At 67.1% G+C, this 193298-nt stretch carries 184 protein-coding genes, 1 tRNA gene and 1 pseudogene (1 of these 186 only partly in view); 85 read left to right on the top strand and 101 right to left on the bottom strand.

What is annotated here, in order from left to right; genetic code table 11:
• Positions 1 to 95: 95 nt before the first annotated feature.
• Complete coding sequence (locus C0R07_RS13455) at positions 96 to 986, bottom strand: LysR family transcriptional regulator (RefSeq protein WP_070473895.1); 891 nt, start codon at positions 984 to 986, stop codon at positions 96 to 98.
• Positions 987 to 1098: 112 nt separating this feature from the next.
• On the opposite strand from C0R07_RS13455, the gene C0R07_RS13450 reads away from it, so the two are divergent.
• The 6 genes from C0R07_RS13450 (at position 1099) to C0R07_RS13420 (ending at position 6433) form a co-directional block, all read left to right on the top strand.
• On the top strand, positions 1099 to 2157 hold the full coding sequence (locus C0R07_RS13450) for an alpha/beta hydrolase (protein WP_102789132.1): 1059 nt from the start codon (positions 1099 to 1101) through the stop codon (positions 2155 to 2157).
• Positions 2154 to 3362, top strand: coding sequence for an MFS transporter (locus C0R07_RS13445; protein WP_070473891.1), 1209 nt, complete (start codon positions 2154 to 2156; stop codon positions 3360 to 3362). The genes C0R07_RS13450 and C0R07_RS13445 overlap by 4 nt, the downstream gene beginning before the upstream one ends.
• 137 nt (positions 3363 to 3499) lie before the next feature.
• Positions 3500 to 3847, top strand: a complete 348-nt coding sequence (locus C0R07_RS13440; RefSeq protein ID WP_102789131.1) for a cyclophilin-like fold protein — start codon at positions 3500 to 3502, stop codon at positions 3845 to 3847.
• A gap of 158 nt (positions 3848 to 4005) precedes the next feature.
• On the top strand, positions 4006 to 4674 hold the full coding sequence (locus C0R07_RS13430; RefSeq protein WP_102789130.1) for a carboxymuconolactone decarboxylase family protein: 669 nt from the start codon (positions 4006 to 4008) through the stop codon (positions 4672 to 4674).
• Positions 4675 to 4723: 49 nt separating this feature from the next.
• Entirely contained in the window at positions 4724 to 5101 is a 378-nt protein-coding gene (locus C0R07_RS13425; protein WP_202803186.1) for a putative quinol monooxygenase, read from the top strand.
• A 651-nt stretch (positions 5102 to 5752) separates the two neighbouring features.
• Positions 5753 to 6433, top strand: coding sequence for a DJ-1/PfpI family protein (locus tag C0R07_RS13420; RefSeq protein ID WP_254427848.1), 681 nt, complete (start codon positions 5753 to 5755; stop codon positions 6431 to 6433).
• On the opposite strand, the gene C0R07_RS13415 is transcribed toward C0R07_RS13420, so the two are convergent.
• The 3 genes from C0R07_RS13415 to C0R07_RS13405 all read right to left on the bottom strand — a co-directional run bounded on the left by C0R07_RS13415 (position 6390) and on the right by C0R07_RS13405 (position 9714).
• Positions 6390 to 7526 carry a PepSY-associated TM helix domain-containing protein gene (locus tag C0R07_RS13415; RefSeq protein WP_070473878.1) on the bottom strand — a complete coding sequence of 379 codons (1137 nt, stop codon included), beginning with the start codon at positions 7524 to 7526 and terminating at the stop codon, positions 6390 to 6392. The two genes, C0R07_RS13420 and C0R07_RS13415, sit on opposite strands and share 44 nt — an antisense overlap.
• A gap of 141 nt (positions 7527 to 7667) precedes the next feature.
• Entirely contained in the window at positions 7668 to 9038 is a 1371-nt protein-coding gene (locus tag C0R07_RS13410) for a sensor histidine kinase (protein ID WP_102789128.1), read from the bottom strand.
• On the bottom strand, positions 9031 to 9714 hold the full coding sequence (locus C0R07_RS13405) for a response regulator transcription factor (RefSeq protein ID WP_019185373.1): 684 nt from the start codon (positions 9712 to 9714) through the stop codon (positions 9031 to 9033). Before C0R07_RS13405 ends, C0R07_RS13410 begins: the two co-directional genes overlap by 8 nt.
• A gap of 177 nt (positions 9715 to 9891) precedes the next feature.
• Here C0R07_RS13405 and C0R07_RS13400 point away from each other — a divergent pair, with 177 nt between their 5' ends.
• From C0R07_RS13400 to C0R07_RS13390, 3 genes are all read left to right on the top strand, one after another.
• A complete protein-coding gene (locus C0R07_RS13400; RefSeq protein ID WP_051010540.1) occupies positions 9892 to 11097 on the top strand; it encodes an efflux RND transporter periplasmic adaptor subunit in 1206 nt (401 codons plus the stop codon).
• 7 nt (positions 11098 to 11104) lie between these two features.
• On the top strand, positions 11105 to 14218 hold the full coding sequence (locus tag C0R07_RS13395; RefSeq protein WP_019185375.1) for an efflux RND transporter permease subunit: 3114 nt from the start codon (positions 11105 to 11107) through the stop codon (positions 14216 to 14218).
• A gap of 112 nt (positions 14219 to 14330) precedes the next feature.
• Positions 14331 to 14549, top strand: a complete 219-nt coding sequence (locus C0R07_RS13390) for a hypothetical protein (RefSeq protein ID WP_235319017.1) — start codon at positions 14331 to 14333, stop codon at positions 14547 to 14549.
• On the opposite strand, the gene C0R07_RS13385 is transcribed toward C0R07_RS13390, so the two are convergent.
• Positions 14546 to 14956: a GFA family protein gene (locus tag C0R07_RS13385; protein WP_019185377.1), complete on the bottom strand. Its 411-nt coding sequence runs from the start codon at positions 14954 to 14956 to the stop codon at positions 14546 to 14548. The two genes, C0R07_RS13390 and C0R07_RS13385, sit on opposite strands and share 4 nt — an antisense overlap.
• 212 nt (positions 14957 to 15168) lie before the next feature.
• On the opposite strand from C0R07_RS13385, the gene C0R07_RS13380 reads away from it, so the two are divergent.
• Complete coding sequence (locus C0R07_RS13380) at positions 15169 to 16146, top strand: DUF4105 domain-containing protein (RefSeq protein ID WP_019185378.1); 978 nt, start codon at positions 15169 to 15171, stop codon at positions 16144 to 16146.
• The gene (locus C0R07_RS13375) at positions 16143 to 18092 is read left to right on the top strand and encodes an esterase/lipase family protein (protein WP_070426768.1); all 1950 of its coding nucleotides are present in this window, start codon (positions 16143 to 16145) and stop codon (positions 18090 to 18092) included. The genes C0R07_RS13380 and C0R07_RS13375 overlap by 4 nt, the downstream gene beginning before the upstream one ends.
• A gap of 20 nt (positions 18093 to 18112) precedes the next feature.
• On the opposite strand, the gene C0R07_RS13370 is transcribed toward C0R07_RS13375, so the two are convergent.
• Complete coding sequence (locus tag C0R07_RS13370) at positions 18113 to 19486, bottom strand: MFS transporter (protein ID WP_102789127.1); 1374 nt, start codon at positions 19484 to 19486, stop codon at positions 18113 to 18115.
• Between the two features lie 90 nt (positions 19487 to 19576).
• Here C0R07_RS13370 and soxR point away from each other — a divergent pair, with 90 nt between their 5' ends.
• Positions 19577 to 20011, top strand: coding sequence for a redox-sensitive transcriptional activator SoxR (gene soxR / locus C0R07_RS13365; protein ID WP_172838051.1), 435 nt, complete (start codon positions 19577 to 19579; stop codon positions 20009 to 20011).
• Between the two features lie 66 nt (positions 20012 to 20077).
• On the opposite strand, the gene C0R07_RS13360 is transcribed toward soxR, so the two are convergent.
• The 3 genes from C0R07_RS13360 to C0R07_RS13350 form a co-directional block, all read right to left on the bottom strand.
• The gene (locus C0R07_RS13360; protein ID WP_102789126.1) at positions 20078 to 20680 is read right to left on the bottom strand and encodes a short chain dehydrogenase; all 603 of its coding nucleotides are present in this window, start codon (positions 20678 to 20680) and stop codon (positions 20078 to 20080) included.
• A gap of 151 nt (positions 20681 to 20831) precedes the next feature.
• A complete protein-coding gene (proC, locus tag C0R07_RS13355) occupies positions 20832 to 21653 on the bottom strand; it encodes a pyrroline-5-carboxylate reductase (RefSeq protein WP_019185383.1) in 822 nt (273 codons plus the stop codon).
• A 27-nt stretch (positions 21654 to 21680) separates the two neighbouring features.
• Complete coding sequence (locus tag C0R07_RS13350; RefSeq protein WP_019185384.1) at positions 21681 to 22361, bottom strand: YggS family pyridoxal phosphate-dependent enzyme; 681 nt, start codon at positions 22359 to 22361, stop codon at positions 21681 to 21683.
• A gap of 108 nt (positions 22362 to 22469) precedes the next feature.
• Here C0R07_RS13350 and C0R07_RS13345 point away from each other — a divergent pair, with 108 nt between their 5' ends.
• The 4 genes from C0R07_RS13345 to C0R07_RS13330 all read left to right on the top strand — a co-directional run bounded on the left by C0R07_RS13345 (position 22470) and on the right by C0R07_RS13330 (position 26631).
• Positions 22470 to 23507 carry a type IV pilus twitching motility protein PilT gene (locus tag C0R07_RS13345; protein WP_019185385.1) on the top strand — a complete coding sequence of 346 codons (1038 nt, stop codon included), beginning with the start codon at positions 22470 to 22472 and terminating at the stop codon, positions 23505 to 23507.
• Between the two features lie 51 nt (positions 23508 to 23558).
• Positions 23559 to 24695, top strand: a complete 1137-nt coding sequence (locus C0R07_RS13340; RefSeq protein WP_019185386.1) for a PilT/PilU family type 4a pilus ATPase — start codon at positions 23559 to 23561, stop codon at positions 24693 to 24695.
• Between the two features lie 111 nt (positions 24696 to 24806).
• Positions 24807 to 25370 carry a hypothetical protein gene (locus C0R07_RS13335; RefSeq protein ID WP_019185387.1) on the top strand — a complete coding sequence of 188 codons (564 nt, stop codon included), beginning with the start codon at positions 24807 to 24809 and terminating at the stop codon, positions 25368 to 25370.
• A gap of 277 nt (positions 25371 to 25647) precedes the next feature.
• A complete protein-coding gene (locus C0R07_RS13330; RefSeq protein ID WP_019185388.1) occupies positions 25648 to 26631 on the top strand; it encodes an aldo/keto reductase in 984 nt (327 codons plus the stop codon).
• A 103-nt stretch (positions 26632 to 26734) separates the two neighbouring features.
• Here the strand turns inward: C0R07_RS13330 and C0R07_RS13325 are convergent, their stop codons facing one another.
• Positions 26735 to 27556, bottom strand: a complete 822-nt coding sequence (locus C0R07_RS13325; RefSeq protein WP_019185389.1) for an alpha/beta fold hydrolase — start codon at positions 27554 to 27556, stop codon at positions 26735 to 26737.
• Between the two features lie 204 nt (positions 27557 to 27760).
• Here C0R07_RS13325 and C0R07_RS13320 point away from each other — a divergent pair, with 204 nt between their 5' ends.
• The gene (locus tag C0R07_RS13320; protein WP_019185390.1) at positions 27761 to 28468 is read left to right on the top strand and encodes a YitT family protein; all 708 of its coding nucleotides are present in this window, start codon (positions 27761 to 27763) and stop codon (positions 28466 to 28468) included.
• A gap of 6 nt (positions 28469 to 28474) precedes the next feature.
• On the opposite strand, the gene C0R07_RS13315 is transcribed toward C0R07_RS13320, so the two are convergent.
• Both C0R07_RS13315 and C0R07_RS13310 read right to left on the bottom strand, forming a co-directional pair.
• The gene (locus C0R07_RS13315) at positions 28475 to 29614 is read right to left on the bottom strand and encodes a hypothetical protein (RefSeq protein ID WP_102789125.1); all 1140 of its coding nucleotides are present in this window, start codon (positions 29612 to 29614) and stop codon (positions 28475 to 28477) included.
• A complete protein-coding gene (locus C0R07_RS13310; RefSeq protein ID WP_070473864.1) occupies positions 29611 to 30147 on the bottom strand; it encodes a DNA-3-methyladenine glycosylase I in 537 nt (178 codons plus the stop codon). Before C0R07_RS13310 ends, C0R07_RS13315 begins: the two co-directional genes overlap by 4 nt.
• A 110-nt stretch (positions 30148 to 30257) precedes the next feature.
• Between C0R07_RS13310 and C0R07_RS13305 the strand changes: the two genes are divergently transcribed.
• The 3 genes from C0R07_RS13305 to C0R07_RS13295 are packed head-to-tail and all read left to right on the top strand — an operon-like array spanning position 30258 to position 32281.
• Complete coding sequence (locus C0R07_RS13305; protein WP_019185393.1) at positions 30258 to 30824, top strand: YqgE/AlgH family protein; 567 nt, start codon at positions 30258 to 30260, stop codon at positions 30822 to 30824.
• Positions 30817 to 31314, top strand: a complete 498-nt coding sequence (gene ruvX / locus C0R07_RS13300) for a Holliday junction resolvase RuvX (RefSeq protein ID WP_019185394.1) — start codon at positions 30817 to 30819, stop codon at positions 31312 to 31314. The genes C0R07_RS13305 and ruvX overlap by 8 nt, the downstream gene beginning before the upstream one ends.
• Before the next feature lie 16 nt (positions 31315 to 31330).
• Positions 31331 to 32281, top strand: a complete 951-nt coding sequence (locus tag C0R07_RS13295; RefSeq protein WP_019185395.1) for an aspartate carbamoyltransferase catalytic subunit — start codon at positions 31331 to 31333, stop codon at positions 32279 to 32281.
• Positions 32282 to 32403: 122 nt separating this feature from the next.
• Here C0R07_RS13295 and C0R07_RS13290 read toward each other — a convergent pair whose 3' ends face one another.
• The 16 genes from C0R07_RS13290 to C0R07_RS13215 form a co-directional block, all read right to left on the bottom strand.
• Positions 32404 to 33204 (bottom strand): prolyl oligopeptidase family serine peptidase, encoded by an 801-nt coding sequence (locus tag C0R07_RS13290; RefSeq protein WP_102789124.1) that lies wholly within the window; start codon positions 33202 to 33204, stop codon positions 32404 to 32406.
• Between the two features lie 67 nt (positions 33205 to 33271).
• Entirely contained in the window at positions 33272 to 33538 is a 267-nt protein-coding gene (locus C0R07_RS13285) for a hypothetical protein (RefSeq protein ID WP_102789123.1), read from the bottom strand.
• A 13-nt stretch (positions 33539 to 33551) separates the two neighbouring features.
• Positions 33552 to 34913, bottom strand: a complete 1362-nt coding sequence (gene mgtE, locus C0R07_RS13280) for a magnesium transporter (RefSeq protein WP_019185398.1) — start codon at positions 34911 to 34913, stop codon at positions 33552 to 33554.
• A gap of 220 nt (positions 34914 to 35133) precedes the next feature.
• The gene (gene ptsP / locus C0R07_RS13275) at positions 35134 to 36843 is read right to left on the bottom strand and encodes a phosphoenolpyruvate--protein phosphotransferase (RefSeq protein WP_102789122.1); all 1710 of its coding nucleotides are present in this window, start codon (positions 36841 to 36843) and stop codon (positions 35134 to 35136) included.
• 59 nt (positions 36844 to 36902) lie between these two features.
• Positions 36903 to 37172, bottom strand: coding sequence for an HPr family phosphocarrier protein (locus C0R07_RS13270; RefSeq protein ID WP_019185400.1), 270 nt, complete (start codon positions 37170 to 37172; stop codon positions 36903 to 36905).
• The gene (locus tag C0R07_RS13265; RefSeq protein ID WP_019185401.1) at positions 37165 to 37557 is read right to left on the bottom strand and encodes a PTS sugar transporter subunit IIA; all 393 of its coding nucleotides are present in this window, start codon (positions 37555 to 37557) and stop codon (positions 37165 to 37167) included. Before C0R07_RS13265 ends, C0R07_RS13270 begins: the two co-directional genes overlap by 8 nt.
• A 197-nt stretch (positions 37558 to 37754) precedes the next feature.
• On the bottom strand, positions 37755 to 38651 hold the full coding sequence (gene rapZ, locus C0R07_RS13260) for an RNase adapter RapZ (RefSeq protein ID WP_167390376.1): 897 nt from the start codon (positions 38649 to 38651) through the stop codon (positions 37755 to 37757).
• The gene (gene hprK, locus C0R07_RS13255) at positions 38648 to 39598 is read right to left on the bottom strand and encodes an HPr(Ser) kinase/phosphatase (RefSeq protein ID WP_019185403.1); all 951 of its coding nucleotides are present in this window, start codon (positions 39596 to 39598) and stop codon (positions 38648 to 38650) included. Before hprK ends, rapZ begins: the two co-directional genes overlap by 4 nt.
• A complete protein-coding gene (locus C0R07_RS13250; protein ID WP_019185404.1) occupies positions 39595 to 40047 on the bottom strand; it encodes a PTS sugar transporter subunit IIA in 453 nt (150 codons plus the stop codon). Before C0R07_RS13250 ends, hprK begins: the two co-directional genes overlap by 4 nt.
• A gap of 21 nt (positions 40048 to 40068) precedes the next feature.
• Complete coding sequence (gene hpf, locus C0R07_RS13245; protein ID WP_046274055.1) at positions 40069 to 40395, bottom strand: ribosome hibernation-promoting factor, HPF/YfiA family; 327 nt, start codon at positions 40393 to 40395, stop codon at positions 40069 to 40071.
• Positions 40396 to 40453: 58 nt separating this feature from the next.
• The gene (locus C0R07_RS13240) at positions 40454 to 41893 is read right to left on the bottom strand and encodes an RNA polymerase factor sigma-54 (RefSeq protein WP_019185406.1); all 1440 of its coding nucleotides are present in this window, start codon (positions 41891 to 41893) and stop codon (positions 40454 to 40456) included.
• A gap of 42 nt (positions 41894 to 41935) precedes the next feature.
• Positions 41936 to 42655, bottom strand: coding sequence for an LPS export ABC transporter ATP-binding protein (lptB, locus tag C0R07_RS13235; RefSeq protein WP_019185407.1), 720 nt, complete (start codon positions 42653 to 42655; stop codon positions 41936 to 41938).
• The gene (lptA, locus tag C0R07_RS13230) at positions 42655 to 43221 is read right to left on the bottom strand and encodes a lipopolysaccharide transport periplasmic protein LptA (protein WP_102789121.1); all 567 of its coding nucleotides are present in this window, start codon (positions 43219 to 43221) and stop codon (positions 42655 to 42657) included. Before lptA ends, lptB begins: the two co-directional genes overlap by 1 nt.
• Entirely contained in the window at positions 43199 to 43765 is a 567-nt protein-coding gene (gene lptC, locus C0R07_RS13225) for an LPS export ABC transporter periplasmic protein LptC (protein ID WP_019185409.1), read from the bottom strand. The genes lptA and lptC overlap by 23 nt, the downstream gene beginning before the upstream one ends.
• On the bottom strand, positions 43762 to 44310 hold the full coding sequence (locus C0R07_RS13220; protein WP_102789120.1) for a KdsC family phosphatase: 549 nt from the start codon (positions 44308 to 44310) through the stop codon (positions 43762 to 43764). The genes lptC and C0R07_RS13220 overlap by 4 nt, the downstream gene beginning before the upstream one ends.
• A 43-nt stretch (positions 44311 to 44353) precedes the next feature.
• Positions 44354 to 45355, bottom strand: a complete 1002-nt coding sequence (locus tag C0R07_RS13215; RefSeq protein WP_019185411.1) for a KpsF/GutQ family sugar-phosphate isomerase — start codon at positions 45353 to 45355, stop codon at positions 44354 to 44356.
• 53 nt (positions 45356 to 45408) lie between these two features.
• Between C0R07_RS13215 and C0R07_RS13210 the strand changes: the two genes are divergently transcribed.
• The 3 genes from C0R07_RS13210 (at position 45409) to C0R07_RS13200 (ending at position 47326) form a co-directional block, all read left to right on the top strand.
• A complete protein-coding gene (locus C0R07_RS13210; protein ID WP_019185412.1) occupies positions 45409 to 45642 on the top strand; it encodes a BolA family protein in 234 nt (77 codons plus the stop codon).
• A gap of 104 nt (positions 45643 to 45746) precedes the next feature.
• Positions 45747 to 47021: a UDP-N-acetylglucosamine 1-carboxyvinyltransferase gene (murA, locus tag C0R07_RS13205; RefSeq protein WP_019185413.1), complete on the top strand. Its 1275-nt coding sequence runs from the start codon at positions 45747 to 45749 to the stop codon at positions 47019 to 47021.
• Positions 47018 to 47326 (top strand): hypothetical protein, encoded by a 309-nt coding sequence (locus C0R07_RS13200; RefSeq protein WP_019185414.1) that lies wholly within the window; start codon positions 47018 to 47020, stop codon positions 47324 to 47326. Before murA ends, C0R07_RS13200 begins: the two co-directional genes overlap by 4 nt.
• Before the next feature lie 33 nt (positions 47327 to 47359).
• On the opposite strand, the gene C0R07_RS13195 is transcribed toward C0R07_RS13200, so the two are convergent.
• The 5 genes from C0R07_RS13195 to purM all read right to left on the bottom strand — a co-directional run bounded on the left by C0R07_RS13195 (position 47360) and on the right by purM (position 51086).
• The gene (locus tag C0R07_RS13195; protein ID WP_019185415.1) at positions 47360 to 48043 is read right to left on the bottom strand and encodes a DUF3108 domain-containing protein; all 684 of its coding nucleotides are present in this window, start codon (positions 48041 to 48043) and stop codon (positions 47360 to 47362) included.
• 2 nt (positions 48044 to 48045) lie between these two features.
• On the bottom strand, positions 48046 to 48789 hold the full coding sequence (locus C0R07_RS13190; RefSeq protein ID WP_428991906.1) for a DUF3108 domain-containing protein: 744 nt from the start codon (positions 48787 to 48789) through the stop codon (positions 48046 to 48048).
• Between the two features lie 100 nt (positions 48790 to 48889).
• The gene (gene purN / locus C0R07_RS13185; RefSeq protein ID WP_019185417.1) at positions 48890 to 49543 is read right to left on the bottom strand and encodes a phosphoribosylglycinamide formyltransferase; all 654 of its coding nucleotides are present in this window, start codon (positions 49541 to 49543) and stop codon (positions 48890 to 48892) included.
• Complete coding sequence (locus C0R07_RS13180) at positions 49540 to 50022, bottom strand: hypothetical protein (RefSeq protein WP_019185418.1); 483 nt, start codon at positions 50020 to 50022, stop codon at positions 49540 to 49542. Before C0R07_RS13180 ends, purN begins: the two co-directional genes overlap by 4 nt.
• Before the next feature lie 8 nt (positions 50023 to 50030).
• Complete coding sequence (purM, locus tag C0R07_RS13175) at positions 50031 to 51086, bottom strand: phosphoribosylformylglycinamidine cyclo-ligase (RefSeq protein WP_019185419.1); 1056 nt, start codon at positions 51084 to 51086, stop codon at positions 50031 to 50033.
• A gap of 108 nt (positions 51087 to 51194) precedes the next feature.
• Here purM and C0R07_RS13170 point away from each other — a divergent pair, with 108 nt between their 5' ends.
• From C0R07_RS13170 to hda, 3 genes are read left to right on the top strand one after another with little or no spacing between them, the layout of a single operon-like run.
• The gene (locus tag C0R07_RS13170; protein ID WP_235319018.1) at positions 51195 to 52319 is read left to right on the top strand and encodes a DUF2066 domain-containing protein; all 1125 of its coding nucleotides are present in this window, start codon (positions 51195 to 51197) and stop codon (positions 52317 to 52319) included.
• Entirely contained in the window at positions 52316 to 53488 is a 1173-nt protein-coding gene (locus tag C0R07_RS13165) for an AI-2E family transporter (protein WP_102789118.1), read from the top strand. Before C0R07_RS13170 ends, C0R07_RS13165 begins: the two co-directional genes overlap by 4 nt.
• Positions 53485 to 54195 carry a DnaA regulatory inactivator Hda gene (gene hda, locus C0R07_RS13160; protein WP_019185422.1) on the top strand — a complete coding sequence of 237 codons (711 nt, stop codon included), beginning with the start codon at positions 53485 to 53487 and terminating at the stop codon, positions 54193 to 54195. Before C0R07_RS13165 ends, hda begins: the two co-directional genes overlap by 4 nt.
• A gap of 229 nt (positions 54196 to 54424) precedes the next feature.
• Here hda and murU read toward each other — a convergent pair whose 3' ends face one another.
• From murU to C0R07_RS13140, 4 genes are read right to left on the bottom strand one after another with little or no spacing between them, the layout of a single operon-like run.
• Positions 54425 to 55138, bottom strand: a complete 714-nt coding sequence (gene murU / locus C0R07_RS13155; protein WP_102789117.1) for an N-acetylmuramate alpha-1-phosphate uridylyltransferase MurU — start codon at positions 55136 to 55138, stop codon at positions 54425 to 54427.
• Positions 55135 to 56160, bottom strand: a complete 1026-nt coding sequence (locus C0R07_RS13150; protein ID WP_070471131.1) for an aminoglycoside phosphotransferase family protein — start codon at positions 56158 to 56160, stop codon at positions 55135 to 55137. Before C0R07_RS13150 ends, murU begins: the two co-directional genes overlap by 4 nt.
• Positions 56161 to 56213: 53 nt before the next feature.
• Positions 56214 to 56483, bottom strand: a complete 270-nt coding sequence (locus C0R07_RS13145) for a GlsB/YeaQ/YmgE family stress response membrane protein (RefSeq protein ID WP_019185648.1) — start codon at positions 56481 to 56483, stop codon at positions 56214 to 56216.
• 59 nt (positions 56484 to 56542) lie between these two features.
• Positions 56543 to 58036 carry a M20 family metallopeptidase gene (locus C0R07_RS13140; protein WP_019185649.1) on the bottom strand — a complete coding sequence of 498 codons (1494 nt, stop codon included), beginning with the start codon at positions 58034 to 58036 and terminating at the stop codon, positions 56543 to 56545.
• A 253-nt stretch (positions 58037 to 58289) separates the two neighbouring features.
• Between C0R07_RS13140 and C0R07_RS13135 the strand changes: the two genes are divergently transcribed.
• The 4 genes from C0R07_RS13135 (at position 58290) to C0R07_RS13120 (ending at position 61419) form a co-directional block, all read left to right on the top strand.
• Positions 58290 to 58565 carry a ComEA family DNA-binding protein gene (locus C0R07_RS13135; protein WP_019185650.1) on the top strand — a complete coding sequence of 92 codons (276 nt, stop codon included), beginning with the start codon at positions 58290 to 58292 and terminating at the stop codon, positions 58563 to 58565.
• A 408-nt stretch (positions 58566 to 58973) separates the two neighbouring features.
• A complete protein-coding gene (locus C0R07_RS13130) occupies positions 58974 to 60035 on the top strand; it encodes a L,D-transpeptidase (protein ID WP_019185651.1) in 1062 nt (353 codons plus the stop codon).
• Between the two features lie 27 nt (positions 60036 to 60062).
• The gene (locus tag C0R07_RS13125; RefSeq protein ID WP_102789136.1) at positions 60063 to 60770 is read left to right on the top strand and encodes a murein L,D-transpeptidase catalytic domain family protein; all 708 of its coding nucleotides are present in this window, start codon (positions 60063 to 60065) and stop codon (positions 60768 to 60770) included.
• Between the two features lie 37 nt (positions 60771 to 60807).
• The gene (locus C0R07_RS13120) at positions 60808 to 61419 is read left to right on the top strand and encodes a HutD/Ves family protein (protein ID WP_102789116.1); all 612 of its coding nucleotides are present in this window, start codon (positions 60808 to 60810) and stop codon (positions 61417 to 61419) included.
• 17 nt (positions 61420 to 61436) lie between these two features.
• Here the strand turns inward: C0R07_RS13120 and C0R07_RS13115 are convergent, their stop codons facing one another.
• The 19 genes from C0R07_RS13115 to C0R07_RS13025 all read right to left on the bottom strand — a co-directional run bounded on the left by C0R07_RS13115 (position 61437) and on the right by C0R07_RS13025 (position 80428).
• Positions 61437 to 63050: a sulfite reductase subunit alpha gene (locus C0R07_RS13115; protein ID WP_102789115.1), complete on the bottom strand. Its 1614-nt coding sequence runs from the start codon at positions 63048 to 63050 to the stop codon at positions 61437 to 61439.
• The gene (locus tag C0R07_RS13110) at positions 63047 to 64027 is read right to left on the bottom strand and encodes an FAD:protein FMN transferase (RefSeq protein ID WP_070471116.1); all 981 of its coding nucleotides are present in this window, start codon (positions 64025 to 64027) and stop codon (positions 63047 to 63049) included. Before C0R07_RS13110 ends, C0R07_RS13115 begins: the two co-directional genes overlap by 4 nt.
• Positions 64028 to 64147: 120 nt before the next feature.
• Positions 64148 to 64954 (bottom strand): DUF4198 domain-containing protein, encoded by an 807-nt coding sequence (locus C0R07_RS13105; RefSeq protein WP_102789114.1) that lies wholly within the window; start codon positions 64952 to 64954, stop codon positions 64148 to 64150.
• 25 nt (positions 64955 to 64979) lie between these two features.
• A complete protein-coding gene (locus C0R07_RS13100) occupies positions 64980 to 65498 on the bottom strand; it encodes a DUF2271 domain-containing protein (protein ID WP_102789113.1) in 519 nt (172 codons plus the stop codon).
• A 22-nt stretch (positions 65499 to 65520) separates the two neighbouring features.
• The gene (locus tag C0R07_RS13095) at positions 65521 to 66159 is read right to left on the bottom strand and encodes a PepSY-associated TM helix domain-containing protein (protein ID WP_102789112.1); all 639 of its coding nucleotides are present in this window, start codon (positions 66157 to 66159) and stop codon (positions 65521 to 65523) included.
• A 150-nt stretch (positions 66160 to 66309) separates the two neighbouring features.
• On the bottom strand, positions 66310 to 68733 hold the full coding sequence (locus C0R07_RS13090; RefSeq protein WP_102789111.1) for a TonB-dependent receptor domain-containing protein: 2424 nt from the start codon (positions 68731 to 68733) through the stop codon (positions 66310 to 66312).
• A 139-nt stretch (positions 68734 to 68872) separates the two neighbouring features.
• Positions 68873 to 69307, bottom strand: a complete 435-nt coding sequence (locus C0R07_RS13085) for a hypothetical protein (protein WP_146027609.1) — start codon at positions 69305 to 69307, stop codon at positions 68873 to 68875.
• Positions 69308 to 69436: 129 nt separating this feature from the next.
• Complete coding sequence (locus C0R07_RS13080) at positions 69437 to 70150, bottom strand: tetratricopeptide repeat protein (RefSeq protein WP_102789109.1); 714 nt, start codon at positions 70148 to 70150, stop codon at positions 69437 to 69439.
• On the bottom strand, positions 70143 to 70832 hold the full coding sequence (locus tag C0R07_RS13075; protein WP_019185662.1) for a Fe2+-dependent dioxygenase: 690 nt from the start codon (positions 70830 to 70832) through the stop codon (positions 70143 to 70145). Before C0R07_RS13075 ends, C0R07_RS13080 begins: the two co-directional genes overlap by 8 nt.
• Positions 70833 to 70881: 49 nt before the next feature.
• Positions 70882 to 73164: a TonB-dependent receptor gene (locus tag C0R07_RS13070; protein ID WP_102789108.1), complete on the bottom strand. Its 2283-nt coding sequence runs from the start codon at positions 73162 to 73164 to the stop codon at positions 70882 to 70884.
• Positions 73165 to 73311: 147 nt separating this feature from the next.
• A complete protein-coding gene (locus tag C0R07_RS13065; RefSeq protein ID WP_102789107.1) occupies positions 73312 to 73698 on the bottom strand; it encodes a hypothetical protein in 387 nt (128 codons plus the stop codon).
• Positions 73699 to 73787: 89 nt separating this feature from the next.
• Positions 73788 to 74120 carry a non-heme iron oxygenase ferredoxin subunit gene (locus C0R07_RS13060; RefSeq protein WP_019185665.1) on the bottom strand — a complete coding sequence of 111 codons (333 nt, stop codon included), beginning with the start codon at positions 74118 to 74120 and terminating at the stop codon, positions 73788 to 73790.
• Positions 74117 to 74653 carry a GNAT family N-acetyltransferase gene (locus C0R07_RS13055; protein ID WP_019185666.1) on the bottom strand — a complete coding sequence of 179 codons (537 nt, stop codon included), beginning with the start codon at positions 74651 to 74653 and terminating at the stop codon, positions 74117 to 74119. Before C0R07_RS13055 ends, C0R07_RS13060 begins: the two co-directional genes overlap by 4 nt.
• 107 nt (positions 74654 to 74760) lie before the next feature.
• On the bottom strand, positions 74761 to 76017 hold the full coding sequence (locus C0R07_RS13050) for a cysteine desulfurase (protein ID WP_102789106.1): 1257 nt from the start codon (positions 76015 to 76017) through the stop codon (positions 74761 to 74763).
• Positions 76014 to 77276 carry a Fe-S cluster assembly protein SufD gene (gene sufD, locus C0R07_RS13045; RefSeq protein ID WP_102789105.1) on the bottom strand — a complete coding sequence of 421 codons (1263 nt, stop codon included), beginning with the start codon at positions 77274 to 77276 and terminating at the stop codon, positions 76014 to 76016. The genes C0R07_RS13050 and sufD overlap by 4 nt, the downstream gene beginning before the upstream one ends.
• Positions 77276 to 78040, bottom strand: coding sequence for a Fe-S cluster assembly ATPase SufC (sufC, locus tag C0R07_RS13040; protein WP_019185669.1), 765 nt, complete (start codon positions 78038 to 78040; stop codon positions 77276 to 77278). Before sufC ends, sufD begins: the two co-directional genes overlap by 1 nt.
• Positions 78041 to 78085: 45 nt before the next feature.
• Positions 78086 to 78490, bottom strand: a complete 405-nt coding sequence (locus tag C0R07_RS13035; RefSeq protein ID WP_102789104.1) for a lysozyme inhibitor LprI family protein — start codon at positions 78488 to 78490, stop codon at positions 78086 to 78088.
• Positions 78487 to 79962 carry a Fe-S cluster assembly protein SufB gene (gene sufB / locus C0R07_RS13030; RefSeq protein WP_102789103.1) on the bottom strand — a complete coding sequence of 492 codons (1476 nt, stop codon included), beginning with the start codon at positions 79960 to 79962 and terminating at the stop codon, positions 78487 to 78489. Before sufB ends, C0R07_RS13035 begins: the two co-directional genes overlap by 4 nt.
• Before the next feature lie 13 nt (positions 79963 to 79975).
• A complete protein-coding gene (locus tag C0R07_RS13025) occupies positions 79976 to 80428 on the bottom strand; it encodes an SUF system Fe-S cluster assembly regulator (protein WP_026070170.1) in 453 nt (150 codons plus the stop codon).
• A gap of 172 nt (positions 80429 to 80600) precedes the next feature.
• On the opposite strand from C0R07_RS13025, the gene C0R07_RS13020 reads away from it, so the two are divergent.
• Positions 80601 to 81068, top strand: coding sequence for an SET domain-containing protein (locus tag C0R07_RS13020; RefSeq protein ID WP_019185673.1), 468 nt, complete (start codon positions 80601 to 80603; stop codon positions 81066 to 81068).
• A 123-nt stretch (positions 81069 to 81191) separates the two neighbouring features.
• On the top strand, positions 81192 to 81734 hold the full coding sequence (locus C0R07_RS13015; protein WP_070471092.1) for a type 1 glutamine amidotransferase domain-containing protein: 543 nt from the start codon (positions 81192 to 81194) through the stop codon (positions 81732 to 81734).
• Between the two features lie 39 nt (positions 81735 to 81773).
• On the opposite strand, the gene C0R07_RS13010 is transcribed toward C0R07_RS13015, so the two are convergent.
• The 3 genes from C0R07_RS13010 to C0R07_RS13000 form a co-directional block, all read right to left on the bottom strand.
• On the bottom strand, positions 81774 to 82370 hold the full coding sequence (locus C0R07_RS13010; protein WP_019185675.1) for a DUF1439 domain-containing protein: 597 nt from the start codon (positions 82368 to 82370) through the stop codon (positions 81774 to 81776).
• An 80-nt stretch (positions 82371 to 82450) separates the two neighbouring features.
• Entirely contained in the window at positions 82451 to 82795 is a 345-nt protein-coding gene (locus tag C0R07_RS13005; protein ID WP_083298719.1) for a DUF3861 family protein, read from the bottom strand.
• 254 nt (positions 82796 to 83049) lie between these two features.
• Entirely contained in the window at positions 83050 to 83448 is a 399-nt protein-coding gene (locus tag C0R07_RS13000) for an HU family DNA-binding protein (RefSeq protein ID WP_019185677.1), read from the bottom strand.
• 364 nt (positions 83449 to 83812) lie between these two features.
• On the opposite strand from C0R07_RS13000, the gene C0R07_RS12995 reads away from it, so the two are divergent.
• Together C0R07_RS12995 and C0R07_RS12990 are read left to right on the top strand one after the other, a co-directional pair.
• On the top strand, positions 83813 to 84247 hold the full coding sequence (locus C0R07_RS12995; RefSeq protein WP_070426802.1) for an OsmC family protein: 435 nt from the start codon (positions 83813 to 83815) through the stop codon (positions 84245 to 84247).
• 83 nt (positions 84248 to 84330) lie between these two features.
• Positions 84331 to 86004, top strand: coding sequence for an amidohydrolase (locus C0R07_RS12990; RefSeq protein ID WP_254427846.1), 1674 nt, complete (start codon positions 84331 to 84333; stop codon positions 86002 to 86004).
• A gap of 15 nt (positions 86005 to 86019) precedes the next feature.
• Here the strand turns inward: C0R07_RS12990 and C0R07_RS12985 are convergent, their stop codons facing one another.
• Entirely contained in the window at positions 86020 to 86895 is an 876-nt protein-coding gene (locus tag C0R07_RS12985) for a PhzF family phenazine biosynthesis protein (RefSeq protein WP_102789101.1), read from the bottom strand.
• Positions 86896 to 87100: 205 nt separating this feature from the next.
• On the opposite strand from C0R07_RS12985, the gene C0R07_RS12980 reads away from it, so the two are divergent.
• From C0R07_RS12980 to murD, 3 genes are read left to right on the top strand one after another with little or no spacing between them, the layout of a single operon-like run.
• Positions 87101 to 89701: a bifunctional aspartate kinase/diaminopimelate decarboxylase gene (locus tag C0R07_RS12980; protein ID WP_102789100.1), complete on the top strand. Its 2601-nt coding sequence runs from the start codon at positions 87101 to 87103 to the stop codon at positions 89699 to 89701.
• A 33-nt stretch (positions 89702 to 89734) separates the two neighbouring features.
• Positions 89735 to 91087: a UDP-N-acetyl-alpha-D-muramoyl-L-alanyl-L-glutamate epimerase gene (gene murL, locus C0R07_RS12975; RefSeq protein WP_102789099.1), complete on the top strand. Its 1353-nt coding sequence runs from the start codon at positions 89735 to 89737 to the stop codon at positions 91085 to 91087.
• Complete coding sequence (murD, locus tag C0R07_RS12970; protein ID WP_102789098.1) at positions 91068 to 92477, top strand: UDP-N-acetylmuramoyl-L-alanine--D-glutamate ligase; 1410 nt, start codon at positions 91068 to 91070, stop codon at positions 92475 to 92477. The genes murL and murD overlap by 20 nt, the downstream gene beginning before the upstream one ends.
• A 169-nt stretch (positions 92478 to 92646) precedes the next feature.
• Here the strand turns inward: murD and C0R07_RS12965 are convergent, their stop codons facing one another.
• Positions 92647 to 93243 carry an SMI1/KNR4 family protein gene (locus C0R07_RS12965; protein WP_102789097.1) on the bottom strand — a complete coding sequence of 199 codons (597 nt, stop codon included), beginning with the start codon at positions 93241 to 93243 and terminating at the stop codon, positions 92647 to 92649.
• A gap of 206 nt (positions 93244 to 93449) precedes the next feature.
• On the opposite strand from C0R07_RS12965, the gene C0R07_RS12960 reads away from it, so the two are divergent.
• Positions 93450 to 94250, top strand: coding sequence for a dienelactone hydrolase family protein (locus C0R07_RS12960; RefSeq protein WP_046273015.1), 801 nt, complete (start codon positions 93450 to 93452; stop codon positions 94248 to 94250).
• A 134-nt stretch (positions 94251 to 94384) separates the two neighbouring features.
• On the opposite strand, the gene C0R07_RS12955 is transcribed toward C0R07_RS12960, so the two are convergent.
• Positions 94385 to 95383, bottom strand: a complete 999-nt coding sequence (locus tag C0R07_RS12955) for a polyprenyl synthetase family protein (RefSeq protein WP_070426810.1) — start codon at positions 95381 to 95383, stop codon at positions 94385 to 94387.
• Positions 95384 to 95699: 316 nt separating this feature from the next.
• Here C0R07_RS12955 and C0R07_RS12950 point away from each other — a divergent pair, with 316 nt between their 5' ends.
• The gene (locus tag C0R07_RS12950) at positions 95700 to 97313 is read left to right on the top strand and encodes an alpha-glucosidase (protein WP_102789096.1); all 1614 of its coding nucleotides are present in this window, start codon (positions 95700 to 95702) and stop codon (positions 97311 to 97313) included.
• A gap of 424 nt (positions 97314 to 97737) precedes the next feature.
• Here the strand turns inward: C0R07_RS12950 and C0R07_RS12945 are convergent, their stop codons facing one another.
• Positions 97738 to 100497 carry a TonB-dependent receptor gene (locus C0R07_RS12945; protein WP_167390375.1) on the bottom strand — a complete coding sequence of 920 codons (2760 nt, stop codon included), beginning with the start codon at positions 100495 to 100497 and terminating at the stop codon, positions 97738 to 97740.
• Positions 100498 to 100836: 339 nt separating this feature from the next.
• Entirely contained in the window at positions 100837 to 102903 is a 2067-nt protein-coding gene (locus C0R07_RS12940) for a glycoside hydrolase family 97 protein (protein ID WP_102789094.1), read from the bottom strand.
• 233 nt (positions 102904 to 103136) lie between these two features.
• Here C0R07_RS12940 and C0R07_RS12935 point away from each other — a divergent pair, with 233 nt between their 5' ends.
• The 5 genes from C0R07_RS12935 (at position 103137) to C0R07_RS12915 (ending at position 109599) form a co-directional block, all read left to right on the top strand.
• On the top strand, positions 103137 to 105338 hold the full coding sequence (locus C0R07_RS12935; protein ID WP_102789093.1) for a Six-hairpin glycosidase-like protein: 2202 nt from the start codon (positions 103137 to 103139) through the stop codon (positions 105336 to 105338).
• Entirely contained in the window at positions 105335 to 106822 is a 1488-nt protein-coding gene (locus C0R07_RS12930) for an MFS transporter (RefSeq protein ID WP_102789092.1), read from the top strand. Before C0R07_RS12935 ends, C0R07_RS12930 begins: the two co-directional genes overlap by 4 nt.
• Complete coding sequence (locus tag C0R07_RS12925; RefSeq protein ID WP_102789091.1) at positions 106822 to 108543, top strand: alpha-amylase family glycosyl hydrolase; 1722 nt, start codon at positions 106822 to 106824, stop codon at positions 108541 to 108543. The genes C0R07_RS12930 and C0R07_RS12925 overlap by 1 nt, the downstream gene beginning before the upstream one ends.
• 91 nt (positions 108544 to 108634) lie before the next feature.
• On the top strand, positions 108635 to 109132 hold the full coding sequence (locus tag C0R07_RS12920; protein WP_167390374.1) for a GNAT family N-acetyltransferase: 498 nt from the start codon (positions 108635 to 108637) through the stop codon (positions 109130 to 109132).
• A 71-nt stretch (positions 109133 to 109203) separates the two neighbouring features.
• Complete coding sequence (locus tag C0R07_RS12915) at positions 109204 to 109599, top strand: SseB family protein (RefSeq protein ID WP_102789089.1); 396 nt, start codon at positions 109204 to 109206, stop codon at positions 109597 to 109599.
• A gap of 9 nt (positions 109600 to 109608) precedes the next feature.
• Here C0R07_RS12915 and C0R07_RS12910 read toward each other — a convergent pair whose 3' ends face one another.
• The 4 genes from C0R07_RS12910 to C0R07_RS12895 all read right to left on the bottom strand — a co-directional run bounded on the left by C0R07_RS12910 (position 109609) and on the right by C0R07_RS12895 (position 115181).
• Complete coding sequence (locus C0R07_RS12910; RefSeq protein ID WP_102789088.1) at positions 109609 to 113193, bottom strand: M1 family aminopeptidase; 3585 nt, start codon at positions 113191 to 113193, stop codon at positions 109609 to 109611.
• 13 nt (positions 113194 to 113206) lie between these two features.
• On the bottom strand, positions 113207 to 114100 hold the full coding sequence (locus C0R07_RS12905; RefSeq protein WP_019185696.1) for an ABC transporter ATP-binding protein: 894 nt from the start codon (positions 114098 to 114100) through the stop codon (positions 113207 to 113209).
• 68 nt (positions 114101 to 114168) lie between these two features.
• A complete protein-coding gene (locus tag C0R07_RS12900; protein ID WP_102789087.1) occupies positions 114169 to 114585 on the bottom strand; it encodes a hypothetical protein in 417 nt (138 codons plus the stop codon).
• Positions 114582 to 115181: an RNA polymerase sigma factor gene (locus C0R07_RS12895; protein ID WP_102789086.1), complete on the bottom strand. Its 600-nt coding sequence runs from the start codon at positions 115179 to 115181 to the stop codon at positions 114582 to 114584. The genes C0R07_RS12900 and C0R07_RS12895 overlap by 4 nt, the downstream gene beginning before the upstream one ends.
• A 113-nt stretch (positions 115182 to 115294) precedes the next feature.
• Between C0R07_RS12895 and C0R07_RS12890 the strand changes: the two genes are divergently transcribed.
• The gene (locus C0R07_RS12890; RefSeq protein WP_019185699.1) at positions 115295 to 115621 is read left to right on the top strand and encodes a hypothetical protein; all 327 of its coding nucleotides are present in this window, start codon (positions 115295 to 115297) and stop codon (positions 115619 to 115621) included.
• Positions 115622 to 115639: 18 nt separating this feature from the next.
• Here C0R07_RS12890 and C0R07_RS12885 read toward each other — a convergent pair whose 3' ends face one another.
• Positions 115640 to 116671 (bottom strand): LacI family DNA-binding transcriptional regulator, encoded by a 1032-nt coding sequence (locus C0R07_RS12885; protein ID WP_102789085.1) that lies wholly within the window; start codon positions 116669 to 116671, stop codon positions 115640 to 115642.
• Positions 116672 to 116983: 312 nt separating this feature from the next.
• On the opposite strand from C0R07_RS12885, the pseudogene C0R07_RS12880 reads away from it, so the two are divergent.
• From C0R07_RS12880 to C0R07_RS12860, 5 genes and pseudogenes are all read left to right on the top strand, one after another.
• Positions 116984 to 117499, top strand: a pseudogene (locus C0R07_RS12880) (single-stranded DNA-binding protein).
• A 418-nt stretch (positions 117500 to 117917) separates the two neighbouring features.
• Positions 117918 to 118820 (top strand): hydroxypyruvate isomerase family protein, encoded by a 903-nt coding sequence (locus C0R07_RS12875; protein ID WP_174704358.1) that lies wholly within the window; start codon positions 117918 to 117920, stop codon positions 118818 to 118820.
• A gap of 26 nt (positions 118821 to 118846) precedes the next feature.
• Entirely contained in the window at positions 118847 to 120532 is a 1686-nt protein-coding gene (locus C0R07_RS12870) for a GMC oxidoreductase (RefSeq protein WP_070473482.1), read from the top strand.
• Positions 120532 to 121107 (top strand): gluconate 2-dehydrogenase subunit 3 family protein, encoded by a 576-nt coding sequence (locus C0R07_RS12865; protein WP_070473480.1) that lies wholly within the window; start codon positions 120532 to 120534, stop codon positions 121105 to 121107. Before C0R07_RS12870 ends, C0R07_RS12865 begins: the two co-directional genes overlap by 1 nt.
• 11 nt (positions 121108 to 121118) lie before the next feature.
• Entirely contained in the window at positions 121119 to 121865 is a 747-nt protein-coding gene (locus tag C0R07_RS12860; RefSeq protein ID WP_428991905.1) for a 3-keto-disaccharide hydrolase, read from the top strand.
• A 39-nt stretch (positions 121866 to 121904) separates the two neighbouring features.
• On the opposite strand, the gene C0R07_RS12855 is transcribed toward C0R07_RS12860, so the two are convergent.
• Genes C0R07_RS12855 through C0R07_RS12835 form a run of 5 tightly spaced genes read right to left on the bottom strand, consistent with a single transcriptional unit; the run spans position 121905 to position 126551 of the window.
• Positions 121905 to 122195 (bottom strand): c-type cytochrome, encoded by a 291-nt coding sequence (locus C0R07_RS12855; protein ID WP_070473477.1) that lies wholly within the window; start codon positions 122193 to 122195, stop codon positions 121905 to 121907.
• Positions 122196 to 122216: 21 nt separating this feature from the next.
• On the bottom strand, positions 122217 to 123098 hold the full coding sequence (locus C0R07_RS12850; RefSeq protein ID WP_070473538.1) for a sugar phosphate isomerase/epimerase family protein: 882 nt from the start codon (positions 123096 to 123098) through the stop codon (positions 122217 to 122219).
• A 19-nt stretch (positions 123099 to 123117) separates the two neighbouring features.
• Positions 123118 to 124242, bottom strand: coding sequence for a Gfo/Idh/MocA family protein (locus C0R07_RS12845; protein WP_070473475.1), 1125 nt, complete (start codon positions 124240 to 124242; stop codon positions 123118 to 123120).
• 11 nt (positions 124243 to 124253) lie between these two features.
• Complete coding sequence (locus tag C0R07_RS12840) at positions 124254 to 125471, bottom strand: nucleoside permease (protein ID WP_102789084.1); 1218 nt, start codon at positions 125469 to 125471, stop codon at positions 124254 to 124256.
• 27 nt (positions 125472 to 125498) lie between these two features.
• Entirely contained in the window at positions 125499 to 126551 is a 1053-nt protein-coding gene (locus C0R07_RS12835; protein WP_070473473.1) for a sugar phosphate isomerase/epimerase family protein, read from the bottom strand.
• A 95-nt stretch (positions 126552 to 126646) separates the two neighbouring features.
• On the opposite strand from C0R07_RS12835, the gene C0R07_RS12830 reads away from it, so the two are divergent.
• Positions 126647 to 127699: a LacI family DNA-binding transcriptional regulator gene (locus tag C0R07_RS12830; RefSeq protein ID WP_102789083.1), complete on the top strand. Its 1053-nt coding sequence runs from the start codon at positions 126647 to 126649 to the stop codon at positions 127697 to 127699.
• Complete coding sequence (locus C0R07_RS12825; protein ID WP_070473469.1) at positions 127687 to 128712, top strand: AI-2E family transporter; 1026 nt, start codon at positions 127687 to 127689, stop codon at positions 128710 to 128712. Before C0R07_RS12830 ends, C0R07_RS12825 begins: the two co-directional genes overlap by 13 nt.
• A gap of 13 nt (positions 128713 to 128725) precedes the next feature.
• On the opposite strand, the gene C0R07_RS12820 is transcribed toward C0R07_RS12825, so the two are convergent.
• A complete protein-coding gene (locus C0R07_RS12820; protein ID WP_070473468.1) occupies positions 128726 to 130771 on the bottom strand; it encodes a TonB-dependent receptor in 2046 nt (681 codons plus the stop codon).
• 216 nt (positions 130772 to 130987) lie between these two features.
• Between C0R07_RS12820 and C0R07_RS12815 the strand changes: the two genes are divergently transcribed.
• The 8 genes from C0R07_RS12815 (at position 130988) to C0R07_RS12780 (ending at position 137872) form a co-directional block, all read left to right on the top strand.
• Positions 130988 to 131449, top strand: a complete 462-nt coding sequence (locus C0R07_RS12815) for a DUF1801 domain-containing protein (protein WP_070473536.1) — start codon at positions 130988 to 130990, stop codon at positions 131447 to 131449.
• 88 nt (positions 131450 to 131537) lie between these two features.
• The gene (locus tag C0R07_RS12810) at positions 131538 to 132662 is read left to right on the top strand and encodes a metallophosphoesterase (protein ID WP_102789082.1); all 1125 of its coding nucleotides are present in this window, start codon (positions 131538 to 131540) and stop codon (positions 132660 to 132662) included.
• Positions 132662 to 133513 (top strand): alpha/beta hydrolase, encoded by an 852-nt coding sequence (locus tag C0R07_RS12805; RefSeq protein WP_254427845.1) that lies wholly within the window; start codon positions 132662 to 132664, stop codon positions 133511 to 133513. The genes C0R07_RS12810 and C0R07_RS12805 overlap by 1 nt, the downstream gene beginning before the upstream one ends.
• 83 nt (positions 133514 to 133596) lie before the next feature.
• Positions 133597 to 134031 carry a pyridoxamine 5'-phosphate oxidase family protein gene (locus tag C0R07_RS12800; RefSeq protein WP_019186208.1) on the top strand — a complete coding sequence of 145 codons (435 nt, stop codon included), beginning with the start codon at positions 133597 to 133599 and terminating at the stop codon, positions 134029 to 134031.
• Positions 134032 to 134034: 3 nt separating this feature from the next.
• A complete protein-coding gene (locus C0R07_RS12795; RefSeq protein ID WP_070473460.1) occupies positions 134035 to 134790 on the top strand; it encodes a DUF72 domain-containing protein in 756 nt (251 codons plus the stop codon).
• Positions 134783 to 135631, top strand: a complete 849-nt coding sequence (locus C0R07_RS12790) for a DNA-formamidopyrimidine glycosylase family protein (protein WP_070473458.1) — start codon at positions 134783 to 134785, stop codon at positions 135629 to 135631. The genes C0R07_RS12795 and C0R07_RS12790 overlap by 8 nt, the downstream gene beginning before the upstream one ends.
• A 121-nt stretch (positions 135632 to 135752) precedes the next feature.
• Positions 135753 to 136430, top strand: a complete 678-nt coding sequence (locus tag C0R07_RS12785; protein WP_070473456.1) for a class I SAM-dependent methyltransferase — start codon at positions 135753 to 135755, stop codon at positions 136428 to 136430.
• Positions 136431 to 136645: 215 nt separating this feature from the next.
• Positions 136646 to 137872 carry an MFS transporter gene (locus C0R07_RS12780; protein WP_070473454.1) on the top strand — a complete coding sequence of 409 codons (1227 nt, stop codon included), beginning with the start codon at positions 136646 to 136648 and terminating at the stop codon, positions 137870 to 137872.
• 189 nt (positions 137873 to 138061) lie between these two features.
• Here the strand turns inward: C0R07_RS12780 and C0R07_RS12775 are convergent, their stop codons facing one another.
• The 4 genes from C0R07_RS12775 to C0R07_RS12760 all read right to left on the bottom strand — a co-directional run bounded on the left by C0R07_RS12775 (position 138062) and on the right by C0R07_RS12760 (position 144044).
• Positions 138062 to 140260, bottom strand: a complete 2199-nt coding sequence (locus C0R07_RS12775) for a TonB-dependent siderophore receptor (RefSeq protein ID WP_070426840.1) — start codon at positions 140258 to 140260, stop codon at positions 138062 to 138064.
• A gap of 332 nt (positions 140261 to 140592) precedes the next feature.
• Positions 140593 to 142284, bottom strand: coding sequence for a malate dehydrogenase (quinone) (mqo, locus tag C0R07_RS12770; protein WP_102789080.1), 1692 nt, complete (start codon positions 142282 to 142284; stop codon positions 140593 to 140595).
• A gap of 152 nt (positions 142285 to 142436) precedes the next feature.
• Entirely contained in the window at positions 142437 to 143021 is a 585-nt protein-coding gene (locus C0R07_RS12765; protein ID WP_254427844.1) for a hypothetical protein, read from the bottom strand.
• A 117-nt stretch (positions 143022 to 143138) separates the two neighbouring features.
• Entirely contained in the window at positions 143139 to 144044 is a 906-nt protein-coding gene (locus tag C0R07_RS12760; RefSeq protein WP_070473452.1) for a LysR family transcriptional regulator ArgP, read from the bottom strand.
• A 134-nt stretch (positions 144045 to 144178) separates the two neighbouring features.
• On the opposite strand from C0R07_RS12760, the gene C0R07_RS12755 reads away from it, so the two are divergent.
• Both C0R07_RS12755 and C0R07_RS12750 read left to right on the top strand, forming a co-directional pair.
• Positions 144179 to 144814 carry a LysE/ArgO family amino acid transporter gene (locus C0R07_RS12755; protein ID WP_102789078.1) on the top strand — a complete coding sequence of 212 codons (636 nt, stop codon included), beginning with the start codon at positions 144179 to 144181 and terminating at the stop codon, positions 144812 to 144814.
• Positions 144815 to 144963: 149 nt separating this feature from the next.
• Entirely contained in the window at positions 144964 to 146937 is a 1974-nt protein-coding gene (locus tag C0R07_RS12750) for an alpha/beta hydrolase family protein (protein ID WP_102789077.1), read from the top strand.
• A 78-nt stretch (positions 146938 to 147015) separates the two neighbouring features.
• Here C0R07_RS12750 and C0R07_RS12745 read toward each other — a convergent pair whose 3' ends face one another.
• Positions 147016 to 148791 carry a peptide MFS transporter gene (locus tag C0R07_RS12745; RefSeq protein ID WP_102789076.1) on the bottom strand — a complete coding sequence of 592 codons (1776 nt, stop codon included), beginning with the start codon at positions 148789 to 148791 and terminating at the stop codon, positions 147016 to 147018.
• A gap of 105 nt (positions 148792 to 148896) precedes the next feature.
• On the bottom strand, positions 148897 to 150048 hold the full coding sequence (locus C0R07_RS12740) for a DUF1624 domain-containing protein (protein ID WP_102789075.1): 1152 nt from the start codon (positions 150046 to 150048) through the stop codon (positions 148897 to 148899).
• Positions 150049 to 150270: 222 nt separating this feature from the next.
• On the opposite strand from C0R07_RS12740, the gene C0R07_RS12735 reads away from it, so the two are divergent.
• From C0R07_RS12735 to C0R07_RS12725, 3 genes are all read left to right on the top strand, one after another.
• Positions 150271 to 152241: an OPT family oligopeptide transporter gene (locus C0R07_RS12735; protein WP_019184547.1), complete on the top strand. Its 1971-nt coding sequence runs from the start codon at positions 150271 to 150273 to the stop codon at positions 152239 to 152241.
• 154 nt (positions 152242 to 152395) lie between these two features.
• On the top strand, positions 152396 to 154459 hold the full coding sequence (locus tag C0R07_RS12730) for an alpha/beta hydrolase family protein (protein ID WP_102789074.1): 2064 nt from the start codon (positions 152396 to 152398) through the stop codon (positions 154457 to 154459).
• 173 nt (positions 154460 to 154632) lie between these two features.
• Positions 154633 to 155871 carry a DUF819 domain-containing protein gene (locus C0R07_RS12725; protein ID WP_174704357.1) on the top strand — a complete coding sequence of 413 codons (1239 nt, stop codon included), beginning with the start codon at positions 154633 to 154635 and terminating at the stop codon, positions 155869 to 155871.
• Between the two features lie 205 nt (positions 155872 to 156076).
• Here the strand turns inward: C0R07_RS12725 and C0R07_RS12720 are convergent, their stop codons facing one another.
• The 5 genes from C0R07_RS12720 to C0R07_RS12700 are packed head-to-tail and all read right to left on the bottom strand — an operon-like array spanning position 156077 to position 159115.
• A complete protein-coding gene (locus C0R07_RS12720) occupies positions 156077 to 156562 on the bottom strand; it encodes a hypothetical protein (protein ID WP_102789073.1) in 486 nt (161 codons plus the stop codon).
• A gap of 47 nt (positions 156563 to 156609) precedes the next feature.
• A complete protein-coding gene (gene minE, locus C0R07_RS12715) occupies positions 156610 to 156870 on the bottom strand; it encodes a cell division topological specificity factor MinE (protein ID WP_017355894.1) in 261 nt (86 codons plus the stop codon).
• 2 nt (positions 156871 to 156872) lie between these two features.
• Positions 156873 to 157682, bottom strand: a complete 810-nt coding sequence (gene minD / locus C0R07_RS12710) for a septum site-determining protein MinD (protein WP_019184543.1) — start codon at positions 157680 to 157682, stop codon at positions 156873 to 156875.
• Between the two features lie 35 nt (positions 157683 to 157717).
• On the bottom strand, positions 157718 to 158503 hold the full coding sequence (gene minC, locus C0R07_RS12705) for a septum site-determining protein MinC (RefSeq protein ID WP_019184542.1): 786 nt from the start codon (positions 158501 to 158503) through the stop codon (positions 157718 to 157720).
• 15 nt (positions 158504 to 158518) lie between these two features.
• A complete protein-coding gene (locus C0R07_RS12700) occupies positions 158519 to 159115 on the bottom strand; it encodes a GNAT family N-acetyltransferase (protein WP_019184541.1) in 597 nt (198 codons plus the stop codon).
• Between the two features lie 138 nt (positions 159116 to 159253).
• Between C0R07_RS12700 and C0R07_RS12695 the strand changes: the two genes are divergently transcribed.
• From C0R07_RS12695 to C0R07_RS12675, 5 genes are all read left to right on the top strand, one after another.
• The gene (locus tag C0R07_RS12695) at positions 159254 to 160450 is read left to right on the top strand and encodes a sensor histidine kinase (RefSeq protein ID WP_102789072.1); all 1197 of its coding nucleotides are present in this window, start codon (positions 159254 to 159256) and stop codon (positions 160448 to 160450) included.
• Positions 160450 to 161091, top strand: coding sequence for a response regulator (locus C0R07_RS12690; protein WP_019184539.1), 642 nt, complete (start codon positions 160450 to 160452; stop codon positions 161089 to 161091). Before C0R07_RS12695 ends, C0R07_RS12690 begins: the two co-directional genes overlap by 1 nt.
• A 313-nt stretch (positions 161092 to 161404) precedes the next feature.
• A complete protein-coding gene (locus C0R07_RS12685; RefSeq protein ID WP_019184538.1) occupies positions 161405 to 162484 on the top strand; it encodes an SRPBCC family protein in 1080 nt (359 codons plus the stop codon).
• Between the two features lie 103 nt (positions 162485 to 162587).
• Entirely contained in the window at positions 162588 to 162959 is a 372-nt protein-coding gene (locus C0R07_RS12680; protein WP_019184537.1) for a DUF423 domain-containing protein, read from the top strand.
• Between the two features lies 1 nt (position 162960).
• Positions 162961 to 163635: a DNA-3-methyladenine glycosylase family protein gene (locus tag C0R07_RS12675; protein WP_102789071.1), complete on the top strand. Its 675-nt coding sequence runs from the start codon at positions 162961 to 162963 to the stop codon at positions 163633 to 163635.
• A gap of 31 nt (positions 163636 to 163666) precedes the next feature.
• On the opposite strand, the gene C0R07_RS12670 is transcribed toward C0R07_RS12675, so the two are convergent.
• The 5 genes from C0R07_RS12670 to C0R07_RS12650 form a co-directional block, all read right to left on the bottom strand.
• Complete coding sequence (locus C0R07_RS12670) at positions 163667 to 164476, bottom strand: M15 family metallopeptidase (RefSeq protein WP_102789070.1); 810 nt, start codon at positions 164474 to 164476, stop codon at positions 163667 to 163669.
• Between the two features lie 9 nt (positions 164477 to 164485).
• Positions 164486 to 165028, bottom strand: coding sequence for a PH domain-containing protein (locus C0R07_RS12665; RefSeq protein WP_019184533.1), 543 nt, complete (start codon positions 165026 to 165028; stop codon positions 164486 to 164488).
• Between the two features lies 1 nt (position 165029).
• On the bottom strand, positions 165030 to 165218 hold the full coding sequence (locus C0R07_RS12660) for a DUF4177 domain-containing protein (RefSeq protein WP_070473432.1): 189 nt from the start codon (positions 165216 to 165218) through the stop codon (positions 165030 to 165032).
• Positions 165215 to 165394 (bottom strand): hypothetical protein, encoded by a 180-nt coding sequence (locus C0R07_RS12655; RefSeq protein ID WP_046272204.1) that lies wholly within the window; start codon positions 165392 to 165394, stop codon positions 165215 to 165217. The genes C0R07_RS12660 and C0R07_RS12655 overlap by 4 nt, the downstream gene beginning before the upstream one ends.
• 87 nt (positions 165395 to 165481) lie before the next feature.
• Positions 165482 to 166351 (bottom strand): SPFH domain-containing protein, encoded by an 870-nt coding sequence (locus C0R07_RS12650; protein ID WP_070473430.1) that lies wholly within the window; start codon positions 166349 to 166351, stop codon positions 165482 to 165484.
• Positions 166352 to 166482: 131 nt separating this feature from the next.
• On the opposite strand from C0R07_RS12650, the gene purT reads away from it, so the two are divergent.
• A complete protein-coding gene (purT, locus tag C0R07_RS12645; protein ID WP_070473428.1) occupies positions 166483 to 167670 on the top strand; it encodes a formate-dependent phosphoribosylglycinamide formyltransferase in 1188 nt (395 codons plus the stop codon).
• 148 nt (positions 167671 to 167818) lie between these two features.
• On the opposite strand, the gene C0R07_RS12640 is transcribed toward purT, so the two are convergent.
• Both C0R07_RS12640 and C0R07_RS12635 read right to left on the bottom strand, forming a co-directional pair.
• Complete coding sequence (locus tag C0R07_RS12640) at positions 167819 to 169084, bottom strand: endonuclease/exonuclease/phosphatase family protein (protein WP_428991904.1); 1266 nt, start codon at positions 169082 to 169084, stop codon at positions 167819 to 167821.
• Positions 169062 to 169817, bottom strand: coding sequence for an arginyltransferase (locus tag C0R07_RS12635; protein ID WP_019184527.1), 756 nt, complete (start codon positions 169815 to 169817; stop codon positions 169062 to 169064). The genes C0R07_RS12640 and C0R07_RS12635 overlap by 23 nt, the downstream gene beginning before the upstream one ends.
• Positions 169818 to 169971: 154 nt before the next feature.
• Here C0R07_RS12635 and C0R07_RS12630 point away from each other — a divergent pair, with 154 nt between their 5' ends.
• Complete coding sequence (locus C0R07_RS12630; protein ID WP_070473424.1) at positions 169972 to 170577, top strand: EF-hand domain-containing protein; 606 nt, start codon at positions 169972 to 169974, stop codon at positions 170575 to 170577.
• Between the two features lie 57 nt (positions 170578 to 170634).
• On the opposite strand, the gene C0R07_RS12625 is transcribed toward C0R07_RS12630, so the two are convergent.
• The 4 genes from C0R07_RS12625 to C0R07_RS12610 form a co-directional block, all read right to left on the bottom strand.
• Positions 170635 to 171843 carry an RNA polymerase sigma factor gene (locus C0R07_RS12625; RefSeq protein ID WP_070473422.1) on the bottom strand — a complete coding sequence of 403 codons (1209 nt, stop codon included), beginning with the start codon at positions 171841 to 171843 and terminating at the stop codon, positions 170635 to 170637.
• Between the two features lie 127 nt (positions 171844 to 171970).
• Entirely contained in the window at positions 171971 to 172480 is a 510-nt protein-coding gene (locus C0R07_RS12620; RefSeq protein ID WP_102789068.1) for a putative signal transducing protein, read from the bottom strand.
• 1 nt (position 172481) lies between these two features.
• Complete coding sequence (gene tesB, locus C0R07_RS12615; RefSeq protein WP_026069994.1) at positions 172482 to 173390, bottom strand: acyl-CoA thioesterase II; 909 nt, start codon at positions 173388 to 173390, stop codon at positions 172482 to 172484.
• 192 nt (positions 173391 to 173582) lie between these two features.
• A complete protein-coding gene (locus tag C0R07_RS12610; RefSeq protein WP_070473418.1) occupies positions 173583 to 174362 on the bottom strand; it encodes an enoyl-CoA hydratase/isomerase family protein in 780 nt (259 codons plus the stop codon).
• Positions 174363 to 174396: 34 nt separating this feature from the next.
• Here C0R07_RS12610 and C0R07_RS12605 point away from each other — a divergent pair, with 34 nt between their 5' ends.
• The gene (locus C0R07_RS12605) at positions 174397 to 174846 is read left to right on the top strand and encodes a copper chaperone PCu(A)C (RefSeq protein WP_102789067.1); all 450 of its coding nucleotides are present in this window, start codon (positions 174397 to 174399) and stop codon (positions 174844 to 174846) included.
• Positions 174847 to 174943: 97 nt separating this feature from the next.
• Here the strand turns inward: C0R07_RS12605 and C0R07_RS12600 are convergent, their stop codons facing one another.
• Both C0R07_RS12600 and uvrA read right to left on the bottom strand, forming a co-directional pair.
• Positions 174944 to 175351 carry an acyl-CoA thioesterase gene (locus tag C0R07_RS12600; RefSeq protein ID WP_088432134.1) on the bottom strand — a complete coding sequence of 136 codons (408 nt, stop codon included), beginning with the start codon at positions 175349 to 175351 and terminating at the stop codon, positions 174944 to 174946.
• A complete protein-coding gene (uvrA, locus tag C0R07_RS12595; protein ID WP_102789066.1) occupies positions 175348 to 178323 on the bottom strand; it encodes an excinuclease ABC subunit UvrA in 2976 nt (991 codons plus the stop codon). The genes C0R07_RS12600 and uvrA overlap by 4 nt, the downstream gene beginning before the upstream one ends.
• A gap of 295 nt (positions 178324 to 178618) precedes the next feature.
• Between uvrA and rplU the strand changes: the two genes are divergently transcribed.
• The 3 genes from rplU (at position 178619) to obgE (ending at position 180459) form a co-directional block, all read left to right on the top strand.
• Positions 178619 to 178936: a 50S ribosomal protein L21 gene (rplU, locus tag C0R07_RS12590; RefSeq protein WP_019184518.1), complete on the top strand. Its 318-nt coding sequence runs from the start codon at positions 178619 to 178621 to the stop codon at positions 178934 to 178936.
• A gap of 15 nt (positions 178937 to 178951) precedes the next feature.
• A complete protein-coding gene (gene rpmA / locus C0R07_RS12585) occupies positions 178952 to 179212 on the top strand; it encodes a 50S ribosomal protein L27 (RefSeq protein WP_019184517.1) in 261 nt (86 codons plus the stop codon).
• A gap of 194 nt (positions 179213 to 179406) precedes the next feature.
• Positions 179407 to 180459 carry a GTPase ObgE gene (gene obgE / locus C0R07_RS12580; protein ID WP_046272194.1) on the top strand — a complete coding sequence of 351 codons (1053 nt, stop codon included), beginning with the start codon at positions 179407 to 179409 and terminating at the stop codon, positions 180457 to 180459.
• A 184-nt stretch (positions 180460 to 180643) separates the two neighbouring features.
• Here obgE and rpsT read toward each other — a convergent pair whose 3' ends face one another.
• The gene (rpsT, locus tag C0R07_RS12575) at positions 180644 to 180913 is read right to left on the bottom strand and encodes a 30S ribosomal protein S20 (protein ID WP_019184515.1); all 270 of its coding nucleotides are present in this window, start codon (positions 180911 to 180913) and stop codon (positions 180644 to 180646) included.
• Between the two features lie 116 nt (positions 180914 to 181029).
• Here rpsT and murJ point away from each other — a divergent pair, with 116 nt between their 5' ends.
• The 6 genes from murJ (at position 181030) to C0R07_RS12545 (ending at position 190095) form a co-directional block, all read left to right on the top strand.
• The gene (gene murJ, locus C0R07_RS12570; protein ID WP_026069993.1) at positions 181030 to 182634 is read left to right on the top strand and encodes a murein biosynthesis integral membrane protein MurJ; all 1605 of its coding nucleotides are present in this window, start codon (positions 181030 to 181032) and stop codon (positions 182632 to 182634) included.
• 75 nt (positions 182635 to 182709) lie between these two features.
• Entirely contained in the window at positions 182710 to 183657 is a 948-nt protein-coding gene (locus C0R07_RS12565; RefSeq protein ID WP_102789065.1) for a bifunctional riboflavin kinase/FAD synthetase, read from the top strand.
• Complete coding sequence (gene ileS, locus C0R07_RS12560; protein WP_102789064.1) at positions 183654 to 186485, top strand: isoleucine--tRNA ligase; 2832 nt, start codon at positions 183654 to 183656, stop codon at positions 186483 to 186485. The genes C0R07_RS12565 and ileS overlap by 4 nt, the downstream gene beginning before the upstream one ends.
• Positions 186485 to 186991: a signal peptidase II gene (gene lspA, locus C0R07_RS12555; RefSeq protein WP_070473410.1), complete on the top strand. Its 507-nt coding sequence runs from the start codon at positions 186485 to 186487 to the stop codon at positions 186989 to 186991. The genes ileS and lspA overlap by 1 nt, the downstream gene beginning before the upstream one ends.
• 53 nt (positions 186992 to 187044) lie before the next feature.
• Complete coding sequence (ispH, locus tag C0R07_RS12550; RefSeq protein WP_019184510.1) at positions 187045 to 187995, top strand: 4-hydroxy-3-methylbut-2-enyl diphosphate reductase; 951 nt, start codon at positions 187045 to 187047, stop codon at positions 187993 to 187995.
• A 219-nt stretch (positions 187996 to 188214) separates the two neighbouring features.
• Positions 188215 to 190095 (top strand): M61 family metallopeptidase, encoded by a 1881-nt coding sequence (locus tag C0R07_RS12545; protein ID WP_070473408.1) that lies wholly within the window; start codon positions 188215 to 188217, stop codon positions 190093 to 190095.
• A gap of 24 nt (positions 190096 to 190119) precedes the next feature.
• On the opposite strand, the gene treA is transcribed toward C0R07_RS12545, so the two are convergent.
• Positions 190120 to 191748 (bottom strand): alpha,alpha-trehalase TreA, encoded by a 1629-nt coding sequence (gene treA, locus C0R07_RS12540; RefSeq protein WP_070473406.1) that lies wholly within the window; start codon positions 191746 to 191748, stop codon positions 190120 to 190122.
• 162 nt (positions 191749 to 191910) lie between these two features.
• Here treA and C0R07_RS12535 point away from each other — a divergent pair.
• The 3 genes from C0R07_RS12535 to C0R07_RS19750 form a co-directional block, all read left to right on the top strand.
• Positions 191911 to 191986: transfer RNA gene (locus C0R07_RS12535), tRNA-Thr, on the top strand.
• 308 nt (positions 191987 to 192294) lie between these two features.
• The gene (locus tag C0R07_RS12530) at positions 192295 to 193209 is read left to right on the top strand and encodes an RHS repeat-associated core domain-containing protein (RefSeq protein ID WP_254427843.1); all 915 of its coding nucleotides are present in this window, start codon (positions 192295 to 192297) and stop codon (positions 193207 to 193209) included.
• A 16-nt stretch (positions 193210 to 193225) separates the two neighbouring features.
• On the top strand, positions 193226 to 193298 hold the 5' end (the start) of the coding sequence (locus C0R07_RS19750) for a hypothetical protein (protein WP_146027608.1). The gene runs 443 nt beyond the window's last position; the window shows 73 of its 516 coding nt (coding positions 1–73); the start codon lies at positions 193226 to 193228; the stop codon falls past the right edge of the window.

The raw sequence follows: 193298 nt of genomic DNA, 5'->3' as shown, positions 1-193298 counted from the left end.
GTGGAGCCCAGAACTTCTCGCCGACCAGCAGGTAGCGCCACTGCCCGGGCGGTATCGACACACTGGGCGATTCAATCCGAGCTTTCTGCTCCTCCTCATTCCAGCCTCAGCCACCCAACCAGCGCCGTAAATGCGGGCGAGGGCTGCCGGCGGTTTGGGTAGTAAAGGTGGTAGCCGGGGAAGGGTAAGCACCACTTATCGAGCACGGCAACCAGCCTGCCCGCCGCGATATGCTCGGCGACCATCGGCTCGGGCGCATAGGCCAAACCCAGGCCGTCCATGGCGGCATTGATGACGTGGGTCATGCTGTTGAAGACCAACGGTCCATCGCCGCGCACCGTGAACTCCTTGCCCTTCTCCTCAAACTCCCACGCGTAAATTGCACCGTTTGGGCGATGCCGGATGTGTACGCAACGATGTCGGGTGATGTCGGCGGGCTTCCTGGGCTTGGGATGTTTCTGGAAGTAGCCGGGGGATCCAACCACCACCAGCCGCCAATCCGGTCCGACCCTGACAGCGATCATGTCCTTGCTCAGCGCTTCCCCGAGCCGGATGCCAGCGTCGAAACGCTGCTCCACCACGTTGGTAAAGCCGTAATCCACGTAGAACTCAAGCGTGATGTCCGGGTACTCGGCCAGGAACCCGGCAAGCCGTGGTCGGATGATGGTCTCCATCGAATCATCCGTGCAGGAGATCCGTAGCGTTCCCGCCGGCCGGTCGCGCAGGTCCCCCAATGCTTCCACGCTGGCACCGATAGCCTCGAAGTGCGGTGCGATGGAGCGCATAAGGCGCTCGCCGGCTTCAGTGGGGGAAACGTTGCGGGTGGTGCGGGCCAGCAGGCGAATGCCCAGGCGCTCTTCCAGCAACCGCATCGAATGGCTCAGCGCAGAGGGCGTCACCCCAAGGCGAACGGCGGCCTTGGTGAAGCTCTGCTCCTGGGCCACCACCAGAAAGGCTTGCAGATCATTGGTCTTCACGGCGCTCATGGACCAATTGTGAGCTCAACTCAACAATGCATCAACTTTCAGCCGGCTTATCGCAGTAGCGGGCGGAGCCTATCGTGGCGACCTCAGTCCCCCCAACCGAGGCCGCACTCGCATGAAACCGACCACGTTGCTGCTGGCGCTGCTTGCCAGCTACGTACTTCCGCTTCCCGCCATGGCTGCCGAAACGCCTGGGGCAGCCCGTCCGGCCGGGGCAGACAACTTCTACCGCAGCCCCACGGTCACGGGTGAGCGCGTCAGCTTCCACAACCAGTACCAGATGGAAGTGGTAGGCACGCTGTACCGCCCTCATGGCTTGCCTCGCGGCGGCCGCGCGCCCGCCGTGGTGGTTGGCCACCCGATGGGCGCGGTGAAGGAGCAGAGCTCGCAGCTCTACGCGCAGAAGCTGGCCGAACAGGGCTTCGTTACGCTGGCGATCGATCTTTCCTTCTGGGGAGAGAGCGGCGGCGCCCCGCGGCACATGGTGGCGCCGGAAATCTATTCAGACGACATCAGTGCGGCCGTCGACTTCCTGAGTACGCAGGCCTATGTGGACCCGGATCGGATTGGCGGCCTGGGCATCTGTGGCAGCGGCAGCTTTGTGATCAGCGCCGCCAAGATCGACCCGCGCATCAAGGCCATTGCTACGGTGAGCATGTACGACATGGGTGCGGCGGCACGGCAGGGGCTGAACAACGGGCAATCGCTGGAGCAGCGCAAGACGATGATCCAGTCCGCAACGGGCCAGCGCCTGGCAGAGTTCAAGGGCGGGGCGGCAGTGTACGTGCCAGGCACGGTGAACAAACTCGATGCTGACACCCCTGCCATCCAACGCGAGTTTTTCGACTTCTACCGTACCCCGCGCGGCGCCTACACGCCAAAGGGCGATACGGCAGAGCTGACGACCCAGCCGCTCTTCAGCAGCTTGGTCAAATTCATGAACTTCTATCCCTTCAATGACATCGAGACCATCTCACCCCGGCCGATGCTGTTCGTCTCCGGCGACGCCGCACATTCACGCGAGTTCAGCGAAGACGCATACCAAAGGGCCGGCCAACCGAAGGAACTCTACTGGGTGAAGGGTGCGGGTCACGTGGACCTGTATGACCGCGCCAACCTGATTCCCTTCGAGAAACTGACGACGTTCTTCCAGCGCGGCCTGGCCGGGAAATGAGCCGCACACACGCGATTGCAGATCGCGCCAACTGGGGGGGCGTGCTCGCGATGACGTTGTGCGTCTTCGCGTTGATAGCCTCGGAATTCATGCCGGTGAGCCTGCTTACTCCCTTGGCGGCAGATCTGGGCGTGACCGAAGGGCTTGCCGGGTACGGCATTGCCATTTCGGGAGCCTTTGCGGTGCTGACCAGCCTGTTGATCTCCCGGTTGGCGGGCAACATGAATCGACGAACGTTGCTGCTGATCCTCACCGCATTGATGGCAGTGTCGGGTGTGGTGGTGGCCCTGGCTCCGAACTATCCGGTCTACATGATGGGGCGTGCACTGATCGGCGTGGTGATCGGTGGGTTCTGGTCACTGTCTGCCGCAACGGCAATGCGGCTGGTTCCGGCTGCGAAGATTCCGCGAGCCTTGGCGATATTCAATAGCGGCAACGCGCTTGCAACGGTAGTTGCGGCGCCATTGGGCAGCTACCTGGGCGGCATGATCGGATGGCGCGGCGCTTTCTTGTGCCTTCTGCCGGTGGCTGCCATAGCTCTCGCATGGCAGTGGGTTTGTCTGCCCTCCATGCCCGCGGAGAGCGGGCAGTCACAAGGCGGCTTGGTCGCGCTGTTCCGGCGGCGTGTGGTGGCACTTGGCATGCTTGCCTGCGGTGCCTTCTTCATGGGGCAATTTGCCCTGTTCACCTACGTGCGGCCGTTCCTGGAGCGGGTGACCAGTGCAGGAGCGTCTGCTGTACCACTGGTGCTGCTGGCCATCGGCATAAGTGGCTTCGTGGGCACGCTCGTCATTGGCGCGTTCATCAGGCGTGGGCTTTACCGAACGCTGGTGACCATTCCAGCCTTGATGGCGCTCATTGCTGTGGCCTTGGTTCCACTGGGGCACCAGCTTTGGCCGACCGCCGCACTGCTCTCGGCATGGGGCCTGCTGGCAACGGCCGCGCCGGTGGGCTGGTGGAGCTGGCTGGCCCGCACTTTCACCAACAACGCAGAGGCCGGCGGCGGGCTGATGGTGGCGGTGGTGCAGTGCTCCATCGCACTTGGCTCGACCGTGGGCGGACTGCTGTTTGACAGTCTCGGCTTTGCCAGTACGTTCCTGGCCAGTGCTGGCCTGTTGCTGTGCGCCGCGCTGCTCGCTTATGCCACGGCGTCCGACCGGGCGACCACGCCCGGGCCGGTGGTCGCTGTGGAGGCACGGGGCTGATGAGGCGCGTTACGTCGTTCACAGGAAAGCTACTTTGCCTCCTGCTTGCATTCGGGGGAATAGCGGCATGCTCTGCCGAGCCCGCTCATCACGCCATTGCAGCCAGGAAGGTAGAGTCAAACCCGGAAGTTCATTCCATGAAGATTCGACTGATCATCAACGATCAGGTGCTGTCGGCCACCATGGAAGACAGTATCCCGGCGCGCGAGTTCATCGCCCAGTTGCCGCTGACGCTGCAGCTTGAGGACTACGCCGCGAACGAGAGAATCGCGCAGCTTCCGCGCCGTCTCAGTGTGGCGGGTGAGCCGGAGGGATTCACGCCGGCGGCGGGCGACATCGCCTTTTATGCGCCGTGGGGAAATCTGGCGATTTTCCACAGGCCATTTGCGTACTCGAAGGGTTTGATCCGACTGGGTCGAATCGAAGGAGGACTGCAGGTCCTTCGCACGGAAGGTCCGCTCGCGGTTCGGATTGAGTCCGAGTAGCCGTTGGTTGCATGCCCAACCACACCACAAATGGGTGAGCTACATGGAAATCAAACGCCATGGCGCCCAAGCGTCCATCAAAGGATCGACGGACTGGTTTACGGGCACGGTCCGCATCGATCCGCTCAATGCCGCCTTTCGCACACGAAGGAGAAGCTATGAACGTCAACTCAGACGGGGGTCCTACCACCGAACTGGATTCCCGCCAGCAAGCCATCATTCCGATCAGCGCCTCCGCAGCTGCCGGCAACATGGATAGCCTTCGGGAGGCGCTGAATCAAGGCTTGGACGCGGGGCTGAGTCTTGCCGAAGCGCGAGAAATCCTCGTGCAGGTTTACGCCTATGCGGGCTTTCCGCGCAGCCTGAACGCGTTGACCGGACTGATGAAGGTGGCGGAGGCGCGCAGGCAGAGGGGCATCCAGGATGAAGCTGGCCGCGAACCTGCCAAGCCGATCCCCAAGGGCGCCGCGTTGCTCGCTGCAGGCACCGCGAATCAGACCAAGCTGGCTGGTGGTCCGGTCTCAGGGCCATTGTTCGATTTCGCACCGCAGGCAAACGACTATCTGCGTACGCACCTGTTTGGCGACATCTTCGAGCGCGACAACCTGGATTGGCAGAGCCGTGAGTTGGCCACGGTCAGCATGCTGGCGGCGATGTCCGGGGTGGGCCCTCAGTTGCAGTCTCACATAGGCATGAGCATGAACATCGGACTGCGGCCAGAGCATTTGTACCAGCTGGCTGATGTGCTCGAAGCGCACGTCGGCGTGGAGGCCGCGGAACGTGTTCGCGTCGGCATTCAAACTCAGCTGGAAGTGCGGAAAGAATGATGCCTGCGCGAAAGACTTCTTTACTGTCATGCGCACCTGGGAGACCCAAGTGAACAAGATCATCATGGCCACGTTGTTCAGTATGTTGGCGTGCTCCTTCCGTGTTGGAGCGGAGGAGGCACAGATGACACGACTATCAAAGATCACCGTTGATGCAGACCATCTGCCCGCCTATCGAGACGAGTTGGCGGAAGAAGTTCGCGCCTCAATGGCGCTTGAGCCAGGCGTGCTGTCGTTGTATGCGGTTTTTGACAAGGAAGATCCTACTCGGCTGACGATCCTTGAAATCTATGCGAGTCGTGAGGCTTACGAGCAGCATCTGAAGAGTCCGCACTTCCTCAAGTACAAGAACGGGACGCTGCACATGGTCAAGTCCCTGGAGCTGGTTGATGTTGACGCTCTTCTGCCGGAGCTGAAGATCAAGTAGCAGTGAGCCTGGCTGGACGGACACGTCGGCCCGTCAGCTCGGCATTCACAGATGTGCTGACAGTGTTCGGAGTCCGCTTTTGGTCAGGAGCAGACGCGTACGGAGATTTTGCAAAGAGCACCTGGCCAAGGCGACCTCGGTCTGCAGGAGCGGGAAGATCCGCTCGATGACCCGACGGATCGCAATGGATTTTGGCCACTGAGGAGATCGCGCTGCACCGCTGTCCCTCGGCCTGCATGAGCAGGAAGGAAGGTTGGTGGTCACCTGCGCTGCTTGGCCTTGCTGCGGATGTCACGGCGCCAAAGCTTCACTATCTCAGCGCTGTGCACCCACGCTGCGCGTGAGCCGGACCTGCTCAAGGCGGACTTCGCGGCAGGCATCGAAGCGTAGCTGGCGGTCTCTCCTCAACCGGAAGGACAGGGTCATGGCAGGAAATGACGCAACCGCGACATTGTTGCCGTGGCGCAGGGAGCAAAGAATGCACGCACATCACTTACCTATGGCAGCACCATGGTATCTCGCACTTTCCCTGGACGCGGTCTGCATGCCGCGTGGGCTGTATCTGTGGTGCTGGCCGGATGTGCAGGGCCGCCAGCCAGAACGACGCGACCCGCCGAGCAAGCGTCGAGTGCCTCTTCCACCCAGGAGTCGGTGATCCCCGCCTATCGTCCAAGGCCCGGCCGCGCCCGGGCCGTGATCGCGGTAGTGGGGGAAAACATCGGCGTGGAGGTCAGCGACTTCCTGGTGCCGTTCGCGATCCTGTCCCGTACCGGCACCCTCGATGTGTCCGCGGTGACGCTCGACTCGGGGCCGCTGTCCACATTTACCGACCTCGGGCGGCCACGGTTCCGGATCGCGACGGACACCACGGTGGCGCAGTTCGATGTGATCCATCCAGAGGGGGCCGACTACATCATCGTGCCCGCGCAGGCCGCTACGCCGCGCCTCATCGCGTGGCTGAAGCGGCAGTCCGGCCAAGGGGCGACGATCGTCACCATCTGCAACGGTGCCCTTGTCGCCGCGCAGATGGGGACGTTCGATGGGCGGCGCGCCACAGCGCATTGGTCGACCGCTGCGACGCGGGGAAAGCAGTACCCCGGGATACGCTGGTTGCCGAATCGACGGTATGTTGCCGATGGAAACTGCGCGATCAACGCGGTGAACACGAGCCAGGAGATGAGGTCCAACAGCCCGTCGCCGATCAGCGCGCTGACCAGGCCGACCACACTGGCCAGTGCAATCCACGCCGGGGCGATGAAGGGGCTGCGCGGTGGTTTCAGCGGTGCGCTCATGCGGCACCCCCATGCTGCGCGGCGCGCTCGATCTCGGTGACGCGTGCGTCGGTACTGCCACGCTTCACCCACAGATACAGGCCGCTGATCAGCACCGCGATGGTGAGCAGGTCCAGCAGGGCCCACAAAACCTTCAGCGGCAGCTTGCCGTAGTCGCCGAAATGCAGCGGCTGGCTCAGCAGCAACACGCTCATGTAGGCCGGCAACTGCGGTTGCGCGGTGAGCTCGCCGGTCTTGGCATCGATCAGCACCGGGCGGTACAGGCGCTCGGTGAGGGCGGTGTTGCCCTGCATGAACACGCCATAGTGGTGTTCACCGCTGTAGCCGGTACCGGGGAAGCTGACGAAGGCCGGGCGCATGCCGGGCTCGGCGGCACGTGCGGTGTCCACGGCGGCCTGCAGCGAGGCCAGCGTGGCCGGCCGTGGCTGGCCAGCATAGCGGGCCGCGAACTCGCCGAGCTGCTCGCTCTGCCAGGCCTGTTCCAGCGGCTTGGCGATGGTGTTGATGGCGCCGGTGACGCCCACCACCAGTGCCCAGCCAAGGGTGACCACGCCCAACACGTTGTGCAGGTCCAGCCAGGCCAACCGGCGGTTGCGACCGGTGCGCAGCGTGCCGAAGCGCTGCTTGCGCATGAACGGGCCATACAACACCAGGCCGGAGATGATCGCCACCGCGAACAGCAGCCCCATCGCGCCCATGAACAACATGCCGGGCAGGCCGAGGAACAGATCGGTGTGCAACCGGTACAGGAAGTACATCACGCCTTCGTTGAACTGCGCGGCTGGCAGCACCTCGCCGGTGGTCGCGTGCAGCAGCGCGGTGTGCATCTGCGGTGGCGGGGTGTCCGGACGTGCACCGGTGTTGACGTACACGGTGGGTGCGTCCGGATCCCAGCCGACGAACAGCGGCACATCGCCGGGATACTGCGCCAGTGCGGTGCGCACCTGCGCGTCCAGATCACGCGGCGTGGCATCGGCCGCCGTGGTGACCACCTCTGGCTCGCTGAGGTGGGCGATCTCCTCGCCGAACACCAGCGGCAGGCCGGTCAGACACAGCAGCAACAGGAACAGGGTACAGACCAGGCTGGTCCACTTGTGGATCAGGAACCAGGCTTTGATGGTGGCACGTTGCATGAAGGCTCTCGGGCGATGGCTGGAGGCACGCGGTGTTGCGACCGGCGGGCAGGTCGCGACGGATTATCCGGATGCCGGGTGGGAATACAAAAGAGCCTCCCCCCAGACCGGCCAGACCGGCCAGACGCGATGCGCCCTCGTTCAGCGAAGGCCCTCGGCCGCACAGCGGATGCTCAACCACGCCCCGCCCCCGGGGGCATCCCCGGCGCGGACCCGGAAGCCGTGCAGGCCGGCAATCGCGGCCACGATCGACAGCCCCAACCCGAACCCCTCGGTGGACTCGCCGCCACTGCCGCCGCGGAAGAAGCGCTGGTAGATCAGGGTGCGGTCCTGCGGTGGAATGCCCGGTCCATTGTCGATCACATCGATCCGCGGTGTGCCGCGGTCGTCCACCGCGCGCAGCACGATCCGGCCTTGGGTGGGGGTGAAGTGCAGCGCGTTGGAGAGCAGGTTGGCCAATGCTTCGAACAGCAGCTCGCGGTCGCCCCACAACGTGCCCACCTGCGGGTCGATCTCCAGCAGCAGCTGCTGGTCCTTCTCCTCGGCCAGCGGCAGGTAGAACGCATGCAGCTCCCGCAGCAGCTCGCCCGCATCCAGTTCGACGAAGGCGGAGCGGCGCTGGTGGCTTTCCAGTTCGGAAATGCGCAGCAGCGCCCCGAAGCGGGCCATCAGCCGGTCGGTTTCGTCCAGCGCCTTGTCCAGCTGCGCCGCGCGCGGGTCATCTTCCTCCAGCCCGACACGGGTGCGGTACAGATGCGCGCGCAGGCGGGTGAGCGGGGTACGCAGATCGTGCGCGATGCTGTCGCACACGCCTTTGACTTCGGTCATCAGCTGCTCGATGCGTTCGAGCATGGCGTTGACGATGCTCGACAGGCGGTCGATCTCATCCGGGCGCCCGGACACCGGCAGGCGCTGGCCGAGATCGCCGGCGATGATCCGCTTGGTCGCGGCCTCTATCTCCTGGATCCGCTTCAACGGGCGCCGGCGCAGGATGTGCCAGCCGGCCAGGCCGGGAATGATGGTCAGCGAAACGCCCCACAGCAGTGCATCGAGGATGATGCTGTTGACCGCGGTGAGCTTGCCGCTCTGGCGCACGAACACCAGCAGCCGGCCATCCTGGGTTTCCACCCCGAGCGCGCGCCCGGGGGCATTGATCGGGCCGCTGCGCAATGACCAGCTATCCACTGCCTGGGCATGTCCATCCATGCGCAGGTCGCCGGGAATCGCCAGCAGCGGGCCGGCCAGCGGCTCCCCGGCGCGGCTGAAGATGCCATAGGCATACGCCCCGTGCAGGTCGTAGCGCAGGCTTTCGCGCAGCGCATCGTCCAGCGCCTGGCCGTTGAACTTCTCGAACAGGTGGGCGCGCTGCTGCAGGCCGGATTCGGCGAGGTCGTTGAGATAGTCCGAGACGCGCCAGTACATCACGCCCAGCAGCACGCTGGACCAGGCGACGAACAGCACGCAGTACAGCCCAAGCAGCCGGCTGCTGGAGGAACGCCAGTGATCAGACATGGTCGTCCAGGACATACCCGGTGCCACGCACGGTACGGATCGGCTGGGCACGGCCCGGCTGGTCGATGCGCTTGCGCAGGCGCCCGATGTGGACGTCGATCAGGTTGGTGCCGGGATCGAAGTGATAGCCCCACACCTCCTGGAACAACATGGTGCGGGTGACCACCTGGCCGGCGTTGCGCACCAGGAACTCCAGCAGTTTGAACTCGGTCGGCAGCAGGGGGATCTCCTCGCCGGCGCGGCGCGCGGTGCGGGTCATCAGGTCCAGCTCCAGATCGCCGGCACGCAGCTGGTTGCCGGTCACGGCGGGCTGGCCGTGGCGACGGATCAGCACCTCCACGCGGGCCGCCATTTCGTCCGAGGCGAAGGGTTTGGTCAGGTAGTCATCGCCGCCGGCGCGCAGGCCACGGACCCGCTCATCCACGTCGGAAAGGGCACTGATCATCAGTACCGGGGTGGTGATGCCCTGGCGGCGCAGGGAGGTGACCAGGGCCAGGCCATCGATGCCCGGCAGCATGCGGTCCAGGGTGATCACGGCGTAGTCCCCGCGGGCGGCCATCGCCAGGCCGTCCTCGCCGTTGCCCACCCGGTCCACCTCGAAGCCGTGGCTGCGCAGTTCCGTAGCGATTTCCTCGGCGGTGACGAGGTCGTCCTCGATAGTGAGTACGCGCGGCATGGGCCACTTTGACGATTGGGACGGGTGCATCGTCGCAACCCCCTGTGGGGACTGCAAATGAAAAATGTTTCATGCGGTTTTCGCCGGATCCTCGCCCGGGTTCTCCTATATTCGCCCCGAGCAGTGGCCCTGCCATCCGGGCCGCCTGCCCCGTTCTCGCCTGGAATCCCGCCCCCCATGACCGACCCGCTCCCGTCCTCCCCGGCTTCTGGCCCGTTGCCCGGCCCCTGGCGTCTGACGCTGCTGGGGTTGGCGGCGGCGTTGGCGCTGGGCGCCTGCAGCAAGCAGACGCCCAAGGCGCCCGGCGCGGCGCCGGAGGTGACGGTACTGACCCTGCAGGCCCAATCGCTGGCGCTGGCCCAGGAGCTTCCCGGTCGGACCGTGGCGTCGCAGGAATCGGAGGTGCGCCCGCAGGTCTCCGGGGTCTTGCAGGCCCGGTTGTTCGAGCAGGGCGAGAGGGTGAAGGCCGGGCAGCCGCTGTTCCAGATCGAACCGGCGCTGTACCAGGCCGCGGTGAACGAAGCGCAGGCCAACGTGCGCACCGCGCAGGCCACTGCGGTGGCGGCACGGCTGCGTGCCCAGCGCATGCAGCAGCTGGGCGCGGGCCAGCTGGCAGCGCAGCAGGATGTGGATGACGCGGTGGCCACCCACCAGCAGGCGGAGGCGGCGGTGCAAGCGGCGCAGGCAGTGCGCGATACCGCACGTACCAACCTGGGCTTCGCCCGGGTGACCGCGCCGATCAGCGGGCGGATCGGCCGCGCGCTGTTCACCCCGGGCGCGCTGGTGACCGATGGCCAGGCCGAGCCGCTGGCGCGGATCCAGCAGGTGGACCCGATGAACGTGGATATCACCCAGTCCAGCAACGAATACCTGGCGCTGCGCCGGGCGATCGCCGCCGGTGGCGTGGAGGCGACCCGCGCGCCGGTGCAGCTCAAGCTCTCCGATGGCACCGCCTACCCGCTGGCCGGCACGCTGGAATTCGCCGACATCGATGTCGATCAGGAAACCGGCAGCATTACCCTGCGTGCGCAGTTCCCGAATCCACAGGGACAGCTGCTGCCCGGCATGTACGTGCGCGCCCAGGTCGGGCAGGGCACGCGCCAGCAGGCCTTGCTGGTACCGCAGGCAGCGGTGGACCGCAGCCCGAAGGGCGAGGCGCTGGCGTGGGTGGTGGGGGCGGATGGCCGCGTGCATCAACGCACCTTCACCACGGCGCGTGCGGTGGGCGACCAGTGGCTGGTGCTCGAGGGCCTGCGTGCCGGTGAGCAGGTCGTGCTCAGTGGCCGCCAGGGGCTGAGCGAAGGCGCCACGGTACGCATCAAGCCCGCCACCGCAGCCGCACCGGCCCCGGCGCCTGCCGCCGCGCCGGCCGGCGAAGGCTGAGCGGCCGATGCTGCCGCGCTTTTTCATCCACCGCCCGGTCTTCGCCTGGGTCCTGGCCATCTGCATCATGGCGCTGGGCACCATCGCGGTGACCCAGCTGCCGGTGGAGCAGTACCCGGACATCGCGCCACCGCAGGTCAACATCACCGCCAACTACACCGGCGCCTCGGCACAGACAGTGGAAGACAGCGTCACCCAGGTGATCGAGCAGCAGATCAAGGGCATCGACCACCTGTTGTATTTCTCTTCCACCAGTTCGTCTTCGGGCCAGGCGCGGATCACGGTCACCTTCGACCAGCGCGCCAACCCGGACATTGCCCAGGTGCAGGTGCAGAACAGCGTCAACCAGGCGATCAACCGGCTGCCGCAGGAAGTGCAGCAGCAGGGCGTGACCGTGGCCAAATCGCAGGGCGATTCGCTGATGGTGGTGTCGCTGTATGACACCCACCGGCGCATGGAACGGGTGGACGTCTCCGATTTCCTGGTCAGCAATGTGCAGGACCCGATCAGCCGCATCCCCGGCGTGGGCGAAATCAACGTGTTCGGCTCGCCCTATGCGATGCGCATCTGGCTGGACCCGCACAAGCTGCGCGCGTTCGATCTGATGCCCTCGGATGTGCGTGCCGCGATCCAGGCGCAGAACACCCAGGTCACCGCCGGTGAACTGGGCGCATTGCCGACCGGGCCGGAGCAGGCGCTCAACGCGACCGTGACCGCACAGTCGCGGTTGCAGACCGCCGAGCAGTTCCGCGCGATCATCCTGCGCACCCTGCCCAGCGGCGCGGCCGTGCACCTGGGCGATGTGGCGCGGGTGGAGATCGGCGCGGAAAACTACCAGACCAGCAGCTTCCTCAACGGCTATCCCGCGGCCGGTTTCTCGGTGACGCTGGCCTCCGGCGCCAACGCGCTGGAAACCGCCGATGCGGTGCGCGCGGAGATCGAGCGCCTGCGTCCCAGCTTCCCGCCGGGGCTGGAAGTGGCCTACCCGCGCGACAGCACGCCCTTCGTGCGGGTCTCCATCGAGGGCGTCATCCACACCCTGATCGAGGCGATCGTGCTGGTCGTGGCGGTGATGTTCCTGTTCCTGCAGAACCTGCGCGCCACCCTGATCCCGGCGATTACCGTACCGGTGGTCCTGCTGGGCACGTTCGGCGTGCTGGCGGTGGCCGGGTTCACCATCAACACCTTGACCCTGTTCGCGATGGTGCTGGCGATCGGCCTGCTGGTGGACGATGCGATCGTGGTGGTGGAGAACGTCGAACGCATCATCCACGAGGAACACCTGCCGCCGCGCGAGGCGACCGAAAAATCGATGGGCGAGATCACCGGTGCGCTGGTCGGCATCACCGTGGTGCTCGGCGCGGTGTTCCTGCCGATGGCCTTGTTCGGCGGTTCCACCGGCATCATCTACCGGCAGTTCTCGATCACGATCGCCTCGGCGATGGCGCTGTCGGCGCTGGTCGCGCTGACGCTGACCCCGGCGCTGTGCGCGACCCTGCTCAAGCCGTCCAGCGCGCAGAAGCCGCCGGGCCGTTTCTTTGCCTGGTTCAACCGCGGCGTGGAGCGCAGCCAGAACGGGTATCGCGGCAAGCTGGGCGGGATCGTGGCGCATCCGCGGCGCTGGATGGCCTTCTATGTGCTGCTGGTGATCGGGGTGGTCGCGTTGTACGCGCGCATGCCGACCGGCTTCCTGCCGGTGGAAGACCAGGGCCAGGTGACGTTCCAGTTCTCCACGCCCGAAGGCACGCCGATGGCGCGCACCGAGGCGCTGGGCGAACAGATCAGCCGCTATTTCATGGAGCATGAAAAAGACAGCCTGGACGTGGTGTTCGTGGTGGTCGGCCGCAACAACGCCGGCACCGGCCAGAACGCCGGGCAGGGGTTCATGGCGCTCAAGCCGTGGTCCGAGCGCGACGCCGAGCACAGCGCCGGGGCCATCATTGCCCGTGCCAACGCGCACTTCCGCAACCTGCCCGATGCGAAGGTCAACGTGCTGGCGCCACCGGCGGTGCGTGGGCTGGGGCAGTCCAGCGGGTTCGAGTTGTGGCTGCAGGACAACAGCGCGGCCGGGCGTCCGGCGCTGCAGGCGGCGCAGGAAAAGGTGGTGCAGGCCGCCAGCGATGACGACCGGCTCACCTCGGTGCGGTTGAATGGCCTTGGCGACAAGGCCGAGCTGCATCTGGACATCGACCAGGCGCAGGCCAGTGCGCTGGGCCTGGCCCAGGCGGACATCAATTCAACGCTGTCTTCTGCGTGGGGCGGCACCTACGTCAACGACTTCCTCGACCGCGGCCGGGTCAAGCGCGTGTACGTGCAGGGCGACCAGCCCTACCGCAGCGTGCCCGATGACATCGGCCAATGGTATGTGCGCGGCAGCAACGGGCAGATGGCCTCGTTCGCCAGTTTCGCCAGCAGCCACTGGTCGCGCGGGCCCCAGCTGCAGCAGCGCTTCAACGGCCTGCCGGCGATGCAGATCCAGGGCAGTGCCGCCGAAGGGCGCAGCTCGGGCGAGGCGATGCAGACGATGCAGTCCCTGGTGGCCGATCAGCCCGGGTTCGCGTTGCAGTGGAGCGGACTGTCCTACCAGGAACAGCTGTCCAGCAACCAGACGTTGTGGCTGTATGCGGCCTCCATCGCCTTCATCTTCCTGTGCCTGGCCGCGCTCTACGAGAGCTGGACCGTGCCGGTGGCGGTGATGCTGGTGATCCCGCTGGGCGTGATCGGCACGGTGATCGCCACCACCGCGGCGGGCTTCGTCAACGACATCTACTTCCAGGTGGGGCTGCTGACCACGATCGGTCTGTCGGCCAAGAACGCGATCCTGATCGTGGAATTCGCCGAGGCCGAGTACCGCGCGGGCAGTTCAGCGGTGGATGCGGCGCTGAAGGGCGCCCGCCTGCGCCTGCGGCCGATCGTGATGACCTCGCTGGCGTTCGTGGCCGGCGTGATCCCGCTGGCCCTGGCCACCGGCGCTGGCGCCGTGAGCCGGCGCGAGATCGGCGTCAGCGTGATCGGCGGGATGCTCTCCGGCACGTTGCTGGCGATCGTGCTGGTGCCGCTGTTCTTCGTGCTGGTGCGGCGGCTGGGCAAGCCCCGCCCGGATAGGGCGGCAGAACACTGAATGGCGGGGCGCCCCGGATCCCGGATTTCATCTTCTTGACCCATTCCGTTCACGGTCTCCATGCCGGCGGGCCATTAGCGTAGATCGTCCCCACACCGCTTGGAGACATGCCATGAATCCCCTGCAGACGGTCGCTCGGACCATGCGAAACGGGTTGGAAGAAGTGGCGGCCCTGCTGGTCGGCCAGCGCGCGGAGTCGCTGCGCCAGGACGATACCGCCGCGCCCGGGGTGGGCATCCCGATGCCGCGCCGGATGCCGCTCAAGCGCCCGCTGCTGCATGGGCGCAAGGGCATGGCCCCGTGGCAGAAGATCGGCCCGGGCCGTCGCTAAACGCGGTTGGCATCGGCGGGGTGGTTGACCCCGTCATTCACCGGCACCTGTCCGATATCGAACGGATTGACGCCGTCCAGGCAGCCGACGTTGTAGCCATATTCATCCGGTGAAGAACGTCGCTGATGGTGCGTGTAGATGCCGCACACGCTGCAGAAGTGGTGGCGGGCGACGTGCGTGTTGAACTGATACAGCCGCAGTTCGTCCTGCCCCTGCACGATCTCCAGATCCGCCAGCTTCGCCGAGGCCACGATCGCGCCGCGGCGCCTGCACATCGAACAATCGCAGCGGCGGGGCGAGACCACGCCGTCCGGCAGGTGCAGGCGCAGCACGACGGCCCCGCAATGGCAGCGCAGCAGATGGTGGCGCTGGATGGGCACCCCCCCGATGGTGGTCAGTCCCTGCATGGGTGGCACGTCCCTGGTAGCCAATGAGTAGCCCCAGTATGCGATCGCGCGGGGCGGCCAGGCCAGGCCCTGACGGCGTCGGGGGTGAACGCCGGGTCGAAGCTGAACAGGCTCGACATGCGGCGAACACAGGGGTTATGGCTAACTAGCGCCCCGGACAGACGACGGATCGATGCGTGAAGAAGGCAGGACGATGGGGGCTGGCGCTGCTGATGCTGCTGGCGGCGCTGTGGATCACCGGTTTGCTGGCCTACCAGCTGCCGGGGCCCGGCTGGTTGCGGTATCTGCTGGTCGGCCTGTGGGCGGTGTTCGCCGTCACCGGTGCGGTTGGCGTCGCGCGCGCGCGCGCCGGGCGCTGGCCGGGCGTGCTGTACGGCGTGGCACTGGTCGCCTCGGGCATCTGGTGGCTGCTGCTCACCCCGCGCCAGGACCGGATCTGGGCCGACGATGTCGCCCAGCGCCTGAAGGTGGTCGAGGTGGATGGCCCACGCGTGGTGCTCGACAACGTCCGTGACTTCACCTGGCGCAGCGAGACCGACTACGACGCGCGCTGGGTGCGCCGCGAGTACAACCTGGACCAGCTGCGCTCGGCCGATCTGATCCTGTCCTACTGGATGGGGCCGGCCATCGCGCACACGCTGATCTCCTTCGGTTTCGACGATGGCCGCTACCTGGTGTTCTCGCTGGAGATCCGCAAGGAGCGCGGCGAGTCGTTCTCCGCGCTGGGCGGGTTCTTCCGCAAATTCGAGATGACCCTGGTCGCCTCGGAGGAAACCGACATCGTGCGCACGCGTACCAACGCGCGTGGCGAAGACGTCTATCTGTACCGCCTGCACGGCATGACCCAGGCGCAGCTCAAGGCCCTGTTCGTCTCCTACCTTGGCGAGGCGCGCAAGCTCGACGCCGCGCCGGCGTTCTACAACACGTTGACCAGCAACTGCACCACCATCGTGTACGAACTGGCCAAGCAGATCGCGCCGGGCCTGCCGATGGATTACCGGCTGCTGGCCTCGGGCTACTTCGCCGAGTACGCGCGCGATCTGGGCGTGCTCACGCCGGGCGTACCGTTCGAAACGCTGAAGGCACGCGGCCGGATTACCGACCGTGCGCGGGCGAGCCATGCAGACGATGATTTTTCACAGGTGATCCGCCGGGGCGTCCCGGGGACAGGGCAGGGAAGCGTTCCATGAGTTCCGCATTGAAGCTGTTGCCGCACCGCGCGTTGCCGATACTGGCCGTGGTGCTCTCGCTGCTGCTCTCCAGCGGCTGCGCGATGGTCACCATGAAACAGGTGGCCCCGACCGAATACCTGGCCAACAAGCGCGGCGACGTGCTGACCTCAGGCAAGCTCAGTGCCGCTTCGCAGGAAACGCTGAGCGTGATCGGGATGGACGTGGCGCAGTGCGAAAAGGACGTGGCCACCTGCCAGAAGACGTTGGAAGACACCGACGTGCTGCCCGAGGAACAGCGGCTGTCCGCACAGTCCGAGCTGTGGGTGAAGACCGCGCTGGCGCTGACCCCCAAGCCCAAGGACCGCGAGAAGACGCCGATGTCCGATGCGGCGCTGGATGCATGGCTGGAAGCTGCGCGCTATGCCTACGCCTACCTGTTCTTCAGCGGCCGAACGCCTTCGGACCGCGCCTTCGAGGATCGCCAGACCCAGGTTCGCGATTACTACAACTACGCTGCCGAGCAGACCGCCTCGGTGGTGTTCAAGCGCAGCCGCGAGAGCGCGCTGGAAGGCGAGGACTACAACGCCGCGGTGGCCGGTGAGCGCTGGACGCTGACCTCCGATTTCGATGAGCTGCGCATGCAGAGCATCCCGACCCGGATGGTGTCCGCCTCGGCGGTGAGTTTCGCCGGCCTGCGCAGCACCTATCGCCGCGATGGCTTCGGCGCCGAGCTGGTGGTGATCATGGACCCGCCCAAGCTGGTGGCACCGGCCGATGGCGAGAAAGCGGAGATTCCGCAGTACAGCGAGATGTCGGCGATCAACGCCACCGCCCTGCTGCGCTTCAAGGGCGACAACCTGCAGCAGGTGCTCGATACCACCCAGGTGCTGTTCGACGTGTACTCGCCCGAGTCCACCGAGAGCGTGGACCTGCACGGTGAGAAAGTGCCGCTGGCGGGCAACTTCACCGCGGCCTACGGCTTGTGGCTGGCCCAGTCCGGCTTCGCCACGCAGTCGCTGCGCACTCTGTTCGGCATGAGCGAGGGCATCGGTGCGCCGCACATGTACCTGATGCAGCCGTGGGACCCGAACCGCCGCATCATCTTCATGCTGCACGGCCTGGGCAGCAGCCCGGAAGCCTGGGTGAACGTGGCCAACGAGATCATGGGCGATCCCGAGCTGCGCCGTCATTTCCAGGTCTGGCAGGTCTATTACCCAACCAACGCGCCCATCGCGCTGAACCGCTACGAGATCAACCAGGCCTTCAACAACACCCTCAAGCACTTCGACCCGACCGGCAGCACACCGGCGGCCAAGGACATGGTGTTCATCGGCCACAGCATGGGTGGCGTGCTCGCGCGACTGCTGGTGACCTCCTCCGGCGATGTGCTGTGGAACGACCTGCTGGCCAACTACGACCTCAAGGGCGAGCGCTTGAAGCGGGTGGAAGCCAAGCTCGGCCCCCTGCTGCATTTCACCGCCGAGCCGAACGTGGAGCGGGTGATCTTCATCGCGGCCCCGCACAAGGGCACCGACATCGCGGGCAATCGGCTGGGGCGCCTGATCGGCCGGCTGGTGCGCCTGCCGATCACGATCCTGGGCAAGTTCGAGGATGTGTTCCTGACCCTGCAGGAATCCGAATCGGCCAACAGCACGACCAAGCTGCAGATTCCCAACAGCATCGACAATCTCAAGGCCAGCGATCCGTTCGTGAAGGCCGCTGGCGCGCTGCCGATCACGCCGGGGCTGAAGTACCACTCGATCATCGCCCAGCGCAAACCGGAGGTGCCGTTGCAGCAGTCCGATGATGGCCTGGTGCCGTACTGGAGCGCGCACCTGGATGGCGCCGTGTCGGAGAAGGTCATCATCTCCGGGCATAGCGTGCAGGAGACCCCGCAGGCCGTGCTGGAGATCCGCCGCATCCTGCGCGAGGATCTGAAAGAGGTCGGCGACACGCATCCTTAGGATGCGTGGCATCTCCTGCTTCAGATGCGCCGCGCCACCACCACGCTGAGCATGGCCAGCACCAGCATGATCGCGAAGGTGAGCAGGTAGCCCAGCGTCTCCCGGCCCTCCAGGAACAGCGCGAACAGCGACCCGGACACGGCCAGCGTGGTCGCCACGCCCAAGGCCTCGCTGAGCTGCAGGGCGGAGGTGTTGGCGCCCTGCTGCGCTGGCGGTGAAAGCGACAGCGTGAGCACCGACAGGCTGGGATAGATCAGCCCCATGCCCAGCCCGGTCAGTACCCAGCCGGCCATGGCCGTCCACAGCGGCACGCCGGGCTGGATCGCCAGCGAGGTGGCCAGGATGCCCGTGCACATCAATAAGGCACCGGCCTGCAGCAGTTGCCGGCGCGACCAGCCACGCTGCTGGTGGCCCTGCAGCCACGAGCCGGAGAACCAGCCCAGTGCCCCCAGGCTCAGTGCCACGCCGGCCACGACCGGCGTCAACCCGCGCTCGCGCTGCAGCAGCAGCGGCAGGAACGCTTCGCAGCCGAAGAAGGCCGAGGCCGCGATCCCGCGCAGGGCGATCACGCTGGGCAGGCCGCGACGCAGGCGCAGCGTGCCGGTCGGCAGCAGCTTCCAGCTGCACAGGGCGAGCAGGGCGAGGGCGGGGGCCAGCAGTGCCACGGCGAGCCATCCCTGCTGCTGGCCGCCGATGTACAGCGCAAGCGCGCCGAAGGCGGCCCCTACCGCCCAGGGCACCACGTTGCGGCTGCTGGTGCCGGTGGCGACCGTGCCCACCTGGCGCAGGGCCGGGCGCAGCAGCAGTGCCGCCGGGATGGCCAGCAGCGGCACGATCAGGAACACCCAGCGCCAGCCCAGGTGCTGCACGATCAGGCCGCTGATGCTGGGGCCGACCAGCGAGGGCACCACCCAGCCGGCCGAGAAGGCGGCGAACACGCGCGGCCGCATCGGTTCGGGGAACGAACGTCCGACCAGCACATACAGCGCTACGGAAATCGCGCCGGCCCCCAGGCCCTGCATCAGCCGCCCGAGCACCAGCACCGGCATGTGCTGGGCGAAGCCGGCCACCAGCAGGCCGGCAACGAAGCAGGCCAGGCCCAGCCACAGCGGCCGTGCCGGGCCACGCTGGTCGCTCCAGCGGCCGGACAGCGTCATCCCGATCACGCTGGTGGCCAGGGTGCCGCCGAACGCCAGCGCGTACAGGCGCAGGCCGTCCAGGTCATGGGCAACGGTCGGCATCGCCGCAGCCACTGCCAGCGCTTCGAAGCCATGCAGCGAGACCAGCGCGACCATGCCGATGGTGGTCGCCCGGTAGGCCGGCGACAGGATCGAGGGGATCGGGGCATCCTCCACCGGAGCGGTGGCGGGCGGAGTGGAGGCGTCAGCGGACATGCGGATTCCAGACATCGGGGGGAGGGCCGGGGTTGCAGTGCACTCCGGCGGCGCGCAGGATGCCACCTGAACCAAGGTTGAGGTCAAGCAGTGATCGCGCAGGAACTGAGTGTAGGCGAAGTCGCCAAACGGAGCGGCGTTGCCGTCTCGGCGTTGCATTTCTACGAGCGCAAGGGCCTGATCCGCAGTCTGCGCACCGCCGGCAACCAGCGCCGCTTCGCCCGCGACGTGCTGCGCCGGCTGGCGGTGATCCGGGTCGCCCAGCGGGTCGGGATGCCGCTGGAGGCGGTGGCGACCGCTTTTGCCGCCCTGCCGGAGAACAAAACGCCGACCAAGGCCGAGTGGGCCAGGATGTCGGCGCTGTGGCGCAGTGAGCTGGACCAGCGCATCGAGCAGTTGCTGCTGCTGCGCGACCAGCTCACCGACTGCATCGGCTGTGGCTGCCTGTCGTTGAAGCGTTGCCGCCTTACCAATCCCGGCGACACGCTTGGCGATCAGGGCGACGGCCCGCGCCGCTGGGAGTAGTGCCGGCCAGCGGCCGGCGGGGGCCCCCGCTTGCCACCCGTAGTGCCGGCCGCTGGCCGGCTGCCCTCACCAGACGGTGAACACCTGCCCGCTCTGGATGCCTTCCACGCTGCGCTGGTAGGCCAGCGACGCGCGCTGCGCCGTCACCGGTTCAAAGCCCGGGAAGTAGGCGCCGTAGTCGTCCATCGATTCGGCCAGCACGTTCGGGCTGACTGCATTGATGCGCAGCCCACGCGGCAGCAGCTCGCAGGCTGCGGCGCGCAAGAAACCTTCGAGCGCGGCGTTGGCTGCCGTGGCGTTGGCGCCGTCGCGGATCGGCTGGGCGCTGATGATGCCGCTGGTCAGGGTGATCGAGCCGCCGGTGTTGAGGTGATGCTGGGCGGCCAGGCTCAGCCGCACCTGGCCCAGCAGTTTGTCCTGCAGCCCCAGGTTGAAGTCGGCCGGCCGCATCTGCGCCAGCGGACCGAAGTGGACCTGGCCGGTGGTGGCGATCACCGCGTCGACCTTGCCCACCTTCTCGAACAGCGCCTGCACGCTGGCGTCGTCGGTGAGATCCACCTGCACGTCGCCGCCGTGGCGGCCGGCGCGGATCAGTTCGTGGTGCACGCCGAGCGTACTGGCAACCGCCTGGCCCAAGGTGCCGCTGGCACCGACAAGCAGGATCTTCATGTGCATGTCTCCCGTAAACGTAGGGGTAGAGCCACGCCACGCGTGGCTGCTTCTTGTTCCCGCATCGCGGGCCAGCCACCCAAGGGGTGGCTCTACCCGGTCAGGGGGGCGGCCAAGGTAACGCCACGCCATGCGTGGCGACGCTTGGTCGTCAGTCATTCGCCGCCGACAATGCCTGCCCGCGCGTGGTCGCCGCGTCGATCGCGCGCGCCACGATCGCCTCGAAGCCATCGCCTTGGAAACTTTCGATCGCCGCCTGGGTCGTGCCGTTCGGCGAGGTCACCCGGCGACGCAGTTCGGCCGGCGCTTCGCCGGATTCATCCAACATGCGCGAGGCACCGAGCAGGGTCTGCACCACCAGCGTGCGGGCCGCCTCGGCCGGCAGGCCTTGCGCGATCCCAGCCGCCTCCATCGCTTCGGCCAGCAGGAACACGTACGCCGGGCCGCTGCCGGAGACCGCAGTAACGGCATCCATGCGCGCTTCGTCGTCGATCCACACGGTGCGCCCTGCCGTGGCCAGCACGGTATCGGCCTGGGCGCGTTGCGCGGCGCTGACCGTGGCAGTGGCGAACAGGCCGGTGACACCGGCGCCGAGGAGGGCGGGCGTGTTGGGCATCGCACGGACCACGGCGTGGCCGCCGCCCAGCCAACGGTCCAGCTGGCTGCTGGTGATGCCAGCGGCGATGGAGACCACCAGCGGTTGCTTGCCGTGGGCGACGGCGGTGAGCGAGGCGCAGACATCGCGCAGCACCTGCGGCTTGACCGCCAGCACCCACACGGTGCCCTGCGCGGCAGCTTCGGTCGCGCTGGCGTAGGTCCTGACGCCGAATTCGGCCGTGAGCGCGTCACGCAGCTCGGTCACCGGCTCGGCGACATGGATGCTGGCCGGGGCCACGCCCTGGCGGACCAGGCCGGCGATCAGGCTGCGGGCCATGTTGCCGCCGCCGATGAAGGTGATGGGGGACGTGCTCATGAACTCTCCTTGGAACGGGCGGGGCGCTCAGGCCGGTCGCGGGCGTGCACCGAACAGCGCGGTGCCGACGCGGACCAGGGTGGCGCCATGGGCGATGGCCTCAGGGTAATCGCTGCTCATGCCCATCGACAGCGTATCCACCTGCGGGTGCGCTGCCGCCAGCTTGGCAAACAACGTGGCCATGCGGGTGAAAGCGGCCTGCCGGCGTTCAGCGTCAGGCCACGGGGCCGGGATCGCCATCAGCCCGCGCAGGCGCAACTGCGGCGCGGCAGCGATGGCGGTGGCGAGGGCATCGATGTCCTCCGGCGCGCAGCCGTGCTTGCTGTCTTCGTCGTCGATGTTGACCTGGATCAGCACGTTCAGCGGCGGCTGGCCGGCCGGGCGATGCGCGGCCAATGCGGTGACCAGCTTGAGGCGGTCCACGCTCTGCACCCAGTCGAAATGGCGGGCGACGAGTTCGGCCTTGTTCGACTGAAGGTGACCGATCAGGTGCCACTCCAGGCCCAGCGATGCCAGTGCCTCGATCTTGGCGACCGCCTCCTGCACGTAGTTCTCGCCGAAAGCGCGCTGGCCCTGCGCGGCCAGGGCCTGCACGGCCTCGGCCGGCTGGGTCTTGGAGACCGCCAGCAGGACCGGATCTGGCCGCCCGGCGGCCGCGGCCGCGTTGTGCAGGTTCGTCAGGAGGGTGGGCAGAGGCTGGGGGGTCACGGCGGGTCCGGTGGATCAGGGGCTGGCGCGTATTGTGCACATCTCGCTCTATACTGCCGCCCGGGGAAAGAACCTTCCAGTCGCAGCAGTCATGGGGAGTAGCAGCGCATGGATATCGCCGAACTGTTGGCGTTTTCCGTAAAGAACAAAGCGTCGGATCTTCATCTGTCGGCCGGCCTGCCGCCGATGATCCGCGTTGACGGCGATGTCCGTCGCATCAATATTCCGGCCCTGGACCACAAGCAGGTCCACGCGCTGGTGTACGACATCATGTCGGACAAGCAGCGTCGCGATTACGAAGAGTTCCTCGAGGTCGATTTCTCGTTCGAGATTCCCTCGCTGGCGCGCTTTCGTGTCAACGCTTTCAACCAGAACCGCGGTGCGGGTGCGGTGTTCCGTACCATTCCCTCCGAGGTGCTCACCCTGGAAGACCTGGCCTGCCCGCCGATCTTCCGCGAGCTGATCGATCAGCCGCAGGGGCTGATCCTGGTCACCGGCCCGACCGGTTCAGGCAAGTCGACCACGCTGGCGGCGATGATCGACCACATCAACAAGAACGAATACGGCCACATCCTCACCGTCGAGGATCCGATCGAATTCGTGCACACCTCGCAGAAGTGCCTGATCAACCAGCGCGAAGTGCATCGCGATACGCACGGCTTCAATGAAGCGCTGCGCTCGGCACTGCGTGAGGATCCGGACATCATCCTGGTCGGCGAACTGCGCGATCTGGAAACCATCCGCCTGGCGCTGACCGCCGCGGAAACGGGCCACCTGGTATTCGGCACGCTGCACACCAGCTCGGCCGCCAAGACCATCGACCGCATCATCGACGTGTTCCCCGCCGGCGAAAAGCCGATGGTGCGCTCGATGCTGTCCGAGTCGCTGCGCGCGGTGATCTCCCAGGCCCTGCTGAAGAAGGTCGGTGGTGGGCGTACGGCTGCGTGGGAAATCATGGTCGGCACGCCGGCCATCCGCAACCTGATCCGCGAAGACAAGGTCGCGCAGATGTACTCGGCGATCCAGACCGGCCAGCAGATGGGCATGATGACCCTGGACCAGCACCTGCAGGACCTGGTCAAGCGCAGCCTGATCACCCGCAACCAGGCACGCGAGTACGCCAAGGACAAGCGGATTTTCGAATAGTGGTAGTGCCGGCCGCTGGCCGGCTCCTGAAAACCTCCGGAGTACACCGCGATGAGCACCACCACCATCGACTTCACCTCGTTCCTCAAGCTGATGGCGCACCAGAAGGCCTCGGACCTGTTCATCACCGCGGGCATGCCGCCGGCGATCAAGGTCAACGGCAAGATCTCGCCGATCACCCAGACACCGTTGACGCCGCAGCAGAGCCGCGACCTGGTGTTGAACGTGATGACGCCGGCGCAGCGCGAAGAGTTCGAAAAGACCCACGAATGCAACTTCGCCATCGGCCTGTCCGGTGTCGGCCGCTTCCGCGTGAGCTGCTTCTACCAGCGCAACCAGGTCGGCATGGTGCTGCGCCGGATCGAAACGCGCATTCCCACCGTGGAAGAGCTGAGCCTGCCGCCGATCGTCAAGACGCTGGCGATGACCAAGCGCGGCATCATCCTGTTCGTCGGCGCGACCGGTACCGGTAAATCGACCTCGCTGGCGGCGATGATCGGCTACCGCAACCACAACTCGACCGGCCATATCATCACCATCGAAGACCCGATCGAATTCGTGCACAAGCACGAAGGCTGCATCATCACCCAGCGCGAAGTCGGCATCGATACCGACAGCTGGGAGGCGGCGCTGAAGAACACCCTGCGCCAGGCCCCGGACGTGATCATGATCGGCGAGGTGCGTACCCGCGAGGGCATGGACCACGCCATCGCCTTTGCTGAAACCGGCCACCTGGTGCTGTGTACGCTGCACGCCAACAACGCCAACCAGGCGATGGACCGCATCATCAACTTCTTCCCGGAAGATCGTCGCAACCAGCTGCTGATGGATCTCTCGCTGAACCTCAAGGGCGTGGTCGCCCAGCAGCTGATCCCCTCGCCGGACGGCAAGACGCGCAAGGTCGCGATGGAAATCATGCTGGGTACGCCGCTGGTGCAGGATTACATCCGCGACGGTGAGATCCACAAGCTCAAGGAAGTGATGAAGGACTCGGTCCAGCTGGGCATGCGCACCTTCGACCAGAGCCTGTTCGAGCTGTACCAGGCCGGCGAGATCAGCTACGAAGACGCCCTGCGCTACGCCGATTCGCAGAATGAAGTACGCCTGCGCATCAAGCTCTCGCAGGGCGGCGACGCACGCACGCTGTCGCAGGGGCTGGACGGGGTGGAGATCTCCGAGATCCGCTGAGCGGGGGCTGTAAAAGCCGGCGCGGCTCTGCGATAGTCGCGCCGTCGCGGGCCACCGCGATGCAGGGGGCGCCGGCACCTCGCCGGTATCAACGTATCAGGTGATGGGCATATGGACATGCACGATCCGTACCGCGCGCCGGCGGCGTCTTCCGCACTGCCGGCGGCGACTTTCGCCACCAACGGCGTCGCAACGTACTACGCACCACCCACGCTGAAGATCGCGGCGTTGTCGCTGACCACGCTGGGTCTCTATCCGGTGTACTGGTTCTGGCGCAACTGGCGCGCGATCAAGCGTGAAACCGGTGGAGATCAGTGGCCGTGGGCGCGCGCGTGGTTCTCACCGCTCTGGTCGTTCCTGTGCTTCAGCGACCTGCGCGATGTGGCCGCCAATCGCCGCCGCACGCTGGCGATCGCACCGGGCCTGCTGGGCGTGGCCTACTTCCTGCTGTATGTGGCCAGCCGACTGCCCGATCCCATGTGGCTGGTCGCGCTGTTCACCTTCGTCCCGCTGTTGCCGGTCAACAGCCTCCTGCGGCGCTACCATCGTGATGAAGGCATGGACACGCGGGCGCTGGACCGCTTCGGGGTGTGGCACATCCTTGCGGTGGTCGTGGGCGGTCTCTTCCTGCTGCTCACGGTGGCTGGCACCCTGCGCGGCGATGGCGTTTCCTGAGGGCTGGATAATGGTGGCAGTGCGCAGCTGATCCTGATCGACGACGAGCACGTGCAGCTGAAGACCTTGGATCCAACAGCTGCAGCAGCGCCGACGCATAACGATCAAGGCTGAAAAGATTACTTGCACGCTACCGGGATGATGCGTATCTGCCTCGTGCATGGATTGATTAGCCACGCTCATGACCGACAGCACTCCACACCCTCCAATCCCGGCAGCCGGCAGGGCTATGGTGGCACTCCCCCATGACGCCGGTCCCACCGGCAGGAGTACCACCATGCAGACACGTGAACTGGGCCGCAGCGGCCTGCGGGTTTCGCCCCTCGGGCTCGGCTGCATGGGGCTGAGCTACGGCTATGGCCCGGCCACCGACCGTACCGAGGCGATCGCCTTGCTGCGCGCGGCGGTCGAGCAGGGGGTCACCTTCTTTGATACGGCCGAAGCCTATGGGCCGTTCCTCAACGAGGAACTGCTGGGCGAAGCGCTGGCGCCGTTCCGTGACCAGCTGGTGATCGCCACCAAGTTCGGCTTCAAGGATGGCCACGCCGACGCCGGCCTGGACAGCCGCCCCGAGCGCATCCGCGCGGTGGCCGAGGCCAGCCTGTCGCGTTTGAAGACCGACCGCATCGACCTGTTCTACCAGCACCGGGTCGACCCGAATGTGCCGATCGAGGACGTGGCCGGTACGGTCAAGGACCTGATCGCCGAGGGCAAGGTGAAGCACTTCGGGTTGTCCGAGGCCGGCGTCGATACCATCCGCCGGGCGCACGCCGTGCAGCCGGTGGCGGCGCTGCAGAGCGAATACTCCCTGTGGTGGCGCGAGCCGGAACAGGCCGTGCTGCCGGTGCTGGAAGAACTGGGTATCGGCTTCGTGCCGTTCAGCCCGCTCGGCAAGGGCTTCCTGACCGGGGCGATCAACGTAGGCACGCAGTTCGCGGCCGATGACTTCCGCAACAGCGTGCCGCGGTTTGCGGCCGAAGCCCGCCAGGCCAATCAGGTGCTGGTGGACCGCATCAGCGCGATAGCCGCCGACAAGCGGGCCACGCCGGCCCAGATCGCCTTGGCCTGGCTGCTGGCGCGCAAACCGTGGATCGTGCCGATTCCCGGCACGACCAAGCTGCATCGCCTGACCGAGAATCTGGGCGCGGCTGCGGTGGTGCTGAGTGAGGCCGACCTGCAGCAGATCGGTGCGGCGCTGGACAGCATCGCCATCGTCGGGGATCGCTACAACGCCGAGCGGCAGAAGCTGGTCGCGCGCTGAGCGGGGCGCTGGGCGCACGACACCGGCCAACGCAGCCAGGATCGGCTCGCGCGATACCGTCCCACACATTCGGGTAGGTGCCGACCGTTGGTCGGCACACACCTCACCCGCGAATGAACGCCAACAGATCCGAGTTGATCACGTCCGCATGGGTGGTGCACATGCCATGTGGGTACCCTTTGTAGACCTTCAGCGTGCCGTGCCTGAGCAGCTTGATGGCCAGCTCCGCCGAATCGGCGATCGGCACGATCTGATCGTCATCGCCGTGCATCACCAGCACCGGCACGTCGATCTTTTTCAGGTCGTCGGTGAAGTCGGTTTCCGAGAAGGCCTTGATGCAGTCGTAGTGCGCGTTGATCGCGCCCATCATCCCCTGCCGCCACCAGTTGTCGACGATGCCCTGCTGTGGCGGCGTGCCCTCGCGGTTGAACCCGTAGAACGGAATCGGCACGTCGCGGTAGAACGCCGCACGACCCGCGACCAGTGCCTGCCGGAAGCCGTCGAAGACCTCCTTCGGCGTGCCGCCGGGGTTGGCCTCGCTCTTGACCATGATCGGTGGCACCGCACCGATCAGCACCGCCTTGGCCACGCGCCCGGGCTTAGCCTGCGCGACGTAGTGCGCGACTTCGCCACCGCCGGTGGAATGCCCGATGTGGATCGCATCGCGCAGGTCCAGGTGATCGGCCAGCGCATTGACGTCGGCAGCGTAGGTGTCCATCTCATGCCCCCCGCTGGTCTGCGAGGAGCGGCCATGGCCGCGGCGGTCGTGCGCGATCACGCGATAGCCCTGCAGCAGGAAGAACTGCAGCTGGCTATCCCAGTCATCGGCGCTGAGCGGCCAGCCGTGATGGAACACGAGGGGCTGACCCTTGCCCCAATCCTTGTAGAAGATCTCGGTGTTGTCGGCGGTGGTGACGTAGGGCATGGCACGGAACTCCTGAGGGAGGGGAGGGCACGGCGGGGTACCCGCACATGCTGCGGCTGGGGGGTGTTCAGCGGGGATGAACGGCGGATGTCGGTCCGGGGTCGGTGGCCCGGCACCTCCGCCGGCGGCGGCTGAATCAATTTCACCAGCAACTGTCACGCCGATCGTGTCTAATACCGCTCCCCACGCCACACCCCCACCCCCATGTCCCTTGAATCCCATGGCCCCGCGCCGTGCGACGACGCTGACGGCCACCTGGTCACCGCAGGCCCGCTGACCCCGCCCCCCGACAGCGCCGGCACCGTGGCCGACGAGAAAGCCCTGCGCCATTCCGTGGCCGAGGACGTGCAGGGCATGATCCTGGCCACGCTGGTGGCGTCGCTGGGCCTGGCCATCTTCGCCAAGGGCGGGCTGATGATCGGCGGCATGGCCGGGCTGGCCTTCCTGGCCCACTACGCCTTCGGCTGGAACTTCGGCCTGGTGTTCGTCCTGGTCAACCTGCCGTTCTACTGGGTGGCCGTGCGGCGCATGGGCTGGGAATTCACCCTGAAGACCTTCGCGGCGGTAACCGCCTGCGGCGTGCTGACCGACCTGCTGCCGCGCTGGGCCGACTTCGCCCACATGAGCTCGCTGTACTCGGCGATCGTCGGCGGCGCGCTGGCCGGCCTGGGCATCCTGTTCTACATCCGCCACCGGGCCAGCCTGGGGGGCATCGGCATCCTGGCGGTGTACCTGCAGCGCACGCGGGGCTGGAGCGCCGGCAAGGTGCAGATGTCGTTCGACACGCTGCTGATGTGCGTGGCGTTCTCGGTACTGTCCCCCTCCAAGGTGATGTACTCGGCGATCGGTGCGGTAGTGCTCAGCCTGGTGCTGATGTTCAACCACCGCCCGGGCCGCTACATGGGCGTCTGACGCCGGTTACTCACCCTGCGGCGGCACCGGCACGACGGTCACGCCGGAGACCCAGCGGCGGCTGCGCAGGTCCAGCGTCGCCGCCTGCTGGCCCGGGCCGCGGTACAGCCACAGCTGGCAGCACAGCGCGTGGTCGCCGGCATAGCTGCTGCGCAGGGCGATGAGCGAAGCGCTGTAGCACTGGCCTCCCGAGCGGATCACGGTGTCGGCGGCGGTATCGAAGGTATAGCTGCCGGCGCCGCGCCAGGGCCACGCGCCGGTCTCGTCCGGGTCGGTCCCGGCCGGCATCGGGCAGCGCCCCTGCTCATCGCCGACGTGTGCGACGCCGTCACCATCGATGGTCAGGCCAGCCAACAGCTGGTCGATGTGCGTGAGCAGGCGCCGGTCCGCTGCGATCGCCGCGGCATCGGCATCCAGCGGTTCGCCATCGACATGCATCACCGGGTCGGCCAGCCAGTGCTCGCGGCCGTAGCGCACCTGCAACTGCACCGCCGGGCTGCGCTCGCGCGGGTCAACCGACAGCGGCCGGTTTAGCAGCAGGGTGTCGCCGTAGTAGTCGCCATCGCGGTAGGCGATGTAGCTGACCCCATCGATGCGCAGCCAGTACAGGCCCTGGTCGCTGCCGCGCCCGCTGATGCCGTACTGCCCCTGTGCCCAGGGGCGCTGCGGGTCGAGACTGTCGGGTACCACGAAGCCGCGCTGCGGATCGCGCCGCAGCATCTCCACCTGCGTATACAGGCCGGTGCCGCCGCTGTAGGCGCTCTGCACCAGGTCGCGCTTGCCGTCCCCATCCAGATCGAGCAGGGAGAGCGACAGCTCGCCCATCTCCACCGGTACGATGTGCCGGGCGTCGGTCTCGCGCAGATAGCGGGTCACCGCCGCCCAATCGGCCGGGGTGACAGTGGGTGGGCGCACCAGCGCGGGTAGCGGGGCATCGCTATCGCCGGCCACCGGAATCTGCAGGTCGATGCCGGTTTCGTCGCGGTAGCGGGCCAGCACCGTATCGATCGGGGCCGGGTCGTCGGCCGCCACGGCGGCGATCTCCGCGCGAAGGCGCTCCAGCACGTTGTCCAGGTCGCTTGCGGCCGCCAGCGGGGGCAGGCTCAGGGCAGCGAGCAGCACAGCCCGCACGACGGGGTGGGTCACTTCTGGCGCCAGGCCGGCTTGAGCGTGTCGATGCGCTTGAACACCGGGCAGTCCGGGCTGTGCGCGCCAGGGAGGTAGCCCAGGCTCATCAGGAACTCGCCGGTGATCTCCCCGCCGGTGAAGCGGAACGTCTTCTTGAACAGCTTCACCCACGCCGCCTTGTCCAGCGGATGGTGGGCATCCAGCCAGCCGGCGAAGCTGCCGTGGCTGGCCCGCAGCTGCTGGATCACCTGGGCATTGTGGACTGCCGCGTGCACCTTGAGCCGGTTGCGGATGATCCGGGCATCGTTGAGCAGGCGCTCGATATCGCGCTGGCCATAGGCGGCCACGGTGTCCACGTCGAAGCCGTCATAAGCGGCGCGGAAGCCCTCGCGCTTCTTCAGGATGGTCTCCCAGCTCAGGCCGGCCTGGTTGATCTCCAGGATCAGGCGCTCGAACAGCTCGCGCTCTTCGCGCTGCGGGAAGCCGTACTCGTGGTCATGGTAGTGGCCGTGGACCGGATGGCCGGGGGCGATGAGGCAATAACCGGACACGTGCAGCTCCTTGCGATGGCGGATCAGGCGCGCGGGCCGGGGGCACGCGCGCAGGCCTGCATTATGTCAGCGCGAAAGCGCACATCACGGCCAGCGGCTAGAATGGGGCCATGTCTGAACTGTCCACTTCGCTTGCCCACCACCTGCTGGTCGCGCTGCCGTCGCTGACCGACCCCACCTTTGCCCGTACCGTGGCGCTGATCTGCCAGCACGACGAGAACGGCGCGATGGGCGTGCTGGTCAACCAGCCCTCCGAGTACACCCTCGGCGAGGTGCTGGCCCAGATGGAGATCACGACCACCAGTGACACCCTGCGCGGCCAGGTCGTGCTCAACGGCGGCCCGGTGCACCCGGAGCGTGGCTTCGTGATCCACGATGATGCGCGCAGCTGGGATTCCAGCCTGGCCGTGGGCGAGGGCGTCTTCCTCACCACCTCGCGCGACATCCTCGAAGCCATGGCGCGCGGCGAAGGCCCGCGCAATGCGCTGGTCACCCTGGGCTGTGCCGGCTGGAGCGAAGGGCAGCTGGAAACGGAAATCGCCGAAAACAGCTGGCTGGCCGTGCCGGCCGATGCCGAACTGCTGTTCAGCACGCCGCTGGACGAGCGCTGGCAGGGCGCGGCCGCGCGCATCGGCGTGGACCTGTTCCGCCTCACCGATTACAGCGGCCATGTCTGAGCCGGCCACGCCTGCGCCCGCCGCGGCCGCACCGCCGACGATCCGTCGTGATGGCACGGTGCTCGGTTTCGATGTCGGCTCGCGCCGGATCGGCGTGGCCATCGGCAGCTCGTTCGGCACCCATGCGCGTGCGATCGCGGTGGTCGATGTACATGGCAACGGGCCGGACTGGACCGCCGTGGAGCGCCTGATCAAAGAGTGGCGGCCGGATGGCCTGGTGGTGGGCGATCCGCTCACCCTGGATGGCCAGGACCAGCCCAACCGCAAGCGCGCGCAGGGCTTTGCCCGCCAGCTGCGGGAACGTTTCAAACTGCCGGTGGTGCTGGTCGACGAGCGCTCCAGCTCGGTCGAGGCCGCGCGCCGGTTCGCGGTCGAGCGCGCCGAAGGCCGCAAACGCCGCCGCGACGCCGCCGCCCTGGATGCAGTGGCTGCGGCGGTGATCATCGAACGCTGGCTTTCCTGCCCGGATGACGCCACCCCCGTTTCCTGACCCTCAGACCCTGCCCATGACCGCCTCGCAACTCGATTCCGATGGACGCCTGCGCCACCTGCTGACCCTGGAAGGTCTGCCCCGCGAAACCCTGCTGCAGCTGCTCGACCGCGCCGGCCAGATCCGCGATGCGGCCGTCGGGCGGGTGGGCAACAAGCGCCACGTGCTCGGCGGCTCGGCGGTCTGCACGCTGTTCTTCGAACCCTCCACGCGCACCCGCAGCTCGTTCCAGCTGGCCGCGCAGCGGCTGGGCGCGGACGTGCTGAACTTCGATGCCTCCACCTCGTCCACCCGCAAGGGCGAGACCGCCTGCGACACGCTCAAGAACCTGGAAGCGATGGGCGTGCGCGGCTTCGTGGTGCGTCATCCCGATGATGGTGCGGTGGCGGCGCTGGCTGCCGCAGCGGGCGAGGGCACGGCCCTGGTCAACGCCGGTGACGGCCGCAGCTCGCACCCGACCCAGGGCCTGCTGGACATGCTGACCCTGCGCCAGGCCAAGGGCAGCGATTTCTCGAAAATGAAGGTCATCATCGTGGGTGATGTGAAGCACTCGCGCGTGGCCCGCACCGACCTGCATGCCCTGCGCACGCTGGGCGTCGGCGAGATCCGCGTATGCGGCCCGCAGTCGCTGCTGCCGGACGATGACACCCTGAAGGGCTGCATCGTCGGCGACGATTTCGACGCGATGCTGGAAGGCGCCGATGCGCTGATGATGCTGCGCCTGCAGCGCGAGCGCATGGAAGAAGGCCTGGTGCCCTCGCTGGAGCAGTATCACGCGCAGTACGGCCTGGATGCGACGCGCCTCAAGCGCGCCGGCACCGATGCCGCCGTGTTGCACCCGGGCCCGATCAACCGCGGCGTGGAGGTCACCGACGAGGTGGCCGATGGTCCCCAGTCGTGGGTGCTGCGCCAGGTCGCCAACGGCGTGGCCGTGCGCATGGCGGTGCTGGAAACGTTGTTGGGGTGAGCGTCCGTTTAACACGGTAGGCATCGACCGTTGGTCGATGCATGACCGGTAGTGCCGGCCGCTGGCTGGCTCCCGATGTCTGTTGCGGAGCCGGCCAGCGGCCGGCACTACCGAAAATGCCATTACCGCTTCTGCGCGAACAGCCACTCCCACATCGCCGCATCGGCATAGGTGGCGTCCCAGGCGTTGTGGTTGCCTTCGGGATACTCGGTGTAGCGCACGTCCTTCGCGCCGGCCTGCTGGAACGCGGCGTGCAGCTTGCGGTCGTCATCCGGCGGCACCACGTCGTCCAGCGCACCATGGAACATCCAGATCGGCACCTGTTTCAGGCGCTGGGCGATGGCTGCGTACGGATCGGCTTCGTGGGCGACGTCCTCCACGAACAGGGTGGGGCGCACTGCACGCGGCGCCAGCACTGCGCCGCAGACCGGCACGATGGCGGCGAAGCGGGTCGGTTCGGCCAGCGCGATGTTCCAGCTGCCGTAGCCGCCCATCGACATCCCGGTCAGGTACTGGCGCTGTGGATCCGCACCGAATTCGGCGATGGCGGCATCCAGTGCAGCCAGCGCGATGCGGTTGTTCTCGCCCGACCACTCCTGGTCATCCGGCGTCTGCGGCAACACCACCAGCGCGGGGAAGGTGGAGGCGTGCTGGCGGAGGTATGGCCCCAGCCCGGCCTGGGTCTGGCGGCGGCCGTCGCGGCCCCGTTCACCCGAGCCGTGCAGGAACAGCACCACCGGCAGTTCGCCACGTGAGGCCGCTGCATTGCGCGGCACGAACACCTGGTAATACGCGGTCTGCCCATCCACTTTGACCGCACGGCCGACGAACTGGCCGCCGGAGGCCGCCGGAGTGCTCGCGCAGCCGGCTACCGTCATCATCGCCACTGCCCACAGCAGCCATCCACTCCAACGTCGCGCCATTGTCGTGCCTTGTCTGAAATCGATTTCAGTCTAGGCCCGGTAGCGTGTCGGAGCATCTTGCAGTGCATCAGTCCGGGCGCGGCGCCGCGGCGAGGATGTCCAGCTGTTCGACGGCTTCAGGGTGGCCTTCGGCGGCTGCCGCCTGCACCTGGGCCAGGCTGGGGTGGACCACCAGCAGGATCGGGTTCTCGCACTGCGGGCAGTCGAACTGGGCTTCGTCTTCGTGCAGTTCCATCGGCATCTGCCGCGCGCTGCCCTGCCATTCGCAGGCAGCGCAGGTATACGTCGCGTCGCGCCAACCGGGGACGAAATAATTGTCGAGGGTCACGGCCATGCGGGGTCCAGGGTCAGTGCAGCAGGATCAGGGTGGCCAGGCCGAGGAAGCTGAAGAAGCCCATGACGTCGGTGACGGCGGTGACCACCACGGTGCCGGCCACGGCCGGGTCGACGTTCATGCGCTTGAGCAGCAGCGGCAGCAGCACGCCGGCCAGGGCCGCGGCGCAGAAGTTGATGATCAGCGCCAGGGTGATCACCAGCGACAGCAGGAAGCTGTGGAACCAGAGGTAGGCGATGATGCCGACCACGGTGCCGATCAGGGTGCCGTTGATCAGCGCGACGCGCGATTCCTTCCACAGCAGGATGCGCGCGTTGCTCTGGCCGACCTGGCCCAGGGCGATGCCGCGCACCATCAGGGTCAGCACCTGCACGGCCGCATTGCCGCCCACGCCGGCCACGATCGGCATCAGCACGGCCAGCGCCACCACTTTCTGCAGGGTCAGCTCGAACTGGCCGATCACGCTGGCCGCCAGGAACGCGGTGCACAGGTTGATGCCCAGCCAGACCACGCGACCGCGCACGGCGCGCTTGATCGGCGAGAACAGATCTTCTTCTTCATCCAGGCCGGCGGCGCCCAGCGCCTGGTGCTCGGCCTGCGACCGGATGATGTCGACCACGTCATCGATGGTGATGCGGCCGAGCAGGATGTTGTTGTCGTCCACCACCGGGGCGGACACCCAGTCATGATCGGAGAACTGGCGCGCGACTTCATCGGCGCTCTCGCCGACGTCGATCGCCGGCTGCTCGTCATCGATCAGGCGGTTGATCGGGGTGTTGTCCTCATGCGTCACCAGCGCGGCCAGCGAGAGGCGGCCCAGGTACTGATGGCGGCGGCTGACCACGAACAGGTGATCGGTGTGGTCGGGCAGTTCGCCGCGCAGGCGCAGGTAGCGCAGCACCACATCGACATTGACGTCGGCGCGCACGGTCACCACGTCCGGGTTCATCAGGCGGCCGGCGCTGTCCTCGGGATAGGACAGCACCTGCTCGAGCCGCTCACGGTTCTCGCGGTCCATCGACTTGAGGACTTCGTCGATGACCGTGTCCGGCAGATCCTCGACCAGGTCGGCAAGGTCATCGATGTCCAGGTCTTCGACCGCGGCGATGATTTCGTCCGGGTCCATGTCGGCCAGCAGGCTTTCGCGGACTTCCTCGCCGACGTGGACCAGCACCTCGCCATCGTCTTCCGGATCGACCAGGCCCCAGACAATCTCGCGCTTGCCTGGGGGCAGCGATTCGAGCAGGTTGCCGATTTCCGCCGGCGCCAGGGTATTGACCAACCGACGGACCGGCCCCAACCGCCCGCTGTCCAGTGCATCGGACAACAGCCGCAGCTGGCGCGCCGTCTTGTCGTGGCGTACGGCTTCGGCCATGCGCAGCTCCTGCGGAAAAAGAAAAAGGCCGCTATCCGGTGGAGGATGCGGCATGGGCGGTGGTCACCGCGTCATTATCGCGTGCTTGTGTGTCAATCGGGTAGGGCGCAGACGGCGATGCGCGTGGGACGCACGCATTCAACGACGGTAGTGCCGGCCGCTGGCCGGCAACCACGCATACCGATCCGAAGGTTCATGCGGAGCCGGCCAGCGGCCGGCACTACCGGGCCTTTTCGACCCAGCGTTCGATGCCACGCCGGTCGCGCGCCTGCAGCAGCTTGGGCGCCATCGCCTGCAGCACGGACAGGTCGCTGTCGCGCACCGCGCGGCGCACTTCCAGCAGGGTGCCCGGGTGCAGGCTGAATTCCGTCAGCCCCAGCGCCAGCAGCAGACGCGTCATCAGCGGGTCGCCGGCGATCTCGCCGCACACTGCCACCGGGATGTTGTAGGCCTGGCCGGTGCGCAGGATATGCGCCAGCAGGCGCACCACCGCCGGGTGCAACGGGGAGTACAGCTCGCCGACCGCCTCGTTGTTGCGGTCGGCGGCCAGCAGGTACTGGACCAGATCGTTGGTGCCGATCGAGAGGAAGTCGACCAGATCGATGAAGCTCTCCAGCGCGATCGCCGCGGCGGGCACTTCGATCATCGCGCCGAACGGAATGTGTTCGGCCACCTCGTGGCCTTCCGCGCGCAGCAGTTCGGCCTGCTTGGCCAGGCGCCGGCGGACCGCGAGGATTTCTTCGCGGGTGCTGACCATCGGGATGAGGATGCGCAGCTTGCCGTAGGCCGAGGCGCGCAGGATCGCGCGCAGCTGGGTGTCGGCCACCTTCGGCCGCGCCAGCGACAGGCGCACGCCGCGCAGGCCCAGCGCCGGGTTTTCTTCGTTGCTCAGGGTCAGCCCGGTGCGGTCGGCCTTGTCCGCGCCCAGGTCCAGGGTGCGGATGGTGACCGGCCGTCCGCTCATGCCCAACGCGGCATCGCGGTAGGTCTCGAACTGCTCCTGCTCGTCGGGCAGCTCGTTGCGCTGCAGGAACAGGAATTCGGTGCGGTACAGGCCCAGCCCGTGCGCGCCCAGCGCATGGGCCTGGGTGACGTCTTCGCTGGATTCGGCGTTGGCCAGCAGCGCGATGTCGACGTTGTCGCGGGTGCGGCTGGGCTTGGTGCGCAGGCGCCCGAGTTCGCGCTGTTCGCGCGCATGCTCGCGCAGCCGCACGCGGTAATCGCGCAGGTCCGGTGCCTGCGGGTTGATGGTCACCGTGCCGTCGCTGCCATCCATGATCAGCACGTCGCCATCGGCGACCTTCTGCAGCACGTTCGGCACGTTGACGATCAACGGCAGGTGCAGGCTGCGCGCCAGGATCGCGCTGTGCGACAGCGCGCTGCCGCCGGCGGTGATGATGCCGACCACCCCGTGGGCCTGCAGCTGGGCCAGCTCGGACGGGGCGATGTTGTCGCAGATCAGGATCTCGCCGGCCATGCCTTTGACGTCCGGCGGGCGCTGCTGCAGGAAGGCATGGATGCGCCCGATCACATGGTCCAGATCGTCCATGCGGCTCTTCAGGTAGGCATCGTCCATGCCATCGAAGACCTTGGCCAGGCGGTCACGCTGCACGCGCAGCGCGTAGCCGGCGCTGTAGGGGCCACTGCGGATCAGCTCGTCCAGGCCGAACAGCAGTTCGGGGTCATCCAGCAGCAGCGCATGCAGGTCGAGGAACTCGCCGACTTCCTGGTTGAGCGCGCCATGCAGGCGCTGGCGCAGATCGTGCATTTCGCCGCGGGCCGCTTCCACGGCCACGTGCAGGCGCTCCAGTTCAGCCTCCACCTTGGCCGGCGGAATGCGCTGCTCGGCCACTTCCAGGGCGTGCGGCAGGCGCACCCGGGCGCGGCCCAGGGCGTTGCCGCGCGAGGCACCGTGGCCGGACAACAGCATCGCCCCGGACGCGGTCCGGGCCGGTGCGGAGGATCCCGGTCGCGGTTGCCCCCCCATGCTCAGTTGTCCTCGTCGAAACGCCGTTCGAACAGGGCCACCACCGCGTCCATCGCGGCGGCTTCGTCCTCGCCGTCGATGCGCACGGTGACCGGGGTGCCCTGGCCGGCGGCCAGCAGCATGACGCCCATGATGCTCTTGGCGTTGATCTCACGGCCCTTGGCGGCCATGGTCACGTTGCAGCGGAAAGGCGCCAGCTCCTGCACCAGCTTGGCAGTGGCGCGGGCATGCAGGCCCAGGCGGTTGGAAACAGTGAGTTCACGTTCAAGCATCGTCGACAATCGCTCCATTGCGAGTGCCTGCCGCGGCTGTGGCAGGCAGTTGATCCAGTCCCTGTTCCGGATAATTCATCACCCGCATCAACATCGGCAGGCTCAGCGCCGAAACCCGGCGTGCCGGGGTGCCCAGACGAGCCAGTTGCCCGGCCAGATTGCTGGGGCTGGCGCCGTACAGGTCGGTCAGGATCAGCACGCCCTGGCCACTGTCCACCCGGCGCAAGGCGGCCGAGGCGAGCGGGAGCAGGACGTCCATATCTGCGTCGAACGGTACTTCGAAAGCTTCGGTCTTCAGCGGCAGGTGCCGCAGCAGACGGGTCGCCACGTCCAGCAGGGCCGTGCCGACACCGGGATGAGTTACGAGGAGAATGCCACAGGTCATTGCCGAACGTTAACAGGTCAACATGAATTGGCGATAGCACGCGTGAAAGACTGCTGTGTTCCGCGGTTCAGCGTGTCGATGACCTGTCCCGGGTCGGCGCAGGACAGGGCGATGGGGAGAGGCCGCGTCGAGGTTCGGCCAGGCATGTCGACACGCCCGGCCCCGATACGTGCCGGCGGCCGCCGGCGATGCCGTTTTCAGTCGAGTTCGCGATGGAACGTGGCCACATCCGGCCAGCCCTGGTCGCGGGCATGGCGGGCCATGCGCTCGGCCATGTAGACCGAGCGGTGCTTGCCGCCGGTGCAGCCGAAGGCGACCGTGACATAGCTGCGGGTGTCATTGCCCAGCCGTGGCAGCCAGGTGTCGAGGAAATCGACCAGCTGGCCGGCGTAGCGCTGTACGTCGGGCTGCTCGTCCAGGTGCTCGCGCACGCCGGCATCGCGGCCCGAGAGCGGGCGCAGCTCCGGGTCCCAATGCGGATTGGGCAGGACCCGCACGTCGAATACGAAGTCGGCCTCGGCGGGGACGCCGCGCTTGTAGGCGAACGATTCAAACAGCAGCGACAGCTTGTTGCCGTGGGCGAGCGCGAATTCGGTGACCACCTTGCGGCGCAGCTGGTGCACGTTGAGGCTGCTGGTGTCGATCACCGCATCGGCGGCACGGCGCAGCGGCGCGGTGAGTTCACGCTCGCGGGCGATCGCTTCGGGCAGCGACAGCCCCAGCTGGCTCAGCGGATGGCGGCGCCGGGTGTCGGCGTAGCGCTTGAGCAGGGTTTCATCGGTGGCATCGAAAAACAGCAGCTGCGCATCCAGGCCGGCGGCCTTGGCGTCTTCGCGCCAGTGCGAGAGCTGGGTCAGGTCGCTCTGCGCGCGCACGTCGATGCCGACTGCCAGCCGGCGCGGCGCTTCGCGGCCCGGATCACCCAGCAGGCTGCGCACGAAGTCCGGCAGCAGGTCGATCGGCAGGTTGTCCGAGCAGTAGTAATCCAGGTCTTCGAAGGTCTTCAGCGCGACCGTCTTGCCGGAACCGGACAGGCCACTGACGATGATCAGGGTGGCGGCGGTCGGGGCGGAGGCGGGGGCGGGGGTGGTCATGGCGTGCGGCGTTCCAACATGTTGCTGTGGCGGGCGATGAACATCGCGGCCGGGTCGATGCCCTTGGTCCGCAGGATGTGCAGGCGCGTGGCGGCTTCGGTCAGCACGGCCAGGTTGCGGCCGGGCATCACCGGCAGGGTGATCAGCGGCACATCCAGGTCCAGCACGTGGCGGGTACCCGAGTCGCCGGTCAGGCGTTCATAGCCGTAAGGGGTGGGCTCGGTCATCGGCTTGGTCAGGTGGACGATCAGCCGAAGGTACTTGTTCTTTTTTACAGCCGTGTCACCGAACATCTCGCGCACGTTGAGCACGCCCAGGCCTCGCACTTCCAGCAGGTCCTGCAGCAGCTCCGGGCAGGTGCCGTCGAGCACGTCGGGGGCGATCTGGGTGAATTCGGGGGCATCGTCGGCCACCAGGCGGTGGCCGCGGCTGAGCAGTTCCAGCGCCAGCTCGCTCTTGCCCGAGCCCGCTTCGCCGGTAATCAGCACGCCGATGGAGTAGATCTCCATGAATACGCCATGCAGGATCACCCGCGGCGCCAGCGTGCGCGCCAGGTGGTAGGAGAGGTGGTTGAGCAGCTCGTGCCCACGCTTGGGCGAGATCCACAGCGGGGTCTGCGATTCGTCCGCAGCCGCGCGCAGGTCTTCCGGGCAGGACTGGTTGCGGGTGATCACCAGCGCCAGCGGATGGGACTGCATGATCCGCTCGATCGTTTCCCAGCGCTGGCGCGAGTCCAGCGAATCCAGCCAGGACAGCTCCTCGGTGCCGAGGATCTGCACCTTGTTGGGGTAGATCGCGTTGAGGTACCCGGCCAGCGAGGGGCGGCGGGAGACCTTGTTGCCGGCCTCCAGCTCACGGCGCTCGCCCTGCTGGCCGGCGACCCAGCGCAGGCTCAGGCGGTCGCGCTGCTGTTCGAACAGTTCGCGCGCGGTGATGCTGGTATTCATGCGGCACTCGCCGGCGGGGGGAATTCGATGACCCGACGCAGCGCGTCGCCGTCGCGCGCTTCGCGCAGCGCCTGGCGGATGGCCGGCTCGGAGAACAGCTCGGCCAGCTCGGACAGCAGCATCAGGTGTTGATGGGTGTAGTGCGCGGGCACGGCAATCGCGAAGACCAGATCGACCGGCTCATCGCCGCCGAACTCCACCGGCGATTCCAGCCGCAGCAATGCGCCGCGGGGGCGTTCAAGCAGCGGGGCACGGCCGTGCGGGATGGCGATGCCGTGGCCGATCGCGGTGCTGCCCAGCGTCTCGCGCTGGCACAGGTTCTGGTACAGCAGCTCGGCGTTGGCTTCGCGGCAGGCCAGCAGGCGGGCTGCGGCCATCAGCACGCTGTCGCGATCGGCGGCCGGCAGCACTTGCGTGCGGACGGCCGCCAGAAGATCAGTCAGAGGCATGTCGGGGTGGAAACGGGGGCATCAGCCCTCATTGTCGCCCACCGGCAGCGGTTGCGGTGCGTGCTGCTGCTTTTTCTCTTTGTGCTTGATGACCAGGCGGTCGAGCTTGTCGGCCAGGATGTCGATTGCCGCATACATGGTGGGGCCGCTGGCGTCCGCGTGCAGAGTCTGCCCGGGAACATTCACACTCGCATCGGCATGGTGCTCCGGCTTGCGGATCGACAGTTGCACGCGGACCTCGCAGTGCTGGTCGAAATGCTTCCTCAGCCGTTCCAGCTTGGTCTCCACGTACTCGTTCAGAGCCGGGGTGATCTCAAGGTGGTCCTTGCCAAACGTCTCGATGTGCATCGGGTTTCTCCTTTGTTCGGATGTGCCAATGAACCTTCCCGCCGGGCGCGGTGGAGCGTCAGACGATTCGTACCCTTTCGTGCGAGGCGGAAATGTTCATGGCTTCACGATACTTCGCCACGGTGCGTCGCGCCACCGGTATTCCCGAGGTTTTGAGCAGGTCAGCCAGCTTGGCGTCAGAAAGCGGCTTGCGCGGGTTCTCGTCATCGATCAGGCGGCGCAGCATGGCCTGGATGGCGGTGCTGGAGGCTTCGCCACCGCTGTCGGTGTCGATGCCGGAGGCGAAGAACGCGCGCAGCGGCAGCGTGCCGCGCGGGGTGCGCACGTACTTGCGGGCGATCGCCCGGGAAATGGTGGATTCGTGCAGGCCGAGCTCGCCGGCCACTTCCCGCAGGGTCAGCGGGCGCAGGGCCTGTTCGCCGAACTCCAGGAAGGCGGCCTGCTGGTCGAGCAGGCAGCGCATCACCCGCAGCAGGGTCTCGCCGCGGGCCTCCAGGCCCTTGAGCAGCCAGCGCGCCTCCTGCAGATGGGCGCGCATGTAACCGGCGTCGGCCTCCCCGCAGCGGCGGATCAACTGTTCGTAGCCGCGGTGGATGACCACCCGCGGCCCGGCGTGGCCGGCCAGGGCCGCGCGCCAGACGCCATTCTGGCGCCAGACCACGCAGTCGGGCACCACGTAGCTGTCGTGGGAGAGCTCGCCGATCTGGGTGCCCGGGCGCGGGTCCAGCGAGCGCAGCAGCTGCACCGCCACCTCGACCTCGGCCAGCGGCTCGCGCAGCTCGTGGGCGATGCCGGCCACGCCGCTGCGCGGCAGGCGCTCCAGCGGCCCATCGGCGATGCGCCGGGCCAGGGCCAGCCCGGGGGTATCGGCGGGCAGTACCAGCAGCTGCAGGTCCAGGCACTCGCCCAGGCTGCGCGCACCCACCCCGACCGGGTCGAAGCGCTGGATCTGGTGCAGGACGGTCAGGATTTCGGCCTCGTCGGCCTGGATGGCCGGGCGCAGGGTCTCGGCGATGGCCGTGAGCGGCTCGCGCAGGTAGCCGTCCTCTTCGAAAGCGTCGATCAGGGCCGCGCCGATGCTGCGGTCGCGGACCGACAGGTGCGACAGGTGCAGCTGCCAGAGCAGGTGGTCGGCCAGCGATTCGGTCTCGGCCACGCGTTCGGCGGCGCTGCCGTTGTCGTCATCGTCGAAGGAGCCGCCACTGCTGCCGCTGGTCCAGTCGCCCTCGCCGGGCGACCACTCGTCGCCGGCGGAGACCTGGTGCTCCCCATCGGCATGGGTATCGGCGGGGGCGGGCGGGGGGCTGTCCTCGCCGGGGCTGGCCTCGAGCGCCGGTTCAGCGTTCTCGGCCCAGTCCAGCAGCGGGTTGGTTTCCACCGCCTCGTTGATTTCCAGCTCCAGCTCGGCGCTGGACATCTGCAACAGCTTGATCGCCTGACGCAGCTGCGGCGTCATGACCAGGTGTTGCCCCATCGATGTCTGCAGCCGTGCTTTCATGCCTGTGCCGAACGGAAGGAAGGCGTTGCGGCGGCCGCTGGATCAGAGCTTGAAGGTATCCCCAAGGTAGACGCGGCGGACGTCGGCGTTGGCCAGGATCTCGTCCGGCGCGCCCTGTGCCAGCACGCTGCCCTCGTTGAGGATATACGCGCGGTCGCAGATTCCCAAGGTTTCGCGGACATTGTGGTCGGTGATCAGCACCCCGATCCCGCGCTGCTTGAGATGGGTGACGATGCGCTGGATTTCACCGACCGAGATCGGGTCGACACCGGCGAAGGGTTCATCGAGCAGGATCAGGCGCGGTTTGGCGGCCAGCGCGCGGGCGATTTCACAGCGGCGGCGCTCACCGCCGGAGAGGCTGGCCCCGAGCTGGTCGGCCACGTGGTTGATCTGCAGTTCGTCCAGCAGGCTGGCCAGTTCCTTTTCGCGGCCGGCCTTGTCCAGGTCCTCGCGCAGTTCCAGCACCAAGCGCAGGTTGTCGGCCACGGTCAGCTTGCGGAACACCGAGGGTTCCTGCGGCAGGTAGCCCACGCCCTGCTTGGCACGGGTGTACATCGGGTCGCTGGTGATGTCCTTGCCGTCCAGCACGATGCTGCCGGCATCGGTCTCGACCAGCCCCACGATCATGTAGAAGCAGGTGGTCTTGCCGGCACCGTTGGGGCCGAGCAGGCCCACCACTTCACCGGCCTCCAGGGTCAGCCCGAAATCCTTGACGACTTCACGCTGCTTGTAGCGCTTGCGCAGGCCTTTGGCGACGAGCATTACTTCTTGCTCCCGGCGGCGGGCGGGGTGGCGGGCTTGGCCGCGGGCGTGGCCGGCTTGGCCGCCGGGGCGGCGCCCTTGTTCTTGGGCTGGATCACGGTGCGCACGCGGGTGCCGTCGCCACCGCTCTGCATGTTGCCGGTGCGCGTGTTGTAGGTCATTTTCTGGCCGCTGTTGGTGCCGCGCGGCGACTCGACCTTGTAGTTGCCGGTGAGGATGATCACTTCGCTGTTGACGTTGTAATCCATGTTGTCGGCCCAGGCATTCATCTTGGAGCCGTCATCCATTTCCTGCTCCAGCGTGGCCTGCTTGCCGGTCAGCACGACGCGTTCGATATCGCCGTTCTTGCGGAACAGATCGGCGTTGGCCGCATGGATCACCAGGGTGCCCTGGGTGATCACCACGTTGCCGGTGAACGTGCACTTCCCCGCGTCGTCGGTCAGGTTGCAGTCGTTGCTGTTGGATTCCAGGTTCATCGGCTGGTTGCGGTCGGACGACTTGGCCAGCGCCACGCCGGGCAGCAGCAGGGCGAGCAGCGCGAGCTTAGCGGGCAGCGTTCGGTTCATAGCGGGTCTTGACCTGTGAAAGGAGTTTGTACTGCCGGGTTTTCATGTCTGCTTCAAAGCCGACGCCTGTCTGTGACAGGCCCGGGCGGGTCATGGTGACCCGGGCATCGGTCCTGGCGCGGTTCTCGTTCGGGAACACGTCCAGATGATCGGTGCGGAAGGTGGTGGGCACAACGCCGGGGACCTTGGGGCTGTCGCCGCTGACGTTGCCGATGAGCTTGAGCTGGTCGCCCTTGGCGCTGACCCAGCCGCTGTCCCCGCGCATCTCCCAGTGATTGCCGTCCTGGTCGGGCAGCAGGAACACCGGGGTGGTCAGGGTCATGGTTTCATCGCTGCGCGCACGCTCCAGCAGCGGGGCGCGCAGGGTGGTGGATTCCTTGCCCTGTTCGTCCAGCGCCACGATCTGGAAATCGTGCAGCACGTAATCCTTGGTGGCATCCTCGCCCTCGGCCACGGGGGCCTTGTCGCGATGGTGCAGGGCCAGCCAGCCGGTCAGCAGTGCGGCGACCAGCAGCAGGCCGCCGATGGCGGTACGCACGTTCATGCGCCGAACCTCGCCAGCACGGCGTTCACATGGCCCTGTGCGGCCAGCAGGACATCGCACAGCTCACGCGCGGCGCCCTGGCCACCGTCGCTGCGGGTCTGCCAGTGCACGCGTTCGGCGATCCACGGGTGGGCATTGGCCGGCGCGACCGCCAGGCCGACCGCGCACAGCGGGCCGAGATCGGGCAGGTCGTCGCCCATGAAGGCCACCTGGTCCAGACCGATGCCGTGCTGCCCGCACAGCGCCTTGACGCTGGCCAGCTTGTCGCCGACCGCGATCTGGGTATCGATGCCCAGGTCCGCGCCGCGCTTGAGCGCGGACTGGCTGTTGCGCGCGGTGATCAGCACCGGGTGGATACCGTGGTGTTGCAGCAGTTTCAGGCCGAGTCCGTCCTGCACGTAGTACGCCTTGCTCTCGTTGCCGTCCTTGTCGTAGTAAAGCCGACCGTCGGTGAGCGTGCCGTCCACGTCGAAGCACGCCAGCCGGATACGGCCGGCGACGGCATGCAGGTGGGACGGGAAACCGGGCAACGGGGAGTAGGGCATCGTCTGGGGGCAGCTCAGCTGAATGGAGGAAGGCAACTGTGGTTTAAACCACCCGGGCCCGCAACAGGTCATGAATGTTGAGCGCGCCGACCAGATGGCCGTCGGCATCGACCACCATCAAGCCGTTGATCTTGTGGGCTTCCATCAACTGCGCGGCCTCGGCCGCCAGCTGGTCGGCACCGATGGTGCGCGGGCCGCGGGTCATCACATCGGCGATCTTCGCGCTGCGCACGTCCAGGTCGGTATCCAGCGCGCGGCGCAGGTCGCCGTCGGTGAACAGGCCGATCAGGTGGTTGTCCGCGTCCACCACGGCGGTCATGCCCAGGCGCTTGCGGCTCATCTCCACCAGGGCTTCGCTCAGGCTGGCACCGACGTCCACGCGCGGCAGCTCATCGCCGCTGTGCATGACATCGGTGATGTGCAGCAGCAGGCGGCGGCCGAGGCTGCCGGCCGGGTGCGAGCGGGCGAAATCATCGGCCGTGAAGCCACGCGCATCGAGCAGGGCCACGGCCAGCGCATCCCCCATGGCCAGCGAGGCGGTGGTGCTGGAGGTCGGGGCCAGGGCCAGCGGGCAGGCCTCGGCCGGCACGCTGACATCCAGGTGAACGTCGGCGGCGCTGGCCAGGCTGGACTGCGGCCGGCCGGTCATCGCGATCAGACGGTTGCCCTGGCGCTTGAGCACCGGCAGCAGCATCAGCAGTTCGTCGGACTCGCCCGAATAGGACAGCGCCAGCACCACGTCGGCCTCGGTGATCATGCCCAGGTCGCCGTGCCCGGCTTCACCGGGGTGCACATAGAAGGCCGGGGTGCCGGTCGAGGCCAGGGTAGCGGCGATCTTGCGGGCCACATGGCCGGACTTGCCCATGCCGGTGGCGACCACGCGGCCCTTGCCCTGCAGGACCAGCTGGCAGGCCTGGCTGAATGCCTCGCCCAGCCGCTCGGCGACCGCGCCCAGCGCATCGCGCTCGATCTCGAACACGCGGCGGCCGCTGGCGACCAGTGCCGCAGCGTCGGCCGGATGGGGGAGTTGGGGCGAGACAGCCATGCGAGCGCCACGTGGAAGAGTAGAATGAGCGCTCATTTTATTAGGAAAGCCCGTTGGACGCCGAGACCATCCGCAATCTGATCGAAACCGGCCTGCCTGGCGCCCGCGCGGACGTGCAGGGTGACGACGGCGTGCACTTCGAGGCCACCGTGGTCTGCGACGCCTTTGCCGGCAAAATGCCGCTGGCGCGTCACCGCATGGTCTACGCGACCCTGGGCGATCTGATGGGCGGGGCGATTCATGCGCTGGCGCTGAAGACGGTCACCCCGGCCGAAGCGGGCGGTTGATTCCGGGGTACCCCTCACGGTTATCGTTTCAGCCGACCCACGGTCGGCTACCCAGACCATTCAGCCGACCAACGGTCGGCTCTACCTCATTCCAAGTAGATTCCATGGCCAAGATCGTAGTGACCGGCGGCAAGCCGCTGCACGGTGAAGTGAACATTTCCGGCGCCAAGAACGCTGTCCTCCCCATCCTGTGCGCGACCCTGCTGGCCGATGCGCCGGTGGAGATCACCAACGTGCCGCACCTGCACGACGTGGTGACCACCGTGAAGCTGCTCGGCGAGCTGGGTGCCAAGGTCACCATCGACCAGGGCACCCTGTCGCGCGGCAGCGCGATCGTGGTCGACCCGCGCTCGGTGGACCAGCACGTGGCGCCGTATGAGCTGGTCAAGACCATGCGCGCCTCGATCCTGGTGCTCGGCCCGCTGCTGGCCCGCTTCGGCGCGGCCGAAGTGTCGCTGCCCGGCGGCTGCGCGATCGGCTCGCGTCCGGTCGACCAGCACATCAAGGGCCTGCAGGCCCTGGGTGCGGAAATCACCGTCGAGAACGGCTTCATCAAGGCCCAGGCCAAGCGTCTGAAGGGGGCCCACTTCACCTTCGACATGGTCAGCGTCACCGGCACCGAAAACGTGCTGATGGCCGCCGTGCTGGCCGAAGGCACCACCGTGCTGGACAACGCGGCGATGGAGCCGGAAGTCACCGACCTGGCGCACTGCCTGATCGCGCTCGGCGCGAAGATCGAAGGCCTGGGCACCGCCCGCCTGACCATCGAAGGCGTCGAGAAGCTCTCCGGTGGCCGTCATGAAGTGCTGCCCGACCGTATCGAAACCGGCACCTTCCTGGTCGCCGCGGCGATGACCGGCGGCAAGGTCACGGTCAACCGTGCCCGCCCGAACACCATGGACGCGGTGCTGGCCAAGCTGGTGGAGGCCGGTGCGCATATCGAGACCACCGAAGACAGCATCACCTTGGACATGGGCGGCAAGCGCCCGCGTGCGGTCAACCTGACCACCGCGCCGTATCCGGCGTTCCCGACCGACATGCAGGCGCAGTTCATGGCGCTCAACTGCGTGGCCGACGGCGTGGGCGTGATCAACGAAACGATCTTCGAAAACCGTTTCATGCACGTCAACGAACTGCTGCGCCTGGGCGCGGACATCCAGGTGGAAGGCCACACCGCGATCGTGCGGGGTGCCGAGCAGCTCAGCGGCGCCCCGGTGATGGCCACCGATCTGCGCGCCTCGGCCTCGCTGATCCTGGCCGGCCTGATGGCCGAGGGTGATACCACCATCGACCGCATCTACCACCTGGACCGCGGCTACGAGAACATCGAAGAGAAGCTGTCCTCGCTGGGCGCCACCATCCGGCGCGTCGCGGCATGATCCTGCGCGGCCGGTTCACCCGCCGCCGCAAGGCGCTGCTGGTCCTGGTGCTGATCGTGCTGGCATGGCTGGGCTACGCCTGGTATGCCGGCATCGCGATCACCCAGGGCATCCAGCAGGAAGACATGGACTGGAACGCCGATGGCACGGTCAGCCGTACCGAGGTGTTCCAGTCGTTCTATGCGGTCGGCGTGGACAAGAGCGTCGACGGCAACCGCCACTGCAGCACCTACTACTGGCGCGATACGCGGCAGCAGATCCGGGTGGACTGCAGGACGGTCTTCGGCGAGGCCAAGCCGGAATGAAAAAACGCCCGCGCAAGCGGGCGTTTTTCTGGGTCAGTTCATGCCTTTGATCGTCAGGTCCAGCGCATCCTTGCCGCTCTCACGCTGCAGCAGGCGCGCCGGCACCGGGAACTCCGGCACGATCCAGGCGATCAGTTCCTTGTTGCCGTCCACGCGCGAGACCTTCGTCGCGTCGTAGGACTTGCCGGCCACGGTGATCTTTTCCTTGCCGACCACCTTGTAGGACATCGGCTTGATCCGGCCTTCGTCGACCATGCGGTAGTTCAGCGGCTTGCCGGCAGCCAGATCCCGCGCGATCGCCAGGTTGATCAGCAGGGCGTCCATGTCGCCGGCCTTGAGCGCGACCGGGCCGCGACGGTCCGGCTTGACGTCGCCGGTCCAGGTCGCCTGGTTGCTGGTCCAGTTGTAGTTGGCGTCCACGTTGCGCTTCTTGACCAGCAGCACCGAGCGGTCGTTGCTGCTCAGCGGGCGCAGGCGGCCGTTGGCTTCCTCGAAGACGGTGTTCTGGCTGAGATCGGCCAGCTGGTTCTTGACGTTGAGGCTGTAGCGCCACTTGTTGGCGCCTTCGCTGGTGAGGGTCATGGTGCCATTGGCCTGCATGCCCATGTAGCTGGCCTGGTAATCGGCCTTGAACGGCTGCAGCGCCATGGCGGGCAGGCTCACGACAGCCAGGGCGCCAGCGGCGATCCAGGTCAGCGGACGGTTCAGTGTGGTCATGCTCAGACTCCTTGGTATTCGATCAGGCGCAGATCAATCCGATCTTCGCCATCTTCGCGTTGCAGGATGCGCACCGGCGTGGGAACACCGTTGGCGATCCAGAGGATGGTTTCGTCGTTGCCGCCGTTGGTGCGGTACACCCGCAGCGCGTTGTAGGACAGGTCGCCCACCGGCACGTTCTCCGTGTCCGGCGCGGCCTGGTAGTCGTGCTGGCGGACGCGGCCCACGTCCACATAGCGGTAGTGCATCTGCCCGCCGGGGAGGGCGTCGCGCATGATCGCCAGATTCAGCAGCAGCGCGCTCTGGTCGCCGGGCTGCAGCGGGATCGGCTGGCGGCGTTCCTTCTTCAGATCGCCCAGCCACTGCGCGGTGCCGGCCTTCCAGTCATAGGTGCCGGTCACTTTCTTGCCCAGGAACAGGCCTTTGCGGACAGTGCTCTGGCTCAACGGCACGTAGGTGCCGTTGCGGTTCTCGAACACCGTGCTCTGCTCCAGGTTCAGGCCGAGAACGCTGGCAAAGCCGCTGCGACCCACCACCTGCATGTCCACCCGCCACTGGTCGCCGCCGGTGTGGGTGACGCGCATGGTCGCATCGCCGGCCTGCTTGCCCTTGTAGAGGGCTTGGTAGGTAGCGGTGAATGGCTGCAGCGGCGGTGCCTCCCAGTCCATTGCAGGAAGGGCGGGCAACGGGGGGGGCGCCGTCTCCTGCGCGTGGGCAAGGGCGGCAGTGCACAGCAGGGAGGCCATCAGCAGCACGGGCTTGAACAAAGGCGTTCTCATGCGGGCCGGTCGGTGGGGGAAGGGGAAGAATGCCAGCGCCGGGATCAGCGGCGTGTGTGCGCGGCGCTTATCGGTTCAGCTGTCCGGCGCAATCTAGGCGCAGCGGGCTAAACAGGGGGTGACCGTCGAGCTGTAGCTGACCTGCCTGTTCAGTTACGCGGCCGCTGACCAGCAGCCCGAGGCTGGCGATGAGCAGCGGATGCTCCACGGCCAACACCCGCAGGGCCAGCGCTTCGGCGGTGTCACCGGCCTGGACCGGCACGCGGGCCTGTGCCAGCACGGTGCCGGCATCCAGTTCGGGCACCACGAAGTGCACGCTGGCGCCGTGCTCGGCATCACCGGCTTCCAACGCGCGCGCATGCGTGTGCAGTCCCTTGTACAGCGGCAGCAGGGAGGGATGGATGTTGACCAGGCGGCCATCGAACCGCGCCACGAAGGCCGGGCCGAGGATGCGCATGTAACCGGCGCAGACGATCCAGTCCGGGGCGAACGCGTCCAGCGCATCGGCCATCGCCGCATCGAAGGCGGCGCGGTCCGGGAAGTCCCTGGGCGAGCGCGCCCAACGCTGGGCCGGGCCGACCTTGAGCAGGGCCGAGGCCTCGGGTTTGTCCGAGAGCACGGCCACGACCTGCGCATCCAGCCGCTGCGCGGCGATGGCGTCCAGGATGGCCTGCAGATTGCTGCCCCGGCCGGAGGCGAGTACGGCGATACGGCTGCTCATGCGGTTTCGAAGGCCGCCTTGACTGCCGGGCGCGACAGCACCACCAGGGTGAACACGCCCAGGGCGGTACCGAACGGCATGAAGATGCAGGCGATACCGGCCACCACCATGCACAGCAGGTAACGCCGGCGCTGCGCCAGGCAGCGCCCGGCATAGGCCATGTACCCGGCCAGCACCAGCCCGGCAGCGCAGCCCAGCCCACCGATCAGCACGAACACCCACCCAAGCAGGCGCGGATCGAACGGCGGCGGCGCCTCGCCCGGCGCCAACGGCGGTGGTGCGGCGAAGATGACGGCCACGCCCATCAACAGATAGATCAGCGGGAACAGCGAGAACAGCGCGGTCAGGCCGGCCAGCACATAGTGGAAGACCGACAGCAGTTGCAGCTGCGAGGTGTCAACCGCGGTGCCCGGCACGGCCGGCGCCGCTGCGGCGGGCAGCGACGGCGGTTGGGCAGCGGCCTCCAGGCGGGGCTCCATGACCGGGCTCAGCCGATCTTGACGCGTTCGGTGCCATCGGCGGGGGTCACGGCACCGATGGTCCAGTGGTCCAGCCCCTGCGCGGTGACGGCGGCAGCGACCGAGGCCACCTGGTCGGCGGCCACGATCAGCACGAAGCCGATGCCGCAGTTGAAGGTGCGCCACATCTCGCTGTCGGCCACCGCGCCTTCCTTCTGCAGCCACTGGAACACCGGCGGCAGGGTCCAGGCATCGGCCTGGATGTCCAGGCCCAGGCCCTCGGGGACGACGCGGATGATGTTCTCGGTCAGGCCGCCACCGGTGATGTGGGCCATGCCGTGGATCGCCGCGCCATGGGTCTTGAGCAGCGCCAGGATCGGCTTGACGTACAGGCGGGTCGGCGCCATCAGCGCATCGACCAGCTTGACCCCGCCCTCCAGTTCCAGGTCGGCCGGCTGGCCGGCGCGGTCATAGATGCGGCGCACGAGCGAGTAGCCGTTGGAGTGCGGGCCGGAGGAGGCGATGCCGATCAGCACGTCGCCGGCGGCCACGCTGGCGCCGTCCTTCAGTTCGCTCTTCTCGACACCGGCGACGGTGAAGCCGGCCAGGTCGTACTCGCCCGGGGCATACATGTCGGGCATTTCAGCGGTCTCACCACCGATCAGCGCGCAACCGGCCTCGGTACAGCCGTTGGCGATGCCGCCCACGACCGCTGCCGCGGTATCGATGTCCAGCTTGCCGGTGGCGAAATAATCCAGGAAGAACAGCGGCTCGGCGCCCTGGACCAGCACGTCGTTCACGCACATGGCGACCAGATCGATGCCGATCGTGTCGTGGCGGCCCAGCTGTTGTGCGAGCTTCAGCTTGGTGCCCACGCCATCCGTCCCCGAGACCAGGACCGGCTCGCGGTACTTGCTGGAGAGGTCGAACAGGGCGCCGAAGCCACCCAGGCCCCCCATGACTTCCGGGCGGAAACTGCGCTTCACCAGCGGCTTGATGCGCTCGACCAGCTCATTGCCCGCGTCGATATCGACACCGGCGTCGCGGTAGGTCAGGGGAGAGGGGTTGGACGGGGAATTGGTCACGGGCGTCGGCGCTGCGCTGGGGTGAAAGCGCGATTTTAACAGGCCACGTTGGCGCGCAGGCCCTATTCGGGCAACAATTCCCCCCGGATACGCTCAATGGAAGTCCTGATGCGCCGCAGCCTCTTTTTCATGATGTTCCTCGCGCTGTGCCTGCCGGTGGCCTCGATGGCCCAGAGCGGCCTGCGCACCGAAGGCGATGTGGCCACCGCCAGTGGCGCTTACGAGGCCGAGGTCCCGGTCAACAGCCAGGCCGATTCGGACCGCAACGGTGCCCTGGCCAGGGCGCTGGGCAATGTGCTGGCCAAACTCTCGGGCGACCGCAGCGTGATGAGCCGCCCCGGGGTGATGCAGGCCCTGCGCAACGCCAAGGATTACGTGGCCAGCTATGACTACCGCCAGGACCAGAGCACCTCGGCCGGCGGCGCCCCGAGCTACCGCACGATCCTGGTGGCGCGCTTCCGCGAGGATGACGTCGACGGGCTGATCTCGGCCCTGGGCCTGCCGCTGTGGCCGCAGCCCCGCCCGAAGCCGGTGATCTGGCTGGCCATCGACGATGGCTCCGGCCCGCGTCTGGTCACCGTCCAGCAGGCCAACGCGGCGCGCCCGCTGCTCAACCGGGCCATCGAACGCGGCTACAAGCTGGGCCTGCCCTCGGGCAGCGCGGCCGAGCAGGCGCTGGTCGGCGCGATCTGGCGCCAGGACACGGCCGCCGTTGCCCGCGCCTCGGCGCGCTATGCCCCGCCGATGCAGCTGATCGGCAAGCTCTACCGCGATGGCAGTGGCTGGGTCGCCGACTGGGTATTCGTCGATGGCGGCAAGGAACTGAACAAGTGGAGCACCAAGGACAGTGACGCCCGCCGCGCCATGGCCGGTGGTGCCGACGGCGCCGCCGATGCGCTGGTGCGCCGTTACGCCAAGGCCGGGGCCGCCACCGGTGCCGCCGGGACCTACACGATCGTGGTGCTGGGCCTGAACAGTGCCGAGGACTACATGCGCCTGGCTGCCGGCCTGCGCGAGACCGCGGTGGTGCGCAACGTCACCCCGGTGCGCGCCTCGGGCGACCGCCTGGAGCTGTCGCTGGAGCTGACCACCGGCCTGCCCGGCCTGAACCGCATGCTGGGCGACAACGGCGTGATCGCGCCGACCGCGCCGCTGGCCCTGCCGGTGCCGATCGATGAAACCAACCCCTCGGCCCTGCCGCCGCCTGCCAGCAACGAGTACCGCCTGCGATGATCCTTACCCCCGAAGCGGAAATCGCGCAGTTCCTCAGGCGGTTGAAGTATGTGCTGGTGGCACTTGCCGCCGGCTGGGTGATCTGGCTGCTCGGCCCGATCCTGACCCCCTTCGTGCTGGCCCTGGCGCTGGCCTGGCTGGGCGACCCGCTGGTCGACCGGATCGAGGCCACCGGCCGCTCGCGCAACACCGGCGTGGTGCTGGTGTTCGTCGCGATGATCCTGCTGATCACCGCCGCGCTGCTGATCCTGGTGCCGATGATCGAGCGCCAGGTCGCCACGCTGGTGGCGGCGATTCCGCAGGCACAGCAATGGCTGATGGAAAAAGGCATCCCGTGGTTCGAGGAGAAGACCGGGCTGGAGGTCATGCAGTGGATGGACCCGGACCGGCTGATCGAGTGGGTGCGCAGCCACTGGCAGCAGGCCGGCGGCTTCGCCAAGACCTTCTTCGGTTACGTGCAGCGCTCGGGCTTCACGATGGTCACCTGGGTGGTCAACATCCTGCTGCTGCCGATCCTGGCGTTCTATTTCCTGCGCGACTGGGACAAGCTGGTCGAGCGCGTGGCCTCGATGATTCCGCGCAACCACGTCGGCACCATCACCAACCTGGCGCGTGAATCGGACGAGGTGCTGGGGGCGTTCATCCGCGGCCAGTTCCTGGTGATGATCGCGCTGGGCGTGGTGTACGCCGCGGGCCTGTCGCTGGTCGGCCTGAAGCTGGGCCTGTTGATCGGGCTGGTGGCCGGCCTGATCAGTTTCATTCCCTACCTGGGCGCGACCACCGGCATCGTGATGGCCGTGGTGGCCGCGCTGGTGCAGGCGCAGGGCTTCGATCTGAAACTGCTGATCCTGGTCGGCGTGGTGTTCACCGTGGGCCAGCTGCTGGAAAGCTACGTGCTGACCCCGCGCATCGTCGGCGACAAGATCGGCCTGCACCCAGTGGCGGTGATCTTCGCGGTGATGGCCGGTGGCCAGCTGTTCGGCTTCCTGGGCATGCTGCTGGCGCTGCCGGTGGCGGCGGTCAGCAACGTGCTGCTGCGCTATGCGCACCAGCGCTATCGCCAGAGTGATCTGTATGCCGGTGAGAAGTCGGCGATCGTGCTCGATGCCTACGTCGACAAGCCCGAGATCGTGATCGTGGGCACCCCGAAGGGGCCGGACGCGCAGTGAGTGTCGTGCCGCAGTTGCCGCTTGCCCTGCGCTACCCGCAGGACGAGCGGCTGGAGACCTTCATCGGTGCGCCGGATGGCGCACTGGCGCAGCTGCGCGCCATCGCCGTGGGCGCGGCGCACGACTGGGTCTACCTCGAAGGCGCGCCGGGCACCGGCAAGACCCACCAGGCGCTGGCGATGTGTTCGCTGGCCGAACAGGCCGGCCGCCAGCCGACGTACCTGCCGCTGAAGGCGGTGGTCGGACGCACCCGCGCCGCGCTGGAATCGCTGGAGGGGCGCGACCTGGTCGCGCTGGACGGGCTCGATGCCGTAGCCGGGCAGCGCGAAGATGAAGTGGCGCTGTTTGATTTCCACAACCGTGCGCGCGCCGCGGGGATCACCCTGCTGTACACCGCGCAGCACGCCCCGGACCAGCTGGGGCTGGTGCTGCCGGACCTGCGCTCACGCCTGCAGCAGTGCGTGCGCGTGGTGCTGCAGCCGCTGGACGACGAAGGCCGTGCGGCGGTGCTGCGCGAACGCGCGGCGCGACGTGGCCTGGCCATCGACGAGGCCGCGATCGAATGGTTGCTGACCCGTACCGGCCGCGAGCTGGGCAGCCTGGTCAGCCTGCTGGACTGGCTGGACCGCGAATCGCTGGCGGCGCAGCGCCGCATCACCGTACCCTTCCTGCGCCAGGTCCTGGAAGACGGCCCACACCTGTTGTAGAGCCGACCGTTGGTCGGCTGCTCAGGAGACGGCCCCACCGTGTAGAGCCGACCGTTGGTCGGCTGCTCAGGAGACGGCCCCCACCGTGTAGAGCCGACCGTTGGTCGGCTGCTCTGGTGGGCTCGGGCGGAGAGCAGCCGACCAACGGTCGGCTCTACCACCGGGGCGGAGAGCAGCCGACCAACGGTCGGCTCTACCTCCGGGTCGCCCAAAGGGGGGGCGCGGTGTTTTATCCGTGCGGGGATTGCAACTGGGCGTCCAGCTGCGCCAGACGCTCCGGCGTGCCTACGTCGGTCCATCGGCCGCGATGGTGCTGGCCGGTCACACGGCCCTGCGCCATCGCGTGGCGCAGGAGGGGGACGAGGCTGAACTGCGGCGGTGTCGCGCCGGCCCCGGTGGTGTCGCCGATCACCGCCCGCCAGCCGTCGAGGATCGCCGGGCGGTACACGCCGATACCGGCATAGGTGAGCCGCGCGCTGTCGCCGTCATCACTGACGCGACCATTGGCGTGCAGGATGAAATCACCGCGCGGGTGCTGCGCGGGATTGTCGACCAGCACCAGATGCGCATCGCCGGCAGGCGTGCGCGGCAACGTGGCGACCTCCATATCCGTCCACACATCGCCGTTGATCACCAAGAACGGTGCCTCGCCGAGAATCGGCAGGGCATTGAGGATGCCGCCACCGGTTTCCAGCGGCACGGCGCCCTCATCGATGAAGTGCAGGCGCAGCCCCCAGCGCGCACCGTCGCCCAGCGCGGGTGCGAACTGGTCACCCAGCCAGGCGGTGTTGATCACCACCTCATCGATGCCGGCGGCAGCGAGCCGTTCCAGGTGCCACACGATCAGCGGCTTGCCCCCGGCCACCAGCAGTGGCTTGGGCGTGTGCAGGGTCAGCGGGCGCATGCGCTCGCCCTTGCCGGCCGAGAAGATCATGGCCTTCATGGGCGCGCCTGCACCGGTTCGGCGATGCGGGCCAGGGCCGGTTTGATGCGCAGCTCGAACAGGTCGTGCAGTGGGGCCAGCTCGGGATGGCGCGGCAGCACTTCATCCAGATAGCGGATGAAACGGGGTGCATCCTCGAAGTAGTGACCCTTGCCGTCGCGGTCGCGCAGGCGCACGAACAGGCCGAGAATCTTCAGGTGGCGCTGCACGCCCATCCAGTCGGCGTCGCGCAGGAACTGCGGCCACGGCCGCACCGGCAGGCCGGCGGCCAGGGCGAGCGCGTGATAGCGCGCCAACCACGCGTCCACGCGTTCGATCGGCCAGCTCAGGAACGCATCCTTGAACAGGCTGACCGGGTCGTAGGCGATCGGCCCGCGCACCAGATCCTGGAAATCCAGCACGGCCGGCCCGCCGTCGATCGGCATCAGGTTGCGCGGCATGAAATCGCGGTGGGTCAGCACCTGCGGCTGCTGCAGGGCGTTGTCCATCAGCAGGCGGTGCATGCGCTGCAGGTGCTCGATCTCGCCGCCGTCCAGTGCCAGGCCGAGGTGACGTTGCAGGAACCATTCGTCGAACAGCCCGGCATCACGCTGCAGCAGCGCCTCGCCGAAGCTGCCCATGCCCTCGGGCACGGGGATCGACTGCAGCCGGATCAGCTGCGCGAAGGCGGCATCGAACCAGGCATCGGCGTTGTCATTGTCGATATGGCGCGCCAGGGTCGGGCCGCCCAGGTCTTCCAGCAGCAGGAAACCGTTGTCCTCATCGCGCGCCAGGACCTGCGGCACGCGCACGCCGTTGGGCTCGAGCAGGTCGTGCATGCGCAGCCACGGGCGCACGTCCTCCAGCCCGGGCGGGGAGTCCATCACGATGTGGCTGCCGCGCGCGCTGGTGGCGCGCCAGTAGCTGCGGAAACCGGCATCGACCGACGCACGGTCAAGCGCAGTGGCCGGGTCGCCGAGGGCGGCACAGGTCCACTGCCGGCGGTGTTCGGCGCGCAGCGGATCGGAAGCGGGATCGTTCATGGACGGGTACGTCGAAGCGGCGCCGGACGGCGCGCGGGAAGAAAGGGCGATGCTCAGCGCTTGCTGCTGAACAACCGCAGCACGGCCAGGACCGCGACCGCACCCAGGATCGCGCCGATGAAACCGGCCGGCTCGCCGCGGGCATACCAGCCCATGTACTGGCCGAACCAGCCGGCCAGCAGGGCGCCGACGATGCCGAGCACGATGGTCAGCAGGCAGCCCATGCGGTTGTTGCCCGGCATGAAGAAACGCCCGAGCAGACCGACGACGAAGCCGACCAGGATGATGTAGAGCCAGCTGGTGCTGCCAAACAGTCCGTTCATGCCAAATGCGTCAGTAGAGGTGGACGCAGCCTAGCAAGGCCGGGCTGCGTCCGCCAACGTCAGCAGCAGCCGTGGCCGCCGTGACGGGTACCGCTGTCGGCGGCGACCGGCGAACCGCTGGTCTCGCCACGCAGGCTGGCCGCGTAATGCTCGCTGATCACCTTGGACACGCACGAGGTCACGCGCTTGCCCATCGGGATGTGCAGGAACTCGTTCGGGCCGTGTGCGTTGGAGTGCGGGCCGAGCACGCCGGTGATCATGAACTGCGCGCCCGGGAACTTCTCGCCGAGCATGCCCATGAACGGGATCGAGCCGCCTTCGCCCATGTACATCGCCGGCTTGCCGAAGAAGGTCTGGCTGGCATCGTCGATCGCCTGGGTCAGCCACGGCGCCATGGCCGGGGCGTTCCAGCCGCTGGAGGCCTTCTCCAGGTCCAGCTTCACTTCGGCGCCGTTCGGCGGATCGCGCAGCAGCGCTTCCTTGAGCAGCTCGCCGCAGGCCTTGCCGTCGGCGGTCGGGGGCAGGCGCAGCGACAGCTTCACCGCGGTATGCGGGCGCAGCACGTTGCCGGCCGAGGCCAGCGGCGGCAGGCCGTCCACACCGGTGACCGACAGCGCCGGGCGCCAGGTGCGGTTGAGCACCAGTTCGGCCAGGTCATCGTTCATCGGGCGCAGGCCGTCGACCATCGGGAATTTCTCGAAGATGGCGGTGTCCACCACTTCAGCGGCGCGCTTGGCCTGTTCCTGGCGCTCGGCCGGGATCTCTACATTCATGCCGTCGATCAGGATGCGGCCGGTGTTCTCGTCCTCGATGCGCGAGATCAGCTGGCGCAGCAGGCGGAAGCTGGACGGGATCACGCCGGAGGCATCGCCGGAATGCACGCCTTCGTTGAGCACCTTGACCGAGAAGTTGCCGCCGGTCAGGCCGCGCAGCGAGGTGGTGCACCACAGCTGGTCGTAGTTGGCGCAGCCCGAATCCAGGCACACCACCAGCGACGGCTTGCCGATGCGCTCGGCCAGGTGATCAACGTAGGCGGGCAGGTCGTAGCTGCCGGATTCTTCGCAGGCTTCGATCAGGATCACGCAGCGCGCGTGCGGCAGGCCCTGTTCTTGCAGCGCCAGCACGGCGGCCAGCGAACCGAACATCGCGTAGCCGTCATCGGCGCCGCCGCGGCCGTACAGCTTGTCGCCGCGCAGCACCGGGATCCACGGGCCCAGGTCATCGTCCCAGCCGGTCATTTCCGGCTGCTTGTCCAGATGGCCGTACAGCAGGATGGTGTCGTCGCCGGTCTCGGCGCCGGAGGCCGGGATTTCCAGCAGCAGCAGCGGGGTGCGGCCTTCCAGGCGCACGACCTCGACGGTCAGGCCGGGCAGGTTCTGGGCCTTGGCCCAGGTTTCCATCAGGGTGACGGCCTGTTCCATGTAGCCGTTGGCGACCCAATCGGCGTCGAACATCGGCGATTTGTTGGGGATACGGATGTAATCGACCAATTGCGGGACGATCTCGTTGTCCCACTTTTCACTGACGAATTGGCCGAGCTTGGCGCTGTCCATCTGAACTCCGGAGTGCTTTTGACAAGTCCGTCCATTCTACGCCTGCGCTGGGGTAGGTATTTCCCTACATCACGTCGGGTGTTAGGCCTGCTGTGTGAAGGCGCCGTGGACGATAGGCTGTGTGTATGTGGCGAGGGACGCTGGAACCTTCGACAGGATTGCCGGCAGGGGCCGGTTCCGAGCCACAAGGAGCTACACAGTGCGACCTTGGTTTTCGTGCAGGGCGCTGGTGCTGGGACTGCTGTTGAGCGGAATGGCCTTCGCGGCCGATCGGATCAACATCAATACGGCGGATGCGTCGACGCTGCAGCAGGGATTGGCGAACGTGGGCCCGATGAAGGCCGAAGCGATCGTCGCGTACCGGCGACAACACGGCCCCTTCGAACACGTCGAGGATCTGGCGCGGGTGAAGGGGATAGGGACAGCTACCGTCGAACGGAATCGACAACGGATGACCACCGGGGCCAGGCAGGCGCCGGTCCAGGCACCGCCCAGGAGGGCAGCGCCGGCCACCGTACCAAGGCGCTGAACAACAGGACACGTCGGGACGGGCAGGATGCCGGTCACTGGCTGCCACGGCAGGATGCCGCGGTGGCACCGACCGCTGCAGGGAGGCGGCACGCACGGAGGCGGCGCGGAAGGAGCGGCGCGGACCCACCAGGACGGTGGCATCCAGACCCCGGGAAGGGCTGAGATGGCGGAAGCATATACGGCCGAGTGCACGGAGCATGGCCGGCACCCAGACTGCGCAGGACGCACAGGGGGAAGGCGGGATGCCGACAAGGATGTATCGATTGCCCGGTCTGCACACGGAGGTGTGGCCGGGCAATTACTGTTTGGGGCGAACGAAATACGACGCGTGGCCCCCCGTGGTTTTCGCGAACGCTTGGCGGCACTTCGTGTAGCGTGGCGGCATCTCTTCGAATGGATGCACGACATGGCAGTACGCAGCACGCTGTTGAGTCTGGCGCTCGGAACGCTGTTGGCGACCGGGATGCTTCCCGCCACGGCCGCCAACACTGCGCCGACGGCCAGCAGGACGACCGAGGCCCCGCGCGGCCCCACCGATCTCAAGCCCGGCGAGTTCCTCTGGCATCCGGAGATCTCCCCGTCCGGCCCGATCGTGCTGGTGGTCAGCCTCGATGAGCAGCGCGCTTACGTGTACCGCAACGGCATCGCGATCGGCATGAGCACGATCAGCTCGGGCAAGGCCGGGCACGAAACCCCGACCGGTGTGTTCACGATCCTGCAGAAGGACAAGGACCACAAATCCAACCTCTACAACAGCGCGCCGATGCCGTACATGCAGCGCCTGACCTGGGACGGCATCGCGCTGCACGGCGGCAGCCTGCCCGGGCATCCGGCCTCGCACGGCTGCGTGCGGTTGCCGCAGGCGTTCGCGCAGAAGCTGTTCGGCGAGACCCATCGCGGCGATACCGTGGTGGTGGCCGATGCCAAGAGCGCGCCGATGACGCTGGCCTATCCGGCCGTGCTGGCGCCGGTCAGCAGCACCGGCAAACCGCTGGTCGAGAGCACCGACGCGCCGGCGCATTACTGGAACGATGCGGCGGCCCCGGCCGGCCAGGTCGGCATTCTGGTCAGCCTGCATGATCAACGCCTGTATGTGCTGCGCGATGGCGTGCTGATCGGCGAGTCGCGGTTGGAGGCCAAGGCCTTGCCGGCGTTCGAGGGCACCACGTTGTTCGTGATGGGCCAGGGCTACCAGGACAACCCCAGCCCGCTGGACCCGCACCGCCCGCTGCACCGCTGGACCGCCTACCCACTGCTGGGCCAGACCGCCGCCAATGCCACCCCGGACCTGCTCGCCACGCCGAGCCTGCCGATGGCGCTGCCGCCGGAATTCGCTGAACAGCTGTACAGCGTGCTGGTGCCCGGCACCACGCTGCTGGTGACCAGCCTGCCCGCGGTTCGCCCGGTGGCCGATGAACAGAACCTGCAGCCCGTCTTGGAATCCGACGCCGGCGGGTCCACGTTGTAAGGGTTGCCTCCGGTTGGTGTGCTGCCCATGCCCGTTGTGAAATTGCTGCCTGCCGCGTTCTGCGGCCTGATCGCGTCCGCCACGGCGGGCGCGGCCAGCCCTGCGCCGGCCCCGGAGGCGACTCCGGTGCAGATGGCCGAGATGCTCTCCAGGGCCGCACCGGCTGCGGACAAACACGTGTTGCAGCTGGCGGCCCGCGCGATGCGCTGTGCGTTGCGCCGGCCGGAACTCGGCGTCGACCCGGGCAAGTTGAGCGTGATCGATTACTCGCGGCCGTCGACCGAACCGCGCATGTGGATTTTCGATCTGACCCGCCAGCGGCTGCTGTTCGAGGAGTGGGTCGCGCATGGGCGCAACAGCGGTGACAACCGTACCCAGCACTTCTCCAACAAGGACGGCAGTTTCATGTCCAGCCTGGGCGCGTTCACCGCCAAGGAGACCTACATGGGCGGCAACGGCTATTCGCTGCGCCTGGAAGGGCTGGAGCCGGGCTTCAATGACCATGCCCGCGACCGCGCGATCGTCATCCACGGCGCGCCGTACGTGAATCCGGCGATCGCGCGCCTGCAGGGCCGGCTGGGCCGCAGCCTGGGGTGCCCCGCTGTGCGGCTGTCCGTGGCGCGGCCGCTGATCGACAGCCTGCGCGGCGGCACGATGGTGTTCGCGTACTACCCGGACAAGGACTGGCTGGCGCGTTCGCGGCTGCTGGAACCCGATTGTGGCGGCGTGTCCTGAGGCAGCTCTGCTGCGTCGGCTCAGGCACACTGGCGCCATGTCGACCGATACCGTCCTGAGCGCGGCCAGCCGCGTCATCCCCTCCTTCGAATACCGCCGCGAACGCTGGCGCAACGGCCTGGGCTGGACCCGCGAGATCCTGCGCGTGCCCGACAACGACGATTGGCAGGTGCGCCTGTCGATCGCCGAGATCGAGCAGGACGCCGCGTTCTCGGCCTTTCCCGGGATCGACCGCGAACTGGTGCTGCTGCGTGGCGAAGGCCTGCACCTGCGGTTCGCCGATGGCGCACTGCATACCCTGATGCCGCCGCACGACCGCCTGCGGTTTGCGGGCGAAGCGCAGGTGACCGGCGAACTGATCGACGGGGTGACCCACGATTTCAATCTGATGTGGCGGCGCGATGCCGTGCAGGCCGAGCTGCTGCACCGGCCGCTGGTGGGCAGCATGTTCTTCTTCACCGAACCGGCGGCGGCGTGGGCGATTCATCTGCTTGCCGGCCAGGCCGAATTCGAAGGCGAGCCATCGCTGACGCCGCTGGCTGCCGGTGATACCGCGTGGTTGGCGGCCGGCGAGCGCCGCCGGTTTGCGTTGCACGGCGGCGGGGAGTTGTTGGCGATCCGCGTCAGTGCGGTGGGCCGCAACGCCTGAGGGCCTGCAGGCACTCCTCAGTACACGTCGCGCCGGTAGCGTCCGGCCACGATCAGCGCTTCTTTCACGTCGCGGCCCAGCGCCTGCTCGATCACCGCATCCACCGCCGGTGCCATGCCCTGCAGGCTGCCGCAGACCAGGATCGTGGCACCGTCGTGCACCCACTGCTGCAGCGTGTGGATCTGCGCCTGCAGCCGGTCCTGCACGTAGTGATGCTCATCACCGTCGCGACTGAACACCGTATCCAGCCGTGCGATCCAGCCGTCGCGCTGCCAGGCGCGCAGGTCGTCGCCGAAGAAGAAATCGTGCGCGGCCGTACGCTCGCCGAACAGCAGCCAGTTGCGGCGCGCGCCGGCGCTGATCCGCTCCCGCAGGTGGGCGCGCAGGCCGGCGATGCCGGTGCCGTTGCCGATCAGGATCAGCGGCGTTGCCGCTGCCGCACCGTGGAAGTTCGGGTTGCTTCGGAAGCGCAGATCGATGCGGCCACCGAGCGCAGCGTGATCGCACAGCCAGCCGCTGCCCAGGCCCGGCGTGCCATCGGGCCGCAGCTGGCGGCGCAGCAGCAGTTGCACCTGGCCTTCGGCGGGCAGGGTGGCGATGGAGTATTCCCGGTGAGGCAGGGGACGCAACGCGGCGACCACGGCATCTGGGTCGGCAAGCGCCGCCATCTCCTCAGCACCGGGCAGATGCGCGCGCGAAAGATGCGCACGCAGCGTCTGCCCATCGATGAACGTGTCGCCCGCCCACGGCGTCTTGCGCAGCCAGGCTTCGACGTCCGCCGGTGCATGCTGCGGCCCGATCTCGACCACGTCGCCGGCCTGCCAGACCGGCAGGGTGCCATCGGCAGGCACCAGGGTGATCCGGTAGGTCGGTGCCCCCGGGCTGCCCGGATTTTCCAGATGCCGCGCCTGCAGTTGCCAGGGCAGATACTCGGCCGGCGTCCAGTCCGGCAGCTCGGTGGCTTCGCCGCCAAGCTGGCCGAGCAGCTGCTGCCAGTGGCGCAGCGCACCGGGATCGGCATTGTCCACTTCAACCGTATCGAACAGCGGGTGGGCACCACGCTGGCGCAGCCATGCGTCGAGCTGGTGGCCGAAGGCGCAGAAATGGCCATAGCTGCGATCGCCCAGGGCCAGCACGCCGTACTGCAGGTGGGGCAGTGCGGGCGCCTGCGGCATCACCTTGCGCAGGAAGGGCAGGGCATGATCCGGAGCATCGCCCTCGCCGGTGGTGCTGACCACGAACAGCACCTGCGCGCTGCGCTGCAGGAGCTCGGCCGTCACCGCATGCAGCGCACGGATGCGCACTGGCAGCCCGGCAGCGCGCAATGCCTCTGCGCTGCGGTCGCACAGCTGCTGTGCGAAGCCGGTCTGGCTGGCCCAGACCAGCAGGATCGGTGCGGGCCCGTTGTCGGCCACCCGCGCCTGCCGGGGTCGTCCACGCCACCAGATCAGGGTGCAGAACGCGGCATAGAGCACCAGGCTCCCCGCTGCCCAGCGCCAATGCGCGGCCAACGGTGCGGCTGGCCACCAGGCGTCGCCCAGATGCAGGCGCAGCAGCGCCCAGGCAATGACGCCCACCAGCACCATCACCATCAGGTTGCCCAGCCACGCACGCGATGGGCGCAGGCTCATGCCGCGCCCACGCGGTCGTCGGCAAGCAACTGCTCGAATGCAGGACTCATGGATTCCTCGCTACCGTGCGCGCCACGGCCGACAAAGCGTGCGGCCAGCGCATGGGTGCGCGCAAATGCCATGCCCTCGTCCCTGCCCATCACGGTCAGCGCCGTGGCCCAGGCGTCGGCCTGCATGGCGCTGTCGGCAACCACGGTGACGGCCGCCGCAGCGCGCGTGACCGGCGCACCGATGCGCGGATCCAGCGTGTGGCTGAACTGCTCGCCGCCCTGCTCGAAGTGGTGCCAGCGATCACCGGAGGTGGCGACTGCGCGGTCCGTCAGTGCCAGCACGCGCGGCGGATAGGTGGCCTGCGCGTCTTCCTCCGGTGCCGATTCCACCAGCACGCGCCACGGCTGGCCATCGGGCTTGTGACCAAACCCGTGCAGCTCGCCGCCGACCTCCACCAATGCGGCGTGTACCCCGTTCTGGCGCAGCCACGCACTGACCTGATCGACACCAAAGCCCTTGGCGATCGCCGACAGATCCAGTGCCAGTCCGCCGGGTTGCAGCAGGCGACCGGGCTGCCACTGCAGGCGTTCCCAGCCACAGCGCGCGCGCGTTGCCGCCAGCGTGTCGGCATCGGGAATCCGCCGGGCCTGCGCCTGCGCCCCGAACCCCCACAGCGCCACCAGCGGGCCTACGGTGGGATCGAAGGCGCCGCCGCTGCGCTGCGCGATCTTCAGCGCACACTGCATCACCGTATCGAACAACGGCGGCAGCACCTGCCATTCACCGGCGGAGGCACGGTTGAAGCGCGCGATATCGCTGTCGGCTTCCCACGTGCTCATCTGCGCCACGATGGCATCCAACTGCGCCTGGATGCCGGCATGCAACGGGTGCAGGTCGCGGGTGCGCGCCACGGCCAGTTTTACCTGCCAAGTGGTGCCCATGGTGTGGCCACCGAGGCGGGCGATGTCGAAATCCGGGTTGGTCATGGGGGTGGGCAGGTCGGGCCTTGGTAAGCCCGATGGCCGGAATGCGTCGGGTGAAAAGCCCCCGTCAGGTCGGCGGGGGCGGGTGGGGAGGACGGCGCGCGCAACGCACGCCGGATGCCGTTACTCCGGCAGCACTTCCAGCGTGGCCACGTAGCTCAGGCGACGCTTCTTGGCTTCCTTGATCGAGGTCTTGCTGTCCTCGGTGCCGGTTTCCAGCCAGTACATGCCCGCTTCCGGCCAGGTCACGGCGAACTCGCCCTTGGCATCGGTACTGACCTTGATCTCTTCCTGTGCGTTGCGGTACCGGGTGCCGCCGCGGGTGATCTCGAAGTCCAGGCCGGCGGCCGGCTTGCCGTCGACCAGCACGCGGAAGCGTGCGGCTTCACCGGCGACCAGATCGTTCGGGTGGGCCAGCGCGATCATCTCGATGCCCTGGTTGGTCGGCTTCAGCGCGGTATCGTTGGGGGTACCGTTGGTGACGAAGGTTTCCACGCGACCGACCGACTGCGAGACCTGCAGGTTCCTGGCGTTCTTCGGGACTTCGGTGGCGAAGGTGGCCGGGGTGCCGCGCCAGCGCTTGGGCTTGCCGTCTTCTTCCCAGCTGGCCGACAGGCCGTTGTTGATCGTGGCCAGGCGGTAGGTGCCCTGCTGGGTCAGCTCGACGTCGAACACACTGCGGAACTTGCCGGTCGCCGCGTTCTGCGGCTGCACGGTGCTGCCATCCGGCGCGGTGATGACCAGGTTGTCCAGGCGCAGCGGCACATGGTTGAAGTAGAACAGGTCGTTGGAAACAGCCGCATCGACGGTGATCCACGGGTTGGTACCCGCGATCACGGTCTGCGAGGGCTGCAGCCAGGCCTTGTGGGCCAGGGCGGAGAACGGAAGTGCGGCGGCCATGGCGGCGGCGAGGACGAGCGTGCGCTTCATCGAAAAACTCCAGGTGGATGGGGTATCAGGGCTTGGCGGACAGGGTGACCAGACCGAGTTCGGTCGCGCCCTGGGCCTTGCCCGTCTGTGCGGCCGTGACCGGCCAGGTGAAGGGGATCTTGAGCAGTTCGCGGCCGCCGACTTCGCGCACCGCTTCCACCACGAGGGTGTAGTTGCCCGGGGCGAGTGCCTTGAGCGCCGGCTGCTTGTCGTTGAACGACAGCGCATGCTTGCCGACCGGGCGGGTCGGACCGGTCACGCCGTCCACCGGCACCTCCAGGGTGCGGCCGCTCTTGCGCCACCACTGGCGCAGGTCGGGCAGCCACTTGGTGCCATGGCCCTCGCTGTTGCCGGTCTGCTGGTACCAGACCGACAGGTTGGCGGCGACCTTCTGGTCGGCGCCTTCCAGCCACACGGCCACATACGGGCGGTGATACTCGGCCACGTTGAGCTTGGGCACCTCGACATTGATGTCCAGGGTGGTGGCATAGGCCGGCGAGGTGGCCAGCAGGCCGCTCAGGGCGATGGTCAGGGTGACGCGCATGGTGCGGCTCCGGAAAGAAAGGTCAGTGGATGAGGATCAGGGCGATCAGCAGCGGGATCAGCAGGCCCAGGCCGACCAGCGGCCAGGTCATGCGGCGCTGGCGGGCATGCAGGTGCAGCAGGAACAGGCCGGTGATGCAGAACACCAGGCAGGCCACGGCGAAGATATCCAGGAACCAGCCCCAAGCGGGCCCGGCATTGCGCCCTTTGTGCAGATCGTTGAAATAGGAGACCCAGCCGCGCGCCGTGGATTCGTATTCCACCGCCCCGGATTCCCGGTCGATACTGAGCCACGCGTCCGCGCCCGGGCTGGGCATGGAGAGATAGATTTCGCCATCGGACCATTCGGCCGGGCGGCGCCCGATCGAGATGCCGAGCTGCGCATCCAGCCAGCGGCTGGCCGCGCGGGGGATCGGTGCCTTGCCATCGGCGCGGTCGCCAAGCTTGCCGAGCAGGTCGGCAGGCAGCTCCAGCTGGCGGCTGACCACCTCCGGCGTGGCTTCGATCCTGGAGGCGTGGTTCAAGGTGATGCCGGTCGCGGCGAACAGCAGCATGCCGATCAGGCACACCGCCGAGCTGATCCAGTGCCACTGGTGCAGCGTGCGCAGCCAGAAGCCGCGGCGTTGTTGTTGCACGCTGGAAGAAGGAGCGCTGGTGGCCACGGTCGGGAGAGAGAGTACTGAGGGGCGAATTACACCATTGATGAGAATGGTTCGCAATTTGTGAAAAAAGAAGGCAGCGTTCCGTCGCCGGCGCGCTGCCCGAGGTCAAGGCCAGCGGCGACGTCACTCAGGACGTCGCCGCGGTGTGCCTCAGAACTTGGCGTTCAACGAGATCCAGTAACTGCGGCGCTGGTCCTTGGTGGAATAGTCATCCACGCAGTTGTATTCGCTGTCGCTGATCAGCACGCAGGACTGCGACACGAAGTCCTTGTCGAACAGGTTGTTGACCCGCGCGTTGACGGTCAGCCAGTTGTTGATGTCCCAGCTGCCGCCGAGGTGGAAGATCGTGTAGTCCTCGTAATAGCGGGTCTGCGAGCTGCTGACGCCGCCGACATTGCTGACCAGCGTGTCGCGGTAGCGGTCGTAGCGGCCTTCGCCGATCAGCGACAGGCTCACCGCCTCGCTGATCTGCCAGTTCAGGCTGGCATTGGCCATGTGTCTGGCCGGGTTGCCGGTGATCGGCAGGCCCTTGCCGATGCCGCTGGTCTGCTCGCTCTTGGTCCAGGTGTAGTTGCCGCGCAGCTGCAGGTTGTCCAGCAGATCGACCTGGGCCGCCGCCTCGACGCCGCGGGTTTCGGCCTTGTCGATGTTCACGCTCTGCCCGAAGGTGCTGTAGCCCAGCTCGGCCCAGCCCGGGCCGATGTCCACGCAATAGCTGCCATCGTTGGGGGCCACTTCGCAGTTGGCGAAGGTGCCGCCGCTGGCGATCTTGTCATCGAACTTGTTGAGGAAGCCGGTGACGTTGAAGCCCCAGCGATCGCCTTCGTAGTACGCGGCGATTTCGTAGTTGGTGCTGGTCTCCGGCTTCAGGTTGGGCGAGCCGACCAGCGGGGTGACGCCTTGGCCACCGAAGCCGACGATGCCGGGGAACAACTGGTCCGGGCGCGGTGTTTTGTAGCCGGTGCTGACGCCGCCCTTGAGGGTCCAGGCATCGTTGGCGTTCCACACCAGGTAGGCGCGCGGGCTGACGTGGCTGCCGAAGATGTTGTGGTCGTCATAGCGCACGCCGACCGTCGCGGTCAGGCTGTCGGTCAGCGACCAGTTGTCCTCGGCGAACAGCGCCCACATGCGGTGCTGCTGCTTCACGTTGTCTTTGTAGCCGGCGCCATCCATGCCGAACACGCCGTCGACCATGTCGGTGTCGTTGTACTGGCCGCCCACGGTCAGCTTGTGCGCACCGAAGGTGAGGTCGAGCATCGTGTCCAGCACGTTGCCCTTCAGCTCCATGGTGCGCAGCGGGCGTGGCAGGAAGGCCTGCAGGCGCGCCATCTCGGCCGGGTTGAGCGCGCCCAGTCCGTTGCGTGCACCGGCCGCGCAGTTGGCGGCGGCGCCGGTGCGGCGGCAGACATCATTCCACAGCGTCTGCAGATCGGCGCGTTCGTCCAGCGTCAGCGGCAGCGAGCGGCCGAGGTTGTTGCTGGTGATGTGGGTCAGGGTGGTCTGCCAGGTGCCGAATTCATAGCGGCCCTGATGGGTCAGCGCCAGCTGGTCGCGCTCGTAACGCTGGTAGGCGGTGTAGCCCACGCGCGGCTGCACCACCCGGCGGGTGACGTTGCCGGGGCCGTTCGGGTTGGGGATCGTGGCATTGCCCACGCGCCACAGGCTGGCCAGGCTGTCCAGGGTGCCGGTCTGGCCTTCGCTGTTGTCGTACTTCTGGCGCGACACGTCGTAATCCAGCCACAGCTCGTGGTCGTCATTGACGATGAAGTTCAGGCGCATGCCCGCGTTCCAGTTCGTGTTGGCCACCGCCTTGCCACCGGCACCGAAGCCGATGCTGCGCGACCACATCGTGCCGTCCGGCAGCGGCAGGTCATCCCATTCCGGGTTGGAGGCCTTGGCGTCGTAATAGCTGCCGCGCACTGACATGCCCAGACGGTCCTTGACCAGCGGGCCGCTGAGGTAGACATCGGTGCTGCGCGCGTCACCGAACTGGTCGTCCTGCTGCACCGTGAAGCCCTGGGTGACCGCGCCATGCCACTCGGTCTGGTTGCGGCGGGTGATGATGTTGATCACCCCGCCCATGGCATCGGAGCCATACAGCGTGGACATCGGGCCGCGCACCACTTCGATGCGTTCGATCGCATCCAGCGGCGGCATGTACGAGAACTGGCCACCGCCGAAGTTGTTCGGGTACAGGTTGCCGGCGTTGCTCTGGCGGCGGCCGTCGATCAGCACCAGGGTGTAGTCCGAGGGCATGCCGCGCATGGAGATGGTGGCGCGGCCGTTCTTGTCGGTCGGTTCCATGCCCACGTCGATGCCTTCCACGTCGCGCAGCGCATCCACCAGGCTGGTGTAGGGGCGCTTGCTCAACTCTTCGCGGCTGATCACGCTGATGCTGGCCGGGGCATCGGCGATCTTCTGTTCGAAGCCGGCGGCGGTGACCACTACCTTGTCCAGCGTGGTCGGAGCGGCGGCGTCGCCGTGGGCGAAGGCCGGGGCGCTCAGCGCACCGAGCAGGGCGAGGGACAGCGTGCAGCGGGACAGGGACGTGCGACGACGATGGCGCTGGGCCATGGGGGCAACCTCGGAAAGGAGAGAACGGACGCGACGTGGCAGGCCGCAGGGCGCCGCACGCGCAGGAATCAGGAACGCCCGGGGCGGGCGGAACGCGCAGGACCGGAGGCGGGCACGGTGGCGCCGCCGAAGGTCGGAATCAGCCCTGCGGTGGGGCTTGGCCGCGCTGGACGCGCAGGCCGGGTGCGGCAGGCAGCGGCGTGGCCGGTGCCGAGTCAATGGCCGGTACGACCCGCGGCGGCTGTGCCACCAGTGTGGCCATCAGCGAATCCAGCGATTCCACGACCGGCGGCAACGCGGGCGGCAGCGGCGGCGTCGCGGCAGGGCGCGCGCTGGCGACCCGGCGCGGCTTGGCCGGGGCTTCTTCCTGTGCGGTCTCACCACCGCCGGCCGGGTGCTCGCCCATTGGCATCTGCAGGACCATCACAGTGCTGCCCGGGGCGGCCCGTTCCAGCACGGGCAGGCCGGCCAGCAGCAGCGACAGCAGGCCAAGCCATGCCAGCACGCTCGACAACGCCTGCTGCCGCCCGCGCATGGCGGGAGCAAAGCTGCGATGGCGGTGTGGATGGCGCAAGGCGGGCCCCTGTGAACGGCCAGTCGATCAGCCGACCAGCAACGCGGCGGGATTGTAGGTGAGATTCGTTAGCGGACGCAAATGAGAATGATTAATGATTTCGGTCCCTGCGCGTCCGGAGCGCAGGAATCAGCTGACCAGCGCCCGGATCGCGGGATGCGGAGAGGCCGCCAAGGTGGGGCGCACGTGAGCCAGAAACGACGGGCTCCCGTGTGCAAGTGCGCGACGCAGCCAGTCCGCCGCACCGTCGATATCACCGGCGGCGAGCAACAGGGAGGCATGGCTGGCCTGCCCGCGGAAGTCGCCGGCCTCGGCCGAACGCCGGTACCAGGCCGGTGCCGCACGCGGATCGGCCGGTACACCGATGCCGTCTTCCAGACAGCGGCCGACCAGGTTCATCGATTTCGCATGGCCCAGCCGTGCCGCGCGCAGGTACAGCGCGAATGCGGCGGCGTCATCGCGCGGCACGCCGCGGCCGGTGCCGAGCAGGTTGGCCAGGTTGTACAGGCCCCAGTCCAACTCGGCATCCGCTGCCTTGCGGTACCAGACCGCGGCCAGTGCCAGGTTGATCGGCGTCCCGGTGCCGAGTTCGTGGCAGCGGCCGAGCATGTTCATGGCGAGGGGCAGACCACCGTTGGCGGCGCGCTCGAACCAGAGCACGGCCGCCGCCGCATCGGGCGCGATCCCGCGCCCTTCCATCCGGGCCTGCCCGAGCAGGAACTGCGCCTGTGGGTCGCCGCGCTGCGCGGTCGCTTCCAGCGTGGCGAGCGCGGCGGCCGGATCGTGCTGCAGCTGGTCGGCCAGTGCTGCCACGTTGAACGCGGGCAGGGCCGCCTCAGACATCGGCCCACTGCCGCAGCAGGTTGTGATACACGCCGGTGAGATTCACCAGCGCAGGGTGTTCGGGGTGGTCATGGGTGAGGCGGCGGATCGAGACATCCAGGTCCCACATCAGGCGCCGCTGGCCGTCATCACGCAGCATGCTCTGGATCCAGAAGAACGAGGCCAGCCGCGTGCCGGCGGTGACGGGGGTGACCTGGTGCAGGCTGGTGCCCGGGTACAGCACCATGTGGCCCGCCGGCAGTTTCACCCGCTGGTTGCCGTAGGTGTCTTCGATCACCAGCTCGCCACCCTCGTACTCATCCGGGTCGCTCAGGAACAACGTGGCCGACAGGTCGGTGCGCACCGGCTGCGGCTGGCCGGGGGCGGTGTAGTCGTAGCGCACGGCGTTGTCCACATGGAACCCGAAGGTCTGCCCCGGCTGATAGCAGTTGAACAGGGGCGGGAAAATGCGACGCGGCAACGCGGCCGAGAAGAAGGTGCTGTTGCGGCCGAGTGCATCGAGGATGGCCGAGCCGACCGCACGCGCGGCCGGATCGGACTCGGGCAACTGCAGGTTGTGCTTGGCCTGCGCGGACTGGTAACCCGCGGTCAGGCGGCCGTCGGTCCAGCCGGCCGTGGCCAGCTGCTGGCGGGCCTGGGTGACCTGCTCGGCGGTGAGGACGTCGGGAATGTGCAGCAGCATGGTGGGCTCCAGCCCCTCCCGCACGAGCGCGCGGGAGGGGGCGTATGGCTTAGAACTTGAAATTGAAGGCCAACGTGGCCGAGCGGCCCGGCGCGATGGCGGCGTAATGCGAAGCGTACGCCTTGGTGAAGTAGGTTTTGTTGGTCAGGTTCTGCACGTTCAACTGCAGGCTGTAGCGCTCGCTGAAGGCGTAGCCGACCATCGCATCCCAACGGGTATAGGATGGCACCCACTTGGTGTTGTTGACGTTGCCGTAGACCTTGTCCACGTAGTTGGCACCGGCGCCCAGGCTCAGGCCCGGCACGAACGACGGCGCCCACGTGGTCCACAGGCTGGCGCTGTGCTTGGCGGTGTTGGGGAATGCGTTGCCGTTGAACGGCGATGGCACGTAGACCCCGTTGACCAGCGCAAAGCCGTTGTCCTCGACCACGGCATCCAGGTAGGTGTAGCCACCGAAGACCTGCCACCCCTCCACGATCGTGCCGCTGAAGCCGAGTTCGGCGCCCTTGACCTTCTTGGTGCCGGCGTTCTGCGTGGTGCCCGCATCGCTGGTCACGCGCGCGTTGCTCATCTCGGTCTGGAAGATCGCACCGGTCAGCGACAGGCGGGCATCGAACAGATCCCACTTGGTGCCCAGCTCGATGTTGCGGCTGCGCTGCGGCTTGAGGTCCTGGATGGTCGCGCTGATGCCGTCGGCGCCATCACCGCCGTCCACGCCGACCGGGGTGGAGGAGGTGCCCCAGGACAGGTAGATGCTGCCGTTGGCGACCGGCTTGAACACCAGGCCGGCCTGGCCGTTCCAGAACGAGGTGTCGTTGCGCAGGTGCTGCAGGTTGGCCGCGGCCGTCGGGTTGAACTGATGCGTGTTGTAGTCGTCGAAGCGCGCGCCCAGGTTCAGCATCCACTGCTCGCTGAAGCTGATCGTGTCGAACACATAGGCCGACTTGGTGCGGGTGGTCTGACGCACGTCGCGGGCCGGGTCGCTGCGGGTGACGGTATGCGTGGCCGACCACGGATCGTTCGGGTTGGGGTTGGTGAGGTCGGTGCAGTTGTAGCCGGTGGCCGCGCCGGTGGTCGGGCAGCTCTGGTTGCCGGTCAGCGGGTTGTTGGTGCCTGCGGTGGTCTGGCCATTGGGGCGGCGCACGTCGGCGATCGCGTAGGTGCCGCGCACGGTCTTTTCGCTGCTGTATTCCACGCCGGCGTTGAAACTGTGGCGCAGCGGGCCGGTCTCCAGCTCACCGGTAACGCTGGTCTGGTTGACGAAGCTGTCGGTCTGCGTGGCGCGCGCGTTGGTGCGGCGCCAGACGGTGCCGAACAGGTTCGGATTGCCCTTGCTGTCGTCCGGCTGGGTCCACAGGTAATCGTTGCTGGTGTCCCCGTAGCGGGTGATGTTGCGCAGGACGATGCCGCCGAAATCATGCGACAGGTTCAAGGTGGTGATGTCCGCCTTGGTCTTCTGGAAATCGCGGTCGACCAGGCCGTAGAACGCGTCGCGGTTGGTCACGATCGGGCTGCCGTCGCCATTGAGCGCCAGGTTGGGGCCGCTGGTGAACGGGTTGTTGTACGGGAAGCCGCCGGCATCGGGCAGGTCGTCGGTTTCCATGTGGTAGTGGCTGATCACCGCCTGGGTCGGGCCGTTCAGACCGAACGCCAGCGACGGCGCGATGCCCCAGCGGCTGCTGTTCACTTCATCGCGTCCGGCCACGTCGGCCTCGTGCTTCATGATGTTCACGCGGGCGGCGATGCCGTCGCCGATCACCTGGTTGGCATCGAGCGTGCCGCGGTAGTAGCTGTCCGTGCCGGCGGCCAGGGTGCCGGCCACGAAGTTCTCCAGCTTGGGCGTCTTGCTGACCAGGCTGATGGTGCCGCCGGCTGAACCGCGGCCGGAGTAGGCCGAGCTCGGGCCTTTGACCACGTCGATCTGCTCGATGGCGAACACTTCACGGGTCTGGCTGCCGGCGTCGCGGATTCCATCGACGTAGATGTCCGAGGCCGAATCGAAGCCGCGGATGAAGGGACGGTCACCGGTCGGGTTGCCGCCTTCGCCGGCGCCGAAGGTGATGCCCGGCACGGTGCGCAGTGCATCGAGCAGGGTGGTGGCGGCGGTCTGTTCGATCACCTGCTGGGAGATCACGCTGACCGACTTGGGCGTATCCAGCAGCGGCGCGGTGAATTTGGACGATTGCGCACGCACGCGCTCGCCGTGGACGTCGACGCCATCCAGTTCGGTGGCGCGCTGCGGATCGGCAGCGTCGGCCTCGGCATGGGCGATGGCGGGGGCGGCGATGGCCAGCAGCAGGGCGGACGACAACGGAGTCGGGCGGACGGTCATGGTGATTCCTGGCAGGACGGACGAAGGCCGGACAGCGTGTGGCGGTCACGGCGGAGCGGAGGCAGGTGGGGAAAACGGGCAGACGGCCGACGGCGGCGCGATGGCGCGGGCGTGGGCGGGCAGCGACGCGCAGCGTCGCCGCCGGAATCAGGCGTGGGGCGGGGCGTGGCCGGGGTTGAGCCGCAGCGAAGGTTCCAGCCGCTGCCAGCGCAGCGCGTCGGACGGCCACAGCGGGACGACGGCGACCCAGGGCGTGCGGCGCAGCTGGGCCAGTACTGCCGGCGCGCTGGGCTCGGGGTCGGCACCGGTCTCCGCCGCCAGGGTCGGCTCGGCAGGAAGCTCCGGTGCAGGCGTGGACGGCGCCGATGCCTGGCGCGCGCTGTCGGCGCTCAGCAGGCCCGCGGTGTGCGCCGCCGCCGCCGCCGGACCGGCGGTACCGGCGCCGCCGGCCGTCAGCCAGCCGCAGGCCAGCAGCACCACGCAGAACGTGGCCCACAGGGCGGCGAGACCAAGGGCGGAGCGGTTGGCGGACACGGCTTACCGGGCAGGAGCGGCCAAGTGACCGCAATGCCTATGGTAATAGGAACAATTCGCGTTTTCAAAACGCCCGCGTTCAGGCCGGATCAGTCGCGGTCGTCGCGGGCCCAGACGGCGTCGTGTTCCCGCTTGACCGGGAACTTCGCCACTGGCGAATAGGCCGGCGCGCAGAGGGCAGCGCCGTCACGCACGTCGAAACGGGCCCCGTGCAGGACGCACTCGATGCTGCCCTCGCCGGTATCGAAGGTGCCCGACGACAGCTCGAACTCATCGTGGGTGCACTGGTCTTCGAGTGCGTACAGTTCCCCGTCCAGGTTGAACACCACGATCGGCGTCCCGGTCACTTCGTCGAAGGTGCTCTTCATCTCGCCGGGCAGCAGCTCGGCGCTGGCGCAGACGAAGGTCCAGGTCTCGCTCATGCCGGCACCGCCAGCGGCTTTTCCAGGATCTCGAAGCGCAGATCGTCGCGCTTGGGGATGCCGAAACGTTCATCCCCATACGGGAAGGGCTTCTTGATGCCGGTGCGCTGGTAGCCGCGGCGCTCGTAGAAGGCGATCAGCTCGTCGCGGACGTCGATCACCGTCATCTGCATGACCGGCACGCCCCACTCGCGCGCCGCGTGGGCCTCGGCGGCCAGCATCAGCTGCTTGCCGATGCCGCCGCCCTGCTGGGACGGGTCGACCGAGAACATGCCGAAGTAGCCCTTGCCGTGGTCATCGGCCACGTGCGCGCAGGCCAGCAGCTGGCCATCGCGCTCGGCCAGCAGGATGGTCGAGCGTGGCTTGGCGAGGTCGGCCTGCAGGCCGTCGGCATCGATGCGGGCGCCGTCCAGCAGGTCGGCCTCGGTGGTCCAGCCGGCCCGGCTGGCATCGCCACGGTAGGCGGAAGTGACCAGGGCGATCAGGGCGGGGATGTCGGCGGCAGTGGCCGCGCGGAAGGTCAGGGTGCTCATGGCGCCATTTTAGGCCCGCAGGGGGCGCTACGGAAATGTGCGGGGCGCGCAATGAAAAACGCCGTGGCAGGCCACGGCGTTCGAGTGGGGCGCAGTCTGGCGCGGGCTCAGCCCAGCAGCTTGCGCACCTTGTTGAGCGCCACGATGAAGCGCTCGATTTCCTCATGGGTGTTGTAGAACGCCAGCGAGGCACGGCAGGTGGCGGCGACGCCGTAGTACTGCAGCAGCGGGTGCGCGCAGTGCTGGCCCGAGCGGACCGCGACGCCTTCCAGGTCGAGCAGGGTGGCCAGATCGTGCGAGTGCGCGCCGTCCACCAGGAAGGAGACCACCGCCGCCTTGTCCGGCGTGGTGCCGAAGATGCGCAGGCCGTCGATCCTGTTCAGCTCTTCGGTGAAGTGCGCCAGCAGCTCGCCTTCGCGGGCTTCCACGTGATCCAGGCCCAGCGACTCGAGGTAATCCACCGCCACGCCGAGGCCGATGAAGCCGGCGATGTTCGGGGTGCCGGCTTCGAACTTGTGCGGGGCGTCGTTGAACACGGTGCCTTCGAAGCTCACTTCCTTGATCATCTCGCCCCCGCCGAGGAACGGCGGCATGGCATCAAGGTGTTCGCGCCTGGCCCACAGGGCGCCGGTGCCGGTCGGACCACACATCTTGTGGCCGGTGATGGCATAGAAGTCGCAGCCGATCGCGGGGATGTCGACCTTGCGGTGCGGCACGGCCTGCGAGCCGTCCACCACGGTGATGATGCCGCGCTTGCGGGCCTCGCGGCAGATTTCGCGGACCGGGTTGACCGTGCCCAGCACGTTGGAGACATGGGCAACGGCGAGCAGCTTGACCTCGGGGGTCATCGCCGCGCGCAGCGCGTCCAGGTCCAATGCGCCCTCCGGGGTGATCTCGGCCACGCGGATTGTCGCGCCCGTGCGCTGGGCGACCAGCTGCCACGGCACGATGTTGGCATGGTGCTCCATGCGCGAGACGAGGATGACATCACCGGCCTTGAGCCGCGGCAACGCCCACGAATACGCGACCAGATTGATCGCGAAGGTGGTGCCACTGCACAGCACCAGTTCGTTCGCGCGCACGTTGAGGAAGCGCGCCAGCTTGTTGCGTGCGCCTTCGTAAGCATCGGTCGCTTCGGTGCCGAGCGCATGCACCGCGCGGCTGACGTTGGCGTTGTAGCGGCGGTAGAACTCGTCCACCGCGCCGATCACCTGCACCGGCTTCTGGCCGGTGTTGGCGTTGTCGAAGTACACCAGCGGCTTGCCGTGCACTTCACGCATGAGCAGCGGGAAGTCCAGGCGCACGCGGTCCCAGTCGGGCGCGGTGCCGGTATCGGCAGCCGGGCGCGGCGTGGACAGGTTCATGCCACGCCCGCCACGGCCAGCGCACGGCTGAGCTGGGCGGTGAGCTGCTCGGTCAGGCGTGCGTCGAGGACGTTCAACGGTTCATGGCAGAACGCGGCGCTCAGCAGCTGCTGTGCACGATCGGCCGGCAAGCCGCGCGAGCGCAGGTAGAACAGCGCGTTCGCGTCGAGCTGGCCAACCGTGGCGCCATGTGCCGCCTTTACTTCGTCGGCATCGATCACCAGGGTGGGCTGGGTATCGATCTCGGCATCGGCCGACAGCAGCAGGTTCTTGTTGGAGAGGTTGGCGTCGGTGCCATCGGCGCCTTCGCGGATGTGGATGCCGCCGTGGAAGACCACGCGGCTGCGGTTGGCTGCGACGCCACGCCAGACCATTTCCGAGGCGGTATCGCGCGCGATGTGCTCGATGCCCAGGCGCGTATCGACATGGCGGCGGCCATTGCCGAGCAGCACACCGTTGGCGGTGAGCTGGGCGTTGTCGCCTTCCAGGCGGACGTTGAGCTCATGGCGGCTCAGCGCCGCACCCAGCTCCAGGTCCACGCGGCGGTACTGCGCGTTGCGGGCCAGCACGGCGTCGGTGCGCAGCAGCGAGGTGGCGCGGGTGGCATCGGCCTGCACGCGAGCGTGCGAGAGCACGGCATCCTGCGCGAGGTGAACGTGCACCAGGGTGTTGTCCAGGTGCGCGGCATCACCGACATGCAGGTGATGCTCGACCACGCCCAGCGCGGCACCGCTGCGCAGTTCGATCAGGTGGCGGTGATGCCAGGACAGATCGGTCTCGCCGGACACGCTGATGAAGACCAGCTGCAGCGGCGCCTCGACCTGCACGCCTTCTTCCACGCGCAGCAGCACGCCTTCATCGGCGAGTGCAGCGTTGAGACGGGCGAACACTTCCTCGCTGCGCTCGAAGCGACGGCCGAGGAAACGGGCGGCTTCATCGCCGGCGGCCAGCGCCGAGGACAGCGTGGCCAGCTGCACACCGGCCGGCACCGCAGCGACATCGCTCAGCGCGCCGGAGGGGCGGCCATTGACGAACACCAGCCGCGGCGACGGGATGTCGGCCAGCAGGGCGGCATCGACCACGGCCGGGGCGAGCGGAGCGGGCTGGAAGCTGCGACGCTCCAGCTGGCGCAGCGACGTGTATTTCCAGGCTTCGGTACGCGGGCCGGGCAGGCCGGCCTGCAGCGCGGCATCCAGCTCGGCGCGACGTGCATCGCTGCCGCAGAAGCCGCTGGCGAGGGAATCGAGCAGGGCGCTCATCAGACCGCTGCCTCCGGCACCACGCGGTCCTTCAGGAAGTGGTAGCCATGGGCTTCCAGTTCCAGGGCCAGTTCCGGGCCGCCGCTCTGCACGATCCTGCCATCGGCCAGCACGTGCACCACGTCCGGCTTGATGTAATCGAGCAGGCGCTGGTAATGGGTGATCACGATGAAGGAACGGTCCGGCGAACGCAGCGCGTTGACGCCGTCGGCCACGCTCTTGAGCGCGTCGATGTCCAGGCCGGAGTCGGTTTCATCCAGGATCGCCAGCTTCGGCTCGAGCACGGCCAGCTGGAAGATCTCGTTGCGCTTCTTCTCGCCACCGGAGAAGCCTTCGTTGACGCCGCGGTGCAGCAGTTCGTCCTTCAGGTGCAGCACGGCCAGCTTCTGGCGCACCAGCTTGAGGAACTGCATCGAGTCCAGTTCTTCCTCGCCGCGCGCCTTGCGCTGGGCGTTGAGCGCGGCGCGCAGGAAGTAGGTGTTGTTCACGCCCGGGATTTCCACCGGGTACTGGAAGGCCAGGAACAGGCCGGCGGCGGCGCGCTCTTCCGGCGCCAGCTCGAGCAGGTCACGGCCTTCGAACTGCACGCTGCCTTCGCTCACGTCATAGCCGTCGCGGCCGGCCAGGACATTGCCCAGGGTGGACTTGCCGGCGCCGTTGGGGCCCATGATGGCGTGCACCTGGCCGGGCTTCACGTCGAGCGAGAGGCCCTTGAGAATCTCTTTTTCGCCGATGCGTGCGTGGAGGTTGTCGATCTTCAACATGTCGATAATCGTCTTGTCAGATAGGGGAACTGGAGGCAGCGCGACTCAGAGGTCGTATTCGCTGCGCTCGAGGAATTCTTTGCGCAGGTAATCGGTGCGGGTTTGAGTCAATGCAGTCTTGGCCCCGGAATAGAGCATCGGGTACATCGAGCCGTACAGCATGCGCGGGTCTTCATCCTTGCCGACCGGGTACTGCGCTTCCAGATCGGCATCGCGCAGCTGCACCCACAGGCGCTGGGCGGCTTTAAGGTTGGCCAGCGCCACCGGTGCACCGGCCAGCTTGCCCACCACCTGCCGATACACCGCGTTCAACGCGGCGTCGGCTTCTTCGAACCCTTCGTTGGCGCACTCATTCATCTGCATCTGCGTGCTCAGGTCATCGCAGGCCGATTCGGCAGACGCCGGCGCCGCAGCCCCAAGCAGCAGGGCCAAGGTCAGCACGCTCTTCATCCGACCGAGCCTTCCAGGCTGACTTCCAGCAGCTTCTTGGCTTCCACCGCGAACTCCATCGGCAGCTCGCGGAAGACCTGCTTGCAGAAGCCGTCGACGATCATCGAGACCGCGTTTTCCTGGTCGATGCCGCGGGCGCGGCAATAGAACAGCTGGTCGTCGGAGATCTTGGAGGTGGTCGCTTCGTGCTCGACGGTCGCGGTGGGATTCTTCACCTCGATATAGGGGAAGGTGTGCGCGCCGGATTTCTTGCCGATCAGCAGCGAGTCGCACTGGGTGTAGTTGCGCGCACCCTCGGCGCCACGGTCCATCTTCACCAGGCCGCGGTAGGTGTTCTGGCCGTGGCCGGCGCTGATGCCCTTGCTGACGATCTTGCTCTTGGTGCGCTTGCCGATGTGGATCATCTTGGTGCCGGTGTCGGCCTGCTGGCGATGGTGGGTCAGCGCGACGGAGTGGAATTCGCCGACCGAATCATCGCCAAGCAGCACGCACGACGGGTACTTCCAGGTGATCGCCGAGCCGGTCTCGACCTGGGTCCAGGTGACCTTGCTGCGCGCGCCACGGCACTCGGCACGCTTGGTGACGAAGTTGTAGATGCCGCCCACACCGTTCTCGTCGCCCGGGTACCAGTTCTGCACCGTGGAGTACTTGATCTCGGCATCTTCCAGCGCGACCAGTTCGACCACCGCGGCGTGCAGCTGGTTCTCATCGCGCATCGGCGCGGTGCAGCCTTCCAGGTAGGACACGTATGCCTTGTCTTCGCAGATGATCAGCGTGCGCTCGAACTGGCCGGTGTGGCCGGCGTTGATGCGGAAGTAGGTGCTCAGCTCCATCGGGCAACGCACGCCCTTGGGGATGAACACGAAGCTGCCATCGGAGAATACCGCCGAGTTGAGTGCGGCGAAGTAGTTGTCGCCGACCGGCACCACGGTGCCCAGGTACTGTTTGACCAGCGCCGGGTGCTCCTTGATCGCTTCGGACATGGAGCAGAAGATCACGCCCTTCTCGGCCAGTTCCTTGCGGAACGTGGTGCCGACGGAGACCGAATCGAACACCGCATCCACGGCCACGCCGGCCAGCTTGGCGCGCTCATGCAGCGGCACGCCGAGCTTGTCGTAGGTATCCAGCAGTTCCTTGGGCACGTCGTCCAGCGAGGCGTACTTCGGGCCCTTCGGCGCGGAGTAATAGCTCAGCGCCTGCAGGTCGATCTGTGCGATCTGCAGCTTGGCCCAGTCCGGCATCGGCATGGTCAGGAAGTGGCGGTAGGCGTCCAGGCGCCACTGCGTCATCCACTCCGGCTCGTCCTTCTTGGCCGACAGGGCACGGATGGTGTCTTCGTCCAGGCCGGGCGGCAACGAGTCCGATTCGATGTCCGTGATGAAGCCGGCCGAATACTTGCGGCCGAGCTGCTCATGGATCTCGCGGTTGGGGGTATCGCCGGTGGCGACGGTATCGAGGGTATCGGTGGCCATGGGGGCTGCCTGATCAGGAGACGACATCCGCCGCGATCGCGCGGCGGTGGGCGTCAACAAGGGGAAGAGGGGGCAGGATCTGCGCCAGGGTGACCGCGCGCAGCGCTTCGGACACCACGTCGTTGATCATCCGCCAGCTGCTGCGGGCGCCGCACTGCAGCTCGCGGCCGCACTGGCTGTGGTCGTGGGCGCATTCGGTCAGGCCCAGCGGCCCTTCCATGGCTTCCACGATCTCGAACAGGGTGATCTGGTCCGCCGCGCGGGTCAGCCGGTAGCCGCCGCGCACGCCGCGCAGGCCTTCCACCAGCCCGGCCTGGGCCAGAGGCTTGAGCAGCTTGCTGACGGTCGGCGGTTCCAGACGGGCGAACTCGGCCAGTTCGGTGGCACTGAGCACCTCGCCCGGGCGGGCGGCGAGTACGGTCAGCACGACGGTGGCGTAATCGGTAAGCTTGGTGACGCGGAGCATGGTGGGGGCAGAACCATAAAGCGGACTGAAATTGTACGCTTTTCTCCGCCGGCATCCAACCCGCCCGTTCAGGCGCCCGCAGGGCGGCCTTTGAGGCGTATTGAACCGCATCGCTTTGGCAATCACAAAGATTAAGCGAGAATCGGGGCTTCCCACCGCAACGGTCAGCCAGATGCCCAAGAAGATCCAGGCCCGCAAGTCCACCATCCATGGCAATGGCGTGTTCGCGCTGGCGCCGATCAAGAAAGGTGAGCGGGTCATCCAGTACAAGGGTCTGCTGCGCAGCCACGCCGACGTGGATGCCGACGACACCGGGGATGTGGAAAGTGGTCATACCTTCCTGTTCACCCTCAATGACGACTACGTCATCGATGCGAACTACAAGGGCAATGACGCGCGCTGGCTCAACCACAGCTGCGAGCCCAACTGCGAAGCGGTGATCGAGGAAGCCGAGGGCGACAACCGCCGCGAGGACAAGGTCTTCATCGAGGCGATCAAGGACATCCAGCCGGGCGACGAGCTGACCTACAACTACGGCATCACCCTGGCCGAGCGTCACACCGCGCGCCTGAAGAAGATCTGGGAATGCCGCTGCGGCTCTAAAAAGTGCACCGGCACGATGCTCCAGCCCAAGCGCTGACCGCGCTGGCGGTCACCGGCCACGTGCGCCGGTGACTGCGCCGACACGCTGTGCACATCTTGGTCACCGTCGCCCAATGCGTGCCTGGCCACACTGAAGGCTCCTACTTAATGGAGCCGCTCAATGGCACATGCACTCAACGGCAAGCACATCGCGATCCTCGCCACCGATGGTTTCGAACAGTCCGAGCTGCAGGAACCCAAGCGACTGCTGGAGTCCTGGGGCGCCTCGGTGAAGGTGATCGCCCCCGGTGACGCCAGCCAGATCCGCGGCTGGAAAGACAAGGACTGGGGCGAGAACGTGAAGGTCGATGCCCCCTTGAAGGGCGCCAAGGCCGACGACTACGACGCGCTGGTCCTCCCCGGCGGCGTGATCAATCCCGACAAGCTGCGCATCGATACCGACGCGGTGGCCTTGATCAAGGCCTTCGGCCACGCGGGCAAGCCGGTTGCTGCGATCTGCCACGGGCCGTGGCTGCTGGTCGAGTCCGGCCTGGCCAAGGGCCGCAAGGTGACCTCGTGGCCGTCGCTGAAAACCGATCTGGGCAATGCCGGTGCCGAGTGGACCGATGCCGAGGTGGTGGTGGATGGTGGCCTGATCACCAGCCGCAAGCCGGGTGACATCCCGGCGTTCGCCGATGCCGTGGCCAAGGCGCTGGCCGCTTGATGGATGCAGGCACCGACCGTGGGTCGGTGCCATTTCCGGTTACTTGCTCAGCAAGCCTGCCGGCACCAACGCACCGAGGTCCTGGTTGAAGGTGACCACCAGCTTGCCGTTCTCTACCTGCGCCGACTGCACCTGCAGCGTGCCCAGCACCGCCGCGACCGTCGGGTCGATCTTGTAGATCGGCTCGCGCCGGGCGTAATCGACCAGCCAGGCGTTGAGCAGGCCACGCGTGCGCGAATCAAGCTTGCCGCCATTGTTGGCCGGCGTGAAGTCATCGACCGTCGGCTCCTGCAGGTGGAAGCCCTGGGTCTGCGCGTCATAACGCAGGCCACTGCTCAGCTTGACCTTGCCCAACGGGGCCGGGTTGCCGCCGGCAGTGGCCATGGCGATGTCGAAACCCAGATCCAGGCGGTTGCCTTGCGGCAGGGTGAGCTGGGGATGGCTCATGGTCATCGCGATCAGGCCGCCCAGCGCGTCCTGCGTGCGCGGGAAACTGCCATCGAGGTACTGCTGCACATCGGTGGCGCCCACCGACAACTGACGGCCGGAAATGCTGGGCGCAGCCTGAGCGCCGATGGCGGCGGCCAGCAGCACGGTGCAGGCGGCGAGGCGGGATAACAGCGGGCGAACGTTCATGACGGCAGGCCGTGCGGGAATGAGACGCCAACAATAACGCGCGCGGCTGAATCCAGCTTTGACGCGTGCGGGTGGTGGGCTCAGGGCGCGCCCTGGATCGATTCCAGCGCGGCCAGCACCTCGTCCAGCTGCGGCTGCAGCACGGTCAGCGGGTGGCTGGGTTCATTGGCATGGCGCTGGGCGAGATCGCGCAGCAGCTGGGTGGCGACGATCGCCGCGGCCCGTTCGTCTCCGCTGAGGCCGGTGTTGCGCCGTGCGATTTCCAGCAGGCGCATCCAGTCCTGCTGCGCACGATGCTCCAGCTCGATGGTGCAGCGCCCGCTGCACTGCAGGCCGTCCTTTTCGATCGGGGTGACGGTGATGCGGTAACGCTGGGAAGAAGAGCTGGCCATGGCTGCCTGCGCGGTGGGGGACAAGGCCACCATAGGCTGCGATCCGCACCGCGACGACAGGCGCGGTCGCACGCAGTGTTCCACCCTGTGCGTTCCGGCCGGTCCTGCCATCGCGTGGATCACGGCAGGACAGGCATCTGCGCGGGAAGGGCGCGCCGTTGATGGCTTTGGAAACGCTGTGTTTCGGCAGCGTCGGACCCACCCGCCGCCTCGATGGGATGGCAGAACCTCCAAAAAAAACGGGACGGCGTGAGCCGTCCCGTCGGGTGCTGCAGGAAGCGCGCAGATTAGAGCGCGGCGTCCTTGAGCTTCTTGAGCGGACGCACCTTCAGCTTGGTCGACGCCGGCTTGGCGGCAAACCACTGCTCTTCCTTCGTGAACGGGTTGATGCCCTTGCGCTTCGGCTTGGCCGGCACGCTGACGGTGGAGATCTTCAGCAGGCCCGGCAGGGTGAAGCTGCCAGCGCCCTTCTTGTGCACCGAAGCGGCGACGGCGCCTTCCAGCGAGGCGAGCACGGCGCGCACGTCCTTGGCGACAACGCCGGACGCTTCAACGATGTGTGCAACCAGACCAGACTTGCTCAGCACTTCCTTGATCGGCTTGGGAGCGGCCGGCTTCGCGGCTGCCTTCGTAGCGACTTTCTTTACTGCCTTCTTCGGGGCAGCCTTCTTAGCGGTCTTTGCCATGGTTTCCTGTTCCGTGAACGGTTGGTTGTTTGGTCGCGCCGAACCCCGTCGGCAAGCGAAATGTAGGGCAACTGTGGGGCGCCGCCAATAGGCAGACGCATAAAAATTCGTGATTTCCACGCCCTTCGTTACCGCGGTGCATCAGGTCATAGCCAAAAAACAGGGTCCGCCCTCGCGGCGGGTGCCATCGGTCATGGACCGTCGCACCCCGACTGTCGCACGAAAACCACTTGAAAACAGCATCCATCCTGATCGCCGATTCAGCTGGGGGCGACACCCGGCAGCAGGCTGGCGGCGGCCAGACACGGTGCTAACGCGGACCGGTCTACGATGGCCTGGCCATTCATCCCGCAGGAGATCAACGATGGGTATTTCGCGTCATGCCACCGCGCATTGGGAAGGTGACCTCAAGACAGGCAAGGGACAATTGAGCACGCCCCAGAGCGGCTTGATGGACAAAACCCGCTATGCCTTCAGCAGCCGCTTCGGCGATGAGAAGGGCACCAACCCGGAAGAACTGATCGCCGCCGCACACGCCGGCTGCTTCACCATGGCGCTGTCGGCCAAGCTCACCGAAGCCGGTTTCGTGCCGACCTCGCTGGATACCGAAGCCAAGGTCGACCTCTCGATGGAAGGTGGCCCGCAGCTGTCGCAAATCACGTTGAAGGTGAAGGCCGTGGTGCCGAACATCGAGGCCACCCAGTTCCGTGCCATCGCCGATGACGCCAAGCAGAACTGCCCGGTCTCCAAGGCGCTCAGTGCGGTGCCGATCACGCTGGAAGCCGAACTGGCCAGCTGATCGGCGCAGGATTGGTGCACAGCAGATTGTGATGGGAAAGCGGCGGCCGCATAGTCGCCGCTTTCCTTTTGTGGGGTGTCTGCATGCGTCCGACTGCTTTCGCTGCCCTGATGGCCTGCCTGCTGGCGGGGACCGCGCAGGCCGATGTCCGCCTGTTGACCGCCGCCACCATCCACACCGGCGATCCGGACGCGCCGACCGCCACCGCGCTGGCATGGGAGACCGAGACCGGGCGCGTGCTTGCCGTCGGTGACCGGCAGGCGATGCTCGAGCTGTATCCACTGGCGGCGCTGACCGACGTCGGCCAAGCGACCGTGATCCCGGGCCTGATCGACGCGCACGCGCACCTGATGTTTCTCGGCGGCACCCTGATGCAGGCCGACCTGACCGGCGCGACCAGCACTGCCGACATCGTCGCGCGCCTGCAGCGCTTTGCGGCGGAGAACCCCGAGGGCTGGCTGCTGGGCAGTGGCTGGGACCAGAACCGCTGGCCGGTCAAACAGTTTCCGACCGTGGCCGATCTCGACGCTGCATTCCCGGACCGCCCGGTCTGGTTGGGCCGCATCGACGGCCACGCCGGCTGGGGCAACAGCGCGGCACTGCGCGCGGTCGCCCAGCGCCCCGGGCAACGCGCGCTGAAGGGCAACTGGCAGCCTGCAGGCGGGCGCATCGTGCGCGATGCCAAGGGCCAGCCGAGCGGGGTGTTCATCGATGAAGCGATGACCCTGGTGCAGGCGGCGATACCGGCCCCGGGCGAGGCCGCACGCGAGCAGATGCTGACCCGCGCGCTCGACAAAGCAGTCAGCCAGGGCCTGACCGGCGTGCACGACATAGGCGTATCGCGCGCCGATCTGGCCCTGATGCGCCGCTTCGCCGACGCCGGCAGGTTGCCGCTGCGCATCGATGCCTATGCCGATGGCAACAGCGACGCATTGGCCGATCTGTGCGTGAACGGGACCTACCAGCACGCCGGCGGCCGGCTGGAAATGCGCGGGGTCAAACTGTTCATGGATGGCGCGCTGGGCAGCCGCGGTGCGGCGCTGTTGGCCGATTACAGCGATGACCCGCACAACCGCGGCTTGCTGGTCACCTCACCTGAGGACTTCGAGACCGCCGTGCGCAAAGCCGATGCCTGCCATGTCCAGGTCGCCACGCATGCGATCGGCGACCGCGGCAACCGGATCGCGCTGGACACCTATGCACGGGTGCTCGGCGAGCGCCGCAGTGGCGACCATCGCTGGCGCATCGAACATACGCAGGTGGTTGCGCTGGAGGACATTCCGCGTTTCGCCCAGCTCGGCGTGATCGCCTCGATGCAGCCTACCCACGCCACCTCGGATATGGGCTGGGCGCAGGATCGGGTCGGCCCCGAGCGCATCCTCGGCGCCTATGCCTGGCGGCGGATGCTGGCCTCCGGTGCCCGGCTCGCCTTGGGCTCGGACTTCCCGGTCGAGCAGGTCGACCCGCGGCTGGGCCTGTATGCGGCGGTCACCCGCCAGGACCGTGCCGGCAGACCGCCCGGTGGCTGGCAGCCTGATCAGCGGCTGACCGCAGCCGAAGCGCTGCGCGGGTTCACCGCCGATGCGGCCTGGGCGGGTCATGACGACAGCCAGGTCGGGCGGTTGCAGCCGGGCCTGCGCGCGGACTTCGTGGTGCTTGATCGCGACCCGCTCAGCGTGCCGCCCGCCGGGCTGGCCGACCTGCAGGTGCGCTCGACCTGGGTCGATGGCGCACCGGTGTATGACGCGGCGCGCTGAGTCGCCGCCGCAGGATCACCAGTCCAGCGTGCCGCGGATGACGGTCTGCACCTGGCCGCCGGACCAGACATCGCCGTGGTCATCGATGCGCAGGGTCAGGCGCGCGTCGTGGCCGACTTCGCGGCCCTGGCTGACCACGTAGCCGTGCGCGGTGCCGGGCAGGGCATCGCGGCTGTCCAGCCAGGCAGCGAGCACGGCATTGGCCGCACCGGAGGCGGCATCTTCAAAGCGACGGCCGTTGCCGACGAAGGCGCGTACCGCGAGATCCCAGGCCTGGCCCTGGCTGCGCGCATAGGCGAACACGCCCATGCTATCGGTCGCTTCGGCGAGGGTGGCCACGGCATCCCAGTCCGGGGTCAGTGCGCGCAGGGCCGCTTCGTCTGCTAGTTCAACCACCCACCAGCTGCGGCCACCGGCCATGCGCGCCGGCGGCAGGCTGCCCAGCGGCCACCCGGCCAGCGCGGCCTGCAGGCGCGGATCGTTGGCGGTCGTCACTTCGGCCACCGCTGCACGCGGCGTGCGGATCGCAATGGTGCGGGTAGCGCCGCTGCCGTCCACGCGCAGGGGCAGCGCCCCGGCGATGCCGTCCTGGACCAGCACGCCCTCGACCGGCGCGGCCACGCCCAGTTCCAGCACGGCATGGGCGGTGCCCACGCTGGGGTGGCCGGCGAACGGGACTTCCTTCTGCGGGCTGAACATGCGGATGCCGTAGTTGGCACCCGGGGCCTGCGGCGGGAACACGAAGGTGGTTTCCGGCAGCCGCGTCCAGCGGGCAATGGCCTGCATCGCCGCCGCGTCCAGCCCCTGTGCATCGAGCACGACGGCCAGCGGGTTGCCGGCGCCGGGGTAGGGCGAGAACACATCCAGCTGCAGGAAACGACGGGAGGTCATGGCAGATCGCTCAACGAAAAACGGGCGGGCAGCTTACCAATCGGGGCTGCGTTCCGGGCCGTGACCGGCGCCCCGCGCACCGGCGACCGGCCAAATCCGCCCGGCCTGGGCCGCCCGGGCCCTGCAACGGCCAGGCTTGGCATAGAATCGGGGGTTCGGCCCGGCGTGCCGGGCGATTCCCCTCACTACCCAAACCTCCACCTCCATGTCAGCTTCCCCCCTTGTCGATCGCTGGATCGTACTGAAGTTCGGCGGCACCTCCGTGTCGCGTCGTCACCGCTGGGACACCATCGGCAAACTGGCGAAAAAACGGGCGGAAGAAACGGGCTCGCGCGTGCTGGTGGTGTCGGCGCTGTCCGGGGTGACCAATGAACTGACCGCCATTGCCGACGGCGCCGCCGACAGCCGCGACCGCGTCGCGGCGCTGGTCGCGCGCCACCGCGCGTTCCTGACCGAGCTGGAGCTGGATGCCACCGCGCTGGACGTCCGTCTGGACGCGCTGGCCGGGCTGCTCGATGATCCGCGCGCCGCCGGGCGGCCGCTGGAATGGCAGGCCGAGGTGCTGGGCCAGGGCGAACTGCTGTCCTCGACCGTCGGTGCGGCCTATCTGCGCGCCAGCGGTCTGGATTTCGGCTGGATGGACGCGCGCGAGTGGCTCGATGCGCTGCCGCCGCAGCCCAGCCAGAGCGAGTGGTCGCAGCGCCTGTCGGTGAACTGCCAGTGGCGTGCCGAGGCCGATTGGGCCGCGCGTTTCCGCGCCCAGCCGACCCGCATGCTGATCACCCAGGGCTTCATCTCCCGCCACGCCGATGGCGGCACCGCCATCCTCGGCCGTGGCGGTTCGGATACCTCGGCGGCGTACTTCGGTGCGCTGCTCGGCGCCAGCCGCGTGGAGATCTGGACCGACGTGCCGGGCATGTTCAGTGCCAACCCGAAGGACGTGCCGGACGCGCGCCTGCTGACCCGCCTGGACTATTACGAGGCGCAGGAAATCGCGACGACCGGCGCCAAGGTGCTGCACCCGCGCTCGATCAAGCCGTGCCGCGACGCCGGGGTGCCGATGGCGATCCTGGACACCGAACGCCCCGAGCTGCCGGGCACCAGCATCGATGGCAACGCCGCGGCGGTGCCGGGCGTGAAGGCGATCAGCCGCCGCAACGGGATCGTGCTGGTCTCGATGGAGGGCATCGGCATGTGGCAGCAGGTCGGCTTCCTGGCCGACGTGTTTGGGCTGTTCAAGAAGCATGGCCTGTCCGTTGACCTGATCGGTTCGGCCGAGACCAACGTGACCGTTTCGCTGGATCCCTCCGAGAACCTGGTCAGCACCGACGTGCTGGCCGCGCTGTCGGCCGACCTCTCGCAGATCTGCAAGGTCAAGATCATCGTGCCGTGCGCGGCGATCACCCTGGTCGGCCGCGGCATGCGCTCGCTGCTGCACAAGCTCTCGGACGTGTGGGCCACCTTCGGCCGCGAACGCGTGCACATGATTTCGCAGTCGTCCAACGATTTGAACCTGACCTTCGTGATCGACGAGGCGGATGCGGACGGGCTGCTGCCGATCCTGCACGCCGAGCTGATCGACAGCGGCGCAATGCCGGTGGAAGAGGGCGAAGTATTCGGCCCGCGCTGGCGCGAGATCGCCGGCACCATCCGCCCGCGCGAAACCGCCTGGTGGCGGGGCCAGCGCGAGCACCTGCTGACGCTCGCCCAGGCCGGTACGCCGCGTTACGTCTACAACCTGCCGACGGTGCGGGCGCGTGCGCGCGCGCTGAACGCGATCAAGGCGATCGACCAGCGTTACTACGCGATCAAGGCCAACTCGCACCCGGCCATCCTGGAAGTGCTGGAGCAGGAGGGCTTCGGCCTGGAGTGCGTGTCGCACGGCGAGCTCAAGCACGTGTTCAACACGCTGCCGACGCTGTCGCCCAAGCGCGTGCTGTTCACCCCGAGCTTTGCGCCGCACGCCGAATACGATGCCGCGTTCGCGCTGGGCGTCACCGTCACCCTGGATAACGTGGAAGCGCTGCAGCGCTGGCCGGAACTGTTCAGCAACCGCGAGCTGTGGCTGCGCGTGGACCTGGGCCGTGGCGAAGGTCACCATGCCAAGGTCCGCACCGGCGGCAAGGACTCCAAGTTCGGCCTGCCGATCGCGCGCGTGGATGAGTTCGTGCGCATCGCCGGCGAGCTGGGCACCCGCGTGGTCGGCCTGCATGCCCACCTGGGCAGCGGCGTGGAAACCGCGCAGCACTGGCGCCTGATGTGCGATGAGCTGGCCGGGTTCGCCCGCCGCATCGGCAGCGTCGAGACCATCGATATCGGCGGTGGCCTGCCGATCCCGTACAGCGCCGACGACGAGCCCTTCGATCTGGACGCGTGGGCCGCCGGCCTAGCCGAAGTGAAGGCCGTGCACCCGGCGTTCCGCCTGGCGATCGAGCCGGGCCGCTATCTGGTGGCCGAGTCCGGCGTGCTGCTGGCCCGGGCCACCCAGGTGGTGGAGAAGGACGGCATCCGCCGCGTCGGTCTGGATGCGGGCATGAATACGCTGATGCGTCCGGCCCTGTACGACGCCTGGCATGACATCGAGAACCTCAGCCGCCTGAGCGGCTACTCCGAAGCGATGTTCGATGTGGTCGGGCCGATCTGCGAATCCAGCGATGTGTTCGGCAAGCGTCGCCGCCTGCCGGCCTCGACCGCGCCGGACGATGTGATGCTGATCGCCGACGCCGGCGCGTATGGCTACGTCATGGCCAACACTTACAACCAGCGCGAGCTGCCGCGCGAGGACGTCATCGATGATGGCCCGTGACCGCTGCCTGCCGCCTTTCAAACCGGATACACCATGACTGCTTTTGATAAACACCAGGTTGCCGTTTTCCGCTTCGTCCGCTGCGCGTTCGCCGCGGACACCGGCGTGGCGCAGCTGGTCTACGCCTTCGATGACGGCCCGGAACTGATCGAGACGGTCACCATCCCCGGTGCGCCGTTCGTGCTCGAGGGCGACCGCGCCGAAGCGGTGCAGCGCGCCCTGCGCCTGCTGCACCTGATCGCCGGTGTGAGCTATTACAAGGCGGGCGTTCCCGAGCAGGTGCGCATCGACAGCTACACCATCGATGCGGCCACCGCCGCGCTGGTGGAGACGGTCTACCTCAACGGCCTGGGCGAGTTCGCCTACCGCAATGGGCTGAACCTGCGTGGCCGGTTCCGCCTGCCGGTGGAGGGCGAGGCCTTCGCCGCGCCGGCACTGGGCCTGCGCGAACACGCGCTGGTCGCCATCGGCGGCGGCAAGGATTCGCTGGTCAGCATCGAAGCGCTGCGCCACCTGGGCATCGCCGAGACCGTCACCTGGATCGGTGGCTCGCAGCTGATCCGCGCCTGCGCCGAGCGCACCGGCCTGCCGATCCTCAACATCGGCCGCACGCTGGCGCCGGAGCTGTTCGAGCTCAATCGCCAGGGCGCCTGGAACGGGCATATCCCGGTCACCGCGGTGAACTCGGCGATCATGGTGCTGGCTGCGCTGCTGCAGGGCGTGGACCAGGTGGTGTTCTCCAACGAACGCTCGGCCAGCTATGGCAGCCAGATTCCCGGCACCGGCGAGGTCAACCACCAGTGGTCGAAGGGCTGGGCGTTCGAGCAGGCCTTCGGCGAGCACCTGGAGCAGCACGTTGCGGCGGACCTGCACTATTACTCGCTGCTGCGCCCGCTTTCGGAGCTGGCGGTCGCGCGTCAGTTCGCCAAGAGCGATTTCTACGACGCACATTTCTCCAGCTGCAACCGCAATTTCCACATCCTGGGCGAGCGCCCGGTGAACCGCTGGTGCGGTGTCTGCCCGAAGTGTCACTTCGTGTTCCTCGCGCTGGCTCCGTTCATGCCGAAGATGCGCCTGGTCGGGATCTTCGGCCGCAATCTGCTCGACGATATCGAACAGGCCCCGGGCTTCGATGCGCTGCTGGAATTCCAGGACCACAAACCGTTCGAGTGCGTCGGCGAAGGCCGCGAATCGCGTGCGGCGATGGCGACCCTGGCCGCGCGCCCGGAGTGGAATGAAGACGCGCTGGTGAAGCGTTTCGTCCACGAGATCCGCCCGCAGCTGGAGGCCGCCGAACTGCAGATCGAACCGCTGCTGGTACTGGAAGGCGAACACCGCATTCCGCCGGCGATCTGGGAGCGCCTGCGTGCGAATTTCGCAGCTTGAGGGCAAGCGCGTTGCTCTGTGGGGATGGGGACGCGAGGGGCGCGCTGCGTTCGGCGTCCTGCAGCAGCGGCTGCCGTCGCTGCCGCTGACCCTGTTCTGCCCGGAAGCCGAGGCCGCCGCAGCACGCGAGGAAACCGGCGCTGCGCTGACGGTGCGATCGGAGGTCACCGGCGAGGCGCTCGCCGCGTTCGACGTGGTGATCAAATCACCGGGCATCAGCCCGTATGGAGAGGCGGCCCTGCACGCCGGGGCGCAGGGCACGCAGTTCATCGGCGGTACCTCGCTGTGGTTCGCCGAACAGGCCGCCGCCGACGGCATCGTGCACGACACCGTGTGCGTGACCGGCACCAAGGGCAAGAGCACCACCACCGCGCTGCTGGCGCACCTGCTGCGTGCCTCGTGCGCGCGCACCGGGCTGATCGGCAACATCGGCCTGCCGCTGCTGGAAGTGCTGGCGCCGCAGCCCGCGCCGCAGTACTGGGCGGTGGAACTCTCCAGCTACCAGACCGGCGAGGTCGCGCGCAGTGGCGCGCACCCACAGGTCGCCATCGTGCTGAACCTGTTCCCCGAACACCTGGACTGGCACGGCAGCGAAGCGCGCTACATCGAAGACAAGCTGCAGCTGGTCACCGGGGCCGCGCCGCTGATCGCGGTGCTCAACGCAGCCGATCCGCACCTGGCCGGGCTGTCGCTGCCCCGCAGCGAGATCATCTGGTTCAACCAGCCGCTGGGTTGGCACATGCGCGGCGATGTCGTGCATCGCGGCGAGCAGCCGGTGTTCGATACCTCGCATACCCCGCTGCCCGGCCGGCACAACCGCGGCAACCTGTGCGCGGTGCTGGCGGCGATCGAAGCGCTGGGCCTGGACGCAGTGGCGCTCGCGCCGAGGGTGCAGGACTTCCGCCCGCTGCCCAACCGCCTGCAGACCATCGGGACGCGCGAGGGGATCACCTACGTCAACGATTCGATCAGCACCACGCCGCACGCGAGCCTGGCGGCGCTGGAATGTTTCGCCGGGCACCGCATCGCCCTGCTGGTGGGCGGGCATGATCGTGGACTGGACTGGCACGACTTCGTCGCGCACATGGCGCACGACGTACCGCCGGTGGAGATCGTCACGATGGGCGCCAACGGCCCGCGCATCCACGCACTGCTGCAGCCGCTGGCCGATGCCGGCCGTTTCGGTCTGCATGCGGCTGCCGATCTGCCCGAGGCCATGCAGCTGGCGCAGGCCGCGCTTGGCGGGCAGGGCGGGGTGGTGCTGTTGTCGCCGGGTGCGCCCAGCTATGGCGTGTACCGCGACTACGTCGCCCGTGGCCGCCACTTCGCCGAACTGGCCGGCTTCGATCCGGACCAGATCACGGCGATCCCGGGCATCGGGATCGCCTGATAGGTCGCTGTAGAGCCACGCCATGCGTGGCTGCCGTTGGTGTGGATCGCGCAGCCACGCATGGCGTGGCTCTACCGTGGTGTGGATGGCGCAGCCACGCATGGCGTGGCTCTGCCCCTGGGATGTGCGGCATCGTTCATCCGCGCGGGGCACGTCGGTGATCTACGCGTCAGACCTCTTCTTCATCGATGAAGGCGTAGTCGTTTTCGATGAGCTGCTGCAGGTATGCATCGAAGCTCGGCGCGATCACCCGGTAGCTGTCCGGGTCGTGCAGGTAGCGCACCACCTGGCCGACCGTGCCGCCCGGCGCGGGATCGAAATCCAGGTACAGCATCGAGCTGCCGCCGTTGTTCATGCAGTGCGAGAAGCACAGGCGCTTGCCCATCGGCAGGTCGGCATCGATGCCGTCGCCGAGAATCTCCGGGTCTTCCTCCAGCCATTCCTCGTAGATCGAGCGGATGCTGTCATCCCACTGCGCGCTGTCCTCGAAGACCTGGTCCACCGAACGCAGGTAGTAGGGGTAATGCCCCTCTTCGACGTCCGAGCCCAGCATCAGCACCACCACCTCGCCGCCCGGGTAGGCGCGGAAATGCGTGCCGTCGACCCGCGCTAACAAGGCGAGCAGGCTCTCGGGTACCTGTGGCCAGCGCTCGCGCAGGCGCTGCAGATCGGCCGTGCTGGCGCCCTCGACCCAGGCCCACATCCTCGCATCGTCGTCGGGCAGGCGCGGCACCAGGCCGGAGAGGAAGCGGTCGACAAGGCTCATGGGGTATTCCGTACACGGGGCCGGCCAGCCTGCCATAACAGGGACGGAGGGAGTTAATCCAATAACTGGGACGGCGGTGATCAATCCAGATGAGGTCGGGCGTGGCCGGCCTGCCGGATCACGGGGGGGAGGTGCCCAGGCGCTTCTACACGGTGCCGTCAACCGGCCGTCATACACTCGGGGCTCTTTCTGTCGGGAGCAGACGCATGAACAGGCAATGGCGGTGGGGTGCGGCGGTGCTGTTGGGCATGACGGCGTTGCCCGCGCTGGCGGCGATGCAGGCCAAGCCGGTGGAGTGGACCCAGGACGGCACCACGTTCAGTGGGGTGCTGGTCTACGACGACAGTGACAATGACAAGCGCCCCGGTCTGGTGATGGTGCCGAACTGGAAGGGCGTGAACGACTCGGCCATCGCCAAGGCCAAGCAGCTCGCCGGCGATGACTACGTGGTGCTGGTCGCCGATGTGTACGGCAAGGGCGTGCGACCGAAGACCGACGCCGAGGCCGGTCCGGTGGCGACCAAGCTGCGCAACGACCGCCCCGTGCTGCGCGCCCGTGCGCTCAAGGCGATCGAGGTGCTCAAGGCCCAGGCCGGGAAGGCGCCGCTGGATGCCAGCCGGATCGGCGCGGTAGGGTTCTGCTTCGGCGGGACTACGGTGCTGGAGATGGCGCGCGCCGGCGCACCGCTGGCTGGCGTGGTCAGCCTGCACGGTGGCCTGGGCTCACCGCTCCCGGCCAAGGCCGGCGGGACGCATCCCTCCGTGCTGGTGCTCAATGGCGCCGACGACAAGGGCGTGAGCAAAGCGGACATCGCCAGCTTCGAGCAGGAAATGAACGCGGCCAAGGTGGACTGGGAGTTCACCAACTACAGCGGCGCGGTGCACTGCTTCGCCGAGTCCGATGCCAACAGCCCGCCAGGCTGCCTGTACAACGAACGGGCGGCCAAGCGTGCCTGGAAGGCGCTGGATGAATTCTTCGAGGAGCGGTTCGAGACCAGAGCCCGGTAGAGCCGACCGTTGGTCGGCTGCAACGCGCATGGCGTGGTGCGTTCATCGGGGATCGCGGCGCCGGGAGGACGAGAAGCCGACCAACGGTCGGCTCTACCTCTGAGGGTTACAACCGTCGGGCGGAACGCCCTCCCTCAATGCGAACGCTGCACCGCGTAGCGGGCCAGCCCGCGCAGGGCGGCCACGGCATCGTTGTCGGCCAGGCCGTCGAGCGCACGCTCGGCGGCGTCGGCATACTCCTCGGCGCGCGCGCGGCTGTAGTCCAGGCCGCCGGTGGCGTGGATGGCCGCCAGCACTTCCGGCATCGCCTCGGCGTCACCGTTCTGCACAATCTCGCGCAGGCGCTCGCGGGTGGTGGCATCCGAATGCGCCATCGCGTGGATCAGCGGCAGGGTGGCCTTGCCCTCGGCGAGGTCGTCGCCCAGGTTCTTGCCCAGCTCATCGGCGTTGGCCGAGTAGTCCAGCACATCGTCGGCAATCTGGAAGGCGTAGCCCAGGTGCATGCCGTAGTCGTACAGCGCCTGCTGGGTGGCCTCATCGACACCACTGGCCAGCGCGCCCAGACGGGTGCCGGCGGCGAACAGCACCGCGGTCTTGCGCTCGATCACACGCAGGTAGGCGGCCTCGTCGGTATCCGGGTTATGCACGTGCAGCAGCTGCAGCACCTCCCCCTCGGCGATGCGGTTGGTGGTGTCGGCCAGGATCCGCATGACCGGCATGCGGTCCAGTTCGACCATCAGCTGGAAGCTGCGCGAGTACAGGAAATCGCCGACCAGCACGCTCGGGGCGTTGCCCCACAGTGCATTGGCGGTGCTGCGGCCACGCCGCAGGCTGGATTCGTCCACCACGTCGTCGTGCAGCAGGGTCGAGGTATGGATGAACTCGATGATCGCGGCCAGCTGGTGGTGTTCCGGACCGGCCTGGCCGACCGCGCGGCCAGCCAGCATCACCAGCATCGGGCGCAGGCGCTTGCCGCCGGCCGAGATGATGTGGTCGGCGATCTGGTTGATCAGCACGACATCCGAGGACAGTCGGCGACGAATCAGCGCATCGACGGCGTCCATGTCGGGCGCAGCGAGCGACTGGATCTGGGGCAGGCCCAGCGCGGGGCGGGTGTCTTCGGTGATGGTCATGCGGTCTGACTTTCAGGCTTGGCCGGAATTATAGGCGGTGCCGTCGTATTCCGCCTGCGAAGACGCGCCTGTGGCCCGGCCAAGGTGCGCGGCAGACGCGGGGGGGAGGGGCGGGCCCTGCCGATCCTGGGCGCCGCCACCGATGCGCCGTGCCCGGTTGGCTGCCGCCCGGCCGGGCGCTGGGAATGCGCCCCGCGCCGCCATCTGGCGTGAATACGTATGCATGCGACCCCACCGCTGGAGGCGCCCCGCTAAGCTTGTCGGGTTCGTTTCTGGCCCCCTCGCGGGTGCCGTGGAAGCCCGAAGGGGGGCCTCAATGTCGCAGTCTCCATGGTGGCGCGGTGCCGTCATCTATCAGATCTACCCGCGCAGTTTCCTGGATGCCAATGGCGATGGCGTGGGCGACCTGCCCGGCATCATCGAACGCCTGGACTACGTGGCCGCGCTGGGCGTCGACGCGATCTGGGTCTCGCCGTTCTTCAAATCGCCGATGGCCGACTTCGGCTATGACATCGCCGACCACCGCGATGTCGATCCGATGTTCGGCACGCTGGCCGACTTCGACCAGCTGCTGGCCAAGGCGCATGCGCTGGGCCTGAAGGTGATGATCGACCAGGTGTTCAGCCATACTTCGATCGAGCATGCCTGGTTCCAGGAGAGCCGCCAGGACCGCACCAATCCCAAGGCGGACTGGTACGTATGGGCCGACCCGCGCGAGGACGGCACCCCGCCCAACAACTGGATGTCGATCTTCGGCGGCGTGGCCTGGCAGTGGGAGCCGCGCCGCGAGCAGTACTTCCTGCACAACTTCCTGGCCGACCAGCCCGACCTGAACTTCCACAACCCGGCGGTGCAGCAGGCCACGCTGGATTACGTGCGGTTCTGGCTGGATCGCGGCGTGGACGGCTTCCGCCTGGATTCGATCAACTTCTGCTTCCACGATGCACAGCTGCGCGACAACCCGGCCAAGCCGCTGGAGAAGCGTCTGGGCCGTGGCTTCAGCGCGGACAACCCGTACGCCTACCAGTACCACTACTACAACAACACCCAGCCGGAGAACATCGGGTTCATCGAGCGGCTGCGCGTGCTGCTGGACGAGTATCCCGGCTCGGTCAGCCTGGGCGAGATCTCCGCGGAAGATTCGCTGGCCACCACGGCCGAGTACACCGCGCCGGGCCGGCTGCACATGGGCTACAGCTTCGAGCTGCTGGTGAAGGATTTCAGCGCCGGTTACATCCGCGATACGGTGTCGCGGCTGGAAGCGACGATGACCGAAGGCTGGCCGTGCTGGGCGATCTCCAACCACGACGTGGAGCGCGCAGTGACGCGCTGGGGCGGCCATCCGGCCCAACCGCGGTTGGCGCGGATGCTGGTAGCGATGCTGTGTTCGCTGCGCGGTTCGATCTGCCTGTACCAGGGCGAGGAACTGGGGTTGGGCGAGGCGGACGTGCCGTTCGAGGCGCTGCAGGACCCGTACGGCATTACCTTCTGGCCGAACTTCAAGGGGCGCGACGGCTGCCGCACGCCGATGCCGTGGCTGGATGCCCCGAAGGCGGGCTTCACGACGGGCGAGCCGTGGCTGCCGATTCCGGCGGAGCATCAGGCCGCGTCGGTGGCGACGCAGGAACAGGATCCGCATTCGGTGTTGAACTCGTTCCGTCAGTTCCTGGCATGGCGGCGGACGATGCCGACGCTGTTGGTGGGGGATATTCGTTTCCTCGAGTGCGCCGAGCCGGTGTTGATGTTCGAGCGGGTGCACGGGGAGGAGACGTTGCTGTTGGCGTTCAATCTGTCGGCCGGGACGGCTCGGGTTGCGCTGCCGGTGGGTGATTGGCAGGCGATGCATGTGCCGGGTCCGGATGTCGGCGAGGTGGTCGGTGGTGAGCTGGTGTTGCCGGCGCAGTCGATGTATTGCGCGCGACGCAGCTGAGTGGGTTTCCGGTGGTATTGAGAGGGCGGGGCCGGGTGCCTCGCCCTTTTTTTGTCTTGCGTTCGTGCGTTGGGCCACAGCAACGGCAACGGCGCGTTGGGCTGCGCTTGTGCCCGCCCTTTGACAATGGGCTGGTGCGCAAGGGAAAAGCGACGCGGGGCCAGCGCGTCCTGGCAACCGCAATGCTGATGTCGACCGTAAATCGACAGGCTTGAGCTGTCGCGCTGGTCTCAGGTGTTGAAACAGTTGAAGCAGCTGAAGCAGCTGAAGCATGCGCAATGGTCGGATCGGCCACACACCCCCCGACCAGACCAAGGACAGCCGGCGCTGACGCTCTTCAGGGGCAGAGAAAATCCAACAAAAAACCCGCTGCACAAGCAGCGGGTTCTTCGATGTTGCCATTACGTCGCTGACGCCACCTCAATCAGAACTTGTAGTTCACGCCCAGCATGTAGGTGCGGCCCCACTCCACGTACTCCAGCGGGCGATCCTTGGTGCCGGCATAGGTCCGATACGGCTCGTTGGTCAGGTTGCTTCCCTGCAGCAGCAGCGTCAGCCCATGCAGGCTGCTGCTGTCGGCGAAGGTGTAGCTGACCTGCGCATCCGTCACGTTCTCGCCGACCACGTATCGCAGGGTGCGGTTGCCGTTGAAATTGCCGATCTCGCCGATGAAGTCCGAGCGACGGCGCTGGCTCACGCGTGCCTCGAATCCACTGCGCTCGTAGTACGCGGTGAAGTTGTACACGCGCTCGGACAGGCCCGGCAGGCTGATCGGATCGCTGCCCACGCTGGAGGCGCTTTCCGGGTCCAGGATCTTGATGTCGCTGTCGTTGAACGTCGCACTGGCCTGCACGCCGAAGCCGCGCAGGCTCTCGGTCAGCATCTCCAGCGGGAAGGAGGCGGTCAGCTCCAGCCCCTTCAGCTTGCCACCTTGGCCGTTCTGCGGGGCCGAGAAGGTGCCGGTCGGCAGCACCGGCACGATCATGCCCGGCGGCGGCACGTAGCTGGCCAGCAGGTCACTGAAGTCGTAGTCATCGCGCGACTGCGTGTAGACGTAGGACTTCAGGTCCTTGAAGAACACCGCGGCGGCCACGTAGGCCTTCTCGCCGAAGTACTTTTCGTACGAGAGGTCGATGGCGTTGGCGCGCCACGGATCCAGCAGCGGGTTGCCACCGCTGCCGCCGGGCTTGCCGGTGGCGGTGTCCACGCCGAACTCCAGGCCGGCCCGCATCTGGTCCACGCGCGGGCGTGCCACCTGCTTGGCCACGGCGAAGCGCAGTGTCTGCTGGTGCGGGAACATGAAGGCCAGGTTCAAACTCGGCAGCCAGTCGGTATAGGTCTTGCCGTCATCGATCGGCAGGATGTTCTGGCCGTCCGGACGTGAGCGGTCGAAGTAGTTGGACTGCGAGCTCTGGTCGGTACGCACCATCTGTACGCCGATGTTGCCGCGCAGGCCGACCTCGCCCAGGTCGGTGTTGATGTTGGCGCGGATCCAGGCGGTGCTGGTCTTTTCCTGCACCGTCCAGGCCTTGGGAATCAGGTAGTCCAGGTTGGTGACCGGGTTGAACACCATGTAGCGGTCCACCGCGGCCGGGACGTTCCAGGCGGGGATGTAGCCGATACCGGCGAAGCCCAGATTGACCGGCGCGTACTGCAGGTCACTGGCGATGTTGGCATCGCCCTGGTCGCCCAGCAGGATGTTGCCCTCGGCCTGGGTCTTGTCCTTGCGGCGGTCGGCGTAGTTCACGCCCACGTCCACATCGGAGAACCACGGCAGCGAATCGGGCATCGCGAAGGTGGCCTGCAGGCGGGCGCCCTTCAGGCGGTCTTCGACCATCGGCACCTTGCCGTAGCCGGAGCCGTAGATGGTGTTGGTCAGGAACAGCGCGTTCGGGTTGGAATAGTCCAGGCCCGGGCTGATCTGTGAGAAACCATCCGGTTTGACCACCACGCCGACCGAATCCAGCTGCGGCATCGGGGTGAGCTGCAGGTTGTTCTCCAGGTTCAGCTCATTGCGCGTGGCCTTGGAGTAGTTCACGTCCGCAACGACCTTGACCCGTTCGAAATTGAACTCGTTGTTCCAGCCGAACGCGTCGATCTTGTCCTTGCGCTTGTTGTACATGCCGCGCACCAGCGGGTACACGCCGGTCGCCACGCCACCGGCGAAGGTGCCGTCGGCGTTGATCTGCGGGTTGGTGATCAGCAGGCCCGGGGTATAGCCGCCGTTGTAGTTGCTGAGGTTGACCTCGAACTGGTTGGCAGTGTCGATCTGCTCGGCTTCGGTGTGGAAGGCATCCAGCGTGCTGGTCCACACGTTCGACGGACGGAACTGCACGGTGGCCATCACGCCGTCGCGCTCGTTGTTGCCGGTGCGGCGCAGGGCCTTGATGCCATCGGAGAACACGGTGCCCGGAGCCAGGCCGGGGCGGTTGCCCTGGTCGGTCTGCTCGGTGGTCCATGGCTCGTACAGGCCGACCTGGTTTTCCTGGATGGGCATGTCGCTGTGCGCGTAGCCGATCGAGATGCCCAGGGTGTTGTCCAGGAACTGATCGATGTAGCTGGCGCTGAAACGATTGCCGTACGGGTCGACGTTGGCGGCCTTGCCCAGCGAGCTCTTCTGGTAGCGGCCGCTGATCGCGATCACGCGCTCAGCGAAGCTCAACGGACGCACGGTCTGCATGTCGATGGTGCCCGACAGGCCCTGGCCGACGAGGGCGGCGTCCGGGGTCTTGTAGACGGTCACGCCGTTGACCAGTTCCGAGGGGTACTGGTCGAACTCGACGCTGCGGTTGTCACCGGTGCTGACCACTTCGCGGCCGTTGAGCAGGGTGGTGGCGAAATCCGGCGACAGGCCGCGCACGCTGATGACCTGGGCGCGGCCGGCCACGCGCTGGGCGGCTAGGCCGGGCAGGCGGCCCAGCGATTCGGCGATGCTCACGTCAGGCAATTTGCCGATGTCCTCGGCCGAGATCGCTTCGACCACCGAGGTGGCGTCCTGCTTGATCGCGATCGCGTTCTCGATGCCACGGCGGATGCCGGTGACCTGGACGGTGTCCAGGTTGGTTGCCGTATTTCCGGTCGGTGGGGTGGTGGTACTGGATTCGGCGGTCTGCGCCGACGCCATCAACGGCGTCAGGGCGACGGCCAGCGCGAGACTCAGCGCGCTGCGCTTGCGGTTCAACATTTTCCCCTCCCAGGCAATGTTGCCAATCGATTTTGTGGTTGCCCGGAGGACCCGGGAGCGTCACGGCGCGGTGGCCGTTGACTGCGTGGCTATGGTAGGCAGCGCGCCTGCCGCGGGAATCACCCTGCATACGTATTCAATGACGTTGGCTGCATTGGAATCGATTACAGCTGCGTTGGCGCATGCGCGCCACCGCGCCACCGCGCCACGGTTTGCCATGCAAACGTCGACGGGTAGTGCCGGCCGCTGGCCGGCTCCTCCATCTGCCTGGCATCCCGAGGAGCCGGCCAGCGGCCCGCACTACCCGTCATGGGCCTGCGTCGAGATCTCTGATCAGGTCTACAGCGGGGTAAAGCGGATCGCCTGGCCGCCGCCCGGCGCAAGCACCAGCGTCAGCGCGTCGACGCTGGTGACCTCGCGGGTCTCGCGCACGAAGGCGAAGGGGTTGCTGCGGAAATCGGCGCCGTCCCCATCGCGATAGATTTCCGCCCGGTAACGTACGCCCGGCTCCAGGAAGCCCAGCGGGATGGGCAGCACGCGGCCATGCTCGTCGGTGATGCTGCCCAGGAACCAGTCGCGGCTGTGGCGGTCCCTGCGTACGATGGTCACGAAGTCGCCCACCTCGCCGTTGAGCACGCGGGTGTCCTCCCAGTCCACCGCCACATCTTCGATGAAGCGGAAGGCCTCACGGTGCTGCTCATAGTGCTCGGGCAGGTCGGCGGCCATCTGGATCGGGCTGTAGATCGTCACGTACAGGGCGAGCTGGCGCGCCAGCGTGCTGGGGATCGCCTGGCCGCCACGGCCCTTCAGGCTGAGGATGCCGGGGGTGTAATCCATCGGCCCGGACAGCATCCGGGTGAACACCAGGTTGACCTCGTGCTCAGGCGGATTCGGCGGCTGTCCCCAGGCGTTGTACTCCATCCCGCGTGCACCTTCGCGGGTGATCCAGTTCGGGTAGGTGCGGCGCAGGCCGGTGTCCTTGATCGGCTCGTGCGGGGTCACCGCGATATGCCGTCTGGCCGCCTCCTGCACCACTTTAAGGTGATGGCGGGCCATGAACTGGCCATCGTGCCACTCGCGCCACAGTGGCCCACCCGCCGGGTTGCGCCGATCCACCTGGCCGTCATCGCACACGTATCCGCTCTTGAACGAGTCCACGCCCAGCCGCGCGTAGAGATCCAGCGCCGCGCCGAGCTGATCCTCGTAGTGTTCGATGGCGCAGCCGGTTTCATGGTGGCCGATCAGGTGTACGCCCTTCGTCGCGCCGTAGGCCGACAGCGCCTCGATGTCGAAGTCCGCAGTGGGCCGGGTGAAATCGAACGCGTAGCCGTTGCCGACCCAGTCGCCGTTCCAGCCGGGGTTCCAGCCTTCCACCAGCACGCCGCGGAAGCCATGCCGGGCAGCGAAGTCGATCACGCGTTGGGTCTTGGCCGTGGTGGCAGCATGTCGCGGGCCGGTGGCCCAGCTTTCCTTGTCCAGATGCATCGACCACCACACACCCAGGTACTTGGAGGGCTTCACCCAGCTTACGTCACCCAGCACATTGGGTTCGTTGAGGTTGAGGATCAGGCTGGATTCGACCAGCCCGCCGGCGGTGTCGCTGATCTGCAGCGTGCGCCACGGCGTATCGAAGGGCAGGCTGCGCCGCACTTTCCAGCCTTCGGCCGAGGGTGACAGTTGCGCGCGCAGGCGCTGGCCTTCGGTGCGGCGCAGCCACATGCCAGCGTAGTCCACCAGGGCCGCCTCATGGATGGAGACATGCAGTCCATCGCGGCTGCGCAGCGTCATCGGCGTATGCGCAAGCGGCACCTGGTCCAGCGGCGTACGCTGGTAAAGATATTCGTAGTGGATCGGCTCGCCGGCCGGAATCCACCAGGCGGTGGCGGTCGGTGCGATCGCGAACTCGGTCAGCTCATCATCGATGATCGCCTCGCGCATCCCCGGCTGCTGCGGGAAGTGATAGCGAAAGCCCAAGCCGTCGTCGTAGACCCGGAACACCACATCAATGCGCCGCTTGGTGCCGCTGCGCTCGACCAGCTGCACCACCACTTCGTTGAAGTGGTTGCGGGTCAGCCGGCGCTCGCCCCAGGGCTGCTCCCAGGTTTCATCGACGCTGCGCGACTGCTGGCCGACCGCGGCAAGGTCGCGGTCCAGGCGGCCATCGCGCAATTGGAAGCCGAGCTTGGAGTTGTCTACCACCGTTTCGCCGAAACGGTCCACCCGGTAGCTGGGGGTGCCACCATCCAGTTGCAGCGACACGCGCAGCACCTTGCCGGGCGACTCGACACTGGCGACAGTGACCGGTTCCGCCAAGACGGTGGCGCTGAATGCGCAGAGGATCCAGCCCAGCAGGGGCAGGCGACGACGTGCGAAATGCTCGTTTGTTGGATGCGACAGTGACGGCATTTCCCCTCCCAAGGCGGCCGAAAACACCCCCGGACTATAGCGACGCGGTCACGATTGCCGACCGCCCTGGCCATGAATACGTATGCAGCTCGATGCAGGCTGCGGCGTGCCGTCTACCATGGGCCCAAGGCACCCTGGGAGGGGGCCGCGAGCGCATCGCCGCGAGGCGGTGCGGACCTACAACGCGAGCAAAGGGGAGGGAGGCAACTGGCGCGAGCCGGTTCGCCACTTCGATGCTGAAGATGATCTGCCTGACCGTTGCCCTCGGGGCAGCGATGGGGTCCACCGCACGCGCGGCCGACCTGGATTTCGACGGCCGCCATGCGCGCGCCGAGCCCGCCGCCGCAGGTGGCTACCTTCTGCATGCGCCGCAGGGCGAGGTGCGCATCGGCGCGCAGCCGATGCGCAGCGAGACCGGCAGCGTGCTGTTCGATGCGCTGTTCGGGTTGGCCCAGCAGGAGATGGAGGCCGACCGCGTGGAGGCGATCCGTGACCCGGCCTTCAATCACGGCAAGCCGGTTCCCTGCGCATGCTTCCAGACCGGTGAGCGCTGGCCGTATGTGTGGACGCGTGATGTCAGCTTCGCTGCCGATCTGGCGCTGTCGCGTCTGGATCCGGTACGCACACGCCAGTCGCTGCAGTTCAAGCTGTCCACCGCGCGCGATGGGCATACGCCAGGCCTGTTCGTCGCCCAGGACACCGGCTCCGGTGGCAGCTGGCCGATCAGCAGCGACCGCGTGGTGTGGTTCCTGGCCGCACGTGGGCTGCTGGATGACGCGGCCTTTGCCGACCAGGTCTGGCAGGCACTGCAGGCGACCCTGGCGCAGGATCGCGGGGCGGTGTTCGATGCACGGATCGGCCTGTATCGCGGCGAAACCTCCTTCCTGGATTGGCGCGAACAGACCTATCCGGACTGGACGCGCGAGGACGTGCGCTTCATCGGCGAGTCCTTCGCGCTCTCCACCAACGTGCTGCATTACCAGGCGCTGCGGCTGGCCGAGCAGCTGGCCCGCCAGCACGGCGATGCGCGTGCTGCCACCTACGGCCAGTGGGCGGATGCACTGGCTGGCCAGATCGATACACGCTTCTGGCGCGAGGAGGCCGGTCAGTACATGAGCTACATCGGCGAGGCGGCGCACCCGGTGCCGTACGCCAAGTACGACCTGCTCGCGCTCTCGCTGGGCGTGCTGGCCGATGTGTTCCCGGCCGACCGCGCACGGCGCGCGCTGGCGAACTACCCCGCCGTAGCCGGTGGCAGCCCGGTGGTGTGGCCGCAGGAAGCGCAGCAGCCGATCTATCACAACCGCGGCATCTGGCCCTTCGTCAGCGCGTATTCGTTGCGCGCCGCGCGCCGGCTGGACGATGCCCCGCGCATCGCCCTGGAGATCGAGTCGCTGATGCGCGGCACCGCGCTGGCCGGTTCCAACATGGAGAACTACGAGATGCGCACGCTGGCGGTGCATGTCGATGAAGGTGCCCTCAGCGGCCCGGTGGTGAATTCGCCACGCCAGCTGTGGTCGGTGGCCGGCTATCTCTCGATGGTGCTGGAAGGTGTGTTCGGCGTGGAGGACGACGGTCGTATCGCGCCGAAGCTGCCGACATCGCTGGTGCCGACGCTGTTCGGTGGGCATGACCGCATCCGCCTGGACGATGGCGAACAGCGTTACGTGCTGGTGCGACCGAAGCACCTTGCCGGCGAGCTGTTGGTGACGGGTGATATCCAGCGCGACGGCACGACCACCACAGTGCAGCTGGTGCCGTTGCATGCCACGGGCGCGACGCCATCACCGGCCATCCTGCGTCCCTCGGCGGTGTTCGCCCCGGCCACCCCAGCCACCCCGGTGCCTCGCGAAACGACGGCGGGCTGGCAGATCACGGTGCCTGCCGGGCACGTGCTGTGGCGCGACGGCCAGACGCTGGCGCCCACACGGGGTGTCGCCACGATTGCCCGGGACGGTGCCAGTCACTGCCTGAGCCTGACCCGCCGGGAGGGCGCGCTGGAATCGCTGCACAGCCCGATGACCTGCATCGGCCCGCAGCAGGTGCTGGCCGGCGACACGCACTGGCAGTGGATCGCACCGACCGCCGGCCGCTGGCGTGCACGCCTGCGCTACGACAACCCCAACGGCCCGATCAACACCGGCGTGACTGCAGCGGTGAAGACGCTGGTGCTGCAATGCGAGGGTCAGTCAGATCAGCGCCGCCCCATCGTGATGCCGCACAGCGTGGGCGAACAGGATTCGACAGCCGTAGAGTTCGAGACGACGGCAGGGGCCTGCCGCATCTCGCTGGAGGAGGGCTTCAACATGAGCGCGCTGACCCACTTCGCGCAGTACAACGGCGGCAAGGGCGGCAGCGCGGGCGTGCTCAACCAGGCGCGCGTATCCGCACTGACCCTGATGCCGGTGGCGGCCTCGACGGAGCCGCGCCGATGAGCCGTTCGCCCAAGCCGACGCTGTCGTTCTGGCAGATCTGGAACATGTGCTTCGGCTTCCTCGGCATCCAGTTCGGCTTCGCGCTGCAGAACGCCAATGCCAGCCGCATCTTCGAGACGCTCGGCGCCCCGATGGATGCGGTGCCCGGGCTGTGGATCGCCGCGCCACTGACCGGCCTGCTGGTGCAGCCGGTGATCGGCTACCTGTCCGACCGCACCTGGACGCGCTGGGGCCGCCGCCGCCCGTTCTTCATGATCGGTGCGGTACTGACCACGCTGGCCCTGCTGGTGATGCCGAATTCGCCGACGCTGTGGATCGCAGCCGGCACGCTCTGGGTGCTGGATGCTTCGATCAACGTATCGATGGAGCCGTTCCGCGCGTTCGTCGGCGATCAGCTGGCCCCGCGGCAGCGGCCGACCGGCTTTGCGATGCAGAGCTTCTTCATCGGCATCGGTGCCATCGTCGCCAGCTTCCTGCCTTTCATCCTGGCCCACTTCGGCGTGGCCAATACGGCCGCAGCGGGGCAGGTACCCGATACCGTGCGCTACGCGTTCTACTTCGGCGCGGCGGTGTTGCTGGCGGCGATCACCTGGACGGTGGTCAGCACCCGGGAGTATTCGCCTGCCGAACTGGCCCGCTTCGACGATGCCGAGCCGGCCGCGGTGCACCAGAGTGCGCGCGTGGCAGGACCGCCGCCGTGGGCGCAGATTGGCGGCTGGGTGGCGGTGGGCATCGTGCTGGCCGCCGCCATCGCGGCGCGGCAGGGTGACCGCATGCTGTATGTGCTGGCTGGCCTGTGCATCGCCTATGGCGTGCTGCTGGGTGTGGCGCGCTGTGTGCCCGGCGCGAACATGCTGGCCACCATCGTCGACGACCTGCGTGCGATGCCGCGCACCATGCGTCGCCTGGCGTGGGTGCAGTTCTTCTCGTGGTTCGCGCTGTTCGCGATGTGGATCTACACCACCGCCGCCGTCGCCGGTACGCACTTCGGCTCGACCGATACCGCCTCGGCCGCCTACAACGAGGGCGCCAACTGGGTTGGCGTGCTGTTCGGTGCCTACAACGGCTTCGCCGCACTGGCGGCCTTGCTGATCCCGTTGATGGTGCGTGCACTCGGCCTGCGCTGGAGTCACCTGGTCAACCTGTGGCTGGGCGGCCTGGGGCTGATCTCGATGCTGTTCATCCGAGATCCGCACTGGCTGCTGCTGTCCATGGTCGGCGTCGGCTTCGCCTGGGCCTCGATCCTGTCGCTGCCGTATGCGCTGCTGTCCGACAGCGTGCCGGCGGCCAAGATGGGGATCTACATGGGCCTGTTCAATTTCTTCATCGTGATCCCGCAGCTGGTCGCGGCCAGTGCGCTCGGCTTCCTGCTGCGCACGTGGCTGGGCGGTGACCCGATGCACGTGCTCGCACTTGGGGGCGGCAGCCTGCTGCTGGCCGGCCTGTGCGTGCTGTATGTGCCATCCCAACAGGAGGTTGTCTGATGTCCCGGTATTCGTCGTTGTCGCTGGCCCTGTCATTCGTACTGTCCGCCAGTCCCGCCCTGGCCGTCGAGCGCCCGGACTATGTCGGCACGCGTGAGCCGTTCGCCAGCCAGGCGGTCTACTTCGTGGTCACCGACCGCTTCGTCAATGGCGACGCGTCCAACGATCACCGCGATCAGGGCGGTGCACACCCCACCTTCGACATCCCGGTGCCGTGCCCGGACAAGGTGGACGGCAACATCGGCTATCTCGGCGGTGACTTCAAGGGTGTGCTCGAAAACGCCGCGTACATCCGCAATCTGGGCTTCGGCGCGGTGTGGATCACCCCGATCATCGACAACCCGGACCAGGCCTTCACCGGCAGCAAGCCGATCAGCTGCACCAGCACGCTGACCGACCGCGGCAAGACCGGCTACCACGGCTACTGGGGCGTCAACTTCTACACGCTCGACGAACATCTGCCGAGCAAGGACCTGGACTTCGCCGATTTCACCCGTGGCCTGCACGCGGCCGATCTGAAGGTGGTGCTGGATATCGTGGGCAACCATGGCTCGCCCGCGTGGACGATGCCGGTGGCGCAGCCGCAGTTCGGGCAGATCTTCGACAAGGACGGCCGGCTGATCGCCGACCATCAGAACCTCCCGCCGCCGCAGCTGGACCCGGTCCACAACCCATTGCACGCGTTCTACAACAACATCGGCCCGGTGGACGGGAAGAGCGGCTCGATCTTCGATGGCAACCTGGCCGAACTCTCCGATTTCAACGAGCACAATCCGGCGGTGATGGACTACCTGGTCGGCGCGTACCTGCAGTGGACCGCGCAGGGCGTGGATGCGTTGCGCATCGACACCATCGGCTGGCTGCCACACCCGTGGTGGCATGCCTTCGTCAACCGCATCCGCGCGGAGCATCCGGGCATGTTCATGTTCGGCGAAGCGTTCGACTACGACGCCCGCAAGATCGCCGAGCACACCTGGCCGGCCAACGCGAACGTTTCCGTGCTCGACTTCCCGCTGCGCGGCGCCTTGTCGTCGGTCTTTGGCAGGGAGCAGAAAGGCTTTGAGGCCCTGGCCGAGCCGCTGCACCTGCTGGATGGGCCGTATGCCAATCCGTACGAGCTGATGAGTTTCTACGATAATCACGACATGGCGCGGCTGGATGCCAGCGATGCCGGGTTCATCGACGCCCACAACTGGCTGTTCACCGCGCGCGGCATTCCGGTGATCTACTACGGCTCGGAAACCGGCTTCATGCGCAGCCGCGCCGAGCATGCCGGCAACCGTGCCTACTTCGGCCAGAAACGCGTCGATGAGGCGCCGAAGAGCCCGATCTTTGCGCCGTTGCAGCGCATCGCCAAGCTGCGCGAGGCCACCCCCGCCCTGCAGCGCGGCCTGCAGGTCAACGAGCGCCTGCACGGCGATGAAGCGGTGTTCTTCCGTGTGCTGCAGCAGGGCGATACCGCACAGACTGCACTGGTGCTGCTCAACAAGGGTGACACGGCGCGCACCTTCGAGGTCAGCCGCTACCTGCAGGCCGGGACCTGGCGCGACGCGCTGGGCGGTGCCAGCCAGACGGTGAAGGGATCGCTGACCGCCGAGGTACCTGCACACGGCGTGCGCGTGTTCGTGCTGGATGCACAGGTCGACCAGACGGCGCTGCAGCAGCAGTTGAAGGCAGCGGTCGACGACCAGCGTGCGCGCACGAAGCGCCTGGCGAAGTAGCCGGGCGATGCCCGGTCTGCCGTTCGCGGTGGGCCGGGCCTTACAATCGGGCTCGCGACCGCGCAGTGCGGTCCTCCCGAGTAAGCTGTCCATGTCACGCCTGTCCCTGCGCCACGCAACGTCCGGCGACGCCGAGCGCCTGTTCCATCTGATGCAGTTCTACTACTTCGAGGCCTCGGCCTGGAGCGGGGAAGAGGTACGTCCCGACGGCCTGTTCGACTGTGGCCGGCGCGACGTCGAGGCCTCGCTGCGCGATGACCCGCAGTGGGCACGGCTGCTGTTCGTCGACGAAGCACTCGCCGGCTTCGTGCTGGTGGACCGGGTGGAACGGGACGGCCACCACTATCCCGAACTGGCCGACCTCTTCGTGCTCCCCAAGTACCGGCGGCAAGGCCTGGCCGCTTATGTGGTCAGCACACTGCTGCGCCCCGGCGAGGGGCAATGGCTGCTCGCGGTGTTCCGCGGCGATCTGGCGGCGCATGCCTACTGGCTGCGGACCCTGCCGCGGCTCGGTCTCCTGCATGTCGCGCTGACCGAGGAGGACCCGACGTTCCACCTCTACCTCGTCGGCGATCCGGCCAGCCCGTAGTGCCGGCCGCTGGCCGGCTCCTGGCACCCCCGGCGGTACACTAGCGAACCCCACCCATACCCCTGCATTCCATGACCGACGCTGCTGCCCCCCAGACCCCGATCGAAACGCTGCTCAAGACGGCAATGGACGGCCAGCTGCCGATCGGCCTGTTCATGAAGGCCTTCGTGGCGTCCGAGGTGGTGCTGCTCACCGGCAGCCTGGTGACACCGGACGGCAGCGGTTTCGATCCGCTGCTGTTCGACAAGCAGGGCGTGCTGCACGTGTCGGTGTTCACCGATATGAGCCGGGTCGGTTTCCACAGCCAGCAGGCCCCGCACACCCTCCGCATGCTGATGCTGGACGTGCTCAAGCGCGTTCCCGGCGGCTACGGCGTGGTGATCAACCCCGGCACGCCGCTGGGGTTTGAGATCTCGCCATCGGGCGTCGGCGAAATCCTGAAGGACTTCGCCGACGGCCCGCGCTGACGCTGCGTTCTACTGCAGCGTCACCTTGCGCCGGTTGTCCGAGGAGACCCGATCGATCAGTTTGTTGTAGGGATCGAAGCCCGCTTCATCCGGCTTGCCGTCCACCGTCACGGTGATCGACGGGTTGGCCTCGGTGACGTGGTGGCGCTGCAGGTACAGCACCTTCTGGTCGCGCTCCTTGCCCGAGGGGGCGTTGGCAAACACGCCGAGCTCGATCCAGTCGTCCATGGCGCCAGCGGTCTCCTTGCCGTCACCGTCGGCATAGCGCTTTTCGGCATGCAGCTTCAGCGTGACGTCGTACTTGCCGTCCGCCCGCTTGCGCGCGGTCGCGGCCAGCACGCGGTTGTCGTAGAAGCTGATCTTCTCGAACAGATCGGTCACCAGTTGCTGGCGGTCGGCCGGCGTCTCCGCCCGGATGTAGCCCAGCAGTTCGGTCGAGGTGGTGTAGGGCGGTTGCTGGAAGCCCTTGTCCTGCAGGAAACGCTTGAGCGCACGGTTGAGTGCGGCCTCGCCGATCTCTTCGCGCAGGCGGTAGAACGCCAGTGAGCCCTTTTCGTAGTGGATGTACTGCTGGTTCTCCACCCGTGCCAACGGCAGCTCCTCGATACCCTCGCTGCCACGCCCGGACAGGTAGCCATCCAGTTCCGTCTTCAGGAACTGACGCATCTGCTGCCGCCCGTACTCCTTCTCCATCACCATCAGCGCCGAGTACTGGGACAGCGATTCGGACAACATCGTCGCGCCCTGTACGTTGGCACCGATCACCTGGTGCGCCCACCACTGGTGCGCGACCTCGTGGGCGGTCACGTAGAACACGTAGTCCACCTTGTCACGGTTGCGCAGGTCGGCGATGAAGCCGATCGATTCGGAGTAGGGGATGGTGTTGGCGAACGACTGGGCGAAACGCGCGTAGCCCGGGAACTCGATGATGCGCACCTGCCGGTGCTGGTACGGCGTGAAGTTGGCTTCGTAATACGCCAGCGACTTCTCCACGGCTTCGATCATGCGGTCCACGTTGTAGCCGTGGCGCGCATCGTAGTACACCTCGATCGGCACGCCCTGGTACGTCGCCCGCTTCACTTCCCAGCGGGCCGACAGGTAGGCATAGAAGTTCAGCATCGGCCGGTCCATGGCGTAGCTGAAGCAGCGCCGCCCGTTGATGGTCGCTTCGTGCTGCAGGTAGCCCGGCGCCAGCGCGATCTGGTCCGGCGCGGTGCAGATGGTGCTGCGGAAGGCCAGCCAGTCGGCATCGTCGGTCACGTAATTGTTCGCGCGGGCGGCCTGGTCCTCCAGCTTGGGCATGCGGCTCGGTTCGCCGAGGCCGCGCTTGCGGCGTTCGTTGCGGTCGGTGATCTGCACGCCCTGGTCGTACCCGAACGAGGGCAGCAGCCGGCTGTTGAAGAAACTGCCGTTCTCCACCAGGTCGGTGGGCGCCTGATCGGAGGTGATGCCGGTCGGATGCTGGTTGACGCGGAAGTGGATGCGGCGTTCCTCCCCTGGCTGCAGCGGGGCGGTCAGCTGGTAGATGCGATAGCCCAGGTCGGCGTCATGCATCGCCAGCGTCTGGCCGCCCAGGTCGACCGCGGTCAGCTGCTTGTCGTCGTTCATCGCCACGTGCAGCTGCGCGATGGGGGTGGTGTGGGTGTTGCGCACCGTCCAGTACGCATCGATCACCACCGACTGGGTTTCCGGGTGCAGGTCGATCCGGTTGTCCACCGCGACGATGCGCGGCTGCGGCAGGTCGCGGTAGCGCGACAGTTCACGCTCGTAGCGGGCCTGCAGGTCCAGCTGCTGGTCCGGTGAGAGGAATTCGTTGCGGATGTTGGTGCTCCAGTACAGCCAGCCGCCCAGCCCGATGAAGGCCAGCGTTGCGACGGCGGCGCCCAGCCCGGCCGGGCCGCGCAGGCGACGGCCCGCCAGCACCAGGCGCTGGCGCAGGCTGGTGCCGACACCACGGACCCAGAACGCCGAGGCGACACACAGCAGCGCCAGCAGGAACAGCGCCCAGTAGCCCTGGAAAGCCAGTTGCCCCGGCAGGAAATGGCCGTAGCCGTTCATGTCCGAGTACGGCGCGATCGGCCAGCTGCCGAAGTTGTACAGGTTCTGGGTGTAGTCGAGCATGCCCAGCACCGCCTGGCCGATCATCACCACGATCAGCAGCGCGTAGCCGATGAACTTGTTGTTGGTCAGCACCTGCAGCACCAGCGCCAGGCCGCCCATCAACAGGTAGACGGCCGAGTCCAGTGCCAGGGTCTTGAGATACACCAGTGGCTCGATCTGCGTGTAGCCCTTGCTCAGCTGCACCGCGATCGCGGCCAGCGCACCGATCGCCTGGAAGCAGGCGATCACCGCCACCAGCGTGGCGAACTTGGCCAGCAGCGGGACCCAGTTGGGGACGGGCATCGCATCGGTGACTTCATTGATCCGGGCCGCGCGCTCTTTCCAGACCAGTTCGCCGGCGAAGAACAGCACGATGATGATCAGCAGCCAGCTGTAGGCGCCCTGCAGGGCGGTCAGCATCTCCGAGGTGACCGGCCAGATTGGCGTGCCGTACAGGGTCTGGCGGAACAGCGCGCCGGGCAGGAAGTTGCACAGCCCCAGTACCAGCAGCACCAGGAACGGCACGCTGCGCAGCACGCCGCTGGTGTCGAAGCGGACCTGGTGCAGGAACTGCCTCCAGGCGGTGCCGGCGCCGTGGCCCGGCACCACGCGGGGCACTACGACCTGGCTCGGCCGCTGTGCGGGCGCGGTCGTCACGAGGGCGGTCCTGCGTCCCCAGCGACGTCCGGCGCTGCCGCTGCGTTCGGTGCGGAACAAGGCGAACGTGGCGGCGTACAGTACGGCCGCCACGCCCAGCCACAGCGCGCGGTTGGCCAGCAGCTGACCGGCCACGGCGGGCAGGCCGCTGTTGCGCTCGGCCACCGACCAGTAGCGGATGGTCCGTGACAGCGCGCGCAGGCCGAGCGGCTCGCTCAACACGGCCACCCAGGTGTTGTCGATGTCGCTGAGCAGGGCGGCGCTGACGCCGTACAGCACGAAGTAACCGATCACGCCGATGTAGACCCACAGGATCGAGCGCGTGGTGGCCGCGAGCAACGCCAGCAGCGCCGTGGTGAAGACCAGGTTCGGGATCACGATCACCCCGAAGGCCCACACGTAGCTGTACAGCGAGACCGGGCCCATGCGGGCCGGATCCACCCAGGGCATGAACGGCCCCAGCGCCAGGCCCAGGGCGATGATCATGTAGACCAGCAGCCCGCTGACCAGGGCCGCACCGATGCGCCCTGCCAGATAGTCGCGGCGTTTGATCGGGCTGGCGAAGATCAGCTCGGCGGTGCCCAGGTCGAAGTCGCGCAGCAACGCGTTGCTGACGAACAGCGTGGACACCAGCATGCCGAGCAGGGTGAAGATGCCCAGCATCGAGGCGATCACGGTTGGCGCATTGCTGTGCACATTGCCGGCGCCGCCGCCGATCTGTACGGCGTCGGAGGAGGCCGCACCGAAGGCCATCAGCGCGAACAGGCCCGCCAGCAGCCACAGCAGCGGGGAACGGAGCTGCTCGCGCAGCTCGAAGCGGAAGAAGGCAGCGATCATCGGCGGGCTCCGGTCAGGCGGCCCGCGACTGCAGGCGCAGTCGCTGGAAATAGACGTCTTCCAGATCGGGAGCAACGGCGGCGAAGCCGTCGCCGGGGTCGGTCGCGCTGTGCACGTGGATCACCGGCCGGCCACCGACCAGGCGGGTGGACAGCACCACATGGTTGGCTTCGTAGGCGGGCAGTTCGGCAACGTCCACCTGCTTGCGCCAGACCTGGTGCTGCAGCGCGTCGATCGCATCGCTGGGCTTGCCGGTCAGCAGCACCTGCCCCTTGTTCATGATGGCCATGCTCGGGCACAGGTCGGTGACATCCTCGACGATGTGCGTGGACAGGATCACCGCTACGTTCTCGCCGATCGCGGCAAGCAGGTTGAGGAAGCGGTTTCGCTCTTCCGGGTCGAGCCCGGCGGTAGGTTCATCGACGATCACCAGGCGTGGGTCGCCGAGCAGCGCCTGCGCGATGCCGAAGCGCTGGCGCATGCCGCCGGAGTACGTGCCCAGCTTGCGCTTGCGCGCGTCCCACAGATTGACCTGCTGCAGCAGGGCATCCACCACCTCGCGGCGCTGGCCCTTGTGGGTGAGGCCTTTGAGCACCGCGAAATGCTCAAGCAGATCCAGTGCACTGACCTTGGGATACACGCCGAAGTCCTGCGGTAGATACCCCAGCCGCCGGCGCACCGCATCCTTGTCACGCAGCACATCAATGCTCGCCTCGCCCGGAATCGACAACGTGGCGGTGCCGCTGTCCGCTTCCTGCAGCGTGGCCAGGGTGCGCATCAGCGAGGACTTGCCGGCGCCGTTCGGGCCGAGCAGCCCGAACATGCCGCGGGGAATATCGAGGGTGACACCGGCAAGGGCGTGGACCCCATTGGCGTACGTCTTGGACAGCGCGCGGATCTCAAGCATGCGGACAGCTTCCCATGGGCGATGGATCGGTTATCCGCCCTATTCAGATAGCCTGCATCCGCCGTAAGTCATGGGTGCTTCCGGCCGGACGCCCGCCAACGAGCCGCCAGCCACGACAGCGCCACGCAGGCTGCGCCAGCCAGCAGCCACCCGGTCGCCGCGCTGCCCGCGGCGTGCTCGATCGCGCGCCACCATGCCGGGCCGAACAGCGAAACCAACGCCAGCACCGCGACCGCCAGCACCGCCAGCAGGGCCCGGGAGACCCAGCGTTCGATCCCGGCGTCATGCCGGGCGATGTGCACGGCGACATCGCGGGCGAAGCGCATCGGCGGCCCGCTCTGCGGCGCAGAGGCGATCGCCTGGGCAATACGCAGGTAATCGGTGGCGTCCGGTCCAGCGCGTTGGCCGCTCAGCGCCGCGCGCAGCCCGCGTTCCTGGGCCTGCCATTCGTCGGGGTCGATCCGGAAATCGTCTGCGCTGCTCATGCGGGCACTCCAATGCGGGATTCGAGCAGTTCGCGCAGCCGCTTGCGGCTGCGGAACAGGTGGCTCTTGATGGTGCCTTCGGCCAGGTCGGTAAGGGTGGCGATCTCGGCGATGGAGATCTCTTCCAGATGATAGAGCGTGAGCAGGGTGCGCTGCAGCGGGGGCAGGGCGTCGATGGCCGCATGCAGGTGGGCGTTGATGTCCTGCTCGCTGGTCAGGGCTTCCAGATCGATGCCATCGCCGACCCGATCGATCAAGGCGGTGCCGTCGTCGCTTACGGTGTTCTCCACCAGTGGGATGCGTCGCCGTTCCAGGTGCCGCTTGGCGATCGAATAGGCAACCTGCGCGACCCAGGATTTCAGTGCGCTCTCGCCGCGGTATTGATGCAACGTCTGATGGATGCGCAGGAAGGCTTCCTGACACAGCTCACGGGTGTCGTCGGGGTGGCGGACCATGCGATCGACCACGCGCCAGCAAAGGCCTTGATACTCCCGCACCAGCTGCTCGAACGCCCCGGGCTTGCGCGACAGAATGGCGTCGACCAGTTTCCGGTCGGCATCGAGACCGTCGGCAGGAGGGGGCTGCGATGTGCGCATGTTCCATAGAGATACGTCGAGTGCCTCTCCGGTTGCAACCGTGTTCCGTGCAACCGATCCCGCGCTGGCCGTATCTCAGTGGACAAGCCCCTCCTCAACGGAACGAACGCACCATGGATTACAACCTGATTCTGCCCGTCGTCCTGATCCTCGGCATCGTGTATGCCATCAAGAGCGTGGTCGATGGCCACACGCGCCGCCGTATCGTCGAAGCCCGCGGCTCGGAAGAGCTGGTGCGTTCGCTGCTGGCCGGCGATACCACCAAGCGCCGGCTGGCCGCGCTGCATTGGGGCTGCGTGATGTTGACCCTGGCCCTGGCCTTCGGGCTGGTCGATCTGCTCGGCATCGACCGGGTCACGCCGGGTGCGATCGCGCTGCTGCTCGGGGCGACCGGTCTGGGCAACGTGGTGTACTTCGTGCTGGATCGCCGCTTGAAATAAGCCAACAGCGGTGGACGGTCAGCGGCGCAGCGAGGATTCCCGCAGCACCTGCTTCACCGCGATGCTCTGGCCTTCCACCGGCTGGCCGTCGATCAGCGCCAACAGCTTCTCCACCAGCAGGTGCCCGGCCTGCTTGGTGTCCTGCTGCACCGTGGACAGCGGCGGGGACACCGAGGCGGCCAGCGGGATGTCATCGAAGCCGGTGACCGCCACGTCCTCAGGCACGCGCAGGCCATGCTCGCGCAGGGCGCGCATCGCACCGATCGCGATCAGGTCGCTGGCCGCGCACAGCCCATCGATACGCTCACCGCGTGCCAGCAGCGCCTGGCAGGCATCGAAGCCGGACTGCTCGGTGGTGATCGCATCGTGTTGCAGCGAGGGCTCGGCGGTGAGGCCTCGCGCCCGCATTGCGTCGACGTGGCCGCGATAGCGCTGCTCGAACTCGGGATAGTGGCTGGAAGCGTGGCCGACGAACGCGATCCGGCGGCAGCCCTGGTCGAGCAGGTGGGCGGTGATGTCGAAACCGCCCTGGAAGTTGTCGCTGCCGATCGAGACACCGGGCTGGTCGGGCAGGGAAGCGCCCCAGCGCACGAAGTGGGTGCCTTGCTCGACCAGCCGCTGCAGGCGCTCGCGCGACTCGTGGTAGTCGCCATAGCCGAGCAGGATGATGCCGTCGGCCTTGTTGCTGTCCTCGTAATCGGCCTGCCAGTCAGTGGACAGCTGCTGGAAGGAGACCAGCAGGTCATAACCGCGCAGCGCGCAGGCCCGCGTGATCGAGCCGAGCATCGCGTGGAAGAACGGGTTGATCAGCGAATCGTCATTGGTCGGGTCCTCGAAGAACAGCAGGGCCAGTGTGCCGGCATTGCGCAGGCGCAGGCTGGAGGCGTTCTTGTCGACCTTGTAGTTCAGCTCCCGGGCGATGGCCAGGATCCGCTGCCGAGTTTCGGCGTTGACCATCGGGCTGCCGCGCAGCGCCCGCGACACCGTGGGCTGGGAGACGCCGGCCAGGTGGGCAATATCGAGGGAGGTGGCTTTACCGCGGATGGTCATTTCAGCAGGCGGGGAGACAGTGAAGAGACATCATGCCATGCGCCGTGATGGCGGGGCCGGGAGGTCCCTCGGGCTGGCGGCCAGCGGCCTGCGGCGCGGGGACTGAACCGCCGTCACCGTTGCGGCATATGGCTCGAGCAGGTTTCCGGTCGTTCCCGGCCGGAATTCCGACAGGGTCGGGGACGGCGGCGATGATAAGATGGTGCAATCTGGATCCCCCCAATTCTCCCAAGGGCGGCCCGGCAGATCTGCACCCCGCCCGGGGCTGTGATATGACTGCGGCCTGCCCTCGGACAACGGAAGAGCAACCCTATGGCGCGCGGCATCAATAAAGTCATCCTGGTCGGCAACCTCGGCAACGACCCGGACGTGAAGTACACCCAGGGCGGTATGGCGATCACCCGGATCAGCCTGGCCACCACCAGCGTCCGCAAGGACAAGGATGGCAACCAGCAGGAGCGTACCGAATGGCACCGCGTGGTGTTCTTCGGGAAGCTCGGCGAGATCGCTGGTGAGTACCTGCGCAAGGGCAGCTCGGTCTACGTCGAAGGCAGCCTGCGTTACGACAAGTACACCGGCCAGGATGGCGTGGAGAAGTACTCCACCGACATCATCGCCGATGAAATGCAGATGCTCGGTGGCCGTGAAGGCGGTGGTGGCGGTGGCGGTGGCGGCGAACGTCCGCAGCGCCAGCAGGCCCCGCGCCAGGAGTAGGGCGGTGGTGGCGGTGGGGGTGGTGGCTACGGCCAGCAGCGCCCGCAGCAGCAGGCTCCGCAGCAGTCGGCGCCGCCGATGGACGACTTCGCTGATGACGATATTCCGTTCTGATTTCTGATTTTTACGGATGCAAACAGAAACCCCGGTAAGCCGCTGTGCTTGCTGGGGTTTTTCTTTTTTGCACGGGAAGCTCTGCTTCCTGCCGGTTTGACGCCTGTCTTCTGCCCGTAGCCATGGCACGATGGGTCACAACTCAAGGGAGAAGTTGCGCCAAGCGATGACTCGCCGGCGATAAGCGGATCCTGCTGCGCGGCGGCACTGTCCTTCCGTAGCCCCGTGAACGCGATTGCGTGGCGCGCCGCTCTCCCATCGCACGCACACGGCGACCGGCATCACGCGCGTTGTGCCCTGCAGCATGCATTTTCGTGCACCGCGTCTTGCAAAAAAACGATGTCCTCCTCTATGGTGCAATCGATTGCATTGCAGCGGATCGCCAGCGTTTGACACCGGTTGGGAGGCCGGAAGACGGATGTCCATCCATTCGATCAGCCCGGCATCGGGGCCGGCCGGGGGTCTCACGCGACGCGATGCGCTGCGCATGGCGGCCGCAGCGAGCCTTGCCTTGGGCGCTGCGGCGGTGTTGCCTGCATCTGCCGGCACCGCGTCGCTCAAGGGCAACCTGAGGCATTCCGTCGCCCGCTGGACCTTCCCGCAGCAATCGGTGGCCCAGCTTTGCACGACGGTGAAGGACATCGGGTTCGCCGCCATCGATCTGGTCGGCCCGGAAGACTGGCCCACCCTGAAGGCCCATGGCGTATACAGCTCGATGTGCAACGGCGCGGAGCTGGGCCTTACCAAAGGCTTTGCCGGCCGTGCGTTCCACGACCAGCTGGTGGAGCGCTACACGCGGCATATCGACCTGGTGGCCGATGCCGGTTACCGCAACCTCATCTGCTTTTCCGGCAACCGCAACGGGATGGACCCGCAGGAGGGCATGGCCAATGCCGAGGCCGGCCTCAAGCGCATCCTCGGGCACGCCGAGAAACGTGGCGTGGTGCTGGTGATGGAGCTGCTGAACTCCAGGGTCGATCATCGCGACTACCTGTGCGACCACTCCGCCTGGGGCGTGGAGCTGTGCCAGCGGCTCGGCTCGGACAACTTCGGCCTGCTGTACGACATCTATCACATGCAGATCATGGAGGGCGACATCATCGCCACCATCGGCAGGTATCACGCCTGTTTCAAGCATTACCACACCGCGGGTGTGCCGGGCCGGCACGAGATCGGGGACCAGCAGGAACTCAATTACCCCGCCATCTGTCGCGCGATCCGCGACACCGGTTTCGATGGGTATCTGGCGCAGGAATTCATGCCTGCGGCACCAGATCCCGTCGGTTCGCTGCGCGAGGCCATCCGCCTCTGCGACGTCTGAAACGATATCCACCAGGTGAGAGATCCATGGCAGACAATCATTACGACGCCATCGTTGTTGGCTCGGGAATCAGTGGCGGTTGGGCGGCGAAGGAATTGACCGAGAAAGGCCTCAAGGTCCTGATGCTGGAACGCGGGCGCAACATCGAGCACGTCAAGGACTACGTCAACGCGATGAAGGAGCCGTGGGACTTCCCGCATCGCAACCGGCCTACACAGGCGATGAAGGCCGCCTTCCCCGTGCTGATGCGCGACTACGCGCTGGCCGAGAACCTGCAGGGCATGTGGGCCGACGAACAGGAATCGCCGTACATCGAGACCAAACGGTTCGACTGGTTCCGCGGCTACCATGTCGGCGGGCGTTCGCTGATGTGGGGCCGACAGAGCTATCGCTTCTCCGACCTGGATTTTGAGGCGAACCTCAAGGACGGCATCGCCACCGACTGGCCCATCCGCTACGCCGACATCGCGCCGTGGTACGACCATGTGGAGAAATTCGCCGGCATCGCCGGTACGCGGGAAGGGCTGGACGTGTTGCCGGACGGCGAGTTCCTGCCGCCGATCCCGTTGAACATCGTCGAGAAGGACGTGGCCGCCCGGATCCGGAAGGCCTTCGGCGGCACCCGGCACATGATCCACTCGCGCACGGCGAACATCACCAAGCCGATGCCCGAGCAGGGCCGGGTCAACTGCCAGTACCGCAACAAGTGCATCCTCGGCTGTCCCTTCGGTGCCTATTTCTCCACCCAGGCGGCGACGCTGCCGGCGGCGATGAAGACCGGCAACCTGACCCTGCGGCCGTTCTCCATCGTCAAGGAAGTGCTCTACGACAAGGACCGCAAGCGTGCACGCGGTGTGGAGGTCGTCGATGCGGAGACCGGCCAGACCTACCAGTACACGGCCAAGGTGATCTTCCTCAACGCCTCCTCCTTCAACTCGACCTGGCTGCTGATGAACTCGGCCACCGATGTGTGGGAGGGTGGGCTGGGCTCTTCGTCCGGTGAGCTGGGGCACAACGTGATGGACCATCACTTCGGCGCAGGGGCCTCCGGTCGGGTCGAGGGTTTTGAGGACAAGTACTACTTCGGCCGTCGTCCCTGCGGCTTCTACATTCCCCGCTTCCGCAACGTGGCCGCTGACAAGCGCGGCTACCTGCGCGGCTTCGGCTACCAGGGTGGTGCCAGCCGCACGGGGTGGTCGCGCGAGATCGCCGAGCTGAACATCGGTGCCGACCTGAAGGAGGCGCTGACCGTGCCCGGTGACTGGCGCATCGGCATGACCGGCTTCGGCGAAATGCTGCCGCACCACGACAACACGATCCGCCTGGACCGGGACCGCAAGGACAAGTGGGGATTGCCGGTGCTGGCGATGGACGTCGCCATGCGCGCCAACGAACTGGCCATGCGCAAGGACATGGCCGCCGATGCCGCCGAGATGCTGGAGGCCGCCGGCGTCAAGGACGTGGAGATGCACGACAACGACTACGCCCCGGGCAAGGGCATCCATGAGATGGGCACCGCTCGCATGGGACGGGACCGCAGGTCCTCCGTGCTGAACCAGCACAACCAGGTCTGGGATGCGCCCAACGTCTATGTGACCGACGGTGCCTGCATGACCTCCAGCGCGTGCGTGAATCCATCATTGACCTACATGGCGCTGACCGCGCGGGCTGCCGACCATGCCGTGCGCGAACTGAAAGCGGGGAACCTGTGATGGACCGTCGCGAACTGCTGAAAATGATCGTCGCCGCCACCGGTGCGGCGATGGTCGGCCTGCCTGCGCTCGGTCAGGCACAGGCGCCTGCCGCAGGAGCGAAGGCGCGCTTCTCCGATGCGGATGTTGGCACGCTGGACGAGATTGCCGAGACCATCCTGCCACGGACGAAAACGCCGGGGGCGAAGGACGCGGGCGCCGGCGCGTTCATGGCGACGTTCGTCAGCGACTGCTACACCGCCCGGCAGCAGGCGACGTTCCGTGCCGGCCTGGCCGATATCGACAAACGCGCCGGCGGCCGCTTCGTTTCACTTGCGCCGCAGGCGCGCACCGAACTGCTGCGCGCGCTGGATGCAGAGGCCAGGAAGCACGCGGTCGAGGTGAACGAAACCGGCACCGCCGAAGCAGGAGAGCCGATGCCGCATTACTTCACGATGTTCAAGCAGCTGACCATCTTCGGTTTCTTCACCTCGAAGGTCGGCGCGACCGAAGTGCTGAAGTATGTCGCCGTGCCGGGTCGCTACGACGGCGACCTCGCCTATGTTCCCGGTACACCCGCCTGGGGGACCAGCTGATGGATCACGCCATGAAGATCACGCCGCTATTGATCGCCGCCGGTGTGCTGGCCGCTGCACCGGCGTTCGCGCAGGCCGGTGCCGATCCCGTTCGCGATCCAGCGAAGACCGAGGTGTGGACGCCCGTGCCCGCGAGCGTGGCCACGCCGCCGGGAGGTGCGCCCTCCGACGCGGTCGTGCTGTTCGATGGCAGGGATGTTTCCGCCTGGGAGTCGGAGCAGGGGGGGCGCGTGCCCTGGAGCGTCGCCGACGGTGCGCTGACCGTGGTTCCCGGAAGCAAGGGCATCCGGACCCGGCAGCGCTTCTGCGACATCCAGCTGCACGTCGAATGGCGCTCGCCCATCGCGACAAAGGGCTTCAACGGCCAGGATCGGGGCAACAGCGGCATCTTCCTGCAGGAACTGTATGAGCTGCAGGTGCTCGACAGTTACAACAATCCGACCTATGCCAACGGCCAGGCGGCCTCGCTCTACAAACAGGCCATGCCGCTGGTGAACGCCTCGCGTGCACCGGGCGAGTGGCAGGCCTACGACATCATCTGGAAGGCACCGCGCTTCTCGCCGGGCGGCGGGCTCACCTCGCCCGCCCGCATCACCGTGCTGCACAACGGCGTGCTGGTGCAGGACGACACCGTCCTGGCGGGAAAGACCGAGTACATCGGCGCGCCGTCGTACACGCCGCATGCGTGTGCGCCGATCTACCTGCAGGAGCACGATTCCAGGGTCAGCTACCGCAACATCTGGGTGCGCGAGCTGTAGCGCCGGCACGAAACGGCAGCCGGCGCCGGCGCGGGCAGCCTAGTGCGCCAGGTAACTGGCGATATCGTCGATCTCCTGGGGCGACAGCTGTGGAAACGGCGGCATCAATCCGCCGCCCTTGCTGATCTTCTCCTTGATCTGCGCCGGCTGCAGCCGCTTGGCGACGTCGGTGAGCGCGGGGAACGTTGGCGGAACACCGGCGCGCTCGGCACCGTGGCAGGCCGTGCAGTGGGTTGCGTAGAGGGTCGCGCCGGCCGCGGGGTCGTTCTTGGACCACGCCTCAGGCACAAGCAGCGCAATCGACGCCAGTACGGCGAGGATCGGGATCAATCTGAAACACGTATTCAAGCATTACTCCTTTGCTGGCTGGCGCGGTGCGCTGGCGGGCAGGCGGGCGGGCAGGTGTCTGCGCAGGTAGTCCGCCCCGGCCTGGATGACCTTGGCCGGATCACGCGGCTGGTCGTGTTCGATGATGTACCACCGCACCCCGGCATCGGCCGCGGCCGGCAGGATCGTGTTCCAGTCGAGGACACCCTGGCCCACGGCGGCAAAGCCGCCTTCGTCTTCGGCGTGGCCCTTCGGCGCATTGTCCTTGGCGTGTACCGCGAACAGGCGGCCGCGGAATGTCTCCAGCATGGCCGCCGGGTCATGGCCCGCACGCGCGACCCAGGCCAGGTCCAGCTCGGTCAGCAGATCGGGTCCGGCGGCCGCGAACAGCAGTTCCAACCCTGTGCTGCCGTCGAAGTCGACCAGCTCGAAGTCGTGGTTGTGGTAGGCCAGCTGCATGCCCTTGGCCCGTGCCTGCGTCGCGATTCCGCCGAGTTCCAGGCCCAGTGCGGTCCAGCCTGCGGCATTGGTGGGTCGATCCTTTTCGTCCAGGTAGGGCACCACCAGCGTCGTGTTGCCGATCGACCGGTTGAAGGCCACCACGCCGTCCAGGTCCTTGCGCAGTTCGGCCAGTGGCACGTGCGAGGAAATCGCCCTGATCGAATACCGGTCCAGCAACTGCTTGAGTTCGCTGGCGCTGACGCCCTGCGTGCCCACCGTTTCCACCGCATCCACGCCGGCGTCGTGGACGATCTTCAACTGCTGGTCGAGCGGGCCGGCGTTGCGCAGTGTGTACATCTGCACGGCGATGGGCTTGTGCGGGCTGGCGGCTTCGTGTGCCAGGACGGGCAGGGCAGCGAACAGCAGCAGGGCGAGGGTGGCAGTTCTGCGGGCAGGCGTGTTCATCATGAGATGCTCCCGGGGTTCAACCGATGGCGGTCCAGGCACGGGTCCTGGCCGAGGTGATGACGCGGTCGACGATCAGCGCCGAGCGCACGCCGTCTTCGAAGGTGGGCAGGCCCTGCGGCTGTTCGCCTTCAATGGCGAGATAGGTATCGGCGACGAACGCCTCGAAGCACTGGGCGTAGCCCTGCGCGTGCCCCGCTGGCAGCACGGACAGCCGGCGTTGCTCGGCACTGCCGGCGCTGGGGCCGCGCACGAAGGTTTCCTCGCGCTGGTCGGGCTGGCCGATCCAAAGCCGCTCGGCGTCTTCCTGATTGAAGGCCACGCTGGCCCTGGCACCATCGATCTCGAACCAGAGGCGGTTGTGGCGTCCGGCCGATACCTGGCTGACCGTCAACGATGCCAGCGTACCGGCGCTGGTGCGGAACATCGCCGCCGCCACGTCCTCGCTGGTGACCGCCTGCATCGCGCCACCGGCTGCCGCGGTGGTGAAGCTCTGCCCGGTGTCGGTGCTGCGTTCGGCGATCACCGTGTCGAATGCCGCGCTGACCTCGGTGAGGCGCTCGCCGCTGACCCATTCCACCAGGTCGCACCAGTGCGAGCCGATGTCGGCGAACACGCGCGACGCGCCGCCCAGCGCCGGGTCCACGCGCCAGTTGTTGCTGGCCGGGTCCAGCAGCCAGTCCTGCAGGTAGCTGCCGTGAATCAGGTGCAGGGGCCCCAGTTCGCCATGGGCGATGCGTGCGCGCGCCTCGCGGACCACCGGGTGGTAGCGGTAGACGAACGGCACCGTGGCGACCAGCCCGGTCGAGGCGGCCAATGCGGCCAGCGCCTGGGCGTCCTCCAGCATGGTGGCCAGCGGTTTCTCGCAGATCACGTGCTTGCCCGCGTTCAGCGCCGCCTGCGCCATGCCGCGGTGCAGATGGTTGGGCGTGCACACGTGCACCACCTGCACCTGTGGATCGGCGACCACGTCCTCGATGTCCCGATAGGCACGCGGGACACCCCACGCCTGCGCCACGTCGCGTGCGCGCTGCGGAGACGATGCGGCCACGCCACGGATGTCGGCACCCGCCAGCAGCGCCGCGCGCCGGTGCACGGCACCGATCATTCCCGTGCCGACGATGGCGATTCCAGGTTTTGGCATCAGGTGGGTCCTCAGGGCGTGGAAGGTGCGGCCGCGACCACTGGCCGGTCGCGGAACAGCAACAGGAAGGCGATCAGCACGACCAGCGCGACGCCTGCCGGGAACAGCCAGATCTGTTGCCAATCTGGACCGGCTGCAGTGGTGAAGTGCTCCACCACCGCGCCGGACAGGAACGTATCGATCAGCATGCCCACGCCATACGTGGCCAGCGTGATGAATCCCTGCGCGCTGCTGCGCGCGGCCGGGCCGGCATGCGCATCGGTGTAGATCTGGCCGGTGACGAAGAAGAAGTCGTAGCAGATGCCGTGCAGCACGATGCCGATCACCAGCAGCGAGAAGCCACCGCCCGCATCACCAAAGGCGAACATGACGTAACGCACGACCCATGCGGCCATGCCCACCGCCAGCATCGTCTTCACCCCCAGCCGCACGAACAGGAACGGCATGGCCAGCATCAGCAGGACTTCGGAGACCTGTCCCAGCGACTGCAGGCCCGCCGCGCCGCGCACGCCCAGGTCGTTGAGATACGGGTTGGTGAAGTTGTAGTAGAACGCCAGCGGGATGCAGATGGCGATCGATGCCAGGAAGAACACGAGGTAGGAGCGTGACTTCAGCAGGCGCAGCGAATCCAGCCCCAGGATCTGTCCCAGCCCGGCGTCGCGCTGCTGTGCCAGCGGCGGGGTGTGCGGCAGGGTGAACGCATACAGGCCCAGCGCCAGCGACGCCATCGCCGCCATCCGGAAGGTCAGCTCGAGCCGGTGCGCCTGTTCCCAGCCCAGCCAGCCGATCAGTACACCCGCCACGATCCAGCCGACGCTGCCGGCCACCCGCACGAGCGGAAACTGCTTTTCCGGCGACTGCATGTGCCGCATCGCCACACTGTTGGCCAGCGCCAGCGTTGGCATGAACAGCAGCATGTACCCCATGACATAGAAGGAGAAGGTGCTGAAGTCCGTCGCCGTGGACGCCAGCCACATCAGCGCCGCGCCAGCGAGGTGGAGTACCGCGAGGATGCGCTGCGCCGCGAAGTACCGATCCGCGATCAGGCCGACCAGGAAGGGCGCGACGATGGCGCCGATCGATTGGCTGAGAAACGCCGTCGCGACCTGGCTCGCGCTGGCCTGCAACGGCCCCTGCACCAGGTAGGTCCCCAGGGTGACGAACCATGCCCCCCAGATGAAGAACTGCAGAAACATCATCGCGCCCAAGCGCGACATGGTGTGCGTCATGGCTTGCCCTCCCGGGGCGGTATCGGCTCAGATTCCCAGCATGCGGCGCAGTGATGCGGCGTCTGTGCCGCTGTCGGCAAAGTCATCGAAGGCGCGTTCGGTCACGCGGATGATGTGGTCGCGGATGAAGGCGGCTCCTTCCCGTGCACCGTCTTCCGGGTGCTTCAGGCAGCACTCCCATTCCAGCACCGCCCAGCCGGGAAAGTCGTACTGCGCGAATTTCGAGAAGATCGCCTTGAAGTCGATCTGGCCATCGCCGAGTGATCGGAACCGCCCCGGACGATCGATCCAGTCCTGGTAGCCGCCATACACGCCACTGCTGGCACTGGGGTGATATTCCGCGTCCTTGACGTGGAAGATGCCGATGCGATCGTGGTAACGGTCGATGAAGCCGAGGTAGTCCATCTGCTGCAGCAGCAGGTGGCTGGGGTCGTACAGGATCTTTGCGCGGGGGTGCTGGTCGACCACGTCGAGGAAGCGCTCGAAGGTCGCGCCGTCATGCAGATCCTCGCCCGGGTGGATTTCGAAGCATAGATCCACGCCGCAGGCGTCGAATGCATCCAGGATGGGGCGCCAGCGGCGGCCGAGTTCGGCGAAGGCTTCCTCCACCAGACCGGGTGGGCGCTGCGGCCAGGGATAGAAGTAAGGCCAGGCCAGTGCGCCGGAGAACGTTGCATGCGCGGTCAGCCCCAGTCGCTGGCTGGCCTTGGCGGCCAGCAGCAGCTGCTCTACCGCCCAAGCCTGGCGGGCGACAGGGTCGCCGCGTGTGTCCGGCGGCGCGAATCCGTCGAACAGGCTGTCATAGGCGGGATGGACGGCGACCAGCTGCCCCTGCAGGTGGGTGGACAGCTCGGTGATCTGCAGGCCATGCCCGTCCAGCATGCCGATGACATCGTCGCAGTACGCTTGGCTGCGCGCAGCTTCGGCCAGATCGAACAGCCCGGGCGCGCTGGTCGGCACTTGTACGCCAGAATAGCCCAGCCCCGCGGCCCATCCGGCCAGCGTGTCCAGCCGATCGAAGGGAGGTGTGTCGCCGATGAACTGCGCCAGGAACAGCGCTGGACCCTTGAGCGTTTTCAAGAGGATTCGCCCTCGATGCAATCGATTGCATTATCCTAGCAGGGGCATTCGAAAGTCCTGTTGTGCACTGCACAGCGGAAGGAAGAGGTAGCGCCATGGCCACCATCTACGACATTGCAAAGCACGTCGGCGTTTCGGCCGGCACGGTGTCGCGGGCGCTGTCCCGGCCGGACAAAGTGCTGCCGGCTACACGCGCGCGCATCGAGCAGGCCGCTGCAGCGCTGGGCTACGTGCCCAACACGGTGGCCCGTACACTCAAGACCCAGCGCAGCGGCAAGATCCTGGTCACCGTGCCGGATATCGCCAACCCGTTCTTTGCCCAGATCCTGCAGGGCGCGGAGGACGCGGCGCAGGCGGTTGGCTACGCTGTCCTGCTGGGCGATACCCAGAACCTGCCCGAGCGCGAAGAGCGCTACGCGCAGATGCTCCGGCGCAACGAGGCCGACGGCCTGATCGTGCTGGGGCACCGCCTGCCGCCGACGGCGCGCGAGATCGTCCAGCAGCGGGGCGCTGCCGCGCCGGTGGTCAACGGATGCGAATTCGACCCCGCGCTGGGCATTCCCAGCGTCCACATCGACAACGCGGCTGCCGCGCGCGCGGTGATGGAGCACCTGTACGGGCTGGGGCACGAGCGGATCGCCGTGGTGGGCGGGCCGCCGGACAATCCCCTGCATCAGCAACGGCTGGAGGGGGTCCGGGCCGCCGGCAAGGCGCGTGGCCGCCTGCGTCAGTTGAGCGTGGTGCCGGGCGACTTCACCGTCGAATCCGGACATGCGGCCGGGATGTCGCTGTTGGCGCGCGCGCCCGTGCCGACGGCGGTGTTCTGTTTCAGCGACCAGATGGCGCTGGGCGTATTGGCGGCCTGCCGGGATCTGGGCATCCGGGTACCGGGTGATCTGTCCGTCGTCGGCTTCGACGATCTGGCATCGTCGCGTTACCTCACGCCTCCGCTGACGACCATCCGGCAACCGATGCGGGAGATCGGTGCCCGTGCAGTCAACCTGCTGCTTGCGATCATCGAACGTGTCGATGTGCCGCTTCAGCAGACGCTGGATTTCAGTTTGATGGTGCGGGGCTCGACGGCGCCGCCCACACCACATCCACTACCATGGGCCACCCGTCTGGATGCCCCCGCATGTCCATTGTGATTCCCACGCTGCCCAAGCCACCCACCGCCCGCATCGCGGCCTGGCTGCTGATGCTGCTGGGCATGTGGCTGACCTTGAAGCTGGGCCTGGTGGTGACCCTGCTGTCGGGCCTGCTGGTGTTCCACCTGACCCACCTGCTGGCCTCCACCGTCGAGGGCAGGCTGCCGCCCGGACGTGCGCGCGCCTATTCGGTGATCGTGCTGTCGGCGCTGATCATCGGCGCGCTGACCCTGGCCGCGATCGGCATCGCCTCGTTCTTCCGCAATGAGACCGGTGGCCCCGATGCGCTGCTGATGCGCCTGATGGACATCCTCAACACCTCCCGCCACCAGGTGCCGGACCTGTTGCAGCCGTACATCCCGGAAGATCTGCAGGCCTTGCGCACGGCCATGAACGACTGGGCCGCCACCCACCGCCAGCAGCTCGGCATCGCCGGCACCTCGGCCGTGCAGATCAGCGTGCGGATCCTGATCGGCATGGTGCTGGGTGCGATGATCGCGCTGTACGACGAGCTGCCGCTGCCGAAGCTGGGGCCGCTGGCGCGCGAGCTGATCGGCCGCACCAGCCGCATGGCCACGGCCTTCCGGCAGGTGGTGTTCGCGCAGGTGAAGATCTCCCTGCTCAACACGCTGTTCACCGCCATCTTCCTGCTCGGGGTGCTGCCGCTGTTCGGGGTGCACGTGCCGCTGTCCAAGACGCTGGTGCTGATCACCTTCCTGGCCGGCCTGCTGCCGGTGGTGGGCAACATCATCTCCAACACGGTCATCACCATCGTCGCGCTGTCGGTCTCGTTCTACGTGGCCGTGGTCGCGCTGCTGTACCTGGTGGTCATCCACAAGCTGGAGTACTTCCTCAACGCACGCATCGTCGGTGGCGAGATCCAGGCACGCGCGTGGGAACTGCTGCTGGCGATGCTGGTGATGGAAGCGGCGTTCGGTCTGCCAGGGCTGGTCGCCGCGCCGGTGTTCTATGCCTACATCAAGCGCGAACTGCTGGACCAGCGCTGGATCTGAGGGCCGGGCCGCGCTAGAGCTTCAGGTTCAACGAGACATACGCCGAGCGCCCGGGGGCCGGTGAGAACATCGGCTGGTCGTCGCCGCCCCAGAAGAAGTTGTCATACCACGCATACGCGTAGTCGCGGCCGGTCAGGTTCTTCACCTGCACGTCCACGCTGACCCGCTCGGAAAGCCGATACGACGCACTGGCATCGAGCACCGCGAAGGCGCCGAACCTGCCCTGCGTGTTGCGTTCTTCAATGTAATAGTCGCCCTGCATCCGGCCCTGCAGGCCGAAGGTCCAGCGCTCGTTGCCGCGGTAGTCCACGCCGATGTTGCTGATGTAGCGCGGCGTGGCGATCACCTCGTTGCCGGCCAGGGCGGTGCCATCGGTGGTGAACGCGCGCACCACCTTGGCCTGCTGGATCGCATGCGAGCCCCACAGCGTCCAGTGGCCGCCCAGGCGCGAGGTGAACTGCAGGTCGACCCCTTCGCGACGGGTCTGGCCCAGGCCGACCGAGGTGCCGGTGGCCGGCATGTTCGCTACTTCGTCCGTCGCGTCCTGGCGCCACACCGCGATGCGCGCGTCGGCGCCGACGGCCGGGGTGAACTTGATGCCCAGCTCCTTGCCGGTGTTGATCGAGGGCCGGAAGGTCTCCTGGCCGGCGGTGAGGTAAGCCGGTGCGGTGGAACCGGTCAGCACCTGGAAGGTCCTGCCCCAGTTGGCATAGATGTTGAGGACCGGGGTGATTGCGTAGACCACGCTCAGCTTGGGCTGGCCGATGGTGCCGTAGCGCTGCAGCGGCGCGGTGATGCCGCCGGGCAGGTGGGTGCTGCCGGAGAAGCGGTCCACACGGTAGGCCGGCACGATCTTCAGCGCGGAGGCGGGCTGATACACGGCCTGCGCATAGGCACCGAGGTTGTCCAGGCTGTAGCGGTCGTCGTTCTGGATCCGCGCCGGGGTGGAAAAGTCGGTCGGGATGGCGTGGCTGTAGCGCAGCCGGCGGTACGTATTGTCCTGATGCTCGGCGTTGAATCCACCCTCGACCGTCAGCGCAGGCGTGGCGGCCCAGGTCAGCGTGCTGAGCAGGCCGGTCTGTTTCTCATCCCAATGACGACGCTGGCGCGGCGCGTTGCCGGGCACGTACGCGGTGAAGGTCACCTGCCGGTCGTCCTCGTAACGGTTGTAGTACAGCTTGTTGCTGACATGCACGGCATCGCTGAGCTGCAGATCCAGATGGGTGCTGAGATGGCGCATGTCGCGGTCGTCGACGTCGTTGGCATTCTTGAGCGCGGATCCGCGACGATCGGCTGCCAACTCTGCGGCGGTCATGAAGCCGGGCTCGTCGGCTTCGTGGTGGTACACGCGCGCGATCAGACCGAGATTGAACAGGTCATCGTCGCCGCTGTAGAGCCACTTGCCGCCCAGCGAGTATTTCTTCGATCGGTCATGATCGCGGTAGCCGTCGGACGCCTGCGACGCCAGAAAATAGTTCTGCGCGACACCGTTGGCGTCGCGACCGATCGCCACCTGCGCTTCGCGGGTGTTGTAGCTGCCATAGGTGAGCCGCGCATCGGTATAGGTGCCGCCTTGGCGGGTGCCGAGGTTGATGTTGCCCCCGATGTTGTGCAGGCCATAGCGCGGGTCGTTGGTACCGCGCACGACTTCGATGTAGTCGATGTCCAGCGGGAACACCATGTCGATGAAGCGCTGGTTGCCACTGTTGACGTTGCTGGGAATGCCATCGATCAGGATCTTGATCCCGTTGAGGTAGCCCTCGCCATTGAATGCACGGAAGGTCGCCTTGCCGGACTCCGCGCCCTGGCGGGTTTCGGTCAGCTGCATGCCCGGCATCTGGCCGAGCAGTTCCCAGCTGTTGGACACGTTCTTCTCATGGACCTGGTCGCCGCCCATCACATCCACCGAGGTCAGCACCCGGTGGGCGGCCAGGGGACGGTTCGCGCCTTCCCGCACGTGCACGCTGCCGAGGGTGATCGCAGCATCGGCGGATTGGGCGCGCGCTTCGCCGGCGCACAGGGCCGCCAGTACGGCGGACACCATTGCCTTGGTTCTCATCTCTTCGTGCCTCAGGAGCAGGTAGGACAGGGGGTGGACCAGCAGACACCGGACGTCTGCTGTTCTGACCCGAAAAAGAAATAATATAACATTGCAATCGAGCATCGTTCCATCCCGTAGGCCGCTCGCGCGCCTGTGGCTTGAAGCCCCTTCCGATCGGGTCTATAACGCGCACGAAGGGCGCCGGCCGGGCCGCCCATGGTGATCGGTGTCCCCATGATCCAGCCCAATGCCCGTTCAACGCCGCGCGCCGCAATGGCCAGCGAGCCGTCCGCGTCGCAACAGATCGATGCCCGCATCCAGTCGCTGGAGGATTGGCGCGGCGAGGCGCTGTCCCGGATCCGCGCCTTGATCCACCAGGTCGATCCGGACGTGGTGGAGACATGGAAGTGGCGGGGTGTACCCGTGTGGGAGCACCACGGCATCCTGTGCACCGGGGAGACCTACAAGGCGGCCGTGAAGTTGACCTTCGCCAAGGGCGCGTCGCTTCCCGATCCCAACGGGCTGTTCAATGCGAGTCTGGAAGGCAACACCCGCCGCGCCATCGATCTGCACGAAGGCGATACGATCAACGCCACCGCGTTCAAGGCGTTGATCCGCGCGGCGATGGCGCTGAACCGGGCGGCCAGAACCGCTGCTCCGGCGCCACGCCGGAACGCCCCCCGGCGCTCAGCCTGAATCGTCACGACCTCCTGCACTGGAACCGGCGGGCCGAATCGGGAACGATGGGGGGCTGACTCCCCCATCGATATTCCAGGATGTGCCTGTGCTGAGTGTGATCGGCTGTTTGCTTGCGTTGTATCTGGTGTGGCGCCTGATCTGGCCGTTGCGGCTGTCGCGCCCGGTCCGGATCGCGCTGGGCCTGTTGGTGGTGGCGCTGGCGCTGCACCACCGGATCGTGGCGCAGTTTGCCGGGACCATGGCGTCGCCGGAAATTCCCACGGCGATGATCGCCGTGCTCGCCACCGGCTTCACCACGCTGCTGCTGAGCGCGGTATTCGTGCTGCTGCTGGACGCGCTGCTGCTGATCGCGTGGCTGGTGCGTGCGCGGCGCGTGCTGCCGACGCTGCGTGCGACATGGCTGCGTCCGACGGCCGGCGCATTGGCGCTGCTGCTGTCTGCCTACGGCATCTGGCAGGGCATGGCCGTGCCCAAGCCGCGTCAGATCGAGGTTGCCATCGACGGCCTGCCGGCCGCGTTCGACGGTTATCGCGTGCTGCAGCTCACCGATATCCACGCCAGCCGCCTGCTCACCGGTGCCTGGGTGGAGAAGGTGGTCGCCGAAAGCAATGCGCTCCATCCGGATCTGGTGGTGATCACCGGCGATCTGATCGACGGCAGCGTCAGCGCCCGTGCCAACGACTTCGCGCCCCTGGCAAAGCTGCACGCGCCGGATGGCGTCATCGCGATCACCGGCAACCACGAGTATTACGCGCAGTACGCCGAGTGGATGCAGGCCTTCCGCGGGCAGGGCATGCAGGTGCTGGAGAACACCCATACCCGGGTGCAGCGCGACGGGGCGACGTTGACCATCGCCGGCGTGACCGATCCAGTGGCGGCACGCTATGGCCTGCCCATACCGGACCTCGGCGCTGCCCTGGCCGGGGCGGACCCGCAGGCACCGGTGATCCTGCTCGACCACCGCCCGGTCGAAGCCCGCGCCAACGCCGCGCACGGCGTGGCCCTGCAGCTGTCCGGCCACACGCATGGCGGGCATATTCTGGGTATGGACCAGCTGGTCAAGCGTGCCAACGGTGGCTATGTCTCCGGGCGCTACCAGGTGGACGCGATGACGCTGTACGTCAGCAACGGTGCCGGGCTGTGGCCGGGCTTCGCCGCGCGGATCGGCGTGCCCTCGGAGATCACCCTGATCACGCTGCGGGCGCGCTGATGGCGTCCGGATGTGCGATGCCCGGGGTGGTGTTGCCGGACACCGAAGCCTGGACCGTCCGCGACCCGGTGGGCCGGGACTACCCGATCTGGGTGTCCCTGCCGGCCGGCTATGCGCGGGACACGCACCTGCGCTACCCGGTGCTGTATGTCACCGACGCGCTGTACAGCTTCCCGCTCGCGCGCAGCGTGCGCAACATGGTCGGGCAGGGCGGTGCCCACCTGGCGCCCTTCATCCTGGTCGGGCTGCCGCCGCAGCAGGGGCTGAGCTCGCAGCAGAGCCGCTCGCGTGACTACACCCCGACCCAACCCAGCCGCACCCCGGGCGACGATTACACCGATGGCATCACCTACGGCGGCGCTGCGCACTACCGCGATTTCCTGGCCGGCCATGTGCTGCCACAGGTCGAGGCGCGCTACCGCACCGACCCGGCGCAGCGTGCGTTTGCCGGCCATTCCTACGGTGGGCTGTTCGGTGCGTACGTGCTGCTGACCCGCCCGGCGATGTTCCAGCGCTACATCCTTTCCAGCCCATCGCTCTGGTTCGACCAGCACGTGATCAACCGGATCGAGGCGGAGTACGCCGACGCCCATGCCGATCTGAACGCGCGCGTGCTGCTGTCGATCGGCGCACACGAAACCCCGGCGTCGGACGCACCGTTTGCTGCGCGCAACGACATGGTCGCGCATACGCGAGCGTTTGCCGAGTGTCTGCGCGGGCGCGGTTATCCAGGCCTCTGGCTCGAGACACGCGTGGTTGCCGATGAGGATCACCTGACGGTCTACCCGGCGATGCTCACCCGCGCGCTGCTGGCCCTGTTCCCCAGCCGGAGCACCGCCCTGGCCGTGTGAAATTTTCGCCAGTGGGCGTGCACGCCTCGGTCACCGCGCAGCGCGGAGGCTGGACGCACACGCCACGCCCACCCGGAGACCCCATGACCACGCTGACCCTGCCCGAACTGGCCAAGAAGATGGCCGGCATCGATTTCGCCATGCTGCAGACCCACACCGCCAGCGGCGAGATCGCCGGCCGGCCGATGAGCAACAACGGTGACGTGGACTACGACGGCGACAGTTATTTCTTCGCCTTCGACAGTGCCGACATGGTGGGCGAGATCGAACGCGACCCGAAGGTCGCGCTGTCCTTCACCGGCAGCAAGTCACTGCTGGGCAAGCCGCCGCTGTTCGTGGCCGTGGAAGGCCATGCCACCCTGAGCCGCGACCGCGCGACCCTGCAGGCACATTGGGTCCCGGACCTGGAACGCTGGTTCGAACAGGGCGTGGATACCCCGGGCATCGTGCTGATCCAGGTCAAGGCGACCCGTATCCACTACTGGTCCGGCGAAGACGACGGTGAGATCCGGCTGTAAGCGATGCCGGCCGCCCCCGTCAGGATCGGATGCGCAGGCTGGTCCATTCCCGGCAGGTACGCGGCGTTGACCGGCGAGGGCGAGAGCATGCTGGCGCGCTATGCAACGCGTTTTTCGGCGGTGGAGATCAACTCCTCGTTCTACCGGCCACACCAGCAGCGGACCTATGAACGCTGGGCGGCGAGCGTGCCGGCTGGCTTTCGTTTTTCGGTGAAGCTGCCCAAGGCGGTGTCGCATGACGCAGCGCTGCGCGGTTGCGGCCCGGCGCTGGATCGGTTCCTCGAAGAGACCGCCGGCCTGGGCCGCAGGCTGGGCGGATTGCTGCTGCAGCTGCCGCCCAGCCATGCATTCGATGCACGGGTGGCGGCGGGTTTCTTCGGCCTGCTGCGCCGTCGCACGGATACGCCGGTGGTCTGCGAACCGCGGCATGCCAGCTGGTTCACGCCACAGGCCGAGGCGTTGCTGGGGCGGCACTCGGTAGCGCGCGTCGCGGCCGACCCTGCGCGGGTTACGGGGGCGGCCCACCCCGGGGGTGACGCCGCGTGGCGCTATTGGCGTTGGCATGGCGCACCGCGGATGTATTACAGCGAGTACGACGAGGCGGCGCTCCAGTCCCTGGCCCGTGATGTCGCGGCGCATGCCGGCAGCACGCGCTGGGTGATCTTCGACAATACCGCCCATGGGTTCGCCATCGCCAACGCGGCACGGCTGCAGGACATCCTTGGCGGCGCATCCCACCCGGGGGCCGCCGATGCCTGAAGGTCCTTCCATCGTCATCCTGCGCGAGGCGGCGGCGAAGTTCCGTGGGAAGACCGTGCGCCTGGCGACCGGCAACAGCTCGCTCGACCTGACCCGCATGGAAGGCCGTCGCGTGGTCACCCTGCGCAGCTGGGGCAAGCATTTCCTGATCGAGTTCCGAGGCTTCAGCCTGCGCGTGCACATGCTGATGTTCGGCAGCTATCGCATCGATGAGCGCAAGCCTTCCCCGCCGCGGGTATCGCTGCAGTTCGACAACGGCGAGCTCAACATCTATGCCTCGTCGGTGAAGTACATCGAAGGCGCGCTGGAGGACACCTACGACTGGCGCGGCGACGTGATGGACCCCTCGTGGGATCCCAGGCTGGCGCGCAGGAAACTGAAGGAACACCCGGACACCTTGATCTGCGACGCGCTGCTGGACCAGGACATCTTTGCCGGCGTGGGCAACATCATCAAGAACGAGGTGCTGTTCCGCACGCGCGTGCATCCTGAATCCACGGTCGGCGCGCTGCCGTCGCGCAAGCTGGGCGAGGTCATCAAACAGGCGCGGCAGTACAGCTTCGATTTCCTGGACTGGAAGCGGCAGTTCGTCCTGCGCCAGCACTGGTTGGTGCATACCAAGCGCACCTGCCCCCACTGCGGTGGCCCACTCAGCAAGACCTACCCGGGGACGACCCGGCGGCGGACGTTCTTCTGCCCGGTCTGCCAGCTGCGCTACGGTACGGCGCCGGTCGTACGCAAGGCCGTCCGCAAGGCCGCAGGCAAGGCAGTCCGCAAGGTCGCAAAGGGCACCCCTGGAAAGGCCCCAAGGCGTTCAGCCAGGGCCACCCGCATGGCGTAGGATGGGTTGTCACACGCACGTACGCGCGTCCTGCGCGATCGACGTCCGATCGCCCTCGCTCCTTCCTCCGAGTCCTTCATGCCGCCCCGGGATGAAGACTCCCGTGTCCCACGGAGCGCTCATGCCGGGCTATACCACCCGCATCCTCACCATTCCGGTCGGCGGTCACGACTTCCGTATCCGTGCGCTCACCGATCTGCAGCAGTTCTCCGATCCTACCGGCCGCGCCGCGCGTGCCGGCATCCACTCCTCGCTGTGGAGCCTGTTCGGCCAGATCTGGCCGGCCGGCCGCGCGCTGGCCGATACCATGAGCCACTTCGACGTGGCCGGTAAGCGCATCCTGGAACTGGGCTGCGGGCTGGGCCTGTCCAGCCTGGTGCTGGCACATCGGGGCGCGGATGTCGTCGCGACGGATCACCATCCGTTGGCCGAATCCTTCCTGGCCTACAACGCAGGGCTCAACAACCTGCCGGCGGTGACCTACCGCGACCTGCCCTGGGAAGTTCCGGATGGCTCGCTGGGCCGCTTCGACCTGATCATCGGCAGCGACATCCTTTACGAACGCGGCCACGCCCACCAGATCGCCGCGATGATGCTGCGGCATGCCAAGCCCGATGCCGAACTGCTAATCACCGATCCCGGGCGCGGCAACGTCGGCGCGTTTTCGCGCGGCATGGCCCTGCAGGGCTTCGATGTGACCGAGGAACTGGGCCTGTTCGAGGATGAGGGCGATGCGCCAGGCCATGGGCGGCTGCTGAGTTATCGGCGCGGCGCCGTCCGCCCGGCGGCCCTCGCCTGAGCGCGGGCCGGGCGCGTTGCGGCGCCGGCGTTCCTCCGTGACACGACGTGCAGATCCGCTGGCGTAGGCTGTCGCCGTCCAGATGCGGCCCAGGCGGCCGGGAGAGCCCCGATGCGATGTCGTCCCCTGTCCAGCCGCGATGGCCTGCCTGTCAGCAGGGCGCACGCTTGAGTACGGCCAGCGCCGCGCCGGATGCGCGACCACAGACCCGCTCGATGATCATCGCCGGGCTGTCCACCGTGGTGGAGTGGTACGACTTCACGCTCTATCTGTATCTGGCCACGGTGTTGTCGAGGGTGTTCTTCGGCGGCGGCGAGAACGCGCTGCTGGCCACGCTGGCCGGGTTCGCGGTGTCGTATCTGATGCGCCCCCTGGGCGCGCTGGTGTTCGGCCATCTCGGCGATCGCTTCGGCCGGCGCTACATGCTGTTGGCCTCGATGCTGCTGATGACGCTGGCCATGCTTGCTACCGCGCTGCTGCCCACCTTCGAGAGCATCGGCGCCACCGCCGGTGTGCTGTTGTTGCTGTTGCGCTGCCTGATGGCTTTTTCGGTCGGCGGCGAATACACCGGCGTGGTGGCGTACCTGCTGGAAACCGCGCCCGTGCGGCGGCGCGGCCTGGTCACCTCGCTGGCGTCGGCCGCGAGCGAGGTGGGGGCCCTGTTGGCAGTGGCGCTGTCGGCGCTGACGGTGGCGCTGCTGAGCACGGCCCAGCTGGATGGCTGGGGCTGGCGCATTCCCTTCTTTGTCGGCGCGGCGCTGGCCGGCGCGATCCTGCTGGCGCGCTCGACCATGCATGAGTCGCCCGAGTTCGAGCGGCAGCAGGCCGAAGGCACCGTGCCGGAGTCGCCGATCCGCGACACCTGGCGGCACCACAAGGCCGCGATCGCCCGCACCTTCGCGATCTCCGCACTGGGCTCGATCACCTATTACGTCGGCATTACCTATGTGCCCGCATTCCTCGGTTCGGTTGGGCAGGTGAGTGAATCCGAAGCGCTGTGGCTCTCCACGATCGCGGCGGTGGCGGTGATCGTGGTGACGCCGCTGGCCGGCGCGTTGTCGGACCAGGTCGGTCGTCGGCCGGTGTTGATCGCGCTGGCCGCCCTGTCGGCGTTGCTGCCGTTGACGATGTTCTCGGTGATGGCCGGTGGCAGCACGCTGGCGATCGGGCTGGCCGCGGTGGTGTTGGCGTGCCTGGCCGGTGGCGTGAGTGCGGTGGCGGCACCGGCGACGGCCGAGCAGTTTCCCGGCGAGGGGCGGCTCAGCGGGCTGGCATTGGGCGTCACCATGGCGACGGCCTTCTTTGGTGGCGCCACGCCGTTGCTGGCCGAAGTGCTGGTGCGCCACACCGGCTGGTCATCGGCCCCCGGCGCGATGATCGCCGGGGTCGCCGTGCTGGTGCTGCCGGTGATGTGGACGCTGCGCGAGACGCGGCCCCGGTAGCGCCGGCCGCTGGCCGGCTGCACACAGGGTGCCGAGAAGGTAGTGCCGGCCGCTGGCCGGCTCCACGCAATGTCGGGTCTTGGAGGAGCCGGCCAGCGGCCGGCACTACCTGGACACGGTGCGCCGCCACCAAAAAAACGGGCCGCCCGAAGGCGACCCGTTCGTTCAACACAGCGATGTCGTCAGGCCTCAGTATTTCCAGCGCAGGCTCAACGCGACGAAACGCGGCTCGCCGTAGTTGTTGTAATCCAGGTTGGCCCAGTAGGTCTTGTCCAGCGCGTTGCGCACGCTCAGGGTCGCCGTCCAGCTGTCGCTGAGGCGGTAGTTGGCGTTGAACTGCACCAGCGCGTACGCCGGCTGGTTCACCGTCACCGTGCCGCCGAGCGGATAAGGAACGTTGTAGCCCTGCACCTTGCTCTGCCACTGCACGCCCGCACCCACGCTCAGGCGTTCGAGCGCGCCGCGCAGCCGCACCTGGGTGTTGAGCTGCAGCAGGTCCTCGGCCGGGTTGGCGTACAACAGATCAGTGGCGGCACGGGTCACCTTGACGTGGGTGAAGCCGGCATTGACCGTCCAGCCCGGCAGGATTTCGCCGTTGACGTCCAGTTCCCAGCCGCGTGCCTTGGTGCCGTTGATGCCGATGTAGGCCGAGCTGCCATCGCTGAGCGAGCGCTCCGGCACGCTCGTGTCCAGCACCGCGTAGTTGTCCTGCTTGGCCTCGAACACAGCCGCATTGGCGGTCAGGCGACCGTCGAACCACTGCGACTTGATGCCCGCTTCCAGGTTCGAGCCCTCCACCGGCGCCAGCAGGTTTTCGTTGCGGTCCTTGAAGTTCTGCGGGTTGAAGATCTCGGTGTAGCTGGCATACGCCGCGACCTGCGGGGTGATGTCGTAGACCAGGCCCACATAGGGCGTGACTTCGTCCGTCACCTTGTAGGCGCCGCTGGTGCCGGTGTAGGCCCCGGTCGTGCCGTAGGCGCGGGTCAGCGTCTCCCAGCGGCTCAGCCGCGCGCCGGCGATCAGTGCCAGCGGGTCGGCCAGGCGCAGGCGGGTGGCCACGTAGAAACCGCTCTGCGTGGTCTTGGCGACCCGGCGTGCACCGGTACGCGAATAGGTCACTTCGGAGATGTCGCCATCCCAGGTGCGGATGTCCGGGATGTAGTAGCAGCGCTCGGTGCCGCACCGCGCCCAGTCGGTCGGGTAGCGCAGGGCGATGGTGTTGGTGGTGCCTTCCAGGTCCGCCCACTGGCCGCCCACGGTCAGGTCGTGTTCGCGGCCGAACAGCGAGAACGTGCCGCTCAGGTAGGCATCGACGTTGCGCCGGGTGTCTTCCGAATCACCGGCGGCAGTGCGCAGGAAGATGCCCGCGCCGGTGGCCGGATCGGGGTAGCCGCTGCCGTAGACGCGCACGTTCTGCACGTTGCCCCGGGTGTAGGCGGTGTTGATCTTCAGCAGCCAGTTCTCGCCGAAACGCTGCTCCAGGTTGGCGAACGCCGTGCTCGTCTCGCGCTGCCAGTAGCTCCACTTCGGGGCGACGTTGGTCGAGCGCGGCAGGTGCGCGAAGTCGCCCTGGCTGTTGAAGAACGGCACGGTGCCCCAGGTCGAACCGACCGGGTTGTTGTCCTGGGTCTGGTAGCCCACGGTCACGGTGGTGCTGTCGGTCAGGTCACCTTCCAGCACGGCCATGCCGGCCATCTTGTTCTCGTGGTAGCGGTCGTAATACAGATCGCGGTCGGTGTAGGCGGCGACCACTCGGCTGCGGAAACGGCCATCGGCGGTCAGCGGCGCGGTCACGTCGGCCTCCATGCGCTGGTAGTCCCAGCTGCCGGCGCTCACTGCGAAGGAGGCATCGAATTCCTTGCCCGGGCGCTTGCGCAGCAGGTTGACCGTCGCCGATGGCACGCCGGCGCCGCTCAGCAGGCCGTTGGCACCGCGGATCACTTCGACGCGATCGTAGAAGGCGGTGTCGTACTCCTGGTTGGTCGAACCGCTGTAGGTGGGGATGCCATCGACCTGGAAATCAGTGATGGGAAAGCCGCGGGCGTAATAGAGCGGACGCTGGGTGTCGTAGAAGGAGACACTCACGCCGGTGACGTTGCGCATCACGTCGTTGATGCTGAACAGCGATTCGTCCTGCAGGCGCTGGAGCCCGATCGAGGTCGCTGACTGCGGGGTTTCCTGCAGGCTGATCGGCAGGCGGGTGGTGCTGGATGGCATCGCGCGCGCACCGACCACGCTGACCTTGTCCAGGGTCTTCGCATCGGCAGTGCTGCTGGCGTCTGCCAGCGCATCGGCGAAGGCCTGCGGGGCGGTCAGCGAAAGGGCGGAAAGCAGGGCCAGGGCCAGCGGGGCACGGCGGGAGCGGAACGGGTGGGCGCGGAGCGACATGGGGGTCTCTGGACGGGAAGTAGGGAAGAAAGGCAACAGGCAGGCAACGCCGGCGCGCAGGCGCCAGGCACGGTAGGTCCATCCTGGGAAAGCAGGTTGCCGGGCAGCTGCGGGGAGACGGCAGTCCGTTGAGACCGTCCAGTACCCGTAGCGACAACCCTGCGATGCGCAAATGTAAATCGTTCTCAGTCGCTTTACAATTCTTGAACAATCGGGCGCGTCCGCGTAAACGTCCGGGCCGCAACGTCACCGGACCTGAAACGCAACCGGCCACCGCAAGGGTGGCCGGAGGGAAAACCGTGGCCAGGCCCGCAGGCCGCGCCGGGGCAGGCTTACAGCGCCTGCAGTTCTTCGTTGGCGTTGCGCTTGGCCTCGGCCGGCTGGGTAGCCGGCGGCGGGGTCAGCATCACGGCCGGGCTGGTCTCGCCCGGCACGTCCAGGTACGGCAGCTTCAGGGTATCGCTGGTCAGGCGGCGGATCTCGTTGGTCAACGCCGGGCTGTCGTTGAGCTTGCGCCCGTACGAGGGCACGATCTCCTTCAGGCGCGCTTCCCAGCCGGCGGCCATCTGCTCGGGGAAGGCCTTCTTGAGCAGGTCCAGCATGATCGGCGGCGACGTCGATGCACCCGGCGAAGCGCCGAGCAGGGCGGCCAGGGTGTGGTCCTTGTCGGTCACGATCTCGGTGCCGAACTGCAGGATCGAGCCCTTTTCCGGGTCCTTCTTGATGATCTGCACGCGCTGGCCGGCGGTGACCAGCGTCCAGTCCTCGCGCTTGGCGTTGGGGTAGTACTTGACCAGCTCGGCCTGGCGGTCGTCATCGTTCAGGCGTGCCTGACCCATCAGGTACTTCACCAGGTCCAGGTTCTCCAGGCCCACGCCCATCATCCCGGCCACGTTGTTGTGGTTCACCGAGGAATACAGGTCGAACCACGAGCCGTGCTTGAGGAACTTGGTGCTGTACAGCGCGAACGGCCCGAACAGCACGACCGGCTTGCCATCCAGCTTGCGTGCGTCCAGATGCGGGACCGACATCGGCGGCGAGCCGGTTTCGGCCATGCCGTAGGCCTTGACCGAATGGCGGCCGGCCACCTGCGGCGACTGGAAGGCCAGGAACTGGCCACCGACCGGGAAGCCGGCGTAGTTCTTCGATTCCGGGATGCCCGACAGCTGCAGCAGCTTGAGCGCGGCGCCACCGGCACCGATGAACACGAAGCGCGACTTGACGGTGGATTCGTTGTCGGACTTCAGGTCCTTGACGGTCACGTTCCAGCTCTTGTCGTCGTTCTGGCGCAGGGCACGCACTTCATGGTTGAGGTGCAGGCTGAAGTTCGGGCTGCGCTGCAGGCCAGCGGTCAGCTGGCGGGTGATCACGCCGAAGTTGACGTCGGTACCCAGCGGCATCCAGGTCGCGGCGACCTTCTGCTTCGGGTCGCGGCCTTCCATCAGCAGCGGGGCCCACTGCTTGATCTGCGCGGCGTCCTCGGAATACTGCATGCCGTAGAACAGCGGGTTCTTGACCAGTGCCTGCTGGCGCTTGTGCAGGTAGGCGATGTTCTCATCGCCCCAGACGAAGCTCATGTGCGGGGTCGGGTTGATGAAATCGCTGGGCTGGCTCAGGCGCCCTTCGCGCACCTGGTGGGACCAGAACTGGCGTGAGATCTCGAACTGCTCGGCGATGCCGACCGCGCGCTTGGTCTCGATGCTGCCGTCGGGTAGTTCCGGGGTGTAGTTCAGTTCGGCGAATGCGGAGTGGCCGGTGCCGGCGTTGTTCCAACCGTCCGAACTTTCCAGGGCAACCCCGTCCAGGCGCTCATAGACCTGGATGTTCCAGTCCGGTTGCAGCTCCTGCAGGAACGTGGCGAGCGTGATGCTCATGATGCCGCCGCCGACCAGGACGACGTCGACCGGCTTGTCGTTGCCGGCGGCCGGGACCGAGCGCTGATGCAGCGGCCAGTACAGGAACAGGGCCGCTGCCAACAGCAACAGCACGAGCAGGCCGAGGACGACCTTCGCTAGTTTTTTCATGGGGATCTCAGGTAGGGAGACATGGGAAGGATGCCGCCGCTGCCGGGAACGCCCGTGAAGACGGGCGTCACAGCGGTACCTTGATCGCAATTTTAGCCCGTTCCGGTACGGATTTGGTGCAACGCAGCATCCGGTGGCTGTGCCGGACCGGCTCAGTCGCTGGCGAGAGTGAAGTACTCCAGGAGGAAATAGCTGGCTTGATAGGCCAGTGCTATCAGAGCCAATACCAGATGCGCACGCCGCTGGCGCAGGGCGAAGCCCAGCCCGGCGATCCCCAGCATCACCACGGTATGCACCCAGTAAGTGTCCCCCAGCATCTGCCAGCGGCTGTGGCCCTTGATGGCGGTATCCACCAGATCCAGCAGCGTGACCAGTGCCAACATCCCGAAGAAGCCGCCGCGGCGCTGCAGCAGGTAGTTCTCATAGCTGCCGAACTCGCGCACGTCGTCCGGAAACAGCAGCACGCAGAGCAGGTACCACGACGCGCAGTAGGCGATCACGAACAGATACAGCTCGAAGGTCCACTGCCGGACCTCGCCCAGCCGGAACTCCCACCACCAGAAGGTCACCACCGAAATCAGTGCCCAGACCACCCAGCACAGGTGGATCAGCGAGCAGCCGCGTCGTTTGGGGTGCTCGATGATGCCCGCCAGCCCGCGCAGCAGGGTGGTGATGCTCAGGCCGAGGATGATGCTGAGCACCACGCGGATGTGCAGGTAGACCGGATCGGTGTCCATCGACGTGCCCGCGGCTGGGATGCGCCGATGCTGCATCGGGGCGGGTCATCGAATCGTGTAGGGCGGCGTGCGGCCCCGGCACGACAGCCGACCAGCGGTCGGCGCTACCGGTCGGGGTTATCGCTTCTTGCGCACCAGCGTCGCCGAGGCCGCCAGCACTGCCTGGGTCAGCAGCGCCATGGTCTGTACATCGCCCTTCCAGTGCTGCCAGTACAGCGGCACGTCTTCCCACGCGCGCTGCTTCATGTGCACCAGGCGCCCGGCATCCAGGTGGCGTTTGACCAGCGGCAGCGGGTTCATGGTCCAGCCCAGCCCGCCCAGGTTCGCCTGCACGAACGCGCGGGTGGAGGGAATCCACCAGGTCGGTGCGGTCAGCGGCAGGTCGTTGCCCGCCAGGCGCCGGGCGAAGCGGGCCTGCATGTCGTCCTTGCGGTTGAACACCAGCACCGGCGCCTGGGCCAGCGACTGCGCATTGACCCCCTTGGCGAAGTACTGCTCATGGAAGGCCGGGGTGCAGGTGGCAGCGTAGCGGATGCTGCCCAGCGCGTGGATCTGGCAGCCCTGCACCGGCTCGTCCAGGGTGGTCACCGCGCCCAGCACGGCCCCCTGGCGCAGCAGGGCCACGGTGTGGTCCTGGTCTTCCGAGCGCAGGTCCAGGGTGGTGCCGGTCTGCCGCGCGAACTGCAGGGCGGCTTCGGGGAACCAGGTCTCCAGGCTGTCATGGTTCACCGCCACGGGGATGCTGGCGTGCGGCAGGTCCTCATCGGCGATGCCCATGCGGTGCAGCGCATCGTGCTCGAGCAGGGCGGTCTGTTCGGCCAGCTGCACCAGCACCTGGCCCTCGGTGGTGGCGACCGCTGGGGAAGAACGTTTGACCAGCAGGCGGCCGACCCGGTCCTCCAGCGCCTTGACCCGCTGGGAGACGGCCGAGGCGGTGACATTGAGCGACTGCGCGGCCCGTTCGAAGCTGCCTTCCCGGATCACCGCCGCCAGGGCGCGGAGCTGGGCATGGTCGATGCGCATGATCTTAAGTTCCGCTAAAGATGGTTAAGTAAGTTTAGCTCTACTTTTTCATGTTGCGGCGCGACAATATGCGCCATCCGGTGCTGTACGCCTTGGCGAGGCACCGCCCCCCAGCACGACACAGGTGGTATCCCATGTTTTCGATCATTTCCGGCGGCGCCGGGCTGAGCGCGTGGCTCAGTGGTGCCGCAACCGGCATCGGCCTGTTTGCGGTGGTCGGCGCGCAGAGCGCGTTCATCCTGCGCCAGGGCATCCTGCGCAAGCACATCATTCCGGTGGTGGCGACGTGTGCCGCCATCGATGGCATCTTCATCTTCGCCAGCGTAGCCGGCCTGCGCACGCTGACCCAGGCGCTGCCGTGGCTCACCACTGTGGTGCTGTGGGGCGGCGTCGCCTTCCTGGCCTGGTACGCCTGGCAGTCGGCGCGGCGCGCGCTGGCCGGCGGTGGCGGCATGCACGTGGACGAGGGCGACACCACCTCGCGCCGCGCGGTGCTGATCTCGGCGGTCGGTTTCTCGCTGATCAATCCGCATTTCTGGCTGGACATGATGGTGATCGGCGGTATCGCCGAGAACTTCGGCAATGCGCGCATGGCCTTCGCCGCCGGCGTGTTCACCGCCAGCTGCCTGTGGCTGACCGCCCAGGGCCTGGGGGCACGCCTGCTGGCGCCACTGTTCACCAAGCCCAAGACCTGGCGCATCCTCGACGGCACCATCGCGGTGATTCTGTCGATCCTGGCGCTCAGCCTCGCGTTCCGCGGCATGCATTGAACTCTCTCCTCGATGCAGGTCCTGGAAATGGCACCGTTCGCGGTGCCATTTTTTTTTGCACCAACAGGAATATCCCTCTGGTTGGCGGCTCGATCTTCCGCCTAGAATCGCGATCCCGGACATGAGGTCCGATGCAGCAGGGGGAAAGGATGAAGCACGTACAAAGGTTGGGATTGCTGGTATTGCTGGCCATTACGGGCCAGGCCGGCGCGGTGGATCTGGAGCGCTACCTGCGCCGGGATGCCTTCACCGATATCAAGATTTCGCCGAACGGCGACTATTACGCGGCCACCGTGCCGATGGAAGATCGCACCGCCCTGGCGATTCTGCGCAGGAACGGCGGCGAGGTGGTGGGCTCGTTCGTGCCGCCCAGGAACAATCACGCCAATCATTTCGACTGGGTCAGCGCAGAACGTGTGCTGATCGGCCTGGCCGAGAAGCAGGGCTCGCTGGACCAGCCGCGCATGACTGGCGAGCTGTATGCCATGAACGCCAACGGCGGGCGCGGCGAGCTGCTGGTCGGCTACCGCGCGCAGGACAACGGCCCGGGTACCCGCATCCAGCAGAAAAAAGTGGAGGCCGTGGCCGCGTTCCTCGCCGATGATCTGCCCGCGGACGAGCGCAACGTGCTGGTCACGATCTGGCCATTCAACGATGACCCGTTCACCCGTGCCGACCGGATGGATGTCACCACCGGCCGTCGCCAGACCGTGGCGCGCTCGCCCGTACGCCGCGCCGATTTCGTCACCGACAACCAGGGCCAGGTGCGTTTCGCCCATGGCGCGGGAACCGACAACGTCAACAAGCTGTACTACCGGGAAGGGTCGGGCACGACCTGGAAGCTCGTCAACGATGAAGCCCTGAACGGGCGGATCGAAACGGCGATCGGGTTCTCCGAAGACGGTCGGCTGGCGTATTTCAACACCGAGATGCCGCAGGGCCCCGACGCCATCGTGTCCTGGGATCCGGTGACCGAAGAGCGCAGGCTCGTGCTGCGTGATCCCGTGGTGGACGTGCACAAATACATCTACCGGCCCGGCACCTCGATCCCGGTGGGCGCGCTGTACCTGGGTGACACGCCACGCACCCGCTTCTTCGACGAACAGGGCCCCGATGCGCGGTTGTATCGCAGCCTGGAAGCGGCGTTCGGGGGCGATGCGGTCTTCGTCACGTCCAGTACCCGCGACGGCCGGCAGCTGATGGTAGAGGCGTGGTCCGGGCGCAACCCGGGCGATTTCTACATCTTCGACAACGTGGCCAAGAAAGCGGACCACGTCATCAGCCGCAGCAACTGGATCGACCCGGCCGCCACCGCAGAGGTACGCCCGGTGGCCCTGAAGGCACGTGACGGGCTGCCGCTGCACGGCTACCTGACCGTGCCCGCCAAGGCCGCTGCCAATTCGCTTCCGATGGTGGTGATACCGCATGGCGGGCCTTACGGTCCGTTCGATACCGGCGGGTACGACGCGGAAAGCCAGATGCTTGCCGACGCCGGGTACGCTGTCCTGCAGGTCAACTTCCGCGGCTCGGGCAATTACGGGCGCGCCCATCGGTCCGCGGGTGCCCGCCAGTGGGGCGGCACCATGCAGGACGATCTGACCGATGCAACCCGCTGGGCGATCCGGGAGGGCATTGCCGACGCCTCGCGGATCTGCATCTATGGCGCCAGCTATGGCGGTTATGCGGCGATGATGGGGGCGGCGAAGGAGCCGGCGCTGTACCGGTGCGCCGCCGGGTATGTAGGTGTCTACGACCTGCCGATCATGTTCACCAGTGGCGATATCCAGCGCCGCGGCTCGGGCGAGACCTACCTCAAGGAATGGATCGGCGAGCGCGCCCAATTGGCGGCGGTATCGCCGGTGAACCTGGCCGACCGCATCAAGGTGCCGGTGTTCCTCGCCGCCGGTGGCGAAGACGAGCGCGCCCCGATCCAGCACACCAGGCGGATGGAAGCGGCGCTGAGAAAGGCCGGCGTGCCCGTGGAGGCGTTGTACTACCCGACCGAAGGCCACGGTTTCTACACCGACCCGCACCGCCGCGAGTACTACACCAAGCTGCTGGCGTTCCTGTCCAACAGCCTGGGCGGGGAGACTGCTTCGGCGTCGACGCCAGCCCAGCCCTGAGCAAGACGCGGCATCAAGCCTGCTGCAACGACAACGGCACCGCGAGGCGCCGTTGTCGTCTGCGCATCAGGCCAAGGCTCACTTCACCCCGTGCATCATCTTCTTCAGCAGCGGCGAACAGGCCAGGGCAACCGCCGCGCACCCCAGGCCGATCCACATCAGCAGCCAGAACAGGTGTTCGTAGCTGGCGGCGGCGCTGGCGATGTTCATGGTTTCGCCTTCCGGCACCTCGATCGCGGCGAGCTTGCCGAACAGCGCGGCCAGCGTTTCCGAAAACGCGGTGGCCAGGAACCACGTGCCCATCATCAGGCTGACCACCCGCGGCGCGGCCAGCTGAGTAACGGCGGACAGACCGACCGGTGACAGGCACATTTCGCCGATCTCCAGGATCAGGTAGGCCAGTACCAGCCACCACACGCTGGCCATCTGCCCGGTCGCGCCGACGTGCTGGGCGGCCAGCGCCAGGGGCACGAACGACAGTGCGGCGAAGATCAGCCCGATCGAGGATTTGACCGGCTTGGACGGGTCCATGCGGCGACGGTCCAGCCACGCCCACAGCATGGCGAACAGCGGGGCGAGCACCACCAGGAACAGGCCGCCGAGGTAGGTCAGCGAGCCGGCCGTCTGCGGGATCACCAGGCAGTCGCGGATCAGCATGACCAGCATCGCCGCGACGATCACGATGAACAATGTGCGTGGCGCGGACGAGCCCGGGCGGCGCTCGGACAGACGCGCGGCCACCACGAAGCCCAGCGGCGCCAGCAGCAGCGAGGCGATCGACCACGGCAGCGGGGTGCCACCCTGGATCACCAGCGACGGCACCAGGTCCTTGGTGAGCAGGCGGTCGGTGAAGGTCACCCAGGAGCCATAGGTCTGCTCGTACAGGGTGAAGAACACCAGCGCCATGAAGATCAGCGCCATCAGCGCGATCATCTGCTGGCGCTGCACCGGCGTGCAGCGGGTGCCGGTGAACCAGGCGAACCAGACCAGCACGCCACCGAGCACGACGATCATCAACATCAGCGCCAGGCTGAGTTCACCACCGAGCGCGAACGCACCATTGGCGGCGGCCCACATCAGCGCCGCGACCGGAATCACGCCCAGCACGGCCACGGCATAGATCAGCCATTCGCGGCGGATGCCGAGCACGCGTTGGCGCAGCGCGGGCAGATCGGACGGTTCGGCGTGGCCCTGCAGATACTTCTGGCCCCACAGGAACATGGCCAGTCCGATCACCATGCCGATGCCGGCCGCACCGAAGCCGTACTTCCAGCCATAGGCTTCGCCGAGGAAGCCGCACACCAGCGAGGCGAACAGCGCGCCCAGGTTGATGCCGGCGTAGAACAGCGAAAAGCCCGAGTCGCGGCGCGGATCGTTTTCCGGGTACAGCTTGCCGACGATGGTGGAGATGTTCGGCTTGAGGAAGCCCACGCCCATGATGATCAGGGCCAGCGAGAGGTAGGTGATGCCCAGCGCGGCATCATCGCGGACCACCGCGCCATCGACGCGGACCGCTGCGTGACCTTCGAAAGCCATGCCCAGGTGGCCGAGCACCAGCAGCACGCCGCCGAACACCACCGCCTTGCGCATGCCCAGCCAGCGGTCGGCGAGCAGGCCGCCGAAGACCGGGATGCAGTAGACCAGGCCGCCATAGGCACCGAGCAGATCCAGGCCGGCCTTGTCGCCGAACAGGTGGTATTTGGTGAGGTAGAGCAGCAGCAGCGCCTTCATCCCGTAGAACGAGAACCGCTCCCACATCTCGGTGAAGAAGCAGATGTAGACGCCCTTGGGATGGCCAAGGAAGTCGTCGGTCGCGGTGGAGGTCGAGGCGGCGGGCAGGACGGCTGCGGTCATCGAGGGCTGGGGCAGGGCGGACAAGGGGGCGAGTATAGGCCCGGGGCGAAGGGTCAGCCGTGCCGTGTCTGGCCGCTCCGCCGTCGTGCTGCCGGCCATGCGCGCTTACAGATAGCGAAGCCAAGCCAGATCCCGCCGCCGCGCCTTGAACCGCGCGAATGCCCGTGTCGGCCAATACAGCGCCACTGCCAGCACCGCGGTGATCACCCACAGGCTCGCCACGTGATCGACCGCGAAGTAGCCGCCGTGGGTCTGGCCCCAGCGGGCTTCGGCCAGCACGTACAGCAGCTTCAGCACATACAGGTGCAGCAGGTAGAAGAACATCGGCGCCGCGCCGATGTCGGCCAATGGCGCCAGCGCCCGGGCCACGCGCGGCTGTTCGTACAGGCGCAGCAACAGCAGGCCGATGCCCAGGGTCAGCAGCAGGAACAGCAGCGAGGGCGGGTACTTGGTCACGTTGAAGAAGCTCATCAGCGTAGTGCCCAACGTGGCCAAGGACTGCCACGGGCTGTCGCCGTAAGCGTTGATCGCCCGCAGCAGCACGAAGGCGAGCAGCGCACCGGCACCGGCCAGCCACAGCCGACGCTGGCGCAGGAGGGCATCGCCGCCGCGTGCGAACCACGGGCCGATCACCCAGCCCAGTGCAATCACGCCGATCCACGGCAGCACCGGATACGAGGTCCGCAGGCGCAGCCCGTCGGTCACCGTGATCCAGTCGCGCTGGTGCAGCACTTTCCACAACACGGCCAGCGCCCCGTCACCCTGCACCCGGATGCCATCGAGCAGGTTGTGCCCGGCGATCACCGCCAGCGCCAGCACCGCCAGCGCGCCGCGCGGGAGCCAGAGCAGCCCGGCCAGCGCGATCATGCTGATGCCGATTGCCCAGATCACCTGCAGGTACACGACGCTCGGTGGGAACTGCAGCGTCCAGGCGAAGTTGACCACCAGCAGTTCCAGCACCACCAGGAACAGGCCGCGCTTGAGCAGGAAGGCCGAGGCAGCCCGGCGCCCATCCGGTTTGCCGCTGGCGTACAGCCAGGCCGACAGGCCGGTCAGCAGCACGAACACCGGGGCACACAGATGCGCCAACAGCCGGCTGACGAACAGGGCCGGCTCCACCTGGTCCACCGCCATCGGGTCGGCCACCTGGGCATGCAGGTAAAAGGTTTCGCGCACGTGGTCGAGCAGCATCAGCACGATCACGGTGCCGCGCAGCTGGTCGATGGAGGTCAGGCGGGAGGCGGGGGAATGCGTCACAGCGGCGCCGGTTACTTGGTGCGATAGGATATAACATAACTAAATTGGGTGGGCCCGGCCTGGGACGTTGCCGAGTCGGGCGTGTCGCCACTCCGGTGGCACGCGCAGGTCAACAGGCGCCTCGATCGGGTGGTGAAGCGTTGCCGCCAGCGGCCGGCACTACTGGACTTGCCCGTACATGAACGCTAGCGTGGCAGGGATTTTTTGCCAGCAGGGGCTTCCATGAACAACGACGCTGCGCCACGCCAGCTCACTTTCCGTGCGGTGGTGCTTGCCATCGTGCTGGCGGTGATTCTGTCGGCCGCCAACGCCTACCTGGGTCTGTTCGCAGGCCTGACCATCGCCACCGCCATTCCCGCCGCGGTCATTTCCATGGGGGTGCTGCGCCTGCTCGGCGGTGGCACGATCCTGGAAAACAACATCGTACAGACCGGTGCTTCGGCCGGTTCGTCGATCGCCGCCGGTGTGATCTTTACCATCCCCGCGCTGGTGATCATGGGGTACTGGCCGGACTTCAAGTACTGGTGGGTGCTGGGCATCGCCGGTCTGGGTGGCCTGCTGGGCGTGCTGTTCTCGGTGCCGCTGCGGCGTTCGATGATCGTGGAAGATCCGCTTCCGTTCCCGGAAGGCAAGGCCGCCGCCGAAGTGCTCAAGGCCGGTGAAAACCCGGGCCCGGGCCTGAAGATCCTGGCCGTGTCGGCGGTGATCGGCGCCTTCGTGAAGCTGGCCGCCGAAAGCGGCCTGCGCCTGATCCCGGATGCCTGGGCCACCTCGGCCTACGTCGGTACCTCGAAGATCACCGCCTTCATCGGCACCAACCTGTCCCCGGCGCTGCTGGGCGTGGGCTACATCGTCGGCCTGAATGTCGGCATCGTGGTGGTGTCCGGCTCGATCCTGACCTGGCATATCGCCATTCCGCTGTACCAGGCGTTCTTCATGAACACCGATCCGGCGCTGGCGGCCTCGATCGCCACGGCCAGTTCGACGGAAGCGGCGTTCGCCATCTGGGGCGCGAAGATGCGTTACCTGGGCGTGGGCGCGATGCTGATCGGCGGCGTCTGGACCCTGATCTCGCTGCGCAAGTCGCTGCTCAACGGCGTCAAGAGTGGCTTTGCCGCGGCCCGCAAGAGCGGTGGCCCGGCGCTGGCGCACACCGAACGCGACCTGCCGATGAAGTGGATGCTGGTGGCCCTGGTGGTGTTCACCCTGCCGCTGCTGGCGCTCTACCAGGCCATCGTGGGCCAGTGGCACGTGTCGATCCCGATGACCCTGATCATGATCGTGGCCGGCTTCCTGTTCGTCTCGGTCTCGGCCTACCTGGCCGGCCTGATCGGCTCGTCCAACAACCCGGTCTCGGGCATCACCATCTCCACCATCCTGTTCGCCTCGGCGGTACTGGTGCTGCTGCTCGGCAAGGATGGCCTGACCCCGGTCGGCATCGGCGGTGCGCCGCTGGGCGCGGTGGCCGCGATCATGATCGGCGCGGTGGTGTGCTGCGCGGCCGCGGTCGGCGGTGACAACCTGCAGGATCTCAAGGCCGGCTACATCGTCGGCGCCACCCCGTGGAAGCAGCAGCTGATGCTGGGTATCGGCGCGTTCTCGTGCGCACTGATCATGGCCCCGGTGCTGAACCTGCTGGCCACCGCCTACGGCATCGGCGTGAAGTCCGAGCTGCATCCCAACGCGCTGGCGGCGCCTCAGGCCAACCTCATGGCCTCGGTGGCCAAGGGCCTGTTTGGCGGCGAGCTGCCGTGGACCTTCATCGGTATCGGTGCGGTGGTCGGTGCGGCGATCATCGCCTTCGACAGCTGGCTGAAGTCGCGCAATGCGCGCTTCCGCGTGCCGGTGCTGGCCGCGGCGATCGGTATCTACCTGCCGCTGGAACTGATGGTCCCGATCTTCCTGGGTGGCCTGATCGCCTACCTGGTGGAGCGCTTCCACAAGATCCGTGGCGATGATGAAGAAGGCCGTGACCGCGTGCACAAGCCGGGCGTGCTGTTCGCCGCCGGCCTGATCACCGGTGAAGCCCTGATGGGCATCGCCATCGCGATCCCGATCGTGGTCAGCAGCCGCGCCGATGTGCTGGCGCTGCCGTTCCACCTGCCGGGCGCGCAGTGGATCGGCCTGGCCGTGCTGTTCCTGGTCGGTTGGCTGATCTACCGCACCGGCAAGCGCGCGGTGGGTTCGGTCTAAGCAACAACGACTCCGATCCGGGTCATGACACACCCCGCTGCGGCGGGGTGTGTCGTTTCTGCGTTCAGCCAATGCGCCGGCATGACCGATGGCCTTTGCATGTGCGGCCCTTGCGGCCCTAACATCGGCGTTTTGCCGTTCCGCGGAGACCCCGATGAAACTTCGTTACGCCCTGCTGCCGTTGTGCCTGCTGACCGCGATGCCCTCGCTGGCGGCCACGCGTGGCCTGGATGTGCGCGACATGATCGCGCTGGATCGGGTCTCCAGCCCGCTGCTCACCGCCGATGGCGGCAACGTCATCTTCGCCAAGCGCGTGGTCGGCACCGACAGCAAGGCCAGCACCGGCCTGTACATCCGCAACCTGCGCACGCGCGACCTGGCCCCGCCCAAGCCGCTGACCCCGGCCGGCTGGAACGTCAATTCCGCCGCGCTGTCGGCCGATGGCCAGACCGTGTATTTCCTGAGCGCCAAGAGCGGCAGCCAGCAGCTCTACGCGCAGCCGGCCACCGGCGGCACGCCGCGCCAGCTGACCGATTTCCCGGTCGATGTGGACAGCTTCCACGTCTCCCCGCAGGGCGACCGCGTGGCCTTCAGCAGCGGCGTGTTCCAGGACTGCGGTTCGGACCTGGCCTGCACCAGCAAGAAGCTGGACGCGCACAAGGCGCGCAAGAACACCGGCGAGGTGTTCGACAACCTCTTCGTGCGCCATTGGGACACCTGGGCCGACGGCCGCCGCAACACGCTGTTCGTGGCGCCGCTGCCGGCCGCCAAGGCCGCGGCGGTGAAGGGCGCCTCGGCGATCAGCGCAACGCTGGCCGGCGATGCACCGTCCAAGCCGTTCGGTGGCAATGACGACTTCACCTGGTCGCCGGATGGCAAGAGCGTGGTCGCCGCGATCCGCGTGGCCGGCAAGCAGGAGCCGTGGTCGACCAACTTCGACCTGTACCGTCTGGATGCCGAGGGCAAGCAGGCGCCGGTCAACCTGACCGCGTCCAACCCGGCCTGGGATGCCGGCCCGGTGTTCAGTGCCGACGGCAAGACCCTGTACTACCGTGCCATGAAGCGCCCGGGCTTCGAAGCGGACCGCTTCGGCCTGATGGCGATGGACGTGGCGACCGGCAAGACCCGCGAGATCGCCCCCAAGTGGGATCGTTCGGCCGGCGAGATCGTGCTGTCCGGTGACGGCAACCTGATCTACACCAGCGCCGACGACATGGGCGAGCACCGCCTGTTCGCCGTGGACATCGCCACCGGCAAAGCCGAAGTGGTGGTGGACGGCGGCAGCATCGGCTCGCCGGTGATCGCTGGCACCACGCTGGCGTATACGAAGAACAGCCTGAAGAGCGGCGACCAGATCGTCGTGGCCGCCTTCGATGGCGCCAACCCGCGCGAGATCACCCCCAGCGCCGGCGAGATGCTGCCCGATGTCGCCTTCGGCGATTACGAGCAGTTCCAGTTCAAGGGCTGGAACAACGAGACCGTGCATGGTTACGTGGTCAAGCCGTACAACTACCAGGAAGGCAAGCGCTACCCGGTCGCGTTCCTGATCCACGGCGGCCCGCAGGGCAGCTTCGGCAATGGCTGGAGCTATCGCTGGAATCCGCAGACCTACGCCGGCCAGGGCTACGCAGTGGTCATGATCGACTTCCACGGCTCCACCGGTTACGGCCAGGCCTTCACCGACGCGATCAGCCAGCACTGGGGCGACCGCCCGCTGGAAGATCTGCAGAAGGGCTGGGCCGCGGCACAGAAGCAGTACCCGTTCCTCAACGGCGACAAGGCATGCGCGCTGGGTGCCAGCTACGGCGGCTTCATGGTCAACTGGATCGCCGGCAACTGGAACGAGCCGTGGAAGTGCCTGGTCAACCATGACGGCGTGTTCGATCAGCGCATGATGGGCTACGCCACCGAAGAACTGTGGTTCACCGAGTGGGAGCAGGGCGGCACGCCGTATGAGAAGGCCGCCAACTACGAGAAGTTCAACCCGGTCAACCACGTCTCGGACTGGAAGAAGCCGATCCTGATCGTGCACGGCCAGCTCGACTACCGCATTCCGGTGGAGCAGGGCCTGGCGGCGTTCACCGCCGCGCAGCGCCAGGGCATCGAGTCCAAGTTCCTGTATTTCCCGGACGAGAACCACTGGGTGCTCAAGCCGCAGAACAGCGTGCAGTGGCATGACACCGTCAACGGCTGGCTGAAGCAGCACATCGGCGAGTAAGACGGTTTGAAGCGCCGCCCCCAGGGGCGGCGCTTTTTCATGGCACCGGGTCTCGTTGGCCGTGGTGTCACCGGTGATCGGTGGTGTTGTAACCGACCAACGGTCGGCTCTACCCGTGATTGTTTCCCGAAACGTGCCGAATCGCACGCCCATCGTCCAGGCACTCCACACCCGTGAAAGCACCCGCCCTGATCCAGAACGACATCGTCGTCTTCGGCCTGATCGCCGCCACCCTCGGCGCCGTGTTCTGGACCGCCTCGCGCGAGCAGGGGCCGTGGAAGCGTTTCTACACCTACGTGCCAGCCCTGTTGCTGTGCTACCTGATTCCCGGGGTGTACAACACCGTCGGCCTGATCGATGGCCAGAACACCCATCTCTACAACCCGGTCGCCCGCGACATCCTGCTGCCCGCTGCGCTGGTACTGCTCACCTTGGCCGTGGATATCAAGGGCATCCTGCGGCTGGGACCGAAACTGATCGTGATGTACCTGGGCGCCTCGCTGAGCATCATGGTCGGCGCGGTGGTCGCGTTCCAGCTGATGAAGTGGCTGCACCCGGCAACCGTGGCCGGCGATACCTGGGCCGGTATGGCCGCGCTGGCCGGCAGCTGGATCGGCGGCGGTGCCAACATGCTGGCGATGCGCGAAGTGTTCGATGTCAACGCGACCACCTTCGGGCAGTTCGCGGTGGTCGATGTGGGTGTCGGTTACGTGTGGATGGCGGTGCTGATCTTCATGGCCGGGCGTTCGGCGAAGATTGATGCGCGCAGTGGGGCCGATACCTCGGGCATCGATGCGCTCAAGCTGCGCATCCAGGCCTTCCAGGCGCAGCACGAGCGCGTGGCCAGCCTGACCGACCTGATGCTGATCGTCGCCGTTGCCTTCGGCGTGGTGGGCCTGTCGCATGCGATTGCCGGGCCGGTCTCGGCGTGGTTCAAGGGGCATGTCGCCTGGGCCTCGCAGTTCAGTCTGGACGCGCCGTTCGTGTGGGTGGTGGTGATCTCCACTACCTGCGGTCTGGCGCTGAGCTTCACCCGTGCGCGCAACCTGGAAGGCGCCGGTGCCTCCAAACTGGGTTCGCTGCTGCTGTACTTCCTGATCGCCTGCATCGGCATGCAGATGGACCTGCTGGCGCTGCTGGACCGCCCCTGGCTGTTCCTGCTTGGCCTGATCTGGATCGCGGTGCACATCGTGCTGCTGTGGGCATTGGCGCGGGTGTTGAAGGTGCCGTTCTTCTACTTCGCGATTGGTTCGCAATCCAACATCGGCGGGCCGGCCTCCGCGCCTGTGGTCGCGGCGGCGTTCCACCCCTCGCTGGCGCCGGTCGGCGTGCTGCTCGGCACGATGGGCTACGCGACGGGCACGTATCTGGCCTACATCGTGGGTATCACCCTGCGCGCGATGGCCGGGTAGAGCCGACCGTTGGTCGGCTGCTGTAACGTCGCGTCACAGCGCACGACAGCCGACCAACGGTCGGCTCTACGGCAGAAGCAACCTGCGCTACATCAACCCGGCAAGTGCATCTTCACCGTCCTGCTCGAACCGCGCCGAGTGAACACCCTGGCGCCTATACGGTTGGCGCGTCACCACGCGCCCGGGACCAGCCGCACATGCGGATTTACGCAGGAAGAAGGCCGCGTTCGAGTAACCACGCCTTGGCATCTTCCGCATCCTGCTCGAACCACGCCTTCGTAGACCCCAGCCGGTACGTATACCCCCACGCATCCATGTCGGCCATCAGGCGCGCGCTGCCTACCCCCGGTAGTTGCCCGGCCAGCACGATCTGCAGGTAGCAGGTGGCGTCTTCTTCGGGTACCGAATCGGTGGCATCGGTGTGGACCAGCGCACGCCGCTCCGGCGGCAGCACGATCAGGTGGCAGGCTTCGTGCAGCATCGAGTGCACGGGCGTGTCATCGCGGACATAGACGTCGCTGCCGATGATGCCGGCTTCGGGTTCGCCCCAATAGCTGCCCGGAATCGGCGCGCCATCGGCCACACGATGCAGGCGCAGATCGTGGGCGGCGAGCAGGGTGTGGGCGTCGTCGAAACGGATATCGCCGAGGCGGGTGACCTGCGGTTCGGCGGTGGGGGCAGCGTCGTTCATGGGTTACCGCTCAACCGCCCCTTCCGGGGCGGAAGGGGCGATGTCGATCAGGGCTGCTGCGGGCCTTCCGGCAAGGCGACGGAAATATCGAGCACATCGTGCTCGCCGTCCTTGACCAGGTCGACCTTGACCGCATCAGCGTCGATGTTGACGTACTTCTTGATCACTTCCAGCAGCTCGCGCTGCAGCAGGGGCAGGTAGTCCGGGCCGCCGCGGTGGCTGCGTTCCTGCGCGATGATGATCTGCAGGCGGTTCTTGGCCGTTTCGGCAGTGGTCTTCTTTCGGTTCAGGAAATCGAACAGTCCCATGCTTACCCTCCGAACAGCTTGCTGAAGAAGCCTTTCTTCTCCACGGTGGTGAAGCGCATCGGACGCTCTTCGCCAAGGATGCGGCCAACCGCATCTTCGTATGCCTGGCCCGCAGCCGATTCGGGGTCCAGAATGACCGGTTCACCCTTGTTGGATGCATTGAGCACGTCGCCCGACTCGGGCACCACGCCAATGGCCTTCAGGCCCAGCACTTCTTCGACGTCGGTGATGCTGAGCATCTCCCCGCTTTCCACCCGCACCGGGCTGTAGCGCGTGAGCAGCAGGAAGGCCGGCACGTTCTTGCCGGATTCGGCCTTGTGGGTCTTCGAGTCGAGCAGGCCAATGATGCGGTCCGAGTCGCGCACCGAAGACACTTCCGGGTTCACCACCACGACCGCACGGTCGGCGTAGTACATCGCCAGGAACGCGCCCTTCTCGATGCCGGCCGGGGAGTCGCAGATGATGTATTCGAAGCCGTCGGCGACCAGGTCGTCGAGCACCTTGCGCACGCCTTCCTGGGTCAGCGCGTCCTTGTCGCGGGTCTGCGAGGCAGCCAGCACGTACAGGTTGTCGAAGCGCTTGTCCTTGATCAGGGCCTGCTTGAGGGTCGCTTCGCCGTGCACGACATTGACGAAGTCGTACACCACGCGGCGCTCGCAGCCCATGATCAGGTCGAGGTTGCGCAGGCCGACGTCGAAGTCGATCACGGCCACCTTCTTGCCACGACGTGCCAGCCCGCAGGCCAGGCTGGCGCTGCTGGTGGTCTTGCCGACGCCGCCCTTGCCGGAGGTGACTACGATGATTTCAGCCAAAGGATTTCTCCTGATTCTTCTGTTTGGGGGCTGCGTCAGTCCAGCGCAGCGATCTTGATCTGGTCCTGTTCCAGCCACACCTGCACGGCCTTGCCGCGCAGGGAGTCCGGAACATCGTCCAGTACCTTGTAATGGCCGGCGATGGCGACCAGTTCAGCGTGGAATTCACGGCAGAAAATACGCGCCGTGGTGTTGCCCTGGGCACCTGCCAGGGCACGGCCCCGCAGCGTACCGTAGATGTGGATGCTGCCGTCGGCGATCACTTCGGCGCCGGCGCCGACGGTGGCCATGACGGTCAGGTCGCAGTTCTCCGCGTACAGCTGCTGGCCCGAGCGGACATTGACGGTCTGCATGCGGCCCGGCTTGGGCGCGCCACCGGTGGCCACGGCATTCGGGGCAGGCGCCGCGGGTACGGCGGCAGCGGCACGCGAACGGCGCGGCGGCTCGGCGACCGGCGCGCGGGCAGGCGCGGGGGCCGGCTCGGCTTCGGCACGCTCGTACTGGGCGCGGAACTTGGCCAGCAGCGGCAGGCCGAGCTGCTGGGAGAGCAGGTCGGTTTCGGTGGTGCCATAGGCCAGCGCGACCGGCAGCACGCCGGCCCTGCGCAGGCCATCCAGCAGTGCCTTGGCGGTGGCCACGTCGGGTATTTTGCTGAGTCCGCCGAAATCCAGGATCACCGCGGCACGCCCGAACAGCTTCGGCGCACGCGCGACACGTTCCTGCATTTCCCGGGTAAGGCGTTCGACATCGAGGGTGCGGATGCGCAGATTGGCGATGCCGACCTGGCCGATCTTCAGTTCGCCGGCCTGTTCAAAATCCATGTTCGCTGCCACCGATCAGGTCCCCGTCTGCTGCTGCGCGCGCAGCGGCTCGCGGCGATGGCCCACCCAGGGCACATCCGGCAGCTGGTCGCCGTAGGTGTCGTGCACCCACTGGTAACTGCACAGGTCCTTGAGCAGCATGCTGGCACGCACATCCACGTGGGCCATGTTGTTCTGCCCGACTTCGCGGAAGCCGAAGCTGCCGTGGAAGAGCAGGGCGGCATCGGCGCCGTGGTCCAGGAAGACTTCGCAGGTGAGCTGCGGATAGCGCAGCTCGGCGTAGCTCTGGGCATCAGCATAGAACGCACGGCCGACACCGCCGCCGCGACGGCGGCTGGCGACCACGATGCGGTCGATGTAGAAGAATTTGGTATCCAGCTGCTGCTTGAACCAGGCGAAGTTGCTGCTGTCGTGCTGGCTGTCGCTGCCGAAGCCGATCAGGAAACCGGCCAGGTTGCCGTCGCGCTCGGCGACGCGGAAATACTCAGCGCTTTCATAGAACAGACGCAGGCGGGCGGCATCCAACGGCAGGATGGCCAGGCCGGCATTGTTGTTCAGGGCCAGGACGGAATCGAGCTCGTGCTCGCGCACGTCGCGGATGACAATCGACATTGTGACTCCGTGGGGTAACGCGGTTGGCCCATCGAGGGGCCCTCGGTCCGATTATTGCATGGGTGGCTTCCCCCCGCGAGCCGACAGGCATGACTTCTGTGGGAGTGCAGGGGAACAGGTTCAGCCTACTATGCGTCCATGTTGGGATACCTCAGCCACACCCGAGTACTGCGACTGGCCGGCCTGTTCACCTGGGTCATGGTCGGACTTCCTCTGGTTTACTCGCAGTACGAAGCGCTGCTGCGCCGCGGCGGTGGCGTCGATGCGTGGGCGCTGTGGCTGTTCGCCGCGTACCTGGCCTTCGGTGCCGGCTACTTCTGGCTGACCCGCGGGCTGCGCAACGGCGGCCACTCGCGCTGGTACGACCGGGTCATGCTGGTGCTGCTCACCGCCTCGGCGCTGGGCGTGAGCTACCTGAGCGGTTCGGGCCTGGGCAGCATCCTGATGATGGTCGCTGCCGGGGTCATTCCCTGGATGCTGCCGGTGCGCGGCGGGGTGATCTGGCTGTTGTTGAGCCAGCTGGCGGTCCTGCCGGTCTACTACCTGATCCTGAATTTCTCGCTGTTCGAGGCGGTGATGCAGTCGCTGCTGTATGGCGGCTTCTCCATGTTCATCTTCGTGACCAGCCTGGTGGCCCGGCAGCAGACCGATGCCCGCGAGGAACAGCGCCGGCTCAATACCGAGCTGCGCGCCACCCGGGTGCTGCTGGCAGAAAGCGCCCGGGTCAATGAACGCACCCGCATCTCCCGCGAGCTGCACGACCTGCTGGGCCACCACCTCACTGCCCTCAGCCTCAACCTGGAGGTGGCCGGCCACATCACCGAGGGCCAGGCCCAGGAGCATGTGCACCAGGCCCACACCTTGGCCAAGCTGCTGCTGACCGACGTGCGCGAGGCGGTGAGCCAGCTGCGCGACAGCGGCGCGATCGACCTGGCCGCGGCCCTGCGCCCGCTGACCGAGCAGGTCCCCTCGATGGACATCCACCTGGATATCGACGAGCCGCTGAGCGTGGAAGACCCCGAGCGGGCCCACGTACTGCTGCGCTGCACCCAGGAAATCATCACCAATGCGGTGCGCCACGCCGGCGCGCGCAACCTGTGGATCAAGGTCCGGCGCGAGCCACCGGGCATCGTGGTGCTGGAAGCGCATGATGACGGGGTGGGGGCCGACGGCATCGTGGTCGGCAACGGGTTGCGCGGGATGCGCGAGCGCCTGCAACAATGCGGTGGTGAGCTGCAGATCGAAACCCGCCGGGGGCAGGGCTTCCGCCTTCGTGCCTCGGTACCCGGCGTGCCAGTATTGATGCTGAGCGCTGTCATTGAAGGAGTGCGTTGATGATTCGCGTCTGCCTGGTCGACGACCAAACCCTGGTGCGGCAGGGGATCCGCTCGCTGCTGGCGCTCGATGACGGCATCGAGGTGGTCGCCGAGGCCGCCGATGGCCGCCAGGCAGTCGAGGTGGTCCCGCAGGTCCGCCCGGACGTGGTCCTGATGGACATGCGCATGCCGGTGATGTCCGGCCTGGAGGCGCTGCAGATGCTGTCGCGGCTGAACCAGCTGCCGCCGACCATCATCCTGACCACCTTCGATGACGACCAGCTGGTGCTGGCCGGACTCAAGGCCGGCGCCAAGGGCTATCTGCTCAAGGATGTGACCCTGGACCAGCTGGTGGGGGCGATCCGGACCGTGGCCGATGGCGGCTCGCTGGTCCAGCCGGCGGTCACCCAGCGGCTGCTGTCCGGGCTGGAGCACATGCGCAACGAGTTCGTGAGCCTGGACCGGCCCGACCCGCTGACCGACCGCGAGACCGAGATCCTGCGGCTGATGGCCAGCGGCTTCTCCAACAAGGAGATCGCCAATTCATTGGGTGTGGCCGAGGGCACCATCAAGAACCACGTGTCCAACATCCTCTCCAAGCTGGGCGTGCGCGATCGCACCCGGGCCGTGCTCAAGGCTTTCGAACTGCAGCTGGTCTGAGCCGGGCGGACCGGCGGAGGCCATCGTGCAGCCGCCGGTCCCGACGTATTTTCCGAATTTTGTGAAACCCTTGCGGCGCAAGCGATGCGGGGGTGTTTTCGGGCCTGACGGCCGAATCCGGCAAAGAAATATTGTCCATCCGCTACGTGCTGACACGCGCGATGCGTTATCTTTCCGCTCCTTGTCTATGCAAAACCGCTGCCGACATGGAAACCGGTGTGCCAACCCTGATCAACAACACCGGCGAAGCCTGCTAGGATTGGCGCTTCGCTTCAATCAACCCGGCCGTGGGATCGGCCCCGGAGACTCCTGAATGACCCGTATTATCGAGTTCCTGATCGCCTTGGGGATCGTGGCTGGCCTGTTCGTCATCATTGGCGTATGTCTGCCGGGCGAGCGCCATATTTCCGAAAGCATCGAGACCAACCGCAAGATGACGATCGTGTTCGACACGGTCAACAGCCTGCGCCGCTTCAAGGACTGGAACCCGCTCTTGCTGCGCGATCCCGCCGTTGAACTGAAGCACTCCGGCCCCGCTGCCGGCGTCGGCGCACGCCTGGACTACACCTCCAAGGAAGGTTCCTTGGGCCAGGGTAGCTGGGTGATCACCGAGTCCGAGCAGAACAAGCACGTTGCCATCGCCATCGAGGACGAGAGCAAGGGCCACGACAAGGTGACCAACTTCACCCTCGAGCCGACCGGCAAGGGTGGCCGCAACGTCAAGATCACGCAGGACTACAACGTCAAGTACGGTTTCAACCTGTTCGGTCGTTACGCTGGCCTGTACGTCAGCCGTCACGCCGGCGACGACCTGAAGCTGGGTCTGTCGCGCATGGCCAACATGCTGGCCACCGTGCCGAACGTGGACTACCGCACCGCCGAAGCCCCGCTGACCGATCTGGCCATCGTGGACGTCCCGGCCGAGGACCTGCTGGTCGTCACCGCCGGCAACGTGGACCGCGGCCAGGAAACCATCACCAAGTCCATCAAGGACAACCAGGAGTGGATCAAGCGCGTCATGGAGGCCAACAACCTCGAAGCCGCCGGTCCGTTCCGCATCATCACCACCGATTTCGGCGCCGAGAAGTACGCCTTCGACGTGGCCCAGCCGGTCAAGAAGAAGGGTGCTGAAGGCGCGACTGCCGAAGCCCTGACGGTGAAGATCGACGGTGGTGCCCCGGTCAAGTACGTGCATGTCGCTCCGCACCGTTCGGCCCACGCGGCCTACACCGGCCACATGGCTGGCCTGGACATCGCCCGCAACGCCCTGCGTGCGTGGTCGGTGACCGGCGGCAACGAAGTGATCGATCGTCCGTACGAGTCCTGGAAGGACGGCGTGGACAAGTCGTTCACTCCGGAAGGCACGTACGACATCTACTGGGCCGTCAAGTAAACCGACGGTTGCCGTGATGTAACGCACGACCTGAAACGCGCCGCTTCCTGCGGCGCGTTTTTTTTTGGCTCCGGCCACGGGGCACTGTCTGAAGGACGCAAGCATGCTCAACCTGGAACGACGCACGCGCAAACCCTCCCTGCTGGCCGGCCTGGGCGGCCTGCTGGCGGCCACCGCGGTCGGGCTGTCGGCCTATGCCTCGCATGGCATCGCCGATCCGCTGGCGCAGTCGCACGTGACCACGGCGGCGCTGTACGCGTTCGGGCACGGCGTGGCGCTGGCGGTGCTGGGCCCCACGCAGCAGAACACGCTGGGCCGCCTGGCGCTGTATGTCCTGCTGATCGGCACGCTGCTGTTCTCCGGCAGCCTGGTGGCAGGCGCGCTGTGGAAGCTCAGCACGCAGCTCGCCCCGGTCGGTGGCACCGCGCTGATGGTGGGCTGGCTGGCCTACGGCCTGAATGCGCTGAGGCGCTGACATGCCCCGGTACCGCCGCGGCTTCGATGTTGATGAAGCGCATGACTGGTTGAGTCGGCGCGACCGGCGGCTGGGCACCTGGATGAAGCGGCTCGGCCCCATCCAGGCGCAGCCCGGCTGGGCGAAGACCTTCGACCCGGTCGATGCGCTCGCGCGCGCGATCCTGTTCCAGCAGCTCAGCGGCAAGGCGGCCTCGACCATCGTCGGGCGCGTGGAGACCGCCATCGGCAGTCCCCGTCTGCATGCCGATACGCTGTCGCGCATCGACGATGCGGGGCTGCGGGTGTGCGGGGTATCGGGGAACAAGGCACTGGCGCTGCGCGACCTTGCGCGGCGCGAGGCGGCCGGCGAGATTCCCGACCTGCGCCGGATGTCGGTGATGGACCACGACGCCATCATCGATGCGCTGGTGCCGATTCGCGGCATCGGCCGCTGGACGGTGGAGATGATGCTGATGTTCCGGCTCGGCCGCCCGGACATCCTGCCGGTGGACGACCTGGGGGTCCGCAAGGGCGCCCAGCGCGTGGACAAGGCCGAGCGGATGCCCAGCCCGAAAGAGCTGCTCGCCCGCGGCGAGAAATGGGGGCCGTTCCGGACCTACGCCAGCCTGTACCGGTGGCGGATCGCCGATTTCACGGTGGATCCGAAGGCGACGACCGATCGGTCGCAGGGGTGAGGCTACGCGGCCGGCGGCTTCGGCGCCCCGGTCAGGGTGTGGCGTTGCGCCAGCACCAGTGCCACGGTTCGTAGACGATCCCGTGCGGGTTGTCGCGCGGGTAGCTCAGCTGGAACCCGAAGCGCCCGGCATGCTCGCCCAGCCACGCGAACGCGGCAGTCGACTCGAACGATTCTTCCGCCGGCGGTTCGCCCGGTGTGCCGATATCCAACGCGTAGCCGCTGTGGTGTTCGCTGTACCCGGGCGCGGCGTTGACCGTGAGGATGTCCTCCACGCTCAGCCCACGGCCGCGCTTGCGCGCGAAAATGCCGAGCTGGTAATCGTGGCTGCGGTAACCGGAGATCGCGTCCAGTGCGATGCCATCGGCGGACGCCTGCTGGCGCAGGCGTTGCCAGCCCCGGGCGGCCTCACGGCGCAGCCAGAGGGGGCGACGGTAGCGGTCGAACCCGGCCAGGTGCAGCTGCGCCGGTTCGGCCTCCAGCGCCAGACCGGTCGCGGCCTCGTAGGCATCGGCATCAATCCCGAGGGTTTCGAGGCGATGCTGCAGTCCACTCAGGGGAAGCACCGCATCGGGCGCGCCGCCACGGCGGTGCTCCAGCAGCTGGCGGTCCAGCGCATCCAGTGCCTCCTCGATGCCCGGCTCGCGCATCAGGCGCGGCACCAGGGGAAGCACGCCGTGGGCGGTAGCGACGGCGAGGTAGCGCCCATCGCGCTTGCGCCGCAGTACCCACTGCGCGCGCGCCAGGGCGCGCGCGTCGGCAGAGCCGCGTGCACGCAGCAGGCCGCCGGGCCACAGTTCGATCTCGGTGGTGTTGATCAGCAGGGCGGGAGATCGGCGCATGCTGCCAGCTTAGTGCGCGCGCGGCGGTCCGGCCAGCGCCTGCAGCGCATCGAGCAGTGCACGTGGGCGCTCCGGGCTGACCAGCACGGCGCTGCCATCGCGCAGCGGCAGGTGCAGCACACGGCTGCTGTCGGTGATCAGGCAGAACGCCTTGCTGCGGTCGGCCATCCGGTAATGACCGGACTGGAACCCGGGCATGCCGTAGCCGTTGGTCTTGATCGTGGGCTTGTAGCGGCCATGCTCGGCGAAATCGACGATGCGCGCCTCATCCAGGCGCATGGCGCTCACCGGCACGCGCTTGCGGTAGAAGGTCGACTGCACCTCCAGCGTGTCCTGGTGCAGCACGATGCTGCGGCGGGTGTACGCCCAGGTCAGCGCCGCGGCCAGCACCGCCAGGAACGGCAGGGTGATGAACAGTTCGGTGTGCGAGCGCTCCGGTGCATCCAGCGCGGTGCCCACCATCACGCCAGCGACCAGCAGCAGCGGAACCCACAACCACAGCAACCGCCAGGCCGGCGATGGGGCGACGTCGAAGCGGTGAAGTGCACTCACCTCATGCCTCCTTCTTGAAGAGCAGCACCGACGTCGTGAACGGAGGTGCCGACACCAGGCTGATCGCGTTGACCAGCTCCCAGCCCAGTTGGCCCTGCTTGGTCAGTTCCTGCTGGATCTGCTCGGCGTTGACGATTCCCATCAGGTTCGGCTTCACTTCAATGGTCAGGTAGTTCCAGCGCTTGCTCATGACTTGCTCTCCTTGTCGGTGGTGGGTCTGGGAAGGCGTCCGGCCTTGCGCAGTGCATCGCGCAGCACGTATTCGATCTGCGCGTTGAGGCTGCGCAGCTCGTCGTCGGCCCAGCGCTGCGCCGCCGCCAGGACGTCGGCATTGATACGCAACGGGTACGCTTTCTTTTCGGTCATGCGGGGTCCTTTATCCACACCCCGTGCCGTCCCCTCGGCGCCGGGCTGCGTTGGTAAGTGCCTACCCTGGGTCGGCACGTGGGTGCATCAATACAGCGAACCGGCGTTGACCACCGGCTGGGTGCCACGGTCCGAACACAGCACGGTCAGCAGGTTGCTCACCATGTGCGCCTTGCGCTCTTCATCGAGCTGCACCACGCCGTTCTTCTGCAGTTCGGCCAGGGCCATCTCAACCATGCCGACCGCACCGGCCACGATCCGCGTGCGCGCAGCAATGACCGCGTTGGCCTGCTGGCGCTGCAGCATCGCCTGTGCGATTTCCGGTGCGTAGGCGAGGTGGCTGATGCGCGCATCGATCACCTGCACGCCGGCATCGGCCAAGCGCTCGGCCAGTTCGTCCTTGAGGTGCTGGGAGATCTCGGCGGCATGGCTGCGCAGCGACAACTGGCCCTCCTCGTGCTGGTCATACGGGTAGCTGGTGGCCATCGCACGCAGCGCCGATTCGGACTGGATGTGCACGAAGCTTTCGTAGTCGTCCACGTTGTAGACGGCCTCGGAGGCGTCCACCACCTGCCACACGATCACCGCGGCAATCTCGATCGGGCTGCCGTCCAGCTCGTTGACCTTCAGCTTGCCGCTTTCGAAGTTGCGCACGCGCTGGCTCACCTTGACCTTGGTGAAGAACGGGTTGTTCCAGCGCAGGCCGTTCTCCTTCACGGTGCCGACGTACTTGCCGAACAGGCTGACCACCACCGCCTGGTTGGGCTGCACGGTATACAGCCCGACCAGGCTGACCAGGGCGGTGGTGGCCAGCAGCAGGCTGCCGATGATCAGTGCCGGGTTGCGGTTTCCCTTATCCACCCCGACCACGAACATCCACACGGCTACCGCGGTCAGGGCCAGCACCAGCAGCAGGAAGGGCAGGCCGGACAGCGAGCGGATCGACTTCTCTTTCATGGCGGGGCGTCCTTGGGTAGTTGATAGGACGATATCAAATTGATATCAGTCCGCAAGTGCCGGGCCAGCCGGCCATGGGGCGGCCGCAGCGGCTAGAATGCCCTCCCGTCTCTGTTGCCCGGAACACCGCCATGTCCACGCTCGGTACGCCGCTGTCTCCTTCCGCCACCCGTGTGCTGCTGCTGGGGTCCGGTGAACTTGGCAAGGAGGTCGCCATCGAACTGCAGCGGCTGGGGGTGGAAGTGATCGCCGCCGACCGTTATGCCGATGCCCCGGCGATGCAGGTGGCGCATCGCTCGCACGTGATCGACATGCTCGACGCGATGGCGCTGCGCGCGCTGATCGCGCAGGAGAAGCCGCACCTGGTGGTGCCGGAGATCGAGGCGATCCACACCGAGACGCTGGTCCAGCTGGAACAGGAGCAGGGCCTGCGGGTCGTGCCGACCGCGCGTGCCGCGCGCCTGACCATGGACCGTGAGGGCATCCGCCGTCTGGCCGCCGAGACGCTGGGCCTGCCGACCTCGCCGTACCGCTTCGTGGATACCGACGCTGAGTACCGTGCCGCCGTGGCCGCGATCGGGCTGCCGTGCGTGGTCAAGCCGGTGATGTCCTCCTCGGGCAAGGGCCAGAGCACGCTGCGCCAGGACGCGGACATCGCGCCGGCCTGGGAGTACGCGCAGACCGGCGGCCGTGCCGGTGCCGGGCGCTGCATCGTGGAAGGCTTCATCGACTTCGAGTACGAGATCACGCTGCTGACCGTGCGTCATGCCGGTGGGACGTCGTTCTGTGCCCCGATCGGGCATTGGCAGAAAGACGGTGACTACCGCGAGAGCTGGCAGCCGCAGCCGATGTCGCCGCGCGCGCTGGCACGGGCGGAGGAAATTTCGCAGGCGATCACCGACGAGCTGGGGGGCTGGGGCCTGTTCGGGGTCGAGTTGTTCGTGAAGGGCGACGAGGTGTGGTTCAGCGAAGTGTCGCCGCGGCCGCATGACACGGGCCTGGTGACGTTGGCCTCGCAGGAGTTGAGCGAGTTCGCGCTGCATGCGCGCGCGATTCTGGGGCTGCCGATTCCGGTGATCCGCCAGAGCGGTCCGTCAGCCTCGTGCGCGCTGTTGGCACACGGCGAGGGTGTCCCGTTCTTCAGCAACGTGGCCGCGGCGCTGGTGCATCCGGATTCGGCACTGCGGTTGTTCGGCAAGCCGAGCGTGCATGGGCATCGCCGAGTCGGGGTGACGCTGGCGCGTGGCGGGGACATCGATGAGGCGCGGAAGATCGCGCGTGAGGCCGCCGAGGCGATCGGGATCGAGTTGCGGTCGTGAGGCAGGGCGCCTTGGGTGCTGCCGGTGTGAGGTGATCGGGCTGCCCGATCACCTCCTCGTGGAAGGTCGGTTGCGCGGTTCGACCAGCGGAGCAAACGAAAAACGGCGAGCCTTGGCTCGCCGTTTTTTGTTAAGAGCGACGCGGGCCTTACTTCAGGTCGACCCACACCAGGTGGTGGTCGCTGCCGTCGGCGATTTTTGCTTCCGGGCTGTCATTGGCGGGCCAGAACACGCCGCTGCCGAGGTAGCTGAAGCCAACCGAGGGCAGGACGTAATCCAGGCGCATGGTGCCGGATTTGGGGCCGAAGTCGCCGGTGGCGTGGAAGGGGGCGCCCTTGCGGACGCTGCCTTTTTCGGCGTAGGCCAGGCTGGTCTGCTCTGCGCCCACGCTGCGTGGGGTGGGGTAGCGCAGGACACGCGGGTTTTCGATCAGTTCGACGATGGCTTCGTGGCGGCCGTCGCCGTCGATCGGGTCGTTGTTGAGGTCGCCGAGGATGACGAAGCGCGCATCCTGCGGAAGGCCGCCACAGTGGCCACGGTCATCGCACAGCCAGGACGTGTCGCGGTCCTTGAGGTAGTCGTGCCACAGGCGCAGTTCGTCGTGGTTGCGGGCGGCGTTGCGCTTTTCCGGGCCGTCGAAGACCGGCGGGGTGGGGTGCGAGACCAGGGCGTGCACGGTGCCGTTCGGGGTGTTCACCGGCACGTCCCAATGCGACTTGGAGGACAGGCGCAGCTGCGACCAGACGTGGTCGTTGTAGAAGGATTTACCGGTGCGCGGATCGATCGGGCGCAGCGCGCCGGGCATGGTGCTCCACTTCAGCAGCTGGAAGCTGCGGACCTTGGCCGCGTCGATCGGGTAGCGCGACAGCACCAGCATGCCGTACTGGCCCGGGTGCAGGCCGTAGCCCCAGGCATCGTTGCCACGGGCGCGGCCTTCGCCGCCGATCTCGCCGTTGTTGTCCAGGTCCAGGCCGCTCTGCACGCCGGTGTTGACCGGGGCGAGGTAGCGGTAAGCGTAGTGCAGCGGCTCGCCACCGCCGGGCTGGGCGGCTTCCAGGTAGCGCTGCTGGAACAGGTCGGCAGCGCGGTGGGCGTCGTCGTAGTCGAACTCGTTGAGCAGCACCAGATCCGGGCGGACCTGCTGCAGGACGGCGGCGATCTTGCGCGCGTGTTCGCTGTCGCCTTCGAGCTCGGCGATCAGGCCGCCGGTCTCGTCGCTGTACAGGGAGGTGTTGTAGGTGGCGATCCGCAGCGGTGCGGAAGCAGTCTCCGGCATGGCGGCGGTCTTGGCAGGGGTCTGTGCGCAGGCGCCGCAGAGCAGGGCCAGGGCAAGGATCAGGGGATGGGCTTTCATCCGCCTATTTTGCACCCGGCACGGTGTCAGTGTTGCGTCAGCGGCCGTCCCGTTCGTCATCGAAGGCGTGCCAGCGGCGCCCATCGTAGGCCTCCAGCGGGCGGAACCGTCGCTTGTAGTCCATTTTGCGGTGGTCGCGGATCCAGTAACCCAGGTACAGGTGCGGCAGCTGCTCGCGCTGGGCCCAGGCGATCTGCTGCAGGATCGCGAAGGTGCCCAGGCCGCGATGGGCCTGGTCCGGGTCGAAGAAGGTATAGACCGCCGAGAGCCCCTGCGGGGTGACATCGGTCACGGCGACCGCGAGCAGGGGGCCGCGGTGGCCGTCCGCGGCCGGGCCGCGGATTTCAATGAAACGGCCCTGCGACCAGCGCCCGATCAGGAACTGGTCGAACTCGTGCGGACCGTGCTCGTCCATCCCGCCCTGCGCGTGGCGATGGGTCAGGTAACGGTGGTACAGCGCGAACTGCTCGTCGGTCTGCTCGGCCGCGACGATCCGCACTTCCAGATCCGCGTTGCGCGCCAGGCAGCGGCGCTGGCTGCGGTCCGGTGCGAAGCGGGCCACGGGGATGCGCACCGCCACGCAGGCGTGGCAGTCGGCGCAGTGCGGGCGGTAGACCAGATCGCCGGAGCGGCGGAAGCCCCAGCCCAGCGCCATCGGGTACAGCGTGCCCAGCCGCGGATCGTTGGGGTCGAGCACCAGATCGCGTGCGGCCCGTTCCGGCCAGTAGCCACAGGGGTGGTCGCCGGTCTGGAACAGTCGCAGCTCGTCGTCGCGGTCGCCGTGTATTGCCATGCCTACAGCATAGCCCCGCGCCGTCGCAGCCGCCGCGACTGTCTGCCAAATGAACACGGCCGGCCGGGCTGTCAACGGTGCTGGTGCCCGCGCGTTGTTAGCGGTGTGGGTGCCACGCACCGCACGCAGTTTCCCTCACGAACCGGAGTTACCCATGCGCAACCGCAAATCCCTCCTGCTGCTGGCCCTGCTGCTGTCCACCGGTGCTGCCGGCCTGGCGGTCGCTGCCGATACGCCCGCCGCCGGCGACAAGCCCGCCCGTGCCAAGCTGGACACCAATGGCGATGGCTTCATCGACCGCGCCGAAGCGGCGAAGGCCCCGCGTCTGGCCGCGCAGTTCGACACCCTGGACACCAACAAGGACGGCAAGCTCTCCCGCGAGGAACTGCCGCGCTGGCACGGCAAGCGCCACGGGCGTGGCCCGGGTGGCCGCGGCGACTGGATGGCCAAGCTGGACACCAACAAGGATGGCCGCATCAGCCGTGAGGAGGCCAAGGCCGATCCGCGCCTGGCCGCGCGCTTTGATGAGAGGGACGTCAACAAGGATGGCTACCTGGACAAGGCCGACCGCGAGCTGCGCATGAAGCAGCATCGTGATGCCTGGTTCGCCGCGGCCGACACCAACAAGGACGGCCAGCTGAGCAAGGCCGAGTTCGATGCGGCCAAGGGCCCGTTCGGTGGCCCGCGTGGCGATCATCGCGATGGCAAGCACCGCGACGGCAAGCTGCCGATGGCGCCGAAGGCACCGGCGGCGAAGTAAGCCGTCCGCTGAAGCTGCAGGACGAAAGCGCCGGTCATCGACCGGCGCTTTTCTGTGTCAGATCCGGCCGTTCCTGTACATCGCCCAGACGATGGTGCCGACCACGAACAGGTTCATCACCCACAGCGCCTTGCGGCCGTACAGCGACTCGTATTTCCAGTTCGGGCCGGTGCGTCCATGGCGCGCCGCATCGCGCGCGATCATCGGGGCCATGATCCGCTGCAGCGGAACGAGACACTGATAGTTGATCAGGCCAAGCCCGATCGCCAACGCCACCACGGGCCAATACCAGGCCAGCGGCAGGAAGCTCAGGGCGAAGACGGCGACGCACGTCAGCATGGCAGTGAACGTGCTGTAGTGCACGAACCCACGGATGGCGGCTCGCTCACTCTCGTTCTCGGCGTAGGAGAGCAGGTAACGGCCCCCTAGGTAGCTGCCCAGTACGCCCCCGACCACGCTGCCGGCGATGGCACCCCAGGCGAAATCCGGCGGCAGCACGTGGCTCTGGCTGGCCGCCGCACTCAGTGAACCCAGGGCGGCACCGCCGGAAACACTGGCACCGCCCAGCCCGAGCTTGCTGGTGCCCAGCCCGGTGCCGAGCAGGATCGCGGCACTGGCCGTACCGGGCGCGGCGACCAGCACCATCGAGACCACTGTCGTGGCGAACGCCGCGCTCGGCGCGCTGCTGCGCGCGAACTCGCTGAAGCGGCGCATCATCTCGTCGCGCACGGTGGCGCGAGCGCGCGAGAGGCGCTTGCGCACGGCGGCATCGCTGAGGCCGAGCAGATCGGCGACCTGCTGCGAGCTCTGGCCTTCGCGGTAATACAGCAGCAGGGTCTCGCGGCTGTCTTCGGGCAGCGCCGAGATGATCTCTTCGGCCGCCAGTTCCTCTTCCACCCGCTGCAGGTGCTCCGGGGCGCTCGGGCTGGGGTCGGCAGCCATGTTGATGGCGATTTCGGCGGCTTCGCCGGAGAGCGGACGGCCGCGGTTGGCGCGCAGCCAGTCGCGGGCCAGGTTGCGGGTGATCTGGCGCAGCCATGGCAGGAAGCTGGCATGGCTGTGCAACTGGTTGAGCTGCTGCCAGGCCTTGATGAAGGCCTCCTGCGCGATGTCCTCACTGGCGTGCACGTCGCGGGTGATCGCCAGCGCGATCGCGGTGACCGTGTTCTGGCAGGCCAGCACGATGCGGCCGTAGGACTGCTGGCAGCCACCGGCGGCGGCGGGCAGCTCGCGTTCGAGCGTGGTGGTCAGCGGATGCGGCGTCATGGTGTCCTCCCCCGGGGATGGTCCCATCATGACGCGTGCCGGGCCGGGATGTGACCGGAGAGTGCCGGCCGCTGGCCGGCTCTGCAGGCTTCAAACCCCACGAGGAGCCGGCCAGCGGCCGGCACTGTTATTCGGTGGGCTGGATCCGGACCCGCACTTCCTCTTCTTCCGGTGGGGTGGCCGCCGGTGCGGTCGGCGTCGAGGCCGGCTGGGTCACCGGTGCCGGGGCGGGCGCCACCACCGGCGCGCCGCGGTGGCGCATGACCACCACCATCGCCACGGCAGCGATCACCAGCAGCAGGCCGATGCGGATGCGCCAGGCCCAGTTGCGCGGGGCATCGGCCTGGGCGACTTCGTCGCGGAACGCGAACTGCGCGGTCGGGTGGTCGCGGCGGGTGGTTTCCAGCAGGCGCGCATCGCGCAGGATCGCGCGCGCGCGCGGCTGGTCGTCGGCATGCACCACCCACAGGGTCGGATGGGTCGTGGCCTTTTCCTTGTCCAGATAGCTGAACTGGCTGCCGCGCTTGCTGTGGTACGAGCGTCCGTTGGTGATGCGCACTTCGATGCCGGCGTCGCGCAGCAGCTGGGCCACGCCTTCGACGGTTTCCACGCGCTGGCTGTTGAAGATCTGTCTCATGTCAGTCCTTGGCCGGTACGGCGGCGGCCGCGGCACTGTCCTCGACCACTCGGATCAGGCCTTCCTGCGCGGTGCTGGCGACCAGGATGCCGTTGCGGGTGAAGAACTGGCCACGCGCCAGTCCGCGCGAATCCTGCGCGCTGGGGCTGTCGAGCGAGTACAGCAGCCAATCGTCGGCGCGGAACGGGCGGTGGAACCAGATCGCGTGGTCCAGCGAGGCCATCTGCACGTGCGGCTGGTAGTAGCTGATGCCGTGCGGGAAGGTCGCGGTGCCGAGCAGATGGAAATCCGAGGCGTAGGCGAGCAGCGCCTGGTGCAGCTCAGGGGCATCGCCAACGGTTTCGTTCAGGCGCAGCCACACCTGGTGGTACGGCGGACGCTTGGGCGGATTGAGTTCATCGCGCGGGTACACGTGGCGGAACTCGAACGGGCCGCCCCGCGAGAGCCAGCGCTGCACCTTGATCGGCAGGCGATCCAGGACCGCCTGCGGCAGCGGCTGGTTCGGCTCGATGTCTTCGGGCTGCGGCACTTCCGGCATCTTGTGCTGGTGCTCGGCGCCGGTCTCGGCCTGCTGGAACGAGGCCGCGCAGAAGAAGATCACCTTGCCGTGCTGGATCGCGGTGACCCGGCGCACGGAGAAGCTGCCGCCATCGCGGGTGCGGTCCACGTCATAGACGATGGGATGGTCGATGTTGCCCGCGCGCAGGAAGTAGGCGTGCAGCGAATGCACGTGGCGGCCGTTCTCGACGGTCTTCTGGGCGGCCGACAGCGCCTGGCCCAGCACCTGGCCGCCAAAGACGTACTTGGTGCCGATATCGCGGCTCTGGCCGCGGAACAGATTGTCTTCCAGGCGTTCGAGCGAGAGCAGGTCGATCAGCTCGGAAACGACGGGTTCGTGCGTGGCGGACAAGGGAAGCAACCTGGGGTGGGCGAACGCAAATTATAGGGTAGTGCCGGCCCATGGCCGGCAACCACGCACCACTTCGATCATTCATTGCCTGGTTGCCGGCCAGCGGCCGGCACTACCGGTGTACATGGCGTCGAGAAGCGCCGGCCAGCGGCCGGCACTACCGGTGTGCGCGGGTGCGTCAGCCGTGGTGGGTCATCCCTTGCCCAGCCTGGCCACCAGCCCCTGCAGCGCCTGCTGGGCGTCCGGGGCGTACCAGGCCTCGACGAAGCGGTCGAGCTGGATCAGATCGGCGTGCAGGGCCTCGTGCAGGTCGGCGCGGGCGATGGTGCGGGTCAGCAGCATCGGCTGCCGCGGCAGCTTGAGCAGGGCCTGCAGCCAGGCCACGGCGCGGGCCACGACCAGGTCGGCATCGACCACCTCATCGACCAGCCCGATCTCCAGCGCACGCTCGGCCGGCACCATCTCGCCGCCGACCAGCAGGGTGGTGGCCCGGTGATGCCCGACCACGCGGCGCATCAGGCGCTGGATCCCTTCCGGCGCAACCAGCCCGACCTGGACCTCGTTCAGGCCGATCACGGTGGGATGGGCGGCATCGGGGCTGCGCGCGATGATCCGGTAGTCGCAGCACAGGGCGAGCACGCAGCCACCGGCCGGGGCGTGCCCGGTCAGGGCGGCCACTACCGGTACGCGGCATTCGGCCAGCGTGCGCACTGCGCCGAAGAAGGCCTGCCAGCTGTCCAGCAGCTTGTGCTTGTCCTCGCCGTGGCTGAGCAGGTGCGGCACGTCCATGCCAGCGCTGAAGATGCGCTCGCTGCCCGAGAGCACGATGCCGTGCACGTCATCGGCCATGGCCTGGTTGATCGCCTGGATCAGGTGCCGGCACAGCTCGGTGTCCAACGCATTGACCGGGGGACGCGCCAGCCGCAGTTCGCGGATGGGGCCATGGTTGATCACCTCGATGAGCGTCGTCATGCTGCAGTCTCGTTGCGGACAGGGAACGAAGCCGATGATAACCAAACCATTCGTGTGCGTATTGTTGGGGGTGTGTGCGTTCGCAGCATCGGCGGTGGCCATGGCGGGGGAGCCCGCCTGCGTGTCGCTGCGCGATGGTTGGCTTCGCCTGCCTCCGGGCGCGATGCCGATGGCGGCCGGCTACGGCCAGATCCACAATGACTGTCGCGCCCCGGTGGTGGTGGTCGCTGCCGGCAGCAAAGCGTTCGGCGATGTGTCGCTGCACGAAACCACGCTGGTGGACGGGGTCAGCCGCATGCGCGCGGTGGAGCGCCTGCCCATCGCGGCGGGCGCGACGGTCGAGCTGAAACCCGGTGGCCTGCACCTGATGTTGATGCAGCCGGAGGTGGCGCTGAAAGCGGGGGCGCAGCTGCCGTTGCGGCTGAGCCTGGAAGACGGGCGCAAGGTGGATGGAACGTTGCAGGTGCGCAGCGCGGTACCGTAAACCTTCATGGGGCGTAGAACGGTAGTGCCGGCCGATGGCCGGCACTACCTTTCAGTTCGGCGCGGCGAAACCTGTCAGCTTGACGCGGCGGAACCCATCAGCTCGACGCGGTGCGGATCGCCTCGGGCAACGGCGCGCTCTTGCCGGTCTGCGTGTCCATCCAGACCACCACCACGTTGCCGTCCGAATACAGCGTGCTGTCGTTCTTCTCGTCCACGATGCGGTGGCCGATGGTCACGCTGCTGTTGCCGAGGCGCTCGACGAACAGCTCCACCACGATGTCGTTGGGCCACACGATCGGCAGGCGGTAGTTGACGTTGGTCGCCGCCACTACCGGTGCGATGCGGTCGGTCATCGAAACGCCCTCCACCCCCAGCATCCAGCGCACACGCGCTTCTTCCAGGTAGGAGATGTATTTGGCGTTGTTCACGTGGCCCATGCTGTCCATGTCGCGCCAGCGGACGCTGATCGGCACGCGGGCGAGGATCTTGTGCTCGTTGCTCATGCGGTCTTCTTCTTGCTCTTGCTGGGGGCTTTGGTTACTGCGGTCTTGCGCGCAGCCTTCTTCGGTTCCGGCTTGGCCTTGCGCGGCGGGCGGGCGTCGGGCTTGTTGGCCACGGCCGCCGGCTGTTCCGGGCGCGCGCTGGTGGAAGGCAGCATCTTGGCAAGGAACTGGCCGGTGTACGAGGTCGGGCAGGCCGCCACGTCTTCCGGCGTACCTGTGACCAGGATGGTGCCACCGCGATGGCCGCCTTCCGGACCCAGATCGACGATCCAGTCGGCGGTCTTGATCACGTCCAGGTTGTGCTCGATCACCACCACCGTGTTGCCTTCGTCGCGCAGCTTGTGCAGCACGCCGAGCAGCGCCTCGATATCGTGGAAGTGCAGGCCGGTGGTCGGCTCATCCAGGATGTACAGCGTGCGGCCGGTATCGCGGCGCGACAGTTCCTTGGAGAGCTTCACACGCTGCGCTTCGCCACCGGACAACGTCGTCGCGCTCTGGCCCAGCTTGATGTAGCTCAGGCCCACGTCGACCAGCGTTTCCAGCTTGCGCGCAATGCTCGGCACCGGCTCGAACAGCTTCAGCGCATCTTCGACGGTCATCTGCAGCACGTCGTTGATGTTGTAGCCCTTGTAGAGGATCTCCAGCGTTTCGCGGTTGTAGCGCTTGCCATGGCAGACATCGCAGGGCACGTACACGTCCGGCAGGAAGTGCATTTCCACCTTGATCAGGCCATCGCCCTGGCACGCTTCGCAGCGGCCGCCGCGCACGTTGAAGCTGAAACGCCCCGGCGAATAGCCGCGCGCACGCGCTTCGGGGACCTGCGCATACAGCTCGCGCAGCGGCGTGAACAGGCCGGTATAGGTGGCCGGGTTCGAGCGCGGGGTGCGGCCGATCGGCGACTGGTCGATGTCCACCACCTTGTCGAACAGATCCAGCCCGTCCACTTCCTTGTAGGGGGCGATCGGGTGCGATGAGCCGTTGATCTCGTTGGCGGCCAGCGAGAACAGGGTGTCGTTGATCAGGGTCGACTTGCCCGAGCCGGACACGCCGGTGATGCAGGTCAGCAGGCCCGACGGAATATCCAGGTCCACGCCCTTGAGGTTGTTGCCGCTGGCACCGCGCAGGTGCAGCGTCATCTTCGGGTTCGGCTTGTGCCGGCGCGCCGGGATCTCGATGGCGCGCTTGCCCGACAGGTACTGGCCGGTCAGCGAACGCGGCGCATCCAGGATGTCCTGCAGGGTGCCCTGGCCGACGATCTCGCCGCCATGCACGCCCGCGCCCGGACCGATATCCAGCACGTAGTCGGCCAGGCGGATCGCGTCTTCGTCATGCTCGACCACGATCACCGTGTTGCCGAGGTCGCGCAGGCGGGTCAGGGTGCCGAGCAGACGCTCGTTGTCGCGCTGGTGCAGGCCGATGGACGGCTCATCCAGCACGTACATGACGCCGACCAGGCCGGCACCGATCTGCGAGGCCAGCCGGATGCGCTGGGCTTCGCCACCGGAGAGGGTGTCGGCCTTGCGCTCCAGGGTGAGGTAATCCAGCCCGACATCGACCAGGAAGCCGAGGCGTTCACCGATCTCCTTGACGATCTTGCCGGCGATCTCGCCGCGCCAGCCGGGCAGGGTCATGCCGCTGAAGAACTTCAGCGCGTCGTCGATCGGCATCACCACCAGTTCGGGCAGTGCACGGTCGGCCACGAACACGTTGCGCGCAGCCTTGTTCAGGCGCTGGCCGTTGCACTCGGGGCAGTTGCGTTCGCTGATGTACTTGGCCAGCTCTTCGCGCACCGCGGCCGATTCGGTTTCTTTGTAGCGGCGCTCGAGGTTGGGAATGATGCCCTCGAAGCGATGCTTGCGCTGGGTGCGGCCACCGGCTTCGGTGAAGTAGGTGAAGGTGATGGTTTCATCGCCGCTGCCGTACAGCACGGCCTGGCGCACATCCTCGGGCAGGCTCTGCCAGGGGGCGTCGGTGTCGAACTTGTAGTGCTTGGCCAGCGAGGCGATCAGCTGGAAGTAATACGCATTGCGGCGGTCCCAGCCGCGCACGGCACCGGCCGAGAGCGACAACTCCGGGTGCACCACCACGCGCGAGGGATCGAAGAATTCGGCCATGCCCAAGCCATCGCAGCCCGGGCAGGCGCCGACCGGCGAGTTGAACGAGAACAGGCGCGGTTCCAGCTCCGGCAGCGAGTAATCGCAGACCGGGCAGCTGTACTTGGACGAGAACAGATGCGCAGGCGCATCCTCCACATCCAGCGACTGCACCGAGACCATGCCGTCGCCCAGCTTCAGCGCGGTTTCAAAGCTCTCGGCCAGGCGCTGCTTGATGTCCTCGCGCGGGCGGAAACGGTCGATCACCGCTTCGATGGTGTGCTTCTGGCGCAGCGCCAGCGGCGGTACCGCATCGATTTCATGCAGCTGGCCATCCACGCGCACGCGCACATACCCCTGCGCGCGCAGCTGGTCGAAGACCTGGGCGTGCTCGCCCTTGCGCTCGCGGATCACCGGGGCCAGCAGCATGTAGCGCTGCTCGGCGTCCAGAGTGAGCACTTGGTCGACCATCTGGCTGACCGTCTGCGCCTCCAGCGGGTAGCCGTGGTCCGGGCAGCGCGGGCTGCCGACGCGGGCGTACAGCAGGCGCAGGTAGTCGTAGATCTCGGTGATCGTGCCGACGGTCGAGCGCGGGTTGTGCGAGGTCGACTTCTGCTCGATCGAGATCGCCGGGGACAGGCCCTCGATGTGGTCCAGGTCCGGCTTTTCCATCACGCTGAGGAACTGGCGGGCATAGGCCGACAGCGACTCGACGTAACGGCGCTGGCCTTCGGCGTAAATGGTGTCGAACGCCAACGAGGACTTGCCCGAGCCGGACAGGCCGGTGATGACAATGAGCTTGTCGCGGGGCAGGTCGAGATCGATGTTCTTGAGATTGTGCGTCCGCGCGCCGCGGATGCGGATGAAATCCATCGCCATGGGGGATCCGTTGTGGGGCTTCGGCTCAGCGAGCCGGCAAGCGGGTGGGGCAATCGGAAACGGCAATCGGTCAGCCTACCGAGCTTGGGATTTGGGGGCAATCGCGGACTTTGCCACCCCCATGTCTCATTCCCTGAGACCCCGCCAGCCGGTTTCCTGAACCGTATTCAGCCAAATCCGGGTCAGAGCAGGGGGTGGGTTGACCCGAAGTGGTTGAAGTCATTAAAATTCCGCTTCTGTCCGCCCTCGATGGCGGCAGTCCATAGACCACAATAACTACAGAGGAAGTCTGGTCATGTACGCAGTACTGGTAACCGGCGGTAAGCAATACCGCGTGGCGCAGGGCGAAACGCTCCGCGTTGAAAAGCTCGAAGTCGAAGTCGGCAACGAGATCAAGTTCGACAACATCCTGATGCTGGGCGACAGCGATGGCATCAAGCTGGGCGACGCGCTGAGCGGCGCTTCGGTCACCGCCAAGGTCGTGTCCCAGGGTCGTGCCGACAAGGTCCGGATCATCAAGTTCCGTCGCCGTAAGCACCACATGAAGCGCCAGGGTCACCGTCAGTACTACACCGAAATCGAGATCACCGGCATTGCCGGTGGCAGCAAGTAATAAGGAGAAGCAGTCATGGCACATAAGAAGGGCGTAGGCTCATCGCGCAACGGTCGCGACTCCAACCCGAAATACCTCGGCGTCAAGATCTTCGGTGGCCAGGCCATCGACGCCGGCAACATCATCGTGCGTCAGCGCGGCACCCAGTTCCACCCGGGTACCGGCGTTGGCCTCGGCCGTGACCACACCCTGTTCGCGCTCGTCGACGGCAAGGTGGAGTTCTCGGTCAAGGGCCCGAAGAAGCGTCGTACCGTCAGCGTCGTCGCCGAAGCCTGATCTTCAGCGGTACGCAGGCGCCCACGCCACGGCGTGGGGTCGCTGACGAAAGCCCCGCTTCGGCGGGGTTTTTCGTTGGTATCGAATATCGGGCGGGACATTTCCCGCCGCCGGCCCTGGATCGTACCGGGGCCGTTAGACTCTGCGGTGGGGTGCACCTCGCGCCCGCCGCCTCCAGATTGGCATCCAGAATCATGAAACTTGTAGACGAAGCAGAAATCCAGGTGATCGCCGGCAATGGCGGCAACGGCTGCATCGGTTTCCGTCGCGAGAAGTTCATTCCGCTGGGCGGGCCGGACGGTGGCGACGGCGGTAATGGCGGCAGCGTGTGGATCCGCGCCGACGAGAACCTCAATACCCTGGTCGACTTCCGCCATGACCGCATCTTCAAGGCGCAGCGCGGCGAGAACGGCATGGGCCGCCAGGCCTATGGCAAGGGCGGCGAAGACCTGGTCATCACCGTGCCGGTCGGCACTGTGATCATGAACGTCAGCACCGATGAGGTGATCGGCGACCTGACCGGTCACGGCGACCGCCTGCTGGTCGCCAAGGGCGGCCGTGGTGGCTTGGGCAACATGCACTTCAAGAGCTCCACCAACCGCTCCCCGCGCCAGGCGCTGCCGGGCGAAGAGGGTGAAGAGCGCCTGCTCAAGCTCGAGCTGAAGCTGCTGGCCGACGTGGGCCTGCTGGGCTTCCCGAACGCCGGCAAGAGCACGCTGATCCGCGCGGTCTCCGCCGCGACCCCGAAGGTCGCCGATTACCCGTTCACCACGCTGTACCCCAATCTGGGCGTCGTGCGCGTGGAGAACTACCGCAGCTTCGTGATCGCCGATATTCCCGGCCTGATCGAAGGCGCGGCCGATGGTGCCGGCCTGGGCGCGCAGTTCCTGCGCCACCTGCAGCGCACCCGCCTGCTGCTGCACCTCGTGGACATCTCCCCGATGGAAGGTGGCGTGGAAGGTGTCTCGCCGATCGAGCAGGTCCGGGCGATCGAGCGCGAGCTGGAAAAGCACGACCCGGAGCTGCTGAACAAGCCGCGCTGGCTGGTGCTGAACAAGGCCGACCTGATGTTTGAGGACGAGGCCAAGGCCGCCGCCGAGAAGATCATCGCCGAGCTGGGCTGGACCCAGCCGTGGTACCTGGTCTCGGCCTTGGGCCGTGAAGGCACCTGGCCGATCATGAACAACATCATGGCCTTCTTCGATCGCCAGAAGGAAGACGAGGCGCAAGCGCGCGATGCGTACTGAGCGCACCCGCGCGCCCCTGAGAAACCCGGCTCCGGCCGGGTTTTTCTGTGGTGCCGCCGTCGCCGCCAGCCGGGCTGGACGTCGCAGATCGCAGGCAACAAAAAACCCGGCCGGGGCCGGGCTTTTCTCTGCGGCTGGATCGAAGCCACGCGTGGCGTGGCTCTACGACACCCGCAGCGCCGTATCAGGCGGCCTTGATGGCCTTGATGCGCGCGGTCAGGCGGCTCTTGTGGCGAGCAGCCTTGTTCTTGTGGATCAGACCACGCGAGCTGAAACGGTCGAGGATCGGCTGGGCAACAGCGAAGGCTGCCTCGGCGCCGGCGGCGTCATTGGCATCCAGAGCCTTGATCACCTTCTTGACAGCGGTGCGCAGCATCGAACGCTGAGCCGTATTGCGCGCGTTGCGCACGACGGTCTGCTTGGCGCGCTTCTTGGCGGACTTGATATTGGCCACAGTGGTGGTTTCCTGAAAAATCGGTGTAATGGGAACAGCAAGCTGGAAAGTATGATGGCTCGAAAAATGTACGTCAAGTCAATTGTCAAGAGGGAACACGGGTGAGTTCACCAAGGATGTTGCGGGGCCTGCTGTCTTTCAGCAGCATGACCATGATTTCGCGGGTGTTGGGGCTGGTTCGCGACCTGGTCATCACCACCACGTTCGGCACCAATGCGGTGACCGACGCCTTCTGGGTCGCCTTCCGGGTGCCCAATTTCCTGCGCCGCCTGTTCGCCGAGGGCTCGTTCGCCACCGCCTTCGTCCCGGTGTTCACGGAAGTGAAGGAAACCCGCTCGCACGCCGAACTGCGCGAGCTGATGTCGCGGGTGGCCGGCACCTTGGGCGGGGTCCTGCTGCTGGTCACCGCGCTGGCGCTGATCTTCGCGCCCCAGCTGGCGACCCTGTTCTCCAGCGGGGTGGATACCGACCCGGCCAAGCATGGCCTGCTGGTGGACCTGTTCCGGCTGACCTTCCCGTTCCTGCTGTTCGTCTCGCTGACCGCCCTGGCGGGCGGGGCGCTCAACAGTTTCCAGAAGTTCGCGATGCCGGCGCTGACCCCGGTCATCCTCAACCTGTGCATGATCGCCGGTGCGCTGTGGCTGGCCCCGCGGCTGGGTGGTACGCCGGAGAAGCAGATCCTGGCGCTGGGCTGGGCGGTGCTGGCGGCCGGGCTGCTGCAGCTGCTGTTCCAGCTGCCCTCGCTGAAAGGGATCAACCTGCTGACCCTGCCGCGTTGGGGCTGGCGGCATCCGGGCGTGCGCAAGGTGCTGACCCTGATGGTGCCGACCCTGTTCGGTTCTTCGATCGCGCAGATCAACCTGCTGCTCGATACCGTGATCGCCGCCAAGCTGACCGACGGCTCGCAGTCCTGGCTGTCGCTGGCCGACCGCTTCCTGGAGCTGCCGCTGGGCGTGTTCGGGGTGGCGCTGGGCACGGTGATCCTGCCGGCGCTGGCCCGCCACCATGTGAGCACCGACAAGGCCGGCTTCTCCAGTGCGCTGGACTGGGGCCTGCGCACGACCCTGCTGATCGCCGTTCCGGCCATGCTGGGCCTGCTGCTGCTGGCCGAGCCGCTGATCGCCACGGTCTTCCAGTACGGGCGTTTCACCGCCTTCGATACCCGGATGACCGCGCTGTCGGTGTACGGCCTGAGCTTCGCGCTGCCGGCGTTCGCGCTGCTCAAGGTGGTCCTGCCGGCCTTCTACGCCCGCCAGGACACCCGTACCCCGGTCCGCGCCGGCGTGGCCGCGCTGGTGGCCAACATGGTGTTCAACTTCATTCTGCTGGCCGTGCTGTACCAAGTGATGGTGCCCGACGCGCTCAAGGCGCAGGGCGTGTGGGTCGCGCTGGGCAAGCAGCCAGGCCTGCACCTGGCGCTGGGCATTGCCAGCGCGCTGTCCAGTTATCTGAACCTGGGCCTGCTCTGGTACTGGCTGGGCAAGACCGATGTGTATCAGCCCAAGCCGGGCTGGGGCGGCTATGTCACCAAGCTGGGGCTGGCCTGCGTGGCCATGGTGGCGGTGCTGCTGGCCCTGCGTTACGGGATGGCGGACTTCACCGGCATGGACAAATGGCACCGGATCGGCAACCTCGCGCTGCTGGTCGGCGGCGGTGGCCTGACCTACCTGGTGGCCCTGATCGCGATGGGCTTCCGCCCGCGCCACCTGCGGGAGCATTGATCCGGGGGCAGCCCGGCTATACTTCATGGCTATCTCTTGCAAAGCATCGGCCCTGGTGGGCCGCATTCCACGTAGATGAGCAGGCTGTTTAGAAGCGTCGAAGGCGGGCAGTTGTTCCCGCACGGAAGCGTGGTCTGCATCGGCGCATTCGACGGCCTGCACCTGGGTCATCGTGCGTTGGTGCGCCACGCCGTTTCGCGCGCGCGCGCACTGGGCGTGGCCGCCGTGGCAGTGGCCTTCGAGCCGCTGCCGCGCGAGTACTTCGCCCAGGGCGAGCCGCCGCCGCGGTTGACCCTGGCCCGCGACAAGGTCGCGATGCTGCGCGAGCTCGGCGTGGACGCGATCGGCCTGCTGCGCTTCGATGCGCGCATGGCCGCGATGCAGGCCGAGGCGTTCGTCGAGCAGCTGCTGGTCCACCGGCTGAGCGCGCGCGAGGTGTGGATCGGGCCGGAGTTCTGCTTCGGCAACCGCCGCCGCGGCGATCTGGCCCTGCTGCAGGCGATGGGCCGCGAGCGTGGCTTCAGTGCCGACGAGATCGAGCCGGTGGATCTGCACGGTGAGCGCATCTCCAGCACCCGCATCCGCCAGTTGCTGCGCGCCGGTGATTTCAGCCACGCCGGCGATCTGCTGGGCAGGCCGTACACGATTGGGGGCAGGGTAGTGCGCGGCCGCCAGTTGGGCCGTACGCTGGGGTTCCCGACCGCCAACCTGCGCTTCCCGAAGACGCCGGCGCTGTCTGGGATCTATGCCACCTGGGTCCACGGCGTGTTCGACCAGCCGTGGCCCTCGGTCTCCAGCTTCGGGACGCGTCCCACCGTGGAGGGCGTGGAGCCGCTGCTGGAGGCGCACCTGTTTGATTTCCAGGGCGACCTGTACGGTCGCCACATCGATGTCGAATTCGTCGCCAAGTTGCGCGACGAAGAAAAGTTCCACGATCTGGCCGCGTTGACCGACCAGATGCACCGTGACGCCGAACAGGCCCGTCACATCCTTTCCGAACACAGATTGCGAGCCACTGCGTGAGCCAGGACTACAAAGCCACCCTTCATCTGCCGGCAACCGAATTCCCGATGCGCGGCGACCTGCCCAAGCGCGAGCCGGGCATTCTGTCGCGCTGGGAGGACGAGGGCCTTTACGCCCGCCTGCGGGACAACGCGCAGGGCCGCCCGCTGTTCGTGCTGCACGACGGCCCGCCTTACGCCAATGGCCAGATCCACCTGGGCCACGCGGTCAACAAGATCCTCAAGGACATCATCGTCAAGTCGCGCTACCTGGCCGGCTTCGATGCGCCCTACGTCCCGGGCTGGGATTGCCACGGCCTGCCGATCGAGATCGCGGTCGAGAAGAAGTGGGGCAAGGTCGGCGTCAAGCTCGATGCGGTCGCGTTCCGCCAGAAGTGCCGCGAGTTCGCCGAAGAGCAGATCGAACTGCAGCGCCGCGACTTCAAGCGCCTGGGCGTGATCGGCGATTGGGACAACCCGTACAAGACGCTGAGCTTCGATTTCGAAGCCAACGAGATCCGCGCGCTCTCCAAGGTGTTCGCCAACGGTCACATCGTGCGCGGCGCCAAGCCGGTGCACTGGTGCTTCGACTGTGGCTCGGCGCTGGCCGAGGCCGAGATTGAATACCAGGACAAGACCTCGCCGGCGATCGACGTGGCCTACGTGTCGCGTGATTCGCAGCAGCTGGCCGCGCGCTTCGGCGCGACCCTGCCGGCCGATGTCGAGGTCGCGGTGCCGATCTGGACCACCACCCCGTGGACGCTGCCGGCCTCGCTGGCGGTGTCGCTCGGTGCGGAGATCGAGTATGTGCTGGCCGAAGGCCCGGCCCACCACGGCAAGCGCCGTTGGCTGGTGCTGGCCGCCGCACTGGCCGAGCGTTCGCTGCAGCGCTATGGCGTAGACGGCCTGGTCGTGCACGGCCGTGCCACCGGCGCCGCGCTGGAGAACCTGCTGCTGGCCCATCCGTTCTATCCGCAGCGCGACATCCCGCTGCTCAACGGCGCCCACGTCTCCGACGAAGACGGTACCGGTGCGGTGCATACCGCCCCCGGCCACGGCCAGGAAGACTTCGTGGTCAGCCAGCAGTACGGGCTGATGGAGAAGTACAACGCCGGCCAGATCAATCCGGTCGACGGCCGCGGCGTGTACCTGTCCTCGACCCCGCCGGCCGGCGATGTCGAGCTGGCCGGCGTGCACCTGTGGAAGGCGCAGCCGCTGATCGTCGATGTGCTGCGCGCGTCCGGTGCGCTGCTGGCGTATGTCGAGATCGTGCACAGCTACCCGCACTGCTGGCGCCACAAGACCCCGGTCGTGTTCCGTGCCACCCCGCAGTGGTTCATCTCGATGGACAAGGCCAACCTGCGCAGCGATGCGATGGCCGCGATCGACAACGTCGGCTGGTTCCCGAGCTGGGGCAAGGCGCGCATCGGCTCGATGGTCGATGGCCGTCCGGACTGGTGCATCAGCCGCCAGCGCACCTGGGGTGTGCCGATCGCGCTGTTCACCCATCGTGAAACCGGTGAGCCGCACCCGCGTACCGTCGAGCTGATGCAGCAGGTCGCCGACCGCGTGCAGGCCGAAGGCATCGACGTGTGGTACTCCCTGGACAGCGCCGAGCTGCTGGGCGATGAAGCGCCGCAGTACGAGAAGGTCACCGACATCCTCGATGTCTGGTTCGACTCGGGCGTGACCCATGAAGGCGTGCTGCTGGCGCGTGGCTTCGGCAAGCCGGCCGATCTGTACCTGGAAGGCTCGGACCAGCACCGCGGCTGGTTCCAGTCCTCGCTGCTGACCGGCGTGGCCATCGACAAACAGGCCCCGTACAAGCAGTGCCTCACCCACGGCTTCACCGTGGATGAGAAGGGCCGCAAGATGTCCAAGTCACTGGGCAACGGCATCGAGCCGCAGGACATCATGAAGACCCTGGGCGCGGACATCCTGCGCCTGTGGATCGCCTCGGCCGACTACAGCAATGAAATGTCGCTGTCGCAGGAAATCCTCAAGCGAAACGCGGATGCCTACCGGCGCCTGCGCAACACCGCGCGCTTCCTGCTCGGCAACCTGGACGGCTTCGACCCGGCCCAGCATCGGGTGGCCCCGGCCGACATGGTCGCGCTGGACCGCTGGATCGTGCATCGCGCCTTCGAGGTGCAGGAGAAGATCAAGGCGGCGTACACCGGCTACAACATGGCCGAGATCGTGCAGCTGCTGCTGAACTTCTGCAGCGTGGATCTGGGCTCGGTGTATCTGGATGTCACCAAGGACCGCCTGTACACCATGCCGGTGGACTCGCGCGGCCGCCGCTCGGCGCAGACCGCGATGTACCACATCGCCGAAGCGTTCACGCGCTGGATCGCGCCGATCCTGAGCTTCACCGCCGATGAGCTGTGGGGGTACCTGCCGGGCGAGCGCAAGGAGAACGTGCTGTTCGCCACGTGGTACGAGGGCCTGGCCCCGTTGCCGGCCGACGCACCGCTCAACGCGGCCGATTTCGACCAGCTGCTGGCCCTGCGCGAGCAGGTCGCCAAGGTGCTTGAGCCGATGCGCGCCAATGGTGCGATCGGTGCGGCGCTGGAAGCGGAGATCACCGTCGCCGCCGATGCCGAGACCGCCGCGCGCTGGCAGCCGCTGGCCGAGGAGCTGCGCTTCCTGCTGATCAGCGGTGACGTGCAGGTACGCCCGGCGACCACCGATGAGGTGTTCGTCAGCGCCCAGCCGACCGGCAAGCAGAAGTGCGTGCGCTGCTGGCATTACCGCGCCGATGTGGGCTCGGTCGCTGCGCATCCGGAACTGTGTGGCCGCTGCGTGACCAACATCGATGGGGCCGGCGAAGACCGGCGGTGGTTCTGATGGCCGCCGCCCGTCCGCGTCCGAACGCGCTGATCTGGCTGCTGCTCTCGGCGGCGATCATCATCGCCGACCAGTGGAGCAAGGCCTGGGTGCTGTCCAGCCTGCCCGAGTACGAGCCGGTGGTGGTCATCGAGGGCTTCTGGAACTGGTTCCGCACCTATAACACCGGTGCGGCATTCAGCTTCCTGAGCGATGCCGGTGGCTGGCAGCTGTGGTTCTTCACCGCACTGGCAGTGGGCATCAGCGGCCTGATGGCCTACTGGATGTGGGGCACCCCTCGCGGCGCCTGGCGCAGCGCCGTGCCTTACGCGCTGGTGATCGGCGGGGCGATCGGTAACGTGATCGACCGCCTCATGCACGGTCACGTGGTCGATTTCATCCAGTGGCATATCGGGGACCATTACTGGCCCTCGTTCAACATCGCCGACTCGGCGATCGTGGTCGGCGCGGTGGGTATCGCCCTGTTCGGCCTGTTCGACGGCAAGGCTGCCAAAAAAGCGGGATAATTCCCTCCTGTATCCGTAACAACCCGGCTCACGCCGGCCGGAGTATCTGACCGATGGATGTGTTGCTCGCCAATCCGCGTGGTTTCTGTGCCGGTGTCGATCGTGCGATCGAGATCGTCAAGCGCGCGATCGAGACCCTGGGTGCGCCGATCTACGTGCGCCACGAGGTCGTGCACAACCGGTTCGTAGTCGATGACCTCAAGGCCCGCGGTGCAATTTTCGTCGAGGAGCTCGACGAAGTGCCGGACGACAACACGGTGATCTTCAGTGCCCACGGCGTTTCCCAGGCCGTGCGCCAGGAAGCCGACCGACGTGGCCTGAAGGTGTTCGACGCGACCTGCCCGCTGGTCACCAAGGTGCACCTGGAAGTGGCCCGCCACTGTCGCGCCGGCCGCGACGTGGTGCTGATCGGCCACGCCGGGCACCCGGAAGTGGAAGGCACGATGGGGCAGTGGAGCCGCGAGCGCGGCACCGGCCAGATCTACCTGGTGGAAGACGTGGAGGACGTCGCCACGCTGGTCATCGACCAGCCGGAGAACTTCGCCTACACCACCCAGACCACGCTGTCGGTGGATGACACGCGCAGCATCATCGACGCCCTGCGCACCCGCTTCCCGGCGATGCAGGGCCCGAAGAACGACGACATCTGCTACGCCACGCAGAACCGCCAGGACGCCGTGCGCGACCTGGCCAAGCGTTGCGACCTGGTGCTGGTGGTCGGCTCGCCGAACAGCTCCAACTCCAACCGCCTGAGTGAACTGGCGCGCCGTGATGGCGTGGAGTCCTACCTGATCGACGGTGCCGACGAGATCGATCCGGCGTGGGTCGCCGGCAAGAAGCACATCGGCCTGACCGCCGGTGCCTCGGCCCCGCAGGTGCTGGTGGATGGCGTGATCGCGCGGCTGAAGGAACTCGGTGCCACCGGCGTCGGCGAACTGGACGGTGAGCCGGAATCGATGGTGTTCGCGCTGCCGAAGGAACTGCGCCTGCGACTGGTCGACTGACCAGGCATCGCGACGCCACGCATGCCGTGGCGCTGCCCCGGTAGTGCCGGCCGCTGGCCGGCAGCACACCTCGGTTGGCCCGGATCCCATCCGGCAGACAGAACGTCACCGCACTCGGCTGTGCCAATCATGGCCGCAACGCGACGCATGACCTTTGGCCATGGGGCAGGGCGGTAACGCAGGGCTAGGATCGAGGCTTCCCCCGCTGGAGCCTGCCTGATGAAGATGCGTGCCATTGCCCTGTCCGTGTTGCTGGCCGTGTCCGCCACCGGCGTACAGGCGCAGACACCGCCGCCGCAGGATGTGGCCTTCCCCGGCCTGCTGCGCATCGACGTGGACGCACGTGACATCGGCCGACGGATCTTCAAGGTCAAGGCCACGGTGCCGGCCAGACCCGGCCCACTGACCCTGCTGTACCCGCAGTGGTTGCCCGGGGCACATTCACCGAGTGGCCCGATCGACAAGCTCGCCGGCCTGGTCGTCACCGCCAACGGCACGCCGCTGCAGTGGACGCGCGATCCGTACGACGTCTATGCCTTCACCGTGCAGGTGCCGCAGGGCGCCAGCGAAGTGGTGGCCGAGTTCAAGTTCCTCTCTTCGCAGGGCGCCCAGGGGCGCGTGGTGATGACCCCGGACATGCTCAACCTGCAGTGGAATGCCAATTCGCTGTACCCGGCCGGGGTGATCACCCGCAACATCCAGGCGCAGGCCACCGTCACGCTGCCGCCGGGCTGGTCGTACGCCACCGCGCTGGATACCGAGCGCCGCGAGGGTGACACGGTGGTGTTCAAGCCGATCAGCTACGACCACCTGGTCGACTCGCCGCTGTTCGCCGGCCGCCACTTCCAGCGCTTCGATCTGGACCCCGGTGCGAAGGTGCCGGTGCACCTGAATGTCTTCGCCGATGAGGCCAAATCGCTGGCCGCCAAGCCAGAGCAGATCCAGGCGCACCGCGCGCTGGTGCAGCAGATGTACAAGCTCTACGGCGCACGCCACTTCGACCGCTACGAGTTCCTGCTGGCGTTGACCGACAAGCTTGGCGGCATCGGCCTGGAGCATCAGCGCTCCAGTGAGAACAGCGGCGACACCGGCTACTTCACCGAGTGGGACAAGACCTGGCTGGGCCGCGATCTGCTGCCGCACGAGTTCAATCACTCCTGGAACGGCAAGTACCGTCGTGGCGCCGATCTGACCACGGCCAACTTCAACGTGCCGATGGGCGACAGCCTGCTGTGGCTGTACGAAGGCCAGACCCAGTTCTGGGGCCAGGTGCTGGCCGCCCGCTCCGGGCTGTGGAGCCCACAACAGACCCGCGACGTGCTGGCCAATGTGGCGGGCACTTACGATCGTGGTCGCCCGGGCCTGGCCTGGCGCAACCTGCAGGACACCACCAACGACCCGACCATCGCCCAGCGCCGCGCATTGGCCTTCCGCAACTACCAGATGAGCGAGGACTACTACTCCGGCGGCCAGATGGTCTGGCTGGAGGTGGAGGGCAAGCTGCGCGCGCTGACGGGTAACAAGCGCGGGCTGGACGACTTCGCCAAGGCGTTCTTCGGCATGAACGACGGCGACTGGAATGTAAATCCCTACACCTTCGACGAGGTGGTGAGCACGCTCAACGGCGTGGCGCCGTTCAACTGGGCCAGCTTCCTGCGCGAGCGCCTGGACGGGCATGGTCCGCTCACCGGGGGCCTGGAAGCGGCTGGCTGGAAACTGGTGTACACCGATACACCGAACGAGGCGTTCAAGGCACAGGAAACCCGCGGCAAGAACAGCAACCTGCTCTACTCCATCGGAATGTCGGTCAGCGAATCCGGCTACATCGGCGATGTGCTGTGGGACAGCCCGGCCTTCAATGCCGGCCTGACCCCCGGCATGAGCGTGGTCGCGCTCAATGGCCGCGTGTTCAAGGCCGAGCAGTTGAAGGAGGCGATCACCGCGGCCAGGACCGACAAGGCACCGCTGACGCTGCTGGTGAAAAACGTCGATCGCATCGACACGGTGACGCTGGATTACCACGACGGGCTGAAGTACCCGGCGCTGGAGCGCATCGCCGGCAAGCCGGATCGGTTGGCGGAATTGTGGAAGGCGCGCTGATCCCGCGCCGCGGCGGCCGCTGGATCAGTCCGCGGCCTCCACATCCTGCGCGCTGTCGCAGACGCGCTTCGGCGCACACAGCCGATCCAGCAGCGCCAACGTGACCCCGTTGCTCCAGCCGAACCCATCCTGCAGCGGGTATTCGCCGCCACCGCCGCCCGTGGCCGAGCCGTCGACCGCATACTTCTCCACCAGCTTGCCCTTGCGCTCATACACGACCTGCACGGTGTGCAGGAAGCGCACGCCGATCCGGCGGGCGAGGGTGTCCTGCCCATGGCGCTGCAGCCCGTCCACGGCGACCCACTGCAGCGGCGCCCAGCCGTTGGGGGCATCCCATTGCTGGCCGGTTGCCACGGTGGTGGTCAGCAGGCCGCCGTCGCGCAGCAACTGTGTCTCCACCGCCTGGGCGGTACGGCGCGCCTGCGCGCGATCCGCCACGTCCAGCCACAAGGGGAACAGCGCCGCCGCGGTCAGGGCAGGGCGGGTCTGCCCCCGCTCCAGATCGCGGTCGACGTACCAGCCCTGGTCGTCATCCCAGAGCAGCGCGTTGATGGCGTGCCGGCGTGCCTTCGCCTGACGGGTGAAGGCGCGTGCCGCCGTGCGGTCACCGGCCGCCTTGCTGGCGCGGGCCAGCGTGGTTTCCAGATGGAACAGCAGGCTGTTCAGATCGACCGGTACGATCGCGGTGGTGCGGATGCTCGCCAACACGGACGGCTCGGCCAGCCAGCGCGAGCTGAAATCCCAGCCGGACTCCGCGCCGGCGCGCAGATCGCGATAGATCTGTGAGGGCGTGCGCTGCGGTGCCTGCGCAGCCGTGGCCACGTCGTCCATCCAGGATTCGGTGCGCGGCACCGCCCGGTCGTCCCAGTAGCGGTTGAGCAGTTGCCCGTCCGCCAGCCGCACGACGCGTTCGCGCGCCTCCCCCGCTGCCAGCGTTTCCGCGCCGCGCATCCAGAACGCATGCTCGATGCGCAACTGCGGCAGATAGCGGCGGTAGGCCTCATCGCCTTCATGCGTGGCGAGCAGATCCACCATCAGGCTGAAGAAGGGGGGTTGCGAGCGGCTCAGGTAGTAGCTGCGGTTGCCGTTGGGGATATGGCCGTAGCTGTCGAGCTGGAACGCGAAGTTGTCCACCATGTCGCGCACCTGCTGCCAGCGGCCACTGGAGGCCAGCCCGAGCAGGGTGAAGTAGCTGTCCCAGTAGTACACCTCGCGGAAGCGGCCGCCGGGCACCACGTAGGGCTTGGGCAGCGGCAGCAGCGAGCCGTTCGGATCCACGGTGCCGGTGGTGCGGGTCAGCACCGGCCATAGCCCCTCGATGTGCGCGCGCAGCGTCTCGCCCGCTGGCGGCACGTAGGGCTGGGTGTCACCAGGCACTGCGAAGTGCTCGGCTACGAAGGCTGCCAGGTCGAATCCGGGCTGCGTCCTGGCGCGCTGCCACTCGGTCAGGACGGTCGCCGCCGGCTGGCGGGGCACCGCATCGGCGAAGGTCTTCTGATCCTTGAACAGGTGCGCGCCCTGGACCTGCTGGAACAGGGGCTGCCACTGCTGGTCCGGTGTCTGCGGCGTCGGCACCGTGCCTTGTGCCTGCGCGGCGGCGCTCAACAACAGGGATGACAGCAGCAGGCCGGCCAGGCGGGGACAGGGGCGCATGGGATGCCTCCGGAGATGGGGAGCCCACTGTAGGGGCCGGCGCGTCAAGGGCTGGTGCGGCGGCAGCGGGTCGTACCGGGGCATTGGGGCATGGGCGCTTCCATGGTGGGGCGCTTCCCTGATTGACCAAAGTGGTCGACACCCCCTAGAATTCACGACCTCGCCGGAATAGCTCAGTTGGTAGAGCGGCGCATTCGTAATGCGTAGGTCGTAGGTTCGATTCCTATTTCCGGCACCAGATACAGCAAAAAGCCCCGGCCTTGGTCGGGGCTTTTTGTTTGTGGCTCGCTTGGTGGTAGTGCCGGCCGCTGGCCGGCAACCTCAGGTCCGTTCAACGCACCCCGGACTGACATCGGCACCTCGATCCGATCCGGCTTCGCTGGCGCTTAGCGGCAAGGGCGTTGCTCACGTCAGGATGGTGTGGTTGGCCTCAATCGCACCGTTGGATTCCGGGCCGATGGTTCCTGTGCTATCAATACCAGGCCTTGCGTCAAGGCTCTTTCAGGGATTGGAAGGATGCACAGGTTCGGGGAAGCTGCAAGCGGTGTGTCTACCCGCTTCAGGGAAATCGGCGGTCGGCTTCGAAAGCTGGGTGTCATCGGGGGCTGGCTGTGCTGTGCGCTGCTGTGCCTTGGCCTGTCGCCCTGCGCAATCGCACAGACGACGGTCACCTACATACATACCGATGCCCTAGGCTCGGTTGTAGCCAAAAGTGATGCCAATGGCAACGTGATCGAGCGCATCACTTACGAGCCTTATGGCGCTGTCGTAGGTGCGCCGGTTGCTGATGGCCCGGGGTATACGGGGCATGTGAGTAACTCTGCCACTGGCATGAGCTACATGCAGCAGCGGTACATGGATCCGCAGTTGGGGATATTCCTGTCGGTGGACCCGGTAACGGCTTATGACCAGCCCGTGGGGCAGTTCAATCGGTATCGGTATGCGAACTCGAACCCTTACAAGTTCACGGATCCAGACGGGCGGCAGAGCCTGCCGCGTTCGGTCTACGAGACGGATTGGACCAAGCCTGAAACCAGGCAGGCGTTTGGAGAGGCCGTATCGATAGTTGCGGATTTCACTCCGGTCGTTGGTGACGTGAAGGGAGTGGCTGAAGCAGTTGGTGAGCCGACGCCAAGAAACATTCTTGCTGCCACCGTAGGCCTCATTCCTATTGTTGGAGATGTAGCAGGGAAGGCCATCAAGAACGCGGACCATCTGATCGATGCAGCTGGAAAGCTGGAGCGGGTAAAGGGGGGCGCGCGCCAAGGGCGGGTGGAAGGAGACGCAGGCAAGCTATTTGATGCAATCACCGATGGCGGCACTAAGACCTCTGGCGGTCGGGTGAGAATGCCGGACGGAACAGTCATAGGAAGCCACACGTCAAAAACTACTGGCGTGGCGACTATTGACATCAACAAGTCTGGCCAAATTTACAAGATAAGAATCGATGCGCTTAAGTAGGTTCGGGGGTGGAGTGATGATCGACTTTCAGTCAAGCGGCATTGTGGGATACGGCGAGGGTTCTCTCGATGAGCTGGATATTTGTTACC

Source organism: Stenotrophomonas bentonitica (genome assembly GCF_002887735.1).
GTDB classification, from domain to species: domain Bacteria; phylum Pseudomonadota; class Gammaproteobacteria; order Xanthomonadales; family Xanthomonadaceae; genus Stenotrophomonas; species Stenotrophomonas bentonitica_A.
Note: the sequence above shows the minus strand (reverse complement) of the source record. Positions and strands in the feature narration are given on the sequence as shown.

Coding starts and splice junctions, on each gene's coding strand:
- C0R07_RS13455 (WP_070473895.1), bottom strand. CDS start 986: ATGAGCGCCGTGAAGACCAATGATCTGCAAGCCTTTCTGGTGGTGGCC.
- C0R07_RS13450 (WP_102789132.1), top strand. CDS start 1,099: ATGAAACCGACCACGTTGCTGCTGGCGCTGCTTGCCAGCTACGTACTT.
- C0R07_RS13445 (WP_070473891.1), top strand. CDS start 2,154: ATGAGCCGCACACACGCGATTGCAGATCGCGCCAACTGGGGGGGCGTG.
- C0R07_RS13440 (WP_102789131.1), top strand. CDS start 3,500: ATGAAGATTCGACTGATCATCAACGATCAGGTGCTGTCGGCCACCATG.
- C0R07_RS13430 (WP_102789130.1), top strand. CDS start 4,006: ATGAACGTCAACTCAGACGGGGGTCCTACCACCGAACTGGATTCCCGC.
- C0R07_RS13415 (WP_070473878.1), bottom strand. CDS start 7,526: ATGCAACGTGCCACCATCAAAGCCTGGTTCCTGATCCACAAGTGGACC.
- C0R07_RS13410 (WP_102789128.1), bottom strand. CDS start 9,038: ATGTCTGATCACTGGCGTTCCTCCAGCAGCCGGCTGCTTGGGCTGTAC.
- C0R07_RS13405 (WP_019185373.1), bottom strand. CDS start 9,714: ATGCCGCGCGTACTCACTATCGAGGACGACCTCGTCACCGCCGAGGAA.
- C0R07_RS13400 (WP_051010540.1), top strand. CDS start 9,892: ATGACCGACCCGCTCCCGTCCTCCCCGGCTTCTGGCCCGTTGCCCGGC.
- C0R07_RS13395 (WP_019185375.1), top strand. CDS start 11,105: ATGCTGCCGCGCTTTTTCATCCACCGCCCGGTCTTCGCCTGGGTCCTG.
- C0R07_RS13390 (WP_235319017.1), top strand. CDS start 14,331: ATGAATCCCCTGCAGACGGTCGCTCGGACCATGCGAAACGGGTTGGAA.
- C0R07_RS13385 (WP_019185377.1), bottom strand. CDS start 14,956: ATGCAGGGACTGACCACCATCGGGGGGGTGCCCATCCAGCGCCACCAT.
- C0R07_RS13380 (WP_019185378.1), top strand. CDS start 15,169: ATGCTGCTGGCGGCGCTGTGGATCACCGGTTTGCTGGCCTACCAGCTG.
- C0R07_RS13375 (WP_070426768.1), top strand. CDS start 16,143: ATGAGTTCCGCATTGAAGCTGTTGCCGCACCGCGCGTTGCCGATACTG.
- C0R07_RS13370 (WP_102789127.1), bottom strand. CDS start 19,486: ATGTCCGCTGACGCCTCCACTCCGCCCGCCACCGCTCCGGTGGAGGAT.
- C0R07_RS13360 (WP_102789126.1), bottom strand. CDS start 20,680: ATGAAGATCCTGCTTGTCGGTGCCAGCGGCACCTTGGGCCAGGCGGTT.
- proC (WP_019185383.1), bottom strand. CDS start 21,653: ATGAGCACGTCCCCCATCACCTTCATCGGCGGCGGCAACATGGCCCGC.
- C0R07_RS13345 (WP_019185385.1), top strand. CDS start 22,470: ATGGATATCGCCGAACTGTTGGCGTTTTCCGTAAAGAACAAAGCGTCG.
- C0R07_RS13340 (WP_019185386.1), top strand. CDS start 23,559: ATGAGCACCACCACCATCGACTTCACCTCGTTCCTCAAGCTGATGGCG.
- C0R07_RS13335 (WP_019185387.1), top strand. CDS start 24,807: ATGGACATGCACGATCCGTACCGCGCGCCGGCGGCGTCTTCCGCACTG.
- C0R07_RS13330 (WP_019185388.1), top strand. CDS start 25,648: ATGCAGACACGTGAACTGGGCCGCAGCGGCCTGCGGGTTTCGCCCCTC.
- C0R07_RS13325 (WP_019185389.1), bottom strand. CDS start 27,556: ATGCCCTACGTCACCACCGCCGACAACACCGAGATCTTCTACAAGGAT.
- C0R07_RS13320 (WP_019185390.1), top strand. CDS start 27,761: ATGTCCCTTGAATCCCATGGCCCCGCGCCGTGCGACGACGCTGACGGC.
- C0R07_RS13305 (WP_019185393.1), top strand. CDS start 30,258: ATGTCTGAACTGTCCACTTCGCTTGCCCACCACCTGCTGGTCGCGCTG.
- ruvX (WP_019185394.1), top strand. CDS start 30,817: ATGTCTGAGCCGGCCACGCCTGCGCCCGCCGCGGCCGCACCGCCGACG.
- C0R07_RS13295 (WP_019185395.1), top strand. CDS start 31,331: ATGACCGCCTCGCAACTCGATTCCGATGGACGCCTGCGCCACCTGCTG.
- C0R07_RS13290 (WP_102789124.1), bottom strand. CDS start 33,204: ATGGCGCGACGTTGGAGTGGATGGCTGCTGTGGGCAGTGGCGATGATG.
- C0R07_RS13285 (WP_102789123.1), bottom strand. CDS start 33,538: ATGGCCGTGACCCTCGACAATTATTTCGTCCCCGGTTGGCGCGACGCG.
- mgtE (WP_019185398.1), bottom strand. CDS start 34,913: ATGGCCGAAGCCGTACGCCACGACAAGACGGCGCGCCAGCTGCGGCTG.
- ptsP (WP_102789122.1), bottom strand. CDS start 36,843: ATGCTGTTGTCCGGCCACGGTGCCTCGCGCGGCAACGCCCTGGGCCGC.
- C0R07_RS13270 (WP_019185400.1), bottom strand. CDS start 37,172: ATGCTTGAACGTGAACTCACTGTTTCCAACCGCCTGGGCCTGCATGCC.
- C0R07_RS13265 (WP_019185401.1), bottom strand. CDS start 37,557: ATGACCTGTGGCATTCTCCTCGTAACTCATCCCGGTGTCGGCACGGCC.
- rapZ (WP_167390376.1), bottom strand. CDS start 38,651: ATGACCACCCCCGCCCCCGCCTCCGCCCCGACCGCCGCCACCCTGATC.
- hprK (WP_019185403.1), bottom strand. CDS start 39,598: ATGAATACCAGCATCACCGCGCGCGAACTGTTCGAACAGCAGCGCGAC.
- C0R07_RS13250 (WP_019185404.1), bottom strand. CDS start 40,047: ATGCCTCTGACTGATCTTCTGGCGGCCGTCCGCACGCAAGTGCTGCCG.
- hpf (WP_046274055.1), bottom strand. CDS start 40,395: ATGCACATCGAGACGTTTGGCAAGGACCACCTTGAGATCACCCCGGCT.
- C0R07_RS13240 (WP_019185406.1), bottom strand. CDS start 41,893: ATGAAAGCACGGCTGCAGACATCGATGGGGCAACACCTGGTCATGACG.
- lptB (WP_019185407.1), bottom strand. CDS start 42,655: ATGCTCGTCGCCAAAGGCCTGCGCAAGCGCTACAAGCAGCGTGAAGTC.
- lptA (WP_102789121.1), bottom strand. CDS start 43,221: ATGAACCGAACGCTGCCCGCTAAGCTCGCGCTGCTCGCCCTGCTGCTG.
- lptC (WP_019185409.1), bottom strand. CDS start 43,765: ATGAACGTGCGTACCGCCATCGGCGGCCTGCTGCTGGTCGCCGCACTG.
- C0R07_RS13220 (WP_102789120.1), bottom strand. CDS start 44,310: ATGCCCTACTCCCCGTTGCCCGGTTTCCCGTCCCACCTGCATGCCGTC.
- C0R07_RS13215 (WP_019185411.1), bottom strand. CDS start 45,355: ATGGCTGTCTCGCCCCAACTCCCCCATCCGGCCGACGCTGCGGCACTG.
- murA (WP_019185413.1), top strand. CDS start 45,747: ATGGCCAAGATCGTAGTGACCGGCGGCAAGCCGCTGCACGGTGAAGTG.
- C0R07_RS13200 (WP_019185414.1), top strand. CDS start 47,018: ATGATCCTGCGCGGCCGGTTCACCCGCCGCCGCAAGGCGCTGCTGGTC.
- C0R07_RS13195 (WP_019185415.1), bottom strand. CDS start 48,043: ATGACCACACTGAACCGTCCGCTGACCTGGATCGCCGCTGGCGCCCTG.
- C0R07_RS13190 (WP_428991906.1), bottom strand. CDS start 48,789: ATGGCCTCCCTGCTGTGCACTGCCGCCCTTGCCCACGCGCAGGAGACG.
- purN (WP_019185417.1), bottom strand. CDS start 49,543: ATGAGCAGCCGTATCGCCGTACTCGCCTCCGGCCGGGGCAGCAATCTG.
- C0R07_RS13180 (WP_019185418.1), bottom strand. CDS start 50,022: ATGGAGCCCCGCCTGGAGGCCGCTGCCCAACCGCCGTCGCTGCCCGCC.
- C0R07_RS13170 (WP_235319018.1), top strand. CDS start 51,195: ATGCGCCGCAGCCTCTTTTTCATGATGTTCCTCGCGCTGTGCCTGCCG.
- C0R07_RS13165 (WP_102789118.1), top strand. CDS start 52,316: ATGATCCTTACCCCCGAAGCGGAAATCGCGCAGTTCCTCAGGCGGTTG.
- murU (WP_102789117.1), bottom strand. CDS start 55,138: ATGAAGGCCATGATCTTCTCGGCCGGCAAGGGCGAGCGCATGCGCCCG.
- C0R07_RS13150 (WP_070471131.1), bottom strand. CDS start 56,160: ATGAACGATCCCGCTTCCGATCCGCTGCGCGCCGAACACCGCCGGCAG.
- C0R07_RS13145 (WP_019185648.1), bottom strand. CDS start 56,483: ATGAACGGACTGTTTGGCAGCACCAGCTGGCTCTACATCATCCTGGTC.
- C0R07_RS13140 (WP_019185649.1), bottom strand. CDS start 58,036: ATGGACAGCGCCAAGCTCGGCCAATTCGTCAGTGAAAAGTGGGACAAC.
- C0R07_RS13135 (WP_019185650.1), top strand. CDS start 58,290: ATGGCCTTCGCGGCCGATCGGATCAACATCAATACGGCGGATGCGTCG.
- C0R07_RS13130 (WP_019185651.1), top strand. CDS start 58,974: ATGGCAGTACGCAGCACGCTGTTGAGTCTGGCGCTCGGAACGCTGTTG.
- C0R07_RS13125 (WP_102789136.1), top strand. CDS start 60,063: ATGCCCGTTGTGAAATTGCTGCCTGCCGCGTTCTGCGGCCTGATCGCG.
- C0R07_RS13120 (WP_102789116.1), top strand. CDS start 60,808: ATGTCGACCGATACCGTCCTGAGCGCGGCCAGCCGCGTCATCCCCTCC.
- C0R07_RS13115 (WP_102789115.1), bottom strand. CDS start 63,050: ATGAGCCTGCGCCCATCGCGTGCGTGGCTGGGCAACCTGATGGTGATG.
- C0R07_RS13110 (WP_070471116.1), bottom strand. CDS start 64,027: ATGACCAACCCGGATTTCGACATCGCCCGCCTCGGTGGCCACACCATG.
- C0R07_RS13105 (WP_102789114.1), bottom strand. CDS start 64,954: ATGAAGCGCACGCTCGTCCTCGCCGCCGCCATGGCCGCCGCACTTCCG.
- C0R07_RS13100 (WP_102789113.1), bottom strand. CDS start 65,498: ATGCGCGTCACCCTGACCATCGCCCTGAGCGGCCTGCTGGCCACCTCG.
- C0R07_RS13090 (WP_102789111.1), bottom strand. CDS start 68,733: ATGGCCCAGCGCCATCGTCGTCGCACGTCCCTGTCCCGCTGCACGCTG.
- C0R07_RS13080 (WP_102789109.1), bottom strand. CDS start 70,150: ATGTCTGAGGCGGCCCTGCCCGCGTTCAACGTGGCAGCACTGGCCGAC.
- C0R07_RS13075 (WP_019185662.1), bottom strand. CDS start 70,832: ATGCTGCTGCACATTCCCGACGTCCTCACCGCCGAGCAGGTCACCCAG.
- C0R07_RS13070 (WP_102789108.1), bottom strand. CDS start 73,164: ATGACCGTCCGCCCGACTCCGTTGTCGTCCGCCCTGCTGCTGGCCATC.
- C0R07_RS13060 (WP_019185665.1), bottom strand. CDS start 74,120: ATGAGCGAGACCTGGACCTTCGTCTGCGCCAGCGCCGAGCTGCTGCCC.
- C0R07_RS13055 (WP_019185666.1), bottom strand. CDS start 74,653: ATGAGCACCCTGACCTTCCGCGCGGCCACTGCCGCCGACATCCCCGCC.
- C0R07_RS13050 (WP_102789106.1), bottom strand. CDS start 76,017: ATGAACCTGTCCACGCCGCGCCCGGCTGCCGATACCGGCACCGCGCCC.
- sufD (WP_102789105.1), bottom strand. CDS start 77,276: ATGAGCGCCCTGCTCGATTCCCTCGCCAGCGGCTTCTGCGGCAGCGAT.
- sufC (WP_019185669.1), bottom strand. CDS start 78,040: ATGTTGAAGATCGACAACCTCCACGCACGCATCGGCGAAAAAGAGATT.
- C0R07_RS13035 (WP_102789104.1), bottom strand. CDS start 78,490: ATGAAGAGCGTGCTGACCTTGGCCCTGCTGCTTGGGGCTGCGGCGCCG.
- sufB (WP_102789103.1), bottom strand. CDS start 79,962: ATGGCCACCGATACCCTCGATACCGTCGCCACCGGCGATACCCCCAAC.
- C0R07_RS13025 (WP_026070170.1), bottom strand. CDS start 80,428: ATGCTCCGCGTCACCAAGCTTACCGATTACGCCACCGTCGTGCTGACC.
- C0R07_RS13020 (WP_019185673.1), top strand. CDS start 80,601: ATGCCCAAGAAGATCCAGGCCCGCAAGTCCACCATCCATGGCAATGGC.
- C0R07_RS13015 (WP_070471092.1), top strand. CDS start 81,192: ATGGCACATGCACTCAACGGCAAGCACATCGCGATCCTCGCCACCGAT.
- C0R07_RS13010 (WP_019185675.1), bottom strand. CDS start 82,370: ATGAACGTTCGCCCGCTGTTATCCCGCCTCGCCGCCTGCACCGTGCTG.
- C0R07_RS13005 (WP_083298719.1), bottom strand. CDS start 82,795: ATGGTGGCCTTGTCCCCCACCGCGCAGGCAGCCATGGCCAGCTCTTCT.
- C0R07_RS13000 (WP_019185677.1), bottom strand. CDS start 83,448: ATGGCAAAGACCGCTAAGAAGGCTGCCCCGAAGAAGGCAGTAAAGAAA.
- C0R07_RS12995 (WP_070426802.1), top strand. CDS start 83,813: ATGGGTATTTCGCGTCATGCCACCGCGCATTGGGAAGGTGACCTCAAG.
- C0R07_RS12990 (WP_254427846.1), top strand. CDS start 84,331: ATGCGTCCGACTGCTTTCGCTGCCCTGATGGCCTGCCTGCTGGCGGGG.
- C0R07_RS12985 (WP_102789101.1), bottom strand. CDS start 86,895: ATGACCTCCCGTCGTTTCCTGCAGCTGGATGTGTTCTCGCCCTACCCC.
- C0R07_RS12980 (WP_102789100.1), top strand. CDS start 87,101: ATGTCAGCTTCCCCCCTTGTCGATCGCTGGATCGTACTGAAGTTCGGC.
- murL (WP_102789099.1), top strand. CDS start 89,735: ATGACTGCTTTTGATAAACACCAGGTTGCCGTTTTCCGCTTCGTCCGC.
- C0R07_RS12965 (WP_102789097.1), bottom strand. CDS start 93,243: ATGAGCCTTGTCGACCGCTTCCTCTCCGGCCTGGTGCCGCGCCTGCCC.
- C0R07_RS12960 (WP_046273015.1), top strand. CDS start 93,450: ATGAACAGGCAATGGCGGTGGGGTGCGGCGGTGCTGTTGGGCATGACG.
- C0R07_RS12955 (WP_070426810.1), bottom strand. CDS start 95,383: ATGACCATCACCGAAGACACCCGCCCCGCGCTGGGCCTGCCCCAGATC.
- C0R07_RS12950 (WP_102789096.1), top strand. CDS start 95,700: ATGTCGCAGTCTCCATGGTGGCGCGGTGCCGTCATCTATCAGATCTAC.
- C0R07_RS12945 (WP_167390375.1), bottom strand. CDS start 100,497: ATGTTGAACCGCAAGCGCAGCGCGCTGAGTCTCGCGCTGGCCGTCGCC.
- C0R07_RS12940 (WP_102789094.1), bottom strand. CDS start 102,903: ATGCCGTCACTGTCGCATCCAACAAACGAGCATTTCGCACGTCGTCGC.
- C0R07_RS12935 (WP_102789093.1), top strand. CDS start 103,137: ATGCTGAAGATGATCTGCCTGACCGTTGCCCTCGGGGCAGCGATGGGG.
- C0R07_RS12930 (WP_102789092.1), top strand. CDS start 105,335: ATGAGCCGTTCGCCCAAGCCGACGCTGTCGTTCTGGCAGATCTGGAAC.
- C0R07_RS12925 (WP_102789091.1), top strand. CDS start 106,822: ATGTCCCGGTATTCGTCGTTGTCGCTGGCCCTGTCATTCGTACTGTCC.
- C0R07_RS12920 (WP_167390374.1), top strand. CDS start 108,635: ATGTCACGCCTGTCCCTGCGCCACGCAACGTCCGGCGACGCCGAGCGC.
- C0R07_RS12915 (WP_102789089.1), top strand. CDS start 109,204: ATGACCGACGCTGCTGCCCCCCAGACCCCGATCGAAACGCTGCTCAAG.
- C0R07_RS12910 (WP_102789088.1), bottom strand. CDS start 113,193: ATGATCGCTGCCTTCTTCCGCTTCGAGCTGCGCGAGCAGCTCCGTTCC.
- C0R07_RS12905 (WP_019185696.1), bottom strand. CDS start 114,100: ATGCTTGAGATCCGCGCGCTGTCCAAGACGTACGCCAATGGGGTCCAC.
- C0R07_RS12900 (WP_102789087.1), bottom strand. CDS start 114,585: ATGAGCAGCGCAGACGATTTCCGGATCGACCCCGACGAATGGCAGGCC.
- C0R07_RS12895 (WP_102789086.1), bottom strand. CDS start 115,181: ATGCGCACATCGCAGCCCCCTCCTGCCGACGGTCTCGATGCCGACCGG.
- C0R07_RS12890 (WP_019185699.1), top strand. CDS start 115,295: ATGGATTACAACCTGATTCTGCCCGTCGTCCTGATCCTCGGCATCGTG.
- C0R07_RS12885 (WP_102789085.1), bottom strand. CDS start 116,671: ATGACCATCCGCGGTAAAGCCACCTCCCTCGATATTGCCCACCTGGCC.
- C0R07_RS12875 (WP_174704358.1), top strand. CDS start 117,918: ATGTCCATCCATTCGATCAGCCCGGCATCGGGGCCGGCCGGGGGTCTC.
- C0R07_RS12870 (WP_070473482.1), top strand. CDS start 118,847: ATGGCAGACAATCATTACGACGCCATCGTTGTTGGCTCGGGAATCAGT.
- C0R07_RS12865 (WP_070473480.1), top strand. CDS start 120,532: ATGGACCGTCGCGAACTGCTGAAAATGATCGTCGCCGCCACCGGTGCG.
- C0R07_RS12860 (WP_428991905.1), top strand. CDS start 121,119: ATGAAGATCACGCCGCTATTGATCGCCGCCGGTGTGCTGGCCGCTGCA.
- C0R07_RS12850 (WP_070473538.1), bottom strand. CDS start 123,098: ATGAACACGCCTGCCCGCAGAACTGCCACCCTCGCCCTGCTGCTGTTC.
- C0R07_RS12845 (WP_070473475.1), bottom strand. CDS start 124,242: ATGCCAAAACCTGGAATCGCCATCGTCGGCACGGGAATGATCGGTGCC.
- C0R07_RS12840 (WP_102789084.1), bottom strand. CDS start 125,471: ATGACGCACACCATGTCGCGCTTGGGCGCGATGATGTTTCTGCAGTTC.
- C0R07_RS12830 (WP_102789083.1), top strand. CDS start 126,647: ATGGCCACCATCTACGACATTGCAAAGCACGTCGGCGTTTCGGCCGGC.
- C0R07_RS12825 (WP_070473469.1), top strand. CDS start 127,687: ATGTCCATTGTGATTCCCACGCTGCCCAAGCCACCCACCGCCCGCATC.
- C0R07_RS12820 (WP_070473468.1), bottom strand. CDS start 130,771: ATGAGAACCAAGGCAATGGTGTCCGCCGTACTGGCGGCCCTGTGCGCC.
- C0R07_RS12815 (WP_070473536.1), top strand. CDS start 130,988: ATGATCCAGCCCAATGCCCGTTCAACGCCGCGCGCCGCAATGGCCAGC.
- C0R07_RS12805 (WP_254427845.1), top strand. CDS start 132,662: ATGGCGTCCGGATGTGCGATGCCCGGGGTGGTGTTGCCGGACACCGAA.
- C0R07_RS12800 (WP_019186208.1), top strand. CDS start 133,597: ATGACCACGCTGACCCTGCCCGAACTGGCCAAGAAGATGGCCGGCATC.
- C0R07_RS12795 (WP_070473460.1), top strand. CDS start 134,035: ATGCCGGCCGCCCCCGTCAGGATCGGATGCGCAGGCTGGTCCATTCCC.
- C0R07_RS12790 (WP_070473458.1), top strand. CDS start 134,783: ATGCCTGAAGGTCCTTCCATCGTCATCCTGCGCGAGGCGGCGGCGAAG.
- C0R07_RS12785 (WP_070473456.1), top strand. CDS start 135,753: ATGCCGGGCTATACCACCCGCATCCTCACCATTCCGGTCGGCGGTCAC.
- C0R07_RS12780 (WP_070473454.1), top strand. CDS start 136,646: ATGATCATCGCCGGGCTGTCCACCGTGGTGGAGTGGTACGACTTCACG.
- C0R07_RS12775 (WP_070426840.1), bottom strand. CDS start 140,260: ATGTCGCTCCGCGCCCACCCGTTCCGCTCCCGCCGTGCCCCGCTGGCC.
- mqo (WP_102789080.1), bottom strand. CDS start 142,284: ATGAAAAAACTAGCGAAGGTCGTCCTCGGCCTGCTCGTGCTGTTGCTG.
- C0R07_RS12765 (WP_254427844.1), bottom strand. CDS start 143,021: ATGGACACCGATCCGGTCTACCTGCACATCCGCGTGGTGCTCAGCATC.
- C0R07_RS12760 (WP_070473452.1), bottom strand. CDS start 144,044: ATGCGCATCGACCATGCCCAGCTCCGCGCCCTGGCGGCGGTGATCCGG.
- C0R07_RS12755 (WP_102789078.1), top strand. CDS start 144,179: ATGTTTTCGATCATTTCCGGCGGCGCCGGGCTGAGCGCGTGGCTCAGT.
- C0R07_RS12750 (WP_102789077.1), top strand. CDS start 144,964: ATGAAGCACGTACAAAGGTTGGGATTGCTGGTATTGCTGGCCATTACG.
- C0R07_RS12745 (WP_102789076.1), bottom strand. CDS start 148,791: ATGACCGCAGCCGTCCTGCCCGCCGCCTCGACCTCCACCGCGACCGAC.
- C0R07_RS12735 (WP_019184547.1), top strand. CDS start 150,271: ATGAACAACGACGCTGCGCCACGCCAGCTCACTTTCCGTGCGGTGGTG.
- C0R07_RS12730 (WP_102789074.1), top strand. CDS start 152,396: ATGAAACTTCGTTACGCCCTGCTGCCGTTGTGCCTGCTGACCGCGATG.
- C0R07_RS12720 (WP_102789073.1), bottom strand. CDS start 156,562: ATGAACGACGCTGCCCCCACCGCCGAACCGCAGGTCACCCGCCTCGGC.
- minE (WP_017355894.1), bottom strand. CDS start 156,870: ATGGGACTGTTCGATTTCCTGAACCGAAAGAAGACCACTGCCGAAACG.
- minC (WP_019184542.1), bottom strand. CDS start 158,503: ATGGATTTTGAACAGGCCGGCGAACTGAAGATCGGCCAGGTCGGCATC.
- C0R07_RS12700 (WP_019184541.1), bottom strand. CDS start 159,115: ATGTCGATTGTCATCCGCGACGTGCGCGAGCACGAGCTCGATTCCGTC.
- C0R07_RS12695 (WP_102789072.1), top strand. CDS start 159,254: ATGTTGGGATACCTCAGCCACACCCGAGTACTGCGACTGGCCGGCCTG.
- C0R07_RS12690 (WP_019184539.1), top strand. CDS start 160,450: ATGATTCGCGTCTGCCTGGTCGACGACCAAACCCTGGTGCGGCAGGGG.
- C0R07_RS12685 (WP_019184538.1), top strand. CDS start 161,405: ATGACCCGTATTATCGAGTTCCTGATCGCCTTGGGGATCGTGGCTGGC.
- C0R07_RS12680 (WP_019184537.1), top strand. CDS start 162,588: ATGCTCAACCTGGAACGACGCACGCGCAAACCCTCCCTGCTGGCCGGC.
- C0R07_RS12675 (WP_102789071.1), top strand. CDS start 162,961: ATGCCCCGGTACCGCCGCGGCTTCGATGTTGATGAAGCGCATGACTGG.
- C0R07_RS12670 (WP_102789070.1), bottom strand. CDS start 164,476: ATGCGCCGATCTCCCGCCCTGCTGATCAACACCACCGAGATCGAACTG.
- C0R07_RS12660 (WP_070473432.1), bottom strand. CDS start 165,218: ATGAGCAAGCGCTGGAACTACCTGACCATTGAAGTGAAGCCGAACCTG.
- C0R07_RS12655 (WP_046272204.1), bottom strand. CDS start 165,394: ATGACCGAAAAGAAAGCGTACCCGTTGCGTATCAATGCCGACGTCCTG.
- C0R07_RS12650 (WP_070473430.1), bottom strand. CDS start 166,351: ATGAAAGAGAAGTCGATCCGCTCGCTGTCCGGCCTGCCCTTCCTGCTG.
- purT (WP_070473428.1), top strand. CDS start 166,483: ATGTCCACGCTCGGTACGCCGCTGTCTCCTTCCGCCACCCGTGTGCTG.
- C0R07_RS12640 (WP_428991904.1), bottom strand. CDS start 169,084: ATGACGAACGGGACGGCCGCTGACGCAACACTGACACCGTGCCGGGTG.
- C0R07_RS12635 (WP_019184527.1), bottom strand. CDS start 169,817: ATGGCAATACACGGCGACCGCGACGACGAGCTGCGACTGTTCCAGACC.
- C0R07_RS12630 (WP_070473424.1), top strand. CDS start 169,972: ATGCGCAACCGCAAATCCCTCCTGCTGCTGGCCCTGCTGCTGTCCACC.
- C0R07_RS12625 (WP_070473422.1), bottom strand. CDS start 171,843: ATGACGCCGCATCCGCTGACCACCACGCTCGAACGCGAGCTGCCCGCC.
- C0R07_RS12620 (WP_102789068.1), bottom strand. CDS start 172,480: ATGAGACAGATCTTCAACAGCCAGCGCGTGGAAACCGTCGAAGGCGTG.
- C0R07_RS12610 (WP_070473418.1), bottom strand. CDS start 174,362: ATGACGACGCTCATCGAGGTGATCAACCATGGCCCCATCCGCGAACTG.
- C0R07_RS12605 (WP_102789067.1), top strand. CDS start 174,397: ATGATAACCAAACCATTCGTGTGCGTATTGTTGGGGGTGTGTGCGTTC.
- C0R07_RS12600 (WP_088432134.1), bottom strand. CDS start 175,351: ATGAGCAACGAGCACAAGATCCTCGCCCGCGTGCCGATCAGCGTCCGC.
- uvrA (WP_102789066.1), bottom strand. CDS start 178,323: ATGGCGATGGATTTCATCCGCATCCGCGGCGCGCGGACGCACAATCTC.
- rplU (WP_019184518.1), top strand. CDS start 178,619: ATGTACGCAGTACTGGTAACCGGCGGTAAGCAATACCGCGTGGCGCAG.
- rpmA (WP_019184517.1), top strand. CDS start 178,952: ATGGCACATAAGAAGGGCGTAGGCTCATCGCGCAACGGTCGCGACTCC.
- obgE (WP_046272194.1), top strand. CDS start 179,407: ATGAAACTTGTAGACGAAGCAGAAATCCAGGTGATCGCCGGCAATGGC.
- murJ (WP_026069993.1), top strand. CDS start 181,030: ATGTTGCGGGGCCTGCTGTCTTTCAGCAGCATGACCATGATTTCGCGG.
- C0R07_RS12565 (WP_102789065.1), top strand. CDS start 182,710: ATGAGCAGGCTGTTTAGAAGCGTCGAAGGCGGGCAGTTGTTCCCGCAC.
- lspA (WP_070473410.1), top strand. CDS start 186,485: ATGGCCGCCGCCCGTCCGCGTCCGAACGCGCTGATCTGGCTGCTGCTC.
- ispH (WP_019184510.1), top strand. CDS start 187,045: ATGGATGTGTTGCTCGCCAATCCGCGTGGTTTCTGTGCCGGTGTCGAT.
- C0R07_RS12545 (WP_070473408.1), top strand. CDS start 188,215: ATGAAGATGCGTGCCATTGCCCTGTCCGTGTTGCTGGCCGTGTCCGCC.
- treA (WP_070473406.1), bottom strand. CDS start 191,748: ATGCGCCCCTGTCCCCGCCTGGCCGGCCTGCTGCTGTCATCCCTGTTG.